This is a genomic window from Aeromonas sp. 600479, assembly GCF_049175515.1.
Taxonomy (GTDB): Bacteria; Pseudomonadota; Gammaproteobacteria; order Enterobacterales; family Aeromonadaceae; genus Aeromonas; species Aeromonas veronii_A.
The window spans coordinates 115344-331837 of sequence record NZ_JAAKVF010000004.1 but is presented as its reverse complement, the minus strand read 5'-3'; the positions used below and the strand labels follow the sequence as shown (position 1 = coordinate 331837).

Here is a 216494-nt window from a genome sequence, read left to right as displayed (position 1 = left end):
CCCCGATGCGGTACATAGGGGGTTCTGAGTAGAGAAATGCTAGTTGAAAATGTGTAAACCTATTTCAGGACTAGACAGCTCGCCGCAAATGGCGAGTGTCTGTCAGGTCTCGAGGTCGGCAGTGATATCCGGTACGAAGTGCTGGCTGGTCAGGGGCGGGCGCTCATACCCTTCGGTCTTGATGGGGGGGAGGCTGATGGGCTCATAGTGGATCGCCTCATAGGGCACCTTGCCCAGCAGGTGGGAGATGCAGTTGAGGCGGGCACGGCGCTTGTCGTCCGCTTCTACCACGAACCAGGGGCAATCCTCGGTGTCGGTGTAGGTGAACATGTCATCCTTGGCGCGTGAGTACTCCACCCAGCGCGAGCGGGACTGCAAATCCATCGGGCTGAACTTCCAGCGCTTGATGGGGGTGTTGATCCGCTCCTTGAAGCGCTTCTCCTGCTCCTCATCGGAGACCGAGAACCAGTATTTGATCAGTGTGATGCCGGAGCGGATCAGCATTCGCTCAAACTCGGGGCAGGCGCGCAGAAACTCGCGATACTCGGCGTCGCTACAAAAGCTCATCACCCGCTCGACCCCGGCCCGGTTGTACCAGGAGCGGTCAAACAGCACCATCTCGCCAGCGGCGGGCAGGTGCGCCACATAACGCTGAAAGTACCATTGGGATCGCTCTCTGTCTGAGGGGGCGGGCAGCGCTGTAACCCTGCAGACACGGGGATTGAGGGGCTCGGTGATCGCCTTGATGACGCCCCCCTTGCCAGCTGCGTCCCGTCCCTCGAACAGTACCACTACCTTCAACCCCTCCTGTTTGACCCACTCCTGGAGCTTGACCAGCTCCTCCTGCAGATGGGCAAGGTGGTGCTCATAGCATTTCTTGTCCAGACGTGGCTGCTTCTTGCTCTTGTCCTTCGGCATCTTCTTCTCCTTTTTGAGTCCCTTCTTGCCGTCACTTCAGCTTGCACCAGGGAGAGTCGACTGCCAAGGGGGACGTGATACACTGCCGCCCCGTTAGTTGGCAACAGAAGCCAACATGAAGCCATTTATGGCTATGGTGATTTGCACTGCCGTCTAATCATCAGAAGTTGGCAACAGGAGCCAACATGAAGCCATTTATGGCTATGGTGATTTGCACTGCAGTCTAATCATCAGAAGTTGGCAACAGGAGAGAACATGAAGCAATTTATGGACATCGCGGGTCGCCGGATGGCCTATCTGGATGAAGGGCAAGGGCCGGTGCTGCTGTTTGGCCATAGCTACCTGTGGGACAGCGCCATGTGGGCACCGCAAATCGAGGCGCTCAAGGGTAGTTATCGCTGCATCGTTCCCGAGCTGTGGGGCCACGGCGATTCCGACCTGCTCCCCGACGGTGGCTGCACCCTGGCGACGCTGGCGCGGGATCATCTGGCGCTGCTCGATGCCCTCGGGGTTGACGAGTTCGTGCTGGTGGGCCTCTCCATCGGTGGCATGTGGGGTGTGGAACTGGCGCGCATGGCCCCAGCTCGCCTCAAGGGACTGGTGCTGATGGACAGTTTCGTTGGCCTCGAACCGCAGATTACCTGCGAACGCTACCTCGGCATGTTGGCGATGATCGAGCAGCTCGGCACCATTCCGGCGCCCATCGTCGAACAGGTGGCGCCGCTCTTTTTTGCCAATCAGCCCGATGAAGCGCTGATGAGCGGTTTCAAGGCGCGCCTTGAAACCTGGCCAAAGGATAAGATTGCCGCCATGGTGGCGGTGGGCCGCAGCTTTGTGACCCGCGAAGATCGCATCGAGTGGCTGGAGGAGATCACCACTCCCGCGCTGGTGATGACCGGCTGCGAAGACAAAGCCCGTCCAGTGCTGGAGGGCTATCTGATGGCCGAGGTGCTGGGTTGCCCGTTCAAGGAGATCCCGGCGGCTGGCCACATCTCGTCGCTGGAAAATCCGGCCTTCGTTAATCAGCAACTGAGCGAATTTCTGGCTGCGCTATAAGTCTGAATTGGCAGCCTGACGATGGTTGTGAAAAAGGGAGCCGAGGGCTCCCTTTTGTTTGGTCTTGTTTCACAACTCCTCAGCGTTACCAGATATAGCCGAGGGCAAATCCTGCGTATAGTTCGCCATCGTGCTGGACGATGGGGCTGTTTTTGATGTCCCGATCATACCATTCGTAGTTCATGGCAAACATGCCAATCCAGTTGGGGCTGAAGCGGTAGCTGGTGATGAGGGCCGCCATCGGGGAGAGGGTGGTACCGGTATCCCAAGCGGGCCGCTGGGCGGTGGCCTCGCTCTCGGAGATGCCGCCGAAGTAGTAGTTGGCCATCTTGTCGCTGCGCAGCATCACCCCCATCCCCGGCATGATCAGCAGGTTGTCGCGCAGTATGGGGAAGTCGGCCCACAGCAGCAGCTCCTGCCCCTTGCTGCGACTGGTGACATCGCTGTTGGCCCGCACGGTCAGCAGGGCGTAGGGGGTGATGATGTTGCCACCGATCCCGCCTTCCAGCTGCCATTTGCGCTGTTCCATGCCAGTAAAGGCCGGAGAATCCTCGGGATCCAGATTGCCAAAACGGACCCGGCCATAGCCATACAGGGCCACGTTCTCATCTTTGTGGAAGTAGTAGCGCGCCCGATCGCCGAGAAACATGAATTGCTTGCCGAAGTAGATAAAGCCCGGGATGGCGTAGGCGGCATTATCCTGCGCCTCGTAGCGGGCCTGTCCCCCGATGAGCGCCGCACCGGCGACAAAGCCTTGTGGAACGGGGCTGGTGGGACTGTCGCTGGTGAGCAGATCCATGGCGCCAAGGTCGATATCGGCGCGGGCGGGCAGGGCGGCAGTGAAGAGCAGGGCCGTCAGCCCTGCCGCTCTGATTTGACGAAGAAAGGTCATGGACACTCCGTTGTCACTATTGCATGGGAAGTGGGTTATTTTGCGGCGCTCGGCAGATCTTCGCGTTTTGGCCAGGCATTGATCACTGCCTTGACCAGGGTGGCGAGGGGAATGGCGAAGAAGACCCCCCAGAATCCCCATAGTCCGCCAAAGACCAGCACGGCGATGATGATGGCGACCGGGTGGAGGTTGACCGCTTCCGAGAAGAGTACCGGTACCAGCAGGTTGCCGTCGAGGGCCTGAATGACCAGATAGGCCACCATCAGCCAGGCAAACTCCGGGGTGAGGCCCCACTGGAACAGGGCCACCATAGCTACCGGCACCGTCACCACGGCGGCGCCGATATAGGGGATCAGCACCGAGAAGCCGACCGAGACCGCCAGCAGCACCGAGTAGCGCAGCCCCATCAGGGCGAAGGGGACATAGGTGGCGATGCCGACGATCAGGATCTCGATCACCTTGCCACGGATGTAGTTGATGATCTGGTTGTTCATCTCGACCCACACCCGGTTGACCAGGGTACGGTTGCGCGGCAGGAAGCGGCGCAGGCTGCCCATCAAGACCCGCTTGTCTTTGAGCATAAAGAAGACCATCAGCGGTACCAGAATGAGGTAAATCATGATGGCGACCACGTTGACCAGCGAACTGAGGGAGGCGCTTACCAGATGCTCGCCGCCACTGAGGATGCGCTGGCGAATATTGTCGATGACGGTCTCTACCAGACTGACGTCGATGAGCTCGGGGTATTTGTCAGGCAGGGTGCGCACATAATCCTGAGCGTGGGTCAGCATGGCCGGCGCCTCTTTGGCCAGATTGATCCCCTGGCTCACCAGCGTCGGGATAAGACCCAGCAAGGAGGCGACTGCTACCGCAATAAAGAGGATCAGAATGACGCTGGTGGCCAGGGTGCGCGACAGCCCCGCTTTTTGCAGCCGAGCGACCGGCCACTCCAGCAGATAGGCCATCACCAGCGCCACCAGCAGGGGGGCCAGCAGATCGCCAAACAGCCAGATGATGGCAAAGCAGAACACCAGCAACAGGAAAAGGGTAACGGCATCGGGATCGGAAAAACGGGTCTGATACCAGCGCTTCAATACTTCTAACATGACGGCATCCTTACATCACTGGGGCTCAAGATGGCTGTTTCGCCCCGACAACCAACTGCAAAGAGAGGGTATTGTCCGCTTCTTGCTGCATCTCGACATGGTGGCCCTGACGGTGCAGATAGGCTGGAATATCCTGCCGGGAGCCCGCATCGGCCAGCCGGATGGTGACGGTTTGACCGCTTTGGGCCTTCCTTAACCAGAGCTTGAGCCGGATCAGCGGCTCGGGGCAACGCCAGGGGGTCAGGTCGAGAACTTCCATAGGGGCTCCATCAGGCAGGTGGCCGCTATTATGGCCGTGATAAGGGCGTGAAACAACGCTTGTAGCCCTTGATGGGCAAGGGTATTCTGCCGAGGCCCTTTCTGATGGAGATAGAGATAACGTGGCACGTTTTTCCCCCCTGATGGCATCGCTTCCCCTGCTGGCTTCCCTGATGGGTGCCACGTTTCATGCCGAGGCCAACAATCAGCTTCCCGACATCGGCACGGCCGGGGTGGCGGCCCTGCCCATCGAGCAGGAAGTGCGTTACGGCAACGCCTTTATGCGTTTTGCCCGTGCCGGCTTGCCGATCATCGATGATCCGGTGCTGAGCCAGTACATCGACGATCTGGGTCAGCGACTGCTGACCAACGCCGATGGGGTGCGTTTCCCGTTTACCTTCTTCCTCATCAATGATCCCAGCATCAACGCGGCCGCCTTCCTCGGCGGGCGAGTCAAGGTGCACACTGGTCTATTCCTCTACGCCGACAGCGAGAGCGAGCTGGCCTCGGTACTGGCCCACGAAATCACCCACGTGACCCAGCGCCATATCGCCCGTTACATGGAGGCGCAGGCGAGTAGCTCGGCAGTGACCCTGGCCGGTCTGGTGGGCTCCATCGCGCTGGCAGTGATCAACCCGACCGCCGGTATTGCGGCGTTGCAGACCACGCTGGGCCTTTCCATGCAGTCTGCCATCAACTACACCCGCGACAACGAATACGAAGCGGATCGGATCGGCATGAAGACCCTCTATGATGCCGGTTTCGATCCCATGGGGATGGCCAATTTCTTCCAGAAACTGGCTGCCGAGTACCGTTACGCCAGCAAGCCGCCGGAAATGCTGCTCACTCACCCGCTGCCGGAGACCCGGATCAGCGAGGCACGCGCTCGGGCGGGCAGCTATGGCCGCCGCGACTTGCCGCCCAGCCTCGACTTCTGGCTGGCCAAGGTACGTATTCAGGTCCGTTTTGGTACCGATACCCCGCAGGGGCTGCTGAGCTACTTCGATACCCGGATCCAGAAGGGGGATTACCCGCTCAAGGATGCCGCCATCTATGGCAAGGCGCTGGCGCTGATCCAGCTCAAGCGCACCGACGAAGCTGATACTCTGATGCAGGATCTGGCGGCCCGTCATCCGGAAGATCTCTTTATCGTCGATGCCCAGACCGACATCGATCTGGCCAAGGGACGCAGTGCCCAGGCCATCGCCCGGCTCGAGAAGTTCCGCAGCCGGATGCCGGATAACGAGGTGGTGGTGGTCAACCTAGGTAACGCCTACCTCGAGAGCGGCAACTACAAGAAGTCCATCGCCATCCTCGACCCCTATGCCCGTGCGCATGAAGAGAACAATCTGGCCTGGAACCTGCTCTCCGACGCCTATCGCAAGGCGGGAAGAATGACCGAGCTGCATATGGCGCGGGCCGAGATGCTCGCGCTGCGCGGGGATTATCAGGCGGCCATCGACGAGCTGATCGTGGCGCGCGGTACCACCAGCGACCGGATGACTCTGGCTCGTCTGGAGGCGCGCATCACCGAACTGGAACGCGCCAAGAAGGATCTCGACAGCCTCAAGGGCTAACAACAGCTGGCATTGGCCAATCCAACAAGGGCGCACCACGGTGCGCCCTTGTTGTTTATGGTGGTGACGTTGATATGGGGGACGGTGATAGCAGCGATGGGCTAGTGATTCACTTGGCTGAGGTTGCTTTGAGCATCTCGATCTGCAGCTGGTCGAGCTCGCCGACCAGCGTCTGCTTGAGCTTGCCCTCGCTATCGAGCAGATAGCTGGTGGGCAGACCGCTTGGGCGAGGGAAGGGGAGTTTGGCATCTTCATTGGCAATAAGGAGCTGCACCTTGATGTGGTACTGCACAGCCATCTTGTCCAGCTCTGCCGACGTGGTCGGGTCGTAGTTGATCGCTACCACAGCGATTTCGCCCTCCTCCGCCAGCGCGTTGAGGCGCGGCATCTCCCGCAGACAGGGGGCGCACCAGGGGGCGAAGTAGTTGACCAGCAGCGGCTTGCCGGCAAAGTGGCGCAGGCTGACCGACTGCCCTGTTGCATCGGTAAATTCGGGGGCGGGCGTGCAGGCGCCCAGCAGGCCAGCCACAATCAGCCAACAAATTCGTTTCAATTCCTTTCCACAGCCGCTTACCCTGACCATCACTTTCCCCTACAATAGCGCCGTTTCTAGTCCCATCTTGCGATTAATCAGGGAGTTACCATGAGCGAGACCCAAATCTACCACAATCCGCGCTGCTCCAAGAGTCGCGAAACCCTGGCCCTGCTGGAACAGCACGGGATCGCCCCTGATGTGGTGCTCTATCTGGAGCAGGCCCCGAGCGAAGATGAGATCCGCAACCTGCTCTCTCTGCTCGGTTTTAGCGATCCCCGCCAGCTGATGCGCACCAAGGAGGATCTCTACAAGGAGCTGGGATTGGCCGATGTCAGCGGTGATGCCCTTATTCGTGCCATGCACCAGCATCCCAAGCTTATCGAGCGCCCCATCGTCATCAAGAATGGTCAGGCCCGCATTGGTCGCCCGCCGGAGCAGGTGCTGGAGATCCTCAAGTGAGCACCCGCTTCGCACGTTGGCTGACCCTGGTCGGCTTCTTCGGCCTGCTGGGCTGGGTCATCCTCTGGCATCTGTGGCTGTCACCCCATCCGGATCTCAATCCTTGGCTGCTGCCGGTGATCTGGACGGTGCCGCTGCTCTTCCCTCTCAAGGGGATAGTGCAGGGCAACCCCTACACCCACGCCTGGGGCAACTTCGTGTTGATGCCCTATTTCCTCCACGCCCTCACCCTGATCACCACGGATGAGGGGGAGCGGTGGCTGGCGGTGGTGGAGCTGGTCTTCACCACTCTCGCCTTTGTCGGCACCATCTATTACGCCCGACTGCGTGGCCGGGAACTTGGCCTCAGCATTCGCAAAAAGAAAGACGAAGCCAACTGATGACAAACGCCCCGCAAGGGGCGTTTTTTATGGGGAAGCAGCTCTATCCAGAGGGATCACTGTGCCCCTTGGGCTGCCCGATATTGGGCCAGCTGCTGCTGGCTAAAGTCCATCAGCTGGGGATAGAAGCGCAGAAATCCCGCCTCGCATGTTTGCCACTGCGACTCATCGAGGGTCAGCAGCGCCTCTCCCAGTTGTACCGGGCGGCGCAGGCGGCGACCGATGCCATTCAGCGCTTGCCCCAGCCCCTCCCTGTTGCGGTAGGAGGCGATCCAGTTCTGCTCGGCCATCCGTTTAAGGGGGAGTGGCAGTCCATCCGGCAGGCGTGGGTGATCCGCCAATAGCTGGTGATAACTGCGTTGCAGGAAGCGGGGCAGGGGCTCGGTGCTGAACAGCCCCCAGTGCAGGCTTAGCCAGTGGTCGTAGATCATATCCACCACTATGCCGCCAAAGCGGCGCCAGGGGGCCTCGAAACAGGCGACGGCCGCCTTGTGCTCGGGGTGGCCGTCGGTGAAGGCGTCAATTTTACGGTGCAGCCAGATCCCCTCATCGAAGTGGGCGGCAAGCCCCGTGGGCAGCGTGCCTTTGACGAAATCGCCGAGCAGATTGCCGGTGAGGGAGCTTCGGGTGTGGGCAGCCAGATGGATATGGGCCAGAAAATTCATCGGTCGCTGTGGGTCTGTTATGGGATGGCAAGGTGCTTCGAGCCTAACGGATCCCGCCCGCCTTGACCATGATCGGGATTTTGCTACTGCCCGGCGGCTGCCTCTTGCCGGGCAAAATTCGGGCGTGCTAAGGTTATCGCCATCTTTGTCACAGGACGCGACAAACCATCATGATGCGCAAAGCCAGAGGCTTTTTTCTGGCCTTCTACTTCAAGCCTTTCTATCTCTCCGAGTGGTTCGACGAATAGATCGAACCCCTGGAGCAGTTCACTGACGCCCGCTCGGGCGTGATCTCGCTCATCCAGATTTTGCCGCTTTTGGTCATCGCATGCATTCGCCTGCGGTGCCTTGTCCGCGCCTGTGCGCTTTTTATGTAATGGAGTACTCATGATGAAGATCAGACTGACCCTCTCAGCCCTGTTTGTTGCCAGCCTGCTGGCCACCCCCGCCATGGCCAAGGAGTGGAAAACCGTGCGCTTCGGGGTGGAGGGAGCCTACCCGCCCTTCTCCTGGACCGATGCGTCGGGCGAGATCAAGGGGTTTGATATCGACCTCGCCAACGCCCTTTGTAAGCAGATGGCGGTCAAGTGCGAGCTGGTGGCACAGGATTGGGACGGCATGATCCCGGCCCTGCTGTCGCGCAAATACGACGCCATCATCGCCGCCATGTCGATCACCGACGAGCGGCGCCAGAAGGTCGATTTCACCGAGAAATATGCCCATATTCCCAATCGCTTTGTGGCGGCCAAGGGGACCGAGCTGACGCTGACCCCGGAAGGCATGGCGGGCAAGCGCATCGGGGTGCAGCGTGCTACCACCCACGACAAGTACCTGACCGACAATTTTGGCTCGAATGTCACCATCGTCCGCTACGGCAATGCCGATGAGGCCTATCTCGATCTGAAGGCGGGTCGGGTACTTGCCCTGTTGGCCGATGCCTCGGCCATCGAGCAGGGGCTGCTTGGCAAAGAGGGGGGCGACAAGTTCGATTATGTGGGGCCCGCCCTGACCGATCGCCAGTGGTTTGGTGATGGCATGGGGATCGCCGTGCGCAAGAGCGATAAGGAGCTCAAGGGCAAGCTGGACGAGGCGATCAAGGCCCTGCGTGCCAATGGCACCTATCAGCAGATCAACCAGAAGTACTTCAAGTACGATATATATGGTGGTTGACGGGGGGAGGGAGCTTGCTCCCTCTCTTTTCATTGGGCAAGCGACAATCGTGCAAGGAGGATCGCCATGTTGACCCTGATCGAGGGGGCCGAGATCTTCAGCCCTACCCACCTTGGCCAGCAGGATCTGCTGGTGGCTGATGGCCGTATCGCCTGGATGGGCAAGGAGTTGACGGTGCCCACAAACTGGCCGCTGCATCGGGTCGATGGTCGAGGCCGCTATCTGGTGCCCGGGCTGGTGGATCCGCTGGCCCATATCACCGGCGGCGGCGGTGAGGGGGGCTTTGCTTTTCGCACCCCGGAGCTGGCGGCGAGCGAGGCGCTTATGGCCGGTGTCACCACCCTGGTGGCGGCGCTTGGCACCGACAGCCTGACCCGCACTCCTGCGCAGGTGCTCGGCAAGGTGCGCGAGTTTCGCGCCGCCGGGGTGAGCGCCTTTATGTATACCGGCTCCTACCATCTGCCGGTCAAGACCCTGACCGGCACGGTGGAGTCGGACATCATCCTGATCCCCGAGGTATTGGGGGTGGGGGAGGTGGCCATCAGCGACCACAGATCCAGTGCGCCGACCCACGATGAGCTGGCCAGGCTTGCCAGCGAGGCGCGAGTGGCCGGGCTGCTTGCGGGCAAGAGCGGGGTCAGCTTCTTTCATGTCGGGGATGGCAAGGGGGCATTGGCGCCTCTGCGCACCCTGCGTGATGAGACCGATATCCCGCTGCGCCAGCTCTATCCTACCCACTGCAACCGCAACCCCTGGCTCTTCGCCGAGGCTATCGAGTGGGGCAGGGCGGGAGGCTGGGTAGATCTCACCACCTCGAGCTTTCCCGATCTGCTGGAGGATGGCGAGCGGCTTGCCGCCGATGCGCTCCTCGAGCTGTTGGCCGCCGGTGTGCCTGCCGCGCGCATCACCTTCAGCTCGGATGCCAACGCCAGCCTGCCGCGCTTTGATGGCGAAGGGCGGCTAATCGAGATGCGCTGCGGCCAGATTGCCAGCCTGTGGCAGCAGTGTGTGCGCGCGACCCGGCTCGGTGTCTCGCTGGAGACGGCACTGACCGTGGTAACGAGCAATCCGGCGCAGGCGCTGGGGCTCGGCAGCAAGGGGCGTATCGGGGTCGGGCAGGATGCGGATCTGCTACTGGTGCACGCCCGGACGTTTGCTATCGAAAGGGTGATGAGCGGCGGCCAGTGGCGCGAATAAGGCTGCGGGCAATATCGCAGCCAGTGCGAGTGCGTGGTTGCTCCAAACAGCCAAAGCCCGACAACAAGGTCGGGCTTTTTTATCTGCAATGTGGGAATCAGGCTTAGATCGCCAGAAACCCGAGGATCAGGATGGGGCCGAGCAGGCTCAGGATAAAGCCGGAGACAATGGCCACCGGCACCACCTGAATGCCCCCTGATTTCTGGATAACCGGCAGGGTGAAGTCCAGCGCCGTGGCGCCGCCGTAACCGATGGCCGCCGAGGGGTGGCGTCGCATCAGGACCGGGATGATCAGAATGGCGATAAGCTCACGCCCAAGATCGTTGATAAAGGCAGCAGAACCGAGCACCGGCCCCAGTTTGTCGGCCACCAGAATGCCGGAGAGCGAATACCAGCCGAAGCTCGAGCTCATCGCCAGACCATGGGCAAAGGGCATGCCCAGCAACTGGGCCGCCAGAAGGCTGCCCAGCCAGCTGCTGAGGATGACGGTGGCGGCGATTTTCATCCCCCAGGGGTTGAGCAGGATCTGGCGCAGCCGCATGCCGGAGTTGCGCATCTGCACCCCGATGAGAAACAGCAGCAGCATCAGGGCCCACTCGCTCCACTTGTCGATGGGCAGGGTGCGCAGATCCACAAGTAGACCCAGCAGCACACCGCCGAGCACCACAAAGCAGAGCTGCAGGGATTCCCACAACAGGTGCAACTTGCCAGGCATCTTGGCATCGCTCGCCTCGTGGGTCGGCGGCGTGCGCTTGTCGAGCCACCAGAGGGCCAGCAGGTTGCAGAGCGTGATCGCGGTCAGCATCACCCCGGCGACCTTGAAGATCACCGCCAGATTGCTGCCCAGGTTCTCCACATAGGCAAGCCCGAGACCCATCAGAAACAGAATGAGGTAGACCATCTTGCCCAGACTCTGGTTGACCAGCTTGATCAGCCGGGCAGAGGAGAGGGGAACCAGATAGCCGATTGCCAGTGGCAACAGGATCAGCAACACATTGAGCAGCATCGAGGCCTCGATCACAAAAACTGATAAAAACACCACCTTATCATTACTTATTGGCTCTGTGTCACATATCTCTCGCTTTCATGGCCGAAAACAGCCCTTTTGGGGGCAGATTGTTACTTTTTTGCCACAACCTCTCTGTTTGATAAGGTTCTGTGCGAGCCCGAGTGCACCAATGAAATCAAGTTGATCCAACCGGGGTGCCGATATTTCGCTCGGCAAGTGGGTGCATAAAGCCATTTTGGTGCCGGTTTGGCACACATCACGCTTTTCTCTTGCCACTGATATGATTGGGGTATAAAAAGGCGGTATCGGAACAGCCATTGAAACGGCTGTTTATGCAAACAAAGTGCTGAAAAATACGCAAAGAGCGAATAAAAATAGAGCGAATCCCCTGAAGACCCTCGTTCTGTATTGTTTTTTCACTATCCGGGTGATATTTTCGCTGAAGGTTGCCATCGGTTAACTTTTTGTTAAATGGACGATGGTTGAGTCACGCCCCCTGCGGCGTCTAGGGACAGACAAGGTTGTAATGGATGAGCGACGTTGCCGCACTGGAAGTACGTGATCTGCACAAATATTTTGGCACCCACGAAGTGCTCAAGGGCATCGACATGACCGCCCACAAGGGGGATGTGATCTCCCTTATCGGCTCCTCCGGCTCGGGGAAGTCGACTTTTCTGCGCTGTATCAATCTGCTCGAAACCCCCTCATCCGGCACCGTCTCGCTCCATGGCGAGTTGATCCGGATGAAAACCAGCCGCGCCGGCGAGCGGTTGCCCGAGGATATGCGTCAGGTGGAGCGGATCCGCAGCCGGCTGGCCATGGTGTTTCAAAGTTTCAATCTCTGGTCACACATGACCATCATGCAGAACATCATCGAAGTGCCAATCCAGGTGCTCAAGGTGCCTCGCGCCGAAGCACTGGCCAAGGCAGAGCAACTGCTCAACCGGGTTGGACTCTGGGAGCGGCGTGACTACTATCCCGGCCACCTCTCCGGTGGTCAGCAGCAGCGGGCCGCCATTGCCCGTGCGCTGGCGGTAGAGCCCGAGGTGATGCTGTTTGACGAACCCACCTCGGCGCTGGATCCCGAGCTGGTAGGGGAGGTGCTCGGCCTGATGCGCGAGCTGGCCGAAGAGGGGCGCACCATGCTGGTGGTGACCCACGAGATGTCGTTTGCCCGGGATGTATCGAACAAGGTGATGTTTCTGCATCAGGGGCGGGTGGAAGAGGAGGGCAACCCCAAGGAGATTTTCGCCCATCCCAAATCCGAGCGGTTCAAGCAATTCATCTCCTCCATCTACTGATGGCGGGATGCCTGGTTACCCAATCAACTGTTTTATCAAGGAGAGATACATGAACAAGCTGATGCTGGCGACAGCCGTAGTTACTGCCCTCGCGTCCGGTAGCCTGATGGCCAAGGAGTGGAAAGAGGTCCGGATCGGGGTTGAGGGTGCCTATCCCCCCTTCTCCTGGACCGAGCCCAGTGGCGAGGTGAAAGGCTTTGATATCGACATCGCCAACGCCCTGTGCGAAGAGATGAAAGTGAAGTGCACCCTGGTCAAGCAGGACTGGGACGGCATCATTCCGGCGCTGCTGTCACGCAAGTTTGACGCCATCATCGCCACCATGGACATCACAGAAGAGCGCAAGAAGAAGGTGGACTTCACCCAGAAGTACCAGCACATTCCGGCCCGCTTCGCAGCCAAGAAGGGCACTGATGTGCAGCTCGACAAAGCCTTTATGGAAGGCAAGTCCGTCGCGGTGCAGCGTGCGACCTCTATGGATACCTTTATTACCGACAACTTCCCCAACGCCACCATCAAGCGTTACGGCACCGCCGATGAAGCCTATCTCGATCTGAAATCCGGTCGTGTGGACTATGTGCTGGCCGACTCTGCCGCCATTACCGACGGTCTGCTGAAGAAAGAGGGCGGTGATGCCTTCGAATTCGTCGGCCCGAAACTGACCGATCCCAAGTGGTTTGGCGAGGGTGCCGGTATTGCGGTGCGCAAGGCAGACAAGGATCTGAAAGAGAAATTCAACGCCGCCATTCTGGCGCTGCGTGCCAACGGCAAGTACAAGGAAATCAACGACAAGTACTTCGAGTTCGACGTATACGGCGAGTAAAAACCGGAACCGTGTACGGTGAGTCATTCGCCACATAGATAGCGAATAACAGGCCGACCGGCTCACCTCGTCAGTCGTCATCGGGCCCGTTCTCTCCGTGTGGAGTGATGGGCCCTATTAATTGCAATGGAGCTGCATCTGACCGTGTTAGGGATGTGGGTTCTCTTGTTGTTCAGAGGCATCAGCCCACTCGATAAGTTGCAATGGAGCTGCATATGTTTGATTTGAAAGGATACGAAGCCTCGCTGCTGGAGGGCGCCTGGGTCACCCTGGAAGTAGCGCTGGCCTCCCTGCTGCTGGCACTGCTGCTCGGCATGCTGGGGGCGCTGGCTAAACTCTCCCCCTACAAGTGGGCCAGGGCTATTGCCACCGGTTACACCACCATTATTCGCGGTATCCCTGATCTGGTGTTGATGATGCTGCTCTTCTTTGGCGGCCAGGTGCTGATCAACGGCATCTGCACCTGGGTCAACGAGACTTACAACAGCTGGTTACTGGATAGTAATCCCAATCAGGAGTGGGTCTCCCTGCTCCCGGACTATATCGACATCAGCCCCTTTGTGGCCGGTGTCGCGACCATCGGCTTTATCTTCGGCGCCTACATGACCGAGACCTTTCGCGGTGCCATTCTGGCGGTAGACAAGGGTGAGCTGGAGGCAGCACGGGCCTTTGGCATGCGGGCAACCCAGGTGTTTGTGCGGATCCTCTTCCCCCAGATGATGCGCCACGCTTTGCCGGGGTTTGGCAATAACTGGCTGGTACTGCTGAAAACCACCGCGCTGGTCTCCATCATCGGCCTCGATGACATGGTGCGCAAAGCCTCGCTGGCGGCGGGCTCGACCCAGCAACCCTTCACCTTCTACATGGCGGTGGCGCTGATCTTCCTGATCTTCACTGCCGTCTCCACCTCGGCGCTCAAGTGGGCCGAGCGTCACTATGCCATCAAGACGAGGTAAGCCATGTCGTACTCAATGCAGTCATCCGTTTACTGTGGGAGTCGCGGTGCCAGTGCCGAGCGTCACTACATCACGATGAAGACGAGGTAAGCCATGGATTTCTCAATCATTCTCAAAGAGTGGCCCACCTACTGGGAGGGGCTCTATACCACCGTCTGGCTGGTGGCCCTCTCTCTGATCCTTGGGTTGATGCTGGCGGTGCCCATGGGCATCCTGCGCAATAGCCGCAACTGGCTGCTCAAGGGGCCAATCTGGGCCTATATCTACTTCTTTCGCGGCACCCCGCTGCTGGTGCAGCTCTTTATCATCTACTACGGCGCCGCCCAGTGGGAGTGGCTGAAGAACAGTGCCGCCTGGTCGCTCTTCTCCGAAGCCTGGTTCTGTGCGCTGCTGGCTTTCACCCTCAATACCGCCGCCTATACCGCCGAGATCGTGCGCGGGGCGGTACACAATATGCCGCGCGGCCAGATTGAGGCAGCCAACGCCTTTGGCATGACCCGCTGGCAGACCCTGACCCGGATCATTTTGCCCAACTCGTTTCGTCGGGCACTGCCGGCTTACAGCAACGAGGTGATCTTCATGCTGCAGGGCTCGGCGGTGGCGGGCATCATCACCATCGTCGATCTGACCGGCGCGGCGCGGATCATCAACTCTCGCTACTACAGTCCGTTCGAGGCCTTTTTGACCGCAGGGCTGCTCTATATGCTGCTCACCTTTGTCATCGTCTGGCTGTTCAAGAAGTGGGAAGCGCGCTGGCACGCCCACCTGCGCCCGCGCAATGTGTAAGGGTTGAGCTGCCAAGATGAGCGAAAATGGCTCCACCTGTTGCAGGCGGGGCCATTTTTTATCTTCAGCCTCTGCCCGCCCGGTTTGCTAAATAGTGCCCGAGCAGGGAGAATGCAGCACTCCCGAGCGCCGCCAGTCGTTGGCTGCATGCCTTATTCCCCTGTTCCCGAGGTTTTATGTACCGGATATTGTTTGAGCATCCCGCTTTCCTGGTTATCGACAAGCAGCCCGGCATCGGCATGCACGACGAGAAGGGCGACGGGGAGTCGGTCAATCCGGGGCTGGTCAATCGCGTGAAGGCCGATATCGGGCTCACCCTCTATCCGGTACACCGGCTCGACAAGATGACCTCCGGCTTGGTGCTGCTGGCCCGCACCACGGAGGCGAACCGTGAGCTGAGCATGGCTTTTGCGGCCCGTGAGGTGAGCAAGCAGTATCTGGCGCTCTCCGATCGCAAACCGAAGAAGAAGCAGGGTTGGGTGAAGGGGGACATGCAAAAGGGGCGCGGTGGCAGCTGGATGCTGACGCGCACGCTGGAGAATCCTGCCATCAGCTGGTTTGATTCGGTGTCGGTGCGCGAGGGGCTGCGGCTCTATCGCATCAAGCCCCAGACCGGCAAGACCCACCAGATCCGGGTTGCCCTCAAAAGCATCGGCGCCCCCATTCTCGGGGATGAGCGCTATGGCGGTACGCCCTCCGATCGCGGCTATCTGCACGCCTGGCGACTGAGTTTTACCCTGGCGGGCGAGCCGTTCGATTTTGTCTGCTCGCCCGATGTGGGGAGTGAATTTGTCACCCCTGAGCTCACTGCAGCCATTGCAGCCCTTGCGCCCTGATGTTTATGCGCCCAGCGTCTGACACCATTATCCCTTCAGCGATAGATCGTGATCCTGACGGGGGCACTCCGCGCTGGATCCTGGCCGACTTTGACGACACCCTGGCCCCCGGCGACAGCCACGCCGGTCTGCTGCGCTATATCCTGCGCCGCCGGATCTGGCCGCTGTTGCTGTTGCCAGTGATTGCGCTGGGTGGCTTGGTCTATTTGTTGCCAAGTCAGCTGCTACCCAGCCAGCGGCGGCGCGGTATCTCCCTTATCTGGTGGGCCATCACGCTTTGGCTCTCTCCCCTCGGTTGGCGCAAGCTGGTGCGCGCCTATTGCCGCACCAGGCCGGGGCTGTTTCGTCAGGCTCGCGAATTGCTGCAAAGCGAGGGGGCGCGCTGCTGGGTGATCTCCGCCAGCCCCTGCGCGCTGGTGCGAGCCCAACTCTATCAGCAACTGCCCGGCCAGTTGCCCCACCGGATCATTGGCTCGCAGATGCACTACCGTTTTGGCGGCCTGATGCCGCGCTTCTATTGCCACGGCCAGCACAAGCTGCTGCCGGAGATCTGCGCCCTCGATGTCGAGCTGGCCTTGAGCGACAGCCTGCACGATCTGCCACTGCTGGGGTTGGGGAAAGAGGCGTGGCTGATCAATCCAACGCCCACGCGACTGCAAAAAGCCCGGGCCCGCTTGCCCCATCTGCTGGTCAAAAACTGGCAACTGTAAGCCAAAGCTGACAGCCATGCGGGTCGTCACCGTTTGATCCGCAAGGCTGCGACTTGAATGTCACAATCCATTTACATTATTTGCTGCCAGCTGCGAAAAACTATCTGCAACCCGCCTCTTCTCTTCCTGCTACGCCCTGCTTCTAATGAAACAAGTTGTTAACACTTGCCGCGCCGCTGGGTGCCGCAATCCGTTTTAACCGAATCAAGAGCAAGGAGCGCCCGATGAATGCCACCTCTTCCGCCACCCATACCATCAATCCTTTAGGCACAGACGGTTTCGAGTTTGTCGAGTACACAGCCCCCGATGCCAAAGGGATTGCTGCCCTCAAGAGCCTGTTCGTTTCGCTCGGGTTTGCCGAGGTCGCCAAGCACAAACACAAGCAGTGCTGGCTCTACCGGCAGGGGGATATCAACTTTGTGGTCAATGCCGAGCCTCACTCCCAGGCGGAGCAGTTTGCCAGCCTGCACGGGCCGAGCGTTTGCGGCATGGCATTTCGGGTGAGCGATGCGGGCAAAGCCCAGCAGTACGCCATCGCCAAGGGGGCCAAGCCCTTTGTCGGCAAGATTGGCCCGATGGAGCTCAATATTCCCGCCATCTACGGTATCGGCGAGAGCACTCTCTCCTTTGTCGACCGCTATGGCGACAAGGGCTCCATCTATGACGTGGATTTTGTCTTCTACCCCGACTGGCAGTCCCGGATGGCAGAGGTGGATGCCGGTCTTATGGAGATCGATCACCTGACCCACAACGTCCATCGCGGCAATATGGATGTCTGGTCCAACTTCTATGAGCGGATCGGTAACTTCCGTGAAATTCGCTACTTCGATATCGAGGGCAAGCTGACCGGGCTGCACTCCCGTGCCATGACCGCGCCTTGTGGCAAGATCCGCATCCCCATCAACGAGTCGGCGGATGACAAGTCCCAGATCGAGGAGTACCTGCGTCAGTACAAGGGGGAGGGGATCCAGCACATCGCCATGGCCTCCAGCGATATCTACCACACCATCCGCACCCTGCGCAGCCGCGGTACCGGCTTTATGCCGACGCCCGATACCTACTACGAGAAGGTGAACAACCGGGTCGAGGGGCATCAGGAGGATCTGGCTGCTCTGAAAGAGCTGCGCATCCTCATCGACGGCTCCCCCACCAAGGATGGCATCCTGCTGCAGATCTTCACCGACACCGTGATTGGCCCGGTCTTCTTCGAGATCATCCAGCGCAAGGGTAACGAAGGGTTTGGCGAGGGCAATTTCAAGGCGCTGTTTGAATCGATTGAGCTGGACCAGATCCGCCGTGGCGTGCTGGATGGCGGCGAGGATGAGAAGGGTGCCCGCAAAGAGGGAGCGAGCGATGCGTAACTGGATTAACTTCCCCCATCGGGAGGGGACCCACTCCCGGCAAGCCCATGCCGACCTGCCGGAACAGGCCATCTATGAGCGCGAGCTGGGGCGAAGCGGCTTTTTCGGCCCCGCCACCCACATGCACCACAAGCATGCCCCCACTGACTGGATCAGTTGGGAGGGGCCGCTGCGGCCACGGCTGTTTGACCTCAATGCCCTCCAGGAGGAGGTAAGCTCGCTCTCTCCCTGGGTGGCTCCCGATATTCTCAGCAACCCCCACTGCCGCTATCGCATCTGGCGGCTCTCCGAGGCGATGCCGTTTCTGGTGCGCAACGCCGACGGCGACGAGCTGCTCTTTATCCACGAGGGGGGCGGTGAGTTCTTCTGCGACTACGGCCACCTGACTCTTCGCGATGGCGACTACGTAGTGATCCCCCGCGGCACCATGTGGCGCATCGAGCCGACGGCGCCCCTGTTCATCCTGATGATCGAGGCGACCAACGACAGCTACCAGCTGCCGGATAAGGGGCTGGTGGGCAATCACGCCATCTTCGACCCGGCGGCGCTCGATGTGCCCGCCATCAACGAGCGCTTTTTGGCCCAGCAGGATGAGAATCCCTGGTCGCTGCAGGTCAAACGCCACGATCAGGTGTCGGTCATCACCTGGCCGTTCAACCCGCTGGATGCACAAGGGTGGCACGGCGACTTGTGCGTGGTGCGCCTAAACTGGCGGGATATCCGCCCGCTGATGAGCCATCGCTACCATTTGCCGCCGTCGGCCCATTCGACCTTTGTTGCGAGCCGCTTTGTGATCTGTACCTTCGTGCCGCGCCCCATCGAGAGCGATCCCGGCGCCCTCAAGGTGCCCTTCTATCACAGCAATGACGATTACGACGAGGTGCTCTTTTACCACGCCGGGGACTTCTTCAGTCGCGACAATATCGAACGGGGCATGGTCACCTTCCATCCCGCCGGTTTCACCCACGGCCCCCATCCCAAGGCGTTTGCGGCGGGGCAGGCCTATGCCAAGAAGTTCACCGACGAGGTGGCGGTGATGCTAGACACCCGCGATGCGCTGAACGTCGGCAGCCTCTGTGAAGGGATCGAGAACACCCGGTATGTCTCCAGCTGGCAGCGCCCGGACGCGGCTGCCGGCAAATAAGGAATCGCTTATGAAATTGGCAACATTGAACAATGGCAAGCGCGATGGCGCTTTGGTGGTTGTGAGCAGGGATCTGGCCCGAGCGGTGCGGGTGAGCGAGATTGCCCCGACTTTGCAGGCCGCCCTAGATGATTGGGCCGAGGTTGCCCCCAGGCTGGAGGCTGTCTATCAGCAGCTTAACGAGGGCCGCGTGGCCGAGGCGTTCCCCTTTGACGAAGCGTCTTGCCTCTCTCCGCTGCCGCGCGCCTATCAGTGGGCCGATGGCAGCGCCTACGTCAACCATGTGGAGCTGGTGCGCAAGGCGCGTGGCGCCGAGATGCCGGAGAGCTTCTGGCACGATCCCCTGATGTATCAGGGGGGCTCCGACAGCTTTCTCGCCCCCTGTGGGCCGATTGTGATGGGTTCGGAGGAGTGGGGGATCGATTTCGAGTCGGAGGTAGCCATCATCACCGACGACGTGCCGATGGGGGTGAGCCCGCAGGGGGCCGCCAGCCACGTCAAATTGCTGATGCTGGTCAATGACGTGAGCCTGCGCAACCTTATTCCGGGGGAGCTTGCCAAGGGCTTTGGCTTCTTCCAGTCCAAACCGTCCAGCGCCTTCTCGCCGGTGGCCATCACTCCGGATGAGCTCGGCGATGACTGGCGTGATGGCAAAGTGCATCTGCCGCTTCTGACCCACCTCAACGGTGCGCTGTTTGGTGCGCCCGAAGCCGGGGTGGACATGACCTTCAACTTCTTCGAGCTTATTGCCCATGCGGCCAAGACCCGTCCCCTTGGTGCCGGTTGCATCATCGGATCGGGCACCGTCTCCAACTACGATCGCAGCGCCGGTTCCTCCTGCATCGCCGAGCGCCGCATGCTGGAAATTCTTGATTGTGATCAAGCTATAACCTCCTATTTGCAGTTTGGTGATAGAGTGTCGATCGCGATGGAGGATCGCTCTGGCCAAAACCTGTTTGGCACCATCTCTCAACAGGTGGTGCCAGCGAGCGGTCAGGGAGGTTGATGGCCAGCGCCGGTTGGCGGCAAGGATTTTCGGGATATGTCCGGATCACGACGAGCCCTCAACCGGTGCCGGATACACAAGGAGGCAGGTGGCGAGCACCTGCCGGGCTTCGGGCCCAGATAAGATGCAGGGACAGATTATGTTGCAGTTGTTTGGCTATTGGCGTTCGTCGGCAAGTTTTCGGGTGCGGATCGTGTTGCAGCTCAAGGGGCTCGCCTACGAGCAGCATCCCATCAATTTGCGGCAAGGCGAGCAGAGCGAGAAGGCCTATCGCCGGATCAACCCGCAAGGGCTGGTGCCGTTTCTGGTGGATGGCGATGTACAGATCGGTCAGTCGGTCGCCATCATGGAGTACCTTGACGAGACCTATCCAGCCTACTCCCTGATGCCCTCTTCCCCCGACGCGCGGGCCCGAGTGCGCCAGATCGTCAACATGATCGCCTGCGATATCCACCCGCTCAACAATCTGCGGGTGCTCAACTATCTGGAAGAGCACTTCAGGGCCAACAACGAGCAGGAGGCTCGCTGGTATCGCCACTGGATTGACGAGACCTTCACCGCCCTCGAACAGCTGTTGATGACCACCGCCGGTGTCTACTGCGTCGGCAACGAAGTGACCCTGGCCGACTGCATGCTGGTGCCCCAGGTTTACAACGCCCGCCGCTACGACATGACCCTGGACGATTACCCCACCATCCGCCGCATCGTCGCCAACTGCGAACAGTTGCAAGCCTTTATCAAGGCGGCACCAGCCAACCAGCCGGATGCGCAGTGACAACCTGACTTAACGAACATCGCGGGATGGCATCAACACGCCATCCCACGCGTCACATCTCCTCATCTCTTTATTCCCCCTCTCTGTGCGCTTTGTGTTCTTCGTGTTGGCGGCTGAATGTCGCCAATAATCCTTCGCTTGTCACACTTATCAACATTTTGCATCGACTGAGTCTTTGTTATTGGTGTTTTGGGCTGCCAGTCACACTCAAGTCAGTGGATTGGGCCTAGTATCGCCACGCCAGCGGGACAACGGAAAGCAGAGATGCGCACAGGTCGTCTATCAGGGGGCCTTGGCTACCTCTCTGGTTTCCACGGTTTATCCGCACTGCTTTTTACGTGTTTACGGTTTGATGGCCCGCACTGCCCGGCCCGTGTCACCGCGCAGATCCCTTGTGACAGCGGCAGGTTGACTGGCGAGCCACCGCTTATTTGCAACCACTCTGTGCAACAAGGAGATCTCATGCATTCCTTCAAAAAGTGCGTCGTCGCACTCTCCATCAACCTTGCTCTCTTCTCGTCGGCGTTCGCCTGTACCACCTTGCTGGTCGGCAGTGAAGCCAGCGCCGATGGCTCCATGATGGTGGCCCGCAGCGCCGACAGCGATGCCCTGAAAGCCCAGCATTTCGTGATCCATCCGGCCAAGCAGGGTCAGAGCGGAGTCCATAGTTCCAAGGCCCACAACGGCGCCAATGATTTCAGTTATCCCTTGCCGAAAAACTCCCTGCGCTATACCACAGTGCCGAACTGGAAGACCCAGCTGCACGGCGCCACCGGATTTAATGAGAAGGGGGTCGGGGTGAGCGGTACCGAGTCTATTTTTGCCTCACCCGAAGCGCTTGCCTTCGACCCCTATGTGGAAGAGAAGGGGATCACCGAGGATGATATTCCCGATGTGCTGCTCTCCCGGTCTACGTCGGCACGCGAGGCGGTCGCCTTGCTTGGCAACATCATCGAAACCATAGGTGCAGGAGAGGGATTTGGCGTCGCCGTGGTGGATGATACCGAGCTCTGGTATCTGGAGACCGCCACCGGCCACCACTGGATGGCGCAGCGTCTGCCGAAAAATCACTATTTCGCTACCGGTAATCAGGGCCGCTTGCAGCAGTACGATCCCGCCAGTGCCGACATGATGGGATCGAAGAATCTGATCGAATTTGCCACCGAGAAGGGGCTCTACCATCCGCAAAAGGATGGGGCGTTCAACTTCTCGAAAGCCTATACCCGCGATGACGAGCGGGACCGCACCTATAACGATCCGCGAGTATGGACTATCCAGCAGATGTTCAACCCCTCGCTCAAGCAGGCAGTGGATGCCGGTCGTCAGTTCCCGGTCACCCTCGCCCCCGAGAAGAAGATGACGCTGGAGGAGGTCAAGGCGGTGCTGCGCAATCACTATGACGGCACCGAACACGATCCCTACAGCAAGGGGTTGAACGGTCAGGAGCCGTGGCGCCCTGTCAGTGTGTTTCGTACCTATGAGTCCCATGTGATGCAGGTTCGCCCCTGGATGCCGCGTGAGGTGGGGGAGGTGACCTATGTTGGACTCGGCATGGCGGACTTGACCGCCTTCGTTCCCTACTACAGTGGTCTGGAAGCCTATCCGGCCCACTATGCCATGGGCAGCGACAAGGCCGACAGCGACTCCATCTACTGGAAATATCGCAAACTGCAGACTTTGGTAATGACCGATTACCCCAAACTGGCCCCCATGGTGAAGCAGGCTTACCAGAGCTGGGAGGCGAAGATCGCCAAAGAGCAGAAAGAGATGGAAGCCAGCTATCTGAAAACGGTCAAAACCGACAAGGCCGCCGCCAACAACATGCTCAACGACTTCAATCTGCGAGTCATGAAGGAGGCCGAGGCGTTGACTGAAGAGCTGACCAACCAGATCTTCACTGTGCGCACTCAGGATATTCAGGCCGATATCTTCTTCGCCAACAAGGCGAAAAAGGACTGATTGCCACCCCCATGATGTGGTGAAGCGGCAGAGCGTGTCGTCATCCATTTCCTGAGTGTGGTGATCCTCTCACGGCCACCCCGGTTATCAGAAGACGGCATAACGAAAAGCCTTCACGGAAGTGAAGGCTTTTTTGCAGAGTGTTCCGGTGATAGCGACAAAGCCTGTCTGGCTAAAAACGGTACTCGATATGGAGGGTATGGCTGTCCAGCCCCGGGTTCTTGTCATACATATAGGCGTTGGACATGTGCTCATATTGATAGCCGATCAGCCAATTCTTGGTGATGGCGTAGCCGAGACCGATGCCCAGAGCGAACTGGAAGGGGCCGCCATAATCCTTGAAGCCGTGGCCGCGTGTGCCAAATTGATGTTGATTGAGCCAGACCATTTCGCCGGGTATCCAGGTCACCCAGTTACCCCATTGGCATTCGATACGGGCGCCGCCTCCCAGTCTTGCGGTCTCTTCATCTTCTACCTTGAGTGTACCTCCACGCACCCCCAGCCCAAATTGGCAGCCTGAGTCTCCCCAGCGCCAGAACATATGGTGAAACTTGGCGTCGGCGAATTTGATGTCGAGCTTTTCATTGCTGAATGCTTTGCCCAGTTGCAGGGTAAGAATATTGTCATTGGCTATCGCTCCTGCGCTGGTGAGCAACGAAACCAGCAGGCCGATCCTTGATAGAGTGTTAGCGTCCATGCCCCCTCCAATGTCGTTGTGACCCTGTGTCGCTGATTCAATCGGACACATATCAGGCATAGTCAACAGACAATAACCCTGTCAATCACGGCCAGAAAAACTAAAAAAAATCATGTTGGTCGATAAATGGGCTATCGCGTTGATGCCCTTAATAAGGGGAGGTCATCAGCATCCCGGCTTAGTTCGTTATTTGAACAAATGTGTAACATGTGACGTGATGATGCTCGCTGGCGTGGACTGGTTTATCGCGCAGGGCGAGGAGTTTGAGAGGGATGTCGGATATGACTTCCTGGGTAAATCAGATTTCTCCTATTTCATTTTCATTGAAAAATCAATATTGTGACTTCACAAAAATTAATTTTTTCTGGAAGGGAAGAGGAATAATTTAGACGTTTCTAAATTAATCTGGAGCATCATCAAAATTATTTACACCATGTGAATACATTTTTTGCCAATGAAAAATGAAATAAAAAATTCTTAAAAAACAGTATTTTGCTGATTTTTTCATCGGGTGGGGATTGCAGGTGGAATTTTTGATTGTTGACCCAATTGCGGCTTATTGGTAGCATTCAAAAAAAACGAGAATAAGTATGATATACGTCACATTGTGACGCTTTCATGCACGGGTTGGGTGCTTACATTATAATCTATCTGCTGGCTTTTTGAGCTGGCAGTCCACGTATTTTGTCCCTCCTGTATTTATTTCACATCCATCTTGTATGCTTTTTATCCGGCAGGATGTCATCGCCGTGCGGTAGCTATGTCTAATTTTCCCGGCACCTCGTGTTGTGCGGTAGCTATGGCCAAACAAGAGATGCTGGTATCATTTGTGTAACACTTTGCCAACATTTGAACTGTGTCACCCGTCTTGAGGCTTATGACTGCTCTGAGCAATACAGACGGTGTACAGCCTGATATCCATCATAACTATTCGCGTTTTACTCGATTTGTTCAGAGCATTCTGCAATGTACGCAGTAAACGCTCATATATTGAGCAAATCACGCTGATCCAGCTTGCATCAACCGCTTTTTCAAGTCTTGACTGATTGCCTGTTAATGAGGTACTTCATGGCCCACTTTGGCATATAGAGGATATGAAAATCTTCGTAATGCTGAATATTGCAGTTCTTCTTGGGTCGCAAAGATAACCAGCAAATCGGTAAAAAATTACCAGAGCATAAGACTGTAAAGTTTTAAAAGATTAACATTTGACTCCATGGAAAATATTGACACATGAATTATGCAACCCGGTTATTGGCGATTTCATTAGCCATACAAGTTGGTGGCTGCGCATATGAGCCAAAGCAGGTAGAAGCGTCTCGTCCTCTCGTCAACCCCTCGATTGCTACCGAATCGCATGTCATGCCTCCCGATCTGCAGCAGGCGCTGAATACGCTGCCACAGGGGGCAGCATTCAGTAGAAACAATGTGACCTATACCCTGGGGCAACGTTATGTTTCTGCTCTGGGTCTTGAGTGCGTTGAGTTGTTGTTTAACAGTGTGCAAGGTCACTCGCAAAGACGCGCGGCATGCAAGACTGAAGAACAATGGTATCTGATACCTCAACTGGAACAGACCTCTGTCAGCAACCTTCTTGCTGAGCAATAAAATGAAGGCAAATGGTTTGAAAAAAATGAAAATATATCAGCTTGGCACACTTCTGTTCCTCATCAGTACATCCTGCACAACCATGACCCTTGCCGCACCTGATTTAGCGCAAGCAAATGGATCATCATTTGGTTACACCCTTTCAGGAAAAGCTGCAGAAAACACCGGCCCCCAGCTTGGTGGTCAAGCTGCACTGAGTGGGCAGGCAAACACAAGTTCAACGACCGGGAGTTTTACTCAACAGAATCGTCAAGGGATGTTGTTACCCGGTGAGGCAGACGTACGAAAATTACTGCCCCTGGCAGAGGCAGGATTACCTCCTCCTTATGGCGCCAATCTGTTTGCAGGTGGGTATGAGACTGAACGCAGTGATGGTTTGAATGACAATTATCTGATAGCTCCGGGTGACAAACTTAATATCTGGATCTGGGGAGCCGTCAACTTTTCAAATGTAGTGACGGTAGATAATCAAGGTAATATCTTCATCCCTGATGTCGGCCCGATCAATGTCAAGAATGTACCTGCCAGCCAGGTCAATAATCTGGTGACCAGCAGGATTGGTGATGTTTTTACAAATAATGTCAATATCTACGTCAACCTGCTGACAACAACTCCCGTGAGTGTGTTTGTTACTGGCCCGGTAATACGGCCAGGCCAGTATGCGGGTCAATCCTCTGACAGTGTGCTCTATTTTCTAAAGCGGGCTGGGGGGATCGACTCGGAGCGCGGCAGCTATCGTCAAATAAAGGTATTACGCCAGAACCAGGTCATCCAAAAAATCGATCTGTATGAATTCATGCAGCAGGGCAAAATGCCCAAGCTCTCTTTTAAAGATCAGGATGTCATCCTGGTAGAGCCACAGGGCCCGATGATAAATGTCGCGGGCAAGGTGCGTAACCCATTCCGTTTCGAATTGACTCAGCGTAATACGCTAGGCTCGGAGCTGGTCAACTACGCACTGCCGCTTGCCAAGGTGAGTCATGTCGGGGTGATAGGTGACCGTCCAAGTGGTCCATTCTCCATCTATTTACCTTACAAGGATTTTGCCAGCCTCCAGCTTAAGGATGGTGACAAAGTCTTGTTCAATGATGACATGCATGCACAGGTTTATGATGTGCAGGTCGCAGGTAGCTATATGGGGCCCTCATATTTCACTGTGCGCAAGCAGACCAAGCTGCATGAGCTGCTCAACCATATTCCCATTGACCCACAGCTTGCCGATTACCAATCCATCTACCTGATGCGCAAGAGTGTCGCTGCGCGGCAAAAAGAGATGTTGGAAGAGTCGCTCAACCGGTTGGAACGCAGTGTGTTTACTGCTCCTGCCAGTTCGGATGGTGAAGCGGCGATCCGTGCCAAAGAGGCAGAACTGGTGATGCGCTTTGTCGAAAAGGCCAGAAAGATTCAGCCACTTGGCAAGGTGGTGGTCGCAGACAAGGGGATTGTTGCGAACATTCAGCTGGAACAGGGTGACCAGATTGTCATACCGAACAGAACGGACCTGATCCAGGTCGGTGGGGAAGTATTGATGCCGCAAGCTGTGGTCTATAACGCCAATGCAACTCTCGATGACTATGTGGCCTGGGCGGGCGGATTCACCGAACGTGCGAATGACCAGCGGATTGCCGTGGTTCATGCCAACGGGTTGGTGGAGTTTAAAGATAAGGGGAGTGTCCAGCCTGGTGATCAGATCCTGGTGTTGCCCAAGGTCGACAGCAAAACCATGCAATCGGTCAAGGATATTACTCAAATTATCTATCAGATCGCCGTGGCTGCTAACGTAGCAATCAAGTAAGCCGCTTCTTGATGAGAAAAAGCAGACTCGCCAACGGGCGAGTCTGCTATGGGTAAAGCGAAATAATGAATAAACCGATACTTAATCAAACGCCGCGCACATCCCTGCAGGTGTTGCGAGATGTTGTCTTTGGCCTGCTTATTCGTGAGCTTAAAACCCGTTTTGGTAATTATCGGCTGGGCTATGCTTGGGCATTGCTAGACCCATTGTTGATGATAAGCGCATTTAGTTTGATCTTTGGTTTACGAGGTTCGAGTGGTTTTGGCGGCGCACCTGCGCCACTATTTATTACTGCGAGTTATTTACCTTTTCTTTTTTTTAGAAATGTCGTCAGTAAATTGCAATCAGCAGTTAGTGCCAATATGGGCTTGTTCTGCTATAGACAGGTAACGCCGTTTTCTACCTTTATTGCTCGCTTCATGCTTGAAACCATGATTGGAATCATCGTCGGCTGTATTTTAGTCATGGGACTTTTGTGGTTTGGTTTTGATGCCATCCCTGATGACCCGTTGCAAGTCATACTCATTTATTTCTTATTGATGGCATTTTCATTTTCACTTGGTATTATTTTTTGTGTGGTTTGTAATTTGTTTCAAGAGGCCGATAAATTTCTCGGCTTGTTGATGATGCCATTGATGTTCATCTCATGTGTCATGTATCCACTTATGACAATCCCTGCTCAGTATCAACACTGGTTTTTATGGAATCCGCTAGTGCATGCAGTTGAATTGATCCGAAGTGGGTGGCTTGCTGGTTACAGTAGTCCAAATGTTAGCTGGGTATACTTTTCAAGTGTGACACTGATATTGTTAACATTTGCTATGAGCTGCTATCGTTTGAATCATCGTCGATTAATTTCCAGTTAATGTGAAATAATATGATCATTCTTGATAATGTAACCAAGTATTATCCGACAAAATTTGGCCGTAACTATGTACTGCGGGATGTCAGTATTGAATTGCCGCGGGATCGTAACATTGGCATTTTAGGTGTCAACGGGGCTGGTAAATCTACCTTACTACGCTTGTTGGGTGGTATGGATGCGCCTAATGAAGGGCGTGTTATTCGTCAATGCCGTGTATCCTGGCCGTTAGCATTAAGTGGTGGATTTCAAGGTAGTATGACCGGACGAGAGAATACGCGCTTTGTTTGCCGAATTCATGGTGTACGGGATACCAAGACGGTTGAAGAGTGGGTGAAGGAGTTCTCAGAGATCGGTCAGCACTATGAGTTACCCATCAAAACCTATTCCAGTGGTATGAAGTCAAAATTCAATTTCGCCGTCAGTATGGCCTTTGATTTTGATATTTATCTGACGGATGAGATCACCTCGGTAGGCGATGCGCGCTTTAAACAGAAATGTATTGATGTGTTTAATCAAAAACGCGAGACAGCCAGTCTTATCATGGTGTCGCACGATATGAAAAACCTTCGTCAGCAGTGCGATATGGGTATTCTGTTGCGTAATAGCAGACTGGAAGTATTTGACAATATCGACGATGCCATCCGTATTTATCAGAATCTATAATAAGCCAAATTCAACATGACTCAACTTATCAAATCAGAAAAGTCCTCACGCTTTGTGCGTAAGTTGCGCAAGTTAAGCAAAGCGCCTAAACAGTTTTTTATTGACTCCAGCGGTTATCAGATTGCTCACCGTTCTTGGCAAAGCAGTCTCAAATTAGGCAGCTTCTTGTGGGTAGTAGTTTGCTTTGCGATCGCGACAGTCTATTTTGGTTTTATGGCATCTGACCGTTATGTCAGTCGTGCCGAGTTGATTATCAAGCAAGCTGATCAAATCAAGATGTTACCCGATGCCTTGTCCATGCTGGGTATTGGTGGTAGCAATCATCAAGATGTGCTGTTAATTCAAGACTATTTAAAATCATGGGATATGCTAGCCAAGCTGGATAAAGAGCTCGCCCTCAAATCACACTACCAAAGTGGTGCGGCAGATTATTTTTCACGCTTGTCTGATGATGTCAGTCGAGAGGATTTCATCAAGTACTATCGCCAGCATCTGGGACTACATCTTGATGAGTTGTCCGGTGTACTTACCATCGAGTTGCAGACATTTGATCCTCAATATGGTCAACAGGTTGTGGCCCTGATGCTTAAAGAGTCAGAACGCTTTATCAACAAGTTGGGGCATCAAGTGGCTCTCGATCAGCTTGCTTTTGTCGAAAAGGAAGTCGATCGGGCTTATCAACGGTTGCAAGATGAAAAAGCCAAGGTGCTGGCCTTTCAAAACAGCCATCAACTTATCAGCCCAGAGTCGACCAGTAGCGCACGCTTGGGAGTGGTCAGCCAGATTGAAGGCGAACTGGTGCGCCAGCAGGCCGAGCTGAAACAACTGCGCAGCTATATGAAGGATTCCGCTCCCGCCGTTGTCTCGGTACAGAGCCGGGTTGATGCCTTGACCAGACAACTTGAGCAGGAACGAGCCAAGTTGACCGGTCAGGACAAGGACGCCATGAATGAAATCACCGCCGGCTATCTGGATGTGCAAACCCAGGCAACCTTGGCGGCAGACCTCTATAAAACCGGTCTTATCAGCCTGGAGCAAGCCAGGGTTGAAGCATATCGCAAGTTGAAGCACCTGTTGGTAATTACCCAACCGACGTTGGCGGAAGATGCCGAATATCCGCGTCGCCTCTATAACCTTGCTACCGTGGGTGTACTGCTTTGCCTCTTCTATGGTCTGATCGTGATGGGGTTAGCGACATTACGTGAGCACCAGGATTAATCACTGCATGATAAAGATGACATTGGGATTTTGATATATTTTGAAATCAGGGCATACCTAATGCTTTCGGCAGTTATTGGTACCTACTGAGCGACAGTTAATAACTCTAACAAGCTATACATTTTATTTTCATGATTATGGAATAAGTTTTTTGGGAAAAGTATCTATTTACCATGGCAGCAAATCTATTGGTAGTAGATAGAGAGGATGTCATCTTTTTCCAAGTTGATATCCATTCACTATAAGTTAAACCAACAAGAGCATGGGATATGCGAAAAACAATACCTCGAGTAACAAATAATAACTCATTGCACGAAATCAAAAATGAGCTGGCAGTGCTGAAACAGGCTTTAGTTGAAAAAGATAACCTTCTGAATACAGTAAATGAGAGCTCGTTTGCCTTGCAAGTTCAATTAGAGATCTGTCAAGGCAAGTCAGCTCGACTCACCGCTGATAATGTGGCATTGAAGGCCCGCATTAAGGGGCTTGAACAAGATCATCAAACTAGAAACGCTGAACTGGCCACGCTCAGCAAGTTGATCTTGAAATCTGATGAGACCGCTCAACAGAGTGCTGCACAGTTGAAAAAGAGTCATCTTGAACTGGATGGTTGTAAAAGTGAACTCAGCAAGACTAAAGCGGCTTTAGATATATCTCAAACAAAATTAAAGAAAGCTGAGTCAGAACTTGGTCTATTGAAACAGGCACACAACAAGACCAAGCAGGAACTTGAGAACGAACTCGGTAAATTTAAGTCTCAATTAGTTAAAGAGAAAGAGTTAAATCATTCACTTTCCTCCCAGCTAACAAATTTGCAAGATAATTTGAATGTCAGATTCAGTGAGCTGGCTAAACTTAGTAATATTTTAGAAGTAAAAGAGCGGAAGCTGCTGGCTAAAGATAATGAACTGTCTATATACAAGGAACAGCTAGATAAACTGAAAGCCTCCTTTGCATGGAAAGCGGCAGCTCCCGCACGTGCATTGAGTAACAAGTTTAAAAAGAAAAATACTAAAAGTATGTTACGTCAGCATGCCGAGGTTGTTCAAAACTCAGGCTTGTTCAGCGTCGACTGGTATAGAAAAAACTGTCCTGAGATTGATGAACTTTCCATTTCTCCGGTCGAGCATTATTTGACCATAGGTTTTAAAGTGGGTTTGACTCCCAGTGAGCGTTTTGACGGAAATGATTATTTAGCGAGGTATCCCGACGTACAACAAGAAGGGGTAAATCCTCTTTTACATTATCTCATGTTTGGCAAGAATGAAGGCAGAACGATCTAATTTTGCGGGATTAAAAAATGAATAACTTCGATGCTCAATGGTATTTGAATAATTATAAAGATGTCGAACTGTCCGGCATGGACCCGTATCAGCATTATCAAAAAATCGGTAAACTGATCGGCCGTCATCCTATGGACCCAAATAAAATAGCGGCCAACACGGCACAAATTGCAAAGAGTGCAGCAAAGCCAGCCCCTGTCGGTAATAAAGCTATCCGCGGTGATTTCAACCTGAAAGCGGGCGGGAGTGGCGAACTCTATGGCTGGCTGGCCGAAATCGGTGATCCGGCCCCCCGTGAAGCGTTAATCAGCATAGATGGTAAACAGTATAAAGTGCTGGCCGATGTCAAACGTGAGGATTTGGCCAAGAACAAGATCAACAATGGTCAACATGGTTTTCGCTGGAGCGTACCTGCTGAATTTATCGATGGTAAAACCCATCAACTAGAACTGATTGATGCCAAAACCGGGCAGTTGCTCAAGCAGACAACTACCTCCTGGCAGCATAATCGCAAGTTTACCTGCTTTGATGAGTTTTTGGCCGAGTCAATGGTCAACCCGATGATCTATGCCCCCTATCGGGAAGAGGACAAACGCTGTTTCGCCATGATGGAGAATACGCGTCGTTCGCTGGTCGCCTATACCCAAACAAATCATCTCGATGCGTTAGTCAGCATCATCATGCCTGCATACAACCGGGAAGATACCATTCCTGCCGCCATTACCTCTGTTCTGGCACAAACGTACCCATACTTTGAACTGATCATTGTCGATGATGGCAGTACGGATGGAACCATCCAGGTGGTTGAGGAGTTTATGGATGAACGGGTTCGTCTGATCCGCGGGCCTGGTCGTTCTGGCGTCTCTGAAGCTCGTAATATCGGTTTACGGGCAGCGAAAGGTGAGCTGATTGCCTATCTGGATTCCGACAATACCTGGCAACCTGAATACCTCAGCGCCATGGTCGCCGCCCTGCACAAGAGCCCTCATGCCCAGGCTGCCTATTCTGGCCAATATCTCTATCGTGGCACGCATCCGGAACCGTTTGCGATCCGCTTTGCCAGTTTCAATAAGGGTCTGCTGGAAAACCGTAACTATATTGACCTGAACTGTTTTATGCATAACAAGCAGGTCTTTAAAAAGACGGGAATGTTTGACACCCAGTTGAAGCGGTTTGTCGATTGGGATCTGATCCTCAAGATCAGCAGTGAATTCACCATTATTTCGGTGCCGGTGATCCTCTCCAACTATTTTTATGAGCTGGCAGAAAATGCCATCACCAATGACCATTCGTTAAACGGTTTTATCGATATTGTGCGAGAACAGCACAACACCCGTGAATTTATCAAGGGGCGGGCCCTGTTGCGTTATGGCCAGAGCGAACCGGTCAAGCATCGCTTGCCCAAGCCAAAATTGGCACATCACGTCACCATCATTATCCCGAACTATGAATCGCTGGAGGATATTCAGGATTGTCTCTCTTCCATTCGCAAGTATTACGATAGCAAGCAGGTCGATATCATAGTGGTCGACAATGCGTCAGCCATGGCAGTCAGAACCTATTTGCGGGAGCAGGCGGTCAAAGAGTTTGATATTACCTATATCGAGAATGAGTTTAATGCCGGTTTTACCTATGCGGTGAATCAGGGGATCAAGGCGGCCAAGGCCGGCAGCGATATCGTATTGCTTAACAACGATGCCTTGCTGACGCGTACCGCACTGGTAGCCATGCAGCAACTGGCCTATCAGGATCCCAATATCGGCCTGGTGGTTCCTCGTCAGGTACTGTTTGCCAATACCAAGACCATTACGACCCATGTGCCGTTTGCCAACCCCGGCATAGATTGCGATGTCAACCTCTCGCAGCATCACAAGAATATTGCTCGGGTGCCCTTGCTGCATGACGGAGAGCAGGTGGAGATCAGCTTTGCCCCCTTCTTCTGTACCTATATGCGCCGCGAAATTGTCGATCAGGTTGGTGGGCTGGATGCCGAATTTGGTCGCCACTATCGCTCGGATCGGATTATGTGTGACTATCTGCGCCACTTGCTGGGAATGAAGATCTTCTATACCAGCCAGGCAGTGGTCTACCATAAATTGCAAAAAGCGACCGACGGTATGCGTAAAAGCGATAAAAAGAGTACCGAATTTGAGCTGATGTTTAAGAAAAATCAGTGGTCAAAATCAGAATTAGATCTTCTAAAACTATCACAAGCTCCATGGGATATATAAAATGTTTGTAAAACCATTGTATGGTAAAAATGGTTGGATGTTTCTTGATGGGGATAACAATCGAACTATTGATCAGATGACGGGTAACCTAATACTAGGTGATGAACAATTAAAACAATGGGAGGAGCTATTAAAAAGCAGGATGTCGAGGCTTTCAGAGAAAAATATTGAATACATATATATCTGTGCTCCGAATAAAGAGTCGGTTTATAAAAAATTCTTACCTGAATGGTATAAGCCTGCACAAGAAACTCCTATTCATCAACTTATTCCTATTTTCACTAAGTTATTATCCAACAAATTCATATATCCTGTAGATGCTCTGGTTAATAGCCCATTAGATACCTATCCTCAAGGTGATACACATTGGAATCAATATGGGGCATATAAATGTTTTCAAGAGTTAGAAAAGGTATTAGGTCGTGCAGATACTTTAGCTGATGTGAACTTTGTAACTCGCAACTTGCCTGGTGACTTGGGCAGAAAAATAGATTCATCTTACCTTGAAAGCCAACCTGTAGCATCCTTTAGTAAAAGTACATTTACTATTGAATTTGATAATAAAATTAATAATAGGGGCAGGATTATCATCTTTAATAACCCTGATGCTCCTGTAAAAAAGAAAGTTGTTTTTTTTAGAGACTCATTTGGTAGTCAGTTGATTCATTTTTTAGCAAGAGCATATAGTCGTGTAGTGGCAATATGGCAGCCAAGTTTAGATTATAGTATTATTGATTTTGAACAACCAGACTTGGTTATATCTGAACAAGTAGAAAGGTTTCTTATATCTCCTCCATCAGATACAAGTTCTCCTACAGCAGAGGAGATCGCGTTATCAAAAAATTGTGATGTAAATTTATATTACAGTGGGAAATGATTAGGTGGGGATATTAAAATTATGAATGATTACATCAGTATACCATGGGTGAATGCTAAAGAAGTTGGTGCCTTATCTGAGCCCGCGGATATGCACCTTGAATATGGATTTAAAGTCATTAGAGGAGCTACATCTAATCTTTCTAACTTTCAAGCATTCTCTGAAATTGAGGATTGTCTTTACAGCTCACCATCAAAATCGCAAGCAATTTATCTTCAAGACTCTTATGTCTTTGGTTGTGGCTTTTTAATAAAATCACAAGAATCTTTTATACAGCAGTCTCGGTATTTGAATCCTGATATTGATGCTAGACTAAAGAATTCGTTGAGAACTGCTCCTGTCGAACTCGATGATAAAACATTTTGGATTTGTGGATGTAATGCTTCTATAAAAAATTATTGGCATTGGCATGCACAATCCTTACCAGCGATACTCCAATGTATTGATTTTCTTCAAAAGCTTGGAATTTCAAAGTATGGTGTTATAGTTCCGAAAATGACTTCATGGCAAAGGAAGTCATTGGAGGCATTAGCAGTTGATTTTATAGATGTAGTAGAAATAAGCATATATCAAACAGTCTATGTCAAGAAGCTCATAATTAGTGAACTGATGTATTCCACATCACCTTATGATGCATCTATTTATCGTAGGGATGTTAGAGATAGAATATTGTCATCAGCGAGAGAGAATGCCTCTGGTATCAGCGCTGAAAAAATTTATATTTCTCGTAAAGACACTAATAAACGACCGATGTTAAATGAAGCTGAGTTAACATCCAGCTTGAATAAGCTTGGTTTTAAAGAGTTTGTAATGAGCGAACTTTCTTATTTTGATCAAGTTTTAGTATTTAACTCTGCAGAGTATATAGTTTGTCCACATGGTGCTGGTACTACGAATGCGCTTTTCTGTGATAAACAATCTAAAATTTTAGAGCTTCATCAAAAAAGTTACCCGAATGCAGGTCCAGCTTCATTGCTAAAAACTAATGGCGCGACATATCATGTCGATATATTTGAAGATGATGGACTGGGTCAATTGACTAATGGATGGTATGTAGATGTAGATTTATGTCTAGATTCTGTGCAAAGAATGGTCTCAATTAAATAAAGTGAATTAATATGAATATTACAATTGCAGGCACCGGCTATGTCGGTCTTTCCAACGCGGTATTGCTGGCCCAACACCATCAGGTCATTGCACTGGATGTGGTGCCAGAAAAAGTCGAACTGCTTAATCGCCGTCAATCTCCCATCGTGGATAAGGAGCTGGAAGAGTATCTGGCCAACAAGCCGCTAAATCTTAAAGCGACGCTTGATAAATATGAAGCGTATGAGGCGGCCGAGTTTGTGATTATTGCCACTCCCACCGATTATGATCCCGAGACCAACTACTTCAATACCAGCACGGTCGAGGCGGTGATCCGCGATGTGATGAGCATCAACCCCAATGCGGTGATGGTGATCAAGTCCACCATTCCGGTGGGCTTTACCGAGCGGATGCGCGAAGAGCTCGGCACCGAGAATCTGATCTTTTCACCAGAGTTCCTGCGCGAAGGCAAGGCACTGTATGACAACCTGCACCCTTCCCGTATCGTGGTGGGGGAGTGCAGCGAGCGGGCCCAACGTTTTGCCGACCTGTTGCAAGAGGGGGCCATCAAGCAGGATATTCCGGTATTGCTGACGGGCAGCACGGAGGCGGAAGCGATCAAGTTGTTTGCCAACACCTATCTGGCGATGCGGGTAGCCTATTTCAACGAGCTGGATACCTATGCCCAGTCTCACGGTCTCGACAGTCGCCAGATTATCGAAGGGATTGGCCTGGATCCCCGTATCGGCAGCCACTACAACAACCCCTCCTTCGGTTACGGTGGTTATTGCCTGCCCAAAGATACCAAGCAGTTGTTGGCCAACTATAACAAGGTGCCCAACAACCTGATCCGCGCCATCGTCGATGCCAATACCACCCGCAAAGACTTTATCGCCGACAGCATTATTCGCCGCAACCCCAAGGTAGTGGGGATTTATCGTCTGGTGATGAAGGCGGGCTCGGACAACTTCCGCTCCTCCGCCATTCAGGGGATCATGAAGCGGATCAAGGCGAAAGGCATCGAGGTGGTGGTCTTTGAACCGACCATCAGGGAGGAGCATTTCTTCCACTCTCGTGTTATTCGCGATTTGAACGAGTTCAAGGCTGTGAGTGATGTGATTTTGTGCAACCGGATGGCCGCTGAATTGACCGATATGGTGGACAAGGTTTACACCAGGGATCTATTCGGTTCCGACTGATATCTGCAATAGCGTATGGGGCTGGGGTCTGTTTTCCCAGCCCCCGCATCATGATGTATAATCCTGCAGTTTTTCATCCTGATTGAGAACCCGCCTTGAAATTATTTATTGCTGCAATTGTCAAAAATGAAATAGATGGATTGCTCGAATGGATCGCTTTTCACCGGGTACTCGGTGTCAGTGGATTTATTATTGCAGATAATGGGAGTAACGACGGTTCGCGTGAACTGCTCGGCTCTCTGGCCAAATTAGGGGTGGTTACTGTATTTGACCATCCAACTGTGGGGCTGCAGAAACCGCAGTTACCTGCATACGATAAAATTTTGCGCACTTGCCCGCGTGATGTAGATCTGTTGGCATTTATCGATGCTGACGAGTTTTTGTTGCCATTGGAGTCAAATGATTTGCGTCCGGTGGTCACACAATGGTTTGCAGATAATAGTGTCAGTGCCGTTGGATTGAATTGGTCTAATTTTGGCTCCAATGGTGAGACCTTTGCTGGCGAGGGGCTGGTGATTGAACGCTTCACGCAGCGTGCACCCCTTGGTTTCAATGTGAACCACAACTTCAAGAGTATTGTGCGCCCCTCCCGGGTTGACAGTTTTTTCAACCCCCATTTTGCCAATTTGCGTTATGGGCGTTATATCGATGCCAATGGTAGTGACATGGTATTACATGCCAAACACGGTAATGGTGTGAGTGCTCAGGTCATCTGGAATGGCATAAGAGTCAACCATTACGCAGTTAAATCATTGGAAGAGTTCCTGCTTGGGAAGCATTTGCGTGGTAGTGCGGCAACGGCCAATCGAGTCAAACATAAGGCTTATTTTCAGGCGCATGATCGCAATGACGAGCAATGTCTGCTGGCCGCGGCACTGGCCCCCCAAGTGAAGGCCGAGATGATGACACTGAGTGAACAATTAGCCGCCCTGCCTGCAGAAAGAGAGGTGTCCAATCACTCCTGGTTAGCGAACAGCATTAAAAAGCTGATTAAATAACTGCTGTTACTTATTAATTCTATTCTTCACGGTCTGTCACTGGTGTGGCGGACTATTTCAATGTCCCCTCAGGTTGTAAATTCATATATGTATAACGATGGTCATTGGCAACCTCTGGCATTGCCTGACGCTTTTTCATGCCACTCTGGCTGGCTCCTGATCCGGGGGACAATCGTGGCGAGCCAACCACGAGGGGAGACTCGTCTGTGCTGGCAGTGCGGACAGGGAAGATGGCATGAGCAGGTGTTGCCAGTCACACGTCGTGGCACCTTGCAGGAGCTGGTCTATCTGCCCACAGGAGCCAGCCATCTCTCTTTACTGGCCAGCAGCAAGGGCGCGGATTGCCATGTAGAGATTAGCGAGCTTCGTTGTGTCTCTCCTATTGAGAGTCTCTGGCGTCGATTGCGCCGGGTCTTGCCCTTTTATCGACGCCTGACGAACACCAAACGCAAGAGATTGGGTCTCTCATGGCATTTGTGGCTCACGGATCTACAGCAGGCTTACCAACTTGTCGGTAGAGTACGTGACGACAAGCCACTCGATAGCTATGAAGAGTGGCTAGCAAACTTCGACACCCTGGAACCCGCCGAGTACAAGCTGATTGAACGCCTGTTGGCACGTTGGGACTCATTGCCACGTGTCTGTTTTCATCTTGTTGGCGAAAAGAGTGAGCAGAGCCGCCAGCAGACTCTGGATAGCATCCAGGCACTCTGTTATCCGGCAAGTCACATCAGGCTGCAGGAGCATGGCGCATCCTCAGATATCCCCAGTCAGCCTGGCGGCGAGTGGCAGTGGGTGTTGCCTGCGGGTGCCCTGGTGTCCCCCAGCGCCCTATTCTGGGTGGCATATCAGTTACGCCAGGATCCGGATTGTTTATGGCTATACGGGGACCACGACCTGCTTGACGAGAGAGGCAAACGTCACTCTCCCAACTTTAAACCTGACTGGAATGAAACACTGCTGCAGAGCCAAAACTATATTGGCTGGTGTGGCTTGTGGCGTGAACAAGGCGCAAGCCAAATCCCCTTTGATGCGGCGGCATGTCATCAGTGGTGGCTACAGTTGGCACAGCAGTGTGAGCCAAACCAGATTGCCCATATTCCGTCATTGATGATGCATCTGCCCGCAAGTGCGTTGCTTTCGAATGATTGTGATCCGCTGAAAGATAGAGAGGATTTATTGCCAGCAGGTGTGAGCATTGGGGCTGCACCTCATGGTATATGTCGTTGGTTCTGGCCATTGCCAACGCAATTACCATTGGTCTCTGTGATTATCCCCACCCGAAATGGTCTTGCTCATTTACGCCCTTGTATTGAAAGCCTGATCCACAAGACGCAATACGCCAATATGGATGTCATGGTGATGGATAATCAGAGCGACGACGAGGAGACCCTTGCTTACCTTGCCCATATCGAACAGGTTTATGGCGTCAGGGTGATTTCTTATGATCATCCGTTTAACTATTCAGCCATCAATAACCTTGCGGTAAGCAAAGCACGTGGCGATCTGGTCTGCTTGCTGAATAACGATACCGAGGTGATCAGCTCTGACTGGCTGGATGAAATGGTTTCCCATTTATTGCGTCCTGGTGTGGGCGTAGTCGGTGCAAAGCTCTATTACGGAAATGGGTTGATTCAGCATGCCGGCGATGCTGTCGGACCTGGCGGTTGTGCAGATCACCTTCATAATGGTTTGTCCGCAAACGATCCCGGATACCAGCGGCGGGCTGTCAGTGCTCAAGAGTTGTCAGCTGTGACTGCTGCCTGTTTATTGACTCATAAAGATTTATATATTGCGCTCGGTGGACTTGATGAAACGAATTTGCCGATAGCGTTTAATGACGTCGATTATTGCCTCAGAGTGCGAGAGGCCGGCTGGCGAGTAGTCTGGACGCCCTTTGCTGAACTGTATCATCATGAGTCTATTTCCCGCGGTAAAGATGTATCAATACAACAGCAGAGACGAGCAAAATCTGAGTTGCGATATATGAGAACGCGATGGGATGGTGTGCTTAAACACGATCCTGCCTATAACCCTAACTTGAGTTATGAACGTCCTGATTTCTCTCTAAGCAGAGCTCCTAATATGGTGTTGCCATGGATGAATTAATTCGCAGGAAACTATTCAAGCCCTATCTTAAACTCAATAAACAGAGTTATGGCAGCCAGCAAAGCTCTGAAATTGACAGTGAGCGATTGTTTATATTACATGAAGGGAAATCCCCTACATTGGCCTATTTTGAATCGGCTATTGCCAGTCGATTTCCTGATGCAAGATGTCAATGCGTTGACATTCTTGTTTCCCCTGAAATACCTATTCCGGAAGGATCTGCTCTTGTCATTATTCGATTTATCTCTCCGAAGTGGCAACAGCATATAGAAAGATATATCGACAGATGCTCCCGAATAGTTTATTTCATGGATGACGATCTGTTTGACCCGACGGCTCTATCTACGCTGCCTAAAGAGTATCGCAGCAAGATAATAAGGCGCTCGGCAGCTCAACATCGATGGATCACGCAGCACTGTGATGATATCTGGGTATCTACAGCTTATTTGGCTAAAAAATATTTCCACCTTAACCCGGAAATAGTTTCCGCAAAACCATCGCCATTACTTCTTGAAAAAAGAAAACCAGTAAGAATAGCTTATCATGGTTCAAGCTCTCATCGGGAAGAGAAGTACTGGCTGCGGCAAATCGTCGAGGGGGTTTTGGAAGCCTGCCCTAGTGCCAGCTTTGAAATTTTTGGCGAGCATGATATCTATAAACATTATCGCGACCTGCCAAGAGTTTCAGTACTGCATCCAATGAGTTGGCAAAATTATCTTGCGTATACCAAGACCCATCAGTTGGATATCGGATTGGCGCCGCTGCTTGACTCTGATTTTAATTTGGCACGTGGTCCCGTAAAATTTTATGACTTTGTCAGAATGGGCGCGGTGGGTGTATATAGCAATTGCGCGCCCTATAACGATTTTATCGAACAAAACATCAACGGCATTCTGTTGGAGAACGACCCCCAACGCTGGGTTGATGCAATAACATTACTGATTAATAAAGAAAAGAAACGAGCTGAGCTAGCCAATAATGCGAAACTATATGCTTATTCTTTGGCAAACTGAGAACTATAACCTGCACGAGATAATATATGTCTAATCAACATTTTTCAGTACGTAAAGCGGTCATTCCTGTTGCCGGACTGGGTACCCGTATGTTGCCTGCCACCAAGGCTATCCCGAAAGAGATGCTGCCGATCGTGGACAAGCCGCTGATCCAATATGTGGTCAATGAGTGTGTGGCAGCGGGTATCAAAGAGATTGTACTGGTGACCCACTCATCAAAGAATGCTATCGAAAACCATTTCGATACTTCGTTTGAACTGGAGGCGACCCTCGAATCTCGCGTTAAACGAAAGCTGCTCGACGAGATACAGAATATTTGTCCGAAAGATGTGACCATCATGCATGTGCGTCAAGGAGAAGCCAAAGGATTGGGCCATGCCATTTTGTGTGCCTATCCCGTCATCGGTGACGAACCGTTCGCAGTTGTTTTACCCGATGTCATTCTGGATGAATATACTGCCGATCAACACACCGAAAATTTGGCTGCCATGTTGGTGCGTTACAAGTTGACTGGACAAAGCCAGGTAATGGTTGAACCCGTGCCACTGGCTGATACCGATAAATATGGGATAGCTGATTGTAATCAGGTCAAGTTACAGCCAGGTCAATCCGCCCCCATCACTGGGTTGGTTGAAAAACCGGATATTGACGAAGCCCCCAGCAACCTGGCCGTCGTTGGTCGTTATGTGTTGAGCAATAATATCTGGCCCTTGCTCAAAAAGACGCCTCCCGGAGCTGGTAATGAGATCCAGTTGACCGACGCGATTGCCATGTTGATTGAGCAAGAAACGGTTGATGCATTCCATATGACAGGGCTGTCCCACGACTGTGGTAATAAGGCTGGTTATATGAAGGCCAATATTGCCTATGGCATGAGGCACCATGAAATTGGTCAGTTTGTGACTGACTATATCAACTCCCTGACCTCACAAAAAATCGAAAAGGCTAGTGTTTAATATGAAAATCCTCGTGACCGGCGGTGCCGGCTTTATCGGCTCAGCCGTGGTGCGCCATATCATCCGTGATACCCAAGATTCTGTTATCAATCTCGATAAACTCACCTATGCCGGCAATCTGGAATCCCTGGCCGATGTATCGACAAGCGAGCGTTATGCGTTTGAGCAGGTGGATATCTGCAACCGTGCCGAGCTGGATCGGGTGTTTGCCCTGCACCAGCCGGATGCGGTGATGCACCTGGCCGCCGAGAGCCATGTTGATCGCTCCATTACAGGGCCGGCTGACTTTATCGAGACCAATATCGTCGGCACCTATATGTTGCTGGAAGCGGCACGCGCTTACTGGAACGGCCTGGACGAGGTACGCAAGGCGGCCTTCCGCTTCCACCATATCTCCACCGATGAGGTGTATGGGGATCTGCCCCATCCGGATGAAGTGGCTGCCGGTGAGCCATTGCCGCTCTTTACCGAGACCACACCCTACGCCCCCAGCAGCCCCTATTCTGCCTCCAAGGCTTCCAGTGACCATCTGGTGCGTGCCTGGCGCCGTACCTACGGTCTGCCGACTATCGTTACCAACTGCTCCAATAACTACGGCCCGTACCACTTCCCCGAGAAGCTGATCCCGCTGGTCATTCTTAACGCGCTTGATGGCAAGCCGCTGCCGGTCTATGGCAAGGGCGACCAGATCCGTGACTGGCTCTATGTGGAAGACCACGCGCGTGCGCTCTACAAGGTGGTGACCACAGGTGTGGTCGGGGAGACCTACAACATCGGCGGCCATAACGAGAAACAGAATCTGGAGGTGGTCCACACCATCTGCGATCTGCTGGACGAGATGGTGCCGAAGGCGGGCTCTTATCGTGAGCAAATCACCTATGTGGCGGATCGCCCCGGCCACGATCGCCGCTATGCCATCGATGCCAGCAAGATGAGCAGTGAGCTTGCCTGGCAACCGCAAGAAACGTTCGAGTCGGGTATTCGCAAAACCGTACAGTGGTATCTGGATAACCAGCAGTGGGTCAACAACGTGAAGAGTGGCTCCTATCAGTCCTGGATTGAGCAGCACTATTCTGCGATTGAACAGAATGATGGGGAGCGTGCCTGATGCATATTCTGCTGTTTGGCAAAAACGGTCAGGTAGGCTGGGAGCTACAACGCGCACTGGCGCCGCTGGGGCGTATCACGGCCGTTGATTTTGACTCCACTGACTATTGCGGTGATTTCAGCAACCCGGCCGGCGTAGCGGAGACTGTGCGCTTGGTGAAGCCGGATGTCATCGTGAACGCAGCAGCTCACACCGCAGTCGACAAGGCCGAGAGCGAGCGGGCGTTTGCCGAGCTGCTCAACGCGACCAGCGTGGCTGCGATTGCCAAAGAAGCGGAAGCCTTGGGTGCCTGGCTGGTGCATTACTCCACCGACTATGTGTTCGATGGCAGCGGCGAGCGTCCCTGGGTGGAAACCGATGCCACCGCTCCGCTCAACGTCTATGGCGAAACTAAGCTGGCTGGGGAACAGGGGGCGGCTCTCTGCGCTCGTCACCTAATTTTTCGCACCAGCTGGGTCTATGCCGCTCGGGGTGCCAACTTTGCCAAGACCATGCTGCGCTTTGGCAAGGAACGTAGCGAGATGTCGGTCATCAATGATCAGTTTGGCGCCCCGACCGGCGCCGAGTTGCTGGCTGATTGCACCGCTCATGCTCTCCGCGTAGCGCAGCGCAACCCCGAGGTCGCCGGGCTGTACCATCTGATTGCCTCCGGCACCACCACCTGGTTTGAATACGCCCAGCTGGTGTTTGCCAAAGCCAGAGAGGCCGGTGTTGAACTGGCGGTGACGCAGCTCAATGCGGTGCCGACCAGTGCCTTCCCGACCCCGGCTAAACGCCCCCATAACTCCCGCCTTGATACCGGCAAATTCCAGCGCACCTTCGATTTGGTGCTGCCGGACTGGACCGTCGGTGTGGAGCGGATGTTGACCGAGATCCTCGGTAAGTAAATCACTGGCCAGAGATGCGTTGAACGCCTCTCTGGCTGGCAGGGATAAAACAGAAAGGTGTGGCCGCAAGCCACCCTTTTCTTTTGCAATTTAAAAATAAGAAACAAGCATCATGACCAAACGTAAAGGCATTATTCTGGCCGGTGGCTCTGGCACCCGTCTCTATCCGGTGACCATGGCGGTGAGCAAGCAGCTGCTTCCCATCTATGACAAGCCGATGATCTACTACCCGCTCAGCACCCTGATGCTGGCGGGAATTCGCGATATTTTGATCATCAGCACGCCGCAAGATACCCCCCGTTTTGAGCAACTGCTGGGGGACGGCAGTCAGTGGGGCCTGAATTTGCAGTACAAGGTGCAGCCAAGTCCGGACGGGTTGGCACAAGCCTTTATTCTGGGTGAAGAGTTTATCGGGTCAGACCCCTGTGCGCTGGTGCTGGGGGACAACATCTTCTACGGCCATGACCTGCAGAAACAGTTGGAAGCCGCAGCGGCCAAAGAGAGTGGCGCGACCGTCTTTGCCTACCATGTGCATGACCCCGAGCGTTATGGGGTGGTGGAATTTGATAAGGCGGGTACCGCTATCTCTCTGGAAGAAAAGCCGTTGGAGCCCAAGAGCAACTATGCGGTGACCGGCCTCTATTTCTATGACAACAGCGTGGTGGAGATCGCGAAGAGCCTGAAGCCGTCGCCCCGAGGTGAGCTGGAAATTACCGATGTGAACCGTATCTACCTGGAGCAAGGCAATCTGTCGGTGGCCATGATGGGCCGTGGTTATGCCTGGCTGGATACCGGAACCCATGAAAGCCTGATTGAAGCGAGCAACTTTATTCAAACTATCGAGACCCGTCAGGGATTGAAAGTGGCTTGCCCGGAAGAGATTGCGTATCGCCAGAAGTTTATCAATGCCGACCAGGTGCGTGAACTTGCAGCGCCGTTGGCAAAGAATGCGTATGGACAATATCTGTTAAGAATGGTTGCCAAAGCCTGATGTGATATGGGGGAGGGAAAATACTTCCCCCATTAAAAATTGAAGCAAGTGTGGATAGACAGATGAATGTAATCAAGACAGCAATTCCAGATGTGCTTATTTTTGAGCCAAAAGTGTTTGGTGATGAGCGAGGTTTTTTCTTTGAAAGTTTCAACCACAAGTTGTTTGAAGAGGCGGTAGGGTATCCGGTGACGTTTGTGCAGGATAATCACTCCAAATCATCGAAAGGGGTGTTGCGTGGATTGCACTATCAATTGCCGCCCCATGCCCAGGGCAAGCTGGTGCGTTGTGTGGCCGGTGAAGTGTTTGATGTAGCGGTAGATATTCGGAAAAGCTCCCCGACCTTCGGGCAATGGGTAGGCGTTCACCTTTCTGGAGAAAACAAGCGACAGCTGTGGATCCCGGAAGGATTTGCGCATGGCTTTGTTACTCTGACAGAGACGGCCGAGTTTTTGTATAAAACAACCAATTACTATGCCCCCGTAAGTGATAGAGGCATTGCATGGAATGATGCCTCTATTGGTATTAAGTGGCCCGAGTTAAACGCGGATATCCTGACCTCTGCAAAAGATAGTACTGCCAAGTCATTAGCGACCGCAGACCTGTTTATCTAAATTACACTCCCTGCATTACTGCAGGGAGTCTTTAGTTCGCTGAGATAATATGGATTTATATACGGGTTCGAAAGGTATTCTTGCCAGAAAAAACAATATTGAACCTATGCTTGGTTGCTCATTACGTCATATGGCAGGGGCCGTCTCTTTCTCTGAAAATGATGTTTTAGTTGGCTGGGGCCAAAAAGCCAATACCAGGCAGATTAAGCAGAAGGCACAAGCGTTAGGGTTGTCCTATTGGCAGCTGGAAGATGGCTTTATCGGTTATATCGGTCATCCCGCCAGGGGGGGCAAGGCGGTCTCGTTGATCGCCGATCCTGTGGGGATCTATTACGATGCCCGCCAGCCCAGCCAGCTTGAGCAGTTGATTGCCGCCCCGTGCGAGCCACAGATGTTGGCACGGGCCGAGCGATTGATCAGTGAGTTGGTTCACCTCGGGATCACCAAATACAACTGTTATGCCACTGTGCCGACTCACGCTGCCAACCATGGCAGCGTGAGTCGTTTCGCCGCACAAGGGGGGGAGGGTGGCCTGCCATCGGCGCTGGCCGCGCGGTTGCAGCAGAGCGCCAAACCCAGGGTCCTGTTGGTCGATCAGGTGGCGGGAGATCTCTCCATTCCGGGGGCGCTGGCCAGTGAAGCTGATTTTGTGGCGATGGTGGAGGCGGCGCGCCGCAATCATCCCGATGCGCGCCTGCTGCTGCGCACCCATCCCGATACGCGCTTTGGCAAGAAAAGCGGTGTGCTGGCGCGCTTGCAGCTAAATGATGTTGAAGTGGTTGCCGAGCATTGTCATCCTCATGCGCTGCTCAATGCGGTGGATGCTGTCTATACAGTCTCATCCCAGCTTGGTTTTGAGGGGTTGTTGCTGGGCAAGCCGGTCTACTGCTTCGGTATGCCGTTTTATGCCGGTTGGGGGCTGACCCATGACAGCAAGCAGTGCGAGCGCCGCAACGTAAACGTGTCGCTCGCCCAGCTGGTCGCGGCAGCCTTGATTTGCTACCCGCGCTATCTGGACCCCGTGCTTGGCCAGCGTTGTGAAGTGGAAGAGGTCATTGCCATCATCGCTCGCCAGCAAAAGCCCGCTCCACGTTGGCGCAGGCTTTATCTGGTCGGTTTCTCGCTGTGGAAGCGCGCCTTTATGCAGGCGTTTTGTCATCACCTGGCCGAGGAGCTTTGTTTTGTTAGCAAGCCTCCCAAGCGGTTGACTGGTGATGAGCAGGTTCTGGTGTGGGGAAGTCGCTATCCCGAGCTGGTTTCAGCGATACGGGTCGAAGACGGCTTTATCCGCTCGAAAGGGTTGGGTTCCAACCTGTGCCGTCCTTCGTCACTGTCACTGGATCCGGTCGGCATTTATTTTGATAGCCGGACCCCCAGCGGGTTGGAGCAGTTGCTCAACTATCAGCAATTGACCGAGCCGGAGATTGAACGTGGCGAGAGGTTGATCTCGTTGCTTCGTCAACATCAGATCAGCAAGTACAACGTGGGGGAGATTCAACCCTATTCACCGCCCATGGATGGTCGACAACTGGTTTTGGTGGTGGGGCAGGTGGATGGTGATGCCTCTATTCTGACCGGTAGCCCGTATATTCGCAGCAACGAGCAGTTGCTCTGGGCGGTGCGAGCGGCCAAACCCGACGCTCATATTCTCTACAAACCGCATCCTGATGTGGTGGCGGGCAACCGTGGCGGGGCGATTTCTGCAGCTTGTCTGGCGGAGTGTGTCGATAGCCAGGTGCTGGATGTTGGCCTCACCAGTCTGTATCCCCATGTGGATGAGTTGCATACCATGACGTCGCTCAGTGGCTTCGAGGCGCTGGTGCAGGGAGTCAAAGTGACGACCTGGGGCCAACCCTTTTACAGTGGCTGGGGTCTGACCACGGATGCCAATCCGCCTGCTCGCCGTCAGCGCACGCTGCCTTTGTCAGCACTGGTCTATCTGACGCTGGTCGCCTATCCACTCTATCTGGATTGGCAAACCGGGCTCTGGATCAGCCCTGAGCAGTTGATCCACCAGTTGGCGACACAGGGACACTCATCAGCTCATAAAGCGAGCCGCTGGCAACGTTGGCAGCTCAAGCTCGGTTATTTGATCCAGACGCTCATGCAGCGCCCCTCTCTCTCCCCGTTTTTGAGATAAGTCGTTAATGAAGATTTTGTTACTGCAAGGACCGCTTGGTCCTTTCTTTCAGACCCTGAGTCGTCAGTTGACCGAGGCGGGACATCAGGTGGTGAAGATCCAGTTCAATGGCGGGGATGAGTGCTGGCCCTGTGCTGGAGAAAATCTGCGCTTTCGCGGCAAACCGGAGAGCTGGAACGCCTTCTTTCGCCGGGTGCTCAAGCAGCATGGTATTGATGCGGTGATCTGTTACGGGGATTGCCGTTACTACCATCTGGAGGCAGGTCGCATCTGCAAGCTGAAGCGAGTGCCATTCTGGGCAATGGAAGAGGGGTACCTCAGGCCTGACTATGTGACCCTTGAGCAAGGGGGGGTCAATGCCTTCAGCCCCTGGTATGAGCGGCGCGATCAACTTGCCCAACTGGATTGGCCTGAGCCTTATGACAGTTCACTCAAGGTAGGCAAGACCTTCGCCGTGCGCGCCTGGTATGCCAGTCGCTACCACATCAACAAGTCGTTGTATCGCTGGCGTTATCCCCACTTCGTCAATCATCGCCCCTGGAGTCTGGTGCAAGAGGCGATGGGGTGGGTTCGCGGGGCCATGGTGAAATATGGAAACGTGCGTCAGGATCGCGCCCTGCTCAAGGCGTTGCCCCGGCACGCTGGACGGATCTTTTTCGTGCCATTGCAAGTAACCGAAGACTTTCAAATCAGGGAGCACTCTGACTTGAGCGGGGTCGAGGAGATGGTTGCGCAGGTGATCAACTCGTTTGCGCAGCATGCCAAGCCTGAAGATATATTGTTGTTCAAGCATCACCCCATGGATCGGGGCTATGTCAGCTATCGCGCCCAGATCAATCGACTTATTGCCGTACTTGGCCTGGAGGGGAGGGTCTTTTACGGTTATGAACTGCCACTGCCGACCCTTTATCCCTTGCTCAAAGGGGTCATTACCATCAACAGCACGGTCGGCCTCTCCGCCCTGCTCCATGACGTGCCCACCTTTTGTATGGGACGGGCACTCTATGATATCGCCGGGTTGACCACCAAAGGCTCGCTGGACTCCTTCTGGCACAAGCAGAGCCCGGTATGTGCCGAGACATTCAAGCGGGTGCGCCACTCCTTGCTCCATCTGACCCAGCTCAATGCCAGTTTTTACCGTCATTTGAATATGAGTGCGCAGGCGGTCATGGAAAAAATGAAGCTTTCGAAGTCCTGTCTGGGAGATGGTGTTGTATCACCGGAACGCCGTATGAGAGTGAATAAAACAATGTGCCTTACATTACCCTGGCTGGCGACTCTCGACAGTATTACCGACCCGTTTACATCTGTGGGTTCAACCGTTCTGATGTTACTCGTTTGAAGTCTGCTGAACTTTGCGTTAGTTTGTTAGTGAGAGGTAAATAAAACCAGGAAGGTTAACATGAACATTCACGGTTGCTTGTTATCCATTGGGTTATTGGGGTTGCCGACTTTTTCCATGGCAGCTGATCATGATCTTTCACTGATTATTCACGGCGCATCTATTCACAGTCATTGCTCAAAAGGTACAGGAAGCAAGAGCAAGACCTGTGATTTTAATGGTTTTAACCCCGGGCTGGGATTGGCGTGGGTGTTCTTGGGTGACAGCGACACGGGGAAACTGGCGCTTCGCGGTGGTTTTTATCGAGATTCTCTTGAGAATACAGCAGGTTATGCCGGTGTCTCTTATCGAAAAGAGTGGTATCTCACCGAACATGTATTTGCCGGAGTTGGCATGGAGGCCGGTTATCTCAACGGTTCGGGTATTGATGGTTTTGCTGCATTACCGATGGTGACATTGGGTTATAAATCGGTTGCATTGGAAATAGGCTATGCACCCAAGGTTGATTGGGTACCAGGAGGAGACCATGTTGCGGTCACCACATTTACATTGCGATGGACGCTATAATAGCCCGGATATATTGCTGCAAGGTTTTAATTTGTAACTTTACCACGTACTTTTCATTCATGGTTGCTGAGAAATACACGCTTCTTGTTACTATCTATATATTAAAGGGCAAGTTTTTCTGAAAAAAATAGAAAGTTGAAGATCACTTTTTTATGTGGGCGACAATGATGTTGGATTTATTCAAGATGGAGTCAACAGCATATTTATTTATCAATGTTGATTGCGTCTGAATAATTCGGAAAATAAAAAAGCCCTTCACCATGGTGAAGGGCTTTTTGCTATCTGGCGTTAGCCGATGGGGTCGCCCCGCTCTGGTTTAGTAGCCCTGCTGGTGCACATCCATTACGGCGCGACCGGACGGGTCGGCCATCTCCTTGAACTTGGCATCCCACTCCAGCGCGGTGGGGGTGGAGCAGGCGACCGACTTGCCGTAGGGCACGGTGCGGGCGGCGGCTTCCAGCGGGAAGTGCTCGTCGAAGATGGCGCGGTAGAAGTAGGCCTCTTTGGTGAGCGGAGTGTTGATGGGGAAGCGGAATGCGGCCGCCTCGAACATCTGATCCGTCACTTCCTGCTCCACCATGGCTTTCAGGCTGTCGATCCACGAATAACCCACGCCGTCGGAGAACTGCTCCTTCTGGCGCCAAGCCACTTCGTGGGGCAGCAGATCCTCGAACGCTTCGCGCAGGATGTGCTTCTCGATCTTGCCCTTGCCGCACATCTTGTCGGCGGGCTGCAGGCGCATCGCCACGTCCATGAACTCCTTGTCGAGGAAGGGCACGCGACCTTCCACACCCCAGGCGGCCATCGACTTGTTGGCTCGCAGGCAGTCATAGAGGTGCAAAGAGGCAAGCTTGCGCACGTTCTCTTCGTGGAACTCGCGGGCATTGGGCGCCTTGTGGAAGTAGAGGTAGCCACCGAACAGCTCGTCGGAGCCTTCACCGGAGAGCACCATCTTGATCCCCATCGCCTTGATGTAGCGGGCCATCAGGTACATGGGCGTGGAGGCGCGGATGGTGGTGACGTCATAGGTCTCCAGGTGATAGATGACGTCGCGCAGGGCATCCAGACCCTCCTGCACGGTGAAGTGGATCTGGTGGTGGATGGTGCCGAGGTGATCAGCCACCTTGCGGGCGGCGGCGAGATCAGGTGAGCCTTCCAGGCCGACAGCGAAGGAGTGCAGTTGCGGCCACCAGGCTTCACTCTTGCCATCGTCCTCGATGCGGCGCGCCGCATAGAGCTTGGTGATGGCGGAGATAACGGAGGAGTCCAGTCCGCCGGAGAGCAGCACGCCATAAGGCACGTCACACATCAGCTGGCGCTTGACCGCCGCTTCCAGCGCGGCTTTCAGCTCCGCTTTGTCGCTGACGTTGTGCTCGACCGCGCTGTATTCCATCCAGTCGCGCTTGTACCACTGTTTGAGCTCGCCATCCTTGCTCCACAGGTAGTGTCCCGGCGGGAAGGTTTCGACGCTCTTGCAGACCGGCACCAGCGCCTTCATTTCGGAGGCGACATAGAAGTTGCCGTGCTCGTCGCGGCCGGTATAGAGGGGGATGATCCCCATGTGGTCGCGACCAATCAGGTAGGCATCCTGTTCGGCGTCATAAAGAATGAAGGCAAAGATGCCGTTGAGATCGTCGAGAAACGCCGGGCCCTTCTCCTTGTAAAGGGCCAGCAGCACTTCGCAGTCAGATTTGGTCTGGAACTGGAAGTCGACCTTGAGGGTCTTCTCCAGCTCTTTGTGGTTGTAGATCTCGCCATTGACCGCCAGCACATGGGTGCGCTCGGGGTTGTAGAGCGGCTGGGCGCCATTGCCCGGGTCGACGATGGCCAGACGCTCATGTACCAGAATGGCTTTGTCGGAGCTGTAGACGCCGGACCAGTCAGGCCCGCGGTGACGAAGTCGCTTGGACATCTCCAGCGCCGATTTGCGCAGGGCTACTGCATCGGACTTGATATCCAGAATGCCGAAAATTGAACACATTGGCGGTAATCCTCTTGATTTTTATATGAGCCCCCCACGTTTGGGCTCGAAATTCCATTTACATTCCTCGTCAGACACAATGCCTAGCGGAAAAACCTTTTGCAAGCGGGAAAACCGCAGAAAATCATGCCGTAAGCGTCAAGCGGATCAACAGGATAAGGGCTGCTGCAACGGGGCAGGGTGACGTGAACGTCAAGTCGAGGCGGGTTCGAAGATGACGTAGACCTTGCGACAGGGGGTGAGGGTCTCCCACTCTCCGACAAAACCGGCGGGAATGACGAATTGATCGCCGGGTTTGAGGGCCAGCTGGCCGCCCAGATTGTCGTGGATCACCACATGCCCCTCCAGCAGCTGGCAATACTCGTGTTCGGTGTAGTGGATGGCCCAGCGGCCGGGCTCGCAAGCCCAGAAGCCGACGTGAAACTGCTGGCGGGGGTCGGAGTAGTGGTTCCACACCGTCTGGCTCGGGTTGCCCGCTTTAATGCGCTCGGGGGCGGGCATCAGCGGGGTAGGGGCCGCCTCGTGGCGGTCGAGCAGGATCCAGTCGTTGAGGGTCTTCATGGTGCCTCCTTGGCTTCGGCAGATAGGAACGCGGGGCCATCCCGGCCCGCGTTTGTTTGTTTTATTAAACGAGGTTGTGCATAACTTAAACGATGCGCATTCCCTTGCCAAGGGCTGCTGGCCGACGACTCAAAGCGGCTGCAAGCGGCGGATCACATGACGGGCAAAGCCGCTGCCCGCTTCGTTGTAGACGTTGAACACCGCATCCACCCCCTGCTCCTGCAAGGAGGCTATATCATCCTCGAAGCGGACGATGGCAGCGATCTTGCCGTTGAACCCGTGGCTGCGCAGCTTCTCGATGGCGTAGAGATTCCCCGAGTGGTGGGGCATGGCCAGCAGCACCAGATTGACCTGATTGGAGAGCAGCACCTTGTCCCAGAAGTCGGTATCGGTGGCATCCCCCTCGATGACGTTCATCCCCTGGGCACGCAGGGTGGGCAGCTTCTCGCTGTCGTTCTCCACCCCGAGGATGACGTTGCCGTACTTGTTCTCCAGCTCGAAGTAGGCCCCCTGACCGATCCGCCCCATACCGAGGATGATCACCTCGGCATCGCCAAGCTCTATGGGTCTGTCTTCCGGATGGAGGTTGCTCGCTTGCAATCCTCGCAGCCAGTGGCCGATGCGGTGGTAAATGCGCTCGCTCTGGGCATTGAGGGGGGCAGAGATCATAAAGCTGGCCGCCAGTGCCAGCGAGACCGCCACCAGCCACTCGTGGGAGAGCCAGCCCGCCTTGGCGGCGATGGCGGCGACGATCAGGCCAAACTCCGAGAAGTTGGTGAGCGCCAGGGTCGAGAGCAGCGCGGTGCGCACCCGCAGGTGAGCGCCGCTGTAGACCAGATAGTAGAGCGCGCTTTTGAGCGGCAGGGCCAGTACCAGCGCCAGTGCCAGCAACATGGTGTCGTGGGTCGGCAGACCGTTGAGACCGATGGTGAGGAAGAAGCAGATAAGAAACAGGTCTTTGAGGTTGAAGAGCGCCTTGGCAAGGCCCGCTGCTGCCGGATGAGAGGCGAGCATCATGCCGATGATCAGCGCCCCGAGATCCGGCTTGAGGCCGACCACTTCAAACCCGGCCGCCCCCACCACCAGCGCCAGAAAGACCCCGAACAGCACCTGCAACTCGCCGTGACCGGCCCGCTCCAAGAGCTTGAACAGCAGCGGGCGCAGCAGCGGCAGCCCCAGTACCCAGAGCGCCCAGATGCTGGGCCACTTGCCGCTGGAAAACGCCAAAAAGGCCACGGCGAACACATCCTGCATGACCAGCACGCCGATGGCGATGCGGGCGTAGAGGGCATTCATGTCGCTGCGATCTTCCAATACCTTGACCGCAAAGACGGTGCTGGAGAAGGAGAGGGCAAAGCCCAGCAGAAGCGCCAGTTTCCAGTCAAGCGAGAGGGCAAGTTCAAGCCCCAGCCCCTTGCAGACCAGCAGCACCACAGTAAAGAGCAGGGTGGAGAGCAGCAGGTGCAGGCTGGTGGTGCCCCACACATCGCGCCGCATCAGGGTCTTGATATTGAGCTTGAGACCGATGGTGAACAGCAGCAGGGTGACGCCGAGATCGGCGACTTCGCTCAGGGCGGGGGTATTTTCATATCCCATGCCGTTGAGGATAAAACCGGCGGCCAGAAAGCCGAGCAGGGGGGGCAGGCCAATCAGATTGACTACCATGCCGCAACCAAAAGCCACGGCGATCAGAATGGGTTCCATAACAGATCCTGCAAGGGCAGGAGAGACCTGCCCTGTTTAACGCTTGGGTGGTGATTAGACGATATCGATATCGACCACGGAGTCGAAAATATGGTTCGGGCGAAACGGCATGCGGTCGATATCGGCGACCTTGCTCACCCCGGAGAGCACCAGCACCGTCTCGAGACCGGCCTGAAAGCCCGCCAGAATGTCGGTGCGCAGGTTGTCGCCGATGATGATGGTGTCGTCGGAGTGGGCCTCCATCCGGTTGAGCGCCGCACGGATGATCCAGGCGCTCGGCTTGCCGACATAGAACGGCTTCTTGCCGGTCATCCGCTCGATGGGGGCGCACAGGGCGCCGCAGGCCGGGTGCATCATGGGGCCGTGGGTATCGGGGTTGGTCGCGATAAAGCGGGCCCCCTGATCGACGAACTTGGCCCCCTGTTGCATCATGGTCCAGTTGTAGTTGCGGGTCTCGCCTACCACCACGAAGTCGGGGTCGATATCGGTGATGGTGAAACCGGCTTTGTAGAGCTCGTGGGTCAGCGCCCCTTCACCGATCACATAGGCCTTCTTGCCATCCTGACGCTTGAGGAAATCGGCAGTACCCATGGCGGAGGTGTAGAAGCATTCCTCCGGCACTTCGATACCTGCGGAGCGGAAGCGGTTTTGCAGATCTTTCTGGGTCTGGGCCGGGTAGTTGGTGAGGAACAAGAGCTTGCTGCCCTGCTCCAGCAGGCGATGGACGAAACGGTCAGCACCTGGGATGAGATCGTTGTTGTGCAGGATGACACCGTCGATATCGCAGATGACGTTCTTCTTCATGAAAACTCCTTGTCAGGGCGCAGGCGAGCCGCCAATCGGTAAGATGTTCAATCATTTATGATTTTTGTGACGCCATTATAAGTCTGTTTGATGACAAGTCTCCCCTGTCTCGCCACTTGGGTGCACAATAAAGTTGTCATGGTGTCAGTCTGGTGGAGGGGCTGACGCCGGGATCACTTTGCTGCTGGAGCCGTCGCTATGGACACCCCGATTCCCAAGCCCGTCACATCCGAACACCTCACCGCCGCGCAATTTATCGCCGGACTGCCGAAACTGGAGCTGCACCTGCATATCGAGGGCAGCCTCGAACCCGAGCTGATGTTTGAGCTGGGCCGCCGCAATAACATCCCGCTGCCCTGGCCTGATGTGGCCAGCGTGCGCGCCGCCTATGATTTTGACTGCCTGCAATCCTTTCTCGACCTCTACTATCGCGGCGCCAGCGTGCTGGTGACCGAGCAGGATTTTTTCGACCTCACCTGGGCCTATCTTGAACGTTGCGCTGCTGACAAGGTGGTGCATGTGGAGATCTTCTTTGACCCGCAGACCCACACCGCCCGCGGCGTCCCCTTTGCTACTGTGCTGGGCGGTATCGAGCGGGCGCTGCAGACTGGGGAGCGGGAGTTTGGCATCAGCTGGCGGCTTATCATGAGCTTTTTGCGCCACCTCAGCGAGGATGAAGCGTTCGCTACGTTGGCAGAGGCTATGCCCTTCCTGTCGCGCATTCACGGCATCGGCCTCGACTCGGGGGAGAGGGGCAATCCGCCGACCAAGTTTGCCAGGGTCTTCGCCAAATGCCGCGAGCTGCGGCTGCCGGTGGTGGCCCACGCCGGCGAAGAGGGGCCTGCCGACTACATCTGGCAGGCGATCAACGAGCTGCAGGTATGCCGTATCGATCACGGAGTGCGCTCGGCCGATGATCCCGAGCTGCTGCGCTATCTGGCCGATACCCGCTTGCCGCTTACCGTCTGCCCCCTCTCCAACACCCGGCTCAAGGTGTTCGGCAATATGGCCCAGCACAATGTGCTGCGGCTGCTGGAGCAGGGGCTCTGCGTCACCATCAACTCGGACGACCCCGCCTACTTTGGCGGCTATATGAATGCCAACTTTGCGGCGCTGGCCGATGGCCTTGGCGCGACCATGAGTCAGCTATGTCGCTTGTCGCTCAATGCGGTGGAGGCGAGCTGGCTCTCTCTGGCCGACAAGGCGCGGCTGACCAGGGAGATCCGCATTTATGCCGCGACTCACGGGGTGATCCTGCATTGAGTCAGGCGCCAATGAAGTCGAGATGACATGCAGTAGATATAAAGAGAGGCCCGCCATCACTGGCGGGCCTCTCTTATTTTAAAGGCTGGTGTGATTTCTGGAGGAGGGCTGTATTACGCCACTCGCACCAGAAACTTCTCGCCCTGTCCTTCGCGCTTGAAGCGCTCGAGCTGGGTAGGCAGTGCCTCAAAGTCGCCGACCACCAGCGGCGGCAGGGTCAGCTCGCCGCTCGCCATCTGCGCCATCATGGCGACCCCGGCGGCGACCAGTCGGCTCCACTGTTTGTCCGAGCCAAAGGCGTGCTGGGCACCCAGTGCAATCTCGTGTAACGAGTGGCAATGGGCAAAGGCGGGCAGCGGATTGTGCGGGATGCGCCCCAGCACAGTCACCATATGGCCGTAGTAGCCAAGGGCGGGCAGCAGGCTCTCCGCCTGTTGGCTCGAGACCAGATCGATGATCCCCTCGAACGGCTCGTTGCCGTTGGCGGCCTGCAAGGTGGCCAGCCAGTCTGGTTCCCGATAATCGGCCACCCCCTGCACGCCGATCTGTTTGAGCCACTGATGGTGGCGTGGGCTGGCGCTGGCAAAGACCCGCGCTCCTTGCTGGAGGGCAAGTTGCACCGCAAATCGGCCGACACTGCTGCCGGCACCTGTGATGAGCAGTGCTTCCCCGTGCAGGCGCGGCAGCTTGGCCAGTGCCTGCCAAGCGGTGAGACCGGGACAGGGCAGGGCGGCGGCGGCCTCGTCACTCAGGGCATCGGGCACCGGCAGCAGGGCACGGGCCGGTACCCTGGTGTGGCGGGCAAAGCTGCCGTGGTGGCGCAGGTCGGTGTGATAGGCGACCCGGGCACCGAGGCGCAGATGGCTGACGTTGGCGCCGAGGGCCATGATAGTGCCCATGCCATCAACGCCGGGCACCTGACCGTCCTGCCAGTGGGAGTGGCCATATTCGATCAGCTTCCAGTCCACCGGATTGAAGGCGATAACCCGGTTTGCCACCAGCACCTCGTCAGGGGCGAGCGGTGCCAGGGGCAGATCGGCGAGGGTCAGCTGGGTCGGTTCACCGGGGGCATGCCAGCACCAGGCTTGGGTGTGATTCATGGTGACTCCTTGTGAAAGCGAGGGGAGATAACAACGAGATCATTGCAACAGCAATATAGAGAAACTGCCACTGCTGCGAATGGGCAACAATACGGCAGGCCCCAACCTGTGGGGCCTGCGTTACATGGCTGGTTGGCCATCGGCAATCAGCTGCTGGTGGTTGCGTCCTCGGCCTGATAGACGGGGTAGTCGGTCAGCCCTTTCTCGCCGCCGCCAAACAGGGTGGCCGGATCGTGGGGGGCCAGCGGATAGCCGTGGCGCAGACGGTTCGGCAGATCCGGGTTGGCAACGAAGGGGCGGCCAAAGCCAATCATGTCGGCCCAGCCCGCTTCGAGGGCGGCGCGAGCCCGCTTGCCATCATATTTGCCGGCATAGATCAGGGTGTTGGGGAAGGCATCCCGCAGACCCTGCTTGAAGTTCTCCGGCATCAGGGGGGCATCGTCCCAGTCCGCTTCGGCGATGTGCAGGTAGACCACGTTGAGCTGGCCCAGCAGGCGGGCGGCGGCCAGATAGGTCTCCTGCGGGTTGGCATCCACGGTGCCGTTGAGGGTGGTGAGTGGCGCAAGACGCACCCCGACCCGATCGGCGCCGATTTCGCTGCTGACTGCCTCGGTCACCTCTTTGAGGAAGCGCAGCCGGTTTTCCAGCGATCCGCCGTAGCTGTCGGTGCGGGCGTTGGATTCGGAGTCGAGGAACTGGTTGATCAGATAACCGTTGGCAGCGTGCAGCTCGATGCCGTCAAAACCGGCGCTGATGGCGTTGCGAGCCGCCTGACGGAACTGGCCCACTACCGCATCGATATCGGCTTGGGTCATGGCGCGCGGGGTGACGGTCTCGACAAAGCCCGGCACATCGCTGCCGTTATCGACGAACACCTTGACGCCCACTGCGGGCAGGGCTGAAGCGGAGATGGGCTGGGCACCGCCGATGTTGTCCGGATGGGTGACCCGGCCCACGTGCCAGAGCTGGGCGAAGATAGTGCCTCCCTTGGCGTGCACGGCATCGGTTACAAGCTTCCAGCCAGCGATCTGCTCTGCGCTGTAGATGCCCGGCGTCCAGGCATAGCCCTTGCCCATGGGGTCGATTTGGGTGCCTTCGCTGATGATCAGGCCCGCCTCGGCGCGCTGGGCGTAGTAGCTCGCCATCATGGCGTTGGCCACATCACCGGGCTGACTGGCACGGGAGCGGGTCATGGGGGGCATGACGATGCGGTTGGCAAGGTGCAGCTGGCCGAGGCGCAGCGGGCAGAACAGGTGATCGTGGCTCATCTTGAGTTCCTCATGGTGGAAGTGAGGCCACTTTATGCCGCCATCTTGTTGTGAAAAAGAGGGGTAATTGCACAAGAGAATTGTGCTTGATGCAGCAATCAGTGCGACCCGCCAGGAAAGGAGGCGTTGAGGCATAAAGTTGAAGCATAAAAAAGAGGACCGTCTGGCCCTCTTCTGTTTTCTGCCGGTGGCTGGCTCAAGCCGCGGCGGGCATCACTTTCACCCGCTCGATGCGCCGCTCGCTCACCTCGATCACCTCGAAGTTGAGCTGCTGCAGTTGCAACTGCTGACCCGGGGTGGGCAGGGTGCCGAAGTGGGAGAGCAGCATGCCGGCCAGGGTCACGTACTCGTCGCTTTCGCTCACCAGCCCCTCGTGCTCCAGCACCTGTTCCACATGGTGGATGTTGGTGCTGCCGTTGATCAGCCACCCTTCGCCATCGCGCACGATATCCGGGGTTTCGTCCTCGTCCGGCAACTCGCCGACGATGGCCTCCAGCAGATCGTGGGTGGTGACCAGCCCCTGGATCACGCCAAACTCGTCGGAGACCAGAATAAGGCTCCCCTTGGCTTTGCGCAGCTCCGCCAGCAGCTTAATCACGTTGATGGTCTGCGGCACGATAATGGGGTCGTTCTGCTTGGCCAGTTCGCTCAAGGATTGCCCTTCGTTCAAGGCAAACAGCAGGTCGCGCGCCTTGACCACCCCGATCACCTCGTCCAGATCCCCGTCACAGATAGGGAACAGGCTGTGGGGCTCGCGCTGCAGCAGGGCACGGATTTCGTCGCTGGAGTCGTTGATATCGATCCAGGCCATCTCGGAGCGCGGGGTCATGATGGTGCGAATGGAGCGCTCGGCCAGCGACAGCACGCCGGTCACCATATAGCGCTCCTCCTCGCCAAAGCTGAGCGGTTCGGCAGGTGCGGCATCCAGATCGTCATCCGGTCTGTCCTGATACGCCTTGCTCCCCATCAATTTGAAGATGGCGGCGGTGGTGCGCTCACGCAGGGGCAGCTTGGATTCGTGACGCATGGCGCTGCGCTGGGCCAGCTGGTTGAAAAACTCGATCAGCACCGAGAAGCCGATGGCTGCGTAGAGGTAGCCCTTCGGAATATGGAAGCCAAATCCTTCCGCCACCAGGCTGAAGCCGATCATCAGCAGGAAGCTCAGACAGAGCACCACCACGGTGGGGTGGGCGTTGACGAAGCGGGTCAGCGGCTTGGAGGCGAGCACCATCACCACCATGGCGATGGTCACGGCGGCCATCATCACGCCAAGGTGTTCCACCATGCCGACGGCAGTGATGATGGAGTCGAGCGAGAAGACCGCATCGAGCACCAGAATTTGGGCGATCACCACGCCAAAACTGGCGTAGGCGCCGACCGGGCCGTCATCCTGGGGTTTGGCTTCCAGTCGCTCATGCAGCTCGGAGGTAGCCTTGAATAGCAGGAACAGGCCGCCCCCCATCAGGATCAGATCCCGACCGGAGAAGGGGTGATCCCACAGGTGCAAAATCGGGGTGGTAAGGGTAACCAGCCATGACATGATGCTCAAGAGCCCAAGTCGCATCAGCAGGGCCAGCGACAGGCCGATAATGCGCGCCTTGTCCCGTTGGGCGGGGGGCAGTTTTTTCACCAGGATGGCGATAAAGACCAGGTTGTCGATCCCCAGCACGATTTCCAGAATGATCAGGGTAAACAGACCAATCCAGATGTGGGGATCCAGCAGCAATTCCATTGTATGACCTCAATAAAAACAGACAGAGCAGAGAGTGATCACGGCGCACGATGGCCGCAGTAACAGCAAGGCAAAGGTGTTATTCAGAGGCGCTGATGAAGCAGAAAAAGATAGGCTTTGACAGAGAGAGACGAAGGGCAACTTCGGGGATTGTCCATGATGGGCAATAAAACCTCGGGTGAAAAATGAGCCCTGATGATAGCGGCTGGCGCCGATTTGGCAAGAGCCGCGTCAGTGGGCGTCATCGGGGGTTGTGATGCGACAGGGGGAGGCGGCCGTGTCGCGCTCCCCCGTGCGGTCGTTACAACCAGCGCTTTTCGCGGGTGAAACAGACCGACAGCCAGGCATCGCCAAGGCTATCGCCGAGGCGGGACCAGAGCTCCTGGCGCAGGGCATCCTGCCGTTCGACCGGCCACTCCTGGCCCGGTGCCACCAGAATGTTCAATTCCAGATCGAAGCGGCGCCCGCTCTTGGCCAGATGGCTGTAGCACTCGACGCCATGGCGCTGGCGCAGCGCCTCGACTTCGCTCTCGACCAGTTGGGAGACATCCCCTCTGGGGGCAATTTTCAGCACTTCCCGCAGGTTGCGACCGAGCACCTTGATGGGAATGAGGGTGGCACAGAGGGCCAGCAGCGAGACCAGCACCGGGTCTATGTAGCGGTTGTATTGGCCGTAGCCGATGGCATCGAGGCCGATGGCAACCACAAAGCCAATCAGCAGAGTGGCGCTGAGCAGGGTATCCACCAGCCACTCCTTCGAGTCGACCCTCACCAGTTCGGAGTCAACCTGCTCGGCGACCTGGGCTTCAATCCGGTAGAGGATGGCGCAGAAGAAGGTGGAGACAACGGCATAGATAAGGGCGTGGCCGAGATCGATCTCCCGTCCGCCAGCAAGCAGGGTGGTGACGCCGTTGTAGAGTGCCGCCAGACAGAGCAGCAGAATAATGGAGCCGTTGATGACGTTGGCGATGGGCTCGAAATGAGCGTAGCCATACTGGAAGCGGTCATCGGAGGGGCGGGTAACAAGATAGGCTGTGATGAGGCCAAGGCCCGTCATGCCCATGCTGAACAGGGTGAAAATACCATCGAGCATGATGGCATTGGAGCCGACGAACAGGCCGTAGCTGATGCCGAAGATGGCGAAAGTGATGCAGCCAAACAGCGACAGGGTGAGTGCCTGCTTCTCTGTGGTGACCAGCGTACTGATAACATGGCTGTGGTGAGCCATAAAAGTCCTCCTTTCAAATGGTTAATATTGCTACGCGCAAGGGGTTTTCTAGCTGATATACTGCCCGCTCACATGTGAGCGGACTGGCCTGATTGCCATTGATAGGCGAGGGGCCAGTCGTAGTCGCCGGGGTGCCGGCATCAAGCAAAATAAGGGAACAAGGATTCATGATCCCGAGACTCGATTACCAGGACAGTTTGTCACCCACAACCCTGTCGTTCCTAGAGTTGCTAGGGCGCAGCGCCTTTCGTGGTGATATCGAAAAGTCTTATGCAAGCCGGTTGGCGATGGCGACGGACAACAGTGTCTATCAGGTAGTACCTCAAGCGGTTCTCTATCCGCGCAGTGCGGATGACATAGCAGTGATGCTCAAGCTGGCGGCTGAGCCGGCGTACCACACTCTGAGTTTTTTCCCTCGCGGTGGCGGTACCGGCACCAACGGTCAGTCATTGGGCGGCGGCATTATCGTCGATCTCTCCCGTCATATGAACCAGATCATGGAAATTAATCTGGAAGAGGGGTGGGTACGCGCCCAGGCCGGGGTGGTGAAAGACCAGCTCAATGCCTATTTGAAGCCTCACGGCTACTTCTTCTCGCCGGATCTCTCCACCTCCAACCGCGCCACTCTGGGTGGCATGATCAACACCGATGCCTCGGGGCAGGGCTCGCTGGTATACGGCAAAACCTCGGATCACGTGCTCGGCCTCAAAGCCGTGCTGGAGAATGGCGACCTGATGGCGACCGAACCGCTGACCGGCGAGCGACTGGCCGACAAGCTGGCGCTGGAGAATCGGGAAGGGGAGATCTATCGCACCCTCTATCGTATCGGCAAGGAGCGCCGAGCCGACATCGAGGCGACCTTCCCCAAGCTCAACCGCTTTCTGACCGGCTACGATCTCAAGCACCTCTATCAACCCGATACCGACACGCTGGATGTGAGCCGGGTGCTGTGCGGATCTGAAGGGTCTCTCGGCTTTATCACCGAAGCCAAACTCAATATCACGCCAATCCCGCGCTACCGCACCCTGGTCAACGTCAAGTACGACAGTTTCCCCTCCGCCCTGCGCAACGCCCCCTTTATGGTTGAGGCCCAAGCGCTGTCGGTGGAGACGGTGGATTCCCGGGTGCTCGGGTTGGCCCGCGCCGACATCATCTGGCATTCGGTGAAAGAACTTATTCAGGATGTGCCCGGCAAGGATCTGCAGGGGCTCAACATTGTCGAGTTTGCCGACACCGACGAAGCTGCGCACAAGGCCAAGGTAGCTGAGCTATGCCGCCGTATCGACGCGCTGCTGGCCAAGGGTGAAGCCGGGATCATCGGCTATCAGGTGTGTGATCACCTGCCGAGCATCGAGACCATCTACGCCATGCGCAAGAAGTCGGTGGGGCTGCTGGGCAACGCCGAAGGGCGCAAGAAGCCTGTGGCCTTCACCGAAGATACCGCGGTGCCGCCAGAGTCGCTGGCTGATTTCATCATGGAGTTTCGCGCCCTGCTGGACGCTCACGGCCTTGACTACGGCATGTTTGGCCACGTCGATGCCGGTGTGCTGCACGTGCGCCCGGCGCTCGATTTGTGCGATCCCGAGCAGGAGGTGCTGCTGCGCCGCATCTCCGATCAGGTGGTGGCGCTCACCGCCAAATATGGCGGCCTGATGTGGGGTGAGCACGGCAAGGGTTTTCGTTCCGAATACAGCCCCGCCTTCTTTGGCGAGCTGTGGGAAGAGCTGCAGCGGGTCAAGGGGGCGTTCGACCCGGCCAACCGCATCAACCCAGGCAAGATCTGTATCCCCTACGGTAGCGGCGCCGAGCTGGTGTCGGTGGATGGCCCCAAGCGTGGCAAGTATGACCGCCAGATCCCGCTCGCGGTGCGCACCAGCTACACCCGCGCCATGGATTGCAACGGCAACGGCCTCTGTTTCACCTTCGAGACCGATTCCCCCATGTGCCCCTCGGTCAAGATCAGCCGCGATCGCCGCCACTCCCCCAAGGGGCGGGCGGGCCTGATGCGTGAATGGTTGCGTCAGTTGGCGGAGCAGGGCTTCGACCCGCTGGCGGAAGAGGTGGCGCTGCAATCCGGTGGTGTGCGCTTCAAACAGCTGGTGGACAAGGTGCGCAACAGCTGGGCCAAACAGCGCGGCGAGTATGACTTCTCCCACGAGGTGATGGAGGCGATGGCCGGCTGTCTGGCCTGCAAGGCGTGCACCAGCCAGTGCCCGATCAAGGTGGATGTGCCCGATTTTCGCGCCCGCTTTATGCAGCTCTACCACGGCCGCTACCTGCGCGCCCCCAAGGATTACTTCGTCGGCACGGTGGAGAGCTATGCGCCGCTGCTTGCCAAGGCGCCGAAGCTGGTCAACTTCTTCCTCGAAAAAGAGTGGGCCCAGAAGGCGACCGAGAAGAGTATCGGCATGGTCGATGTGCCGCTGCTCTCGGTGCCTACCCTTGCCGAGAGCCTGCACGATAACCGCGCCCGCTATTTTGATCTGCCGGGACTGGAGCGGATGAGCGTCGAGCAGCGCAAGCAGGTTGTGCTCATCGTGCAGGACCCCTTCACCAGTTATTACGACGCCCCTGTGGTGCGCGACCTGGTGAAACTCGCCAGCAAGCTCGGGTTCCAGCCCTACCTGCTGCCCTTCAAGCCCAACGGCAAGCCCCAGCATATCAAGGGGTTCCTGCGCGCCTTTGCCCGTACCGCCGCCAACAGCGCCCAGTTCCTCAACAAGGTGGCGGCGCTTGGCATTCCCATGGTGGGGGTGGATCCGGCCATGGTGCTTTGCTATCGCGACGAGTATGCCAAGGCGCTGGGGTCGGCCCGCGGTGATTTTCAGGTGTTGTTGCCGCAGGAGTGGCTGCTCTCGCTGCCGGCAGATCAACTGCCTGCTAGCGCCAACAAGACCAAGATCGAGGAGGGGAGTGAGCCCTGGTATCTGTTTGCCCACTGCACCGAGAAGACCGCCAAGCCCTCCACTCACGGTGACTGGAGCACCCTGTTTGGCCGCTTCGGGGCCAGTTTGCAGCCGGTCTCTGTGGGGTGTTGCGGTATGGCGGGCACCTATGGTCACGATGTCAAACAGGTGGAGAACTCCAAGGGCATTTATGGGTTGAGCTGGGCTGACCCGCTCGCCCGCCTGCCCAAAGCACGCTGTCTGGCGACCGGCTATTCCTGCCGCAGTCAGGTCAAGCGGATGGAGGGGGAGAAGCTAAAACATCCATTGCAAGCCCTGTTGGAGCTGCTCTGATGCTGCGTTTCCCCAAGCGGTTTCGGGTGCCAAAGGCCTATCGGCATCCGTGCTTTTTGTTGTTGCCCGCGACCCCCGCTCAGGCGGTAGCGGAGTTCGTCGCCATCCTGCGCGAGCGTGAGCAACTGCATCAACTGTTTCGTCTGAATGATGTCTGGCCCTCTGCCAATTTCAGCTTGAGCCAGCACGAAGGGGATCTGGAGTGGCAGCAGTCGGAATTTCTGGCCAAGCGCTCCTTTGCCTATGGCCTCTGGAGTCCGGATCGGGAGCCTGAGTTTTGGGGAGGCGTCTACCTCTATCCATCGGTGCTGCCGGAGGTGGAGGTCGAACTCTTCTTCTGGAAGGTGGCCGAGGCGCCCATCGCTGATGAGGAGCTGGAGACGCAGTTGCGCGAGTGGCTCGCCAGTGTGTGGCAGTGGCCAGAACCCCGCCTACCGGGACGAGATGTGCCCTGGGCTGAGTGGCCCGGCGTTACCTACCCTTGGTGACATCCCGCTTAAGGGCATGATTGTGTAACATGCAGCTCCGGGTCGGGGCTGCGTTGTTACCACGTCACCCGGTAACCAACCACTCAAATAACTGAAACATTTTGCCGATGGAGGGCGTTTCACTCATATCGCTACGCATTCATCGCTTACATAAGGAGTCTGCTCGCAATGAGTCACGATATTGCGCCCATCTGGCGTAAGCCTATGAGCCTTGAGGGGCTCAACGCCACCTCTCGCAACACCCTGATGGCCCATCTTGATATCCTCTACACCGCCTTTGGCCCAGACTGGCTGGAAGCGACTATGCCGGTGGATCATCGCACTCACCAGCCTCTTGGCATGCTCCATGGCGGCGCGTCTGTGGTGCTGGCAGAAACCTTGGGATCGATTGCCGCCAACATGGCAGTGGGGCCAGATAGTTATTGTGTGGGGCTGGAGGTTAATGCTAACCATCTGCGGGCCAAGCGGGAAGGGATGGTGACCGGGCGTTGCTCGCCGCTCCATCTGGGGGCAACAACCCAGGTGTGGCAGATTGAAATTCGGGACGAACGTGAGCGTTTATTGTGCACCAGCCGACTGACCATGGCGGTGCTCAAACACAAGCGGGGCAAGGACTCCAGCGAGGAGTGATCTGCAATAACGCACTATGAGTGCAAAATAAGCAAGCCATACTCGTCAGATCCCTCTATAATTGCCAACGTCTTGAGAGGCTTATCACATTTTTCAAGACAGCAGAACAAAGTGGCGCTATAATCGCCGCCTTTTTGCTATTCCGCGGTGTTAGCCGCCTGCCTTAATCTGGAAGAATCTATGTCTGATACCGAACAACTGCCCCTTTTTAGTGAGCTTGGACTGGCCGCGCCTGTATTGAAAGCGCTGCAAGACGTGGGCTATGAGCGCCCGTCACCGATCCAGGCCGCAGCAATTCCCCACCTGATGGCGGGACACGATCTGCTGGGGCAGGCGCAAACCGGTACAGGGAAGACCGCTGCTTTTGCCTTGCCTCTGTTGTCTCGTCTGGAAGCTGGTAACCGCAACACCCAGATCCTGGTGCTGGCACCTACCCGCGAACTGGCGCTGCAAGTGGCTGAAGCGTGCCAACGCTACGCCCACCACATGCCTGATTTCCACGTACTGCCCATCTACGGCGGTGCCTCCTACGAAACCCAGACCCGCGCCCTGCGTCGCGGTGCTCAGGTTGTCGTCGGTACTCCGGGCCGCGTGATGGACCTGATCCGTCGCAAGAACCTGGACCTCTCCGGCCTGAAAGCCCTGGTACTGGACGAAGCTGATGAAATGCTGCGTATGGGCTTCATCGACGACGTTGACTGGATCATGGAGCAGTGCCCGAGCACTCGTCAGGTTGCTCTGTTCTCTGCCACCATGCCGGAGCAGATCCGTCGTGTGGCCCAGAAGCACCTGAAGCAGCCCAAAGAGATCAAGATCGCCTCCAAGACTGCTACCGCTACCACTATTCGCCAGCGTTACTGGCAGGTAACCGGTCTGCACAAGCTGGACGCCATGACCCGTCTGCTGGAAGTGGAATCCTACGAAGCCCTGCTGGTATTCGTACGAACCAAGAACGCTGCCGAAGAGCTGGCTGGCAAGCTGGCCGCCCGTGGTCACGCCTGTGAAGCGCTGCATGGCGACATCCCGCAGAAATTGCGTGAGCGTACTGTCGACAAACTGCGTCAAGGCCAGCTGGATATCCTGATCGCCACCGACGTTGTCGCCCGTGGTCTGGACGTTGAGCGCATCACTCACGTAGTGAACTACGACATTCCCTACGACACCGAATCTTACGTTCACCGTATCGGTCGTACCGGTCGTGCTGGCCGTAAAGGCGAAGCCATCCTGTTCGTCGCTCCCCGTGAGCGTCGCATGCTGCGCGCTATCGAGCACGCAACCCGTCAGGCCATCGAGCCGATGAAGATGCCAAGCACTGAGGACATCAACCAGCATCGTCTGGCCAAGTTCAAAGAGCGCATCCGCGAAACCATGATGGGTGAAGAGCTCGAGATCTACCACAACCTGGTAAACGAGCTGATCGAAGAAGATTCTGCCGATCCGCTGGAGCTGGCTGCTGCGCTGGCCAAGCTGGTACAGGGTGACCAACCGCTGCTGCTGGATGACTCCATTCCGGATCCGCTGCTGAATGCTGGCAACGATCGTGGTGGCTTCGAGCGCCGTGACTTCAACGACCGTGGTGGTCGTGACTTCGGTGACCGTGGCGATCGTCCTGCCCGTCGCATGCCATCCCTCGAACCGCGTCCGCTGAAAGACAACCCGGATGTGGAGATGGAGCGCTATCGCGTAGACGTGGGTGCCCATCACGGCGTCAAGCCGGGCCAGATCGTAGGCGCCATCGCCAACGAAGCGAACATCGAGAGCCGCTTCATCGGCAACATCGACATCGCTGATGACTTCTCCACCGTCGATCTGCCGAAAGGCATGACCGCCGATGTACTGGAAGTGATCAAGAAAGCCCGTGTTTGCCAGCGTCCGCTGCAGATCACTCGCTACACCGAAGTGCCGGCCGGTGGCAACACCAGCAGCCGTCCGCCCCGTGGTGATCGTCCGTTCCGTGGCGACCGTCCTTTCAACAAGGATCGCCGTCCCCAGGGTGACCGTCCGTTCAACAAGAGCGGGGAGCGCCGTGAAGGTGGCTTCAACAAAGATCGCAAATTCGGTGGCAAGCGTCGCGAAAGCTGATTGCTGATCCCGTTATGAAGAAGGCCGCTCATTGAGCGGCCTTTTTTTGTATCTGCGATAGGGACTGTACCGTCAGTTTGCCTGTGTGGGGGTCATATTTCTGTTCCACAAGCCAGGTCGAGAGCCAAAGGGAGATGAATATTTTCCGATGCAGTTGTGACATTCGGAGCCAGGATGCCATGCTTTTGGTGGCATTCGGGTACAGCCTGATGCTGGTTGCCTGTTGTGGTGAGCTGGTTGCAGCAACATTGTTTTGCATTGTGACTCTGCCGTTGTCATGTGGGTGGGCTGAGTGAAACCAATAAAACAAACAGTACGATACGGAGGTCTATCATGGGTGGATGGCTTGGCAGGATGCTGCTGTTATCCGGCTGTCTCGTTTCTGGCATAGTGTTGGCTGATGAGCCTTTCTTCAAGATCAAAGGAGATGGCTGCTGCCATGGTAAAGGGGAGGTCGTGTTGACCCGGGCCGAGTTTGAGGCTTTACCTCAGACAGAGGTCAAGACCCAGACCCCCTGGACCGAGGGGGATCACACCTATCGTGGTGTGCTGCTGCGAGACCTGGTCAAGATGTACGGTATCAAGAGTACGGAGGTCAAGGCCGTCGCCATCAATGATTACTGGGCGGCTGTGCCGCTGGAAGATGGAGATAAATATGCGGTACTGCTGGCCGAGAAGCAGGATGGCAAGGCGTTGACCCTGCGCAACAAGGGGCCGCTCTGGATCATCTATCCCCTCTCTGATCACCCGGAGCTGAACAAGGAGCTCTATCACAGCCGGATGGTGTGGCAACTGACGGCGATTGAGAGCAAATAAGATGCTGCGCGGCAAGTTTCTGAGCTTGATCCTGATGGTGACTACCTTTTTGGGGGTCGCCATCTGGTCGGTCTGGAACTATGACCGTGCTTTTAATGCTGTGACCCGCTATACCCAACTCTCCGCCTGGGCGTTGGCGCAGCTGGAGCTGGAAATCCGTGGCTTTGATGAGGCTCTTTCTCTCTATCGTACCGGTTCGACCAGTCAGGAGGAGATGAACAAGCGCTTTGATATTGCCTGGAACCGGCTCGATGTCTTCCTGCACGGGGATGAAGCCAGGCCAGTGAGAACGCGTTTTGGGGCTGAACAGGCAGCAGGCAATATCATGGCCCTGTTCGAGAAGTATGAGCAGGACGTGATCAGTGGAGGGCGAGATTCAAAAGAACTTGCTCGCTTCGCCGAGGAGTTGGCGCGGGATCTGGCCGCGATCCGCGATGTGATGGTGAAAAATTTCACCGGCCCATCCGCCATTGCCCAGCGGGAGGTGCTCAATTCGTCGCGTACCCAGAACTTTTTCATTCTGGCCTTCCTGATGCTGGCGACCGTGGTGATGCTGCTGATGTTGTTTCGCGAAGTGCGCCACCAGCACTTTCTGGCGTGGAATGATGCGTTAACCTGTTTGCCAAATCGGGCCTCCCTGATCAAACACCTCAAACAGCTGACGGGACATAAAGGGCGTCCCAGTAGTGTGACTGTCTGTCTGGTGGATCTTGGTCATTTCAGGGAGGTGAATGACAGCTTGGGTTACGAGGCGGGGGATGCATTGCTGACGCAACTGGCCGGGCGGATCCGCGCGGTATCGGTTGACGGTATCTTTGCCGCCCGCACAGGTAGCGATGAGTTTGCCATCATTATTTCCGGTGTCATGCCCACCTATCTGCGCTTTCCATTTCTGGAACAGCTGCGTAATGAGCTTGCCGGGCTCGCCTTGGCGACCGACCCCGCCCACAGGGTACGGGTCTTTATGGGGATCAGCCAGTACGTGCGACCGGTACACACGCCGGAGGAGATGCTGCTGTTTGCCGATATCGCTCTCGACAGTGCCAAGCGCAAGCGGCTGAATCGTTACGTGGTTTTCTCCAGCAGCATGTATCAGCACTATCTGCGTAACCGCCGTTTGTCGACCGAGTTGCGCGAGCTGATCCAGCACCACAGTAATTTGCAGTTGAGCCTCTACTATCAGCCCATTGTCCGTGGTCAAGGTAGGGTGCGACTGGGGGCTGAGGTGCTGATCCGCTGGAATCATCCTGAGTACGGTTTTATACCGCCCCTGGACATCATCTCGCTCGCTGAGGAGAACGGCTTGGGTGAGGCGCTGGGATTATGGGTCTTCCGGCGCTTGCAACATGATCTTGCCACTTTCCCTGGCGACTTGATTGAGCCGCTGGAGATCTCGGTTAACCTTTCCAGCTCCATGTTCAATATGGGGTTGGCAGCCCAGCTGGAAGAGAACATGAAAGATGGACCACTAAGCCTGCAACAGCTGATCGTCGAGCTGACCGAAACTATTGCTCTGGATGATATAGAGCTGAGCAAGCAGATCATCGACACCCTGCGTCAGATCGGAGTGCGCGTGGCTCTCGATGATTTCGGCACTGGCTGGTCATCGTTCTCCTACTTGCGGGAACTCTATTTCGACAAGCTCAAGATCGACCGCTCATTTATCACAGCCATCGACAATGACACCCGACAGGCCCTGTTCGTCGAGGCGATTACCAGTCTTTCTCATCAGCTCGGTGTGCGGGTGGTGGCGGAAGGAGTGGAGAACAACGATGAGCTGAATGCGGTGTTGAGTATCGGGGTGGACGAAATTCAGGGCTACTTCTACTCGAGACCCTTGCCGGTGCAGGACTTTTTGCTGTTCTGCCATCGCTACTTTATCAATCGGAGCATCATGCAGGAGGTCGCACTGGGTTAGAGAGCTGTATCTTTTCATCTTCACCACAAGCTATCTGATGTTGTTCCTCTAGCCGAATCAATAAAGAAGGCGACCATGTGGTCGCTAATGCCAGTCAGTTAAGCCTGAGTGACATTGTTTTTATTGGATTTTTTAACTCCATACTTCTCTGGTCTTGGCTTCACACTGCGGGGTAACTCCGCTCCCGTCATGCCTGCAGCACAAACTGCCTGCTTCTCCAGCTCTGTCATCCGCTTCGGGAGACGCCCCGGTGACAGGTACGGTATGCAGCTCAGTTCATGGATGAGTGACATCGACGCCATGTGAAAACTCCGCTGGTTCGCCGTGTATTCGTTCAAACTCGCCGCCATCATCACCATCTGGTGCGCAGCAGGTTGTACGCCAGCAACACGCCCCACCGTTATTGCTGTATCCCCGCCGCCTTTTTGCCAGGCAGGGTCAGCCGATGTTGTTGCAGGCTGTGCTTCATCTCCCGACAGCCCAACTCGATTTCCCTACGCTGGCTATAGAGCTCGACAATGTCGGCGCCCGGGAAACGCATCGGGTCGACCATCGAGGTCAGCACTTGCCGCTCCTTGCCATTGATGTGGCGGGTCAGCAAGCACGCTGCCACCATGCCAGCCAGTTGCGGGCACTTCCTCCTCGCCTGTGGACTGGTTTTGAGATGCACCAGAGCATTCTGACCTCCTGCTTGCGTACCACCGCTTATTGGGAGCCCTTTTTGAGTGGCAGCAACCAAGTGCTGTTCGCTGCCGGTTGTTTGCCATGCGTGGAGCAGTCGAGGGCGCAGAACCCCTTGTCGAACAGGGTGAGCGAGTGGTCCGGTGTGCGCGATGAGTTGCTTGGCCAGTACTATCTCGTTGACGCCGCAGCTCTCTATGACCGCTTGTACAAGCAGGTGGCTGGTGAGCCCCATCTGGCAGAGCATGCCTACTTGCGGATAGGCAGTCTCGCCATGCCGCGTGCCAGGTTTGGTAAAGACAGCGGCATTGTTCGGGGTAGCACCACACCATCGACGGCGAGTGGCCCAAGCGGGGGGTCTGCTGGTGCCAGCGCGATGCGGTTTCGTGAAACAGCCGTTCGATAATCTTGTCCCCCAGTTTTTGGCGAGCTTGCAGGAAAGCGCTGTGGGCAACGAAAGGGCGGTTGCCGGGCAAAAGGATATCGAGCTGATTGACTAGCTGGGTCATGGGGATGCGGCGGAAGATCGCCATGCCGATGATGATCCGTACCAGACGCTCCATTGGCATACGGCGATGACGCAGGGTGGCGACATCCTCTTCGGCGAGCTGCGTTGTGATGAGCTTGGGAGGAATGAGGTCTGAGAGTGACTCGAACTGAGCGGCATTGCTGGCGTAGAGGAAGTCGGAAACTTGAGCTATATGCATAAAAAATCCGAAACCAATCAACATGTTCTGGATTTTTACACAGCAGAATGATCGATCAGATCCTTAACTGATCGGCATTAGCTCATTGAGCGGCCTTTTTTTGTAAGCACGCCAGGTTGTAAGGACGCAGTGAGCCGTAGATGAGAGTAAAAAGGTACCACGCCTTTTAGTTATCCTTCCTGCTGTCATAACGGCGCGATACGCGGTGACAGCCTGGCCGTGGTCATATGGAGTGATAAGAAGAAGTGTGGGTGTGGCCACCGACGCGACTTGTAGTGCCCTACTGTTGCTCTAAGGGGCGTTCTGGATGAGGTTTCTCCCTTCAGCAGAAGAAGGGCGAATGCCGACGAATGATACTGGCGGCGATGAGCAAGTTCATCTCCCACCCGTTGTTGAATGGGATGTGCCGGGGTCTATTGGATTGAGCCGTCGAGTTGGAGTGGTGTTGCTCATAGAGGCGAGGGCCTGGCGAGAGCGTCCACCTGTTCTTGTCGCTGCAATACTTGTCCGGTATTTGTTTTTCCGGAAAGCAAAAAACCGACCCTGAGGTCGGTTTTTTTAAATTTGGCGGTGAGGGAGGGATTCGAACCCTCGATACGTTGCCGTATACACACTTTCCAGGCGTGCTCCTTCAGCCACTCGGACACCTCACCAAATTTTCGTTCGCTGCGCTGTTACGCTGGAACGGGGCGTAATTTAGGGGAAAGGACTGTGTGGGTCAACCTCTTTTCCCCTTATTTTTCATAATCTTTTCCGAATGCTTAACCCTTGCGCAGAATGCCGGTTTTTTAAACCGGATCAGGGCTTATCGAGGATGATCAGACTGTCCGGCAGCTCGTTTTGATCCCGGGTGGCCGGGAAGGCGTCGGTCAGAATGGCGCTAACGCGCTCCACGCACTCCAGAAAACCCTGTTCGATCTCCTTGTTGCGCACGCGCGCCACGAAGTCGTCGATGATCTCCTGCCACTGGCCGTTGTCGATATGCTGGGCGATGCCGTCATCCACCAGTATTTCTACATAGTGCTCGGCGGCCGAGACGAAGATCAGCACCCCGAGCCGGTCGCGGGTGCGGTGCAGCCCCTGCTCGACAAATTGCAGGCGAGCCATCAGCGCAGCCCGGTGCTGGCAAACCTTCTTCGGGATGAGCCGCATCTTGATGGGGGTCCAGTGGAACAGCAGGCTCAGCAGCAGCCAGACCGACCACTGCACCAGCAGGATTTCGTACCAGCCTAGCCAGAAGCCGAGCTGGAACACCAGCAGCGGCGTGAGCATCGCCAGCAGCGCCGCCCAGAGGGTGGGAATGTAGCGATAGCCATCGCTGGCCGGGGCCAGCACGGTGACCAGTTCAGCATCAGTCTCTAGCTCCGCTTCGCGCACCTTTGCCTGAAGCGTGTGGAAGAACTGTTTAGAAATCATGATTTGTCTCTTTACTCCTGTTACCAGCCACCGGAGGCTCCGCCGCCGCCAAAACTGCCGCCGCCACCGCTGAATCCGCCGCCGGAGCGACCACCAAAGGAGCCGACACCCAATCCACCAGCCATATAGGCCGACCGACGTCGTCCTCCTGGCCCACCGCCACCACCGCCGCGCAGGTTGTGGAGCACGATCATCGCAATCACCACCAGAATAAACAGCCAGAGGCCGCCACCGTTGTCACTCTTTGGCTGCTCGACCGGCTGATATTCTCCGGCGAGTGCCTTCATGATGCTCTGGCTGCCCGCCATGATCCCGGCCACCATATCGCCGCGCTTGAAGGCGGGCAGGATGCGGCCATGGATGATGTTGGCGGCGATGGCGTCGGGCAGGGCGCCTTCCAGCCCGTATCCCACCTCGATGCGAACCTTGCGCTCATCCTGGGCGATCAGCAACAGCACGCCATTGTTTTTGCTTTTCTGGCCGATCCCCCAGTGGCGACCGAGCTGGTAGCCGTACTCCTCGATGGTCTCCCCATCGAGGCTGTCGACGGAGACCACCACCAGCTGGATGCCGCTGCGCTTTTCAAAGGCGGCCAGCTGCTGGGTCAGTTGATGGGCCTGTTTGCGGGACATCAGACTGGCTTCATCCACCACCCGTCCGCTCAGCGTCGGGAAGTCCGGTGCCGCTTGCAGGGCACTGGCCCAGAGCAGCAGACAGGGAAGAAACCAGCGCAGCATCATCTTCATTGGAAGCTGACCTTGGGCGCCTCATCGGCACCAGGTTTGGCACTGAAACTGGGTTTGGCCTCCAGATCCGAGTAGAGCAGCTTGGACCAGATAACGCCGGGGAAAGTGCGGATCTCGGTATTGAACTGGCGCACCGCCTCGATATAGTCGCGGCGAGCCACCGAGATGCGGTTCTCGGTTCCTTCCAGTTGGGCCTGCAGGGCAAGGAACTGCTGATCCGCTTTCAGCTCGGGGTAGCGCTCTACCACCACCATCAGGCGGGAGAGGGCGCTGGAGAGCTGGTTCTGCGCCGCTTCAAACTCCTTGAGCTGGGCAGGATCGCTCACCTGCACGCTGCCGACCCGGGCACGGGCATCGGTGACCGCCTTTAGGGTCTCCTGCTCATGGCTGGCGTAGCCCTTGACGGTGGCGACCAGATTGGGAATGAGGTCGGCGCGGCGCTGATACTGGTTCTCCACCTGCCCCCAGCTTGCTTTAACCTGCTCATCCAGGGTCGGAATGTTGTTCATGCCGCAGCCGGTCAGGCCGAGCAGCAGGGTCAGGGTCAACAGGCTCTGCGTGGTTTTACGCCAGAGTGATGTGGCCATCTTGTTGTTCTCCTTTGGTATTTCGAGTCGATAGTGCGCCATGGATGGTGTACGACCAAGAGTGCATCACCATACCAGCTTGGGGTCAGTTGCCACAACGCGCAGGTAGCTCAGGTCGCTTGTTGATGCCTGAGACCTTGGGCAACTGGGGCTTGTCTTTTAGCCAGGATGCCAGCTCTTCCCCGCAGCCATTGCCGGGCGGAATGGGAGCCTGGGGCTCGCAATCTGGGCTGCCCACCGGGCAGCGCAGCCGTACGTGGAAGTGGCTGAAGTGGCCCACCCAGGGGCGCAGCTTGGCGACCCAGGGCTCGTCACCGGCCTGCTGGCAGACCGCGGATTTGATCACCGGATTGACGAAGATGCGGGCCACCTCGGGCTTGCTGGCCGCCAGCCGCAGCAGGGTGAGCTGCTGGGGGCCAAAGCGACCCGGCAACATCTTGTAGCTGGGTTCGTCGATCAGTGCCCACTCCTTGGGGGCATCCTGCTCCCATTTGCTGATGGGGTGGTTGGCCATGCGAAACCAGATATCGGCATCAAGGCCAGTCTGGTGGCTGCGATGGCCGGAGGTAAAGGGGCCGCCACGGGCCATCGCCAGATCGGCGATATAGAGATCCGGCAGCCCGGCCATGCGGGTCTGGTTGGCCAGCGTCTGCAGATAGTGGATAAGGTCGGGGTGGCCGTAGTAGCGCAGCCGCTTGGTGCGGATCACCTGATACCCCGGCCCTTCGAGGGGCAGGGATACGCCGTTTTTCAGGCAACCGGCGGCATAACCGCCGATGGCTTCCGCTTGCAATACGGTCGCCAGCAACAGGGACGTCAGCATGTGCGTGCTCCTTGTCTTGCTTCGAGTCGGCTCAGCAATACGAACAGACTCAAACATATAAATAAATAGGCCGCGGCCACCAGCAGCCAGATCTCGTAGACCAGTCCGCTGGAGTTGGCCATCTCGGTGCCGACGAAGGTGAGCTCCTGTACCGAGATAAGGGAAACGATGGCGGTATCCTTCACCAGCGCAATGAGCTGGCCGGTGAGGGGGGGGAGCATCAGCAGCATGGCCTGCGGCAGGATCACATGGCGCAGCCGCACCCAGGGGGAGAGCCCGAGGCTCTGCGCCGCCTCCCACTGGCCACGGGGGATGGCGGCCAGCCCGGCGCGGACGATCTCGGCGACGAAGGCTGCGCTGATCATGCCAACGCAGAGGGTGCCTGAGATGAGGTTTTCCCAGCGGGCAGGTGGGCCAAACAACGCGGCTTGCCACGGGGAGAGTGATACGGTGCCGAGCCAGCGGGAGAGGCCGCTCGCAGGCAGCAGCTGGTTGGCGATAAAGAAGTAGAAGATGAAGATAAAGACCAGCGGCGGCAAATTGCGGATCAGCTGGATAAACAGGGTCGCGGGCATCACCAGCCAGGGGCGGCGGCTGAAGGCGGCTACCCCCAGCGCAGTGCCGAGCAGCAGCGCCAGCACCATGCCGAGCAGGGCGATGCGCAAGGTGGTGAGCAGACCGCTGAAAAAGTAGGGCAACTCGCCGTGAGGGCCAGGGGTGAACAGCAGATCGAAGGCCTCATGCCAGCGCCACTGATAGGCCACCCCGATGTGCAGGCGGCTGGCCAGCCAGAGGCCAGCCAGCAGCAGGATCAGGGAGATCGCCCCATCCAGCCAGTTGATGTTCCGACATGCCCCACGGACGATGCGCCGGATGGTCTCTTTTAGAGCAATCAGCATCAGGGATTGGCGACCTGTGCTTCCCACGCCAGCGACTTGAACCAGTAGTCATGGCGCGCCTTGAGCCAGCCATCGGCCTGACGGGCGGCGATCCACTCGTTGAACTGCTCAGCCAGGGCATCATCCCCCTTGCGCAGGGCAAAGCCTTCATCGCCTTGTGCCAACGGCTCGGCAAACGGCATAAAGAGGGCATCTGGGTGGCGCAGCGCCTCTTGCTCGGGTTTCGGGGAAGAGGAGAGGGCGCCGTGGGCGCGGCCGTTCAGCACCTCCTGAAATACCTGTGACTCGTCATCGAACTGGCGCAGGGTGGCCTTGGGGAAGTGTTCTTTTGCCACCTGTACCGGTGAGGCGCCACGACGTACCGCCAGGAGCACCCCGCGCTGGTTGAAGTCCGCCACGGTTTTCTTCTCTTTGGCCATGGTGCTGGAGGCGGCCAGCTGCACCCCCGAATGGGAGTAGGCCTGGGTGAAGCGCACGCTCTTCTCCCGCTCGGGGGTGATGGTGAGGCCGCCGATGATGACGTCATACTTTTTCGCCAACAGGGAGGGGATGATGCCATCCCAGGCGGTAGGCACGAACTCTACCTGCCAGCCGTTATCTGTGGCGAGGCGACGGGCCACGTCAATCTCAAAACCGATCAGGGCCCCCTGCTTGTCGCGCATCGCCCAGGGGGCGAAGGTGGACATGCCGACCCGCAGGGTACCGCTCTGCTCGATCTGCGCCTGGGTGTCGGAGGGGGCAGTTTCTGCCAGTGCCGGAGTGAGCAGGCTTGCCAGCAGCAGGGCTGCGCCCGACAGGGTGGTCTTGAATGACAGATTCATGGTTAGCGTCCTTGTTGATCCGGATTCAGGTGACGGGCCAGTGCCCGCGAACAGGCTGACAGCGTCAGGGTTAACAGCAAATAGAGGGCAGCTACGGTAAACCACACCTCAAAGGTCAGAAACGTATCGGCAACCAGAGTACGCCCTTCGTTGGTCAGATCGAAGATGGCGATCACACTCACCAGCGCCGAATGTTTGATAAGGGAGACCAGCTCGTTGGTGAGCGGCGGCAAGGTGATGCGCACCAGCTGGGGCAGGATCACCTTGCGCAGGGTGATGGTTCGCGACAAGCCAAGCGACTGGGCTGCCTCCCACTGTCCTTTGGGAATGGCCTGTACGCCTGCACGCAGCACTTCGGCGGTGAAAGCGCCCTGATAGAGGGAGAGGCTCAACACGGCGCAGGCAAGGGGGGCCAATCCCAGCATGGGGCCCAGCAAGAAATAGAGAATATAGAGCTGCACCAGCTGGGGCGTGGTGCGCACCAGCGCCAGATAAGCGATGGCGAGCCATGGGCCGAGCCGGGAGGGGAGCAGCCGCAGGCTGACCACGCACACCCCGACCGCCAGAGTGCCCAACAGGCTGAGCAGCGCCACCTGCAAAGTGACCAGCAGGCCGTTTAGCAAGGGGCCGGCATAAAAGGTTCCCTCATCCCACTCGCCGAGAAAGGGCAACACCCGCGGCCACTGCCACTCATAGCCCATCTGGCGAGCGCCGCTATAGAGCGCCCAGCCCAGTAGCGCAGAGAGCATCACAGTGCCCGACAGCCAGCCAAGCAGGCGGGGGCGATTGAGCCTAGCCATGATAGCTAAGCACCTGTTCGAGGAAGGCCCGGGTTCGCGGGTGCCGGGGGGCGTTGAACAGCTGGGCGGGCGGGGCTGACTCGATGATCTTCCCCTCATCCATAAAGAGCACCCGATCCGCCACCTGACGGGCAAAGCCCATCTCGTGGGTGACGCAGATCAGGGTCATACCCTCGTCAGCCAGCTCGCGGATTACATCGAGCACTTCGCGGATCATCTCGGGGTCGAGGGCGGAGGTGGGCTCGTCAAACAGCATCAGCTCGGGTTGCATGCAGAGGGAGCGGGCGATGGCGACCCGCTGCTGCTGGCCGCCGGAGAGCTGGTGGGGGTACTTGTCGGCCTGTGCCTGAATGCGCACCCGCTCGAGCAGCCCGAGCGCCCGGGCTTTGGCCTCCTGAGGGCGCAACCCCAGGGTATGCACCGGTGCCACCATCAGGTTTTCCAGCACCGTCATATGGGGGAAGAGGTTGAACTGCTGAAACACCATGCCAACCCGACCTTGCAGGCGGCGCAGGTAGGAAGGGGTCACCGGCTCGCCAAACAGGAACAGCTGGCCGTCGTCGATCCCCTCCAGCCCGTTGATGGTGCGGATCAGGGTCGATTTTCCCGAGCCTGACGGGCCACAGATGACCCACTTCTCTCCCCGTTCAATGGTGAGATCGATGTGATGAAGAGCCTGAAAGTCGCCATAGAATTTGTCGACGCCACAAAAGCGCACACAGGGTTGCGAGCTGGTCAAGAAGCGGGTTCCACTGAGAATCATTTACGCCATGGTATTGATTTTATAGGGGGATGACAAAGAAAACCCCCTTGTCAGCATCCTGATGGCTATTCACAATGGCGCCATTTCGTGATGACAGGAGCTTTTCATGCGTATTACATCCTTGCTTGCCGATTCGCAGGTGCAGCTGTTGATGCCGCCAGCGGTTCGCTATCGCTGCGTCATTTTTCTGTTGTTGCTGGTGAGTTGGGGCGTGGTGGCAGCCTCCTTGTGGGATGGCTGGGGCGCCATGGCGCTGCTCAACTGGGTGGGCGTGGTCTTTGGTGGTATCACCGGGATCATGGTGTCGCTGCCCCGCAGCTGGCAGCCCTGGCGACTGGCGGAGCTGGGGTGGGATGAACAGCATATCTATCTGCTCAATGGCAACAAGGATGAGGCGCTGGCGCTGCCCCGCAGCCAGCTGGTGGCGCTCGAACGGGAGCGGCGAGTGGGTCACGACGGCCAGTGGCTCGACTTCAGCCTCGATCTGCAACTGAGTGAAGAGGAGCTGGCGGCGGCCATAGCCTTACTGGATCTCAAGGCGGGGGAGCTCCATCTGGTGAGCCCGTCGGTCTATCGCTTCGGCTTTAAACGGGCCTGGCACGGTCGCCGGAGGCTGGCGCAACGGTTGTCAGATCTGCAATCGGCCTGAGTCGACTATTTTCTCGACAATTCCCGGCAAAGCTCAGATACTGCCAGTGACTCGAATTGATCTTGTCTGCACTGTTAACCCAAGAGATCAATCACTTGACGACAGTGTGGAGAAGGCCACGGCATGAAGCCATGGCAGGTCCGGCATAGGGGTTGTGCCCTTACCGTTATGCTGGGAATTGCATAGAGAAGGCACCTTGAATCGAGAGTGGATGGCATGAAGATTTACGTAGGAAATCTGTCGTACCGGATGACGGCCGACGAACTGAAAACCCTGTTCAGCCAGTTTGGACAGGTCGACAAGGTTGATATCATCATCGACCGCGATACCGGCCAGTCAAAGGGGTTTGGTTTTATTGAAATGCCGGTCAATGGTGATGCCGAAAAGGCCATCGCTGGTCTGCATGGCACAGAAGTAGGTGGCCGTACCATCACCGTCAACCAGGCCAAACCGAAGACAGATGCTCCCCGTGGTCGCCCGCAACAGCGCCACCGCTAAGGTGCCTCGGCAATAAAAAAACGGCATGGGTTTCCCCCATGCCGTTTTTGTTTCTGGACGTTTTGCTGTTATCAGGGGACGTCGTAACCGAGCGCCGCCTTGCGGATGCGGAACCACTGCTGGCGGTTCAGCTCGACAGATTCGGCGGCTACGGCGGCAGCAATCCGCTCCCGCTTGCCGGAGCCAATCAATGGCAGCGGCTGGCTTGGCAGCATCATTACCCAAGCGTAGACCACCTGCTCGATAGTCTGGGCGCCCACTTCCTGACGGATCTGCTCCAGTTCGGCACGCAGCGGGGCATAGGCGTCATCGCTGAACAGTCGGCCGCCGCCGAGACATGACCAGGCCATCGGCTTGATGCCAAGCTGCTGGCACTGATCCAGGGTACCATCGAGGGTCCCTTCCTGATGAAGCGGCGAGATCTCCAGCTGGTTGGTGACCAGCGGGAAGGGGAGGCGCGATTGCAGTAGCTCGAACTGACGGGCGGTGAAGTTGGATACCCCGGCGTGCTTGATCTTGCCCGCCAGTTTCAGGGTGATAAAGGCGTCGGCCACTTCATCGGCGTTCATCAGGGGATCCGGGCGATGGATCAGCAGCAGGTCCAGATGGTCGGTGCCGAGCTTGCGCAGCGAGGCCTCGGCGCTGGCGATGATATGGTCCTTGCCGGTGTTGTAGTGGTTGAGAGCATGCTCCGGCTTGGCGGTGAGGGCGATACCGCACTTGGTGACGATCTCCATCCGGCTGCGCATGGAAGGCTCGAGGCGCAGGGCGTGACCAAAGGCCTCTTCGCACTGGTAGCCACCATAGATATCGGCGTGATCGATGGTGGTGACCCCCAGATCCAGATGATATTTCATCAGATCGAGCAGAGCGGCCGGAGAGAGCTGCCACTCCATCAGGCGCCAGTAACCCATGATGAGGCGAGAGAAGGTGGGGCCTTGCGGATGCAAGGCGACACGGGATACAGACATGGTTGACTCCTTGAAAAATACGATGCGAAAACGATGTGCAACATAGATGACTGCGGGCATCTTGGCCTCATGTGGCTGGCAAAGCAATAATGGGCAGTGGCATGATTCGAACTTTGGTTCTGATCGCAGAGTAGGAGAGAGAGTTGGATGGAAGGATTTGCCGAGCGCTTGCAGAGCCTGATCGGAGAGATGAGCGTGAGCGCGTTTGCCCGCAAGGTGGGGCTCAGTGAAGCGCTGATCCGCAAATATTTGAAGGGAGCCGAGCCTGGCCTGGCGCGGGCCAACCAGATCGCCATGGGGGCCAACTGCTCGCTGGAGTGGCTGGCAACCGGCTGCGGTTATCTCTACCGTCAGGCGGAAGTGGTAGACAGGGAGGCGTTGGCAGCGGCGCAGCTACTGCTGGGCGAGCAGCAACCCGGGGTGGGGCTGCCCGATGAGGAGGCACTGGTCACCCTGCTCGCCTATTACCAGTTTTTGCGCACCCACAAGAAAGCGGACGGTTTTCTCGACTTGGCGCTGGCGCGGGAGTTTGGTCGCCATCTGGGGGAAGCGTGATGAGGGGCATATTACCCTTTGGTCGTGTCACGGCCGGTTGATTATTCTGATACGCTCTAAGCAAGATAAATTATCCATGGAACGGGCGATGAGCTACTTGATCCTCGGAAGCGGTGCGCTGGGCTCGGCGCTGGCAAGAGAGCTGATGGCAAGGGAGGAGTCCTTCCTTCTGGCCGGGCGCAACTATCCCAAAGGGATCGAGATGGAGGACTTCTTCCCGCTGCCAGATGTCGATGCCATCTCGTTCGATGCCTTGTTTACCCTCTACGATAGCGATCCGCTTCCCACCGTTGTGATCAATACCATCGGCGTGTTGCACGATGTCAGCTTTATGCCGGAGCGGCGGGTCGAAGAGGTGCACCCCAAGTGGCTGTGCGACAGCCTGCTGGCCAATGCCTGGCCAACACTGGCGCTGGCTGCCCGTTTCAGCCGGTTGATGGGCAATGACCATCCGCTGTGGCTCTGCGCCATCTCCGATCTGGCTGGCTCCATTACCGCCAACCGGGAGGGGGGGCGTTACAGCTACCGGATGAGCAAGGCGGCCCTCGACATGGGGGTTAAAACCCTTGCCCTTGAGTGGACGCAGCGTTTCCCGCACGCGGGGGTGGTGGCGGTGGCCCCCGGTTTGATGGACTCCCCAATGAATACCCCCTTTCTGAGCGAGTTGCCTGCGGATCAATTGCTGGATCCTGCCGAGGTGGCGGTGAAACTGCTCAATCTCATCAAGGGGTTATCATTGACTCAATCGGGCCAGCTACTGGATCTCAACGGTCAGCCGCTGCCCTGGTAAATCCCGCCTGCGGGTTCTACGGACGTCTATTGGCTTCACATTCTGCTCATGCGCCCCTTGCCAAGCGAGGGGCGCATGGCTAACGTCACTCTCCTGTTTCAGGAGGGATCTCATGCGCTATATCGATTTACGAAGTGACACCGTCACCCAGCCTACTGACGCCATGCGTCAAGCCATGCTCCACGCCGAAGTGGGTGACGATGTCTATGGTGAAGATCCGGGCGTCAACGCGCTGGAGGCCCATGGGGCCAGATTGCTGGGCAAACAGGCGGCGCTATTTGTGCCATCGGGCACCATGTCCAACCTGCTGGCGGTGATGAGCCACTGTCAGCGCGGTGAGGGGGCCATCCTCGGCAACGCCGCTCACATCTATCGCTATGAAGCGCAGGGGAGTGCCGTGCTGGGCTCCGTAGCCCTGCAACCCTTGCCGATGCAGCGCGATGGCACGCTGGCATTCGATGATATCAAGGCTGCGCTGGCCCCTGATGATGCCCACTTCGTCCAGACTCGCCTGATCTGTCTTGAGAACACCCACAATGGCAAGGTGCTGCCGCTCCCCTATCTGCAAGAGATGGGGGCATTTGTTGCTGAACGTGGCTTGAAGCTCCATCTCGATGGCGCACGGCTTTTTAACGCCGCCGTGGCCAGCGAGACCCCGGTCGAGGTGATCGCCGCGCCATTTGACAGCATCTCGATTTGTCTCTCCAAGGGGTTGGGCGCACCGGTGGGCTCGCTGCTGGTGGGCAGTCACGACTTCATCGCCCGTGCGCGCCGACTGCGCAAGATGCTGGGGGGCGGCATGCGCCAGGCGGGCATTCTGGCGCAAGCCGGTCTGTTTGCCCTCGAGCAGCATGTGACACGCCTGGCGGATGATCACCGCCGTGCCAAACGGCTGGCCGAAGGGCTGGCTGCACTGCCGGGCATCGAACTCGACCTCTCGCTGGTGCAGAGCAATATGGTGTTTCTGCGACTGCGTGAGGGGGAGTCCGCCCCTCTGCTGGCCTTTATGAAGGAGCGGGGGATCCTCTTTTCCGGTTACGGTGAGCTGCGACTGGTGACCCACCTGCAGATCAACGATGACGATATTGAAGAGGTGATCGACGCTTTCACCGAGTATCTCGGGGCGCGTTGAGACGGCTGGTCAGGTAGAGGTTATACCAAGACCTGTTCATACCGAAATAACAGAGGGCGCCGCGGCGCCCTCTGTTATTTGGTTGTTTGCAGCAAACTTAAGCCTGCCGCTGGCCGCCCATCAGCATGGCCTCATCGGTGGCGTCGTAGATCATCACCGCGATATGGGTCACCTGACCGCCGAAATCGGCCAGTGGCACCAGCGTCAGGTTCTGGAACATGTGGGGGGCCGAGCCGGTAATGGGGCGATAGTTGGAGAAACGCAGCAGGTAGGGCTTCTGCTCCCAGGTGCTGAAGGCTCGGTTGTTGAGCTTGAAGACCATGTTGGCCTTGCGCTCGAACCAGGCTCTGTCCACATCGGGGAAGAGCTCGAACAGCACGCCGTCACGCACGTCACTGGCCAGTCGGCCGCTGTGGCTCTCCATAAAGCCGTTCCACACCTGTACCTTGTACTCCTTGTCGAGCACCACCAAGCCTACGTCCAAGTTCTGGACTATGTTCATCAGCCAATGAAATTCACGGATTTCCATAGTCACTCCTAGAGCATGTGCATGATTTTGTTGTTCATGGTGGCGATGGAATCTTCGGTAAACAGCAGCAGCAGATCACACTGCACCGCGTAGTCCTGGATCCGGTAGTTGATCTCGATGGCGAGCGTGCGGCGCCAGCGACTCTTGTTAGTGTTGATCAGCTCGTTGATGGGTCTGTGCTGGCCGAGCACCACCGGGTGCCCCTGACTGAAGGGAGTATCGAGCTGGTTGGCGTAGCCGCGCAGGAAGGCGCCGATCAGCACGTTGGCGGTATCCATCAGCAGCTCCAGTTCGGCGGTGCGATCCAGCGTCCCCTGATGGTTCATCAGCTTGGCCAAATCTTTGAAGCTGGAGTCATGGAACAGGATCAGCGCTTCGCCGGCGATCCCCGCCCCGATAAACCCCTGACAGACGGCGGAGAGGGTATCCGAATCCGCAGCCGCCGAGAGCGCCATATGCAGCTCGGAGACCTCCAGCACGTTGACGTTGGGGATAGGCAGCACCACGAAGGCGTTGAGCAGACGAGCCAGCAAGTCGGCGGCCTGACCCATGGAGACGTTGGCCAGCTCCTGATAGACATCGCGGATTTCGGGGGTGATCTTGACGCCTGCATCGGCTACCACGCCGCTTGGCAAGGGCTCGGCTGCACTCGGCTGATTACCCGATGAAGCACTCCAGAAGCCATGTTGTTTGAGCAGGGCTAGCAGGGTATCTGGGGCGGCGGGCTTCTTGATGAAATCGAGCGCCCCCAGCCCCATGACCCGCTGATAGGCCTCAGGCTGGATATCTCCGGAGACCACGAAAACCTTGCTGCGTAGTCCTTCCCGTTTCAGGGTCTCCAGCACACCGTAACCGTCCATCTCAGGCATAGTGAGATCGAGAAAGATGAGATCCCCATGGCCCATCAGCACCTGTTCGATCCCTTCAAGGCCATTCGCCGCATAGTGCAAATCGACTTTCCAGTCAGCCGGTAGCGCTCGTGCCAGCTGTTTGCGGGCGAACCCGGAGTCATCACATATCAATACATTCATGGCGTTAGGCAGGCTCTGTTGGCAAGGATTGCTATAAGTGTGGCCCGCTAACAGTCAGATGCAATGTGGGAGGTTGTCACCCTGTGAAAATTGGTTATCCCATTGCCGGTTACGATAGCGTGCGGAGTATTTCTCAACAAATTCAGCGAACATCTTAACACGCAACGGGGCGAACTGGTGCTGGCAACACAACATGTAGAAGGGGCGATTGCCGGTCTGCCAGTCGGTCAGTACCGGTACCAGCTGCTCGTCATGGAGGAAGCTGCTCAGATAGTGCAGCGGGGCGTTGACGATCCCCAGATGACGCCGGGCTGCGCGCACGGCGGCCTGAGTCTGGTTGACGGTCAGTTTGGCGCTGCGTTTGATGCAGACGCTCTGGCCATCCTTGTCGGTCAGTTGCCAGTGCTGGTGTGGCCAGCAGTAGATGAGATCATGTTCTTCCAGCTGGCTGGGGTGGGAGGGGGTTCCCTTCTTGGTCAGATAGAGTGGCGAGGCAAACAGGCCGTACTCGATATGACCGAGACAGATCGCATTGGGCAGCGACTGGGGCAGCTCACCGTTGAAGAACACCAGATCCCGATCATTGTCGAACAGGTGCTGGTGATCATTGGTCTGGGTGATATCGAACTGTACCTCGGGATAGTGCAGCCCGAATTCGGCCAGCATATCGATGAGGATGGTGTTGGAGAGCGCGATCGGCGCGGCTATCCGGATAAGCCCGGTGATGTCTGCTTCTTTACCCCGGATCTCGCTGGTGGCCTGCTCGATTTGTGCAAGCGGTGTGCAGAGACGCTCGTAGTATCTGAGCCCTTCATCGGTAAGACGGAGTTTACGGGTAGAGCGATGTAGCAGGGAGCAACCCAGTTGCTCTTCCAGCTGGGAAATGCGTCGACTGATGGTGCCTGTTGGCATGCCCAGTGCGGCTGCAGCATGGGAGAATCCTCCCTCTTGCACCACCTTGACGAACAGGTAGAACTCTTCGATGTGCTTCATAAACGCTGTTCTGGGTGTAACAAGGGGGCAACCATAAAAAGAGCCTTATCGCTTGGCAAGGGTAATTCAGCGTTTAATTGATCTGGATTCGATTTCTACTGATACCAGTTTAGATTTTCAATTGTTCTCGAATGAGGATTATTTTCTGCACCACAGTCATTGTTGCGAGATGTCACCCGTTAGCTCAAGAGAGAGAGGCGACATGGTATGACTACAATACGACCCATCCTCAGGCAAAAAGAGGATCGTGCTGGTCAAGAGCAGTTCTTTTTTTCGGCGATGTGAATGTGATGACAGTCGCATATTCATCATGCCGGTCTGGAGAAGGTAGATATTCGGTTTTGAGGTATTTAAGTTCCTTGTTAAGTCGCTATTTGGGGCCGGTTTTGCTCTTTTTTGTCTGTTTATTCAACGCGCTGGTTAATAAATGAAAGTTTTACGAGGGAAATGCCGGCACTTTTTTAGTTGACTTTGTTATCAGTAAATAAGTGTTTGTTGTGAATCGTAAAAATGTTTTTTGAAGTATCCAGAGTGCAATTCTTAGTGCTTGTTTTTGCTGGGAAAAAAAGTTAAAAACGAACGAGAGATTTGTTCTGATTGACAGGAGTATTGGCTGAGTCCTTTTTTCTGTGGCTGGATTGGCTCTCCTGTTGTTGATTTCTGAAATCAGTTATCTGCTTTTGGCCATCGCGAGAAATAGTGGCCGAGAGGTGTTTTCACCTTGCATTCTTCATACGGCGGTTTGCCCATTTGTTTTCCGGTTCACCAGTGACCATCCAGCATGAATGACTTTGACCAGATGAATACGCTTGACGAACGGTTACTGAAGACAATGGATGTTCTACATACCCCTATCTGGGTCTATGACATCGAACATCACCATATTTTCTGGGCAAACCGCGCAGCACTTCCCCTCTGGGAGGCCACCTCCCTGGACGAGCTCTGTTCCAGGGATTTTTCGGCTGATATGGCCACAGCCATAGCGCTGTTGTTGCAACGCTACCTCGGTGATTTTCAGCAGGGGCGAAGTTACAACGAGTGGTGGACTATCTCCCCAAAGGGGGTCAAGAAGCAGATCTATCTACGCCTCTCCGGGATTCAGCTGGCTGGCCGTCTGATGATGATGACCGAGGCGGTGCTCGACTCCGATACCCTCTATCAGGAGTCCTCGCTGGCAACCGGTGATACCCTGGCCTGCCTGTTCGATAGCAATGGCGCGTTCGAAAGCGGCAACTATCACTTCGAGATGTGTTTCGGTCACCGGATCGCCACGCTCTCCCAGGTTTTTTCCGGTAGTGACGACAGTTTTTACCAGAAGCTCTCCCGACTCGATGAAGTAGTGACCGAAGGGGAGTGCCGAACCCTCAAGGGGATGCGCTGGTTCCAGTATCAGTTCCGCTATATCCAGCAAGGAGCACGGATCCTGCTCACCATGCGCGATATTACCGATCGTAAACTCGAGGAGCTGGAGCATCGCCACCTCGCCTGGCATGACTCCCTGACCGGCCTGCTCAACCGTTATGGCTTGATGAAATCTCTCGAGGCCTATTGCGGGTTGGGGGAGCGTTTCGCGCTGGTATTCATGGATCTGGACAACTTCAAGCTGGTCAACGACAACTACGGCCATAAGGCGGGAGACCGCCTGCTGGAGCGGGTTGCCGGTCGCCTCAAACAGATTTGCCCCCGCGATGTTGAGCTGGCCCGTCTTGGCGGGGACGAGTTTACCGCGTTGGTTCCCTTGGGAAACCAGAGCGAACGAGCCCAGGATGTGGCCGATCAGATGCTCTCCCAGATGACCAAGCCGCTGCAACTGAGCGGTCTGCCGGAGGTAACCATCGGCGGCAGTATCGGCATTGCCATCTATCCCGATGATGCGGACGATGGTGATAACCTCATCACCCGCGCCGATATGGCCATGTATCAGGCCAAGCAGATGGGGCGGCTGCGCTGGCAGCGTTTTACCCCCAGCATGCAGCAGACCCTGCAGCGCAAGCTCAATCTCAAGCAGTTTCTGGCCAAGGCTATCGGTCGTCAGGAGCTGAGCCTCTGTTACCAGCCACAGGTCGATGTCGCCAAACGGCGTCTGATCGGTTACGAGGCGCTGCTGCGCTGGTATAACCCGGTGCTTGGCCATGTCTCGCCAGTGGAATTTATCCCCCTTGCCGAAGAGATGGGGCTGATCCGCGAGATCGGCAGCTGGGTGCTCTCTACCGCGCTTGCCCAAATGGCCAGTTGGAAGAAGCGCCTCCATCACCGGGTGCCAGTCTCCGTCAACCTCTCTGGTTTCCAGCTCTCGTCGGCACTGCCCGGGCAAGTGCGCCAGCAGCTGGAGCTGCACGGGGTGGATGCTTCCCTGTTGACGCTGGAACTGACCGAAACCGTGCTTATGCTGGATATGAAGGGGTGCCTCGATATTCTCGATGACTTGAGTGAACTGGGGATCAAGATTGCCATCGACGATTTTGGTACCGGCTACTCATCCCTTGCCTATCTCAATCGCCTGCCCATCGATACGATCAAGCTGGATCGCTCTTTCGTGGTCGGCCTCAACCTGCCGGTGATCCGGGCGACTGCGGCCATGGCCACCAATCTGGGGTTGGGGATCATGGCGGAAGGGGTGGAGGAGCCTCACGAACTGGCCGCACTGCAGACCCAGGGGTGCCATGTGTTCCAGGGATATCTGTTCAGCAAGCCGCTGACGGTGGCACAAGTCGAGGCAAGCGGTTTCGTGGTGGAGTGTCAGGTTGGGCGTTATCCACTGTTAGATGCCGTGATGGCAGAGTAACAAGTGTGCGTTAGGCCACAACTTGGAATTTTATTCCGCAATATTTAATCAAAATTAATCATTCTTTTGCGATCGGTCATGAGACGGATTGGCTGGAATTGCTAGCATGCGACCTCGTTTCTAGGGAAAGGAGTATCGCAATAATGAGTCATGCTGCTGTCAATTACCGTCCGGCCAGCCCTCCCAAAGGTTGGCTGAACCGTTTCCTCAATGGCGTCGAGAAAGCCGGGAACAAATTACCCGACCCCGCCATGCTGTTCCTCTACGCCTTGCTGATCGTCTGGGTCGGCTCCTGGGTGTTGTCACAATTCCAGTTTGATCTGGTCAACCCCCGTACCGGGGAGGCGGTAGTGGTCAACAACCTGCTGACCGGTGCCGGTCTGGCCGAGTTTCTCTCCACCATGGTGACCACTTTCACCGGCTTTGCCCCGCTGGGCATCGTGCTGGTGGCCATGCTGGGGGTCGGGGTGGCCGAGCAGTCCGGTTTTATCAATACCGGTCTGAAAAAGTTGCTCAAAGTGACGCCTGCCCGTTTTCTCACTCCCATGCTGATCCTGGTAGCGATCGTCAGCCACACCGCTGCAGATGCGGGCTATGTGCTGGTGATCCCCATCGGTGGCATCATCTTCCACGCTGCCGGACGCCATCCGCTGGCGGGGATCGCCGCCGCCTTTGCCGGTGTCTCCGGCGGTTTTGCCGCCAACTTCCTGCCCTCCGGCGGGGATGCGTTGCTGCAGGGCTTTACCCAGTCCGCCGCTCAGTTGCTCGATCCTGACTACATGGTCAACACCCTTTGCAACATCATCTTTACCGGAGCCTCTTCGCTGCTGATCATCTGCGTCGGCTGGTTCATTACCGAAAAGGTGGTGGAGCCGCGCCTCAAGCATGTGGCGCTTAACGAGGATCTGGAGAGTGCCGACGAGATGGGGCGCTACAGCGCGCAAGAGAGCCGAGCCTTCAACTGGGCCGGGTTTGCCATGCTGGCGGCTATCGTGCTGCTGGCGCTGGCGCTCTCCCCGAACGATTCCCCGCTGCGTGCTGCCGATGGCTCCCTGACCACCTTCGCTGCCCCCGTGATGAAGTCCATAGTGCCGCTCATCTTCCTGCTCTTTATCCTGCCCGGGATTGTCTACGGCTTTGTCGCAGGCAGCTTCAAGAGCGGCAAGGATGTGATCGATGCCATGTCGGCCACCATGAACAAGATGGGCTCCTACATGGTGATGGCTTTCTTCTGCGCGCTCTTCATCAAGGCGTTTGGTGACTCCAATCTGGGCACCCTGCTGGCCCTTTCCGGTGCCGAAGTGCTCCATGCGCTGGCGCTGCCCGGTGAGGTGACCATCGTCGGGATGATCCTGCTCACCGCCACCGTCAATCTGGTGGTGGGGTCGGCCTCGGCCAAGTGGGCGCTGATCAGCCCGATCCTGGTGCCCATGCTGATGGCGGTGGGGATCTCTCCCGAGCTGACCCAGGCGGCCTATCGGGTCGGTGATTCTGCTTCCAATATCATCACTCCGTTGATGGTCTTCTTCCCGCTGGTGGTGGTCTATTGCCAGCAGTATGTGAAGAGCACCGGGATTGGCACACTGGTCTCCATGATGCTGCCCTACTCACTGGCCTTTCTGGTGAGCTGGACCATCTTTCTGCTGCTCTACTGGGCGCTCGGCTTCCCGCTCGGGTTGCAAGCCCCTTACGTCTATCCGGCCCCTTAAGCTGGGTGTGCGAGGGAGCCTTGGGCTCCCTCGTTTTTTTCGCTATGGTGTTACCTCATTTTGGAGGTGCCATGAATCAGACCATCGATCTTATCCTTTCCCATCGCTCCATTCGTCAGTTCACTGCCGAGCCGATCGCCCCGCAGCAGCTGGATGCCATTCTCGCCGCCGCCCAGTCCGCCTCGACCTCTAGCTTTTTGCAGGTGACCAGTATTGTGCGAGTCAGCGAACCCGAGGCGCGTGAGCAGCTGGCCATGCTGGCGGGCAATCAACCCTATGTGGTGCAGGCGGCCGAGTTTCTGGTCTTCTGCGCCGATTACCATCGTCACAGCCAGATCGTGCCCGAGGCCCAGACCGGTTATGCGGAGCAGTTGCTGATCGGGGCCATCGACGGCGCCCTGATGGCGCAAAATGCCCTGCTGGCAGCTCAGTCGCTGGGGCTGGGCGGGGTCTATATTGGCGGCATTCGCAACCATCCGGCCGAGGTGAGCGAGCTGCTGGGCTTGCCCCATCAGGTGATCCCGCTGTTTGGTCTCTGCCTTGGTCATCCTGCCCAGCAGCCGGAGCAGAAACCCCGTCTGCCCAGGGGATTGGTGGTGCATCAGGAGCGCTACCAGCACGAGCTGGATTGCGACCTGCTGGCCCGGTACGATCAGCAGATCGCGGACTACTATCAGGCCCGCAGCAGCAACAACAAACAGCAGACCTGGAGTGGCCAGATCCGCGCCATTCTGGGCAAAGAGTCCCGTCCTTTCATGCTGGGCTTCCTGCAATCACGGGGCTTTAACCTCAAGTAATGGCGCTAATGGGCGATACTATGGAGAGATAATCAACATGGTCATCATCCCCTGAGTCTGCAATCTCTCCCTGAGACCGGGGGCACAGCTTGGTGACAAACGTGGGCAAGGGGGGGATCTGCAGGCTACCTTAAGTGGGTAAGCTGTTGTAGGATCACGCAATTGAATAGGAACAGGGGTTTGGACATCCTATGATTTTAACTTTGGTATTGCTGTCTATCGGCGCACTCCTGTTTTTGGTTATCGCCTATAACGTGGTGCAGCAATATAAGCAGAAGGCGGAGGCGGACAAGCGTCACGCCGTTGCCAGACACAAGACTGTGGCCGATGAGACCGAAGAGGTGCTGCTGAACGTCAATCTGGTGCCTTTCTCCAAGAATATGGTGTTGCTGTTGCAGCACCGGATCCTCGATGCTTATCGCGCCATCGCCCAGGTGATGCCCAACAACCAGATCAAGCAGCGTATCGCCGATGTGCAGACCCAGATCAAGAATGTGCAGGAGAACTATAGCGTTCAGGATGAGGGGCAGTTCAAGACCCCGGAGTCCGATCGTCAGGCGATCCAGATGCTGCAACTAGTCAAGAAGATGCGGGCCGTGCTGCGTGTCGAGCACAACAAGGGCAAGATTGACCCTCAGGGGTTTGCCCAGGAAGAGCGTCGCCTCGAGCTGATGCAGCTCAAGATCAACATCTCCAATCTGGTCAAGCGGGCGATGGATGCCCGCATTCAGGGCCAATATGGTACTTGCCGCCAGCTCTATACCAAGGGTCTGTCGGCCATGGCGAGCGTGGGCGACAAGGATCCCTATCTGCTGGCTCGTGAAGAGGATATGCGTCAGGGGCTCAAGGAGCTTGAAGAGCTGCAGCAGCAAAACAGCGCGCAGGATCTGCAAAACATCAAGGACAAGGAAGCCGACGAGCTCGATGTCCTGTTTCAACCCAAGAAGAAATGGTAAGCATGTCCCACCCACTCGATTCCACACTGGGGCCAATGGCCCCATTTGTTTCTCAGCTGTTGGCCGAACTGGCCGCCACTGGCGTCACAATTTCACAGCCAACGGTCGATCACCTCTGTTATCGGGCGGCAACCCTGCAGGAGTACCGCGCGCTATGTGCTGTGTTGGCTGAGGCGGGCACCTTGCTGGTGGAGGGTATGATTGGCGGACGTCCCATAGCCACTTATCAGTTGCATCAGCCGCTGTTGGTTGATGAGGTACAGGTACCCTGTATCGAGCTGGCTGCACCGAAACCGGGTCGCGTCCATCGGGCTGGGCTGGAACATATCGAGCTGGTGGTCGCTTCACTGCAGGAGCTGGTAGCGCGCTATCCCGAGCTGCCATTCAAAACCGGCAACATGCAGGATACCCGCAACCCCGATATTGGCCTGATGTTGCCCTCCGGACAGATCAAGTTTCATCTGCTCCCGCTGGCGGAGGTGATCGCCGAAGAGGTAGCGACCGGTGCTGTGGTCGCGGTGCCTGCGGATTATTTCGAGCAGGAGTGATCCTGCGCTCAATGCGGTGCGAGCCTGACAGGATCTTGAATAACGCAGCAAAAGGGGTCACCGGTGTGACCCCTTTTGCTATCTGGCGGTGCTTGGTGGCGAGATCGCTATCTGCTCGTGGGTGACCCTGTTTGTGCTGAGATCGTTACCCGTGCCGGTGTGGTTGCTGGGCGGGCAGTGGCGATTGGCTTCGCTGCTTGAGACGGCCGAGCCAGAGGCTCAAGCCTGCCGTCAGGATGAGGACCAGTTCAATACCTATGACCAGACCGCCTAGCTCGCCCTGTTCCCAGAAGGGGTGCAGGTAAAGCCCACCCAGACTGGCTCCCAGATAGTAGGCCACCAGATAGAGGGAGGAGGCGAGTGCACGGTTGTGTTCGACATGATGACCGACCCAGGCACTGGCGCAGGCGTGTGCCAGGAAAAAGCCGAAGCTGGAGATCAGCAAGCCACTCAGGATCCCGAGCAGGCTAGCTTGCAGCAGCCACAGACTCCCGAGGGCCATCAGGGCGATCCCGACCAGCAGCATGCGTTGTGCGCCCCAGCGGTTGGCAAATCGGCCACTTAGAGAGGAGGCCACCGTTCCCGAGAGATAGGTGAGAAACAGCATGCCGAGCCACTGGGTGGGCAGGGAGAAAGGGGGCTTGGCCAGCAGGAAGGTGAGATAACTGAACTGGTTCAGAAACACCATAAAGTTGAGCCCCCCGATAAGGTAAGCCCCTACCAGCAAGGGGTTGGTCAGGTGTTGCTGCAAGGCGCGGGCAAATTGACCTCGAACGGGGGCGCTTGCCACAAAGCGGGTCTGATGGGGCAGCAGCCAGAAGACCAGCGGCAGCAGTGACAGGCTGATCACACCAATCCCCAGAAAGGTATGCTGCCAGTCGCCAAACCAGCCTGCCAATAGGCCGCCGACCACCCGACCGGCAATGCCACCGAGGGAGTTGGCGGCAATATAGACCCCCACCGCCGAGAGCAGTGCCCGTTTACTGAACTCTTCCCCCATATAGGCAATCGCGGTCGCGGGCAGCCCTGCCAGCAGCGCGCCCTGCAGGATGCGCAGCAACAGCAGGGAACCAAACTGCTCAACCAGCGGGATCAACAGTGAGAGCAGGATCGCCAGGGTGAGTGTACCCAGCATGACCTGCCGACGGCCATGGCGATCCGCCAGTCTGGCGCAGATCAGCAGGGAGGCGGCAAGGCCTGCTGTGCATCCGGCCAGGGTCCAGCTGGCCGAGAGGGAGTTGACCGAGAAGACCTCGGCAATCAGAGGTAACAGGGGGTGGGTCTGGTAGAGATTAAGAAACACCAGAAAAGAGCCCAGGCTGAGGGCCAGGGTTGCACGTATCCACTCGCGACTTCCAACTTCAATCATTGCGTATTGTCCTGACTACTTTTGGTCAGGGTAGAGTCCTTGCGGTTATAAATATAATATATTTAAGTTATCCATCTCATAAGATGAATTGATAAATGGATCTGAAACAGCTCACTTATCTGCTGGCGGTCAGGGATGCCGGCTCATTTACCAAGGCAGCCAACAGTTTGCATGTGGCACAACCGGCCATCAGCATGGCCATTGCCAAACTGGAGCAGCAGCTCGAGCTGCGGCTGTTTGATCGACAGGACCGGGCGGTACGGCTCACCCCTGAGGGAGAGGTGCTCTGTCGCCATGCCGAGCGTCTGTTGCTGCAGATGCATCAGGCCGAGGCCGAGATGGCAGAGCTCAAGGGGTTGGAGCGGGGGGAGGTACGGATCGGGATCCCCTATATGATGGGCTCCTACTATTTCCCCTCTCGTCTGATGGCCTTCAAGCACCGCTACCCCGGCCTCAAGATCCGGGTCGAAGAGGCAGGTACTCGCGAGTTACTCAGCCGGATGGTGGATGGCTCCCTCGATCTGGCCATTCTCATCACCAGTGATCTGCCGCCCGCCATCGAGGGGGCACATCTGTTGAGTGAAGAAATGTTGATGGTGGTGGGGGATGATCACCCCTTGCGCGACGAACCGGCCGTCACCCTCTCACAGTTTTTCGCTCAGGAGCTGGCGTTGTTTCGCCGCGGTTTCTACCACCGCGAGCATATGGAGGCGCTGGCCCAGAGCCTCGGCGTCGAGCCCGATATCGCCTTCGAGAGCAATCTGATCCCTTTGCTCAAGGCGGTGGTGCGGCAAGGTTTTGCGGTAACCACCTTCTTGCGAATGGTGCTGGAAGAGGAGCCGGATCTGAGTGGCGTGCCCTTCGACCCGCCCATCAACCTCGACCTCTGTGTGGCGTGGCGGCGTGGCGATCCGCTCTCCATGGCCAATCGTGCCTTGCGTGATTTTCTACTCAAGGAGCGCCCGGCCTGATGGCGGCGGGTCATTGCTGAAAGTTTGTTACTATTAACGGTGGGTTCGCTTGAGGGCTACACCATGAAATTGCAGCAATTGCGCTATATCGTCGAGGTGGCGAACCACAGGCTGAATCTGTCGGCCACCGCCGAGAGCCTCTTTACCTCCCAGCCCGGGATCAGCAAACAAGTGCGGATGCTGGAGGATGAGCTGGGGATCCAGATCTTCGAGCGCAGCGGCAAACACTTGACCCAGATCACCCCCATAGGTCGGGATGTGATCAAAGTAGCCGCCGAGGTGCTCGACAAGGTCGCCACCATCAAAGTGATGGCCAGGCAGCATGTGCATCCGGAGCAGGGAACCCTCACCATTGCCGCTACTCATCTGCAGGCCCGTTATATTCTGCCTGCCATCCTCAAGGGTTTCATGGCCCGCTTTCCCAAAGTGGCCGTAACGGTGATGCAGGGGAGTGCGGCGCAGTGCCGAGCAGCCGTGCATGATGGCGCTGCCGATCTGCTGCTGGCGGATGAACCGGAGGATGGGAGCGATCTGCTTGTGCTCCCCTCTTTTCAGTGGCAACGGGGCTTGGTGCTGCCCAAGGAGCATCCATTGGCCAGAGCAACATCGCTGACCCCGGCCGAGCTGGTGGAGTTTGCATTGGTGACCGATGGAAGGGCTCTCTCCACAACTCATGGCTCTGATTGCGCTCATGCCGAGAGCCGGATCGCCTGCTGTACGAGCGACAGCGATGTGCTCAAGACCTATGTCAGACAAGGGATGGGCATCGGAGTGATGGCAACTTTTGCCTGGGAACCCCAGCGCGATGGTGATCTGGTGCTCAAAACGGTGCCTTGGCTACCTAGTGGCGTTGCCGCTATCGGGTTGCGCAGAGGGGCGTTTTTGTGCGGCTATCTGTATGACCTGATTGGACGTCTCGCGCCGCAATTGACCCGGGAGCGGGTTGAACAATACTGTGCTGCCCGCACTGGCGAAGAGCTTGAAGCTATGCTGGCCAATTTGACCGTGCCACTTAGATAGCTTGGGTTGATGTGTGGTCATCCCAAGAAAAACGCCTCCCAATGGGAGGCGTTTGACAATCTGACATTCGTCAATTCAGGCTCACTTCTTCAGCATATGATCCAGCTTGTTGGCCTTGGTCGACAGATAGAACTCGTTGTGGGGATTGCGCCCTTCCTGCAACGGTACCCGTTCGGCCACCGGAATACCGAAGGATTCCATCGCTTTCATCTTGCGCGGGTTGTTGGTCATCAGTTTGAGAGACTTGACCTCAAGCTGCTTGAGCATATCGGCGCAGATGGTGTAGTCGCGCATATCGGCGGCGAAACCAAGGGCCACGTTGGCTTCCACGGTATCGGCTCCCTGATCCTGCAGGTGATAGGCGCGGATTTTGTTGAGCAAGCCGATGCCTCGGCCCTCTTGACGCACATACAGCAACACGCCACGACCGGCTTTGGCGATATTCTCCATGGCCGCCTGCAACTGGAAACCGCAGTCACAACGCAGGCTGAACAGGGCGTCGCCGGTCAGGCACTCTGAGTGGATCCGGCCCAGCACGGGCTCTTCACCGGTAATGTCGCCCATCACCAGTGCGGCGTGATCTTTGCCTGTGCCGGTTTCCTGAAAACCTACCAGCGTGAAGGTGCCCCAAGGGGTTGGCAATTTGGATTTGGCCACGAGGGTAACGCTGCTCATAGGTTGCTCCTTACTACTAACGGCTCAAAAAAGGGGGCCAGTTTAGCGCGCCTTGTCAGGAACGACCATAAGAACAAGTCCCTGCATTGCTTAATGAAATCTCCAAATGAGATACAAGCACAGCTGTCCGTCGGGGTTTTGGCCCTTTGTGCGGATTGATGACTGCCAGGCTCACCACATTCGGGTATAATCGGCGCCCATTAACCCACCCCTTCGGGATGGGAGCAACACAGTGCAGGAGAGAAGTTATGCCTCAGATGGCCCCCGTAATGACAATTGATGGCCCCAGTGGTGCAGGTAAAGGCACCTTGTGTCAGCTGCTTGCTGAGAAGCTGGGTTGGCACTTGCTGGACTCGGGCGCCATCTATCGGGTGTTGTCCCTGGCTGCCCTGCATCACGATGTAGAGCTGGACAGTGAAGCCTCACTGGTGCCTCTGGCCGCCAATCTGGATGTGCAATTTCAGGTAGAAGGCGATCTGGTCAAGGTGATCCTGGAAGGGGAAGATGTCTCCCGCACCATTCGCACCGAAGAAGTGGGTAATGCTGCCAGTAAAATCGCCGCCTTCCCCCGGGTGCGCGAAGCCTTGCTGCGCCGTCAGCGGGCATTTCGTCAGGCCCCGGGTCTGATTGCCGATGGTCGTGACATGGGGACAGTTGTTTTCCCCGAGGCCGAGGTGAAGATTTTCCTCGACGCCAGTGCCGAAGAACGGGCCCAGCGTCGCTATAAGCAGTTGCAAGATAAGGGCTTTGATGTTAACTTTGAGCGTCTTTTAACCGAGATTCGGGAACGTGACGATCGCGACAGAAATCGCGCTACTGCACCCCTGAAAGCGGCAGAAGATGCTCTGGTGGTAGACTCTACCGCCATGACCATAGATGAAGTGCTGGCAACAGTACTCGCCTATGCAGAGCAACAACTTGGTGATGCCAGCGCAAGCTGACATCCGGTCGTCTGCACCAAGGATGGCGCAGATTATTTAAAACAGCCCCGCTTGTGCCGGATTGCAAGTGGATGTTTCATTTGTGACATAAACAATGATCGAATCTTTTGCTCAACTCTTTGAAGAGTCCCTGAACGCCGTTGAAACCCGTCAAGGTTCCATCGTCAAGGGTACTGTCGTTGCTATCGAGAACGGTTTCGTACTGGTTGATGCCGGTCTGAAATCCGAGTCTGCTATCCCGGCTGAAGAATTCAAGAACGCCATGGGCGAGCTGGAAATCAATGTCGGCGACACCGTTGATGTGGCTCTGGACTCTATCGAAGATGGTTTCGGCGAAACCAAGCTGTCCCGCGAAAAAGCCAAGCGCCACGAAGCCTGGCTGCAGCTTGAGAAGGCTTACGAAGAGCAAGCTACCGTTATCGGTATCATCAACGGCAAGGTCAAGGGTGGTTTCACCGTTGAACTGAACGGCATCCGTGCCTTCCTGCCGGGTTCTCTGGTTGACGTGCGTCCGATCCGTGACACCGCTCACCTGGAAAACAAAGAACTCGAGTTCAAAGTCATCAAGCTGGACCAGAAGCGCAACAACGTTGTTGTTTCCCGTCGTGCCGTGATCGAGACCGAGAACACCTCCGAGCGTGAAAGCCTGCTGGCTAACCTGCAAGAAGGTCAAGAAGTTAAGGGTATCGTCAAGAACCTGACCGACTACGGTGCATTCGTAGATCTGGGCGGTGTTGACGGCCTGCTGCACATCACCGACATGGCGTGGAAGCGCGTTAAGCATCCTTCCGAAATCGTCAACGTTGGCGACGAGATCGCTGTCAAGGTTCTGAAGTTCGACCGCGAGCGTACCCGTGTATCCCTGGGTCTGAAGCAGCTGGGCGAAGATCCCTGGGTTGCTATCGCCAAGCGTTACCCGGAGACCACCCGTCTGTCTGGCCGCGTGACCAACCTGACCGACTACGGCTGCTTCGTTGAAATCGAAGAAGGCGTTGAAGGCCTGGTACACGTATCCGAGATGGATTGGACCAACAAGAACATCCACCCGTCCAAAGTTGTTAACGTTGGCGACGTGGTTGACGTGATGGTTCTGGACATCGACGAAGAGCGTCGTCGTATCTCTCTGGGTCTGAAGCAGTGCAAATCCAACCCGTGGCAGCTGTTTGCCGAAACTCACGCCAAAGGCGACCGTGTTTCCGGCAAGATCAAGTCCATCACTGACTTCGGTATCTTCATCGGTCTGGATGGCGGCATCGACGGCCTGGTTCACCTGTCTGACATCTCCTGGAACAACCAGGGCGAAGAAGCCGTGCGTGAATTCAAGAAAGGCGACGAGATCGAAGCCGTTGTTCTGCAAGTGGATCCGGAGCGTGAGCGCATCTCCCTGGGTGTCAAGCAGATCGAAGAAGACCCGTTCAACAAGTACCTGGCTGACAACAAGAAAGGTGCTATCGTGAAGGGTAAGGTTACCGAGGTTGATGCCAAAGGTGCCGTTATCGAACTGGCTGATGGCGTAGAAGGCTACCTGCGTGCCTCCGACGCTGCTCGTGACCGCGTAGAAGACGCCACTCTGGTGCTGTCTGTTGGTGACGAAGTTGAAGCTAAATTCATGGGCGTTGATCGTAAGAACCGCACCGTAAGCCTGTCTGTCCGTGCTAAGGACGAAGCTGACGAGCGTGTTGCTATCGATAGCCTGAACCAGCAAGAAGAAGTTGTGTTCAGCAATGCTATGGCTGAAGCGTTCAAAGCCGCCAAGGGTGAGTAATCCTTGATGCATGAAAAGGGCGGCATTGCGCCGCCCTTTTTTATCCTGGCAAAATGAATATTGCATGTGATCGGGGAAGGAGATTTAACGTTATGACCAAATCAGATCTCATCGAACAACTGGCAGCCAGCCGCATGCATATGCCGGCCAAGGATGTCGAAGCTGCCATCAAGGAGATCCTTGAACAGATGGCGTCGACCTTGCAAAACGGCGACCGGATTGAAATCCGTGGATTTGGCAGTTTTTCACTGCACTATCGTGCGCCCCGCGTGGGTCGCAACCCCAAAACTGGGGACAAGGTTGAACTGACCGGGAAATATGTCCCGCACTTCAAACCAGGTAAAGAGTTGCGCGAGCGCGTCAACATTATTGAATAATGCAGAAATGGGCATACTTCGGGTATGCCTTTTTTGTTTTTGGCGCCGATTCCTGTGCCAATCGTCTTGTTTCTTAAACTCTTTTCCCATTCACTCTAGAGTCTGCCTGCGATTTTAAGGATAATCAGCCTCTCATTAGATACTGACAGGGAGCTCTTATGAAGCGTATTTTGGCCCTCATTCCGCTGGTGCTGATGTTTGTTCTGACCTTGGCGCTCGGCTCGCAAAATGGCCAGCTGGTTCAGTTCAATTACCTGATCGCTCAGGGTGAGTTCTCACTTGCTATGTTGTTGGGTTTCTTCTTCGCTGGCGGTTTTTTATTGGGCTGGTTGGTATTCGGCCTGCTGTTCCTGCGCCTGAAAATGCAAAATCGCACCCTCAACCGCACCATGCGTCGTCAATCCCGCGAGTTGGAGCTGGTCCGGTCTTCGGGTAAGGAATAATGTTCCTCAATGCTTGAACTGCTTTTCCTGCTGTTACCCATCGCCGCTGGTTATGGCTGGTACATGGGGCGCAGGAGTGTTCGCCAGGACACCCAGAAACAGAGCAACCAGTTTTCCCGCCAGTATGTGGCGGGCCTCAACTATTTGTTGTCCGATGAATCCGACAAGGCGGTGGATCTTTTTATCCAACTGCTCGAGGTGGACAGTGAAACCATCGAAACCCACCTCTCTCTCGGCAACCTGTTTCGCCAGCGGGGTGAGGTCGATCGTGCTATCAAGATCCACCAGAATCTGGTGACCCGCCAACTGACCCGGGAGCAGCGTCAGCTTGCCTTGCAGGAGCTTGCGCGCGATTTTCTGGCTGCGGGTTTGCTCGATCGGGCAGAAGCGCTCTGGAACGAGCTGTGTGATGACAGCGATTTTGAAGAGACGGCGTTGGCCCAGCTACTGATTATTCATCAGCAGCTGCGGGATTGGGATAAGGCCATTGATGTGGCGGTTCGTCTGCAAAAATTCCAAGGCAAGAAGCTGGCCGACCCCATCTCCCATTTCTATTGTGAACAAGCCGAGATCGCGCTGCGTGAGGGCAATAAAGGGGAGGGGCTGGCCAAGCTCAAACGGGCGCTCAGTATCAATCCGGCATGTGCCCGGGCCAGTTTGCGCCTCGCTGAGCTCGCCATGGCAGAGGGGGAGTATGAGCAGGCCAGCAAGGAGCTGCTGCGGGTGTTCGAGCAGGATATCGACTTTGCCTCCGAGGCAATGCCCAAATTGCTCGAGTGCTATCAGCAGTTGGGCCGCACGCCTGCGTTGATCCCGCTGCTTGAGAAGGCAGTGGAAGATCACGCCGGTGTCAGCGTGACCCTGGCCCTTGCCAAGCTGGTTGAAGAGCGTGATGGCCTGAGTCAGGCCCGTTCGCTGGTGCTGCGTCAGCTGCGTCGTCATCCGTCGATGAAAGGTTTTTACCAGTTGGTGGGTTTTCAACTGGCCAGTGCGGAGGAGGGGCCTGCCAAGGAGAGCCTCGAACTGCTGCAACAGCTGGTCGGCGAGCAGATCAAAATCAAGTCAACCCACAAGTGTCGGCAGTGCGGCTTTGCCACTCACTCGCTGTTCTGGCAGTGCCCGTCTTGTCGCCAGTGGGGTTCCATCAAGCCGATCCGTGGTCTGGACGGTGAATAACAAGCAATAGGATGTGAGATGCAAGATCCCAAAGTACTGGTAGCGCTGGATTATCAGCACGAGGCAGATGCCTTAGCGTTCGTTGAACGTATCTCTCCGGCCCAGTGCCGTCTCAAGGTAGGCAAGGAGATGTTTACCCTGTTTGGCCCGCAGTTTGTACGCCAGCTGGTGGCCAAGGGATTCGATGTCTTTCTGGATCTGAAATTTCACGATATTCCCAATACCGTTGCCAAAGCAGTGGCAGCCAGTGCCGAGCTCGGTGTCTGGATGGTCAACGTGCATGCCAGTGGTGGTGAGCGGATGATGCGTGCCGCCAAAGAGGCGCTACTGCCTTATGGCGACAAGGCCCCCCTGCTTATCGGCGTGACCGTGCTGACCAGCATGGAGCAGTCCGACATGATTCCCCTCGGGTTGGATGTGAGCCCTGCCGAGCAGGTGATCCGGCTGGCTACCTTGACCAAGGCATCCGGCTTGGATGGGGTTGTCTGCTCTGCCAACGAGGCCTATGAGTTGAAAGCCTTGCTGGGCGAAGATTTCAAGCTGGTGACCCCGGGTATTCGCCCGACCGGTTCAGCGGCTGGGGATCAGCGCCGGGTGATGACACCGAAAGCGGCGGTCGAGGCGGGGTCCGATTATCTGGTTATCGGTCGCCCCATTACGCAGGCTGCCGATCCGGCCGCCATGCTGGCCAGCATCAATGCCGAGCTGGTTGGTGCGTAACAGGCTCACTCAGTGATACACGGTGCAGGCCGAGCAACAGGCCTGCACCTGCCCCGATAAGATGAGAGCCGATGTGTACCCTGGCATTGATCAGAGTGGAGATCGGACTCTCTCCTGCATTATAGAAGTCCATCGCCAGCTTGAGCCCCATCCCTGCCAGCATCAGCCAGCCCGATGTGCGGCGCCCGTGGCGGATATCCTGCATTGCCCCCCAGACAAACAGGCCATGCAGCGAGCCGGATAGTCCCATGTACCACTGGGTCTGCGGGCACCACCACCAGATCCCCAAGCCCACTGCCAACCAGAGCAGCAACATCAGCAGCGGCAGGCGAGCCCCACCCAGATAGTCGCGAAACAGGCTATAGAGGATGGCGAGGCCCCCCAGATTGAGCAGCAGGTGCCACAGATTGGTATGAGCCAGATTGCCTGTTATGATCCGCCACCCTTCGCCCCCGGCGATCAAGGGCCGATCGAAGGAGAACTGAAGATTGGGTACGGTAAAGAAGAGTAGCAAGCTGGTGAGAGAGAGCGTGATAACCCAGAGCAATCCAGATTTGTCTGACAACATGAAACAGTCCAACGACAAGAACAGTCGATACTGTACACGTTGCACCCGAGCCCTCAAAGCCTGCCTGTGCGATTATATTGTGCCGGTTGACAATCACACGCCCCTCTATATCTTGCAGCACCCCAACGAGGTGGCACATCCCAAGGGGACTGCAGCGCTGCTGGCAGCCTCTTTGCAACAGTGCGAGATCCATGTGGGGGAGGACTTTTCCCGCGATGAGTGGCTCGATGGGTTGCTTGCAGATCCTTCCCGTCGCTGCTATCTACTCTGGCCGGATGAGGATGCCATTTCGCTGACCGATCTTCGCCAACAGCTGGAGAGTGAACCCTCTGGCAAAACGTCCATCGCCTTTATCTTGCTTGACGGCACCTGGCGTAAAGCCTATCGCATGTTGCAGAGCAACCCGACACTGGCCCGCTTGCCCCGCATCGGCATTGGTGCCATTGCCGGTCAATATGCCATTCGCAAGAAACCCTTTCCCGATGCCCTCTCTACCATAGAGGCGGGCTATCACCTCTTGTCCCGATGGGAGGGGAGGCTGGAGCGCTATGCGCCCTTGCTGACCCTGTTCAATCGGTTGAATACCCAGTGGCAGGACTTTGCCGAAGGCCGCCGCGCGTGACAATTCAAGGAGTTATCAAGATGAAAAAAGCAGTCGTGGTTTTCAGCGGCGGTCAGGACAGCACTACTTGTCTGGTGCAGGCATTAGCCCGGTATGATGAAGTGCACGCCATCACCTTCGACTATGGCCAGCGCCATCGGGAAGAGATCGACATCGCGCGTCGTCTGGGCAGTGCACTGGGGATTGCCGCCCACAAGGTGATGGATGTAACGCTGCTCAATGAGCTGGCGGTCTCTGCCCTGACCCGTGACGACATTCCTGTCAGCTGCGCGCTGCAGGATAACGGGCTGCCCAACACCTTCGTGCCGGGCCGCAATATCCTGTTCCTGACGCTTGCCTCCATCTATGCCTATCAGGTGGGTGCCGAAGCGGTGATCACCGGTGTCTGCGAGACCGACTTCTCCGGCTATCCCGATTGCCGTGACGAGTTCGTCAAGGCCCTCAATCAGGCGGTGTCGCTGGGGCTGGATCGCTGCATCCGTTTTGAAACTCCCTTGATGTGGCTCGACAAGGCCGAAACCTGGGCACTGGCGGATCACTATGGTCACCTCGACACGGTGCGCCAGCAGACCCTGACCTGCTACAACGGCATTGCCGGTGACGGTTGCGGCACGTGTCCTGCGTGTGAACTGCGCCGTCGCGGCCTGAACAACTATCTGGCCGACAAGGCGGGCATCATGGCCAGACTGTTTGAGAAAACCGGGCTGGGTGAGAAAAGCGCAGAGTGAGCCTGCGTCTTGCTGTGGCTTGGGGTATAATCCGCGACTTTTGCAACAAGCCGTGATCGAGATGCACTACCCAATCAACGAGATTTTCCAGACCATCCAGGGGGAGGGCATCTTTACCGGCCTGCCCGCCATCTTTGTTCGCCTGCAGGGTTGCCCGGTGGGCTGCCCCTGGTGCGATACCCGTCATACCTGGGTTGTTGATCCGGCTCGAGAAGTGGGTAAGGCGGCGGTGCTGGATCGCTCCAACGAATCCGATTGCTGGAGCCAACTCAGCACCGCGCAGATCATCGCCAGCTTTAGTGAGCTGGGTTATCAGGCGCGCCATGTGGTGATCACCGGTGGCGAGCCCTGCCTCTACGATCTGCACGAACTCTCGTCAGCCCTGCTGGCGGCGGGTTATCAGGTGCAGATTGAAACCAGTGGCACCAGCGAGATCAAGACTCATGAGCAGACCTGGGTAACAGTCTCCCCCAAGATCGGTATGAAAGGGGGGCTGCCTGTGCTGGTCTCGGCGCTGGAGCGGGCCAACGAGATCAAGCATCCGGTGGCCACCGAGCACCATATTGAAGAGCTGGATGTGCTGCTCGCGACCGCTACCCTGCGCCCGGACGTGGTCATTGCCTTGCAGCCGATCAGCCAGAAACCACGGGCCACCCAATTGGCGATGGATACCTGTATCGCGCGTAACTGGCGGCTCTCTATCCAGACTCATAAATATCTGGATATCGATTAATATGGATTGGCTATCCGACGAACAGGTACTGCTGACCCTGACCAACAAGATGCCTTACGGTAAATATCAGGGGCGGCGTATCATCGATATTCCAGAGCCCTATCTGGTGTGGATGGCGCGCAGCGGTTTTCCGGCGGGTAAATTGGGCCAGACGCTGGCGTTGGCTTATGAAATCAAACTCAATGGACTTGAGTCCATGATTATTCCCATTATTAACAGGATGTCGGTATGAGAATATATACGAGGCAGGGTGATAAGGGCATGACCCGGCTGGCCGATGGTATCCAGTTGCCAAAGGATCATTTGCGGGTCGAGACCTACGGTTATATCGATGAGCTCAACTCCCATATTGGCTTGCTGATTTGTGATGTGCCGTCGCAAGAGATCGGTTTATTGGCTGATTTACAGCTGTTGCAACAGGAGTTGTTTGATCTGGGGGGGGAGTTGGCATTCTCCAGCGACGCCCAGAATGAATCGATTTGGCAAGTTAATGCCGCCTGGACCACTCGCCTTGAACAGCAGATAGATCGTTATAGTGAGCCATTGCCGCCGCTGCGCCAATTTATATTGCCCGGTGGTTCCCGTGCCGCGGCGCAAGCACATGTGGTGCGTACTCTGGTGCGTCATTGCGAGCGCTTGCTGCTGACATTGAGCCGGGAAGAGCGGGTCAATCCCGAGGTGCTGCCCTATCTGAACCGGATGAGTGACTGGTTCTTTACCGTTGCCCGCTATCTCATCTGCATGGCAGGGGGGCGTGAAGTGCTGTGGGTCAAGGCAGCAGATCGCCCGTAATCGGCTATCTGACATTTCACATTTAAGCGCTAATAAAAAACCTCGCCTTGGCGAGGTTTTTTATTAGCAACGAGATTGAGATCAGATAGCAAAGTCTTCCAGTGATTTGCCTGCTGCCACTGCGCTGGCAATAGCCGAAGGCATACGGCCTTGGCCCGTCCATGTTTTCTCTACGCCATTATCCTGATAGCGGTATTTGGCTGGCCGTGGTGCTCGCTTTGTTTTTTCGGTCTTGCCAGATGTTGTTGCAACGGCATTGACCAGCTCGGCTGGGTCTATGCCGGCAGCTTTCAGCATTTCGCTATATTCGTTGATTTTTCGCTGATGTTCTTCGCGAGCTTGACGGGCGGCAGCTTCGTCTTGCTGGCGCTCAGCTACGATAGTGGAGAGTTTATCCAGCGCCTCTTCCAGTTGTTCCAGAGAAAGTTCGCGGCAGGTGGCACGCAGACTGCGGATATTAAGCAGTACCTTTAAAAATTCATTCATAGGAGTTACCACGTCGAGTCAGAGAAAAATATTATGTTCCAGCTGATTCTTGCTTGGTGATTTAAATAAGTCAAGCCGGGTTAAATATAATATCTGTGGGGAACATCAATACAGAGATTTAATATGGCCAGCAATAGGCTTGGAGATTGGATGCCAATGAAGCCGCAGTAGGTGAAAATAGCGTCAAAGCTGGCGTTTCTGCATCATTTGACTACCATTTTCCGACCTTAATTTGTTTATTATGATTATTTAATCAAAAAACTTGCTATAAGCTGCCATCTCGATAAAATGTGCGGCGAATACCTTTAAGTAGAGGCGCGCTGCCTATGAGTATTTGTGCGGAGGGTGATGCCTGTGATGCACAAGGAAAGGAGTCAGCGCCGAAGTGGCCAGGCCATCATACCGGGCTGCTGGTTCTGCATCTAATAGGTGCAGGACTGCCATAGTCATCCACTATGGAGCGCTACCTGAAGGGGCTGAGGAGTATGACCTCCCTATAGGTTTTGTTTCTTTAGATCCTCTCGGTAGATCTCCACCTGTAATCTTTAGGTGCAAAGAGATCATGGACATTAGTCATTTCGCCGACTCCGGTTGGTCCGTTCTTCCCCCCCTGTTGGCTGTCGCGTTGGCGATCCTGACCCGCCGCGTGCTGCTGTCCCTTGGTGTGGGCATCGTCACCGGCAGTTTGCTGCTCAATCAGTTTTCGCCCCTCGAATCCCTGCATTACATGTTGAATACCGTGCTCAAGATCTTCTGGGTCGATGGTGCGCTCAATCGTGACAACGTCAACATGATCCTGTTCATGCTGCTGCTGGGCGGCCTCATCAGCCTGATGAGCGTCTCCGGGGCGACCCGTGCCTTTGCCGAGTGGGCCGAGCGTCGTGCCAAGACCCGCAAGGGCGCCAAAGCGCTGACCGGTATGATGGTGTTTGCCTTCTTTATCGATGACTTCTTCCACAGCCTGTCGGTGGGGGCCATCTGCCGTCCGGTCACCGACCGCTTCCAGATTTCCCGTGCCAAACTGGCCTATCTGCTTGACTCTACCGCGGCGCCGGTCTGCGTGCTGATGCCCATCTCCTCCTGGGGCGCCTATATCATCGCGCTGGTTGGCGGCATCATGGCGGCACACGGTCTGACCGAACAGAGCCCCATCGCGGCGTTTGTCGAGATGATCCCGATGAACCTTTACGCCGTCTTCACCCTGATCATGGTGCTGGTGGTGATCGCCTGTCAGCTCGATATCGGCCCGATGCGTCAACACGAAGCGTGGGCGCTGGAAGGCAAGCTGTGGGATGAGTCCAAGGGCCGCCCCATCGGTCTGGATATGGAGAGCCCGGAAGAGAGCAACGGCGGCATGATCGACATGGTATTGCCGATCCTGACTCTGACTGCAGCCACCATCTATTTCATGATTGATTCCGGTGCTGCGGTGCTGAGCGAGAAAGGGCTGCCGTTCAGCGTGCTCGGCTCGTTCGAAAACACCAACGTCGGCTCTTCGCTGGTCTACGGTGCCCTGTGCAGTCTGGTGGTCTCCATCGGTCTGGCGATGCGTCTGAAGCTGGGTGCCAAGAACTGGATCAAGGCCGCGCCACAAGGCGTCATGGCCATGCTGCCGGCCATCAACATCCTGCTGTTCGCCTGGACCATAGGTGCCGTGGTGCGTGATGTGGAGACTGGCAAGTACCTGGCTTCGCTGGCTAACGGCAACCTGCCGATCGAAGTGCTGCCTGCCGTGGTCTTTATCCTCTCCTGTGCTATGGCGTTTGCCACCGGCACCAGCTGGGGAACCTTCGGCATCATGCTGCCACTGGCCGGCGACATGGCTGCCGCCAGCGACATCAGCCTGATGTTGCCGATGCTGGCCGCGGTACTGGCTGGCTCGGTGTTCGGGGATCATAGCTCGCCCATCTCCAGCACCAGCATCCTCTCTGCCACCGGTGCCGGTTGCCATCACATCGATCACGTGATGACCCAGCTGCCTTATGCACTGGCCATTGCCTTCGGTGCGGCCATCGGTTACCTGGCGATGGGCTTGATGCACTCCAGCCTGGCCGGTTTCAGTGTCAGTGCCCTCTGGTTTGTGCTCTTTACCAGCTATCACCTGAAAAAGGCCAAAGCGCGGCCAGCGCTGGCCACCGCGTAACATTTATAGAGCAAGGGGCCCGCGGGCCCCTTGGTTTTGTCAGGGGCTTTGGTTAGCATGCGCCCCATAAATTCAGTTTCGGAACAGTATCATGGCTTCACTGCACTACAAATTTGCCACCATGAATTCAGGCAAATCCACCCAGCTCATTCAGGCGCACTTCAACTATCTGGAGCGGGGCATGCATCCTCTGGCGATGACGCCAGCCATCGATGACCGTTTCGGGGTCGGGGTGATCAGTGCCCGGGTAGGTCTTGAACTGAAGGTGGACGTGTTCAGCGACAGCTGTGATCTGTTTGAAATGGTGAAAGAGCGTCATGCGAAGAAACATATCGATGTCTTTATCGTGGACGAGGCCCAGTTCCTGACCCGTGAGCAGGTCTACCAGCTGGCCCGCATCGTTGATGAGCAGGATATTCCGGTGATGGCCTATGGCCTCAAGACCGATTTTCGCGGCGAGCTGTTCCCGGGCTCATACCATCTGCTCTGTCTGGCCGACAAGTTTGAAGAGCTGAAGAGCATCTGCTGGTGCGGCAACAAGGCTCACATGAACTCCCGGGTCAACGAGGCGGGTCAGGTGATGCGTGATGGCGAGCAGGTGGAGATCGGTGGCAACGATCGCTATGTGTCACTGTGCCGCAAACACTATCTGGAAGGTCGGGCCTACAAGTAATTCGGCTGCGATATTTGAATCGTCGAGAAGGGCGTCCATCTGGCGCCCTTTTTATTTTCCCCAACTTGTATCGCTGTGGTTCAGTCTATCTCGATATCCACCGGCGCAATGATGGGGTCGGCCACCGGCAGGCGTTGAAATAGCTGGCGAAAATGGTGCTGTACCCGGCCGATATCCACCAGCGACATGCCGGAGGCAAAACCGAACCAGACATAGAGGCCGGTGAGATCGCGAAACATCGGCGGCAAATAGCGGGGGGCGGCAATCAGCCCCTCCAGATAGTGTTGATAGAGTACCGGAATATCATCAAGCGTCACCTTGCCGACAAACAGCATCGGCAGGATCTCGGGCACGCCTTCCAGCACGGCGCTGCGGATAAAATTGACCGTCTCCACATAGCCACGCACGTAGGAGAGATCCTTGGTAAAGCAGGCGCCGCCGCCCACCATGCCGCCCCGAAAGACCCGCTGGGTGATCTTGTAGGCGTCGTGCTCGCTGGTGCCTTGCTGTACGAAGTGCTGAAACACCTCGATAAAATCGGCGCCCCGCTCGGCCATGTCGATGGCCATCACCCGATCCGAGATGCGCTTGGCCCGATCCGGAAAGGAGCTGAAGGTGAGTGTCTCAATCAATACCGCCAGCCCCTCCTGGCACGCTGTGATCCGCGGTGAACCTGCGCTCAGCCAGGTGGCATAGGGCTGCTGGCGACCGTTGAGGGTGGTGCCGACATGAACCCAGCCCTCGTGCACCTCCAGCACCTGCAAGTCCAGTTCGGAGAAACGGGCGTGGGAGTTGAGCTTGATGTAGTCGCCACCGGCTGCGGCGTCGGAGACAATCCCATCGCTCAGCTTCACCTGCACCGTGCCGTCACTGAAGTAGCTCGACAGCTTGCCCTGCAGTTTGGCAACTGCCGCTTCTCCTTCGAACTCCTTGGGGTAGGGGCGCACCAGATGGCGCGCTCCGGGTAGGGAGAAGATATCGCACAGGCGGGAGCCCAGCTCCTTGAGGGTCTTGCGATCCCCGCGCAGGTGATCGCTGGCAGAGCCATAAAGCAGCTGGCTGTAACGCTGAAAATCGGGTTGGCCTCGCTGGCGCAGCATCTCGATCACCACCATGTACTGATCGACCGTCTCTTGCAGGATCCGGCCAAGATCGTCCTGTGGCCCCAATTTTCTGCGGATCCTGTCCCGCAGCTCCTTGAGTTCCAGATACTTGTTACGCGGCTCGAAGCCAAGGGGGAGGGCATCATAGAAGTGCCTGTCGATAGCGGGCTGCTCTCTGCCACTGCTTGCCAGAAAGCGCTCTTGCAGATGGCGTGGCCACTTGATGGCATCCAGAATCCGGATGGGTTTTTGCAGGGTGAGCAGCTCATCCGAGAGTGATTTCAGATGAAGGCGATACTTTTCTTGGATGGTCATGGGGCCCCCTGTGGGGCAAGCGTCATCGTGGATTTGGCTGAGTATATGCATAGCGCTTGCCAAAAAGAAGCGAGCCGCATGGTTATCGGGTTGGCGCGCTTTTTGTTGCTGGCAAATTGGTTTAGACTGCGCCCCTTGATCCCAATCTTGTCGTGGAAATGATGAATATCCCCAGCTCCGAAATGATAATGCGTTGGTTGCAACAGGCTCGTATCGAGCACTATGTCTGCGACCAGTGTCACGGTATCCACATTGTCTCTTTGCAGTCGGTCGATGGTATTCAGGAGAGCCGGATCTTCGTGGAAGAGGAAGGTCTGCTGTTCTCCTCCGAGCTGGAAGTTCGCCCCTCGGCCCTGTTACCACTGGTAGCCGAACTGGGACGACTCAATATGCAGTACCCCTCCCTCAAGGTGTTCCTCGATATCATCGATGACAACCTGCCGCGGCTGGTGGTCGGCCATACCGTCTTTACCAAGGCCGGACTCAGCGTCGAGCAGTTCCTGCTGTTCGTGCAAAGCACCATCGCTGCCACCCACGAACTGGTTGCCGAATGCGAACGTTCCGGCTTCCTCAACCTGCCAGAAATCCAGGTTGCGCCGGAATCTGTGCATTAAGTGTTCGAACGGTTCGCCAGGTGAAAAAAGCCGTTGACGCGGGCGGGGCTTTCCCCTAAATTACGCCCCGTTCCAGCGCAACGGCGCAGAGAACACCGTGTTGGCTGAACACGTTAAACCACAGACCAAAATTTGGTGAGGTGTCCGAGTGGCTGAAGGAGCACGCCTGGAAAGTGTGTATACGGCAACGTATCGAGGGTTCGAATCCCTCCCTCACCGCCACATTGCAAAGCCCTGATGGAAACATCAGGGCTTTTTGCTTTCTGGCGCAATCCCCGCGTGGTTGCTGGCATAGGAATGCAAATCCTCATTGTTGATAGCCCAGCATCTGGCTGAACCTCTTGGGCAATCGTGGTGAAAAGCCTCGGTGACTTTGACGCCACGGCCAACCCATTGGTCGATCCTTTTAAAGTTTCCGCCCAATTCAGTAAAAGGGCCTCTCGCAAGAGAGGCCCTTTTCATTGCTCGCTGATTTGCCCTGCTCGGTACTTAAAAGGCATTCCGTGGTGATACCGATTAATGCTCCACAGTCAGCGGATCCGGGAGCAGGTTCAGATGCTTGGTGATGGCCTGATAGAGCTGGGGGTAGTTATCGTCAAAATGGTGTCCTCCCGGCAGGGTGACGCTGGTGACGTTGGGTTGGTTGAGACGGGGGCAGAGGCGGTCGCCGTCATCGTCATCGGCGCCTTGCAGGCAGAGCATCGGCAGATCGCGGATGGTCTTCACCTGCGGCTCGGTCGGGTAGCTACGTGTCTTGTGGGTCAGCATGTCGCTGACGTGGATCTCGAAATCCGAGCTGGTGGAGGGGGAGAGCATCACGGCCCCGACCAGCCCTTGACGATAGTGCTCCGGCAACCGGTTGATGACGAATGGGACAATCTCGGCACCAAACGAGAAGCCGACCAGCAGCCAGCGGGGGCGCTGCCAGCGAGTTTGGTAATCATCAAGGATCCGCTCCAGATCGGCGGTCACCTGCTCCGGGGTTTTCTTCTTCCAGTAGTAGGTGAGGGAGCTCCAGCCCACGACCGGCATGCCGTGCAGCTGAAACTGGGCGCTCAACCCCTTGTCGAGCGCTGCCCAGCCACCATCGCCGCTGAGAAAGATCACCATGGGGGCGTCGGATGGCTGCTTGACCGGCAGCTCAATCAGGCTCAGGTCATCCTTGACCGGGGCGGCGTGCGCCGCAAATGAGGAGATGGGCAGTACGAGACTGAGTAACAGCAATATCAGGGCTCTCATTGGCCATCCTCCTATTTCTTGATCAGCCCTAGCGGGCCGCGGCTAATCAGGGTGATCAGGTGAGTCAGGGTTCTGGGCAGTACCAGCTTGCTGCTGCAGAGCAGGTAGCGGGGTTCCCAGCGGGGCGAAAATTTCTCCTTGTAGCGTCTGAGCCCCTGAAAGTTGTAAAAACGGCTGCCACGCACAAACAGGGTATTGCCAAGGCGGGCCCAGTAGCTGTTGAGCGGGTGATCGTTGAAGCCGGACATGGGGGCCATCCCCAGATTGAAGCTGGCGTACCCCTGCGCCTTACCCCACAGCAGCAGCTCGACAAAGAGAAAATCCATGATGGGGGCGGTGCCGGTATCCAGGCTGTAGCGCATCAGATCGATGGAGAGCATCTCCTTGTTATCGCTCACCCAGAGGTTGGCAAAGCCGACAATCTGCCCCTCGTGCCATACCAGCGCAGCCGGGCTCAAGGTCAGGTAGTCAGGCTCGAAGCGGCCGACCGAGAAGCCCTTCTCCTTGCCCATCTTGCTCTGCAGCCAGGTATCTGAGACGGTCTGCAATCTGGGCAGCAGGGGGGCCATGGCACCTGCCTCGACTACCTCGAAGGTCAGTCCTTCCCGTTTGCCCTTGGCGTGGCTCTGGCGCAGGCCGCGCAGGCGGCTGCCCGCCAGATCGAAGGTAGCCAGATCGACCATCGCCTCTTCACCAAGCTTGAAGGGGATCAGCCCCAGCTCCAGATAGAGCGGCAGATAGCGGGCCGAGACCTGATAAAAGACCGGATTGGCGTCGTGTTCATCGCATCGCTCGCGAAATTGCCAGAGCAGCTCTTCGATCTGCTCGGGGCGACCGACCGGATCCCCCATCACAATCCAGCTGTTGCCCTCGATGCCATACATCAGGAAGGCGTCACCGGCGGGGTGGAACAGCAGGGACTTGTCCTGCAACTGGGCCAGATAGCCGTGGATCCCCCCTTCGCGCACCACCAGCTCGTGAGCGCGCGCCAGCGTCTCCTTGTCCGGCTTTTCGCCGACCATGCGCAGCGGCGCAAGCAGCTGGGCAACCCCGGCAACGGCCAGCACGGCCACCACGCTCCCCATGGCGCGCAGGCCGCGGGCCGCCCCACCGTGGGGCGAGAAGTGGAACCAGAGGGCGTGGTCATACTCCACCTGACGATAGGAGAAGAGCAGCAGCCACAGCGCCCCCAGCAGCACGGCGCCGACCGAAATGAGCCAGCCTGGGGTGTACTGGGGATAGAGCAGCGACCCCTTGCGATAGAAGAGGGTGCGGCAGGGGGTCATGATGAGCAGGAAACTGCCAAGCAGCAGGGCTGACTCCCAGTCCCCCCCCTTGAGCAGGGAGAAGGCGATACCCAGAGCCAGCAGCAGCTGGGTGATGCGAAACGCGGCGTCGTGACGGCGATAGAGGCTGCGCGCCAGCAGGATCAGGAGGATACCGCTCACGCTGCCGAGCACGTGGGAGAGCTCCAGTAGGTGGAGCGGCAACACCTGCAGCCACACTTCGATGTGGCTGCGCATGGTCGGGATCATCCCCGAGCAGAGCAGCAGGCTGCCGGCGGCGAAGGTGCCCATGCTGATAAGGGCGGGAAGAAATTCGCGCACTGCGCTCATCAGCCCCTGTAGCCGCTGCCAGCGCGCTTTTTGTTGCAACATCTCCTGGCTGGTAAAGAGCAGCAGGGCACAGAGAAAGGGAAGCAGATAATAGATGCAGCGGTAGAGCAGCAGCGAGGCGAGCAGCTTGTCGGTTGGCAGGTAGTTAGCCAGCAGCAGGCTCATGCTCGCTTCGAACACGCCGATCCCGCCCGGCACGTGGGCCAGTACTCCGAGGAAGCTGGCCAGCACGAAGGCACTGAGCAGCACAGGGTAGGGGACGCTATATGCGGGCAGCAGCACAAACAGTACGGCGGCGGCGGCCATCCAGTCAGCCAGCGCGACCAGCAGCTGCGACAGACGAACTTTGAAACCGGGCAGGGTCAGGGTGTGTTCGCGCCAGGAGAGACGGTGTGTGGGCCAGCAGAGGTAGCAGGCCACCAACAGCAGAGCCATCATGCCCGCCAGCCTGAGCAGGGTATCTGCCCACTGCGGCCAGTCAGGCAGCAGCTGTGATACATCGCAGGTCAGTAGGGAGCCACCTCCCCACGCCAGCAGGCCGAGGAAAAAAGTGATGGAGCAGAACAGCACCACGCGGGCCACTTCTCCGGTGGCGAGCCCCAGTGCGGAGTAGAGGCGATAGCGTACCGAGGTACCGGTCAGCAGGGCAAATCCCAGGGTGTTGGAGAAGGTGTAGGCGATAAAGGAGGTGATGCTGACCTGTTGCCAGGGAAGGCGCTTGCCCAGCGCATGGAGCGCCAGCATGTCATAGCTACAGAGACAACCATAACTGAGCAGGGTCAGCAACAGGGCGCCCGCCAGTCGCGGCAGGGGTTGGGACCAGATAGCCACACGAATATCGTGCCAGTGCCATGCCTGAGTCAGGTGATACAGCACGGTCAGTGCGGTGCCGAGCAGCAACAAGCTGCACAAGGGGCCTAGCCATTTAAGCAGATGACGCCACATGCCATGTTCCTGTGGTCATTGACCGTTTCCCGCAAAGGGGGAGCCGGGTCGTGGATCCGGTTTGGACGAGGGAGGCGCTCGTCAGGAAAATTTCGGGAAGAGATGGAAAGGGAGGCGTCAGCCTCCCTCTGTGTTATCCAGTGACCGGTTGGATCACTTGGTTTTCGGCGTGACTTTGACGGCAGGGGTCTTGGCGTGAGTGGCTTTATGGTGTTTTTTCACCACCTTGGTCTGGGTCGCCTGCGGTGTGGCTGTCTTGGTCGGGGTGGCCGCCATGGTGAAACCGGAAGTGAGGGCGAAGACGGCAGCCAGGGTCAGAGGAATGATCTTTTTCATGTTCAATTTCCTTATTCGGGTTGATGTTATGGAGCGTTCTCCATGACAGTCATCCTATGACGGTTGCAGCGGCCCTTCAGTGAGCGGTTGGTGACGGTTTGTATCCAAATGTACAGGCAGGGTGAGGCAGAAGCGGGCGCCGTGGTCACTGGCCAGCAACGCCACATCCCCCCCGTGATGACGGGCAATGCTGCGCACGATGGCCAGCCCCAACCCGGAGCCGCCGGTGCGACGATCCCGGCTCTGATCAAGGCGCACGAACGGCTCGAAGACCTGGGGCGCCAGCGCCGGATCGATCCCCGGCCCATCGTCGCTCACCTCCAGCAAATAGTTCTCCTGCAGCCGCGAGATGGAGAGGGTAACCTCGCTCTCGGCGTAGCGCAGGGCATTGCCGATGAGGTTCTCCACCGCGCGCGTCAGCAGACGCTGATCGCCGCACCAGGGCATGTGGCGTGGCGGCAGATCGAGGGTGAGCCTCTTCTCGGGGGCCAGCGCTTGCCAGTCGCCGAGATGCGCTTGTGCCCAGTGACTGAGCTCCAGCTCGTCCTGCTGCAGCGGCAGCTCGGGTCTATCCAGCTTGGCGTAGGTGAGCATCTCTTCGATCAGAGCGTCCAGCGCTCCCAGATCTCGCTCCAGCGCCTGCTGCTCCTGCTCGGCAGGGGCAGGATCGAGCATGGCAAGCCGATAGCGCAACCGGACCAGCGGAGTGCGCAACTCGTGGGCGATGGCATCGGTCAGTTGTTTGCGGCTGGCAATCATGGCCTGCAATTGGGTCGCCATTTGATCGAAGGTGCGTCCCACCCGGGCCAGACTGCTGCCCGGTGGCAGATTGGTTCGGCAGGAGAGATCCCCATCGCCTACGCGACGAGCGGTCTGCTCCAACTGCTGCAAACCCTGCCAGTGGGGACGCAACCAGAGAAGAATGGGCAGGCCGAGGGATAGGCCGATCACCAGCAGCAGGCCCACATCGACCCAGTGCAGCTCGTGCAGGTAGGAGAGGTAGGGTACAGGGCCGACAATCAGCACCCGATCGGTATCGGGGATGCGTTGCAGGAAGGTGTCATCCTCCTCGACGATGACAATATTGCCAGCGGCCAAAAAGGCCTGATCCTCGCTGGTCAGGGGCTGGCGCACCAGCTCGCCGATCTTGAGGGGGAGGGTAAACTGACTGCTCTGCTCGGCCAGCCGATCGGGCCAGCGCTCTGGCGGGGTTCTTGCCAACTCGCCGGTCAACAGGCCAAGAGAACCCTGCATCATGCGTTCGAGATAGCGATCACCCGCCCGTTCGGCGGTCACCTGATAGACCACACCAACCAGCAGGATGGCCAGGGTGAAGCAGCCGATCAGCAACAGATAGAATTGGATAAAGAGACGGCGCATGGCGGTGTTCCCGAAAGAGGGTTATTCCCAGGCGTGGGGGACGAAGAGGTAGCCTTTCTGGCGCACCGTCTTGATCCGGGTCGGGTTGTCGGGGTTATCACCCAGTTTGCGGCGCAGGCGGGAGATGGCCACATCCATGCTGCGATCCTGACCGTCGTACTCCCGGCCGCGCAAGCTGCGAAAGAGGGCTTCCCGACTCAAGATTTGGCCCGCGTGGCAGGCGAGCTCCCACAGCAGATCAAAGTCGGCGGTCGATAGGGCAACGCTCTCGCCATCGAGCCGCACATCTCGCCCCGGGCCATCCACCCGCAGCAGACCAAATTGCAGTTGCTGGGGAATGCTGCTGGTGGCTGCCGGTTGGGTTGATGCTTGCTGGTGCTGGCGAAACTGCACCCTCAGTCTGGCCAGTAGCACGGGGGGCGGGGTGGTTTTAAGGATGTAGTCGTTGGCGCCCAGCTCCAGACTCAGGATCTGGTTCATGTCGCTATCCAGCGAGGTGAGCATTACGATGGGGCCGTCGAAGCGCGGCCGCAGATCCCGACAGAGGGACATGCCATCCTGCCCCGGCAACATGATATCGAGCAGCACCAGATCGGGCTGTTCGGCCTCGACCCGGGCCAGCGCCATGTCCCCTCTGGGCTCGAGGATCACTTCCATATCGTGGCGACCGAGCCAACTGCTGATGAGCTGGCCAATCTCGGGATCATCTTCGACAAAAAGAATGCGTTGCATAGAAAAGCTCCAACGGAAAGCAGGAGAGAAGAAGAGCGATCAGCATATCAATGGCGCTTGGGAAATACAGAAAAAGAACGTTGGAGGGGTTTATGGGGATTGCGATGATAAGAGCGATAGCCGGGGTGGCGGAGCAATGATGATGCTCTGGGCCATTAGCATCTCAGCCACTCAGGGCGCAGTGCGATGAGACATGCGGGGATATAAGCGTAGAAAATGGCGCTGCAGAAACAAAAAAACCGGCCTAGGCCGGTTTCTTGACAAGCCATAAGGCTTGTATCTTGCCGTATTGGCAACGTTGTGCCAAACGACGGAATAATGGGGTGGCTGATGGGGCTCGAACCCACGACAACCGGAATCACAATCCGGGACTCTACCAACTGAGCTACAGCCACCACTGAAATTTTCATCAACACTCGCCAATCCAGAAGGAAAGGGGAGCATCAATGGCGCGCCCTGCAGGATTCGAACTCTTATATGGTACACATAAAAGATCGAAAGTTAGCGTGAACCTCCAACAAGAAGCCACTAACCACTTATGCACTACGCAATAAAAAAGCTAAATTTGTTTAAAATCAATACATTACTATTGTTAATGCATGACCTAACCAACAGAAGCGAAGAGTAAAACATTCAGTCATGAATGTCAATGTTGCGATAAACTATTTACGCACTTAAGTGCATATGTGGATCGCTCAATCAGTGCGTATGAGTGTGTATGTAGGGCTATGAGCTATTTTTCAGGAACACTGATTATGCCAAATCAGCTGGCATCGCGCCCAATGATAGAAGTCACGCACCAACACAGCGAAACTACATGACCTGCAAATGCCGGACATCTGGGGTCATGTAGTTGTATGCGACTTATATATAGAAGGGATGACATTAGCGGGCCGATGTGGAACTCCCCAACGTCCTCAACACCTCCTCCACGGCAGCCAACCGTCCTCGTAAGGACTGAAATTCCTGACTGGTGTGCCTAAGCACATTATCAATGGTCGTCTCTAGCGCGGGGAAATCTGTTCGTAGCTCGCAATATTCGGCGAACGTAGCCTGGTATTCCTGGAGCTCAAATCGATAAGAGCGTGCCCTAGCCTCCAGCACCTTGATCCCTTCATTTCTCACTTCCACGACGGCCTTTTGCTCGACCGGAGTTACCGGAACCTCTGAGCTTGGTAGATCTTCCTGAAAAGTTACCTTATCAAAAAGTGGTGTTTTGACGTAATTTGGGCGAAACCATTTATTGCCCACACTGCGCCTATTCAAAAGACCCATACCGACCAACTTGTTCAGATGGCGGTATATGAGTCCATAGTATTTATGTTTTGATGGGCGCTTGAACTTGTCACCAAATACCGCGATTACGCACTCCTGTGCAGTGAAATCGTTCAGCTGTAACCGAATTAGTGCAGTGTAGAGTATGGTTGGAAGCCACACAGTTTGGGAGCCCATAGGTAACCCTCAGTCTCGAAAGACAACAATTAGTAGGAATCAAAATCAGGGTGAGGATTATAGTCCTTATCATTGGGTCAGACAACCTGAGAAATAATAGTAAGAGCCTACGATGTTACTCATTGGCCCCATTGGGGCCATGGTTAAAGGCGGTAATATTTTTCGGGAAATTAATTGTTTTCTTAAATATAAATAGATTTGTAGACTAATTTGTTTATATCTTTCTCTCTATCATATGGGTACAGATCTCGATAAACAGAGGCTGCCAAGTCAGAAACTTCCTTGCTAAGAATCTCAAGAGCATCATCTTTTTCAACATTATTGAAAATAGACTGAACCTCATCTGGAGATTTTAGTGAATCTCTTAGAGCTTTATCATCCTTTAACTTTTGCAGCCAGAGATCAAGCCTGTGAAGAAGTAGCAGGGGGAAATATTCAGGACATGTCAGTTGAGCATCCATGTGATACGCAATGCTAGTTAAGTCAAAGCTTGTAAGCTTCTTGGCTACTTTCTTTTTATAATCTGGCATATCGGCCACAATATTCTTCATTAACCGAACGACTTTCTTAAGGTTTCCTCCATGAATAGAGTCCTTATCATCAACTTTCTTAATGTGAAGGAAAGGTTTGTTTTCTATGAACTCATGTTTTTCTTTATCGTATATTCTGACGCATCGGTCATGCTGTTTGCCTGAGCGCTGATAATCATGAGAGTCATGCCAACAGCTTGGCACAATATCAATCTTTCGAGCCAGGCTACCTCCACTCATTGATATGGATTTCTTATTCGAGCAGTCTACTGTTGCTTGATAGTATCTGCTTGTCAGTTTAACTTCTGATGCTAAGCGAATTTCTTTTACTTGATCGAGCATGGGCCTTTTGTCAGGCGCATCAGTATAGTTAGTTGATGGAAGAACTGGTAGTTGGACGAGGATTACATCATTTTTAAGAATCAACATATCGACATCAGAGTGTCCTTCAATATGAATATCTAAAGCTACAGAACCTTGAAGCTTGAATTCAGTATTAATCCGGTCTTTTTCGAGCATGCCAACCAATGTATTAGCTACACGTTCCCCTTCATCTATTGAAACTTGTGTTGATTTAGCGCTCACTGGTGCCATCGCACCAATTACATACTTGATAGCATCACTGTCTTTGACCTTTTCATAACTTTCTTGTGGACGATAATCATATGCAGCAGATAATGCAGTATAACCTTGATCAAGTGCATAGCGCTGAGCCGTACCCTGACGCCTTTCCTTCAATTTTTTCAAACGGTCACTAAAGTTGATCATTTATCACCTCGTGTCAGGTACATTTTTCCGAAAGTTCTTCTTCCATTACTATTAAAATATGCAGCTTCACCAGAAGTTAGCTCCTTATCAAAGATAACTTCACAGTAACCTCTATGTGAGTTCAACTCATGAAACTGAGATGCATCAGGAGAATTACTATAACTATAATGAAGAACCCAGCCACCACGGGTTCCTGATTTTTTGGCAAGAGTTGCCGTATAGCTTTCGCTGGAGCTTTTTTTGGTTTTTAAGTTTATAGAAATCTTTTCCCAACGCTGCTCAATATCAATTTCAGCTTCCCAGTTATACTTTATAACACCGTCATCTTCGGAGAGTGTTTCACCTCTGACAGACCAAACACCATTTAAATCTGGAATTTTAAATAGTGGCACTTTCCATACATAGTTATTAAAAATCCAATGTAAGGCAAAATATACAACAGCAGTTGAAACTGTTGCTCCAGCCATAAAACTGAAACCATCTACTTGGTGCAACCATAGAATAACGCTTGATATCAAACCAGTAAGAATAACTGATGCAGTTCCGAGATATCGACCTATTGTCGCTCTACTATGACCAAAAACAGCGTAATCATGCATATGCCAATCCTTTCATGCGTAATAACATAATCCTGCTATTCATCGCTCTTTATTGGCTTGTGCCAAGATGCTGGCAGCCAGGGTCTTTGACGTTTCGCTGTACTTGCTGCTTTGTAGCACCATGGAGGCAAACGTCTCCATTTCAGCCCCAGTTTGCTTCCCAGCCCTAGCCTGAGACAGCGCGGAAGCCGCAAGGGAGCGAGCAGTGGCAGAGGAGGTTGTATCGTTGAGCACCTGCCCAGCAAGTGTTGCGACTTTATCGGAGGTCGTTTTACGGTTAGTTGCCATGACTATATCCTGTGCTTTGTTTATGATCTTAACACTATATGTGGTGCTGTATGTTTAAACAGCACAAACATATCCGATCCGATTGAGGCGATCAAGGAAAACGATTGATGTATCAGTAAGGTTGTTTTTCGAACTGATTGGGGAGCTTAACAACAGCTAATCAACTATTTGATTTTTATCATTTTTATTGCTGTCACCCTCAAGCGGGGGTGTGTGATAACGTAATGTTCATGTATGGTGCAGTAAGCGCCATAGCTTCAATGACTAGGCGTTGAGACAGGCTTCCGCTAATGCAGGGACAGTTCGACTGCACTTATGGCACTTGGGCTTGGTTAGCGAGCATTCGCTGAGAACTGAAAGTGATCAATAACGGTGGGTTAGCAATGGATGGACACTACATCAACCTTTTCATGTGGGGATATCAAAGCCACTATCGGATTCAAATTCAGAGGTTAGCTCGCGATGTGCTTAAAAGACTGGGGGCTCCTTCAGAAGCGGAAGTAATTTTAGTTGGTGCTCGAAGCCCAAATAGCGATAACCGGAACCCAGTGTGCATCGAGCCAGAAGATGGAAAATGGCAGCTGTCATTATTTGATGGCCTAATTGATTCTATTGAATTTACTTATAACAACCATGACATGCAGAGTTTGTGTTTTGGTGATGCTCCAAGTATGCGTGACAAGCCGGAGTGGATGCGCCAAGATTCAGTGCGGACATCGGTCGAGCTGGCATTAAAAAAATTTGATGAAGAACATCATGTAACTTCGTTCTGCGGAGCAGCTAGGCGCATCGATGACCACTATGTAACTCCTGTTATACAGATCCCAAATAGCCTGTTCTTACAGTATCCCCACTTAGATCATAAGCCACTCAAAAAAGGCAATAATGAAAATGGATATCGTAGTCTCATCCATTCAGCTATGGCGGCTGTTCTGCATGAGGCAACGGAGGGGTTAAACAAGCCTGAACCTGGACGTTTTTCACATCGTGGTATGAGAGAGGCAGAAGAGATCGTCCGTATTGCTGCGAAAAATTTCATGCACACCCCAGGGTTATCAATCGAACGGCAGTACATGTATGACGATCTGTTTGCTACGTTGAATCTTGTTTCTTCCTTAATGTATGAAGGCTCGAAGGGAATTGGGCATCTTATCCTTGTTGACCCCAAGAATGATGTAGTCGAATTTATGGTTAAGTTTGCTGAGCCTGTAACGCTTCATGAACCAAGGTGGGTTAGGAAAGTTTTACAGATGGCGACTACAGGTATTGGTATTATTGCGGACAGCCAGCGCATCTATGGACTGGGGAGACTTAAGGAATGGCATGATTCCAGTAACCAAGATGCATTTTTAGTCGTCTTTATCGACCATTATCACTGGGAGTTGCGTTGTGGCAATCAAGCATTACTTCGTAGTCATTATGCTGAACCTAAATTACCTCAAGAACCTTTTGATAAGGCTGCGTTCCTGGCAAATTATGCTCGACTCTTTCCAGAAACATCACATGAAAATGGATTAAATCTGTGGCATTTGATGATGGCTCAAGTTCGCCAAGAACACGGAAGTATGATTGTTGTTGCCAAAGATGCGGCTAGTGAAGCTCGTCGCCTTAGCAAGCAAGGTACATGTATTGAGCCCACTCTTCTTTCTGAAGAATTACTCCGAAGCGTCAGTGGCATCGATGGAACCATAATTCTAGATCCTGCGGGCTTCTGTCATGCTATCGGGATCATTCTTGATGGCGAGGCGACCGAACAGTGTACTCCATCAAGAGGCTCTCGCTACAACTCTGGAGTACGCTATGTTCATAAAGGAAGTCATCGAAGACTAGCTATTGTCGTGTCTGATGACCGGACTGTTGATATCATCCCTATGCTCAGGCCATTGGTAAGTCGTAACATGATTGAGCAGCATGTAGCTAGGTTAGAAAATGCAACTATCGAAAATTTCCATGATCCTAGAAATTGGTTAGATAAACATCGTTTTTATTTAAATTTAGACCAATGCTCTAGAGTAAATAGTTCACTTGAACGACTGGATAATCTCCCGAAAGAATTTTACCGCCTTTATTTTTCCACAGAGAAATTTGAAGTCCATCCCGAAATGGATGAAAGCTATTTAACTGATGTATAGCGAGAGGATGGTGTTCTGTACATCATATATTGACACTATTATGTGTACCGCTAGGTATATGAACGAGCAGCGGTGAGGTAAACTACATGACCTAAAATCACAGACACCTAGGGTCATGTAGTCAAGATCGGCTTATATATAGAAGGGATGATATTAGCGAGCCGACTCGGTGCTCCCCAAAGCCCTCATCACCTTCTCCACAGCTGCCAGCCGTCCCCTTAAGTCTCGGTATTTCTGACTGGTATTCCGAAGTGCATTATCAATAGTAATTTCTAGCGCGGGAAAATCTGTTTGCAGCATATTGTATTCAGCAATTGCTGCTTGGCACTCCTGAATTTCAATGCGGTAGAGGCTCGCTTTCGCGTTTAACTCATCTAAGAGAGCATCGTTCGATTCCTTTTTATACTCCTGAGCCTCCTGAGCCTCCTGAGCCTCCTGAACTTCCTGAACTTCCTGAACTTCCAGCTCTCCCTGAGTCGCAGGGCCAATTAGTTCCTCTTGAAAGTTCACATCATGAAATAGAGGGGTTTTAACGAAACTTGGATACGATCGGACATCATCAACATTTCTCCGTTCCAGGAAACCCGCGTCAACCAACCTCATCAGATTACGATAAACGAGGCCATATCGCCTCTTATGGGCCTGATTGTACTCTGATTCACCAAAGACTGCGTTCAAGCACTCCGTTGTAGTGAAATCATCCATCTGCAATCGAATGAGTGCGGTATAGAGTGCGGTAGGTAACCACACAGTCTGGGAGCTCATAAGTAATCCTTGGTCTCGAACGAAAACATTTAGTGGGGATCTAAACTTGATTGCGGATTATAATCCGTGGTCGTTAGCCAGACAACCAGAGATAGTGCTCGCCAGTGAGAGGCGAGACATGCAAGATCTAGCAAAAAAATTTGGTGATGCTGTACGTAATAGACGGCTTCAATTGGGTGTATCGCAAGATGCACTCGCATATGCGGCCGAACTTGATAGAAGCTACGTAGGACGAATTGAGCGTGGTGAGGTTAATATCACCCTGGAAAAGGCTTATCGTCTTGCCAGGGTAATGGGGTGTGACATTCGCGACTTGTTGCCATAGATATATTTGCCAATTAATTATCTCTTCACCCAGATAAAACTATATTTTCCCATAATTATTCACAGTGATGGCGATTAGCATCATTGCCAGCTTTAGCATCTGCCTAAACACCTTTTTTGACCGTCATTGAACTCAGCCATCCGTTCCAAAGGGAACTAAAGTGAGCACAGCCATAAAGACAGAGAGAACATGGGTGTTCGTGTTGTTCATGCTCTATCACCTCTTGAATGCATCGATCCTGTTCATTCAGCCTGTCTATGACTGGTTTAACGATGAATACTCACTGACTGGCCTATATGTACTGCTCATGCCCTATCTCTGGGGCCTGATAACGATACTGGGGGCGATTTTGTTCTTGTCAGACCGCTCTTGGAAATACCTGGCAGGCAATCTACTCGGTGGTTCGATCCTTCTCTTCTGGTGGCTTAGACTGGCATCCCAATATTAGTGAGTAACGTCAGGCATATGAATGAGCAGACCAGACGGCATCTGCGTGTGCGTGGCTTCATGCAGCGCAAGCTGCAAGCTCACAAGAACCATTCGAAACGAAAACGAGCTCCCGCCTTGTCTATCAACTGGTTGCTGTAGCTCCACACAGCAGCAATACATCCAGTTTTTCATTAGCTCCGGTCTGAGATTTTCAACCTAGATCTCCATCCTCATTACCAGCTCTTCTGTTCTGCTGCATGTGTTATATTCAGCTCAAACATTGAGCCGAATGATGGGCTGGGTCGGCTCATTATTGAGACCCTAGCATGTTGGATGAGGAAATAATGGAACCATTGTGGATTTGGCAACAAGCAGATTGGCCCCATTTTCGTTGGCAGGATAGCGAGATATTGCCCAGATTACGGCACGTTCAACGCAGGCAGGGAATTCTAATCGGTCGTCATTCCAGGTTGGGGAACTCCGACCAAGCGTTAGATACGTTACTGGCTAACATCATCTCCTCATCCGCTATCGAAGGCGAACGCCTCAATGCCCAATCTGTGCGTTCCTCCCTTGCTCGGCGGTTAGGTGGGCCACAAACTCAGTCATATCCAGTATCAGAGCGCTCAGAGGGGCTCGCGGCCATGATGCTGGATGCCATCGACAACCATGAACAACGGTTGACGATTGAGAGGCTTTATCAATGGCATCGTTGGTTGTTCCCCGTCAACGAATGGTCGGTGAAGCGGCTGCATGTAGGGCAGTTGCGAGGAGATGCGCCGATGCTGGTTGTCTCTGGACGTGTAGATCGCCCCACCGTGCATTTTGAGGCACCGCCCAGAGCAACTCTGGACGATCAACTGGCCGAGTTCATCCCCTGGTTTAACCAGACTCAGCATGACCCCACGATGGATCCACTGCTTCGTGCGGCGATTTGCCATCTCTGGTTCGTGACCCTGCATCCCGTTGATGATGGTAATGGGCGGCTCACGCGGGCATTGACCGATCTCGCGTTGTCACAGGCTGACAGCCACAGCATCCGGCTGTATGCCATGTCAGTTGCGATTCTAGAGCTGCGGGGTGACTACTATCGAGCGCTTGAGTCAGCGCAGAGGGGCTCGCTAGATATTACCTCCTGGATCTGTTGGTTCCTCGACACACTGGATTACGCCATAGAGCTGGCATTACAGGTTATTGAGCGTTCTCTTGCCAAAAAACATTTCTGGTTGCAGCACTGTCATGATGGTCTGAGTCCAGAGCAAACCAAGGTTATTAACCGTTTATTGGATGGCGGCCAACAAGGTTTTGAAAATGGCATCAACGCCAGCCAATATCAAAAAGTCACCGGAGTCAGCAAGGCGACGGCTACACGCCATCTGGCCGAATTGGTGGGTAGGGGGTGCATTGAGAAATTACCTGGTGGCGGACGCAATACACGCTATCAGATCCGCTTGCACACCGAGGGAGTTTGAAAAAGCATCGCCATGGGGCGTTAATTTCATCTGGTAGATGAGAGCTGCGATTGGTGTACAAATTACGCTATTTAGTTAAATGTTGACGCCATGATGTGTGCCGTCAGGCATATGAACGAATAGACTTAACCGACAGTCATGGCTCTCAACTAATCTTTTGAGTGATAACAAACTATCGAGAACATCGGGATCTATTGCAGGAACATCACCAGGCCCGAGATTTGAAAGCAGTTTGGTCACACTGAGACGTACCAGTTGCTCTTCGGCCAGCGCCTTTGCTCTCTGGACAACCTCGGGTGATTCGGATGAAATCATATCCTCCAATGTCCTCCCCATACGGTGCTCCTACTACAGATAGAATTAAAGGCCCACGCCGAGCTGGCATGGGCTCTCAGCACTAGATCAAAAACTCTTCCAATGCACGACCATTAGCCACTGCTTCTGCGATGGTCTTGGGCATGCGACCTTGGCCAGTCCAGGTTTTCTCCTGACCGTCTTCGGTGTATTTGTATTTTGCAGGACGAGGAGCGCGCTTGCTCTTTACTGTACCCTCTGCTTTTGCAGTGGTTGCAGTACCAACAAGCTCACTCGGATCTATGCCCGCTTGTTTCAGCAGCTCGGTAAACTCAGCCAGTTTTTGCAGGCGTTCAGCGGACTCTTCTCTCAATTTGCTCTCTTGCTGCTCACGCTCAGCAAAAATCTCTTCGAATTTTTCTCTGATTTCGACCAGCTGCTCGAAAGAGAGCTCGCGCAATGCAGCTCGCAGACTACGAATATTCATCAGTATTTTCAAAAAATCGTTCATTTTTATCCTCATGTATCACATTTTTATATCAGGAAAATTATCTCTCAATCCCAGCATCAGCTCCACTGTTTTTGGCACCAAGATGATTCGAAAAAGCATCATTTAAAAATCCTGAGCTAAATTGCGTTTGGATCTACTTATTGGCCTAGCTCCAATCTGCTATGAAAATATGTAGCTAAAAATTAAATCCAAGTGGTAGTGAGCGTTGAGACCACCTCACCAGATGAGCCGATGAAGGATCTTGTTCGGCTCACGAAATGAGCCGATAGGACAATATCATTGGCTCACAGAATGAGTCGATGATAAGAAATTTTAGATTTGCCCCTTGAGGATCCAGACACTTCGCCCCTCTTAACTTAAGAGGAAGTCTTGGATGACTAGGCCACTACACATCCATGTCTCCAGAAAGCAAAAAACCCCGCAACGAGGCAGGGTTTCAGCATTTTTTCAACTTCGCACTCAGGGTAGCGACTCTCCCTTGTTTCAACTTCGCACTTAGGGTAGCGAATCTCCCTGTGCCTTGATTCTATGAAAGGTGAAGCCGCTAGTCAACATTATTACTGGCATAACCAGCATTGAACTCTCATTTGTTATTTTTGGATGTCTTTGCACTCAAATTTTGGAGGTGTTTTCCAACCTGTAACGCGCCCGCTGCGTTTGTTGACCCTTCGGTATTCATTACCCAACAGGATTTCCCATTCAGAGCCGTTCTCCGATAGAACCTGAAAAGTAGTCCCCAGCTCAATGCCTAAACCTGGTTCAGTACAGACCAACTCGGTCATCAGCCCTCCTCAATGCAGGGGCATTTGGTTGTTAATTTTCCACTCAAAACGACAGTTTGGGGTAGGATAGCTCATGAGAGGTCGTGTTTGTACAATGAGGAGTGCTACATGATGCCCTATGCAACCTATCATCCTAGTAGTGACGCAGTTACTCCGAACCGTCTCCTAGAAGGTCTTGGTATTCCTCGTGACCCACTAGGAGCACATCTATGGATCGTGGCTGGCGTTGCTCCTGGCATCATTCATCGACTGGCTGAATTGATGAGTGCAGACATAGGTTTGATATGCCGCTTAGCAGGCATTAGCCGCCACACTGTTGCTCGCAAGCTGAGGATTGGGGCTCCCCTATCAATCTCTCAGGGTGCCAGGGTATACGGCGTTGTACAGGCCCTCAATGCGGCACTATCCCTCAACAAGAACGATACTGCCAAGGCGTTGTCATGGATAAACAGACCAGCCTGGGGCCTCGGTGGCGTGGCTCCAGCCACATTGCTGAATACACCGATGGGGGTTCAGGCTGTTGTGAATTTGGTGGGACGGATTCAGCATGGGGTGTGCAACTAAATCGAGGGTTCTGATAGGCGAATCCCCACAGAATGCTTCAAAAACAACCAATCTCATCATTTTTTGAAATTTATTTCATTTACCCCACTTGAAAAATTCGGAAAACTGTCCATTTACTAATTATGAGAGCTTCAATTAAATTTAAGCAGCTCACCATTATTCCGCTGCTACGCAGCGAAGATAAACCAGTTTTGTACACCCACGGCTATTATTTCATCAATAAACACTCATAATTGAAGGTCATAACAATCTAATAACGAATTCTATCGAAGGAGATACCCTTACAATAACTGGTTAAATTAGTGCCTAAGGCACTGAATAGTAAAACTTCAATTTATTTCTTGCATATATATCAATCATATGGGATTCACGCTACATGGTGTCATGAACAGTAGTTATTGATATGCACTCGTAAATTCGATTCTTACCATCGCGTTTAGCGTTGTAAACCTGAATGTCAGCTGCATTTATAAGCTCTTTTGCACTAATATCTTTTTTACTAACAGCAACCCCACCACTGAGTGTTACTCGAAGAGCATCTTCACGCCAGTCCAGATGCTCAACACCATGCCTTAATGCCTCCAGTAAAGATATCGCTAAGTTCCCAGAGCCCACTTCAAACAATACAGCTAATTCTTCTCCACCATATCGACAGAACCAGCCATGCTCATAAAAAATTGAATTTCCAAGTTTCGCTACTCTTTTTAATACAGAGTCACCAGTTTGGTGTCCGAACGTATCGTTCACTTTTTTAAAGTCATCTAAATCTAACAGTGCTAAATAAAATGGCTCTTGCTTTTTTAATAGCTGAGAAAGCTTTATGTCAAAAAATCTACGGTTGTATAAACCTGTCAGTTGGTCAACATTAGCCTGTAAGCGAGCTTCTGATAATTCATGTGTCGATTTTGCCACTTCGTCATACACATGTGATAACTCAACCATTCTATTCTTAGGTGATTTTAATGAATTGTTACGACTTGACCTTATAACATTGTATAGCTCATTGAGCATGCGTTGAAAATAACGAGACCATGACAATGCGAGTAACAAATAAAGGATGCATGTTAGCGCGATGACACCTTGAACATTAAGCGACACACTCTCAATGACACCTTGTAATGTAGATTCTGGAACAACACTAACCAAGATCCAGTCTTGACCATCGACTTTGTTATATGCCACAAACATCCCAGATTCTTTATCATGGAATACGCCTTTTTCTTTTGTGAACTTTGAAAGCCAGGTCATATCTTTCATGGGAGTAAACATTAGTTCTTTATCAGGATGAACTAGCATCTTACCAGCCCCATTCACCAACATCTGATACCCAGCATCTTGCTTATAATTAAGCCACTTTGATATAGGTTGAAGTAATGTATCAATTGAAAAGACACCAACTAACTTCCCTGTCGGGTCTTCAATTGTTTTAGCTAATGAGAGGGATAGCGTTCCGTAAATGTAGTCATAATATGGTTCAGTCCAAACCATCTTGCCTTTATTTTTAACGGCAAGTTGATACCATGGCCTTATGCGTGGGTTAAAATTTGAGTCTGGTTGCCATTCAGGATGAACAAGCAATTGTCGATGCTCTGTGCCAACATAGATGTATTGTAGCCCAGCAGTTTCCTGATAACGCCGCCAGTCGTGTAAGTATTCAGATTGATGCGTGATCTTATTATTTATAAAGTCTTTATAATCAACCTTGCGATAGATAAGCTCAAACTGTGTTGTGAGGGTATCAAGATATGGCTTAATCAAAACATTATGAAGTTGATCATTCTTGGATACTAACTGTTGCTGTAAATCACGTTGCAGAGTGACGGTCATATGATAGTAATAAATGGCCCCGAGAATTAATATGGGGACGAAAAGCAGAACTAACCCAAGACGCATGCGGGAAATCAATGACCATGTTTTCCACTGGGTTTTATCACTCATTACACAGACATCCTGTCTGAAAAAATCTGATGGGCTAACCATACCAGAAAGCTTTAAATGAGCCCATCATTGTGATCACCCTCCTCGAACCTGAACGAGCCCCCTCAGGACGACTTGCTCGATAACTACTTACTACCGTTCATACAATCTGAACGTTAAGGTTTGTCTACGATGAAGACGATGGCCTGAGCTTTAAAGTCATAAGTGTCTGAATATATTATATTTTCAATGGTATGTGTCACACTGCATCAAATTTATAGTAACAATAGCCAAAGCCCCGAACACATCTACAGAGACACCTTCAGGCACAGTGTTCAGATCTAATCGCCTGGCCTCCCCAAACAACCTAGTGGTGTGCTGTTCGAGAATCTCATCCAGCTCTAAAGATGAGATGGATCTTCTCCAGCGAGGGTGAGCCTTAAAGTCCTCTATAACGCAGTGTTGCAAGCATAAATGTGGGACTTCGACCCACCCGCCTGAGTCAACGGAGGTATGTACCTTGGCTTGAAAAATGACTCTGACCATCGTGAAACATCCAGATGCAAAAACTGGGAGACTTGATGATATGAGGTTAGTTCATTAATGACAAACAAGTTAACTGCGGAATGGCTTTTTGCTAGGATGGTCGAATAAAACTAGGGGGATTCTAGGCGAGCTCTTGTTTGTCGAGCGAGCGACAACCACGCTACCAAGAGTGCAAACACTGCTCCTGTCATCAAAGATGAGATGGCTCGAAATCATAGGTCTACCTACTGTAATATACTGTCAGTACATCAGATCTACAGATGCACAGTATATGTTGGCAGCGTACAGTGCCCACACAACAAGGAGATGTTGATGCAAAGCCCTGTAGTACCGGATAACGAACCGCTTCGCTTAGACGCATTGCGCCGTTTAGCGATACTTGATAGCCCCGCAGAGGAGCGTTTTGACCGGATTACCAGGATGGCTCGCAACATGTTTGATGTGCCCATCGCATTGGTTTCATTGGTGGATGAAAACAGACAGTGGTTCAAGTCATGTTGTGGGTTGCCGGTATTGGAGACACCGCGAGACATTTCTTTTTGTGGTCATGCAATTCTCGGTGAAGAACTGTTTGTAGTTGAAGACGCGGCCCAAGATCCACGATTTTCTGACAACCCCTTAGTCACGGGGGAACCACACATTCGCTTCTATGCAGGCCATCCACTAGAAGTTGGGAACGGTTTGAAGCTGGGTACATTGTGCATCATAGACTCTAAACCCAGGGGTTTTAGCCCACGAGACCAAGCGCTGTTAGCTGATTTGGCATCCATGGTTGAGAGTGAGTTACAAGCCGTTCAGAGAGCAACCATAGATGAATTGACGGGGATAACTAACCGTAGAGGATTCATGCTGCTCGCCGAAAAAAGTTTGAAATATGCATTTCGTGTAAAACACCCAGCGGCCTTACTTTTTTTAGATCTAAATCACTTCAAACTAATTAACGATAAGTTTGGTCATGACATTGGCGATGACGCGTTGCGACATATGGCCGAGTTGTTATGCCGAGTATTCCGCGATGCTGATATATTCGCTCGCCTTGGTGGGGATGAATTCGTTGTCCTTTTACCTGGCACTGGTAGTGAACATTGTCAGAGAATTAAAGAGCGGCTGAATCATGCAATAGATGACTTCAATAGTCATAGTGGTAAGCCATACCAGTTGTCATGCTCCTTAGGAATTGTTATTTACGATGCTAGTATTCCACCTGATTTAGATCAACTACTCCGGCAAGCAGATGAGGAGATGTATGTATGCAAAGGGCAGCGTTCATAATAGGCATCGATTCATTCTATGTCGTTCGGCGTTGTAACTCTAGATACAGGGCGTGCGAGTAATCTTTAAAGTTAAATATGTAAATATTACAAAGCAATCCAGTAGTCATCATATATTTTTCATTTAAAAATGAAGAAAGTTTAATTTTGAGCTATATTGAGCGTATGATATGTCAATGTGAGATCTATATGTTTTCACAAAACCTTATAAAAAACATATTTTATATTTTTTTCATTATATTCTCGCTAGGTGTAAGTGCTGTTGAAAACACTATAGTTTTGGTGAGTTCAGATGACACCTTCAAATCAAGGTATGGATGTTGGCTTCATAATATTTACAGCGAGGCATTCTCCAGACTAGGATATAAACTAATTTATCGTGGCGTTCCTGGTGGACGAGCCCCAATTCTGGCTGAGAATGGAAGTGTCGATGGAGAGATACATCGACCATTAGAATATCAGCAACAAACAAAAAATATGATTAGAGTGAACGAGTCACATTTTTATGTGACTATCGAGGCATATGTATATGATAAAAAGTTAGAATTTAATTCTTGGGATGACTTAAACAAAGATGGTTTAAAGATTGAGTTTAGAAGAGGTTCTAAGCGCGCAGGAGAGGTTCTCTCAAAGTTGATTAAACCATCTTTACTTACTGATGTGAATACGACAGAACAGGGATTGAAAAAACTGATAAAAGGGCGTACAGATATATTTATTGAGCAAACCCTTGTATTTGATAAAAACAAAAAAGACCTACTTGAAAGCTCACCAGAATACGAAAAAGTACATTCGGCTGGCGTTGTAGATAAATTAGAAGGCTATGCCTATCTTAATAATAGGCATTTTACGCTAGCACAAAGATTAGCCTCTACGCTAAACATGATGAAAGTGGAAAATAAGATTGAACAGTTGAAAGATAAATATTGCTACCATGATTAACTAGAAATATTTTTTGCCGCGCATTGTAATATCATCCTCCATGGTCTCCCCTTAGCCGCAAGGCTTCCATTGAGGCCGCTCATGATGTGATGCTGGCTTGGTCTCCTGTCGAGTTGAATCCCATGCGAGAAGCTAATGTGTTAACGATCACACTACAACTAAAATCCGTCATATGTAATGCTACATTCCATTCTGTTGCATCTCAAAGAATGCCATACTATTTGCGTTTAAAACCGATATGAAAAAAGGAAGCAAGGATGCAACCTCTTCATGAAACCTCAGATCCCGACTTTCTACGCCTAGATGCGTTACGCCGTCTTCAAGCACTTGATTCCCCTACAGAGGAACGTTTCATTCGTATAACAAGGATGGCTCGTAATATTTTTGACGTGCCTATTGCCCTAATATCCTTTGAAGATAATGAGCATGGATGGGCTAAACCTTGTTATGGTCTAAACATGCATGAACCACTTCCGAATATCTCCTTTTGTAAAAAAGGGTTTCTCACAAAGAGCATGCTTGTTATAGAGGATACAACTCAAGATCCCCTATATGCTGAGAATCCGATGGTTATTGGGGAGCCATATATTCGCTTCTATGCTGGACACTCATTAGTCATAACGAATGGACTGCACATTGGTTCCTTGTGCATTATAGATCGGAAGCCAAGGGTTTTTGGTGACAAAGAGAGACTTTTATTTACTGACTTAGCATCTACAGTTGAGAGCGAGTTACGTGCTGTACAAATGGCTACAATAGATGAACTTACTGGGATCACTAATAGACGAGGGTTTATTCTTTTAGCTGAGAAATATTTGCAGCATGCATTTAGAACAAAGAGAAGTCTTTCATTATTGTTTATCGATTTGAATAATTTTAAATCGATAAACGATCGCTTTGGTCATGATGTGGGAGATGATGCATTGTGCCAAGCTGCCAGACTAATAAATATGGTTTTTAGAAACTCTGATATTTGTGCAAGATTAGGTGGTGATGAATATGTAGTTTTAGTTCCTGAGACAAACAATGAGTATTTACAATATATGCGTAGTAGGATAAATATCTCATTTGATGAATTCAACTTACACAGCGGTAAAGCCTACACCCTATCTTGCTCAGTAGGTATAGTGAGCTATAATCCCACGACTCCACCAGATCTAAACATGTTACTTCGATTAGCAGATGACGAAATGTATCGTTGCAAGCAAGATGGATAAATTAGATGCTAGCCATGGGTAAATTAATTATGTGTTCTCAGCAGGAGATTAATGAGTTACAATGATAAGAGCAACATGAACTTTTTTATCTGTGCTCATTCAGATTATTAAATCTACTTAATAGTTCTGTTGTGCGCCCATATAGTGACGGCGACTCTTGATTTTAGATTAAGTTTTCTTAAAATATTTTTCACATGTATTTTTACAGTCCCTGGTGATATGAATAAAAGTTTGGATATAACTTTATTCGAGTGGCCCTCAGCAAGAAGCTTTACTACATCAATTTCCCTATGGCTTAATGATTCGATAATGCCAACATTTATTTCTGATGATAAACTTAACATGAGTTTATTTTTTGGCTGAGGGCTTTCAACTGATGCATCTGCACATATACTCTTAATGTAGCTGATTAAATCAAGCGGTTCAATATCTTTTAAAAGATATCCATTTGCTCCGAACCTAAACGCTTCTACAACATCAATTTCCAAATCTGACTCGGTGAAGATAACGACCTTGCTTTTTATTTTCTTTGCTCTGATTCTCTTCAGCGTTTCTAATCCATTAAGCACTGGCATTTGAAGGTCAAGCAATATTAAATCTGGTTCATATTCTACTGCCAGATCTAATCCTTCTTTACCATTGCCAGCCTCTGCAATTACCTTCATAAGGTGATCTGTTGAGAGTGTAGCTTTGACTCCTGCCCGCAATATAGCGTGGTCATCTACAAGCAATACTTTTAATGCTTGCATTTCTTCGATTGAAACTTTGTTATCCATAACTACATTCTCAATACCATGCTAGCGTCACATTACACCATACGTGCATAAAAAACACTATAAATCAACACGTTAACCAATATGCAGGATGCAACTCTATAATGGCCCATAGCTATGTATCTTTATCATTTTAACCCCAGTCGTTTGGCTAGACGATGTAAGTTACCACAATCAATGTCTAAGGCTCGTGCTGTTGCAGCCCAATTATCATTATGATCTGCTAGTACCTTTTTAATTAACGCAGACTGAAATGCATCAGTTGATGCTCTCAAACCCATTTGGTTACTAGCGAAGTCATCCATATTTTCGGTAGGACTTATGCCAGATTGAGGCATTGGTGGTATAGCTATACTGAAATGATGGGTTGCAAGCGTCAGAACCGGACTTCGTTGCTCTGCTCTAGCCAATACGGCACCACGATGAATGGCATGCTCCAGTTCGCGCACATTACCAGGCCAGTCATAGCCCTTCAAAAGATGCAGTGCTTGAGGTTGGATCCGCAGTTGCTCTAACCCCATACTCACTCGACAGCACTCGCAAAAGTAACCAGCCAGCAAGGAGATATCATCCTCTCTGTCTCTCAAGGCTGGTACATGTATAGGGAAAACACTCAGGCGATGATAGAGGTCTGCTCGAAACTCGCCATCGATGACCGCTTTCTTCAAGTCTCGATTCGTTGCAGCAAGCACACGTACATTGACTTTTAGTGGAGTGTCATCACCAATCCGCTGCAAGTCTCCATATTGAATGACACGTAGCAATTTTGCCTGCAATGATAAGGATAATTCACCAATTTCATCCAGGAACAATGTGCCCTTATCCGCTAGTTCAAATTTACCCGCACGGTTATGAATAGCGCCTGTAAACGCTCCCTTCACATGTCCAAATAGTTCACTCTCTGCTACGGATTCCGGTAGAGCTGCGCAATTGAGATATACCAATTTGCGATCTGCACGTGGCGAGCCAAGATGTACAGCTTTTGCTATTAACTCCTTACCTACACCCGTTTCGCCCAAAATCAGGACGTTTAAATCAGTATTAGCAACTATATCTACCTCATGCTTTAGCTGCTGCATCGCCTGAGAATGCCCGATTATCTCGAACCTATCTGCACCTGTTGGTGTTGAAGGTATTAATGGCTCACTGCTCTGGCGAGCTAAACGCTCTAGTAGTAATGAGTTACTTAACGCCGCTGCCGCTAGCGCACCAACTAAACGCAACTCTTCATCGCTAATGTCATCAAACTGGGCAGGATTCATTCCATCGATGGTCAATGCACCAATCAAGACTTGATCGGAGAACAAAGGTAAACCAACACAAGCATGCACCTTAAATTCTGCATGATCAGGGATCAAGCCATCATAGGGGTCTGGCAAGTTACTATCTGCCGGAAAGCGTACTACGTCACCAGCACGAGCAATTGCCTCCATGCGTGGGTGCTCCTTGATGGCGAAACGGCGTCCTAATACGTCCTGCATTAAGCCATCGATGGCGAGCGGGATGAACTGGCCTCCTTCGTACCGTAGCAAGGCTGACGCATCTGAGTTCAGTAGGCTGCGAATACTCTGGATAAGGCGGTGGAATCTGTCTTGATGTGAAATCCCCAGCTGTATGTCTATAGCAATACGAGCCAAACTGTCTGTCGAAATCATCGTTAGTGTCCAAATGACATTAATGCTGTCATTTAAACAATATCAACGCTATGTCATTTTAACAAATCAATAAATTAAATCTCATAAAAACAATAAGTTATGGGTTGGCATGTTAGCTGCAATAGTTGATATCAAGAAATACCAACTATTACATACTGAGGAATTGCCAGATGACCATTCATGTCAAAAACAACATTCACTGGGTCGGCCAACGGGACTGGGAAGTTCGAGATTTTCATGGTACTGAGTACAAGACAAACAAGGGGACGAGCTACAACAGCTATCTCATCCGTGAAGGGAAGAACGTGCTGATTGATACAGTCGATCATAAGTTCAGCCGAGAGTTCGTTCAAAACCTTGCAGCAGAGATCGACCTTAACCTTATCGATTATGTGGTGATCAACCATGCTGAGGAAGATCACGCAGGGGCACTGACCGAATTGATGGCTCGTATCCCAGGCACTCCGATTTACTGCACTCACAACGCTATCGACTCAATCACGGGACACCATCATCATCCTGAATGGAACTTCCATCCAGTCAAAACAGGCGACAGTCTCGACATCGGTAATGGCAAGCAGCTGGTGTTCATTGAAACACCTATGCTGCACTGGCCCGACAGCATGATGACCTACATGACTGAGGACGCAGTGTTGTTTTCTAACGATGCCTTCGGTCAACACTATTGTGATGAGCATCTGTTCAATGACGAAGTAGATCAAACCGAATTGATGGAGCAGTGCCAACGGTACTACGCAAATATCCTCACCCCATTCAGCCCACTTGTGACAGCTAAAATCAAAGAGGTGCTTGGATTCAACCTGCCAGTAAGCATGGTGGCAACCTCCCACGGTATTGTCTGGCGTGAGGATCCGACCCAAATTATTCTCAAGTATCTGGAGTGGGCAGACCACTACCAAGAAGATCGTATCACCCTGTTCTATGACTCGATGTCAAACAACACCCGTATGATGGCCGATGCCATCGCACAGGGTATTCACGAAGTTGACCCTGGGGTCGCAGTCAAGATCTACAACGTAGCCCGCCACGATAAGAACGAGATCCTGACACAAGTGTTCCGCTCCAAGGGAATACTCGTGGGCTCATCCACAATGAACAACGTCATGATGCCTAAGGTGGCAGGCATGCTGGAGGAGATAACTGGCCTGCGCTTTAGAAACAAGCGTGCTTCTGCATTCGGCAGTTACGGCTGGACTGGTGGTGCAGTAGATCGTATCCAGACCCGATTGATGGATGCAGGCTTTGATATCAGCATTTCTCTGAAAGCCAAATGGCGACCAGATGGTTCTGCACTGGCAGAGTGCCGAGAGCATGGACGCCAGCTCGCTCGTCAATGGGCGTTACATCCTATTGAGGTGCCTCGCCCAGAAAAAGCAGCCCATCAAGTGCCATTCACTGTTGATATCTCCCCTGTAGAGGAGACCACCCAGTCAGTTGTAGCCGGAGTAGACGATGAGCAAGCAATGCTTTGCACAGTCTGCCAGTGGGTTTATGACCCCGCCTTAGGTGAACCGGATCAATTGGTTGCGGTTGGCACTCCCTGGAGCCTTGTACCGGAGAGTTTCCTTTGCCCTGGTTGCGGCATCGGCAAGGAGGTATTCGAACCATGCGCAGTGGAGGCATGTGTATGAGCGCATTAAATGAGCATTATGCTGGTTCCAGCCAGGATATAGTCATCATCGGTAGCGGCTTTGCCGCTCAGCAGTTGGTAAAAAGCTTGCGTAAATTAGATGGTGAAAGACCGATCCGTCTTATTACCGCTGATAATGGCAATGAATATAACAAACCGGACTTGAGTCATGTGGTCAGTCGTGGTTACACCGCCAGCGCAATGACAAAGTTGACGGGGGCTCAATTTGCTGAACAGCAACGTATCATTCTGTCACCTAATACGATTGTGCATAGCATTAGTCCGAATAACAAAATGGTACACACAAATAATGGCGATTTTTCTTATGGCCAGCTAGTGCTGGCAACTGGGGCCAGTTCTATACTGCCTCCCGTTCCCAACTCGGATAAAATGGTAACCCTCAATAGCCAAAATGATTATGCCAATGCCGAACAATTAATTAAGAATGCAAAACGCATTATGGTACTCGGAGCAGGTTTGATCGGCTGTGAGTTGGCTATGGATATGGTGGGCCAAGACCGAATTGTGACGCTTGTAGATCTGGCGGACAGCCCCCTAAGTACATTAATGCCAGCTGCATTGAGTCAACCGTTACTGCAAGCCTTACGGGAGCAGGGGGTTGACCTAAAACTTGGTCGAGGTATCAAGTCGATACAAAGAGGAGATGCCAACGAATCCTTTACGATAGAGCTCACTGACAGCAGTTTCAGTGAACAGGATCTTGTCATTTCAGCTATAGGTCTACAACCGAATCTATCCTTAGCGATGAATGCGGGACTGGCTGTAAGGCGTGGAATTGTAGTGGATGAATACCTGAGAACATCGAGTGAGCACATTTATGCGCTTGGTGATTGCGTTGAGTGGAAAGGTGAATTACGCCCCTTTTTGCAGCCAATTGTTCTCGGTGCCAATGCATTATCTAAAACTCTGATTGGTAAGCCAACACCACTAACGCTTCCTCCAATGCTAGTGAAGGTAAAAACACTTCAATATCCTTTGCAGTTAGCTGGTAGAACAAAAGGTACAGACCTTTCATGGCAGTTTAAGTGGAATAAAAATGGAATGGTCGCAGAAGCTCGCAGCGAGGATGGTGAAATGTGCGGCTTTGTCGTAGGTGGAGACCAAATGGGAGCTGCATTCCCACTTCTACGCCTTCTTTCTAGATGAATAATTGCTGGCTGAGCATATGCTCAGCCTTACTTAATTTCATAGATTATTAAGGATAAAACATGTCGCTACTGCATAGTATACCAGCTCATTGGGTTGTTCGCCGTTCAACCCCATTCTTTACAAATGAAAACGTACCACAGGCTCTATTAACCCATCACAATACAGCTGCTGGCGTATTCGGTCAGTTATGTGTAATGGAGGGGACGGTAACATATTACGGTTTTGCTGATGAAACAGCGGAGATACCTGAAATTACGCTTGTAATCCGAGCCGGAGAGTTTGCAACCAGCCCACCTCAGTATTGGCACAGGGTTGAACTGTCTGAAGATGCTAGATTCAATATCCATTTTTGGGCTGAAAACGTAAGCTCAGACACCCCACTCATTAAGACAAGAGAATAAATTACAATCTTATCATCGCCACAAACTAGGCCAACTGCCCATCCAGATCAAAATGAATAACTGTAATGTTGTTTATGATTGGCTGTTTTTGCGATGGGAGTTGGCTAGATGAGTGGGATTGAAACCATAACCATGCTGAGTGGCTTGGTGTATCTGTTGTTGTTCCAGTGGCATGAGCGTTCAGGCTGGTCTTGGCAGCTGTTCCTGATGCTAACCGCTGCTGTATGGTTGACGGTAGCAGCTAAGCCACCACTAAGTAGTTTAATCGTGTTTGCTGTCGCTATTGGCATGCTTTATAGATATAAATTAATATCCGCATTTTATGATTCAAGTGATCAACAACTTCGTAGTTTAGTTAGATATTTCTTAGTTATATCGTGGGGATTTGTAACAATACAGTATGGCGTTTATATTTTTCAACTCCACCAGGGTGACCTACCTTGGCTGTCTAGACCTGATATCGTAGATGGCTTTCTACCTATAGCGGGCGGTCTTGGCTTGCGAGCGTTGTTGAGTTTGGGCATTACTGATTACCACCACCCAGCTGCAACAATCACAGTCATGGTTATTTCCTTATCTGGACTCATTTTAGGTCGTGCCTTCTGCTCATGGTTTTGCCCTCTTGGGGTTGTCGGTGAATGGCTGCATCATTTTCGAAATTTGCTGCTACCAGGTGAGTGGGCTCCGCCAAAATGGTTAGACCTACTGCTCAAGTCTCAGAAATTTCTAGTTCTATCATTTCTGATGTTCATAGTTATTCTTGCTGTTCCAAATGTCGCACTGCCAGGGTACTTGATGAGTCAGTTTCACCAAGCTGCTGACATGAAAATGGGAGCCTTCTTTTTCAACTTGAACTTCATATCAGGTATTTTTGTTGTCTGGGTATTAAGTGTCACGATGCTTTTCAAGCAAGGTTTCTGTAGATACCTATGCCCTTATGGTGGATGGCTTTCCTTGTTGGGGCTTCTGACACCATTACGTATTCGCAGGTCTTCCAGCAGCTGTTTACGAAGCAAGGGATACGATTGTGATAAATGCAGTAGAGCATGTCCATCAAGGATACAGGTTCATGAACTTATATCAGTCAGAAATATTGAGTGTACAAACTGTTTAACTTGTATCTCTGCATGCCCAAAACAAGCTAATGCGATTCATTTTGGTACTGCGAATAAAATGGTTTCAGCAAAAAATCTGCTTACAATGTTGTGTGTTTTACTTCTCTTAATGCCATTGTTTGCTCATATTGTTTTCGATTTTTGGACAAGCAACACACCATTAGAACAACGCCGTTATCTATTGGATATTCTGCCGAGTCTTTCACATTAGAGTTGATGTCTTATCTCACAAAAGCATAAATAATCAACATTGATGAAATAAGGTGTATCCAGGTTAGGTTGCGATAGTTGGTATATGAACTTAGATAGCGTTAGGGTATATGTATTCAATGGATAGAATCACTATATACCTAACGCATATCATGGTTAGGTAAGTTACGCCACATATAGTTCTCGTTAATATATGCTGGATTTGATTTTAGTTTTGATAGTGCTTCATTGATATCAGATATGACTTTATCACCCCACTCGGTTTTCGGTGCGGCAACATAAGTTGATATTTCTTTTGGCTGTCCAGCTATCGGAAGAACTTTGAACTTCCCTAGATAAGCCTTTTTATTTAAATCAGATACTGTTGATGAGCCATACCCAAACTTACGTTCTGTGTAATAGATAATTTCCTCTGGGTATGCAATGGTAAAACCATTTACATCTTTTAATAGCATATCCAGGACATTACCCATCGGAGCATTGAGCGAGTAGTTAACTCTCTTATTTGTTTTATCTTTAATTGCGAGGTCAAATTTACTTCCATAAGAACGAGATGCTATGAAATAGCCAAGTTTATCCTTCGATTGAATCAACCGAAGCAAATCAACACCGTCTCCATCAATTATATACTGCTTATAAGTGTTAAGCTCACTGGATGGTATGATTACATGTGGTGCAGTTGATAGTGTTTTATGAAAAGTAGAAAATGTTTGATACTTCTCTCTTTCAGGCGTTTTTAGCATGTTGCCACAGACAACTTTTTTCCCTTGCTGCATCATCCGTTGAATTCTGGCAATATTCGCCCATATTATTACATGGTTATACTGAGGTAATTCAGCTCTTATCATTGCGTCAGTAACATCAACCACACCTCTACCTGAATAGCTGCCATCTTTTATATAAAGTGGAGGAATGTCATACTGAGCCCAATGTATGGTCTCTTTTGCAGTTACATCGACAGATATAATAAAAGATATGAGTATTAGAAGAATCCTTTTCATGACTATTTCACCTCTCTATTATTTTGATAAATAACCATAGTGCGGCGATTAGTCAGCAACACTAACATCTTCACAAGAAAAGATTGGCATGCGTATGTGCTTTTGTAAACCTACTAACGCAGAAATTCCTAGTTTGCTGTATCTTCAAGGATCGTGCTGAACGTTGATACGCCGAACTCTCCCGCTTGTCGCCATACACGGCAGCATGGGGCTTGATTGTTGCTGTCCCATAGAGCCCATAGAGCCCATAGAGCTTGTACGCTATGTGGCGTGCTCTTGAGATCAAGTGCTGTCAGTCAATGGTTAGATAAAAAATGGTTTTCAGGTGAGAACCACACCTACACAATCAGTATTTGAAAATCATGGAATTTTGATATATGAACTATATTTTCGCCTTAAATCATCAATATCTTTTTTTGCTTTCCTTTCTTTTTCCTCTAGTGCTTTTATCTCATTTGATTTTTCTTTCAACAACTGCTCAAACATTACTTTAGCCAGCTCTCTTGCTTTAATATCAATGATGCTTGCCAAGTCTTTTGATTTTTCTGTTAGAGCCTCTTCTCGTTCTTGCAGCGAGATGATGCTATCATTTAAATTCTTCTGTATTAGGTCTAAGGAGGCTGAACGCCTACGTATTTCGACTTCACCAGCATCAAGCTGAGCCTCTTTAGCTTTAATTGTTCTATTTATATCATCAACCTGTGAATAAAACTCTGCCTTAAGTTCATCTAAATTAAGAAGGTCGCGTAGTAAGTCTTGCTTTTGATCAACTTCATCTTGTATATGATAGAGACGGTCTTTCAATTCCATTTCAAAGCTTCTGTATTGGTCTTCCAATAGGATTATCTTTTCCTGTGCCTCTAAAATGGACGACTCTTTTTCTTTTAATACTCTCTCCCATCTTTTTAAAATTGCGTTAGCCTTGCCTTCTGCATGCCGAGACTGTTGAATCACTCTTTGCATATCGCTTAGTTCTGATTCGCGCGTATTTTTTATCGCTTCGAATTCTGCATTAAGTTTTTTAACCTCTGTCTGGTGCTTTGAACTCAAAGATGAATACTGATGCTGTAAAGATAATAATTGTTGTCTATTATGGGAGTAAATCATTTCGGAGAAGTTGCCTACAGGGGCTACAGACACCCATTTTTTGGAGCATTTTTTTAGATAATCTCTTATCTCTTCTTTTGATATTATCTCTCCTTTAACACGAAATCCACTCAGGTCAAGTTCAATGCAGGTTGCATTCACCCTCTTTAATTCTTTAACTTTCCCTCGATCACAAAAGTGCGTAACTGCAATTTCGATGAGAACCTTCTCTCCCTCGATGAACCCAATAACATCAGGTATAACTCTGCCCTCATAGACCTCACATACCATCTCATCAAAAACTATGTTTTTATGGATTGGGTTTATAGTTCCAATCGGCAGTATCAACTGCCTATCCGTTGCTAAAACCTCTTTAGCCAAGATGTGTATTTCGGTTTCTGGCTTCCAGGTACAGGAATTCTGCTCGATTGAGTTAGGCTCATGAGCAAAATAATGGGCTTTAACTTGCCCTTTCATAGCCCAGACAGCGCCCTGACAACCAATGCATGTGCAATTGCATGCTTTTCCACTAACAACGTATTTGACATCAACGATATGGCCGTTGTCATCAAGAGCACGAGTCATCAGGATTCTTGCCATATCTATCCAACCCATAAATGAATTATGTAATAGAACGCATCATTTTATTTAGTTCATTTAGTTCATTTAGATGCTTTCACTACATGAGTAACTACAACATTTTTATGAAAAATCATATGGTTACAGTTAATTACTTTGAACTTCATCAAGTTCCAATTGGATTTAGAGATATGACCACTCCCCAGGCGAGCTCATTGGGCTTTAGAGGATGCGTAGGAGTTGGCTGACAACATGGAAGGAAGGTGGAAGAGCAGGCCGTTACAGCATGTTGGAGAAGGCTTGAGATTGATTCCAATGGCAGTGCGCACGAAAGTGGCGTAAATAAGACACCGATTATAGGTCGGTGTCAGGTGATAACTAGATTTGTACAACCTGTGTCATCAGCAAGTTCAGAGGGCTGGCCAGACGTTTCAGGTTTTAAGCGCTTTTCATTACAACCCAGTATTCATGACCAATTGAACTATGGGAATGAATATGAGGAGACAATGGAAATGCAATGTCGTTCATTGTGCTCATATAGGATATTTCGCACTCAGGGCTGGGTATTGACTGACGCTTCAGAATGTAATCTTGATGCAGTGCAAGGTGAAGTACACCCCTTGAGTCAGCTCCATTCGGCAGTATCGTCACTGATTTATCTTTCAGTTGAGCTATAGGTAGTTCGTCATGAGTTACTTGATGAACATAGCGTAGATATGCTTGTTCGACTCTGTGAAAGCCAGTATCGACCATGCGAATACCATCAGGTTCTAACCAACGTTCAACCTCGCCTGTAGGGTGTTTAAGATAAGCTGCTCGTGTGAAGAATGAACGCCCATTCTTGATCACTTTCAAGTCTTTAGGAATGTTATCTTGGTTAATCACACCAATCGGGAAGTACGTATTCGTGAGAGCATTTGTTGATGTATCAATGGACGATAGTGCTGCGATCTGGATACCTAGGCCGTGTGCCCGCTGTTGTGTATCAGCAAGCAGACACAACTGTTTGGTACAACCAGCAAGATCATCAAATAGCTTACCAACGCCTACACCAGGATACACGAATAATAGCGTGAACGGTTTAGTATGTTGGTCTAGAGGGAGCCCAGATTGGGATAATAATTCGTAGAATTCCTTTCTGTAAGACATAATATATATCACATTATTTTCGGTAGTGAGTTAGTAACTACCACATGATTGTTATTTGGAGGTGGTGATGGCTTGCAGTAAGCCGTTAGCATATTGAGTTGCAATTAGGTAGCAGATCGCGACACATAATCAACCATCCTTCTCGGCCAAGTGATGGCAGCCACCTGTGGACGGCAATAGAATATTCATTGTTCATGTTAAGAAATATTTTTTTGTTACAGTTTTATGGCAATGTCACTGCAATCACGCATTGGTGTCAATAGCTTACTATCTGTAGTCATATAAATCAAAATTGATTAATATGGTTATTCTCGTTTGAGTTTGGTTAATTGTTTGGCGATTTGAAGCATTCTTGACGTTTTCCCCTACGAACTTGATTTTTTATAGCGGATAAATTTTATGCAAATAATTCATATTTAATGCATGATTAGTTGCATGGGGCTTACAAGCATTTATGGTTGAAGTGACTCCAGCCATCAGAACTATGCAATAATCAATAGCTGGCTCGACAGGTTGCTTGGTTGCAAAGGGGTAGCGATTAGTCCCTCCCAGGTGAGCTCATTGGAGGATGTGCTGGAGCTGGCTGGTAATCAGGGAGGGGAGATAGGTGCAATACGATGAAAGGGTCTGAAATTGATGCCAAAGGAAGGGCGCACGAAAGTAGCGTAAACAAGACACCGGTTTAAGACCGGTGTCAGGTGATAACTAGATCTGTACACGCCTTTCTAGTCTCCTTATCTCTTGACTAAAAATGAACCCAGCAAGGCTATCACTAGGGGAGCCAGGTACTACGATAAATAAACCACAGTTTGGTGGATATAGCAGGCCATGTTTTTTACCTCGTTTGTATCTCCAGTTTCGTCTGATATATTCCCGCACAATATCATTTATTTCTTTAGAAGCTGAATATTTCATGATTCCTCCAGCGAGGATGAGTTAGTTAAATCTATAACTGTTTCTCCAAACTTGGTTATTTCCTGAAAGTGAAGGATTATCTGCTCATCATCAGAAGCAAAATCTTCTGATGCCCATACCCACTGTAATTGTCTTGTTATATCATTAGCTGCATCTTCTATGCCTTTTTTAGACCACGGTGCAGCTCGATAGCTACCATCAGGCATTAGTTCAACTAACGAAATAGTGTAACTTAGATTGTAAAAGCCAAGTTTTCTACGTTTTTCCGCAGATAACCTCCACGTGTCACAGGTTAAATTAATTCTTCCATTATTCGCACTGACCTTCCATGAGACCTCAGGTAGTTGATGAAGATGAGTACGCAATCCCTCTGCTAGACCACTAGTAAGCTTATTAACTATCCAGGCATGAGATCTACCACTAACTATAAACCTGTTAAATACCGAATCTTCTTGGTCAGTAAACCAACCTTCGGAATATGCAATCCTGCTCTTAGCATGATCAGTTATCTCAATGATTTTCAGTCTTAAATTTGTTATGTCTGATGGATAATTAAAATCATCATTTAAGGTTACAAAATTTGCTTCATCAAATGCTATTCGGTCTAGCTCAGACAACATCCATTTATCTGCTTCACTAGGTGACACCCATTTTAATCCATCAGGCTTAGGTAACGTCCTTGAAAAAATGAAAGTGGTTTTATGGAAGTCACTCATTCTGGGGTGGATAAGATCTACATGTATCCAGGGATATGCATGCTTAATGCTGATATGCATATCCTCTGTATAGTAATGACTCACCTTCTTGATGACATCTTGTACCTCCCACATAATCTCACTAAGGCCATACTCCAAACTTGTACTTATTGAGTCCATTACAGTCTTACGGATAAACCAGTGACCATGTACATTAGCAGGATTTAGAATTTGCTCGCTACTCCAACCTGTAATATCTCGAAGTTTTATTAACTCGTCAGGTTGTCCAATCAATTGAGCCAGTTCTATTTTGATGCCAAGATCTTTTGCATAACCATGGATGTCTTCGTCTATATCGGGACATTCACTATTATATTGTCTTTGCCACTCAGAGAACTCAGTGTTAAGCGCTAGGTTATTGCCGAGTTCCAGCTGTGCTTTTAGTTGTTTGACTAATTTATCTATATAGTGATAAGACTCAGGAGTATCTTTTCCTTGTAATACCTCTACGGTTGTTTCAAGCACTTGAGCTAGAGCAATTGCCAAAGCCTTGCTGGTATGTCCGTTCTTTTCTACTCGTTGGTAATGACCAATGAGGGTTTTTGGAGCGGCCTCTGGAGAGCGTCCCAAAATCTTGTAAGCCTTACTCATCAACACTTCTTGGGTCAGGCCTGATTCAACGCGCAGACCCTTCAGCCTTTCAGGATTGATGACAAACGATGTTCTTCCCATATGAATGCGCTCCTAAGTGACGATGCACATATCATGTCGGAAAGAATAAATGTTTCATAGACATCATAAATACCACATATATTCTCTGGTATGCCGAACAACAGGGTTCATTGGGTCATACGCTTGGTCTTGAGCTTCGAGTTGCGTAGGGGACGGGAGAAAGGAAGGTTGCAGCGATAGCGACATCAGCTGCAATCGTCATTACTTGCCGTGAACGATAGAGCTTTACCGCACCCTGGGTGGTGGGCGGCAAGAGGTTTAAGATCAAGCAACGTTTGGCTGAAGGTTACGAACCTTGTGTTTGTCTGCTTTCCTTAACCTTTACTGAACTGGACACCTGTCCCTCAAATTTTTTCAAAAATCCATCTACATTCAGACCTGCAAAAAATGATAGGACATATAGTAATTTCTCTGGATGCTCAGCTGAAGGCGAACCTACAGCTACAAGACCAGCAGAGATAATCAAATAAGTGGCGAAACCCATCAGGCCTGAAGCAAATGGTCGGAATAAATACCAAACAACCCAGACCTCATCCCATTGCTTTCTGACACTATAATTCAAATACACCGCCCGCAAGCAATACAGTACGCCCCCACTAACTGCTACCAACACGCACTCGATAACTTGCTTAATCGACACAACCCAAGGAGGGGGGGCATTAGTTGTGACCATGTACCAGTACCCAATGGAAGGCATTAGTAGCAAAAGAAGATAGATGCCAACAGCGATAGCACAGAAAAAATCTCTTTTTGTGTAGGCTTTCGGTTGTATGGGCAGCTCTTTTCTGGTGTTTAGCTGCTCTTGTATAATTTCATTTTGCATTAAATCGATATTCCTTTTTACCGTCGGTTAAAGCGACATAACTTTGTTCGATCCCCGCAGTTCCAAGAATCAGCATGATGAAATAATTAAGCTGATGTTCAGATTCTAGAAAGGTACTTCGGATCGATTGGGTGTCATCCCAAGAAGGGGTTGGATTACAACAAGGGTGAGTATGCCAATCACCGAGGTAGTGTAATCCCATTTTGAATCTCTCCTGTATTGTTTTGTTGGCTTCTCGCTTATTCCATGAAAAGCCAAAGCGAGACCTCTTGTCAGCGCTGCTGGGGGAGGATACAGATAAGACCGTCACCACACCGGAATCGATTTCTCCAAACAGAAAACCACCTGCTTCATCTTTTGTACCAGTTTGTTTGTGCTGGTATAATTGGTTGATCGCGTTTTCCGAAAAATTCACTGATAGCCCATGTAAAGAGAGGGATGTGAACTCAACAGACGCAGCCTGACTAGATAACGCTGAGGATTCTAGAGCCATCGCCAATCTCTCCATACTTTTCTTCCCAACCTGGATTCCATGTGCCATCTACTGATTGCAGAAGCTTTCGGCTCCCTACCCATACACGATAGCAATCTTTATAAATGCCTTCACAAGCAAGCTCAGTGACAGTTTCAGCTATCATGCTATGCCCGAAGCTAAGTTCTACACCGCCGTATGGCTGGAATACGCCACCACAAAAATGTGTTTTCTTTGTGGTTTGATGGTCAAACTTGGCGCAGCTTTCTTGGAGTTTCCCTGTGTTATCAAATAGAGACCCATAGCTAAAGCTACCGGCCATATTTACATAGCAATGGGTAGCTACAGCATGTGCTTCGGTAAAACAGAAGACAACACTACATAATAGTCTGTCATTTTCTATCATTTCCTGTATGGCTTTATCTGATGCCCATTCTGCTGTTGCACTTATGACCAAATCACATTTTGTTGTAAGTGCTTCTATAGCTTTCTCGTCGTCAAACCATTTACGACACCCTGCATACAAAACATTTACCCATGGGTAGTTCTTCTGAATATAACTTTTGCAAGCTTCCGCCTTATTGGTGCCTATGTAGTTCATGCCAAGAAGGTGTCTGCCGACATTTGCAGCTTCAAGTGAGTCACCATCACATAAAACAAACTGACTGAACCCAGCTTTAATAAGTAGAGGGATAAGACTTGAACCTACAGAGCCAAGCCCGATAATACCAATAGTAGTTCCACTGGTTATTGGGAGGCATGGGTTCGAGTCTCTACCTAGAACCCATGATGGGTCTCTGCGTTCTACGTCTATTCCACGGATAGCAATTTGCGAACATCTAGCTTTTAGGTATTGTAAAGGGATACGGTTATCTCTAAAACCATTTCCAGCTTTTGCTTTGGGCAGATTTTCTTGTCCGGCATGACCTCTTGTACTAATGCCACCCACGCACCTCATCGCAGTAATAATTGCACCGTTGACTGTATTGGTTTGTACTAAGAATGCATGATTATTGAGACTAGAACCCAAGATACATGCGATTGCAGCTAACGCTTGGTCGTGATTGACACATTGGGCTTCCAGTATCGACAAAATATTACCAAGTGTCGTTGGATATTCCGATGGCCGCCAAGCTTCAGTCAGATTAATAAGGAGTGTGGTAGAACAGTGTTTGTGGCTCGGCTTGAGGCCAATATTTTTCAGCCAAGCATTGAGCTCATCTTTGGTGTCAGCAAATATGACTCCTTTGGTGCTGTCATAAGCTACATGAATCTGTCGAGATGTAAGGATCTTGACGTTACATAAACTGGTAGCCTTCTGTTCCTTTGGTGAGGGGGTATAAGAACGAGCCCAGTAACTTAACAAACCAGTGTAGAAGTCCTCATCGAGTTCACCTGAGATTGTTTTTTCTACCAAAGAGTGACTGTCGTTGATTAGGTGTTCAACATAAGCAATGTCTTGCGGGTCAAAGGAAACCTCATCCCCCCATACACAAAGCCTACCTTCCTCTTCAACATGAGGGTACTTTAAGACTTCCAGTATGGGGTGAGTATAGATGTGCGGAACACGGAAGGGAAAAGTAGGTATAGCCGCAACAATCAATTGAATCTCATTACCACAGTCTGGGTGCCTGATGTCAGTTTGGATACGCCAACTGGCTGCATAGGGGCTTGAGGTAATCCCCAAGCCCCGCAACTCTCCTTCAGATAGTCGCTCAGCCGAATACCTGTCAGAAAGGTACTCGCTTAGTACCTCAATTGAGGTCAGCTGAACATTAGGCATACGTACTTTTTCCGCTCTTAGAAACCGCTGCGGGGTTAGCAACCGTCGAGAAGTCACGCTTTTGTGTTTTTTTTGTTTTCTTTGGCTTGCCTTCAGTGAAAGTGATCATGAGTGAATTCGGATTGCCATCAGCATCCTCACCTTGCTCCACTACGGCCAAAAACTCGCCTCCTTTTTTGTCCTTGAGAATTTTTTCGTATTCATCCCTAGCACGTTGTGATGGAGGTGTCTTTTCACCAAATTCTTGGCTGCTACATAGAATTAATGCGCTTGGGTTTGCGAAGCTCAAGGCAGCATGGGCGGACTCATTCAGTTGAGGATCTTCGCATTGCGATTCGCTGTCATTAGAGAGTGAGCGCCAAGAGCAGTGGTGTGGAGCCAGAAGAACATCATAGGCAAGCTCATCAAGTTGACCCGTAGCCTTCAGCTTGTCATGAAGAACTTCCCAGCACTTAACTTCTGCATCGCCGCCGATGAGAACTGAGTGCGTGTGGGTGATATTGCAAGCAAGTTCGTCATTGTAGATAGTATTAGTCAAGTCAAAGCGGATGATTGCGCTGGAATTGTTCTTTGTAAGCTCTTCTTCGTCTTCGGCAACCTCCTGTTTATCGGCAGGAGCAAGCAAGAAAGCATTAAGAGAGTTGTCATCTATACCGGACATATCACCGAACAATGTATAAAGATCGGCAACAATGGGCTGGATATCATCTGTTTTGCCATCTTCATCTGAAGAAAGGATGATAATACGATTGCCAGCATCGCCAATGTGCTTGCTATCCCGATAGAGTTGAACTCGACGCTTAGCTTCTGTATTGAATACTCGGGCATCATCACAAAGAGGGTTGTTGCCATCTGCCCCTTTTGCTGTCGCTCGGCGGAATACACGAGGTGATGACCAAATTTCGTTGATGAAAATTTTATTGGACTTATCACTCCAGCCATCTGGAACACCAGTATGGAACATGGTGTCAAATCCGGTTATGTGGTCTGCATCAGGGTGGGTAAGAACAAACACGTCCACATAGAGGCGGCCATCTTCGTCAGTGTTCAGGCGCTCTCTCAGACGATCTTCTAGGTAATCGTACTCTTTACCTGCTCTTCGATAGCAGTCAATCAAAATCTTTTTGTTATTTTTAGTGGTGATTAAGGTCATATCTCCGTTACCTACGGGGAAAACCTCTATTGACGGTGATGCCATTTGTGTGCTCCATAATGAAGATGAGTTTAGAATACATGAGCTAATTGATACACATATCAAACCACTAGTAAGAACCGAATACAACTCAACGTTGTTTATCAAAATCGAAGTCAGATCACCCTTACCCAATCCGTTGCCCCCTTTATTCACTGGCTTGAGAACAGGCATACCAAACCCTATCAACTTGTATACAACCATGACTCTAGCCAGCTGCTTTCCCGCTTGTCGCCAACGTGGCCGCATGGAGTGCTACATTGTTGCCAGTCCCATGGGGCTTGTACGCAATGTCACATGCTCTTGAGGTCAAACAACGCCTGGTGTGCAGCCAGTTGGCTTCACAAGCCCAAACCACAACTTAGATGCAGCTCCGTGTGATCGCCCTCTCATCTAGTTTTCTCTACTCATAGGTTTGTGACCAAACTACTCCTGTAATCTGTTACGATATCACTCATTTGGCTCCACAACTTGTGGGCTAGGAAATCAGTCACATCACGCATTAATTAGAGAGTTGTTAATGAATGATTCCATAGCCAAGCTATCATTTAATTTTATTGGGAAAATCCTTGGCTCAGATACTATTGTTGTGCAGGGAGATAATTTAGTATCCTCAAAAAAAGATACTATTTTAGAAAATGACTCTGCATCCGACTTCAGAAGTTTTGCAACTTTTGAACGAAAATTTCTAGGCGGGATACTTACCTATAAAATTGGAGGTAAGACTAAAAAACACAAATTTATTAGATGTACTGATTCAGATAGCTTCGTTGAGTCGCTAAACTATTTAATAGCAAAGCATATTACAACAACAATAGAGCAGAAAGTTACCGAGTTTTATAGTCTTGCTTTTGATGAGTACCCAAGAGATTCCTGGGTGAGTAATCTTGCTCAGATATGTATGTCATTGAGCCGCGACTATGAGGCCCAGAGCGAACAATGGGAAATATATTTAAATCCTGAACTAATAGAGAAGGTAAAAAATCTAATATCATATCATCCTCTTAATATTGACTACATACGCGAACAGCACGAAGAGTATCAACTTATAAAAAGAAAAGAGTTCTTTGATGTAGTAGAATCAAATCCATTAACTAATGAGCAGCGTTTGGGCGTATTACGCTCCAATGATAGGAATATGGTGCTTGCAGCAGCTGGTACTGGAAAAACATCTGTAATGGTTGCTAAGACCCTCGATTTGATAGACCGAGGATTAGCGAAGCCATCGGAGATCTTGGTTCTTGCATATAACAATGCCGCTGCAAACGAACTACGTGAACGCCTCGCAGATAAAGCTAAAAAGTCTAATATTGAGCTAGAATCGACTCCAGAGATTGCTACTTTCCATGCGTTAGGCAGGATGATTCTACGTAATTCAAACGTTGATACCAACATATCTATTTTTACTGAGGATGACGTAAAGCTAAAACTATGGGTCACCTCATGGCTTGAAGAGTATTTATCATCAGATATCGATAGGATTTATGACTTTATAAACATGTTCCCAGAACCCGTTAACCCTTTTGATTTTAAGTCAAAATCAGAATATGAAGCGTATATCAGGGACAACGAATTCAGAACCCTCAACAGTGATCTCGTTAAGGGTTACCAGGAACTCCTTATAGCAAATTTCCTTTATGAGAATGGTGTTGAGTATAAGTATGAGTCTCCATATGTGACCAAACGGCGCATTGATATTGGTTTTGACTATCGCCCAGACTTTAAAATCATAGAACCTGAACTTTATATTGAGCATTTCGGTATAGACCGTCATGGAAGAACCAGGCCAGATATAGATCGTGTTTCTTATAATCAGTCCATTAATAATAAAAGAATGCTGCATAATGAATGTGAAACTGTTTTAATTGAGACATTCCATTATGAATGGATAGAAGGTGTCTTACTGGAAAACCTCAAGAAAAAGCTGTTTGATAATGGTGTCATTCTTAATCCATTATCTCCTGATGAATTGTTCAGCAAGCTGCGTGATATGGGTCATATCACAGGCTGGGGTGAACTTTTGACAAAAGCCCTCCAATCCATTCGAGTTGAACGCCTCACGAAAGAGTCCATACAGAGTAGGTTCGATGCTACTGGAGTGCATCATTCCAAGAAGCTCTCAGAAATCTTGGATTTGCTTCATCATGCATATATCAGTGAGCTCAGAGAACAGAATGCAATTGACTTTGATGACATGATAATCAGAGCGATTCAGGAGGTGAATGCTGGCAAATATATTCCTGAATGGCGATACATACTGGTTGATGAGTTCCAGGATATATCAACAGCTCGAATGGAGTTCATTCAGACCATCATTAAAAATGGGCCACAGCCATCACTAACTGTCGTTGGTGATGATTGGCAGTCAATTTATAGATTTAATGGTGGAAAGTTAGAGCTAACAACTCGCTTTGGTGAAATCGTTGGTAGCTACACGCTTACTAAGCTACAAAAGACCTTCCGCTATAACAATAGTATTGCTGATACTGCTGGTCAGTTCATTATGGAAAATCCTGAACAGTATAAAAAGTATATAGAAACGCATACTGTGGTTGAGGATTCACAGATTTATCTGCTTGATGACAAATCCCCAGAAAAAGGAGGTTTGAATAAAAGAGTCGCTGAGGTTGTTCAAAAGATTAGAGAAAATGATGCGACTGGAAGCATCGCCGTTATTGCTCGTTATAACTATCTTTTAAATGAGGCTAAGAGTGCATTAAAACAGACTAATACTTTGCGTAATGTTAACTTCTGGAGTTTCCATAAATCTAAGGGGTTAGAGGCAGACTATGTAATTTTAATCGGCTTCTTTCAAGGAAAGATGGGATTCCCTAATGAAAATAAAGACAACCTTATAGTTGAATCCCTGCTGCCATCTCTAGACCCATATCCTCATTCTGAGGAAAGGCGTCTCCTGTATGTGGGCATTACCCGAGCAAGGAAGAAAGTATATATTATTGCCAATCCTACAGCACCATCCGATTTTGTGACGGAGTTACTCTCGCCAAAATACAAGATAAATGTTGTTTCAAAAGCATTCAGTGAGGAATCAAAAAAAAGGTTCAAGTGCCCATACTGTACAGATGGCTATCTAAGGTTGGTTAAGGGGCCGTATAGTGATTTCTATGCTTGTAGCACAGGTTTTGGCTGTCCTGTAGGAAAGGCTAGAGTGTGTGAAAAATGCCACTCACCATCAATTGATACAAGGAATGAGAGTGTTTGCAATAATTCTCTTTGTGGTTGCAAAATTAAAATATGCCCTGAGTGCGGACGACCAATGAAAATCCGTAATGGTCAGTATGGTGACTTTTGGGGATGTACTGGTTATGGGATTAAGGATGACCAGTGCAAGGTTACCATCAAGGTCAAGGCAGGCTTATGATAACTAATTACGTGAGTTAAGGTAGGGGGACATATGGATACGTATTCCGAAATCATAAATGAATTCAATAGTACGTTTTCTACCAATGCTAGCCTGTGTGAAGATTTAAAGGTTGGGTGGGATCTGGGAGATTGTAGGTCTTTTGCTTTATACCAGTTAGTAGAAGACCAACGCAGTGCCCCCTTTGGTACGGTTCTATACCACCATATCGGCAGCTACAACACTGGTGAGGTATACGAAGCAGAGGGGACAGCTGGCTTCAGGCTCAGCTCACGGCTCGATAGTATTGAAAAATTTTTCCCTTTGTCTTCAAACGAGGCGACTCGTAGATTAGATATTGGGTATCGGTCACCCTGGCTTGGCGGTAGTTGTGCATTTTCCTCTATTCCATTTAAACGGTGGTGGGTTAATTCATTTAAAACATTGTGTGCAAATGCTCCTGCCCAGGCTGAGCTGGTTAACTCATTCTTGACGCGAGAGATAGAGGTTCTTGCAGAGGCTGCCAGGAATAAAGGCCATAGAAGTGGCTGGGTTTACAATAGGTTCATTGATAAACTTGAGTATCTCTCGATGCGAGTGAATCATGAATTTCTTGACTCAACACAATATTTATTTAAGCCTGTGCTGTTTTTTAATGAGTTTTCTCATAACTTGGTTAGTTTGAATGAGCAGGAGAAAAAAGAGTTAATGAACAAGGCTAGAATAGATAGCCATTTTGATGACCTATCTAGAAAGTGGTGATCACTTAGTTGATGATGAAGGTGATTTATTTTAACGTGGTAATTAAATCACCTTGCTTATGGGTAACGTGATATTGTTATTACATGGGAGCTGTATTAAATATATGGCTTCATCTTGATTTTCCTCTATACCAGCTAAAAAACAAAGGACATCTTGATTCATCCACTACAGTGATATCTCCACGGAGAGAAATTTGGGTGATTGAGTCATTTTTTATCTCGAAACCGGAGGATGAGCGGCCTGCTTCAAACAATAACAGAATGGCTTTATAAGCCATGATCTCAGCATCAGAATATTTTGGTGTTACTCCCGATGCCGTGCGTGAGGTTATGCTATTTAATCGTTGTCGCTCTATTTCTTGATGAGCATTTTCTAGAGCAGCTTTTAGATTTTGGGATTCACTGCGCATTGCTGCTAACTCGCTGCGTAAGATTAAGTTTTCCTCGGCGAGTTGTGCCTCCTTAGAGCGTAGTTGGATTTTTATTCGCTCCTCCGTTTTATAAAATGATGCGACTAGCGTTCGGTAAGGACTGTTTTTTCGTCTTAATGTGGAGCCACTTAATAAATCTCTTCTAGGGTGGATCTCTGATGAGATATCCTGAGTTGAGTAAATCTCGTTATATCTTCTAGCTATTGCCTCTGTGAGGGCGGTTAGGGTGGGGTAGAGATCGCAATCGAGGCTTCTCAATATTTTCTCAATGCGATCTTTTCGAGTCTGAACCTTTCGCTCTTTCTCTATTAGCATTGGACTATATTTCATTCGCTCAAACAATTTTGAGTTCCTCTAGCAGGTTTATATCTAAGGTTTTCTGTTCCATACACAAATCTAGGAGCTTTTCTGGCGTCGTATTTTTTAACTCAGCTAATAAGGTCAAGTTTTGTACTACAAACCTCACAGGGTCATAATTCTGCATATTATCAAAACTAGGTAATGTCTCTCGCATAGCCATTACCTGAATTTTACCTGCGATCATGGAGGCCATGCGTTGTAAATAATTACTCTGCATTGAGGGTGCTCCATTGGTCTCCTGTAGTCGTGCAAATAGTTTATTGGATATATCGTCACTGGGGATTATCCTAAATTGTTCGATATTTTTAGCTCCTAATATCATGAATGAGCCTGGATTGTCCTCTATATGCCGTAATCTAACAAACCAACACGATGCTTTATATAAACTATTTGTTAACTGTATTCTTAGCGTATCTTGTTCTGCTTGATTAGTTGAATTCTTTAGCATTGCAGAAGCATCATTTATCTCATCTAGATTGCGTCTTATTACAGCCGAAATTGCCACTTTGTGATGCTCGGTAATACATGCTCGTGAACATTCATGACAGTTCATTCTACCATGTGTGTTAATTACTTCTTCTGGGCACTGGTTGTCATGCGGACAAATGTGAGTGTAGTTGAGAGCCAAACCACGGCCACCGGACTCTTTGAGTGCATTCAGCCCCACCTCAGAGCCTGCAAAAAATGGTGATGCATTACCATCGAGTCGAGTAACCGCATTAATGAGATCTTCTTCACGAACAACTGACTCAGTTACAGATGCTATTCTGTATTTTTCTCGAATTGGAGCCAGAACCTTATCTGTTTCAATGTCAAGTTTGGTATAAAAATTAATGGTGCCATCACTCTGTCCTGTAAACATCCTTACCGCCTCACTATCTCCAGTTGCGGCATGAATTACGGTTACAAGTTGTGTTCGCAGACTATGTATAGTTATTGCGGTTTTCTGGACGATTGGTGTGAACGGATGTGGTTCTGACTCATTACTATATTTTATTAAATAAGAAGGTGCATTGATTATTGAACCATGTTTTTTTGCGTGATCTAGGCTTCTAATCGTTGCATTTATTGGTGCGTAACTGAGTTTGCTGACAAATGGTATTCCAGTTTTTGTTAGCCAATCCTCAAACATTTTAATATAGGGAGATATAGAAAAATGATAATCTGAGTTTTTTGATGTTGACTGTAGCAGAGGGCGGAATTTTCCGTTCTTGGACTGCTCATTATCCTGATATGGGATCGGTTGTGTATATGCCTCCTCTGAGTAAAGCTGTCTAAGTGTTCTGGCAAAACGCAACATGACCATAATTTCTTCCGATATCATACTATCAAGGCCTGTTGGTTTGACCTTATCGGTTCGAATGCGGAGTGGCACTAGTCTTTCACTGATCATTCCATTGATGGGAGGTGTATAGTCAGAATCAAATGTATCAGCACATAGGTATGCAGCGTTAGAGGCTCGTTGGCCTGCATAAGCAGCTATAACCAAGATCATAACATGGTGATAGTTAGCTAACGGAACCATAGTAAGCGATTTACCCATTTTAATTTTTTTCGTTATGCCTTTACTATTGCTTGGGTATTCAATGGTTCCAATATCAAACTCCATACCACCTAGCGTAATAGTCGCTGGTATGAATATAGAGTTTGAGTCACTGTCTATAGTGTTCTGTAAATGTTCAAAATATGGAATTTTATGGATTTTATTTAATTCTAACTTCAAAACATCAACGTATTCTGACTCATCATTTTCTAGATGTTTACGTGCTCTTTTAGCGGAAATAATCAAAAGCGTTTTTGCTAGCTCCTTCAAAAAAATACGAAATATAACCCAATATCCCAAATGAAATATATCTTTGCTGCTTTTGCTTCTGGCTTTATATCCTACGTTTCGAAATGAACGGATAGGATTAGACTTTAGATTATATCCATCGATTTCATGATATTCGTCAATTATTGTTTGAAAAAATCGCCTTAATGTTGCAAGAGCTTCTCTTATCGTGTTTCGCTCATTAAAATCCGTATCATCATCCCTGCTATTATCTTGTACTAAAGCGTCAATGAAATCGAAAAGTGAAACAGGATATATAACATCTTTTCCGCTGGCTTCAGCGGTTTTTTTATATTGATAGTCTATAACGGGATCCACGAGAAAAAACACAGAACCTATAAACTTACTCGGGGTGTTAGGATATTCAAATAAACAGTTTTCATTTTTTTCAAAAAATTTTGGTAAATAAGAATATAAATACGAATTCAGATATTGTAGTGCTCTTGCTCGATCTTTTGATGTGTTTTTCTCAATATGAGCGACATTACAGAATGCTAGTTGAGCTCGTTTCCATAGACCATCCTCGATGTTGTTTGGAGCATATTCAGTGGTGCTTTTATTTATAGTAATATCTCCAAATTCAACAATGCCTTTGTTTACAATAGGGATTAGTACACGTTGGACGGTCGAGTTATGGCAGACTTCGCCTAATAACTTTATTTCCTCACTGCGACATACCTCTTTGTATTCAACATTTTTGTGTTGGGCATCTCTAGTGGAGAAAAGATTCTGGTCATTCAGCTTGGCTATTCGAGATTCTACAGGTCGTCTTGTAAAAAGTAACTCAACATCATTACACCACTCATGTGGAAGAACTCTGCCAACTTCTAATGCATAGCAGACCTGGCGCCATGCTATTGCGCTTGATGGCATGGCAATAGTACTCTCAATCATAAACTGAGAAAACGACTCAGGTGTCATTTGTTTATATGAGGTAATACCATTGCAGAGCATATAACGGGCAATAAAACTGACAGTTGATGTCAACGTTTTATGATTGAAATTTGTCCCTTTTAGAACTTCATTTTTAATAAATGGTCTCAGTTCTGATTTTTTATCAGGGCGTTGTGATTCAGCAATTAAGTCTATAGCAATTCTAGGAAAATAGTGAAGCCATGTCCCATTTCCTAATAGCTCATTATGAATCTTTGCGTCTCCCCAACGGATTTCAGCGGGAAGTTTGCATCCGGACTGCGCAGCATTAGCCAGCAGAGCAAAAAAAATGAAGCGAACGGTTCCCTTGGCTTTACTATCAACAGCCAAATGCATTATGGATGGAAAGATACTATCAAAATTATCCTGCCACGCTCTTGCATCCGAGATTGTTTCAAGGATTTTTGTAACAAGTGATTCATTCCACTCAATTGGAACCAAGCTTAATTGATAGGCGAACCATTTTCTGGGGTCGTAGTTACGTGCTACACCCTTAAGATATGAGAAGGCATGAAGGTCTTCTGAGATTGACTGCCCAATGTCTCTGAGATTCTTATCATCTAACATAATTAACACACCTAAAAATTAGCGCCAAAGGACTCGGCTAGCATTTTCATATCCGTGGAATTTACAATGTTGGATGTGAGTAATCTCATTGCATCCTCAGCTTGAGTCCTGACCTTCTCTATGTCCGGCACAGCATAAACTAGAGTTGATTCGATAGATGAATGTCCCATTAATCTTTGGACAGTGTGCTCATTCAGCCCATGTTTAATATTTCCATTTTCTAACTGGATAGGAAGATAATTGAGACTGTACATGCCAAAAAAATGCCGTGTTGAATGAAGACCGAAATTTTTTGGCATTGGAGTCCCTCGTACTTTGTAAACTCTCTCAAGAGCAGCTCTGAAGGGATATAACCTAGTATTATGGTCTGAAAGAACCAAAGGGCGCCCTTCGTAGGGTTTTTTAAGTACAACGAATAATAGCTGATGCCCACAGTGCAGGGGGGCTCGTTCCTCACGAAGATAACGTGGAAGAGTCTCAAAAAATATCGTACGAAAAGGTTCAATAAAAAACGTTTCTTCGGTATCACGTCCCTTGTATGCTGCTGATGAAAGTGCCTCTCCAGAAATCCTCTCAAATGTATTACCATATTCTAAGGGGCGTGTTATTGGATTGACACAACTAATCTTTTTCTCTTCTACGTTGATGTCTCTTAGCAAGAGAGCAAAGGCTTCAATACTTCTAAGACCAGTACCAAGCATCAGTGACCACAAACAGCGATCACGAAGGGTTTTAGCTGCATTGAGCAAGGGGAGGGTATCCTCAGGAGGAAGCCACTTTTCTCTACCACTTCCTTTTGCTGCGTAATGAAATACTTTCTTGTACTTCAGAAGGCTGCCTTCAGCTAAACGAGGGCCATTGCATATTACCCCAGCAAACATGGATTTTTTAAATAGCTGTTTTCTTTCATACGGAGTGACTGCTTTGCTAAGCAATGCGTCTTTAAACATTGCTTCTGGAGCCAAATTAATATTGATCAGCCCCATATCTTCCGCTGCCTGCATTTCTATGTGTTGTGTTGCTGATGCGCGGAGAAAGCCACGAACTGAAGAGATAATCCTTTCGTTTGTGTTGTTTTGAGTAGGACGCCTCTTTGTTGTAGCGGCAGCAAAGTAGGCCAGTGAGTCTTTGTTGTTTTCTGTGCCGCGAGCCAGGTAAAGCGGAAACTGCTTGATGATTTGAGTGAGTAGTGATGTTCCGGTGAGCGTGCTCTCCAGACTGGAGATTGTGCTTAGGTCACTTAAAGCCTCTAGGTACACAAAAAAGGTTTTTAAGTCTGAGGCAACGTTGACAGTTGTGCTCTTGGGGGCACTTCTAGCTAGATCGTTGACATAACAATTCAACGCTTCAATGGGCTTTCCATCGCTGTAGAAGGCGAACGATTTTTGACCAGTTGAGAGATGAAATGCAATCCTGTCCAAGCTTGTCTCCATATGCACTGAATCCCTGTACAGAATTCACCCTATACTAGTGCATACGAGTGCGCAACTACTTGTTGAGAATAAAAAAAAAGCCGCGACATTGAAATGTAGCGGCTTTCTTCTAACTTACTGAAAAGCATGGAAAATGGAGAGGATATCGGGGCTCGAACCCGAAACCTACGGCTTAGAAGGCCGTTGCTCTATCCGATTGAGCTATACCCTCAGAATCTCTTTTGCAGTGACTCTACGTATGCACTACAAATCTGTACCTTATAAGAACCTGCGACCCACGGCTTAGAAGGCCGTTGCTCTATCCGACTGAGCTAAGGGCGCTCTGTATCAACGCGTCTTGACGACAAGTCGATGAACATGGTCGGTGATAAAGGATTCGAACCTTTGACCCTCTGGTCCCAAACCAGATGCGCTACCGGACTGCGCTAATCACCGAAAATTCCTGACCAGCATATCGACATGAGTCGTACTGGGCAACGGGCGGGCATCATAGCCAAGCGTAAGGGCCAGCGTCAACGACTTTTTCCCCCAGTAAATTCAAGTGCCTACTTATTGCCCGCTACAGGTATGGCGTGCGTCTGCCGCTAACATCCCGGCTAAAAAAATGCGACAATGCGCGGCAGTTGAACACATGGTGAGTGGAGAACGATGTCTGCCAAAATCATAGATGGAAAACAGGTTGCGCAAACGATTCGCAGCCAGGTCGCGGCGCAAGTCCAACAGCGGTTGGCGGCAGGGAAACGGGCTCCAGGGCTGGCAGTCATTCTGGTGGGGGCGGATCCCGCCTCTCAGGTTTATGTCGGCAGCAAACGTCGGGCGTGCGAGGAGGTGGGTTTTCTCTCCCGCTCCTATGATCTGAGTGCAACTGCCAGTCAGGAAGAGCTGCTGGCGCTGATCGACCAGTTGAATGCGGATAGCCACGTAGATGGCATTCTGGTTCAGCTGCCGTTGCCGGATCACTTTGATACCACTCAGGTGTTGGAGCGGATCCAGCCTGACAAGGATGTAGATGGATTCCACCCGTATAACGTCGGCCGTCTGGCCCAACGTATTCCGGCGCTGCGTCCCTGCACCCCGAAAGGGATCATGACGCTGATTGAGACTACGGGTGTTAAAACCCATGGTTTGCACGCCGTTGTGGTCGGTGCTTCCAATATCGTCGGGCGTCCCATGACCCTCGAATTGCTGTTGGCCGGCTGCACGACCACGACCTGTCACCGTTTTACCCGGGATCTGGAGGATCAGGTTCGCCGTGCAGATTTGCTGGTAGTGGCGGTCGGCAAACCCAATTTTATTCCCGGAGAGTGGATCAAGCCGGGGGCGCTGGTTATCGATGTGGGTATAAACCGTCTGGCGGATGGTTCGCTGGCCGGGGACGTGGAGTTTGAAACGGCGCGCAGTCATGCTTCATTCATCACCCCGGTTCCCGGTGGTGTTGGCCCCATGACGGTGGCCAGTCTGATGGAAAATACTCTGATAGCCTGTAATGAGTACCATGACTAAAGCGTGACAATGGTGCGTGCGTGGCTAATGCCAGGCGAGTCACATAAATGAAAATAAAAAACCGGTTGCTCAGAGAGGAACCGGTTTTTTATTTATCCAACGGGTTTTCGTTTATATATTTTGTGCTTCGTTCGGCACAATGACGGAGGCGTGATTTCCTTTCGGCCCCTGTTGCAGTTCAAAGTGGACAGCCTGACCCGCTTTCAGGGTCTTGTAGCCCTCCATTTGAATGGTGGAGTAGTGAGCAAAGATATCTTCACCACCCCCTTCCGGACAGATAAACCCAAATCCTTTTGCGTTGTTAAACCACTTAACTGTGCCGGTTGCCATACTTCTACATCCTTTTATTGATTACCCAGAAGTCGTTGAGTAACCTGCGCCAGCCCATTATAACTAGGGACATGAGCCCATAGCAGACGGGCACAGATTAGCAAGTAACCAATCTAGTCTAACTTTTGAGCGAGTCAAGGAGTTGTTAACAACTGATGTGATCTGGTTAACAAGTCTATTGACAAGCTTGTGTGAGACGGTAGTAATCTAGAGGTACCAAAGCGCGATTATGAGCAAGCAGAAAGAACTCTTTGCTAATGAAGAGATTGCAGAAGCAGAGAAAACAAAGCTGCAGCCGCCACCCATGTATAAAGTTGTGCTGAACAACGATGACTATACCCCGATGGAGTTTGTGGTGGAGGTGCTGCAAAAGTTCTTTGGTATGGATTTGGACAAGGCGACTCAGGTCATGCTGAGTGTGCATTATAGTGGTAAGGGTGTCTGCGGCATGTTTACCGCAGAGATCGCCGAAACCAAGGTTGTCCAGGTCAACACCTATGCACGTAACAACGAACATCCACTGCTATGCACTATGGAAAAGGCTTGAATCTGATGACTTGATGGCGAGTGTGACACCACATTGTAGCTGTACTAGGGGAGGTGCCTATGTTGAATAAAGATCTGGAAAAGACGCTGAACGAGGCTTTCAAACTGGCTCGTGACGAGCGCCACGAATTCATGACTGTCGAGCACCTGTTGTTAGCCCTTCTGGATAACAGCTCAGCCCATGAGGCGCTGAGCTCCTGTGGTGCCGATGTCGAGCAGATGCGCAAGGAGATCCGCGCATTCATCACTCAAACAACCCCGCTTATTCCGCGCGATGACGAAGATCGGGAAACCCAGCCGACCCTGGGCTTCCAGCGCGTACTGCAACGTGCCGTCTTCCATGTGCAATCCTCCGGCAATACCGAAGTCAGTGGTGCCAACGTACTGGTCGCCATCTTCAGCGAGCAGGAGTCTCAGGCCGCTTACTTCCTGAAAAAAGCCGAGATCAGTCGCCTCGATGTGGTGAACTTCCTCTCCCACGGGGTGCGCAAGGACAGCAAACCGGATGTCAGCAATAACAATCCGGAATCTGACGATGATGTTTCAGCGGCACAGATCGAGAGCTTTGCCACCAACCTGAACCAGCTGGTGCTGGAAGGGCGTATCGATCCGCTGATCGGTCGTGACCAGGAGCTCAATCGTACCATCCAGGTACTATGCCGCCGCCGCAAGAACAATCCGCTGCTGGTGGGTGAGGCGGGTGTTGGCAAGACTGCCATTGCGGAAGGTCTTGCTTACCGTATCGTCAAAGGCGATGTGCCTGAGGTGATTGCCGGTAGCACCATCTACTCGCTGGATATGGGCTCTCTGCTGGCAGGAACCAAATACCGCGGCGATTTCGAGAAGCGCCTCAAGGTATTGCTCAAGCAGATTGAGCGTCAGGAAGGGGCGATCCTCTTTATCGACGAGATCCACACTATCATCGGTGCAGGTGCTGCGTCAGGTGGCCAGCTGGATGCCGCAAATCTTATCAAACCGCTGCTCTCCAATGGTTTGCTCCGTTGTGTCGGCTCCACTACCTATCAGGAATATGCCCAGATCTTCGAAAAAGACCGCGCTTTGGCTCGTCGTTTCCAGAAGATCGATATCACCGAGCCGACCGTGGATGACACTACCCGTATCTTGATGGGCCTCAAGAGCCGCTATGAGGCTCACCATGGAGTGCGTTATACCGCCAAGGCGATTCGCGCTGCGGCAGAGCTGTCCGCCAAGTACATCAACGATCGTCACTTGCCGGACAAGGCAATCGACGTGATCGATGAGGCGGGGGCTGGCCAGCGGTTGTTGCCGGCGAGCAAGCGCAAGAAAGTGATCAACGTTCAGGAGATTGAAGCCATCGTCGCCAAGATCGCCCGCATTCCGGAAAAATCGGTCTCCTCCTCCGATAAAGAGGTGCTTAAGAATCTGGAGCGCAACCTCAAGATGGTGGTCTTTGGTCAGGACAAGGCCATTGAGGTGCTGACGGATGCTATTCGCCTCTCGCGCTCAGGTTTAGGTAACGAGCGTCGCCCGGTAGGTTGTTTCCTCTTCGCCGGCCCGACCGGGGTGGGCAAGACCGAGGTTACTCAACAGCTCGGCAAGGCGTTGGGAGTCGAGGTGTTGCGCTTTGATATGTCCGAGTACATGGAACGCCACACCGTTTCTCGCCTGATCGGGGCACCTCCCGGTTATGTTGGCTTTGAACAGGGCGGTTTGCTGACTGATTCGGTGATCAAGCATCCTCATTCGGTGGTGTTGCTCGACGAGATTGAGAAGGCACATCCGGATGTGTTCAACCTGCTGTTGCAGGTGATGGACAACGGTACCTTGACCGATAACAACGGGCGTAAGGCGGATTTCCGTAACGTCATCTTGGTGATGACCACCAACGCCGGTGTGCAGGAGACCCAGCGTAAATCGATTGGCTTCCAGCAACAGGATTTGAGCCACGATGCCATGGCGGTGATCAACAAGACCTTCAGCCCGGAGTTTCGTAACAGGCTTGATCACACCATCTGGTTCAACCATCTCGATATGACGGTTATCCATCAGGTTGTCGACAAGTTCATTGTCGAGTTGCAGGTTCAACTGGATGCTAAAGGGGTCTCTCTCGAGGTGTCCGAGCGTGCTCGCCACTGGTTGGCAGAGAAGGGATATGACAGAGCCATGGGCGCCAGACCGATGGGTCGGGTGATCCAGGAGCACCTCAAGAAACCCCTGGCCAACGAGATCCTGTTCGGTTCACTGGTTGACGGGGGAATTGTGAAGGTTGAGTTGGTAAATGACAGCCTCAGCTTTGATTTTCAGGTCAATGTTGAAGCTGTTTCCCACTAAGCGTCAGCGATCAGAAAACGACAAAAAACCCCAACCGAAAGGTTGGGGTTTTTTGCTGAATTCCTGGCTTAGCGAGAGCGGAAAACAATACGTCCCTTGGAGAGATCGTAGGGCGTCAGTGCTACCGTTACTTTGTCTCCAGTCAGGATACGAATGTAGTTTTTGCGCATCTTGCCTGAAATATGAGCGATAACCACGTGACCATTCTCCAGTTCCACACGGAACATGGTATTGGGCAGGGTTTCGAGAATAGTGCCCTGCATCTCAATACTGTCTTCTTTAGCCATTGAATCCTCTTGATAAGCCACAACAAAAAACCGCTGGATCATGCCGGATTTAAGGCTATGTGTAAAGTTTACTCGGGCTTGCTATCGATATTTTTCCATTCTCCATGGATGAGAACCTCGTGAGGGAGGTAATTGCGCTTGTAATTCATCTTGCGACACGCCTCTACCAGATAGCCGAGATAGAGCCAGCTTCGTCCGGTACGCCTGGCCAGATCAAGTTGGCTCAATATGGCAAAGGTCCCCAGAGAGCGGTCGGCATAATCGGGGTCAAAAAAGGTATACATGGCGCTGAGTGAGTGGGGTAGCAGGTCTGTGGTGGCCACCCCGATAAGTCGACCCTCTTTGCGCATCTCCAGATAGAGCGGCGGCATCCAGTCACAATGGAGAAACCCCCGATACTGGCTGCGGTTGGGGGGATACATGCTGCCATCCTGATGACGCTCGCGAATATAGCGTTCATACAACGCATAATATTCGGGCTTGTCATCGTAGCTCAGGACGATGTCGATATCCCTATTGAGCTGGCTGATGCGTTTTTGTCCCCGGCTAGGTTTGAAGTGTTCGCTGTGAATGCGCAGGGATTGACAGGCATGACAGGCGGGGCAGTGGGGACGATAAATGTCGTTGCCACTGCGGCGAAATCCGGCGGTCAGCAGGCGTTCGTAACCGTGGGCATTGAGCAGGTTGTGATCCATCAGAACCAGTAACTGCTCCTGCTCATGATCCAGATAACTGCAGGGATGCTTGGGGGTTAGCCCAACCTTGAGGATCACTTCTTCGGTCATAAGCGGATCTCTCCCTCTTGCCAGCATGAATCCAATAGCGATTGGCGGCTCAGTTGCGCCAGTTCGGCCAGAAAGCGCGCTCTTGGCCACTCCTCAATGCCCAGCGTGGCCAGAAACGGATTCTGCATCTGGCAATCGACAAGAGCACCTCCGTGCCGGGCAAAGTGGCGACAGAGCGCAACCATGGCCAGTTTGGCGCCGTTATCGATGCGGCTGAACATGGATTCACCGCAAAACAGTCGGCCGATAGAGAGGCCATATAGTCCCGCTTGCAGCTCTCCCTCCTGCCAGATCTCGATAGAGTGAGCATGACCCAGCCGGTGCAACTGCTGGTAGGCCTCGATCATGGGTTGGCTGATCCAGGTGCCATCGGCAGTGCGACGAGGGGCGGCGCAGGCGGTAATGACTTCATTAAAGGCGCGATTGACGGAAATATCGAATGGGATACGGCGGATAATCTTCTGCAAGGTGCGCCCCACATGCAGCTGATCGGGGCGGATTACACCGCGCGGGTCAGGTGACCACCACAGGGTCGGCTGGTGGGGTTCGTTCCACGGGAAGATCCCCTTGTGGTAAGCTGCCAGCAATCTGGCAGGGGAGAGATCCCCGCCGATCGCCAGCAGCCCGTTGGGCTCTTCCAGGGCATGCGAGGGGTCGGGAAACCAGCAGCGCTCATCATCCAGTTGAGTGAGATAGCGAGACATATAAGGCAACGAGGTTCGTAGATGAAGGCCATTATCCTGATAGTATCCAGCTTGCTCTGCTTTGTCACTGTGCCCGCCGGGGCCGAGGTTTACCAGCGCAACACTGCTCGCCCGGTCAATCAGGTGGTGTTTGGCCAGGTCGAAACGGTGCGCAATATTACCCAGCGCCAGATCCTGGAGTCGGAGCATTCCGGCTGGAAAACCCTGGGCGGGGCAGTATTGGGCGGTTTGCTTGGCAACCAGTTTGGTGGCGGCCATGGCCGTGAAATAGCCACCGCCGTCGGGGCGCTTGCCGGGGCCGCTGCGGCGCAGCAGTATCAGTCAGGCGACACGGTAGTGGAGAACAAGCTGGTGGAGCTGCTTATTCGCAACGAGCAAAATGCCCTTATCAACGTGATCCAGGATTATGATCCCGCCATGGTCTTTGCCAATGGGGACAAGGTGCGCATTCTCTATTTCGATGATGGGGTGCGGGTCGACAAGACTTACTGACTTTCGATAGTCATGATGATGGGGGATTGTGGCAGGAAAGAAACCCGCAGACTCTCTTGCTGGAAAGTCTGTCGGGCGGTAATACACGGGACTGATGCCCTGAGGATTCAGATAGCTGTCTCTTGAGAGACTATCTTGTCGCGACCGGTGTTCTTTGCCTGATAGAGCAGCCGATCCGCTACGCTCAGCGCCTCGTCCATGGATATCCGCCCGACGCTGATCACGCCGTAACTGGCGCGAACGAAGAGCGGGGTTTCCGGTGACAAGGGTTGCTGGCGCAGCTGCTGACGCAGCCCTTCAAGACGCTTGATCAACACGGGGACGGTACAGTGGGGTACCATCATGGCAAATTCCTCTCCGCCAAACCGTGCGATCATGGCATCGGGGAAGAACTGGGTCAGCTGGCGGGTCAGATGGCAGAGCAGCTGATCGCCGATGGCATGGCCCCAGTGATCGTTGACCTGCTTGAAGTGATCCACATCGAGCACACAGAGTGCGAGAGGCGTCTGCTGATGCTGATGTTCTTCAAACCATTTTTGCCCTTCATTGAACCAGTAGCGACGGTTGTAAAGACCGGTCAGATAGTCACGATTGGCTGACTCCTGAATGCTGTTGAACTGCTCGAGCGCCTCCAGATTGTGGCTGACCCGACACTGCAGCTCTTCCGGCTCGAAAGGCTGGTTGAGAAAGTCGTTGGCGCCCTGCTTGAGGTAGCGAGCAGAGAGACCGCGTTTGTCCGAGACCGAGATCCCGATAATCGCCAGCTGCTGCTTGCTGTAACGCTCTCTCAGCATGCGCACCAGACTGATGCCATCAATATCCGGCATGTAGTAGTCGACCAGTGCCAGCCGGATGCCCGGGTGTTGCTCCAGTATCGCCATCGCTTCACTGGCATGACTTGCCTCATGCACCTGCAACAGCTGTTTGCGCAACTGAGCCATGGTGCGGTGACGGGAGGTGCGTGAATCATCGACCACCAGCACTTCGATGGACTGGTTGAGATAGAGACGGTGCACCAGACTAACAGCATATTGCAGCGAGTGGCGTGAATCCTTCATCACATAGTCCAGCACGCCGGTTTCCAGCCAGGCGGCACGTTTATCCTCACTGATGTCGGCAGTGAGGATCACAACCGGCAATCCGCGAGCCAGCAGCTCGTTGACCGCTTCTCCACGGGGCGCATCCGGCAAGGTCAAGTCCACCAGCGCGACCACATACTCCTCGCCCTGACAGTGACGGGCGCCTTCAAGGGTATCGAAGGCGTCAATCTCGAGGCCAGTTTGCTGGGCAATGGCCTGAGTCAGCATACGCCGAATGGTCAGGCTATCTTCGACAATCAATATCTTCTGTTTCATTAGACTCCTTAAATGAAAAAAGGCATACCGACTGGTATGCCTTATATCACAACTGCGCTTGTTTATTGCGCGTCGAGGTAGCGTTCGGCATCGAGGGCTGCCATGCAGCCGGTACCGGCCGAGGTGATCGCCTGACGGTAGTTGTGGTCGGCCACGTCGCCGGCAGCGAAGACACCTTCAATACTGGTCTGGGTGGCAAAACCGTCGAGACCGCCACGTACCTTCAGATAGCCGTTTTGCATCTCCAGCTGGCCATCGAAGATCTGGGTATTGGGCTGATGGCCGATGGCAATGAAGACGCCCATCAGCGGTAGCTCGCTGGTGCTGTTGTCCTGGGTGTTGCGCAGGCGCACACCAGTGACCCCCATCTGATCGCCCAGCACTTCGTCCAGAGTCTGGTGGGTGTGCAGCACGATGTTGCCGCTTTCGACCTTGTCGTGCAGACGCTTGATCAGGATCTTCTCTGCACGAAACTCGTCGCGGCGGTGGATGAGGTGCACCTTTTTGGCGATGTTGGCCAGATACAAGGCTTCTTCCACGGCGGTGTTGCCGCCGCCGATCACGGCCACTTCCTGATTGCGGTAGAAGAAACCGTCACAGGTGGCACAGGCGGAGACGCCGCGACCCTTGAAGGCCTCTTCGGAGGGCAGGCCCAGATACTTGGCGGAGGCGCCGGTCGCGATGATCAGGGCATCGCAGGTGTATTCGCCGTTGTCGCCCTTGAGGCGGAACGGGCGCTGTGTCAGTTCGACACTGTTGATATGATCAAACAGGATGCGGGTATCGAACTTCTCTGCATGGGCTTTCATGCGTTCCATCAGCGCTGGGCCGGTCAGACCTTCCGGATCACCCGGCCAGTTCTCCACTTCGGTAGTGGTGGTCAGCTGACCCCCTTGCTGCATGCCGGTGATGAGCAGGGGATTGAGGTTGGCGCGGGCGGCGTAGACGGCCGCGGTGTAACCGGCCGGGCCTGACCCTAAGATCAGCAATTTGCTGTGAGTGACTTGGCTCATGATGTCATTTCCGGGATGTGATGAGTTTGCGCGATTGTAGGTAATTCGTGATCCGGGGTCAAAGGCTGGTGAGTCGATTGCACTAATCGTGTTCACAAGGGGTGACATGCAAAATAAAGGGATAAAAAAACCGCCCATCGCGGGCGGATTTTCACTCATCTTCAGTTGGCGCAGGCCAGCGCAGATCAGTTCAGCAGGGTCAGGGGATCCGTGTAGGCAAGGTCATGTGCCACGGCCACTTCTTTGCAGGTGAGCTTGCCCTCCATCACGTTGAGCCCGTGCAACAGGTGGGGATCGCTCAGCAGTGCCTGGCGATATCCTTGCTGGGCCAGCTTGATGATAAAGGGGAGGGTGGCATTGTTGAGCGCCACGGTCGAGGTGCGGGCAACGGCCCCCGGCATGTTGGCAACGCAGTAGTGCACTACCTCATCGACGATAAATGTCGGATCTTCATGGGTGGTGGCGTGGGAGGTTTCCACACAGCCACCCTGATCGATGGCCACATCGACGATGGCAGAACCCGGCTTCATGCGCGCAATGTGGTCACGGCTGACAAGTTTTGGCGCAGTGGCACCCGGTACCAGCACGCCACCGATGACCAGATCGGCCGCTAGCAGATGGCGTTCCAGTGTTTCGCTATTGGAGTAGACCACCTTGGCGGCCCCCTGAAACTCGTTATCAAGGCGACGCAGGGTATCGACGTTGTTGTCGAGGATGGTCACATCTGCGCGCATACCGATGGCCATGCGCGCTGCATTAGAGCCTACTACGCCACCGCCGATGATCACCACCTTGGCCGGTTCGACACCGGGTACCCCGCCGAGCAACACCCCACTCCCGCCACGCGATTTTTCAAGCGCCTGGGCACCCGCCTGAATAGACATGCGTCCGGCCACTTCTGACATGGGAGCCAGCAGGGGGAGGCCACCACGGCCGTCGGTGACGGTCTCATAGGCGATGCAGATGGCACCGCTTTTCAGCAGGGCTTCGGTCTGGGGCAAATCTGGCGCCAGATGCAGATAGGTGAACAGGGTTTGACCCGGACGCAACATGGCACATTCGACAGGCTGAGGCTCCTTGACCTTGACGATCATCTCGGCTTTGGCGAAAACCTCTGCTGCAGAGGCCAAAATTTCGGCTCCGGCAGCGGTATAATCTGCATCGCTAAAGCCAATGCCGTTTCCGGCACCGCTTTGGACGAAAACAGTATGGTTTCGTGCTGTCAGTTCACGTACACTGGCCGGAACCATGCCTACGCGATACTCATGGTTTTTTATCTCTTTAGGTACACCGATAATCATGCTATCCCTCGTCTATCGATTGGTGGTTTATGTTGCCAAAATGTTAACCAACATTTGCGCCTAGTATATTCAGGTATTGACAGGATTTGTGACCATAATTATAAAATGAATGGTGATTCTTACCAAAAAATAGCCAAAGGATGGAATTAAATGATGGAAGCTAAGAGTCGGCTAAAGGATTTGGACAGGATTGACCGCAACATTCTCAATGAACTGCAAAAGGATGGCAGGATCTCGAATGTTGAGTTGTCCAAACGAGTTGGCCTGAGTCCCACACCGTGTCTGGAACGGGTTCGTCGCCTCGAGCGACAAGGGTATATCGAAGGATATGCTGCGATTCTGAACCCTCATTATCTGGATGCGTCGCTGCTGGTTTTTGTAGAAATTACCCTCAACCGCGGTGCTCCCGATGTGTTTGAACAGTTCAACAAGGCTGTTCAGGTGCTCGAAGAGATCCAGGAGTGCCATCTGGTCTCGGGTGATTTTGACTATCTGCTCAAGACCCGGGTAAGCGACATGTCAGCTTATCGTCGCTTGCTGGGGGAGACCCTGTTGCGTCTGCCTGGGGTGAATGACACCCGCACCTACGTGGTGATGGAAGAGGTCAAGCAGAGCAGCCGTCTGGTGATCAGTACCCGATAACGCAGATTATGCCGTGGTATCTTTTCCATACGAGACACCATGACTGTCAGAAACGAGCGGCCAGTCCGCTCGTTTCTTCTTGTAAAGAAGAGTGCAAATTTGGCCCCGCCCCAGCAGACACAGGCTGACAATCGATGGGCTTTTCAGGGATACTGGGCCCCCTATTTTCCTGCGTTATATGTTTTCAGAAAGGAGCCGGAGTTTGGCCGATAAAAAGCTGTTTACTCCTTTATCAGGTATACAACGGATCTTCGAAGCCGTCTTGATCGCCATCACCCTGATGGCTGCTTATCTTCTGCTCGCCCTGTTGTCCTATCATCCCGCCGATCCCGGCTGGTCCCAGACCTCCTGGCAAGGGGAGGTCAAGAACCTCGCCGGTAGTGCCGGGGCCTGGCTCGCCGATATCACTATGTTTACCTTTGGTGCCTTCTCCTATCTGGTTCCACCACTGGTGGTTCTGCTGGGCTGGAGCCTCTTCTGGCGCCCGAGCCGCCTGCTTGATGTGGATTACCTCACCCTGGGGGTACGGATCATTGGCTTTATCCTGACCGTGCTCGGCATGTCGGCCATTGCCAGCATGAACTTCAACGATATGCAGAACTTCTCCGCCGGAGGTCTGGTGGGGGATGTGATCGCTTCTGCAGTGGTGCCGCTGTTTGGCGGCGTCGGGGCCAACCTGATGCTGCTCTGCTTCGTGGCAACCGGTATCACCCTGTTTACCGGCTGGTCCTGGCTCACCATCGTGGAGCAGATCGGCGCGGCCTGTACCGGTTCGGTCAGCGCTGTTTACCACTTCCCGACCACCCTAGGCCGCTGGCTCACCGGTGGCTGGCGTCAACCCCGCAACGAGGGGCCGGATCCCTTGCTGGAAGGCGGGGTAGGGGCCATCGCGTTTGATGACGAGGAAGATGAGCCGCACACCAGCTGGACTCGCAAGCCCAAGGCCAAGAACCAGAAGGCTGCCGCCGAAGAGTGGCTGCCCGAACTCGACGACGATACCTTCGAGTTCGATCCCAAGTTTGATGATGAAGATGATGAGCCAGCTCCGGCTGCCAAACCGAAACGTGCGGTGTCGACTGCCAATGGGCGTCGTCAGCCGGTATTGGCTGTGGCCGATGACGATGATGATGACGATCTGGATCTGCCGTGGGCCGAAGGGGACGACGAGGTCGCCGCACCTGTTGCAGTCGCACCGACCAAGCCCAAGCGTCGTCCGCAATCTACGCTGCCGCCGTTGCCGAGTATCGAGCTGCTCGACCGTCCACCGGCCAAGACCCAGATGATGAGCAAGGATGAGCTGGAGCGTATGGGCCGTCTGGTGGAAGCCAAACTTGCCGACTACAACGTGCAGGCCAAGGTGGTCGGTGTCTATCCGGGCCCTGTCATCACCCGTTTCGAGCTTGATCTGGCGCCGGGCATGAAGGCGAGCAAGATCACCAATCTCTCGCGCGATCTGGCCCGCTCTCTGTCGGCCAGCAGCGTGCGGGTGGTCGAGGTGATCCCGGGCAAGACCTATGTCGGCATTGAGCTGCCCAACCGGGTGCGCCAGACCGTTTACTTGCGCGAAACCCTCGACTGCGATGCGTTCCGCGATAGCCGCAACCCGCTCACTATGGGCCTGGGTCAGGACATCGCCGGTGAGCCGGTGGTGGTGAACCTCGCCAAGATGCCGCACCTGCTGGTGGCCGGTACTACGGGGTCCGGTAAGTCGGTAGGGGTCAACACCATGATCATCTCGATGCTCTACAAGTCGACGCCGGACGACCTGCGCTTCATCATGATCGACCCCAAGATGCTGGAACTCTCGGTTTACGAAGGGATCCCCCATCTGCTGACCGAGGTGGTGACCGACATGAAGGACGCCGCCAACGCCCTGCGCTGGTGTGTGGGCGAGATGGAACGCCGTTACAAGCTGATGTCGGCAGTCGGGGTGCGCAACCTCAAGGGCTACAACGACAAGGTATTGGCCGCCATCGAGGAGGGGGAACCCCTGCTGGATCCGTTGTGGCGACCGGGTGACTCCATGGATCAGATGCCACCGGAGCTGGAGAAACTGCCCCACATCGTGGTGGTGGTGGATGAATTTGCCGACATGATGATGATCGTCGGCAAGAAGGTGGAAGAGCTGATCGCCCGTATCGCCCAGAAGGCGCGGGCCGCCGGTATTCACCTCATTCTGGCGACCCAGCGTCCGTCGGTGGATGTCATTACCGGTCTTATCAAGGCCAACATTCCGACCCGGATCTCGTTCCAGGTATCGAGCAAGATCGACTCGCGCACCATCATCGATCAGGGCGGTGCTGAATCTCTGCTCGGCATGGGCGACATGCTCTACATGCCGGCCGGTACCTCCAACCCGACCCGGGTACACGGTGCGTTCGTCGATGACCACGAGGTACACAAGGTGGTGGCGGACTGGAAACTGCGTGGCGAGCCGAACTACATCGAGGAGATCCTCTCCGGCGAATCTGGTGGTGACGGCGGCAGCGGCGAATATGGCGGTAGTGACGATGAAGAGCTCGATCCCCTGTTCGACGAAGCGGTCGCCTTCGTGGTGGAGTCCCGTCGTGGTTCTACCTCCAGCGTGCAGCGCAAGTTCAAGATTGGTTACAACCGGGCGGCTCGTCTTATCGAGCAAATGGAGAATCAGGGCATCGTCAGCGCCCCGGGTGGCAATGGTCAACGCGACGTGTTGGCACCGCCGCCAGTGCGGGACTAAGACTCACCGTTTCATTCTATCCCTGGCCATGTCCTCCGCGGGCGTGGCCTTTTATCGAGAGCGTCTTTATGAAGAGCGTGATGAAAAAACAACTGTTGATGGGTACCGTGCTGCTGATAGCCAGCAGCCAGGTGTGGGCCGATGCGGCCAGCGATCTCAAGCAGAAGCTGGCTAGTGTCAGCCTCTTCTCTGCCAAGTTTTCCCAGACTGTCTACGACAGCAAGGGCAAGGAGTTGCAGCGCGCCAGCGGCGATCTGCTGGTGCAGCGCCCCAACCATTTCAACTGGCATACCACCTCGCCTGACGAGAACCTTATCGTGGCTGATGGCAAGGATGTCTGGGTATATGACCCCTTCGTCGAGCAGGTGACAGCCCTTAAATTGAAGGATGCGGTGCTCAATACCCCCTTCGTGCTGATCACTGGCAATGACGAAAAGCTGTGGAAGCGCTACGACGTGACCCAGCAGGGGGATGTCTACACCGTCACCAGCAGGGATCCGAGCGAGCTTATAGCCTCCTTCCGCGTCACCTTCGATCGCGACAACAATATCAGTCGTTTTGATGTAAAAGAGGCGCAGGGGCAGTGGACCGAATTTACCCTCAATAGCTTCAACCGCAAGCCGGTGCTCAAGGGTAACGAATTTGTCTTCAAGATCCCGAAGGGGGTCGAGCTGGATGATCAGCGCTGATGAGCAATCTCTCGCTGGATTTCTCGTCGGACTTTCGTCCGTTGGCGGCCCGGATGCGGCCGCAAAACCTCGACCAGTATATCGGTCAGCTGCATATCCTGGGGCCTGACAAGCCCCTGCGCAAAGCGATCCTGGCCGGTCACTGTCACTCGATGATCCTGTGGGGACCACCCGGTACCGGCAAGACCACGCTGGCGGAGCTGATGGCTCACTACTGCCAGGCGGAAGTGGAGCGGCTCTCGGCGGTCACCTCCGGCATCAAGGAGATCCGCGCGGCCATCGACAAGGCCAAAGAGAACAGCTGGCGCGGAGTGCGCACTATCCTCTTCGTGGATGAGGTGCACCGCTTCAACAAGAGCCAGCAGGATGTGTTCCTGCCTCACATCGAAGATGGCACCATCACCTTTATCGGTGCCACCACCGAAAACCCCTCGTTCGAACTCAACAACGCACTGCTCTCACGAGCTCGGGTCTATCTGCTCAAGCGACTGGAGGAGGAGGATATCCTCGCCATGCTCGATCAGGCGATGACCGATCCCCGTGGTCTCAATGATTCGGCACTCACCTTCGCCCCCGGCGTCAAAGAGGCGTTGGCCAAGGCAGTGGATGGGGACGGGCGTAAATCCCTAAACTATCTGGAGCTGTTGGCCGACATGGCCGAAACCGACAGCAGTGGGATGCGGGTGATCGACAGTGCCCTGCTCGCTGCCGTGGTGGGGGAGCACGTGGCCCGCTTCGACAAGGGGGGGGATCACTTCTACGACCTCATCTCGGCGGTACACAAGTCCATTCGCGGCTCGGCGCCGGATGCGGCACTCTACTGGTATGCCCGCATGGTGAGTGCCGGTTGCGATCCGCTCTACATTGCACGCCGCTTGCTGGCGATTGCCTCGGAAGATGTGGGCAATGCCGATCCGCGGGCCATGCAGGTGGCGCTATCTGCCTGGGATTGTTTCCACCGCATCGGGCCAGCGGAAGGGGAGCGGGCTATCGCCCAGGCGATCGTCTATCTCGCCTGTGCGCCCAAGAGCAACGCGGTTTACACCGCCTGGAAGGCAGCGCTCAATGATGCCAAAAACCTCCCTGACTTCGAGGTGCCGGTACACCTGCGCAATGCGCCGACCCGGCTGATGAGTGATCTGGGCTATGGCGCCGAGTATCGTTACGCCCACGACGAACCGGGCGCTTACGCCGCAGGCGAGGAGTATTTCCCGCCCGAGCTTGCCGGCAAGCAGTACTATCAGCCTACCGATCGTGGCCTTGAAAAGCAGATCGGCCAGAAGCTCGATTATCTCCACGAGCTGGATCGACAGAGCCCGCAAAAACGGGGCCGATAGCCCCGCTTGTTTGTCAGCAGAATGAAAATTGGTCAGGTACCGGAATAATTGGGGTGTTTGACCCCACAAGTCGGCAAAAACGACCCAAATAGTCCCTGTTCGGGCAGGGGGGCGGTCTGCTACACTGCCCCTCTGACCCCGTTGGTTTCGGCCTGATACCATCTTCTTGATTTCGAAGGCCTGACTCTCAAGGCGACGGGGGCCAACCGATGTTAACTTCCGGATCTGTTTTTTAGCCCGTCATGATGACTCAGGCCCAGATCCCTTATTAAAAAAGTAGGTAACCCATGCTGGATCCCAAATATCTGCGCAGCGACATCGATGAAGCTGCCGCTCGTCTGGCGACACGTGGCTACGTTCTGGACGTAGCGGCTGTCAATGCTCTGGAAGAGAAGCGCAAGGATCTGCAGTCCCGTACCCAGGAGCTGCAGGCCGAGCGCAACGCCCGCTCCAAGTCCATCGGTGAGGCTGCCCGTCGCGGTGAAGATGTTGCCCCGCTCAAGGCTGAAGTGACCAAGATCAACTACGAGCTGGAGACCAGCAAGGTTGAGCTGGATGCCCTGCTGGCCCAGCTGAAAACCATTGCCGATGCCATCCCCAACCTGCCGAGCGAAACTACCCCTGTTGGTCGTGACGAAAACGACAACGTGGAAGTGCGTCGCTGGGGTACCCCGCGTCACTTCGACTTCCCGGTACGCGATCACATCGATCTGGGTGAAGCGGCCAAGGGCGTCGATTTCAAGAACGGCGTCAAGCTCTCCGGTTCCCGTTTCGTGGTGATGAAGGGCCAGATTGCCCGTCTGCACCGCGCCCTGGCCCAGTTCATGCTGGATCTGCACACCCTGCAACACGGTTACACCGAGTGCTACGTACCTTATCTGGTCAACCCGGACAGCCTGTACGGTACCGGCCAGCTGCCGAAGTTTTCCCAGGATCTGTTCAATACCGGTATTGACGGCGAAGGGGAAGAAGAGGGCAAGGTGCGCAAGTTCTCCCTGATCCCGACTTCCGAAGTACCGCTTACCAACATGGCGCGCGACGAGATCTTCGACGAGCAGGAGCTGCCGATCAAGATGACCGCTCACAGCCCCTGCTTCCGTTCCGAAGCGGGCTCTTACGGTCGCGATACCCGTGGCCTCATCCGTATGCACCAGTTCGACAAGGTCGAAATGGTGCAGCTGGTTCACCCGGAGAAATCCTGGGAAGCGCTTGAAGAGATGGTGGGTCACGCCGAGAAGGTGCTGCAACTGCTGGAGCTGCCATATCGCGTGATGGCGCTCTCTACCGGTGACATGGGCTTCTGCGCGGCCAAGACTTACGATCTGGAAGTGTGGCTGCCGGCCCAGAACACTTACCGCGAGATCTCTTCCGTCTCCAACTGCACCGACTTCCAGGCGCGCCGCATGCAGGCTCGCGTGCGTGTCGATGGCAAGCCGCAGCTCATTCACACCCTGAATGGCTCCGGTCTGGCTGTAGGCCGTACTCTGGTCGCCGTGATCGAGAACTACCAGCAGGCAGATGGCCGTATCGCCATCCCGGCTGCGCTGCAATCCTACATGGGCGGCCTGACCCACATCGGGTAAGCGCTCGTTGCAGACGACAACGCCATGGCCATGCCATGGCGTTGTGCATTCTGGCGCCGCTCAACCGTTTTTATCGTGAATAAATCTGCGTTTCCGGCGCCTCTTTGAACATGTAACACAATTTTATCAAGCATTGCGCAATCGTTTTTGTTAGACTGCGCCGCAATTTCGCAGGACATCTTTTTCTATGGTCTGGATTGATTACGCCATCATCGGCATCGTCGGTTTTTCTGCACTCATCAGCCTGGTGCGCGGCTTCGTCAAAGAGGCCATGTCTCTCGTCACCTGGTTCGTTGCCTTCTTTATTGCCAGCCACTTCTATCCTGATCTCGCCGCCTATTTTACCTCTTTCTCCGATGCGCTGGTGCGCAACGGTCTGGCCATCGCGGCCCTGTTCGTGGCAACCCTGATCCTGGGCAGCGTGGTGAACTACGTGGTGGGTCTGCTGGTGGACAAGACGGGGCTCTCCGGTACCGATCGGGTGCTTGGAGTCTGCTTCGGCGCAATTCGCGGGGTACTGATCGTCAGTGCCCTGCTTTTTTTCATGGATACCTTCACCAGCCTCTCCCAGAGCGACTGGTGGGCGGCATCCAAGCTGGTGCCGGAGTTCAAGCCGGTGATCCAGTGGTTTTTCGGGTTCATGCTGAACTCATCCAGTTTTCTTAAACAGGTATAGTGACTTCGAGGTAGCAAAGACATGTGTGGTATTGTCGGTATAGTTGGCACCACCCCCGTCAATCAGGCCCTCTACGACGCCTTGACGGTGTTGCAGCACAGGGGACAGGATGCCGCCGGGATCGTGACCATTGATAGTGGAAACTTCCGGCAACGCAAGGCCAATGGCCTGGTGAAGGACGTGTTTGAAGTGCGCCACATGCAGCGTTTGCAAGGGAACATCGGCATAGGTCATGTCAGATATCCCACCGCAGGTAGCTCAAGTGCCGCTGAAGCCCAACCTTTTTATGTGAACTCGCCCTACGGCATGGTGCTGGCCCATAACGGCAACCTCACCAACGCCAAGGAGCTCAAGGAGCAGCAGTTCAAGGTCGCCCGTCGCCACATCAACACCACTTCCGATTCGGAAGTGTTGCTGAACGTGCTGGCTCACGAGCTGGATCGCTGTGACAAGATGGCCCTGCGCCCCGAAGATATCTTCGCCGCGGTGCGCAGAACCCATCAGCAGATCCGCGGCGCTTATGCGGTGGTCTCGCTGGTGATTGGTCATGGTCTCATCGGCTTTCGTGATCCCAACGGCATTCGCCCGCTGATCCTCGGTCGTCGTCAGGACGAGCAGGGGCAGGTGGAGTACATGCTCGCCTCAGAGAGCGTGGCGCTCGACGCCATCGGTTTCGAGACGGTGAGGGATATTGCGCCGGGTGAAGCCATCTACATCACCGAGCAGGGCCAGCTCTTCTCCGAGCAGTGTGCGGAGAACCCGCAGATGAGCTCCTGCATCTTCGAATACGTCTACTTCGCCCGTCCCGATTCGTGCATCGACAAGGTCTCGGTCTACGCCGCCCGCCTCAACATGGGTCGCAAGCTGGGTCAGAAGATTGCCCGCGAGTGGGAAGATCTCGACGTCGATGTGGTTATCCCCATCCCCGAGACCTCCTGTGACGTGGCGCTGGAGATCGCTCACACCCTGGATCTGCCATACCGTCAGGGCTTCGTGAAGAACCGCTATATCGGCCGTACCTTCATCATGCCGGGCCAGACCCAGCGCAAGAAGTCGGTGCGCCGCAAACTCAACGCCATCAGCTCCGAATTCAAGGGCAAGAAGGTGTTGCTGGTGGATGATTCCATCGTGCGTGGTACCACGTCCGAGCAGATCATCCAGATGGCCCGTGAAGCGGGGGCAGCCAAGGTCTACTTCGCCTCGGCGGCGCCGGAAATTCGTTTCCCCAACGTCTATGGCATCGACATGCCCACCGCCAACGAGCTGATCGCCCACGGTCGCGAAGTGGAAGAGGTGTGCAAGCTGATTGGCGCTGACGGTCTGATTTTCCAGGATCTGGAAGATCTGGAAGCCGCCGTGCGGGAGATCAACCCGGATCTGCGTCACTTCGAGACCTCGGTGTTCAATGGCCACTACGTCACCTCCGATGTGGACCAGTCCTATCTGGATCACCTCAACGCCCTGCGCAACGATGACACCAAAGCGGTGCGTGAATGGCAGGAAGGCACCAGCAATCTGGAAATTTTTAACGAAGGAAGTTAAACGTTTGCGGTTTTGCCGGATGGGATAGCGAGATGGGGGCCAGTGGCCCCCATTGTCGTTTCTACCTCGCACCGGCAGAAGGGGTAGGGGGTATCTGTTTGAAAAATATCCGTTTATCTTGCCGGATATGGGCATGGCCAGCGGGATCCGCTAGCATAGGCGGCAACATATATGATCTATACGCTTTTAAGAGACGAGAGTTCAGATGGATGATCTGCTAGCCCCAGTGCGCCAGTTTTTGCAGTGCGAGACCCCGGATGAGTGGGTAGAGATGGCGCGGGATCCGGCTCGTTTACCGACCCTGCTCATCGATCACGCCAACTGCGAGACCAAGGCTGCACTCACTGCCCACAGTCTGGTGCGCCGCTACTGCCTGCCCAAGGGCAAGCGCCATCTGCTGCCCAAGCTGGAGTTTTATCGCGAGCTGGATGCCATTCCGGAGAAGGCCGAGATCCTGGGCAAACGCAGCATGGGGGAGTCTGATCGCACCGTCTTTGCCGAGCTGGAACGCAATCCACTGCTGTTTCCCATGGTGCGGCTCATTCAGGAGGAGCTGCATCACTTCGAGCAGGTGCTGGAGATCATGCAGGCCCGCGGCATCGAATACGGGCCGGTGACGGCCTCTCGCTATGCCCGCCAGTTGATGCAGCATGTGCGCACCCATGAACCGGCCACCATAGTCGACAAGATGATCATCGGCGCCTACATCGAGGCCCGCTCGTGCGAGCGCTTTGCCAAGCTGGCGCCCCATCTGGACGAAGAGCTGAGTCGTTTCTACGTCTCTTTGCTGCGCTCCGAGGCGCGCCACTATCAGGATTATCTGAGCCTGGCCGAACAGTATGCAGGGGAGGATATCAGCGAGCGGGTGGCCTTCTTTGGCAAGCTCGAAGCCGAGCTAATCTGCTCACCGGATCCGCAGTTCCGGTTCCATAGCGGCCTGCCTGTCACATCTGACAGTTGTTGACGCACAGGGGGCAAACTACTATTGCCCTGTTCCTACTACGAGCGACAAGTAGTTACTTTTGAGCGCAATTCCCGGCCCTGAGCCGGGATCTTTTTTTCTGTCGTACCTCCTTCCTGCTTTTGGCGCTCTATGCTGAATCCCTGGCTATTTTTGCGTCTTCCCCTTGCGATGAAATCCTGTTCGAACAGCCGGTTATTGTGGTGATAAAGTGCTCATTCAGGTGGCTCACCCTTGTAGAAACGGGCGAAACCGTGTACTTTTTTGCCTTCGCAAGATTTGAATAACCAATCAATAGGAGCGTGTATGCGCATTGTTCTGTTGGGGGCTCCGGGCGCCGGCAAAGGTACCCAGGCTCAGTTCATCATGGAAAAACACGGTATTCCCCAGATCTCCACCGGCGACATGCTGCGTGCGGCGATCAAAGCGGGCACCGAGCTCGGTCTGAAAGCCAAAGCTGTGATGGACGCAGGTCAGCTGGTCTCTGACGACATTATCATCGGTCTGGTCAAAGAGCGCATCGCTCAGCCGGACTGCGCCAAAGGCTTCCTGTTGGACGGTTTCCCGCGCACCATTCCCCAGGCGCAAGCCATGAAGGACGCCGGTGTTGTGGTTGATTTCGTGCTGGAGTTCGATGTGCCGGACGAAGAGATCGTCAAGCGCATGAGCGGCCGTCGCGTTCACTCCGGCTCCGGCCGTACCTACCACGTGGTGTTCAACCCGCCGAAAGTGGAAGGCAAGGATGACGTGACCGGTGAAGATCTGGTGATCCGCGCCGACGACGAAGAGACCACAGTACGCAAGCGTCTGGATGTATATCATCAGCAGACCGCGCCGCTGATCGGTTTCTACGGCAAAGAGGCGGAAGCGGGCCACACCCGTTACGTCAAGATCGACGGCACCCAGCCGGTTGATCTGGTCAGCAAGCAGCTTGCCACCATTCTGGGCTGATCTTTGCTGCCGGCACTGTTTCCCGTGCCATCAGATAAATAAAGAGAAGGGCCCTGTCGGGCCCTTTTTGCATAATGACAGATAGACAGGAAGCCAACGTGACCACGAAAACCGGAATATTGCTGGTCAATCTGGGTACCCCAGCCGCACCGACCACCGCTGCCGTCAAAGCGTTCCTCAGCCAGTTCCTGCACGATCCCCGTGTGGTGGACCTGCCCCGCTACCTCTGGTGCCCGCTGCTCCACTTCATCATCTTGCCGACGCGCTCGCCCAAAGTGGCCAAGCTCTATCAGCAGGTGTGGACCGAGCAGGGCTCGCCGCTGATGGTGATAAGCAAGCAGCAGCGCGCCGCGCTGGAGCAGGAGCTCAAGCGGGAGGGGGTCGAGGTGCCGGTGGAGCTGGCGATGACCTATGGTTCCCCGTCAGTGAATGATGGCTGGCAGGCGCTCAAGGCCAAAGGGGTCAACCGGGTGATCCTGTTGCCGCTCTATCCGCAATATTCGGTCAGTACCACTGCCTCGGTCTTCGATGCCTGGGGCAAGGCAATGAAGAGAGAACGCAATCTGCCGGTGGTGCGGCTTATTCGTGATTATCACGCCCATCCCGAATACATTCAGGCGCTGGCCATGAGCGTGCGCCGTCACTGGGAGCAGCACGGTCAGGGTGATCACCTGCTGATGTCGTTCCACGGTATTCCCGAGCGCTACGAGAACGAAGGGGACCCCTATGGTCACCAGTGTCGCCATACCGCCAGCTTGCTGGCCGAGGCGCTCGGGCTGGAGGCCGGGCAGTGGACGGCCAGCTTCCAGTCCCGCTTTGGCAAGGAGGAGTGGCTCAAGCCCTACACAGACGTGACCATTGCTGGCCTGCCGGCCGCCGGGGTCAAGCGACTCGATGTGATTTGCCCTGCCTTTGCCGCCGACTGCCTCGAAACCCTTGAGGAAATTCAGGTACAGAATCGGGAGATCTTCATGGAGGCCGGTGGCGAGCGGTTTGAATATATTCCGGCCCTCAACAGCGATCAGGCCCACATCAGGATGATGGTCTCGCTCATCTGCCGCGAATTGGCATGAGTGACCGGCAGTCAGTCAAACAAGGAGTCGAGTCATGGTACATATCACGCTGATCTACGCAGGCCTGCTTGGACTGCTGTTTCTGGGGCTCTCCTTCTGGGTTGTCAAACGCCGCGCCCAGTTCGGGGTGATGATAGGGCAGGGGGAAGCCCCCGAGCTGCTGGCGGCGATCCGGGCCCACGGCAATTTTGCCGAGTATGTGCCGCTGACCCTGCTGCTGATGGCGCTGTGCGAGCTATCCGGTGCCGGTGCGCTTTGGCTGCATGTGGGTGGCGCCATGCTACTGGTTGGCCGCATCCTGCATGCCATCGGCATCCAGATCCCCAAAGCCCCCAATGTGCCCCGTTTTCTGGGCACCTTGCTGTTCTGGATCGCCCTCGGCCTCTTCTCGGTGCTGGCTCTGTTGCAGGGCATGGCGGCCGCCTGAAAACAGGCGCTTTTTTATGCTACTGAACCACCCCGGACGGGGTGGTTTTTTATGGTGAAAAGGCAAACGTTTTTCCTTGCGGGCCTTGTCTATACTGACTCCATTATTTAAACAGGGCGACTTTTCGGGGCGGCGGATTGTGTTAAAATCCCGCCCCTCTTTCCCCCAGAGCACAGAACATTGCCATGAAATTTCCCGGTCAGCGCAAGTCCAAACACTACTTCCCTGTCGACAGACGCGATCCCCTGGTTCCGCAAAATCCCCTGTTAACCGAGCTGGGCAAAGCCTACGTGGTCGGGATTGATCAGACCCTGGTTGATATTGAAGCCCATGTGGATGAAGACTTTCTGACCCGTTATGGTCTGAGCAAGGGGCACTCCGTCGTCATCAATGACGACGTGGCAGAACGCATTTATGACGAGCTCAAGGCCAACAACATGGTGGTGAGCGAGTTTGCCGGTGGCACCATCGGCAACACGGTACATAACTACTCGGTACTGGCCGACTCCCACTCCATCCTGCTGGGTGTGATGAGTCAGGACATTCGCATCGGTTGCTACGCCTACCGTTATCTGTGCAACACCTCTTCCCGCGTCAATCTGGACTATCTGCAGCCGGTTGATGGCCCCATCGGCCGTTGCTTCACCTTCATCACCGAGTGCGGCGAGCGCAGCTTCGGCATCAACGCCGGCAAGATGAACCAGCTGGATGTGCAGCACATTCCGGAGGATGTGATCAAAGGGGCGTCTGCACTGGTGATCACCGCCTATCTGGTACGCGGTGACGATGGTGATCCGATGAAAGAGGCGGCCATGACTGCGGTGCGTTATGCCCGTGAGGCCGGTATTCCCGTGGTGCTGACCCTGGGCACCCGTTTCGTCATCGACGAAAACCCCCAGTGGTGGCGCGACTTCATTGCCGAGAACGTGACCGTGCTGGCGATGAACGAAGACGAAGGTGAAGCCCTGACCGGTATCGCTGATCCGCTCGGTGCGGCCGACAAGGCGCTCGACTGGGCCGACATGGTGCTCTGTACTGCTGGCCCCATCGGCCTCTACATGGCGAGCTACACCGACGAGGACTACAAGCGCGAGACCACTCATACCCTGCTGCCGGGCGTTATCCCCGAGTTCAACATGTATGAGTTCAGCCGCCCGATGGCCCGTGCCAAGTGCCGCAAACCGGCCCGTATCTACTCCCACATCTCCCCGTATATGGGTGGCCCGGAGAAGATCAAGAACACCAACGGGGCAGGGGATGGCGCCCTTTCCGCCGTGCTGCACGACATGGTGGCCAACTCCTATCACCGGATGAATGTGCCCAACTCCGCCAAGCACATCTCCGAGTTCCTGACTTACTCCTCACTGGCCCAGGTGTGCAAATACGCCAACCGCGTCAGCTACGAGGTGTTGGCCCAGAGCAGTCCCCGTCTCTCCCGCGGTTTGCCGGAGAAAGAGGACAGCCTGGAAGAGGTTTACTGGGAGCGTTGATCTCCTGAATCTGCAAGACGCCTCCATCGGGAGGCGTTTTTGCAGGCAAATATGAGTTATCTCGGCTTTTTTCCCGGAATAACCCCAATATGCTTGAGTCCATGTCACTTTTGCGACACCATTTGGCCATCGTATTGTCGCCCGACAATACCGCAGCACCCGAAAGAAAGAGAGAATCCCATGAGCATGCTTAACGACAACCTTGACGCCAATTTCCAACTGTTTATCGAACAAGTCCGCGAGTCGGGTCAGGTGTGGGGTCTGCGCTATGGGGAAGACTGGGTCGTCTGCCGCTCAGCCGAATTTGAAGATGCCGACGTGATGCCGCTCTGGTCTGCCGAAGAGGACGCTCGTCTGCACTGTGTTGACGAGTGGGCCGATTACGAGCCGGAAGTGATCGATCTGGAAGAGTTTCTCGATATCTGGATCAACGATCTGGATGAAGATGATGTACTGGTTGGCCCGAACTGGAACGCCGACCTGGAAGGCCAGGAGCTCGAACCCATCGAGTTGGCCAAGGCACTGGTTGAACTGGACGCCTGAAAGCGCCTCCATTGATGGCCTGAACGCACAGGCCATCGGGACAAAGGCCGGCATCCGTGAGGGTGCCGGTCTTTTTTATGGTCGAATGGCCCGATTGATGAGTTAAAAGCCGATTTGCCTTTGCACCTGTCAGGGGGATGGTCCATCATCAACCTTTTGCCAAGGGAGGAGCGCCATGTTTGTATTCGACGTAACGGGAGCTGCGGGTGAGAAGGCCAGCATTCGGGTGCAGGCGCTGGATTGGGCGCAAGCCGGACCAGTGACCTTCCAGTGCGATGACGATCAGCTGGCGGTCGTACTCCTGAGCGGTTGTCGTTGCGATGCGGTGGGCTTTTTCAACCTGTTGGCGGGGTGCAAACCGCTCTATATCGAACAGTGGCTCAGCTATCTGCAAGAGAGTGGCCGCATTGGTAAATGGACCCATCATACCGAGAGTCCCGCCGATGGGGACTATCTGGCCAGAGCCGGTCTGGAGCACGATGAGCTCAATAGCCTGCTTGGCCAGGTTTATCAGGTGGCGGGGTTCAACCGATTGCAGATCAACCGTTACCTCAAAAACCGCCACAATCCCACTACACTGGCGACCCGTTACGATCAGAAGGAGCTGGAGCGTTACCGCCAGCTCAATGACATCATTCTGACCCTGTTGAAGCTGAAGCATCCTCAGTAAAGAGCCCCAGCTGGCTGATATCCGGTCGCAGCGGTTGCGGCCGGGCGATCAGATAACCCTGCAAGCCATCCACGTACATCCCCTGCAGCAGCTGTTTCTGGCCAAGCTGTTCTACCCCTTCTGCAATCACCTGACATCCCATCCGATGTGATACATCAACGATCATCCGCACGAACTGCTGGTTGGTCTGATCCTGCTCCAGCCCGGTAATAAGGGCAGGATCGAGCTTGATGTAGTCGGGCTTGAGCTCGCGAAACAGGGTAAAGGAGCCGATCCCCTTGCCGAAATTGGCGATCGCCGAGCGGCTGCCGTTGCGCCTGAGCAGCTCGAACACCCGCTTGGCCCCGGTCAGGTTGCGTTCCAGATGCTCTTCATCCAGCTCGAACACCAGATTGGCGCTGGTATTGGGATCTTTAAGCAGTTGGCGGTCAAGCCAGATCAGGAAGGTGCTGTTTTGCAACAGGTTGGGGGAGAGGTTGACTCCCCAGCGACTCTGGTTGGCGCCAAAAGCCCGGTATTGACGCATGATATGGGTAATGACCAACTGCTCCAGCCGCATCACCATATCGAGCCGCTGGGCCATGGCAAACAGGGTGTCGGTGGGCAGGGCAGTACCATCGCTGCCGCTGAAACGGGTGTAGATCTCGTTGTAGGCCAGCATGCTGCGGTGCAGGGGCAGGATCGGCTGATAAGTGAAGCTGAGCCGCTCCTGTGCCAGCACGTCGGTCAGCACGTCGCGCCAGTGGTGTTGCCCCTGCAGATCGGAGGCGCTGTCATCCTGCTGGATGGCCCAGCCGTTGATGGTTTCGGTCTGGGCGCGAGCCAGCGCCAGATCCGCTCTGGCCAGCACGGCTTCGATCTTCTGGCCGCTGCTGAGCTTGGTCAGCCCCGAGTAACCGGTGCTCTCCAGCTCGTGCTGATCCTGATAGTGATCGAAGGCCACCTTCAAATCCTGCCCCAGCAGATGGGGAGGAATATTGGCCACCGGTTGCACCAGCACGGCGAAATCGGCCCCCGAAATGCGGTAGACCTGATTGCCCGGGAAGCGGCTTACCACCCGCTTGATGAGGGCCGCCATGTCCTTGATGTAGGCATCACCAGACTGGAAGCCGCGCTGGGCGTTGATCTTGCCAAGCTCGGTGGCACGGATCAGCACCAGGGTTGCGGTCTGGGTGTCCTGATCCCGCTGCAGCAACTCGGTCATGTCGCGGCGAAATGCGTGGCGGTTGAGAAGCTGGGTCAGCTCGTCGGTGGTGGCCAGGTTGCTGAGCTCGGTCAGCTGGCGATGGGCGCTCTGCTCGGCGCTTTCGAACTGCTCTAGCAGCTGTTGCAGCACCTCCTGGGAGGCGGGCTCATCGAGTTGTGAGGGATCCCGCCCTCTGATCGCCTTGACCCAGGTGAGCTCCTGATGCTGGAGCATGCCATCCATGGTGCGGATGGCCAGCATCAACAGCAGGATCATGCCAAGCAGTGTGGTGGCCAGAATAATGGCCAAAGTGAGCGGTGTGCTCTGCAGGGCTAACCAAACTGCTTGCAGGAGCAGCAGGGGTATGGTCACTATGGTGGCGATCAGAAAGAGGGTACGTCCGAGCTTGTGAACCATCTTGTCATCCTTGAAGTGGCTGCTTTGTGGGGGAATTTTAACCAAGCTGGCGGAGCAAAGCATGCTATTCCTCGCAACTCGGTGAAAAGGGTCAATTGAGATCGGTTAAATGTGAGTGAAACCACTTTCACAGGTGCCGAAACAGGCGAAGATGAGTTGAAAATAGATCAAACAAGGCAGAGGTAAATCATGTTGTTAGAGCCCGAAAATAGTGCCAAAGCACGACAATTATTGAACCAGAGTATGGCACTGGTGCTGGCGGGTGGACGTGGTAGTCGCCTGAAGCAGTTGACTGACAACCGCGCCAAGCCTGCCGTCCATTTCGGTGGCAAATTCCGGATCATTGATTTTGTGCTCTCCAACTGTATCAACTCGGGGATCCGCCGCGTTGGTGTAGTCACCCAATACAAATCTCACAGCCTGCTGCGTCACCTGCAATCGGGCTGGTCCTTCCTGCGTTACCAGATGAACGAATTCATCGACCTGCTCCCTGCCCAGCAACGGGTGGACGAGGTGCACTGGTATCGCGGCACCGCCGATGCTATCTATCAGAACGTCGATATCATCCGTGACTACGGCCCCAAATACCTGGTGGTGCTGGCGGGGGATCACATCTACAAGATGGATTACGCAGCCATGCTGCTCGACCATGTGCGCCTTGGCGCCAAGGTGACTGTGGCTTGTATCGAGGTGCCGCGGGCCGAGGCATCCGCCTTCGGGATCATGGATATCGACGAGCAGCGCAAGATCCGCGCCTTCGTCGAAAAACCGGCCAATCCGCCCGCCATGCCGGGTTGCGAAGATCGCTCGCTGGCCTCCATGGGGATCTATATCTTCGAGGCGGAGTACCTCTACCAACTGCTGGAGGAGGATATTCACAATCAGGACTCCAAACACGACTTCGGGATGGATGTGATCCCCCGCATCGTGGAGGAGGGGATGGCATTTGCTCACCCCTTCAACATGTCCTGTGTCGGGGCGCGCGAGGGGCAAAAGCCCTACTGGCGTGACGTGGGTACGCTGGACTCTTTCTGGGAAGCGAACATGGATCTCGCCTCCGTGCTGCCCGAGCTCGATATCTACGATCAGAACTGGCCCATCTGGACCAGCCAGACCCTGACGCCACCGGCCAAGTTTGTGCAGGACCGCAACGGTCAGCATGGCATGACCATCAACTCCATGTTCTCGGGCGGGACCATCGTCAGCGGGTCGTTCGTGCTCAACTCGGTGCTCTTTACCAATGTGCGGGTGCACTCCTTCTGCACCCTGGATCAGGCCATCATCTTCCCCGGGGTCGAGATTGGCGCCGGTTGTCGTCTGCGCCGGGTGGTGGTGGACAAGGGATGTGTGCTGCCCGATGGGCTGGTGGTGGGCGAGAATGCCGATGAGGATAGCCGCCGCTTCTACCGCTCCGAGCAGGGGATTGTGCTGGTGACCAAGGAGATGCTGGACAAGCTGGTTTGAGGAAGGCCCTTGAAACTGTGTCAGACGCTGTAATGCAAAGGGAGCCAATTTGGCTCCCTTTTTCATGCTGGTGAATGGCGAGGATTACTCGCTAACCACTGCTTTAGCAGCCATCACCATGGCGGTGCCGTGCTTGCCACCGGCAGCGGTCACTTGCGGTACGCCATCTTCATCGGTGTCGCTGCCGGCACCTTCGATGATGTTCTCGCCGGAGTCACCGATCCACTCGGCCATCTGCATGCCACCGTTGACGGTGCCACGGAACCAGCTGACGTACTGACCGGTCAGCTTGGCCAGCTCCAGCTCGGGCGCCTTCTCGGCCCCTTCGTTGCGCAGGTTCAGCATGGCAGAGCGCAGGGCGCCGGAGATGGCAGCCTGGGTCCAGGGGGTGTATTCACCCTGTTTACCCACCAGCCAGGTGCCCGCTTTGGCATTGAAGTAGGCCTTGTCGGCAGCGATGAACAGCTCGCGGGCGGCAGTGCGGTACTTGGCATCCGAGGTAGCGAGGAAGGCGGCAGTCAGACCACGGATGGCGGCGAACTGCGCATCGATGGAGTGGCCGGCATCGAGTTTGCCACCTAGCGTGATGCCATCATGCACCAGCCCATTTTTGCCCTTGAGGTTGGCAAGGATGAAATCGGCCTGTTTGCGGATAAGCTCGAGCGCCTCTTGACCCTGCTTGGTCTTGAGGTTCAGCTCGCCATTGTCACCGGCGGCGTAACCGACCGGCAGCGCGTCCTGAGCGCGCTGGAAGATCTGCAGGGCGACCAGTGCGTAAGCGGCGTCAAAGGTAGTGACATGCTTGCCCTGTTTGCCTGCCTGCCAGCTGTCGACCAGGGTGCCAGCCTTGGCATCAAAGTGCAGGGCCGCCAGGTTCTTGAAGGTGAGGTTTGAGAGATTGATCGCCAGCGAGAAGGCATCGCTGCCCGCGACCGCTTTGCCCAGGTCATTGGCCTTGTTGGCAGCCGGTGCTGCGGCAAACGGCGCGCCGTCAAACACGGCGTGGAAGGCCGGGTTCTGGTTGGTGTTGGCGCTGCGCTGATCGCTGAAGGCATAGAACTCGGAGAGCGGCCACAGCATCATCCAGGCATCGCGCAGCTGGGCGGAGCCATCTACCACCTCCAGCTTGCCGATGGCACCGGCATCGTTGTTGCTGGTTTCGGTCACTTTCACCTGATGGGGGAAGTAAATCACGCCCTTGGCCGGATCGTACTGCGGGGTGATCTTGGCGCCCAGTTGCTTGCCATCGAAGCCGAGCTGGTTCTGCATGATGGCCAGCTTGTCGATGGACTGCTCGGTCAGCATCATGCCATTGAAGCCATCGGCGGCAGAGACGCCCAGCTTGTGCTTACCATCCTGATCCATGGTGGCGGAGGCGGCTTCTACCTCTTCATCGGTCTCGGCCACGTGCATGCCGCCGAGGAAGTCTTGCGACCACATCACCTCTTTGAGCAGGATGCCGCCCACGGCTGCGGGTACCAGCAGGTTGTCACTGCCGCTCCAGCGCAGGGTGCTGTAGTCACGGAAGTAGGCGGGCACCTGGGTCTTGATGGTCTTCTCGGTCCCTTTGGCGGTCTTGATGGTGATCTGATCGCCATTGACCGGAGTGGCGTTGACGGCCTGGGCAAACTCTGGATTGGCTGAGGCGTAGGGCAGGGAGAGGGGATACATGCCTTGCGGCACTTCATCGGCCGGGAAGCCGACCGCATCGGCCATGGCCAGCACCCGTTGCCCCAGAGAGGCCATGGTGCCACCACGGGCCAGGTTTTGCGGCCCGTTCACCAGATGTGGGCCCATGCCGGATTGGTAGTTGAGGGCGTACATCGCCTCTTCGGAGTATTCGTAGGATTCGATGCCGGCAGCGAAGTCGAACGGGGTCGGCTCATCGGCACGGTTGGCATCCAGCACATCCAGATCCAGCCCCAGCGCTTCGGCCAGCGGCTCACCGGAGAGCTCGAATTCGGTATAGGCCAGCATGTTGGCGGCGGTATTGAATGTCTTGTCTTCGACTTTGACGGCAGCGTTTGCGGCGCCGCTGATCAATGCGCAGGCGATCGCCTGAACCAGTACGGTTTTTCTCATGTCCCTTCTCACCATTGGTTTTATTATTGACGCTTCTCATAACGAATCTAAATGAGAATGGTCTGCATTATGCTGTGTTGACGGGGACTTGAGAAGTAAAAAACCGTCCCATTCGGCTGCACGTTAAACCGGATGTGCGCTGTCGAAGAGGACGGTTATCTGTTTATTGCGATGAAAGTGCCAGTGTGGCGGCGATCAGAGCAGCTTGAACGGGATGACCAGACGGCCCGGCTCCACCTTGAGGGCTTCGACCTTCTCCTTGATCCTCGCTTCGTTCTTGTGGCTGCTGTCGAGGCGATAGACCGGGGTCTGCGACAGGAACAGGGAAAGGGACTGATTGAAGGTGGGCAGCAGCGGGGTGAGGGCAGCCCCGATATCGGCCGGCTCGGTCTTGACCGAGACCAGCTCAAGGTCGCGCAGATAGATGGCGCCTTGATCGGCCACATAGTCCGGGCGGGCGCTCAGGGCAAAGCGGATCTTCATCTGCTGGCTGCCAAGGGGGCTGCTCACCTGCAGGTCGCCAGCGGCGTCCAGCTCGATGCGATCTGCTTGTTTGCGGCCGATACGGCTCTGCATCTCATCCAGACGGATCTTGCTCGACATGATACCGGGGATCCCCAGCTGTTTTTCAAAAGAGACCTGATCTTTGAGGTACTGGTTGATTTCGGCCTCGCTGACGTTGTACTGGGTCAAGGAGCAGGCTCCCAGCAGCAGGGCGAGGGGGAGTAACAACAACTGTTTCAACATGATGGATTCCGCTTGGGCAACTATGATGGCGCTATCTTACGCGATAACGGGCGTGGAATGAGAGCCTCATACCGTGGGAAATCACGGAGTTGCTGCATTCCCGATTGTTTTTTGGCAACCGCCGGGTTCATCATCGACGAGTGAGTGGAATAGGGCTGAGCTGTTTGCTGCGGGCATGGGTCTACGCCTTAAGCAGAGAGAAGAGAACAGAGAACGAGGAGAGCGTAATGGTTCGGATGGGCAAGGTTGGCCGCAGGGCGCTGCTGTGGCTTGGCTGCATGATGGGGCTCTGGAGCCCATCGCTGTGGGCCGAGGTGAAAGTGATCCCGGTCTTCGAGGCGCAGGCGGCGGTGCAGACCCTCAAGGAGATCTATCCCCAGCTTGGGGTAAGCGCCATGGGTAACCAGCTGGTGCTGAGCGGAACGCCAGCCCAGCTGCAGGAGGCCGAAGCCACGTTGGCGCAGATCAACCAGCCGCCGCAAAGCCTGCTTATCGAGTGGCGGGTGGATGGGGCTGCCAGCGGTCAGCAACTGGGGGGCTCAATCAGTCGCGACGAGGCCAAGCGGCAGTGGCTGCTCGATGGCAATGCCCAGCAGTATCAGCGCAGCCAGAACGACAGTTGGCAGGTGCGCGGGCTGTCGGGTCGTCCCGTGCTGCTGCAGATGGGCTCCTATCAGCCGGTGACCTTCTATCAGTGGAACGGGGGCGCCGTGGTGGGGATGATGCCGCTGGTGAATGGCCTCTATGCTACGGCCACCTTGATTGGCGATCGGGTGCAGATTGCGCTCAGCAGCGAACAGGCGAGGCTGGATCAGGGCACCATCAATCGTGGGCAGAGTGCCACCGAGGTCAGTGGAGCCCCTGGCCAGTGGCTGACGGTGGGGGAGCTCTCGACCAGCTCGGCAGATCAAGGGAGCCGCCTCGGTACCCAGCTACAGGGAGCGCGAGGCAGCCAGAGCGAGCGCCAGACCCTGCAGATCCGGGTCACCCGCCAATAAGTAATTCACCCTGTTTTGTCATGCCCGACTTTCTGGGAAACAGCCTGCTCGTAAGCATGTAGTCAACTGAGCTGGCCGGGTAGGAATCAGAGTCATCATCGAGTCGGGTTGAGACTGAGCGAAAACAGGGAATCTGGATTGCGAGCAGCCAAGGATGATGGGAAAGCGAGATACGTTTGAGGCAAACAACAGCAGATACGAAAAAGCCCAGCCAAAAGGCTGGGCTTTAGAATTTGGCTCCCTCGACAGGACTTGAACCTGTGACATACGGATTAACAGTCCGCCGTTCTACCGACTGAACTACGAGGGAAAAGTGGCTCCTCCTACTGGACTTGAACCAGTGACATACGGATTAACAGTCCGCCGTTCTACCGACTGAACTAAGGAGGAATTGCCTGTCTCGTCAAGACGGGGCGAATATTAATGACCAGGGCGACGGGTGTCAACCCGCGAATTTACCGAAAACCGGATTTTCGGACTGTTTGCCCAAAAGTTGCGCTTTGCGGTTTATTTTCAGCACAATCAGTCCCTTGCCATCACCGCCCCCAACCGGCCCAGGGGTTATTGGCTCGGTTCGCATCAACCTGATGATGCCAGCATGATGTCGCGAACGTGCTGGTAACCAGGCGAGGCTCAAATGGTAATCTTTGTGGCTAAAAGGGGGAGAGCTGGAGTCAAGATCGGCGATTTGGCGGTAAATGGGCCAAATCATGGGGCAGAGTGCTTTTCATTGATCCTGCCCATCGAAAAAATGGCCCGTCTGGAGTAAGGTTACGCAGGATACCATCGCCGCGTCGACAGCTCTGCCGGCCCTTGATGATGATCGGGCGCCGGATCTCTCCGGCCTTTATCTCCCTCTTCTGGTATTACGATATACATGCACAAGCAAGCCTCTTTAAATAGCGTGAAGCTCGCCATAGCCTTACGCCAGTCCTGTATTGATGAACCCTATAGCATGGCCCGCTTCGGCCGTGATCTTATCGCCGGTGTGACGGTGGGCATCATCGCCATCCCGCTCGCCATGGCGCTGGCCATCGCCAGCGGTGTACCGCCGCAACACGGTCTCTATACCGCCATCATCGCCGGTATCGTGATCGCCGTGACCGGTGGCTCCCGTTACTCCATCTCCGGCCCGACCGCTGCCTTTGTGGTGATCCTCTATCCGGTCGCCCAGCAGTTCGGGGTCGGTGGTCTGTTGATGGCGACGCTCATCTCCGGCCTCTTTCTGGTGGCGATGGGGATGGCCCGTCTTGGCCGCCTTATCGAGTACATTCCCCCGTCAGTGACGCTGGGCTTTACCGGTGGTATCGCCATCGTGATCGCCACCTTGCAGATCAAGGACTTCTTCGGCCTGAGCGTGCCCGAGATGCCGGAAACCTATCTGGGCAAGGTCGAGGCGCTGGCCGCCGCCCTGCCAAGCTGGCAGTGGGGCGATACCCTGGTGGGGGTCGCAACGCTGGCCGTGCTGCTGCTCTGGCCGCGCTTGCGTCTTCCTGTGCCCGGCCACTTGCCCGCGGTGCTGGTCGGGGTAGGTCTGGGTTTTGGCCTCCATTACTTCGGGGTGGATGTGGCCACCATCGGCAGCAAGTTCAGCTATACCCTGGCCGATGGCACTCAAGGGATGGGGATCCCGCCCATCGCACCAACTCTGGTGATGCCTTGGGCCTTGCCCGGGCCGGATGGCTTGCCGGTCGAATGGAACCTGGCGGCTATTGAGCGGCTGCTGCCTGCCGCCTTCTCCATGGCGATGCTGGGGGCGATCGAGTCGCTGCTCTGCGCCGTGGTGCTCGATGGGATGACCGGTCGCAAACACAGCTCCAACGCCGAGCTGGTGGGGCAGGGGCTTGGCAATATCTTCGCCCCCTTCTTTGGCGGCATTACCGCTACCGCCGCCATCGCCCGCTCTGCCGCCAACGTGCGTGCCGGCGCTACGTCCCCCATCTCGGGGATCGTGCATGCGCTGGTGGTGCTGGCCGCCATTCTGGTGCTGGCCCCCTGGCTCTCCTGGTTGCCGCTCTCGGCCATGGCTGCCTTGCTGCTCATCGTGGCCTGGAATATGAGTGAAGCGCACAAGGTGGTGGAGTTGATCCGTCGTGCCCCCAAATCCGATGTGCTGGTGCTGCTGGTCTGCCTGTCACTCACCGTCATTTTCGACATGGTTATCGCCATCACCTTCGGGGTGATTCTGGCCTCCCTGCTCTTTATGCGCGAAATCGCCAAGATGACCAAACTGCACGATTTGGCCGAGCACAAGCGCTATGCCCATGAGGTGCCGGACAATGGCTTGCTCTACAAGATCAACGGCCCGCTCTTCTTCGCCGCGGCCGAACGGGTCTTTGCCGAGCTGGAAGCGCAAGTGAAAGGGCACAAGGTGCTGGTGTTGCAGATGGAGGCGGTTTCCATCCTCGATGCGGGCGGTCTGTCTGCCTTCCTCCACTTTGGCAAGCAGATGGCCAAAGCCGGTGTCGAGTTGCGGGTGGCCGAGTTGCAGTTCCAACCGCTCAAGACCCTGGCTCGCGCCAAGGTGCGACCGCAACCCGGCACGCTGGAATTCTACGGTTCACTGGAAGAGGCGCTCAAAGGTGAACATTTGCACGAAGCGGCAGTAAATTGATTGAAAGGGATACGAAACGGCATATTTTTGGTCATTTTGTTCGGATGTTGAGCAAATGAACGCAAAAAGTAAAAAATTGCATTGACCAAAAGCCATCGTATCCCTTACATTACGCCCCGTCGCCGCGGCATGGTCCGCCAGCGAATGTGCAGCTCAAGCACACAAAGCAGTGAGCAAAAATTTGGTGAGGTGTCCGAGTGGCTGAAGGAGCACGCCTGGAAAGTGTGTATACGGCAACGTATCGAGGGTTCGAATCCCTCCCTCACCGCCACATTGCAAAGCCCTGATGGAAACATCAGGGCTTTTCTTTATATGCGATTTTTGATACGTCCTCTGCTCATCATCTCTCATGCAATCTATTACTTGAGTAATCAGATTCTTGTTGCGATGTACCCGTTTGCGATTGGTATTGATGCCAACGTGCGTTGTGATAGTGATAATCTCTTTTTTGTGCAAAATATTGCGCAGCACCTGGTTTTATCCACTTCATTTGCAATCATTAGCCACCAATAATTTTGATTTGCGCAACTTTTTGCGTGAGTGAACCTTGGTGTTTGATTGTTTTGGCTGTAACCTATTGATAATAAATGAATAAAAATAATGGCATGGTCGCTGCTAAAGGTTGGTCGAGTGCTATCTCGTTTAACCAACTTATTTAGGAGCATACATATGCCAACTCCATGTTATATCAGCATCGAAGGTAAAACCCAGGGCAATATCACCGCCGGTGCCTTCACTTCCGATTCCGTCGGCAACATCTTCGTACAAGGCCACGAAGACGAGATGCTGGTACAAGAGTTCCAGCACGTTGTGACCGTCCCGACCGACCCGCAATCCGGTCAACCTGCCGGTCAGCGTGTCCATAAGCCGTTCAAGTTCACCGTTGCGCTGAACAAAGCTGTGCCGCTGATGTACAACGCGCTGGCTTCCGGCGAGATGCTGCCAAAAGTGACCCTGAAGTGGTACCGCACCTCCGTTGAGGGCAAGCAGGAGCACTTCTTCTCTACCGTGCTGACCGATGCCACCATCGTTGACATCGACTGCCAGATGCCCCACTGCCAGGACCCGGCGAAGTCTGACTTCACCCAGCTTATCCAGGTCTCTATGGCTTACCGCAAGATTGATTGGGAACACACCGTTGCCGGTACCTCTGGTGCTGATGATTGGCGTGCACCTATCGAGGCGTAATAACTCGTTTTCCTTTCTTTGTTTTAGTTTTCTGGAAGTGCTGTCCACGTGGTCCGTATCCGTAGCACGTTGATGTATCCCCAGCCTGATTAATCCCGCAGGCTGGGGCTTTTATGTTTTGCCATCCCCCTGTTCTGACGTTCGGTGCTGAGTGATGGCAAAGCACACAAGAGGTTTGAATTATGTGTCCCTCCATTGCACTGCTCGGTGACATCGGCACCGACCACGATGGCTTTCCGCCGACCCCGGTGATAGCCGCCAGCCCTGATGTGTTCCTCGATGGAAAACAGGTAGCCTGTCAGGCCGACCCGCTGGCACCCCACGACAAGCCCAACAATCCACCCCACCCGAGCAGCATTGCCGGAGGAGTTGGCTCGGTGTTGGTGAACGGCAAACCCATCGCTGTCACCGGCACGGCAGTGGATTGTGGTGGTGTGGTGATGGGTTCGGGCAGCGGACAGGCAGGATAAGGAACAAGGTCATGGCACAGAGCACAGGATTACAATTTACCGTCAAGGTTGGCGCACTGGCTGACAGCACCTTTGCGGTCGCAAGCTTCAAGCTGGATGAGGGCTTGAACCGTCCCTTTAACCTCCACCTTGAGGTCGCCAGCCAGCAACCGGACATCGACTTTGGCGCCGTGCTGGACCAGCCATGCGAGCTGATGGTGTGGTACAACGGCGAGTTGCAACGCCGGGTCTGCGGGGTTGTGAGCGAGTTTGCCCAAGGGGACAGCGGCTTTCGCCGTACCCGCTATCAGCTGCAAGTCAAACCTGCTCTGTGGCGATTGGGATTGCGCCAGAACTCCCGCATCTTCCAGGCACAGAAACCTGACGAAATCCTCTCCATTTTGCTGCAAGAACACGGCATCACCGACTACGCCTTTGCCCTGAAAAACGAGCACGCCCAGCGCGAATACTGCGTGCAGTATCGGGAGACCGACCTCGATTTCGTGAATCGCCTTGCTGCCGAAGAGGGGCTGTTCTACTTCCACGAGTTTGAAGCAGGCAAGCACCGCATTGTGTTTGCCGATGACGCGGCAGCACTGACTGCCGGCCCCGAGCTTTTCTTCAACCTCGGCAACCGTTCGCTGGAACAAGGCCCCTATGTGCGCCAGTTCCACTACCGCGAATCGGTGCGCCCCTCGGATGTGGAGCTGAAAGACTACAGCTTCAAGACCCCGGCCTATGGCCTCTCCCATAAAAAGCAGGGCGCTGAGCTTGAGCATCAGCGCGATACCTACCAGCACTTCGACTACCCGGGCCGCTACAAGCAGGACCCGAGCGGCAAGGCGTTTGTCCAGCATCGGCTCGATGCCCTGCGCAATGACGCGGTGGCGGGCAGTGGCAAGTCCAACAGCGCCGCATTGCTACCTGGTCAACACTTCTCACTCACCGAACATCCGAACGGCAGCCTCAACACCGACTGGCAAATCGTTCATATCCGTCACACCGGTGAGCAACCACAAGCTCTGGAAGAAGAGGGCGGCAGTGGCCCGACCGTCTACCACAACGAATTTGGCGTAGTGAAAGCGAGCACCACCTGGCGCGCCCGTATCGGCAGCCCCGAGGCACCCCATAAGCCGATGGTGGATGGCCCGCAAATCGCCATGGTGGTGGGCCCGGAAGGGGAAGAGATTTACTGCGACGAACATGGCCGGGTCAAGCTGCAATTCCCGTGGGACAGATATGGCAGCTCCAACGACCAGAGCTCCTGCTGGGTGCGAGTGAGTCAGGGCTGGGCCGGCGGTCAGTACGGCATGATGGCCATCCCGCGTATCGGCCACGAGGTGATTGTCTCGTTTCTGGAAGGAGACCCCGACCAGCCTATCGTGACCGGTCGCACCTACCACGCCACCAACCGGCCGCCGTATGAGCTACCTGCCAACAAGACTCGCACCGTGCTGCGCACCGAAACCCACAAGGGCGAGGGCTTTAACGAGCTGCGCTTTGAAGACCAGGCGGGGCAGGAAGAGATTTACATCCACGGTCAGAAAGACCTGAATGTGCTGATAGAGAACGATGCGGCGTGGCATATCAAGCACGACGAGCATCGGGATATCGACAACGAGCGGGTCACCCGTATCAAGGCCAACGACCACCTGACGGTGGAGGGTGAGAAGCGCGACCACATCAAGGCGGACTATTCGCTGACGGTCGATGCTTCCCTGCACCAGAAGCTGGCCCAGTCGCTGCTGGTTGAGGCTGGGCAAGAGATCCACATCAAGGCCGGTAACAAGATTGTGCTGGAAGCAGGCTCCGAGCTGACCCTCAAAGTCGGCGGCAGCTTTGTGAAGGTTGACCCCAGTGGCGTCACCCTGGTCGGTCCCACTATCAAGATGAATTCTGGCGGCAGTCCCGGCTCGGGCTCCGGTTGGGCTGGTCAAATGCCCGGCTTGCCGGGGGCGGTCAAGGTACCACCCGCGCCTCCAGCGACTATCCCTGCGAGCGCGATTCAAAAGAGCATGGAATCCATGGCCCCGTTGGTGAAGCCCTGCCCCTTTGCCCAGGGAGGTAAGGCATGACCTTTCAAGAGTGGCGTAGCCAACACCCCGGCCAACTGTTTGCCATCGTTGATGCCGCGCTCGATACCACCGCCGTGGCGGACTACTGCAACCAAGGTGGTGCCAATGCCATCCCCTTGTTTGCCGGTACGGCCTTCGCGGACCAAGCCGAACAAGGCCCCTGGTTACTGCCCAATCCTGCTCCCGAGTTTATCGCAGCTCACCCGCAACTGGGCGGCGTATATGTCGCGAGCGATGCCGCTATTGATGTCGTCCTGCAGCACTGGCAAAGCCTGATAGAGGTGGCCTTTGAAGGTGAGGTGATGTGGCTGCGCTATGCCGATAATCGGGTCTTTCCCAAGATGCTGGCTACCATGAGCCAGCAGGAACTCGATGATGTACTGGGGCCCTGCTCAAGCCTGTGGGCCAACGACACTGCCTGGCTAAGCACGCCTGATGCTGAATTCACTCCCCGCGAAGCCCCCTGGTTTCGGATTCAGCCTCACCATCTGACACCGCTGTATGACGAAAGCCGTCACGCCTACATCCTCTCTCGCCACTTCTGGCAGCGCATGGAGGATATGATGACGCGTCATCCCAATCCGGAAGCCGCCATTACCACCGTCCTCAAGCAGGCCAACCAAGCTGGGCTGGCAGGTGACGTCCTTGATGGCGTGGTGGCAGGTGCACTCACGCTACAGGCAAGCATGGCGCTGGATGCCATCAGAGCGCCGTTGATGCTGACCGATGACGAAATGGCTCAGGTGAATAACTGGCTGAACAAACACCCTGACTTGATAGGAGCTGTGTAATGGCTATCAGTGCCCACTGCATACCCTGTGAAAAGTACAACTGCTGGATTGAGATAGACGTTCGCGACGAACAGAACCGCTCGTTCAAGGGGCAAAAGGCCACCTTGACCGATGCCACTGGCACCAGCAAAACCGTGACTCTGAAAGATGGCCCAACCCTGGTTGAAGGCTTTGCGGTGGGGCCGGTGACGGTCAAGTTCGAGACCCAGCCTTGGCTCAAAGCCGCTCAATCTCGTGAAGCCCTGAAAGAGGGCGAAACCAGCCAGGTTCCCGCCTACACCGAGAAATTTTGGGGGCACTGTGACGTGAAGCGCGAGCATGTCAAAGTGACCACCGGCGACCTCTGCCTCAGCGACCCAGAACAGCCGCTACCGGAAGCGCACAAAGCCGGGGCCCAACCACCGCGCTTTATCACCAAGCACTCCTACGTGATTGAGGTGAAAGGCTATCAGCTCACCACCCTGCGTATCGGCGTGTTCTTTGATGGCACCGCCAACAACACCTTCAAGCACAGGGAAGGGAAAAGTGCATTGGAGACAGCATTGGCTCAATGCAGCCCAGAAGAGCAGCAGGTATTGCTGGAGCAGTGTTTTGAAGGGGCGTTACCTGATGGCCTCAATAACAGCGAGAAAAACGACATCACCAATATTGGCAAGGCCAGTGACCTATATCTACGTAATGACAAAGCTCCTGAGTTAAGTGTCGCGGTGTACATCGAAGGCATCGGCACGACCAAAGGTGAGGATGACGCCACCGCAGGCTTAGGGGCAGATAAGGGCCAGACCTCCAGCGCCTCCCGAGTCGAAGAGGCTTGTCGTACCCAGATTGTTGCAGAAATAAAAGAACAACTGGAGAACATACTGCCCACCATTGAGTGCATTCATAAGGTCGAGTTCGATGTGTTTGGCTTTAGCCGGGGCGCCTCTGCCGCTCGCCAGTTTGTAAACCGTATCGATAAGAAAGGGGACCACCCACTGGTGGAGGCCATGGCTGCTGACCCCGATATTCCCTTGAAGGCGGGCTTTGACTGGGCCAGTCGCGATGATGTGCGAATCCAGTTTGTCGGGTTGTTTGATACCGTGGTCAGTTCCTATCTGTGGGGTAAACGTAATGTGACGCTGGCCCCTGACTGTGCCGAGCGGGTGGTGCATATCGTTGCTGCCGATGAGTGGCGCTATCACTTTGACTTGACCCGTATCACCGACGATGCAGCAGGCACCACACTCGCGGAGAATTTTACCGAAGTGATTATTCCCGGCGCCCACTCCGATATCGGTGGCGGCTATTACAGCCGCTGGAGTTTGCGTGATCCCAACTACGCATCACCGCTGATCACTGAAAACTGCGTGATCGCGACCTTCAATACCGATGCGATGCCACATGTTCATCCCATCGATGCCCAAGCATATCGCGATGCCAGTACTTACGCCAAAATGCGGGCTGGACAAGGCTGGGCCAAAGGCGTTGTGTCTCTGGCTAGCCATAGTGATGCCACTCAGCTTGGTTATCTGAATGTGCGTCCCAGGGCTCTTGGGCCGATCACGGGCAGTCAATCAGGGGGCCATAGAAATATCTGCGTCGATGTGGTTCTGCACCGGGTGGTGGAGGGGGAATATTCACGCATACCGCTGCACATGATGGTAGAAGCGGCGCGTGATGCTGGAGTGCCTTTGAACAAGTGGGTATCACAAGGTGATAATGCTTACCGTTTGGATAGCGCACTTTCGTATCCCACAGTGAACTTGGCCAAACTCGATGAGCTATGGGTTGATGTGGCCAAACGGCGCGGAGAGGTGATCAACCTGGCTCGCAGCTTACCTGACGATGTGTACCAAAAGTTGCGGCTAAGTTATTTGCACTACAGCGCTGACACTGGACTGGTCAACAAACCCAACAGAGTTGGTGACAAAGAAATCCGTAAGCTGACGGGCAATGATAAGGGAGGTTATTAATGCGCTGGATACTCTTACTGCTGCTGTTGCCATTAGTCGCAGCCTGCCAAGCAGCCCCCTCCGGTCCAAAACAACTGAACTGGCGCCATATGGTGGGCACCAATGCTGATGAATTATGGGTGACTGAGGTGCTCTTTTATCGTCAAGGCAAGTTGGTTGATGCCTCAACCAATGGGGCTCTACGCTCAGTTAGCACTAACTCGTTAAAAGAGAAAGAATACCGCTGGAGCATAGGCAAGGGTCGCAGAGATATTCACCCCGCCCCCGATCGGGTAGAAGTGGAGTGGATTTCATTCCACGATAAAAAGCGCTATCGCATTAGCCTGGCCTTGCCAGCAGAGTTGGAAAGCATGATTGCGCAACCTTATCGAATCAAGGTGAGGGATGAGTGGCGTGAAGTACGCCGAGATAACATTGGCTTAGGTATGGCCACCGGCGGTTATGTGGAAGCATTTTTAACCAACGCTAAAGTGAAGCCTGATATCTTGCTGGCTCGGGGGATTGCTAAGGAAATTCAAACCTCGCAAGACAAGGAAAATCCTGTCACCAAAGTATACAAAGAGTGGTTTGACGATTTTGACAAAGCATACGGTAATGCCTACAAGCAATATCCAGTTCCTAGCGGAATGGCTTGGGCTCCCATCATGGATGCCTACCGCGCAACTCAACCCAAGACAGATACTGACCCAGTAAGGTAATACCATGGAGGTTGAAAGTGCCGGCTAAGGGTACCAAACCAACATCACCAGATGTCCTCCCGCGGCAGCTCACGCCAGAGGAGATTGAAGCGCTTCGCCAAGACATGCGCCGCCGATATATTGACAATATGAAGGCGCTCGAGAGCATGAGTCTCTTCCATCTAGAGCAGGAAGTACCAACACAGAGATGAAATATATCGTCGCATTGTTGGGGTTCTGTCTGTCATTGATGGCCTGTGCGGCACCCCAATCTCTGCCTAAATTTGCTTGGGATTATGGTACAGGCAGCAATATAGATCTTACTAAGAACACCAAGACAGAGTTCTATCTTGGAGGGAAGCAAGTTTATGCCGACCGTTTGGCTGGTGGCGGAGCTGGAGGTCTACTTGCCGATCGAATCAAGGCGCAACGTTACTATTGGGCGGGCGGTAGTGGTCTGCCTACCGACGGTGTTCCCATCCCCGATAAAGCGGTGATTGAGATGGTTTCCTTCCATGATCGCAAGCGCTACCGCATAAAGGTGGACTTGCCTGCCAATCTGGAGCAGCAGATGTGCCAAGTCTACTCTGTTGAGGGGCGTTATGACCGCCGTAGCTGGCTCTATTTTGGCCTAGCGCCAGGCGGCTATTTTGAGGTGTTGCTCAAGGGAGATAGACTAAATGTTAAGCCAGATATTCTGCTTGCTCGCGGTATTGCCGAAGTTGTGACTGATGATTGGTATGACAAGAAAGTACCGGTAGCACGCCAATATGGAATGGATGATTTTGACAAGAAATATGGTGAGCTATTCAAGCAATACCCAGTTCCCAATGGCATGGACTGGGCCCCGATCATGGACGCTTACCGCGCCGCCCAACCCAAGACAGATACTGACCCGGTCCAATGATGACCTCCATGCGCTGGATACTCTTACTGCTGCTACCGTTCGTCACCGCCTGCCAGGCCGCCCCCACAGGCCCCAAACAACTGGACTGGCACCATATGGTGGGTTCGAACGCTGATGAATTATGGGTGACGGAGGTACTCTTTTATCGTCAAGGCGAGTTGGTGGATGCCTCGACCAATGGTTCTGCCGGTTTTGTCGGTCCTAAAGCTCTTAAGGCCAAAGATTATCGCTGGCGCATTGGCAAAGGCCGCCGTGATATTCACCCCGCCCCTGATCGGGTTGAGGTGGAATGGGTGTCGTACCACGACAAGAAACGCTATCGCATCAGCCTTGACTTACCCGCCGCGCAGTTGGAAAGGATGATAGCGCAGCGTTACCGGGTCAAAGTAGGCAAGGAGTGGCGCGAAGAGCGCCGAGATAATATTGGGTTGGGCATGGCAACCGGGGGCTATGTCGAGGCGTTTTTGAGAGACCCTCGTGTCACCCCCGATATCTTGCTAGCCCGAGGGATTGCAAAAGAGGTGACGGATGATCCCTATGATCAACGTTTTCCCCTTTCCAGCCAATATGAGAATCGTTGGGCAGACTTTGATGCAAAGTACAACCAAGCCTATCAACAGTACCCAGTTCCCAGTGGTATGGCTTGGGCCCCGATCATGGACGCCTACCGCGCCGCACAGCCCAAAACAGATACTGACCCGGTCCAATGATGACCTCCATGCGCTGGATACTCTTACTGGTGTTGTTGCCGCTAGTCACTGCTTGTCAGGCCGTGTCTACCCCACCCAAAAATTTGGAGTGGTGGCATATGGTTGGTTCCAACTCAGATGAACTATGGGTGACCGAGGTACTCTTTTATCGCCAGGGTAAATTGGTTGATGCTTCGACGAATGGTTCTGCCGGATTTTTTGGGGCTGAAGGGTTAAAAGAAAAAGACTATCGCTGGAGTATTTCAAAAGGGAGCCACACCACACGACCAATTCCAGATCGGGTGGAACTGGAGTGGATTTCATTTCACGACAAAAAACGCTATCGCATTAACCTGGCATTGCCAGCAGAGCTGGAAAGCATGATTGCACAACCTTATCGCATCAAGGTGAGAGATGAGTGGCGTGAAGAACGTCGAGATAACATTGGCTTAGGTATGGCCACCGGCGGTTATGTGGAAGCATTTTTAACCAACGCCAAAGTGAAGCCTGATATCTTGCTGGCCAGGGGGATTGCTAACGAAATTCAAACCTCGCAAGACAGGGAAAATCCTGTCACCAAAGTATACAAAGAGTGGTTCGACGATTTTGACAAAGCATACGGTAATGCTTACAAGCAATATCCTATTCCCAGTGGTATGGCTTGGGCTCCCATCATGGATGCCTATCGTGCCGCGCAACCCAAGACGGATACTGACCCTGTGCAATGATGACTTGTACGCGCTGGATTCTCTTGTTACTACTGTTGCCGATAGTCGCAGCCGGCCAAGCCACTCACTCCGGGCGCCTACCTAAAATAGTGTCCGGATTTAGTCGACCACTACACAGCACATAAGTCGGCGGATTTCGTTGAACTGCTGGCGGCTGTAGCCGATGAGCTTGCAGACTTTGCTGACATTATTGAGCTCTTTGGCGAGCTCTAGCAGACGGCGTTTACGACGTACTACATTCTCGTTGGTGGTCATACGTTGGCTCCGGATAATACGATAGGCGTACCGTTTTATTATCCGGTTAGAAGCCGTATGACCACCCCCCTTGTTGGACCATAGTCAGGTGAATAGTATCTCTACACGTGCAGCGCCAGCCGATATTGTCTCAACGTCATCATTGGACGCCCTGCGATATCATCGACAAACATTATTACCTTGGGAAAAGCCTTAGTTCAAAGTAAGACCTGCATCAACAATGAAATCCTGGCCAGTACAGCCATTAGACTCGTCAGAACCGAGGAAGAGGGCCATGCGAGCACAATGTGAGCCATCGAGACGGAATTTGAGTGCTTGCAGTTCGACAAACTGGTTCACCGCGGCAGGGTCGAGTTGCGCCCACATCGCATCCTGTTTTGGGGTACGGATTGCGCCTGGTACAAGGCTGTTAACCCGAATGCCTCTTGCGCCCAACTCCTGCGCCAGGGTACGGGTAAAACCATGGATAGCGGCTTTTGACAGGGAGTAGCAGACTCTCCCGGGGCGACCCCTCATCCAGTTGATGGATCCCATATTGATGATGCTGCCGCTCCCTTTTTGCTCCATGCCTGGCAGCACGGCTTGGATCGCAAACAACTGGTGACGCAGATTGATATTGATGCGGTTTTCGAAATACTCCTCGGTCAGATCCTCAATTTTGTGGTGATCATCGCTGCCCGCGTTGTTGATCAGGATATCGACACTGCCCAGCTGTTGTTCAACGGTCGTAAAACACGCTTTGAGCAGAGTCAGGTCGGTGACATCGCAAAACAGAAACAGGCAGTCAAGCTCATGCGCGAGTGTTTCACCTGCTGATTTATCAAAATCGAGGAAGGCGACTTTGGCACCCTGGCTGACAAAGGCGCGCACCAACTCTTCGCCAATGCCACTGGCGCCACCTGTGATAACGGCGACCTTGCCGGCAATAGAGTGATATTGTACTTGCTGGGAATAGTTCATAACTGCTCTCCGTGAGTCATAGATTGAATTCATCTGGAAACATTAGAAAAAGTATTTAACACCAATGCGGATCCGGTATGCTTCTGCATCATAGGCAATATTTCTATCGTACCACTGTAATTCCAGATAAGGCATCCATTGTGGATTGATTCGATAACGGGTTTGACTGGTTAGCTCCCAGTGATGATCTTTCCCATTAGCACTATTGAAATTGTTAACACGAGAAAAATAGTGCGATTCAAAAGTATGGGTCAAGGCTGGCGTTATTTTATTGACAATATACAGTGCATATTCATTGGTGTCGTTATTATCGCCATGACCATCAAGATCCGTAGTTAGATAATTTTGATGATTGTAACGGTATCGTGCAATAACGGAAAAGTTATCGGTAAAGTTGTACTTTCCATCCAGATACGCAGAGCCACCAGAGCCAGAGCTAGAGGAGTTAACCAAACCACCGGCATTGACCGAGAGTTTGGTGGTTAAATTTAATAGCGGATACCATCCCTCAATTTCGTTATAACTGTGCTTTAGCTTGTCTAGTTTCTCGGTGTTATACGCATTGCTGGCCATAATCCCGGCACCAGAGTCCCAGTTATAGCCGAGTCGCAACAATAACTCATGTTGGTCGGTAGCAAAGTTAAATGCCTCACGGCTTTCAAAATAACCGCCCGCGAAAGCTGCGTTGCAGCATATAAGAGGGATTAAGCATATTTTGGGGTGGATACGCATAGTGATTGACTCGCCAATGGTAAGTTGATATTAAATCGTGCAGCGATTGGCATGAGGTAAATTAATTACCTCATGCGATGGTTTTTATCAGCCAGCTATTGAATGTTTTGCTTTACCAACTTGTAAGTGGCACAGAAATCCTCACGGCCCAAACCGTTATTCAGGCCTTGCTGGTAAATGTTATTCACCAACTCGACTCCGGGCAGGGTCAGCGCCTCTTCGCCCATGAGGTTCTTCATGATGCCGATATCTTTGGCCATGTTCTCCAGCGAGAAGACTGTGTCGTAGTTCTCGGCGATCAGGGCACCTATCTTGCTGGTCAGATAGAAGTTGCTGCCGCCACCGTAAGAGACTGCGGTGTTGAAGCTCTCTTTATCGATGCCGAAATGATCGGCGGTGGCCAGCATTTCGTTGACACTGTTCTGAATTTGGGCGACCAAGGTGTTGTGCAGCACCTTCATGATCAAACCACGGCCATTACCCCCCATGTGGATCTGGTTGCTGCCCATCATGGCCAGCAACGGCTTGACCTTTTTGTAGGCGGACAGGTCGCCACCTATGTAGATCCCGAGCTCGGCAGCCACGGCGGCAGGGACCGATTTGACCACGGGCGCATCGAGCATCACGGCACCGGTTTCTGCTACCTGGCGGGATAAGGCGATTGACACGGCCGGGTCAATGGTGGACATGTCGATGGTGATCTTGCCGGGGCCAAGGTGTGGCAGCAGTTCGGTATAGACCGCTTTGACGTGTTCGGAGCGCGGTACCATGGAGATGATCACATCCGCATCGGCTGTCAACCTGGCAATGGAAGGGGAGGCGATGGCGCCTGCATCGACCACCCGGGCGACAGCCTCCTGATTGATATCGAATACCAACACATTGCCATCAAATTTTTTGACGATGTTCTTTGACATCGCTTCACCCATCAGACCAAGACCGATAAAGCCGATAGTTTTCATCCGTTGTTTTCCTTAAATGTGGGTTTAGCAAGACCGGCGATGTCAACACGCATGCTGAACAGCGCACCTGAGAGCGGACGTGCTGCCAGTTCGGCGGCGTCCATATTTTCGCGAGTGGTGGTGATGAAGAGGGTCTTCATGTCCTCACCACCAAAACAGACCATGGTGGGGCAACGTACCGGCAAGGGATATTCGGCCAGCAATACCCCCTCTGCAGAGAAGCGGGCGATACGATGGCCATCAAACAGGGCGCTCCAGTAGCATCCTTCGACATCGATTGCAGCCCCATCCGGGCGCCCTTCGCCGGCGCGGGCTGCAAACTCGCGCAGCAGTTGCCGTTGACCGAGTGAACCGTCGCGGGCCAGCGGAGTGCGATAAAGGCGGCGGTTGGGGGTATCAGTGGTGTACATCCAGCGCATGTCCGGGCTGAATGCCAAGCCATTGGCTCCCAGAATGTCGCACTGGATCACCGACATCTGCAGCTCGGCATCAACCCGGCATAGCAGGGCGCCGTTGTAATCTCGTGGGCTCCAGTAAGTGCCTGCATAGAAACGACCCGCCTGATCGGTACCGCCATCATTAAAACGGGCCAGCGCTGGGTTATTGGGGTTATCGGCGACTTTTCGCTCGATCTGGCCGTGCTGATCGCACAGATAGATCCCGGTGCGCATCGCTGCGATAAAGCCACCCTGTTCGCGCAGGGCAAAACAACCCACTTCTTCGGGGAAGGGGATTGTCGTCATGACGCCGCTTTCGGGGTGATAGCGGTGCAGGCAACGCTCGAGAATATCGGTCCAGTAGAGCGCCTGTTCAGCAGTGCTCCAGGTCGGGCACTCGGGCAGATGGCCGCGGTAGTCGGCCAGTAGCAGAGCAGGATTAGGCATAGTGAGAAACCTCAAGCAGCATGGCGATCTGCAACTGCCCATTGGCTGGCACAGTGGCCATGGCCAGCGCAGGATCACCAAAGCCACCGTTGTTGATGGCATCGTTGATATGAGAAACCGGCTCGATGGCGATGAAGTCACGATCGGCGGGCGGCAGAAACAGGATGGCGTGAGGCGCATCGGGTGAGCTCAGGGTCACCATCAGCTTCTCATCTGGCCAGCGCACCCGTGCACAGCCACTCCAGTGATGGAAGCAGTTATCGACACTGGCGGGTTCAGGTTTGCGCCAGGTGCGATAGTTCCATTGGGCCGGTAGTGGCGCGAGACCAGTGGGCAGGGACTTGTGGTCGTTGAGTACCACACCGCCTGCGTCGAACTGGATCTCGGCGTGCGCCGCACGGGGAAAATAGGGGTGAAAGCCCAGCCCAGCCGGGACAGCGTGATCGGCCAGATTGTGGTAAGTGAGTACGATATGCAGCGCATTATCTTGCAGGGTAAAGCGCTGAGTTGCCCGATAAGGCCAGGGCCATTGCGCCGCGGATGCTCCCTGTGCGTCATGGTGCAGGGTCAGCACGACAGAGTCATCATCTGCATCCCCTTCTTGCCATGGCTGCTGCCAGCCGTTGCCATGAATTGAGTGGGGATGATCGCCAAAGTTACGCAGCAGGGCGTAATCACATCCGGCGAAGTGAAACCGTCCATGAGCGATACGGTTGGAGTAAGGTACCAGGGGAAAACAGCCCCCCTGGTTGACCGTGACGTTCTGACCATCGGGCAGAGAGCGCAAGATCTCCCTGCCATGCCAGGTCAGTTTGCCGATAGCGCCACCGAGCTCGGGGATGAGCTCCAGATCAAGCGGGCCGCTTTGGCGGTGAAGCCTCTTCATCAGTAAACCTCGCCACCGGATATGCTCAGACGTTCCCCCCGGATCGCGGCGAGCTGTTCACGGGCGCGAGCCAGCAGGTAACTCATGTCGGAGCCGAGCGCCACGAAGCTAAAACCCATCTCTTGATATTTGTTCACCAGCTCGGGGTTGCCACCGACGATCCCGCAAGGCAATCCCAATCGCTGGCACTTCTCCAGCCCTTCGCGGATCTTGGCTTGCACCTCGGGGTGAGAGGGATTGCCAATATGGCCCATGGCTGCGCTCATGTCGCCGGGGCCGATAAAGAAGCCGGTCACTCCTTCAATGGCCATCTCTTCCATGGCATCAATGGCGTCAGGGGTCTCAATTTGCAGGATCAGGCAGAGCTCTTCCCGGGCTTTACGCACGAATTCGGGGTCGGCACCGTAACCGGACGCACGATGCACCGCGGCAAAGCCGCGTTTGCCTAGGGGAGGGTAGTAGGCCGCCTCTACCGCTTTGCGGGCTTCTGCTGCACTGTTGACAAACGGCACCATCAGCGATGTTGCACCGCCATCCAGCGCCCGTTTGATCAACACTGTGTCGTTCCAGGCCAGGCGGTAGAGTGGGGTGGTGGCCGGGTTGCTGGCACGAATGGCGCGATCGATGCGGATCGCATCCAGGCTATCGACCGGTACATGTTCCTGGTCCAGCACCAAAAAATCGAAACCGACAGTCGCCATGGCTTCCGCCACCGTATCGCTGCCAGTCATCATCCAGGTGCCCAGTGGGCGTGGACCTTGAGTAATCGCAAGTTTGAACGGATTCATTGTTTGCTCCTTTAAAAAATCGGGGGCTCGGGCACTTTGCTGCCAGCCTGGAGGAAATCGAAGTCACAGCCCTGATCGGCCTGGGTCACATGTTGTTGATAGAGTGCGGCATAAGAGCGTTCATAAACTTTGTGTACCGGTTTGAGCGTGCGGCGGCGCTCGGCCAGCTCTTCATCACTGACCAGCATGTTGAGACGGCCATTGGCGATATCGAGCTCGATGAGGTCACCGGTACGTACCAGTGCCAGTGGGCCACCAATTGCCGCTTCAGGGGCAACGTGCAGGATGCAGGTGCCATAGTGAGTACCGGACATGCGGGCATCGCTGATCCGCACCATGTCGGTGACGCCTTGTTGCAGCAGCTTTTTCGGGATTGGCAGGTTGCCCCACTCCGGCATGCCCGGCGCGCCGACCGGGCCGGCATTGCGCAGGATAATCACTGACTCCTTGGTTACCTCAAGGGCTGGGTCATCGATGTGATCCGAGAGCTCTTGATGGCTGTCAAAGACGATGGCGGGGCCCTTGTGGTGACGCAGTTCGGGTTTGGCGGCAGATGATTTCATCACAGCCCCGTTGGGACACAGATTGCCGCGCAATACTGTCAATGCACATCCACGGGAGAGCGGTACCACAGGGTTATCGAGCGAGCGGATCACGTTGTCGTCATAACATGTCGCGTTGGCAATCCACTGTGCAACGGGACGATTGGTGACCCCGATCGCATCGAGGTGGAGGAATGACTCCACCTTTTTCAGCTGGGCCATCAGACCGCCGGCGAAGAAGAACTCCTCCATCAACTGATCACCAGAGGGAAACAGATTGGCCAGCACAGGGACTTCCCGTGCTACCGACTCCATGTCTTCCAGAGTGAGGTTGATGCCTGCCCGGTTGGCCATCGCAATCATGTGGATCGCGGCATTGGTGGAGCCGCCGAGCGCCATGTAGGCCACTACGCCATTGAGGAAGTTGGCTCGGGTCAGCCAGCGGGAAGGTTTGTGATCATGCCACACCATGTCGACGATGATTTGGCCGCATTGGGCTGCCATCTGGACGTGTCGCGAGTCAGCGGCGGGGATGGAGCTGGCCCCCGGCAACATAAAGCCCATGGCATCGGCGATGGAGGTCATGGTGGATGCCGTGCCCATGGTATTGCAGGTGCCGATGGAGCGAGTCATCGCCCCCTCCAGCTCGATCCAGTCATGCTGGGTAATGGCCCCCAAGCGCAATTGGTCCCAGAACTTCTTGGTATGGGTACCGGCACCGGTGACATGGCCGCGCCATTTGCCGCTCGACATGGGGCCGGCGGGGCAGAAGATCACCGGCAAGTCCATCGAAATGGCACCCATCAGCAGGGCTGGCGTGGATTTGTCGCAACCGCCGAGCAGCACGGCCCCATCGATCGGATGCTGGCGCAGCAGCTCTTCTGCCTCCATCGCCAGAAAGTTGCGATAGAGCATGGTGGTCGGCTTGACCAATACTTCCCCGACCGACAGCGCGGGCAATTCAACGGGGTAGCCCCCCGCGGCCCAGACAGCTCGTTTGACGGCCTCGGCGCGCTCACGCAGGTGGCTATGGCAGGGGCTCATTTCACTCCAGGTATTGATGATCCCGATCACGGGCTTGCCCATGAATTCGTCGCGGTTCAAGCCACTTTGCTGACTGCGTTGACGGTGGGCGAAGGCACGGATGGTGTCGGGGGCATACCAGCGTTGGCTACGCAGCGCCGAGATATCGAGCTTGGCCAGGTTTTCACTGTTGAATGACATAGGAATACCGCTCTCTTTGTCTGATTTGATTAAGGATTAATTCAATAAAAACAGCATGTTAAATTCCCCCATTCTGACCTGCGCGAAGAAGATGGCTGTCAGGCGATGGAGTAGATTGCTCATGTATCCGGTGATGGGGTCTCCGGGGAGAAGCAAGGGCATGGCGTTGTGCCAGCTCCCGGACGATCTGTTGATAGCGGGCATCAGTGAGCGGGTAGAACAGCAACATCAAGGCTGCAGCGCAAATCAGGGCGCAGATCGGGTAGAGAAACATCAGATTAGCGATGCTGCTTTGGGTCTCGGTGCTTTGCGTCGCGTTGGGAACATAGCCTGACCATGCCAGCACCAGCCCGGGAATGAGGCCCGCAAGCGCGGCCGAGCATTTGCGGCAGAAGGTCAGACTGCAGTAGACCAGCCCCTCGGTGCGGATGCCGGTTTTCCATTCCCCATACTCGACGGTGTCAGAGATGAACGCCCAGTTGAGACTGTTGACGAAAGCGGATCCCCACAGGGCTAGGGAGGTAAAGAGGATGTAATCGAGAGCGCTCTCGCTGTAGAGGTAGTTGAGCAGGTCACCGCATATCCACACGCCAATACCGGCCAGATAGACAGGTAGTTTGCCAAAACGGTGCACGGCAAAGGGAACCAGCAATACCCCCAGGTAGATACACCCTATGCTGATGAAGCTCATGTAGGCGATCATCGATACGTCGCCAATCACATATTGGGCGTAAAAAACCTGAACAATCAGCTTGGTGTTGAACGCTGCCAGCGTCAGCAGATTGGCCAGCGCCAGGATGCCCAGCGGACGGTTTGCCAGCACGGCCCGTGCGTTGGTTTGTACTGCCGAAAACCCCGATTCGTTGACAACCGATGGCAGCACATGGCGTTCACGAACTCTGCTGTAGCAAAAGAGTACTGCTGCAGCCCCCATGACCGAATAAATCAGTACCGCAACGCTATAGCCGACCTGTGGCTTGTCAAACAGCAATACCAGCGGCATGAACCCTACCGAGCAGAGCAGTAATCCGGTATTGGCTCCCCCCTGGCGCCAGGCGGCGAGCTCGGCTCGGTCCTGGAGTCGCTTGGTGAGGGCCGGGACCATGGCGCCATAGGAGGCATTGCCAAAACTGTAAAAGGCACCAAACATCATGAACAGCAGGGTAAACAGCACTGTTTTAGCGATGACCGGGAGCTCAACGCTGGTAAACAGGGCGGTGTTGATAAGAGCCAGTGGCACTATGGTCCAGAGCAGGAAGGGGCGAAATTTACCTCTGGGGCCGAGCTCGGAACGATTATCCAGCACGCTGCCGGTCACCAGATCGGTGCAGGCGGTAAAGAACTTCGAAACCAGAAAGATTGCTCCGGCCCATGCTGCCGGAATGGCTGCCACATCGGTCAGGAAGATCAGCAAATAGAGAGTTGTGCAGTTGAGCAGGAAGTTATAGCCGAGATCACCCACTCCGTAGGCCATCTTTTCCTGCCATGCCAGACGGTCACTTGCCACATTGCGATATGTCATGGGATCACATCCTTGAAGAGAGCAACAGCGTGGCCAGCACGCCGCTGCCAGTTGCATGAGAGTCAGCTTTGGGTGGTCGCCACACGGCGGGCACCAAGGCTGGCGATGATCTCTTGATAGCGCTGCTCGTTGAGGGTGTAGAAGAGGGCCACCACCAGTGCCGTTACGATGGCCAGGCTTGCCGGGTAGATGAAAATCAGTCCGGTGATCCCGGCTTTGGCGGCATCGGTTTGCTCCACATTGGGCATATAGCCAACCAGTGCCAGAGCGAACCCGGGGACGAACCCTGCGATAGCTTGCGAACACTTTCTAAAGAAGGTCATGCCGCAGTAGACCAAGCCTTCGGTACGGGTACCGGTTTTCCACTCACCGTACTCAACGGTATCTGAGACAAATGCCCAGTTAAGGCTGTTGACGAAAGAGGTGCCAAAGAACGCCAGCGAGGTGAACAGCACGTAACTCATGACGGTGCCACCGAACAGGTAGTTGGCAATGTCGCCGGAGATCCACAGGCACAATCCGGCCAGATAGACAGGTTTTTTGCCGAAGCGGCGTACCAGCGCAGGCACAGACAACACCCCGAGGTAGATGCACCCCATGCTGACAAAGCTCATGTAAGAGACCATGGAGACATCACCCAGAATGTACTGGGCGTAGAAGACCTGCACGGTGAGTTTGACGTTGAATGCGGAGAGGGTCAGCAGGTTGGCTACTGCCAGCACCAGCAACTGGTTGTTCTTGAGTACCGCCTTGAGCCCCTCCTTGATAGTGGGCTTCTCGACGATCTGGTCAGGGTCATTACCTATGATGGTGTGGTGTTCTTTGACGTTGAGGTAGCAAAAGAGTACCGCCGCCAAGCCGACCGAGGTGTAGGCCAGGGCTGCCACCATGTAGCCGGTCTCCTGGGATTCAAACAACATGGCGATGGGCATGAAACCGACGGTGGCCAGCAACAAGCCAGTGTTGGCTCCGCCCTGACGCCATGCTGCCAGCTCTGCGCGATCCTGAACATTTTTGGTCATAGAGGGCACCATGGCGCCATAGCTGGCATTGCCCAAGCTAAAGAACAGGCCAAAGGCCATAAAGCAGACGATGAACAGGGTGGTCTTGGTCTCGCTGTCGAGCTCAAAATTGCAAAACAGCAACATGTTGCAGACAAACAGCGGCACTATGGTCCAGAGCAGCATCGGACGAAACTTGCCGCGAGGTCCGAAGCTCTTGCGGGTGTCGAGGAAAATGCCGGTGCCCAGGTCGGTGAAGCCGGTGAACACTTTCGCCACCAAAAAGATGACGCCTGCCCACGCCGCATTGATACCTGCTACATCGGTCAGAAATTTAAGCAGGTAGAGGGTGGTGATATTCAATACAAAGTTGTAACCAAAATCGCCGACGCCATAGGCAAGTTTTTCCCTAAAAGGCAGTCTGCTTTCGATATGCGCCTGAACAACCATTTTATTCTCCATAGTGTGGAATCCATCCGGCAGCCCAATAATCGTAGCGATGCGATTGTTGGCGCAAGGGTGATTGTTGAAAAGTGGGATCCAGATCGAGAGATTGCGCTGGTGGTTAAGGATTCTCTTACAAATGGTGTTTGCAAACGGGCCAAACGTTTTCATGTGGCGGGTGTTGATTGGTGATCGAGATCGCTGTTTGGGTTTTACGCGATTGAAATGAAATCGTAGCGCTATTATTGTGTTTGCGAGCAAGCGGGGATGGCCCGACTAAACAGGAGCTTATGCAATGCAACTCGAATTTTCGTCACAGGCGTTAACGATTCAGCACCAGCAGCAGTTGTTATTTTCTCATCAAGCGGATGCCCCGGCGTTTTATATAGGCAAGGGCCGGGAAAAAATGGAAATTTATCGCGGCAACTTTGACATCGAAGACTACATCGAGTCTCGCGTTGCATTGGCTCATATCGAACAGGTTGACAACAACCTGTTTGTTTTTGCCCCGAATGCCTTTACTCCTGCTTTGCTACAGGTGGCAGTGGTGTGTGATGGCGATGATGTGATGCTTTATCCGACCATACTGGACGAGGCATATAACCGCTTTTGGGTCAGATTGCCGGCCGAACGTAAAGAGCATGTCTGGGGTTGTGGCGAGCAGATGTCCTATTTCGATTTGCGTGGTCGTCACTTTCCGTTGTGGACGTCAGAGCCCGGTGTTGGTCGCCATCCCCACAGCGAGATCAAATGGAAAGCCGATGTGATGGGCAAAGCCGGTGGGGATTACTACCACACCAACTATCCGCAACCCACGTTTGTCTCCTCTCGCAAATACAGCTGCCATATCGACACCACCGCTTATGCCGATTTCGATTTTCGTCACGAAGGGTTTCATGAGCTGCAA

195 protein-coding genes, 9 tRNA genes, 3 pseudogenes and 1 riboswitch (1 of these 208 only partly in view) are annotated in these 216494 nt (G+C 53.7%); of the genes and pseudogenes, 119 read left to right on the top strand and 88 right to left on the bottom strand.

Features of this window, described 5'->3' with window-relative positions; all coding sequences use genetic code 11:
• Nucleotides 1–102: 102 nt before the first annotated feature.
• Complete coding sequence (gene ppk2, locus G5149_RS07635) at nt 103–918, bottom strand: polyphosphate kinase 2 (protein ID WP_005344710.1); 816 nt, start codon at nt 916–918, stop codon at nt 103–105.
• 255 nt (nt 919–1173) lie between these two features.
• Here ppk2 and G5149_RS07630 point away from each other — a divergent pair, with 255 nt between their 5' ends.
• Entirely contained in the window at nt 1174–1974 is an 801-nt protein-coding gene (locus tag G5149_RS07630; RefSeq protein WP_421212184.1) for an alpha/beta fold hydrolase, read from the top strand.
• An 85-nt stretch (nt 1975–2059) separates the two neighbouring features.
• Here G5149_RS07630 and G5149_RS07625 read toward each other — a convergent pair whose 3' ends face one another.
• From G5149_RS07625 to G5149_RS07615, 3 genes are read right to left on the bottom strand one after another with little or no spacing between them, the layout of a single operon-like run.
• Nucleotides 2060–2866: a MipA/OmpV family protein gene (locus G5149_RS07625; protein ID WP_368157794.1), complete on the bottom strand. Its 807-nt coding sequence runs from the start codon at nt 2864–2866 to the stop codon at nt 2060–2062.
• Nucleotides 2867–2901: 35 nt separating this feature from the next.
• On the bottom strand, nt 2902–3972 hold the full coding sequence (locus tag G5149_RS07620; RefSeq protein ID WP_421212183.1) for an AI-2E family transporter: 1071 nt from the start codon (nt 3970–3972) through the stop codon (nt 2902–2904).
• A gap of 25 nt (nt 3973–3997) precedes the next feature.
• Entirely contained in the window at nt 3998–4231 is a 234-nt protein-coding gene (locus G5149_RS07615) for a sulfurtransferase TusA family protein (RefSeq protein ID WP_005344720.1), read from the bottom strand.
• 121 nt (nt 4232–4352) lie between these two features.
• Here G5149_RS07615 and G5149_RS07610 point away from each other — a divergent pair, with 121 nt between their 5' ends.
• Nucleotides 4353–5807, top strand: a complete 1455-nt coding sequence (locus G5149_RS07610) for a M48 family metalloprotease (protein WP_421212182.1) — start codon at nt 4353–4355, stop codon at nt 5805–5807.
• A 109-nt stretch (nt 5808–5916) separates the two neighbouring features.
• Here G5149_RS07610 and G5149_RS07605 read toward each other — a convergent pair whose 3' ends face one another.
• The gene (locus G5149_RS07605; protein WP_421212181.1) at nt 5917–6390 is read right to left on the bottom strand and encodes a TlpA family protein disulfide reductase; all 474 of its coding nucleotides are present in this window, start codon (nt 6388–6390) and stop codon (nt 5917–5919) included.
• 60 nt (nt 6391–6450) lie between these two features.
• Here G5149_RS07605 and arsC point away from each other — a divergent pair, with 60 nt between their 5' ends.
• Nucleotides 6451–6801, top strand: a complete 351-nt coding sequence (gene arsC / locus G5149_RS07600; protein WP_042657676.1) for an arsenate reductase (glutaredoxin) — start codon at nt 6451–6453, stop codon at nt 6799–6801.
• Nucleotides 6798–7181 (top strand): DUF2069 domain-containing protein, encoded by a 384-nt coding sequence (locus tag G5149_RS07595; RefSeq protein ID WP_005333836.1) that lies wholly within the window; start codon nt 6798–6800, stop codon nt 7179–7181. The genes arsC and G5149_RS07595 overlap by 4 nt, the downstream gene beginning before the upstream one ends.
• A 56-nt stretch (nt 7182–7237) precedes the next feature.
• On the opposite strand, the gene G5149_RS07590 is transcribed toward G5149_RS07595, so the two are convergent.
• The gene (locus tag G5149_RS07590) at nt 7238–7846 is read right to left on the bottom strand and encodes an ACP phosphodiesterase (RefSeq protein ID WP_421212180.1); all 609 of its coding nucleotides are present in this window, start codon (nt 7844–7846) and stop codon (nt 7238–7240) included.
• Between the two features lie 83 nt (nt 7847–7929).
• Nucleotides 7930–8235 (bottom strand): hypothetical protein, encoded by a 306-nt coding sequence (locus tag G5149_RS07585; RefSeq protein WP_041234214.1) that lies wholly within the window; start codon nt 8233–8235, stop codon nt 7930–7932.
• Between G5149_RS07585 and G5149_RS07580 the strand changes: the two genes are divergently transcribed.
• Entirely contained in the window at nt 8234–9016 is a 783-nt protein-coding gene (locus G5149_RS07580) for an ABC transporter substrate-binding protein (RefSeq protein ID WP_101529955.1), read from the top strand. The genes G5149_RS07585 and G5149_RS07580 overlap by 2 nt on opposite strands.
• 66 nt (nt 9017–9082) lie before the next feature.
• Entirely contained in the window at nt 9083–10213 is a 1131-nt protein-coding gene (iadA, locus tag G5149_RS07575; protein WP_421212179.1) for a beta-aspartyl-peptidase, read from the top strand.
• 103 nt (nt 10214–10316) lie between these two features.
• Here the strand turns inward: iadA and G5149_RS07570 are convergent, their stop codons facing one another.
• Entirely contained in the window at nt 10317–11219 is a 903-nt protein-coding gene (locus G5149_RS07570; RefSeq protein WP_421212187.1) for a lysine exporter LysO family protein, read from the bottom strand.
• A 533-nt stretch (nt 11220–11752) separates the two neighbouring features.
• On the opposite strand from G5149_RS07570, the gene G5149_RS07565 reads away from it, so the two are divergent.
• The 11 genes from G5149_RS07565 to G5149_RS07515 all read left to right on the top strand — a co-directional run bounded on the left by G5149_RS07565 (nt 11753) and on the right by G5149_RS07515 (nt 22879).
• Complete coding sequence (locus G5149_RS07565; RefSeq protein WP_005337310.1) at nt 11753–12523, top strand: ABC transporter ATP-binding protein; 771 nt, start codon at nt 11753–11755, stop codon at nt 12521–12523.
• A gap of 49 nt (nt 12524–12572) precedes the next feature.
• Complete coding sequence (locus tag G5149_RS07560; RefSeq protein ID WP_005337307.1) at nt 12573–13346, top strand: ABC transporter substrate-binding protein; 774 nt, start codon at nt 12573–12575, stop codon at nt 13344–13346.
• Between the two features lie 215 nt (nt 13347–13561).
• A complete protein-coding gene (locus tag G5149_RS07555) occupies nt 13562–14302 on the top strand; it encodes an ABC transporter permease (RefSeq protein WP_421212178.1) in 741 nt (246 codons plus the stop codon).
• 93 nt (nt 14303–14395) lie between these two features.
• Nucleotides 14396–15088, top strand: a complete 693-nt coding sequence (locus G5149_RS07550) for an ABC transporter permease (RefSeq protein WP_322862112.1) — start codon at nt 14396–14398, stop codon at nt 15086–15088.
• 176 nt (nt 15089–15264) lie between these two features.
• Nucleotides 15265–15924: a TIGR01621 family pseudouridine synthase gene (locus tag G5149_RS07545; protein ID WP_421212177.1), complete on the top strand. Its 660-nt coding sequence runs from the start codon at nt 15265–15267 to the stop codon at nt 15922–15924.
• Entirely contained in the window at nt 15924–16634 is a 711-nt protein-coding gene (locus G5149_RS07540) for a haloacid dehalogenase-like hydrolase (RefSeq protein WP_254204492.1), read from the top strand. The genes G5149_RS07545 and G5149_RS07540 overlap by 1 nt, the downstream gene beginning before the upstream one ends.
• 224 nt (nt 16635–16858) lie before the next feature.
• Entirely contained in the window at nt 16859–17995 is a 1137-nt protein-coding gene (gene hppD / locus G5149_RS07535) for a 4-hydroxyphenylpyruvate dioxygenase (RefSeq protein WP_110302313.1), read from the top strand.
• Nucleotides 17988–19139: a homogentisate 1,2-dioxygenase gene (locus G5149_RS07530; RefSeq protein WP_201915836.1), complete on the top strand. Its 1152-nt coding sequence runs from the start codon at nt 17988–17990 to the stop codon at nt 19137–19139. Before hppD ends, G5149_RS07530 begins: the two co-directional genes overlap by 8 nt.
• A gap of 10 nt (nt 19140–19149) precedes the next feature.
• Nucleotides 19150–20145, top strand: a complete 996-nt coding sequence (locus G5149_RS07525; protein WP_337073042.1) for a fumarylacetoacetate hydrolase family protein — start codon at nt 19150–19152, stop codon at nt 20143–20145.
• Nucleotides 20146–20284: 139 nt separating this feature from the next.
• Entirely contained in the window at nt 20285–20920 is a 636-nt protein-coding gene (gene maiA / locus G5149_RS07520; protein WP_005361400.1) for a maleylacetoacetate isomerase, read from the top strand.
• Between the two features lie 462 nt (nt 20921–21382).
• Nucleotides 21383–22879 (top strand): C69 family dipeptidase, encoded by a 1497-nt coding sequence (locus G5149_RS07515; protein WP_421212176.1) that lies wholly within the window; start codon nt 21383–21385, stop codon nt 22877–22879.
• Nucleotides 22880–23051: 172 nt separating this feature from the next.
• Here the strand turns inward: G5149_RS07515 and G5149_RS07510 are convergent, their stop codons facing one another.
• On the bottom strand, nt 23052–23576 hold the full coding sequence (locus G5149_RS07510; RefSeq protein ID WP_005344743.1) for an acyloxyacyl hydrolase: 525 nt from the start codon (nt 23574–23576) through the stop codon (nt 23052–23054).
• 1233 nt (nt 23577–24809) lie between these two features.
• Between G5149_RS07510 and G5149_RS07505 the strand changes: the two genes are divergently transcribed.
• From G5149_RS07505 to G5149_RS07405, 21 genes are all read left to right on the top strand, one after another.
• Nucleotides 24810–25184, top strand: a complete 375-nt coding sequence (locus G5149_RS07505) for a hypothetical protein (RefSeq protein ID WP_421212175.1) — start codon at nt 24810–24812, stop codon at nt 25182–25184.
• Complete coding sequence (locus G5149_RS07500) at nt 25171–26979, top strand: polysaccharide biosynthesis/export family protein (protein WP_254204491.1); 1809 nt, start codon at nt 25171–25173, stop codon at nt 26977–26979. Before G5149_RS07505 ends, G5149_RS07500 begins: the two co-directional genes overlap by 14 nt.
• 65 nt (nt 26980–27044) lie before the next feature.
• On the top strand, nt 27045–27845 hold the full coding sequence (locus G5149_RS07495) for an ABC transporter permease (protein ID WP_213388797.1): 801 nt from the start codon (nt 27045–27047) through the stop codon (nt 27843–27845).
• Nucleotides 27846–27856: 11 nt separating this feature from the next.
• On the top strand, nt 27857–28507 hold the full coding sequence (locus tag G5149_RS07490; protein WP_213388796.1) for an ABC transporter ATP-binding protein: 651 nt from the start codon (nt 27857–27859) through the stop codon (nt 28505–28507).
• 15 nt (nt 28508–28522) lie between these two features.
• Nucleotides 28523–29725, top strand: a complete 1203-nt coding sequence (locus tag G5149_RS07485) for a sugar transporter (RefSeq protein ID WP_213388795.1) — start codon at nt 28523–28525, stop codon at nt 29723–29725.
• Between the two features lie 269 nt (nt 29726–29994).
• Complete coding sequence (locus tag G5149_RS07480; protein ID WP_421212174.1) at nt 29995–31008, top strand: hypothetical protein; 1014 nt, start codon at nt 29995–29997, stop codon at nt 31006–31008.
• Between the two features lie 17 nt (nt 31009–31025).
• Nucleotides 31026–33239: a glycosyltransferase gene (locus tag G5149_RS07475; RefSeq protein WP_421212173.1), complete on the top strand. Its 2214-nt coding sequence runs from the start codon at nt 31026–31028 to the stop codon at nt 33237–33239.
• A 1-nt stretch (nt 33240) separates the two neighbouring features.
• A complete protein-coding gene (locus G5149_RS07470; RefSeq protein ID WP_421212172.1) occupies nt 33241–34116 on the top strand; it encodes an alginate O-acetyltransferase AlgX-related protein in 876 nt (291 codons plus the stop codon).
• A gap of 21 nt (nt 34117–34137) precedes the next feature.
• The gene (locus tag G5149_RS07465) at nt 34138–35223 is read left to right on the top strand and encodes a glycosyltransferase family 61 protein (protein ID WP_421212171.1); all 1086 of its coding nucleotides are present in this window, start codon (nt 34138–34140) and stop codon (nt 35221–35223) included.
• Nucleotides 35224–35234: 11 nt separating this feature from the next.
• Nucleotides 35235–36401, top strand: coding sequence for a nucleotide sugar dehydrogenase (locus G5149_RS07460; RefSeq protein WP_421212170.1), 1167 nt, complete (start codon nt 35235–35237; stop codon nt 36399–36401).
• Nucleotides 36402–36496: 95 nt separating this feature from the next.
• A complete protein-coding gene (locus G5149_RS07455; RefSeq protein WP_421212169.1) occupies nt 36497–37399 on the top strand; it encodes a glycosyltransferase family 2 protein in 903 nt (300 codons plus the stop codon).
• 243 nt (nt 37400–37642) lie between these two features.
• Entirely contained in the window at nt 37643–39508 is a 1866-nt protein-coding gene (locus G5149_RS07450) for a glycosyltransferase family 2 protein (protein WP_421212186.1), read from the top strand.
• Nucleotides 39496–40521, top strand: coding sequence for a glycosyltransferase family 1 protein (locus tag G5149_RS07445; RefSeq protein WP_421212168.1), 1026 nt, complete (start codon nt 39496–39498; stop codon nt 40519–40521). Before G5149_RS07450 ends, G5149_RS07445 begins: the two co-directional genes overlap by 13 nt.
• 26 nt (nt 40522–40547) lie before the next feature.
• Nucleotides 40548–41477 carry a UTP--glucose-1-phosphate uridylyltransferase GalU gene (galU, locus tag G5149_RS07440; RefSeq protein ID WP_421212167.1) on the top strand — a complete coding sequence of 310 codons (930 nt, stop codon included), beginning with the start codon at nt 40548–40550 and terminating at the stop codon, nt 41475–41477.
• 1 nt (nt 41478) lies between these two features.
• Nucleotides 41479–42585, top strand: coding sequence for a dTDP-glucose 4,6-dehydratase (gene rfbB, locus G5149_RS07435; protein WP_421212166.1), 1107 nt, complete (start codon nt 41479–41481; stop codon nt 42583–42585).
• Nucleotides 42585–43472 (top strand): dTDP-4-dehydrorhamnose reductase, encoded by an 888-nt coding sequence (gene rfbD, locus G5149_RS07430; RefSeq protein ID WP_421212165.1) that lies wholly within the window; start codon nt 42585–42587, stop codon nt 43470–43472. Before rfbB ends, rfbD begins: the two co-directional genes overlap by 1 nt.
• Before the next feature lie 112 nt (nt 43473–43584).
• The gene (rfbA, locus tag G5149_RS07425; RefSeq protein ID WP_421212164.1) at nt 43585–44463 is read left to right on the top strand and encodes a glucose-1-phosphate thymidylyltransferase RfbA; all 879 of its coding nucleotides are present in this window, start codon (nt 43585–43587) and stop codon (nt 44461–44463) included.
• 62 nt (nt 44464–44525) lie between these two features.
• Entirely contained in the window at nt 44526–45077 is a 552-nt protein-coding gene (gene rfbC, locus G5149_RS07420; protein WP_216979010.1) for a dTDP-4-dehydrorhamnose 3,5-epimerase, read from the top strand.
• A 106-nt stretch (nt 45078–45183) separates the two neighbouring features.
• On the top strand, nt 45184–47217 hold the full coding sequence (locus G5149_RS07415; RefSeq protein WP_421212163.1) for a capsular polysaccharide biosynthesis protein: 2034 nt from the start codon (nt 45184–45186) through the stop codon (nt 47215–47217).
• 7 nt (nt 47218–47224) lie between these two features.
• Nucleotides 47225–48559: a capsule biosynthesis protein gene (locus tag G5149_RS07410; RefSeq protein ID WP_421212162.1), complete on the top strand. Its 1335-nt coding sequence runs from the start codon at nt 47225–47227 to the stop codon at nt 48557–48559.
• A gap of 60 nt (nt 48560–48619) precedes the next feature.
• Entirely contained in the window at nt 48620–49126 is a 507-nt protein-coding gene (locus G5149_RS07405; RefSeq protein WP_216979007.1) for a hypothetical protein, read from the top strand.
• A 316-nt stretch (nt 49127–49442) separates the two neighbouring features.
• Here the strand turns inward: G5149_RS07405 and asnB are convergent, their stop codons facing one another.
• From asnB to G5149_RS07385, 4 genes are all read right to left on the bottom strand, one after another.
• Complete coding sequence (gene asnB, locus G5149_RS07400) at nt 49443–51107, bottom strand: asparagine synthase B (RefSeq protein WP_005361356.1); 1665 nt, start codon at nt 51105–51107, stop codon at nt 49443–49445.
• Between the two features lie 192 nt (nt 51108–51299).
• Nucleotides 51300–51668 carry a cupin domain-containing protein gene (locus G5149_RS07395; protein WP_421212161.1) on the bottom strand — a complete coding sequence of 123 codons (369 nt, stop codon included), beginning with the start codon at nt 51666–51668 and terminating at the stop codon, nt 51300–51302.
• 129 nt (nt 51669–51797) lie between these two features.
• The gene (locus tag G5149_RS07390; RefSeq protein WP_159158691.1) at nt 51798–53372 is read right to left on the bottom strand and encodes a cation:proton antiporter family protein; all 1575 of its coding nucleotides are present in this window, start codon (nt 53370–53372) and stop codon (nt 51798–51800) included.
• A gap of 54 nt (nt 53373–53426) precedes the next feature.
• Nucleotides 53427–54176 (bottom strand): HAD-IIA family hydrolase, encoded by a 750-nt coding sequence (locus G5149_RS07385; protein WP_005337281.1) that lies wholly within the window; start codon nt 54174–54176, stop codon nt 53427–53429.
• Between the two features lie 198 nt (nt 54177–54374).
• Here G5149_RS07385 and G5149_RS07380 point away from each other — a divergent pair, with 198 nt between their 5' ends.
• Complete coding sequence (locus G5149_RS07380; RefSeq protein ID WP_421212160.1) at nt 54375–55439, top strand: adenosine deaminase; 1065 nt, start codon at nt 54375–54377, stop codon at nt 55437–55439.
• A gap of 113 nt (nt 55440–55552) precedes the next feature.
• On the opposite strand, the gene G5149_RS07375 is transcribed toward G5149_RS07380, so the two are convergent.
• The 4 genes from G5149_RS07375 to G5149_RS07360 all read right to left on the bottom strand — a co-directional run bounded on the left by G5149_RS07375 (nt 55553) and on the right by G5149_RS07360 (nt 60767).
• Nucleotides 55553–56539, bottom strand: a complete 987-nt coding sequence (locus G5149_RS07375; protein ID WP_337072959.1) for a zinc-binding dehydrogenase — start codon at nt 56537–56539, stop codon at nt 55553–55555.
• Between the two features lie 146 nt (nt 56540–56685).
• A complete protein-coding gene (locus G5149_RS07370) occupies nt 56686–57807 on the bottom strand; it encodes an alkene reductase (protein WP_216979002.1) in 1122 nt (373 codons plus the stop codon).
• 196 nt (nt 57808–58003) lie between these two features.
• Nucleotides 58004–59539 carry a TerC family protein gene (locus tag G5149_RS07365; protein ID WP_421212159.1) on the bottom strand — a complete coding sequence of 512 codons (1536 nt, stop codon included), beginning with the start codon at nt 59537–59539 and terminating at the stop codon, nt 58004–58006.
• A 301-nt stretch (nt 59540–59840) separates the two neighbouring features.
• Nucleotides 59841–60767, bottom strand: a complete 927-nt coding sequence (locus G5149_RS07360) for a cation diffusion facilitator family transporter (RefSeq protein ID WP_216979000.1) — start codon at nt 60765–60767, stop codon at nt 59841–59843.
• Nucleotides 60768–60934: 167 nt separating this feature from the next.
• Here G5149_RS07360 and G5149_RS07355 point away from each other — a divergent pair, with 167 nt between their 5' ends.
• The 6 genes from G5149_RS07355 (at nt 60935) to G5149_RS07330 (ending at nt 69940) form a co-directional block, all read left to right on the top strand.
• Nucleotides 60935–64006: an FAD-binding and (Fe-S)-binding domain-containing protein gene (locus G5149_RS07355; protein WP_421212158.1), complete on the top strand. Its 3072-nt coding sequence runs from the start codon at nt 60935–60937 to the stop codon at nt 64004–64006.
• Nucleotides 64006–64494 carry a hypothetical protein gene (locus G5149_RS07350; protein WP_236350386.1) on the top strand — a complete coding sequence of 163 codons (489 nt, stop codon included), beginning with the start codon at nt 64006–64008 and terminating at the stop codon, nt 64492–64494. The genes G5149_RS07355 and G5149_RS07350 overlap by 1 nt, the downstream gene beginning before the upstream one ends.
• A gap of 168 nt (nt 64495–64662) precedes the next feature.
• Nucleotides 64663–65124 (top strand): hotdog fold thioesterase, encoded by a 462-nt coding sequence (locus G5149_RS07345; protein ID WP_421212157.1) that lies wholly within the window; start codon nt 64663–64665, stop codon nt 65122–65124.
• A gap of 180 nt (nt 65125–65304) precedes the next feature.
• Nucleotides 65305–67206: a DEAD/DEAH box helicase gene (locus G5149_RS07340; protein ID WP_005337260.1), complete on the top strand. Its 1902-nt coding sequence runs from the start codon at nt 65305–65307 to the stop codon at nt 67204–67206.
• Nucleotides 67207–67539: 333 nt separating this feature from the next.
• Nucleotides 67540–68022, top strand: a complete 483-nt coding sequence (locus tag G5149_RS07335; RefSeq protein WP_216978997.1) for a molybdopterin-dependent oxidoreductase — start codon at nt 67540–67542, stop codon at nt 68020–68022.
• 1 nt (nt 68023) lies between these two features.
• On the top strand, nt 68024–69940 hold the full coding sequence (locus G5149_RS07330; protein ID WP_421212156.1) for a putative bifunctional diguanylate cyclase/phosphodiesterase: 1917 nt from the start codon (nt 68024–68026) through the stop codon (nt 69938–69940).
• 98 nt (nt 69941–70038) lie between these two features.
• Here G5149_RS07330 and G5149_RS07325 read toward each other — a convergent pair.
• The 10 genes and pseudogenes from G5149_RS07325 to G5149_RS07280 form a co-directional block, all read right to left on the bottom strand.
• Nucleotides 70039–71328 (bottom strand): annotated as a pseudogene (locus tag G5149_RS07325) (IS4 family transposase).
• A 565-nt stretch (nt 71329–71893) separates the two neighbouring features.
• A tRNA-Ser gene (locus tag G5149_RS07320) sits at nt 71894–71981 on the bottom strand.
• A 145-nt stretch (nt 71982–72126) separates the two neighbouring features.
• Nucleotides 72127–72744, bottom strand: a complete 618-nt coding sequence (locus G5149_RS07315) for a TPM domain-containing protein (RefSeq protein WP_164537057.1) — start codon at nt 72742–72744, stop codon at nt 72127–72129.
• Between the two features lie 20 nt (nt 72745–72764).
• Nucleotides 72765–73490, bottom strand: a complete 726-nt coding sequence (locus G5149_RS07310) for a TPM domain-containing protein (RefSeq protein ID WP_421212155.1) — start codon at nt 73488–73490, stop codon at nt 72765–72767.
• Complete coding sequence (locus G5149_RS07305) at nt 73487–74077, bottom strand: LemA family protein (RefSeq protein WP_042056087.1); 591 nt, start codon at nt 74075–74077, stop codon at nt 73487–73489. Before G5149_RS07305 ends, G5149_RS07310 begins: the two co-directional genes overlap by 4 nt.
• A gap of 85 nt (nt 74078–74162) precedes the next feature.
• Nucleotides 74163–74900 carry a penicillin-insensitive murein endopeptidase gene (gene mepA, locus G5149_RS07300; RefSeq protein ID WP_421212154.1) on the bottom strand — a complete coding sequence of 246 codons (738 nt, stop codon included), beginning with the start codon at nt 74898–74900 and terminating at the stop codon, nt 74163–74165.
• Nucleotides 74894–75799, bottom strand: coding sequence for an amino acid ABC transporter permease (locus tag G5149_RS07295; protein ID WP_421212153.1), 906 nt, complete (start codon nt 75797–75799; stop codon nt 74894–74896). The genes mepA and G5149_RS07295 overlap by 7 nt, the downstream gene beginning before the upstream one ends.
• Nucleotides 75799–76620, bottom strand: a complete 822-nt coding sequence (locus G5149_RS07290) for a transporter substrate-binding domain-containing protein (RefSeq protein ID WP_421212152.1) — start codon at nt 76618–76620, stop codon at nt 75799–75801. Before G5149_RS07290 ends, G5149_RS07295 begins: the two co-directional genes overlap by 1 nt.
• A 2-nt stretch (nt 76621–76622) precedes the next feature.
• A complete protein-coding gene (locus G5149_RS07285) occupies nt 76623–77420 on the bottom strand; it encodes an amino acid ABC transporter permease (RefSeq protein WP_216978992.1) in 798 nt (265 codons plus the stop codon).
• Nucleotides 77413–78183 (bottom strand): amino acid ABC transporter ATP-binding protein, encoded by a 771-nt coding sequence (locus G5149_RS07280; protein WP_075115892.1) that lies wholly within the window; start codon nt 78181–78183, stop codon nt 77413–77415. Before G5149_RS07280 ends, G5149_RS07285 begins: the two co-directional genes overlap by 8 nt.
• 106 nt (nt 78184–78289) lie before the next feature.
• Between G5149_RS07280 and G5149_RS07275 the strand changes: the two genes are divergently transcribed.
• A complete protein-coding gene (locus tag G5149_RS07275) occupies nt 78290–78832 on the top strand; it encodes a hypothetical protein (protein ID WP_304520823.1) in 543 nt (180 codons plus the stop codon).
• Between the two features lie 216 nt (nt 78833–79048).
• Nucleotides 79049–79330, top strand: a complete 282-nt coding sequence (locus tag G5149_RS07270; RefSeq protein WP_005337180.1) for an RNA recognition motif domain-containing protein — start codon at nt 79049–79051, stop codon at nt 79328–79330.
• A 71-nt stretch (nt 79331–79401) separates the two neighbouring features.
• On the opposite strand, the gene G5149_RS07265 is transcribed toward G5149_RS07270, so the two are convergent.
• Nucleotides 79402–80301 carry an aldo/keto reductase gene (locus G5149_RS07265; RefSeq protein WP_304520824.1) on the bottom strand — a complete coding sequence of 300 codons (900 nt, stop codon included), beginning with the start codon at nt 80299–80301 and terminating at the stop codon, nt 79402–79404.
• Nucleotides 80302–80448: 147 nt separating this feature from the next.
• Between G5149_RS07265 and G5149_RS07260 the strand changes: the two genes are divergently transcribed.
• From G5149_RS07260 to ltaE, 3 genes are all read left to right on the top strand, one after another.
• On the top strand, nt 80449–80856 hold the full coding sequence (locus tag G5149_RS07260; protein WP_005351138.1) for a helix-turn-helix domain-containing protein: 408 nt from the start codon (nt 80449–80451) through the stop codon (nt 80854–80856).
• Nucleotides 80857–80944: 88 nt separating this feature from the next.
• Nucleotides 80945–81646 (top strand): short-chain dehydrogenase, encoded by a 702-nt coding sequence (locus G5149_RS07255; protein ID WP_421212151.1) that lies wholly within the window; start codon nt 80945–80947, stop codon nt 81644–81646.
• A gap of 112 nt (nt 81647–81758) precedes the next feature.
• Nucleotides 81759–82778 carry a low-specificity L-threonine aldolase gene (gene ltaE, locus G5149_RS07250; protein WP_266135535.1) on the top strand — a complete coding sequence of 340 codons (1020 nt, stop codon included), beginning with the start codon at nt 81759–81761 and terminating at the stop codon, nt 82776–82778.
• Nucleotides 82779–82875: 97 nt separating this feature from the next.
• Here ltaE and G5149_RS07245 read toward each other — a convergent pair whose 3' ends face one another.
• From G5149_RS07245 to G5149_RS07235, 3 genes are read right to left on the bottom strand one after another with little or no spacing between them, the layout of a single operon-like run.
• Nucleotides 82876–83307, bottom strand: a complete 432-nt coding sequence (locus tag G5149_RS07245; protein ID WP_180993760.1) for a PAS domain-containing protein — start codon at nt 83305–83307, stop codon at nt 82876–82878.
• A gap of 8 nt (nt 83308–83315) precedes the next feature.
• On the bottom strand, nt 83316–84338 hold the full coding sequence (locus G5149_RS07240; RefSeq protein WP_103251765.1) for a response regulator: 1023 nt from the start codon (nt 84336–84338) through the stop codon (nt 83316–83318).
• A gap of 54 nt (nt 84339–84392) precedes the next feature.
• The gene (locus tag G5149_RS07235) at nt 84393–85331 is read right to left on the bottom strand and encodes a LysR family transcriptional regulator (RefSeq protein WP_216953384.1); all 939 of its coding nucleotides are present in this window, start codon (nt 85329–85331) and stop codon (nt 84393–84395) included.
• 832 nt (nt 85332–86163) lie between these two features.
• On the opposite strand from G5149_RS07235, the gene G5149_RS07230 reads away from it, so the two are divergent.
• The 5 genes from G5149_RS07230 (at nt 86164) to G5149_RS07210 (ending at nt 92126) form a co-directional block, all read left to right on the top strand.
• Entirely contained in the window at nt 86164–88116 is a 1953-nt protein-coding gene (locus G5149_RS07230; protein WP_421172599.1) for a putative bifunctional diguanylate cyclase/phosphodiesterase, read from the top strand.
• Between the two features lie 143 nt (nt 88117–88259).
• Nucleotides 88260–89825 (top strand): AbgT family transporter, encoded by a 1566-nt coding sequence (locus tag G5149_RS07225; protein WP_421212150.1) that lies wholly within the window; start codon nt 88260–88262, stop codon nt 89823–89825.
• A gap of 71 nt (nt 89826–89896) precedes the next feature.
• Nucleotides 89897–90622, top strand: a complete 726-nt coding sequence (gene nfsA / locus G5149_RS07220; protein WP_337072943.1) for an oxygen-insensitive NADPH nitroreductase — start codon at nt 89897–89899, stop codon at nt 90620–90622.
• Nucleotides 90623–90813: 191 nt separating this feature from the next.
• Nucleotides 90814–91578: a hypothetical protein gene (locus G5149_RS07215; protein ID WP_005346503.1), complete on the top strand. Its 765-nt coding sequence runs from the start codon at nt 90814–90816 to the stop codon at nt 91576–91578.
• Nucleotides 91572–92126, top strand: a complete 555-nt coding sequence (locus G5149_RS07210) for a VOC family protein (protein WP_337072942.1) — start codon at nt 91572–91574, stop codon at nt 92124–92126. Before G5149_RS07215 ends, G5149_RS07210 begins: the two co-directional genes overlap by 7 nt.
• Nucleotides 92127–92271: 145 nt before the next feature.
• On the opposite strand, the gene G5149_RS07205 is transcribed toward G5149_RS07210, so the two are convergent.
• Nucleotides 92272–93495, bottom strand: coding sequence for an MFS transporter (locus G5149_RS07205; protein ID WP_335837498.1), 1224 nt, complete (start codon nt 93493–93495; stop codon nt 92272–92274).
• A 95-nt stretch (nt 93496–93590) separates the two neighbouring features.
• Between G5149_RS07205 and G5149_RS07200 the strand changes: the two genes are divergently transcribed.
• Both G5149_RS07200 and G5149_RS07195 read left to right on the top strand, forming a co-directional pair.
• Nucleotides 93591–94466: a LysR family transcriptional regulator gene (locus G5149_RS07200; protein ID WP_337072941.1), complete on the top strand. Its 876-nt coding sequence runs from the start codon at nt 93591–93593 to the stop codon at nt 94464–94466.
• A 63-nt stretch (nt 94467–94529) separates the two neighbouring features.
• Nucleotides 94530–95486 (top strand): LysR substrate-binding domain-containing protein, encoded by a 957-nt coding sequence (locus tag G5149_RS07195; protein WP_421212149.1) that lies wholly within the window; start codon nt 94530–94532, stop codon nt 95484–95486.
• A gap of 81 nt (nt 95487–95567) precedes the next feature.
• On the opposite strand, the gene ribA is transcribed toward G5149_RS07195, so the two are convergent.
• Nucleotides 95568–96161 (bottom strand): GTP cyclohydrolase II, encoded by a 594-nt coding sequence (gene ribA, locus G5149_RS07190; RefSeq protein ID WP_005337152.1) that lies wholly within the window; start codon nt 96159–96161, stop codon nt 95568–95570.
• A 248-nt stretch (nt 96162–96409) separates the two neighbouring features.
• On the opposite strand from ribA, the gene cmk reads away from it, so the two are divergent.
• The 6 genes from cmk (at nt 96410) to pyrF (ending at nt 101583) form a co-directional block, all read left to right on the top strand.
• Nucleotides 96410–97102 (top strand): (d)CMP kinase, encoded by a 693-nt coding sequence (gene cmk, locus G5149_RS07185; RefSeq protein ID WP_335848506.1) that lies wholly within the window; start codon nt 96410–96412, stop codon nt 97100–97102.
• A 94-nt stretch (nt 97103–97196) separates the two neighbouring features.
• Entirely contained in the window at nt 97197–98867 is a 1671-nt protein-coding gene (rpsA, locus tag G5149_RS07180; RefSeq protein ID WP_005346482.1) for a 30S ribosomal protein S1, read from the top strand.
• Nucleotides 98868–98959: 92 nt separating this feature from the next.
• Nucleotides 98960–99244: an integration host factor subunit beta gene (gene ihfB, locus G5149_RS07175; protein WP_005299934.1), complete on the top strand. Its 285-nt coding sequence runs from the start codon at nt 98960–98962 to the stop codon at nt 99242–99244.
• Between the two features lie 158 nt (nt 99245–99402).
• On the top strand, nt 99403–99687 hold the full coding sequence (locus G5149_RS07170) for a LapA family protein (RefSeq protein ID WP_337072939.1): 285 nt from the start codon (nt 99403–99405) through the stop codon (nt 99685–99687).
• A gap of 9 nt (nt 99688–99696) precedes the next feature.
• Entirely contained in the window at nt 99697–100863 is a 1167-nt protein-coding gene (lapB, locus tag G5149_RS07165) for a lipopolysaccharide assembly protein LapB (protein ID WP_005351163.1), read from the top strand.
• 18 nt (nt 100864–100881) lie between these two features.
• Nucleotides 100882–101583 (top strand): orotidine-5'-phosphate decarboxylase, encoded by a 702-nt coding sequence (gene pyrF, locus G5149_RS07160; RefSeq protein ID WP_421212148.1) that lies wholly within the window; start codon nt 100882–100884, stop codon nt 101581–101583.
• Here the strand turns inward: pyrF and rrtA are convergent.
• The gene (gene rrtA, locus G5149_RS07155; protein WP_216978979.1) at nt 101558–102151 is read right to left on the bottom strand and encodes a rhombosortase; all 594 of its coding nucleotides are present in this window, start codon (nt 102149–102151) and stop codon (nt 101558–101560) included. The genes pyrF and rrtA overlap by 26 nt on opposite strands.
• Between rrtA and G5149_RS07150 the strand changes: the two genes are divergently transcribed.
• The 5 genes from G5149_RS07150 to G5149_RS07130 all read left to right on the top strand — a co-directional run bounded on the left by G5149_RS07150 (nt 102150) and on the right by G5149_RS07130 (nt 105026).
• Entirely contained in the window at nt 102150–102773 is a 624-nt protein-coding gene (locus tag G5149_RS07150) for a tRNA-uridine aminocarboxypropyltransferase (RefSeq protein ID WP_337072935.1), read from the top strand. The genes rrtA and G5149_RS07150 overlap by 2 nt on opposite strands.
• Before the next feature lie 20 nt (nt 102774–102793).
• On the top strand, nt 102794–103501 hold the full coding sequence (gene queC / locus G5149_RS07145) for a 7-cyano-7-deazaguanine synthase QueC (RefSeq protein ID WP_421212147.1): 708 nt from the start codon (nt 102794–102796) through the stop codon (nt 103499–103501).
• 61 nt (nt 103502–103562) lie between these two features.
• Nucleotides 103563–104234: a 7-carboxy-7-deazaguanine synthase QueE gene (gene queE / locus G5149_RS07140; RefSeq protein WP_421212146.1), complete on the top strand. Its 672-nt coding sequence runs from the start codon at nt 103563–103565 to the stop codon at nt 104232–104234.
• Nucleotide 104235: 1 nt separating this feature from the next.
• Entirely contained in the window at nt 104236–104466 is a 231-nt protein-coding gene (locus G5149_RS07135; protein WP_005337126.1) for a DUF3820 family protein, read from the top strand.
• On the top strand, nt 104463–105026 hold the full coding sequence (locus tag G5149_RS07130; protein ID WP_421212145.1) for a cob(I)yrinic acid a,c-diamide adenosyltransferase: 564 nt from the start codon (nt 104463–104465) through the stop codon (nt 105024–105026). Before G5149_RS07135 ends, G5149_RS07130 begins: the two co-directional genes overlap by 4 nt.
• Before the next feature lie 81 nt (nt 105027–105107).
• Here the strand turns inward: G5149_RS07130 and G5149_RS07125 are convergent, their stop codons facing one another.
• Entirely contained in the window at nt 105108–105512 is a 405-nt protein-coding gene (locus G5149_RS07125; protein WP_139474199.1) for an H-NS family nucleoid-associated regulatory protein, read from the bottom strand.
• Between the two features lie 302 nt (nt 105513–105814).
• Nucleotides 105815–105986, top strand: a riboswitch (Lysine riboswitch).
• Nucleotides 105987–106074: 88 nt separating this feature from the next.
• Between G5149_RS07125 and G5149_RS07120 the strand changes: the two genes are divergently transcribed.
• Both G5149_RS07120 and G5149_RS07115 read left to right on the top strand, forming a co-directional pair.
• Nucleotides 106075–107655: a Na+/H+ antiporter NhaC family protein gene (locus G5149_RS07120; protein WP_005346458.1), complete on the top strand. Its 1581-nt coding sequence runs from the start codon at nt 106075–106077 to the stop codon at nt 107653–107655.
• A gap of 91 nt (nt 107656–107746) precedes the next feature.
• Nucleotides 107747–108328: a thymidine kinase gene (locus tag G5149_RS07115; protein WP_005337121.1), complete on the top strand. Its 582-nt coding sequence runs from the start codon at nt 107747–107749 to the stop codon at nt 108326–108328.
• Between the two features lie 80 nt (nt 108329–108408).
• On the opposite strand, the gene G5149_RS07110 is transcribed toward G5149_RS07115, so the two are convergent.
• Nucleotides 108409–109746: a flavohemoglobin expression-modulating QEGLA motif protein gene (locus G5149_RS07110; RefSeq protein ID WP_421212144.1), complete on the bottom strand. Its 1338-nt coding sequence runs from the start codon at nt 109744–109746 to the stop codon at nt 108409–108411.
• A 158-nt stretch (nt 109747–109904) separates the two neighbouring features.
• On the opposite strand from G5149_RS07110, the gene G5149_RS07105 reads away from it, so the two are divergent.
• Together G5149_RS07105 and G5149_RS07100 are read left to right on the top strand one after the other, a co-directional pair.
• A complete protein-coding gene (locus G5149_RS07105) occupies nt 109905–110360 on the top strand; it encodes a YbjN domain-containing protein (RefSeq protein ID WP_005346451.1) in 456 nt (151 codons plus the stop codon).
• Between the two features lie 134 nt (nt 110361–110494).
• Nucleotides 110495–110582 (top strand) — tRNA-Ser (locus G5149_RS07100).
• Between the two features lie 294 nt (nt 110583–110876).
• Here the strand turns inward: G5149_RS07100 and G5149_RS07095 are convergent.
• The 10 genes from G5149_RS07095 to G5149_RS07050 form a co-directional block, all read right to left on the bottom strand.
• Nucleotides 110877–111599, bottom strand: coding sequence for an AcvB/VirJ family lysyl-phosphatidylglycerol hydrolase (locus G5149_RS07095; RefSeq protein ID WP_421212143.1), 723 nt, complete (start codon nt 111597–111599; stop codon nt 110877–110879).
• Nucleotides 111600–111610: 11 nt separating this feature from the next.
• Complete coding sequence (gene mprF, locus G5149_RS07090; RefSeq protein ID WP_421212142.1) at nt 111611–114160, bottom strand: bifunctional lysylphosphatidylglycerol flippase/synthetase MprF; 2550 nt, start codon at nt 114158–114160, stop codon at nt 111611–111613.
• A 153-nt stretch (nt 114161–114313) separates the two neighbouring features.
• Nucleotides 114314–114496 (bottom strand): hypothetical protein, encoded by a 183-nt coding sequence (locus tag G5149_RS07085; RefSeq protein ID WP_231721008.1) that lies wholly within the window; start codon nt 114494–114496, stop codon nt 114314–114316.
• A 54-nt stretch (nt 114497–114550) separates the two neighbouring features.
• Nucleotides 114551–115876, bottom strand: a complete 1326-nt coding sequence (gene rstB, locus G5149_RS07080) for a two-component system sensor histidine kinase RstB (protein ID WP_421212141.1) — start codon at nt 115874–115876, stop codon at nt 114551–114553.
• 21 nt (nt 115877–115897) lie between these two features.
• Nucleotides 115898–116608 carry a two-component system response regulator RstA gene (gene rstA / locus G5149_RS07075; protein WP_421212140.1) on the bottom strand — a complete coding sequence of 237 codons (711 nt, stop codon included), beginning with the start codon at nt 116606–116608 and terminating at the stop codon, nt 115898–115900.
• A gap of 319 nt (nt 116609–116927) precedes the next feature.
• Nucleotides 116928–117003: transfer RNA gene (locus tag G5149_RS07070), tRNA-His, on the bottom strand.
• A gap of 490 nt (nt 117004–117493) precedes the next feature.
• A complete protein-coding gene (locus G5149_RS07065) occupies nt 117494–118060 on the bottom strand; it encodes a hypothetical protein (RefSeq protein ID WP_139442052.1) in 567 nt (188 codons plus the stop codon).
• A gap of 182 nt (nt 118061–118242) precedes the next feature.
• Complete coding sequence (locus tag G5149_RS07060; RefSeq protein ID WP_042878392.1) at nt 118243–119358, bottom strand: hypothetical protein; 1116 nt, start codon at nt 119356–119358, stop codon at nt 118243–118245.
• On the bottom strand, nt 119355–119957 hold the full coding sequence (locus G5149_RS07055) for a pancortin-3 (RefSeq protein WP_081999305.1): 603 nt from the start codon (nt 119955–119957) through the stop codon (nt 119355–119357). Before G5149_RS07055 ends, G5149_RS07060 begins: the two co-directional genes overlap by 4 nt.
• Nucleotides 119958–119996: 39 nt before the next feature.
• Nucleotides 119997–120245 (bottom strand): hypothetical protein, encoded by a 249-nt coding sequence (locus G5149_RS07050; protein WP_139442053.1) that lies wholly within the window; start codon nt 120243–120245, stop codon nt 119997–119999.
• Between the two features lie 383 nt (nt 120246–120628).
• Here G5149_RS07050 and G5149_RS07045 point away from each other — a divergent pair, with 383 nt between their 5' ends.
• A complete protein-coding gene (locus G5149_RS07045) occupies nt 120629–122377 on the top strand; it encodes a hypothetical protein (RefSeq protein WP_139442054.1) in 1749 nt (582 codons plus the stop codon).
• Between the two features lie 153 nt (nt 122378–122530).
• Here the strand turns inward: G5149_RS07045 and G5149_RS07040 are convergent, their stop codons facing one another.
• Nucleotides 122531–123142 carry a hypothetical protein gene (locus G5149_RS07040; protein ID WP_265216196.1) on the bottom strand — a complete coding sequence of 204 codons (612 nt, stop codon included), beginning with the start codon at nt 123140–123142 and terminating at the stop codon, nt 122531–122533.
• A gap of 118 nt (nt 123143–123260) precedes the next feature.
• Here G5149_RS07040 and G5149_RS07035 point away from each other — a divergent pair, with 118 nt between their 5' ends.
• From G5149_RS07035 to G5149_RS07025, 3 genes and pseudogenes are all read left to right on the top strand, one after another.
• Nucleotides 123261–123467 (top strand): helix-turn-helix domain-containing protein, encoded by a 207-nt coding sequence (locus G5149_RS07035; RefSeq protein WP_080989933.1) that lies wholly within the window; start codon nt 123261–123263, stop codon nt 123465–123467.
• Nucleotides 123468–124222: 755 nt separating this feature from the next.
• Nucleotides 124223–124474 (top strand): annotated as a pseudogene (locus G5149_RS07030) (DUF4172 domain-containing protein); the annotation flags it as partial.
• Nucleotides 124475–124540: 66 nt separating this feature from the next.
• A complete protein-coding gene (locus G5149_RS07025; protein ID WP_421212185.1) occupies nt 124541–125368 on the top strand; it encodes a Fic family protein in 828 nt (275 codons plus the stop codon).
• A 397-nt stretch (nt 125369–125765) separates the two neighbouring features.
• Here the strand turns inward: G5149_RS07025 and G5149_RS07020 are convergent, their stop codons facing one another.
• Both G5149_RS07020 and G5149_RS07015 read right to left on the bottom strand, forming a co-directional pair.
• A complete protein-coding gene (locus G5149_RS07020) occupies nt 125766–126173 on the bottom strand; it encodes an H-NS family nucleoid-associated regulatory protein (RefSeq protein ID WP_042024860.1) in 408 nt (135 codons plus the stop codon).
• A gap of 590 nt (nt 126174–126763) precedes the next feature.
• A complete protein-coding gene (locus G5149_RS07015; protein WP_033113929.1) occupies nt 126764–126955 on the bottom strand; it encodes a hypothetical protein in 192 nt (63 codons plus the stop codon).
• A 12-nt stretch (nt 126956–126967) separates the two neighbouring features.
• Between G5149_RS07015 and G5149_RS07010 the strand changes: the two genes are divergently transcribed.
• Nucleotides 126968–127519, top strand: coding sequence for an antitoxin Xre/MbcA/ParS toxin-binding domain-containing protein (locus G5149_RS07010; protein ID WP_201976755.1), 552 nt, complete (start codon nt 126968–126970; stop codon nt 127517–127519).
• A 372-nt stretch (nt 127520–127891) separates the two neighbouring features.
• Here the strand turns inward: G5149_RS07010 and G5149_RS07005 are convergent, their stop codons facing one another.
• Nucleotides 127892–129457 (bottom strand): sensor domain-containing diguanylate cyclase, encoded by a 1566-nt coding sequence (locus G5149_RS07005; protein WP_201976756.1) that lies wholly within the window; start codon nt 129455–129457, stop codon nt 127892–127894.
• Between the two features lie 837 nt (nt 129458–130294).
• On the opposite strand from G5149_RS07005, the gene G5149_RS07000 reads away from it, so the two are divergent.
• The 3 genes from G5149_RS07000 to G5149_RS06990 all read left to right on the top strand — a co-directional run bounded on the left by G5149_RS07000 (nt 130295) and on the right by G5149_RS06990 (nt 133412).
• A complete protein-coding gene (locus G5149_RS07000; RefSeq protein WP_245131223.1) occupies nt 130295–131254 on the top strand; it encodes a sensor domain-containing diguanylate cyclase in 960 nt (319 codons plus the stop codon).
• Nucleotides 131255–131442: 188 nt separating this feature from the next.
• Nucleotides 131443–132195, top strand: coding sequence for a hypothetical protein (locus G5149_RS06995; RefSeq protein ID WP_107683372.1), 753 nt, complete (start codon nt 131443–131445; stop codon nt 132193–132195).
• A 257-nt stretch (nt 132196–132452) separates the two neighbouring features.
• A complete protein-coding gene (locus tag G5149_RS06990; RefSeq protein ID WP_123172652.1) occupies nt 132453–133412 on the top strand; it encodes a sensor domain-containing diguanylate cyclase in 960 nt (319 codons plus the stop codon).
• A gap of 113 nt (nt 133413–133525) precedes the next feature.
• Here G5149_RS06990 and G5149_RS06985 read toward each other — a convergent pair whose 3' ends face one another.
• Together G5149_RS06985 and norR are read right to left on the bottom strand one after the other, a co-directional pair.
• Nucleotides 133526–134188: a response regulator gene (locus tag G5149_RS06985; RefSeq protein WP_052200038.1), complete on the bottom strand. Its 663-nt coding sequence runs from the start codon at nt 134186–134188 to the stop codon at nt 133526–133528.
• Nucleotides 134189–134313: 125 nt separating this feature from the next.
• Nucleotides 134314–135840 carry a nitric oxide reductase transcriptional regulator NorR gene (norR, locus tag G5149_RS06980; RefSeq protein WP_047437273.1) on the bottom strand — a complete coding sequence of 509 codons (1527 nt, stop codon included), beginning with the start codon at nt 135838–135840 and terminating at the stop codon, nt 134314–134316.
• Nucleotides 135841–136010: 170 nt separating this feature from the next.
• Here norR and norV point away from each other — a divergent pair, with 170 nt between their 5' ends.
• From norV to G5149_RS06960, 4 genes are all read left to right on the top strand, one after another.
• Nucleotides 136011–137492: an anaerobic nitric oxide reductase flavorubredoxin gene (norV, locus tag G5149_RS06975; protein ID WP_017408675.1), complete on the top strand. Its 1482-nt coding sequence runs from the start codon at nt 136011–136013 to the stop codon at nt 137490–137492.
• Nucleotides 137489–138658, top strand: a complete 1170-nt coding sequence (gene norW, locus G5149_RS06970; protein WP_042024864.1) for an NADH:flavorubredoxin reductase NorW — start codon at nt 137489–137491, stop codon at nt 138656–138658. The genes norV and norW overlap by 4 nt, the downstream gene beginning before the upstream one ends.
• Before the next feature lie 62 nt (nt 138659–138720).
• Entirely contained in the window at nt 138721–139062 is a 342-nt protein-coding gene (locus G5149_RS06965) for a DUF1971 domain-containing protein (protein WP_017408673.1), read from the top strand.
• A gap of 108 nt (nt 139063–139170) precedes the next feature.
• Nucleotides 139171–140388, top strand: coding sequence for a 4Fe-4S binding protein (locus G5149_RS06960; RefSeq protein ID WP_139440982.1), 1218 nt, complete (start codon nt 139171–139173; stop codon nt 140386–140388).
• 139 nt (nt 140389–140527) lie between these two features.
• Here G5149_RS06960 and G5149_RS06955 read toward each other — a convergent pair whose 3' ends face one another.
• The 8 genes from G5149_RS06955 to G5149_RS06920 form a co-directional block, all read right to left on the bottom strand.
• Nucleotides 140528–141388: a TIGR02285 family protein gene (locus tag G5149_RS06955; RefSeq protein ID WP_139440983.1), complete on the bottom strand. Its 861-nt coding sequence runs from the start codon at nt 141386–141388 to the stop codon at nt 140528–140530.
• A 360-nt stretch (nt 141389–141748) separates the two neighbouring features.
• Entirely contained in the window at nt 141749–143074 is a 1326-nt protein-coding gene (locus tag G5149_RS06950) for a hypothetical protein (RefSeq protein WP_139440984.1), read from the bottom strand.
• Nucleotides 143075–143491: 417 nt separating this feature from the next.
• Nucleotides 143492–144202 carry a hypothetical protein gene (locus G5149_RS06945; RefSeq protein WP_139440985.1) on the bottom strand — a complete coding sequence of 237 codons (711 nt, stop codon included), beginning with the start codon at nt 144200–144202 and terminating at the stop codon, nt 143492–143494.
• A 911-nt stretch (nt 144203–145113) separates the two neighbouring features.
• Nucleotides 145114–146544: a hypothetical protein gene (locus tag G5149_RS06940; protein ID WP_139440986.1), complete on the bottom strand. Its 1431-nt coding sequence runs from the start codon at nt 146542–146544 to the stop codon at nt 145114–145116.
• 286 nt (nt 146545–146830) lie between these two features.
• Complete coding sequence (locus tag G5149_RS06935) at nt 146831–147367, bottom strand: hypothetical protein (RefSeq protein ID WP_081999281.1); 537 nt, start codon at nt 147365–147367, stop codon at nt 146831–146833.
• Nucleotides 147357–147860, bottom strand: a complete 504-nt coding sequence (locus G5149_RS06930; protein WP_162513481.1) for a Mov34/MPN/PAD-1 family protein — start codon at nt 147858–147860, stop codon at nt 147357–147359. The genes G5149_RS06935 and G5149_RS06930 overlap by 11 nt, the downstream gene beginning before the upstream one ends.
• Nucleotides 147832–149622, bottom strand: a complete 1791-nt coding sequence (locus G5149_RS06925) for a ThiF family adenylyltransferase (protein WP_081999283.1) — start codon at nt 149620–149622, stop codon at nt 147832–147834. Before G5149_RS06925 ends, G5149_RS06930 begins: the two co-directional genes overlap by 29 nt.
• Nucleotides 149615–150820 (bottom strand): cobalamin biosynthesis protein CobQ, encoded by a 1206-nt coding sequence (locus G5149_RS06920; protein WP_081999279.1) that lies wholly within the window; start codon nt 150818–150820, stop codon nt 149615–149617. Before G5149_RS06920 ends, G5149_RS06925 begins: the two co-directional genes overlap by 8 nt.
• A gap of 514 nt (nt 150821–151334) precedes the next feature.
• Between G5149_RS06920 and G5149_RS06915 the strand changes: the two genes are divergently transcribed.
• Nucleotides 151335–154196 carry a UvrD-helicase domain-containing protein gene (locus G5149_RS06915; protein ID WP_139440987.1) on the top strand — a complete coding sequence of 954 codons (2862 nt, stop codon included), beginning with the start codon at nt 151335–151337 and terminating at the stop codon, nt 154194–154196.
• A 33-nt stretch (nt 154197–154229) separates the two neighbouring features.
• Complete coding sequence (locus G5149_RS06910; protein ID WP_139440988.1) at nt 154230–154937, top strand: hypothetical protein; 708 nt, start codon at nt 154230–154232, stop codon at nt 154935–154937.
• Nucleotides 154938–155046: 109 nt separating this feature from the next.
• Here the strand turns inward: G5149_RS06910 and G5149_RS06905 are convergent, their stop codons facing one another.
• The 6 genes from G5149_RS06905 to G5149_RS06880 all read right to left on the bottom strand — a co-directional run bounded on the left by G5149_RS06905 (nt 155047) and on the right by G5149_RS06880 (nt 160926).
• On the bottom strand, nt 155047–155709 hold the full coding sequence (locus G5149_RS06905) for a hypothetical protein (RefSeq protein ID WP_139440989.1): 663 nt from the start codon (nt 155707–155709) through the stop codon (nt 155047–155049).
• Nucleotides 155702–159058, bottom strand: coding sequence for a hypothetical protein (locus tag G5149_RS06900; RefSeq protein ID WP_139440990.1), 3357 nt, complete (start codon nt 159056–159058; stop codon nt 155702–155704). The genes G5149_RS06905 and G5149_RS06900 overlap by 8 nt, the downstream gene beginning before the upstream one ends.
• An 11-nt stretch (nt 159059–159069) precedes the next feature.
• The gene (locus G5149_RS06895) at nt 159070–160479 is read right to left on the bottom strand and encodes a tyrosine-type recombinase/integrase (RefSeq protein WP_139440991.1); all 1410 of its coding nucleotides are present in this window, start codon (nt 160477–160479) and stop codon (nt 159070–159072) included.
• Nucleotides 160480–160625: 146 nt separating this feature from the next.
• Nucleotides 160626–160702 (bottom strand) — tRNA-Arg (locus G5149_RS06890).
• An 11-nt stretch (nt 160703–160713) separates the two neighbouring features.
• Nucleotides 160714–160804: transfer RNA gene (locus G5149_RS06885), tRNA-Arg, on the bottom strand.
• Nucleotides 160805–160849: 45 nt separating this feature from the next.
• Nucleotides 160850–160926: transfer RNA gene (locus G5149_RS06880), tRNA-Pro, on the bottom strand.
• 213 nt (nt 160927–161139) lie between these two features.
• Here G5149_RS06880 and folD point away from each other — a divergent pair.
• Nucleotides 161140–161994: a bifunctional methylenetetrahydrofolate dehydrogenase/methenyltetrahydrofolate cyclohydrolase FolD gene (gene folD, locus G5149_RS06875; RefSeq protein WP_216978970.1), complete on the top strand. Its 855-nt coding sequence runs from the start codon at nt 161140–161142 to the stop codon at nt 161992–161994.
• A 111-nt stretch (nt 161995–162105) separates the two neighbouring features.
• On the opposite strand, the gene cspD is transcribed toward folD, so the two are convergent.
• A complete protein-coding gene (gene cspD / locus G5149_RS06870; protein ID WP_033115164.1) occupies nt 162106–162324 on the bottom strand; it encodes a cold shock-like protein CspD in 219 nt (72 codons plus the stop codon).
• A gap of 229 nt (nt 162325–162553) precedes the next feature.
• Here cspD and clpS point away from each other — a divergent pair, with 229 nt between their 5' ends.
• On the top strand, nt 162554–162871 hold the full coding sequence (gene clpS / locus G5149_RS06865) for an ATP-dependent Clp protease adapter ClpS (protein WP_005337111.1): 318 nt from the start codon (nt 162554–162556) through the stop codon (nt 162869–162871).
• 59 nt (nt 162872–162930) lie between these two features.
• On the top strand, nt 162931–165183 hold the full coding sequence (clpA, locus tag G5149_RS06860) for an ATP-dependent Clp protease ATP-binding subunit ClpA (RefSeq protein ID WP_337072928.1): 2253 nt from the start codon (nt 162931–162933) through the stop codon (nt 165181–165183).
• Between the two features lie 68 nt (nt 165184–165251).
• Here the strand turns inward: clpA and infA are convergent, their stop codons facing one another.
• From infA to aat, 3 genes are all read right to left on the bottom strand, one after another.
• A complete protein-coding gene (gene infA, locus G5149_RS06855) occupies nt 165252–165470 on the bottom strand; it encodes a translation initiation factor IF-1 (protein WP_005300033.1) in 219 nt (72 codons plus the stop codon).
• A 68-nt stretch (nt 165471–165538) separates the two neighbouring features.
• Entirely contained in the window at nt 165539–166255 is a 717-nt protein-coding gene (locus G5149_RS06850; protein WP_421212139.1) for an arginyltransferase, read from the bottom strand.
• A complete protein-coding gene (gene aat, locus G5149_RS06845) occupies nt 166252–166959 on the bottom strand; it encodes a leucyl/phenylalanyl-tRNA--protein transferase (protein ID WP_216978967.1) in 708 nt (235 codons plus the stop codon). Before aat ends, G5149_RS06850 begins: the two co-directional genes overlap by 4 nt.
• Before the next feature lie 21 nt (nt 166960–166980).
• Here aat and G5149_RS06840 point away from each other — a divergent pair, with 21 nt between their 5' ends.
• Nucleotides 166981–167451, top strand: coding sequence for a glycine zipper 2TM domain-containing protein (locus G5149_RS06840; RefSeq protein WP_216978966.1), 471 nt, complete (start codon nt 166981–166983; stop codon nt 167449–167451).
• A gap of 107 nt (nt 167452–167558) precedes the next feature.
• Here G5149_RS06840 and G5149_RS06835 read toward each other — a convergent pair whose 3' ends face one another.
• From G5149_RS06835 to ald, 3 genes are all read right to left on the bottom strand, one after another.
• Entirely contained in the window at nt 167559–168806 is a 1248-nt protein-coding gene (locus G5149_RS06835) for a diguanylate cyclase (RefSeq protein ID WP_421212138.1), read from the bottom strand.
• Nucleotides 168807–168868: 62 nt separating this feature from the next.
• A complete protein-coding gene (trxB, locus tag G5149_RS06830; RefSeq protein WP_005346409.1) occupies nt 168869–169819 on the bottom strand; it encodes a thioredoxin-disulfide reductase in 951 nt (316 codons plus the stop codon).
• Between the two features lie 185 nt (nt 169820–170004).
• Complete coding sequence (gene ald, locus G5149_RS06825; RefSeq protein ID WP_216978964.1) at nt 170005–171120, bottom strand: alanine dehydrogenase; 1116 nt, start codon at nt 171118–171120, stop codon at nt 170005–170007.
• A gap of 150 nt (nt 171121–171270) precedes the next feature.
• Here ald and lrp point away from each other — a divergent pair, with 150 nt between their 5' ends.
• The 14 genes from lrp (at nt 171271) to G5149_RS06755 (ending at nt 186423) form a co-directional block, all read left to right on the top strand.
• On the top strand, nt 171271–171762 hold the full coding sequence (lrp, locus tag G5149_RS06820) for a leucine-responsive transcriptional regulator Lrp (protein ID WP_005300047.1): 492 nt from the start codon (nt 171271–171273) through the stop codon (nt 171760–171762).
• Nucleotides 171763–171964: 202 nt separating this feature from the next.
• Nucleotides 171965–174481, top strand: a complete 2517-nt coding sequence (locus G5149_RS06815; RefSeq protein ID WP_421212137.1) for a DNA translocase FtsK 4TM domain-containing protein — start codon at nt 171965–171967, stop codon at nt 174479–174481.
• Between the two features lie 80 nt (nt 174482–174561).
• Entirely contained in the window at nt 174562–175170 is a 609-nt protein-coding gene (gene lolA, locus G5149_RS06810; protein WP_421212136.1) for an outer membrane lipoprotein chaperone LolA, read from the top strand.
• Nucleotides 175170–176507 carry a replication-associated recombination protein A gene (locus G5149_RS06805; protein WP_421212135.1) on the top strand — a complete coding sequence of 446 codons (1338 nt, stop codon included), beginning with the start codon at nt 175170–175172 and terminating at the stop codon, nt 176505–176507. Before lolA ends, G5149_RS06805 begins: the two co-directional genes overlap by 1 nt.
• A 287-nt stretch (nt 176508–176794) precedes the next feature.
• Nucleotides 176795–178090, top strand: a complete 1296-nt coding sequence (gene serS / locus G5149_RS06800; protein WP_421212134.1) for a serine--tRNA ligase — start codon at nt 176795–176797, stop codon at nt 178088–178090.
• Nucleotides 178091–178277: 187 nt separating this feature from the next.
• On the top strand, nt 178278–178766 hold the full coding sequence (locus G5149_RS06795) for a CvpA family protein (protein ID WP_033115174.1): 489 nt from the start codon (nt 178278–178280) through the stop codon (nt 178764–178766).
• 21 nt (nt 178767–178787) lie between these two features.
• Entirely contained in the window at nt 178788–180308 is a 1521-nt protein-coding gene (purF, locus tag G5149_RS06790) for an amidophosphoribosyltransferase (RefSeq protein WP_005351229.1), read from the top strand.
• A 205-nt stretch (nt 180309–180513) separates the two neighbouring features.
• Nucleotides 180514–181272 (top strand): tRNA isopentenyl-2-thiomethyl-A-37 hydroxylase MiaE, encoded by a 759-nt coding sequence (gene miaE / locus G5149_RS06785; protein ID WP_005346385.1) that lies wholly within the window; start codon nt 180514–180516, stop codon nt 181270–181272.
• A 303-nt stretch (nt 181273–181575) separates the two neighbouring features.
• Complete coding sequence (adk, locus tag G5149_RS06780; RefSeq protein WP_005337083.1) at nt 181576–182220, top strand: adenylate kinase; 645 nt, start codon at nt 181576–181578, stop codon at nt 182218–182220.
• Between the two features lie 98 nt (nt 182221–182318).
• Complete coding sequence (hemH, locus tag G5149_RS06775; RefSeq protein ID WP_076494673.1) at nt 182319–183293, top strand: ferrochelatase; 975 nt, start codon at nt 182319–182321, stop codon at nt 183291–183293.
• A 34-nt stretch (nt 183294–183327) separates the two neighbouring features.
• Nucleotides 183328–183720 (top strand): MAPEG family protein, encoded by a 393-nt coding sequence (locus tag G5149_RS06770; RefSeq protein WP_216978959.1) that lies wholly within the window; start codon nt 183328–183330, stop codon nt 183718–183720.
• 185 nt (nt 183721–183905) lie between these two features.
• Nucleotides 183906–185210, top strand: a complete 1305-nt coding sequence (locus tag G5149_RS06765; RefSeq protein WP_005337079.1) for an inosine/guanosine kinase — start codon at nt 183906–183908, stop codon at nt 185208–185210.
• Between the two features lie 180 nt (nt 185211–185390).
• Complete coding sequence (locus G5149_RS06760; protein WP_005337077.1) at nt 185391–185753, top strand: DUF2750 domain-containing protein; 363 nt, start codon at nt 185391–185393, stop codon at nt 185751–185753.
• Between the two features lie 175 nt (nt 185754–185928).
• On the top strand, nt 185929–186423 hold the full coding sequence (locus G5149_RS06755) for a hypothetical protein (RefSeq protein WP_265776243.1): 495 nt from the start codon (nt 185929–185931) through the stop codon (nt 186421–186423).
• Here G5149_RS06755 and G5149_RS06750 read toward each other — a convergent pair.
• On the bottom strand, nt 186386–188026 hold the full coding sequence (locus G5149_RS06750; protein ID WP_421212133.1) for an EAL domain-containing protein: 1641 nt from the start codon (nt 188024–188026) through the stop codon (nt 186386–186388). The two genes, G5149_RS06755 and G5149_RS06750, sit on opposite strands and share 38 nt — an antisense overlap.
• Before the next feature lie 189 nt (nt 188027–188215).
• Here G5149_RS06750 and glgC point away from each other — a divergent pair, with 189 nt between their 5' ends.
• Nucleotides 188216–189490: a glucose-1-phosphate adenylyltransferase gene (gene glgC / locus G5149_RS06745; RefSeq protein WP_005337070.1), complete on the top strand. Its 1275-nt coding sequence runs from the start codon at nt 188216–188218 to the stop codon at nt 189488–189490.
• A gap of 84 nt (nt 189491–189574) precedes the next feature.
• Here the strand turns inward: glgC and G5149_RS06740 are convergent, their stop codons facing one another.
• Both G5149_RS06740 and G5149_RS06735 read right to left on the bottom strand, forming a co-directional pair.
• Complete coding sequence (locus G5149_RS06740) at nt 189575–191572, bottom strand: hypothetical protein (protein ID WP_421212132.1); 1998 nt, start codon at nt 191570–191572, stop codon at nt 189575–189577.
• Nucleotides 191573–191767: 195 nt separating this feature from the next.
• A complete protein-coding gene (locus G5149_RS06735; RefSeq protein WP_421212131.1) occupies nt 191768–192319 on the bottom strand; it encodes a lipoprotein in 552 nt (183 codons plus the stop codon).
• Nucleotides 192320–192597: 278 nt separating this feature from the next.
• Here G5149_RS06735 and G5149_RS06730 point away from each other — a divergent pair, with 278 nt between their 5' ends.
• Nucleotides 192598–193317, top strand: coding sequence for a hypothetical protein (locus tag G5149_RS06730; RefSeq protein WP_394374037.1), 720 nt, complete (start codon nt 192598–192600; stop codon nt 193315–193317).
• 234 nt (nt 193318–193551) lie between these two features.
• Here G5149_RS06730 and G5149_RS06725 read toward each other — a convergent pair.
• Together G5149_RS06725 and G5149_RS06720 are read right to left on the bottom strand one after the other, a co-directional pair.
• Nucleotides 193552–193627 (bottom strand) — tRNA-Asn (locus G5149_RS06725).
• Between the two features lie 4 nt (nt 193628–193631).
• A tRNA-Asn gene (locus G5149_RS06720) sits at nt 193632–193707 on the bottom strand.
• 487 nt (nt 193708–194194) lie between these two features.
• Here G5149_RS06720 and dauA point away from each other — a divergent pair.
• From dauA to G5149_RS06665, 11 genes are all read left to right on the top strand, one after another.
• Nucleotides 194195–195931, top strand: coding sequence for a C4-dicarboxylic acid transporter DauA (gene dauA, locus G5149_RS06715; RefSeq protein WP_421212130.1), 1737 nt, complete (start codon nt 194195–194197; stop codon nt 195929–195931).
• Nucleotides 195932–196114: 183 nt separating this feature from the next.
• Nucleotides 196115–196202 (top strand) — tRNA-Ser (locus tag G5149_RS06710).
• Nucleotides 196203–196600: 398 nt separating this feature from the next.
• Entirely contained in the window at nt 196601–197119 is a 519-nt protein-coding gene (gene hcp1, locus G5149_RS06705; RefSeq protein WP_010634242.1) for a type VI secretion system effector Hcp1, read from the top strand.
• 182 nt (nt 197120–197301) lie between these two features.
• Entirely contained in the window at nt 197302–197589 is a 288-nt protein-coding gene (locus tag G5149_RS06700; protein ID WP_421212129.1) for a type VI secretion system PAAR protein, read from the top strand.
• A gap of 11 nt (nt 197590–197600) precedes the next feature.
• Nucleotides 197601–199643, top strand: coding sequence for a type VI secretion system tip protein VgrG (locus tag G5149_RS06695; protein WP_421212128.1), 2043 nt, complete (start codon nt 197601–197603; stop codon nt 199641–199643).
• Nucleotides 199640–200434, top strand: coding sequence for a DUF4123 domain-containing protein (locus G5149_RS06690; RefSeq protein WP_421212127.1), 795 nt, complete (start codon nt 199640–199642; stop codon nt 200432–200434). The genes G5149_RS06695 and G5149_RS06690 overlap by 4 nt, the downstream gene beginning before the upstream one ends.
• Nucleotides 200434–202386, top strand: coding sequence for a phospholipase effector Tle1 domain-containing protein (locus G5149_RS06685; RefSeq protein WP_421212126.1), 1953 nt, complete (start codon nt 200434–200436; stop codon nt 202384–202386). The genes G5149_RS06690 and G5149_RS06685 overlap by 1 nt, the downstream gene beginning before the upstream one ends.
• The gene (locus G5149_RS06680) at nt 202386–203084 is read left to right on the top strand and encodes a DUF2931 family protein (protein ID WP_216978952.1); all 699 of its coding nucleotides are present in this window, start codon (nt 202386–202388) and stop codon (nt 203082–203084) included. Before G5149_RS06685 ends, G5149_RS06680 begins: the two co-directional genes overlap by 1 nt.
• Before the next feature lie 187 nt (nt 203085–203271).
• On the top strand, nt 203272–203970 hold the full coding sequence (locus G5149_RS06675) for a DUF2931 family protein (protein ID WP_421212125.1): 699 nt from the start codon (nt 203272–203274) through the stop codon (nt 203968–203970).
• 8 nt (nt 203971–203978) lie between these two features.
• Nucleotides 203979–204680, top strand: coding sequence for a DUF2931 family protein (locus G5149_RS06670; RefSeq protein ID WP_421212124.1), 702 nt, complete (start codon nt 203979–203981; stop codon nt 204678–204680).
• Between the two features lie 8 nt (nt 204681–204688).
• Nucleotides 204689–205387, top strand: a complete 699-nt coding sequence (locus tag G5149_RS06665; protein ID WP_337072922.1) for a DUF2931 family protein — start codon at nt 204689–204691, stop codon at nt 205385–205387.
• Between the two features lie 126 nt (nt 205388–205513).
• On the opposite strand, the pseudogene G5149_RS06660 reads toward G5149_RS06665, so the two are convergent.
• From G5149_RS06660 to G5149_RS06615, 10 genes and pseudogenes are all read right to left on the bottom strand, one after another.
• Nucleotides 205514–205642, bottom strand: a pseudogene (locus G5149_RS06660) (IS481 family transposase); the annotation flags it as partial.
• Nucleotides 205643–205834: 192 nt separating this feature from the next.
• A complete protein-coding gene (locus G5149_RS06655; protein WP_337072921.1) occupies nt 205835–206602 on the bottom strand; it encodes an SDR family oxidoreductase in 768 nt (255 codons plus the stop codon).
• A gap of 42 nt (nt 206603–206644) precedes the next feature.
• Nucleotides 206645–207334 (bottom strand): porin OmpL, encoded by a 690-nt coding sequence (gene ompL, locus G5149_RS06650; protein ID WP_337072920.1) that lies wholly within the window; start codon nt 207332–207334, stop codon nt 206645–206647.
• A gap of 95 nt (nt 207335–207429) precedes the next feature.
• On the bottom strand, nt 207430–208296 hold the full coding sequence (locus G5149_RS06645) for an NAD(P)-dependent oxidoreductase (protein WP_337072919.1): 867 nt from the start codon (nt 208294–208296) through the stop codon (nt 207430–207432).
• Nucleotides 208293–209180, bottom strand: a complete 888-nt coding sequence (locus tag G5149_RS06640) for an SMP-30/gluconolactonase/LRE family protein (RefSeq protein ID WP_337072918.1) — start codon at nt 209178–209180, stop codon at nt 208293–208295. Before G5149_RS06640 ends, G5149_RS06645 begins: the two co-directional genes overlap by 4 nt.
• Nucleotides 209173–210066: an aldose 1-epimerase gene (locus G5149_RS06635; protein ID WP_005346308.1), complete on the bottom strand. Its 894-nt coding sequence runs from the start codon at nt 210064–210066 to the stop codon at nt 209173–209175. Before G5149_RS06635 ends, G5149_RS06640 begins: the two co-directional genes overlap by 8 nt.
• Nucleotides 210066–210854 (bottom strand): HpcH/HpaI aldolase family protein, encoded by a 789-nt coding sequence (locus G5149_RS06630; RefSeq protein WP_069556388.1) that lies wholly within the window; start codon nt 210852–210854, stop codon nt 210066–210068. The genes G5149_RS06635 and G5149_RS06630 overlap by 1 nt, the downstream gene beginning before the upstream one ends.
• Before the next feature lie 11 nt (nt 210855–210865).
• A complete protein-coding gene (araD, locus tag G5149_RS06625) occupies nt 210866–212620 on the bottom strand; it encodes an L-arabinonate dehydratase (RefSeq protein WP_337072917.1) in 1755 nt (584 codons plus the stop codon).
• A gap of 58 nt (nt 212621–212678) precedes the next feature.
• Nucleotides 212679–214142 (bottom strand): glycoside-pentoside-hexuronide (GPH):cation symporter, encoded by a 1464-nt coding sequence (locus G5149_RS06620; protein WP_216978943.1) that lies wholly within the window; start codon nt 214140–214142, stop codon nt 212679–212681.
• A gap of 62 nt (nt 214143–214204) precedes the next feature.
• Complete coding sequence (locus G5149_RS06615) at nt 214205–215593, bottom strand: glycoside-pentoside-hexuronide (GPH):cation symporter (protein ID WP_337072916.1); 1389 nt, start codon at nt 215591–215593, stop codon at nt 214205–214207.
• Between G5149_RS06615 and G5149_RS06610 the strand changes: the two genes are divergently transcribed.
• Both G5149_RS06610 and G5149_RS06605 read left to right on the top strand, forming a co-directional pair.
• On the top strand, nt 215576–215779 hold the full coding sequence (locus tag G5149_RS06610) for a hypothetical protein (RefSeq protein ID WP_254204486.1): 204 nt from the start codon (nt 215576–215578) through the stop codon (nt 215777–215779). The genes G5149_RS06615 and G5149_RS06610 overlap by 18 nt on opposite strands.
• 103 nt (nt 215780–215882) lie before the next feature.
• Nucleotides 215883–216494, top strand: the 5' end (the start) of a protein-coding gene (locus G5149_RS06605) for an alpha-glucosidase (protein WP_216978941.1). 1410 nt of this gene lie beyond the right edge of the window; the window shows 612 of its 2022 coding nt (coding positions 1–612); the start codon lies at nt 215883–215885; its stop codon lies beyond the right edge, outside the window.

Coding starts and splice junctions, on each gene's coding strand:
- ppk2 (WP_005344710.1), bottom strand. CDS start 918: ATGCCGAAGGACAAGAGCAAGAAGCAGCCACGTCTGGACAAGAAATGC.
- G5149_RS07630 (WP_421212184.1), top strand. CDS start 1,174: ATGAAGCAATTTATGGACATCGCGGGTCGCCGGATGGCCTATCTGGAT.
- G5149_RS07625 (WP_368157794.1), bottom strand. CDS start 2,866: ATGACCTTTCTTCGTCAAATCAGAGCGGCAGGGCTGACGGCCCTGCTC.
- G5149_RS07620 (WP_421212183.1), bottom strand. CDS start 3,972: ATGTTAGAAGTATTGAAGCGCTGGTATCAGACCCGTTTTTCCGATCCC.
- G5149_RS07615 (WP_005344720.1), bottom strand. CDS start 4,231: ATGGAAGTTCTCGACCTGACCCCCTGGCGTTGCCCCGAGCCGCTGATC.
- G5149_RS07605 (WP_421212181.1), bottom strand. CDS start 6,390: ATGGTCAGGGTAAGCGGCTGTGGAAAGGAATTGAAACGAATTTGTTGG.
- arsC (WP_042657676.1), top strand. CDS start 6,451: ATGAGCGAGACCCAAATCTACCACAATCCGCGCTGCTCCAAGAGTCGC.
- G5149_RS07590 (WP_421212180.1), bottom strand. CDS start 7,846: ATGAATTTTCTGGCCCATATCCATCTGGCTGCCCACACCCGAAGCTCC.
- G5149_RS07580 (WP_101529955.1), top strand. CDS start 8,234: ATGATGAAGATCAGACTGACCCTCTCAGCCCTGTTTGTTGCCAGCCTG.
- G5149_RS07585 (WP_041234214.1), bottom strand. CDS start 8,235: ATGAGTACTCCATTACATAAAAAGCGCACAGGCGCGGACAAGGCACCG.
- iadA (WP_421212179.1), top strand. CDS start 9,083: ATGTTGACCCTGATCGAGGGGGCCGAGATCTTCAGCCCTACCCACCTT.
- G5149_RS07570 (WP_421212187.1), bottom strand. CDS start 11,219: ATGCTGCTCAATGTGTTGCTGATCCTGTTGCCACTGGCAATCGGCTAT.
- G5149_RS07565 (WP_005337310.1), top strand. CDS start 11,753: ATGAGCGACGTTGCCGCACTGGAAGTACGTGATCTGCACAAATATTTT.
- G5149_RS07560 (WP_005337307.1), top strand. CDS start 12,573: ATGAACAAGCTGATGCTGGCGACAGCCGTAGTTACTGCCCTCGCGTCC.
- G5149_RS07555 (WP_421212178.1), top strand. CDS start 13,562: ATGTTTGATTTGAAAGGATACGAAGCCTCGCTGCTGGAGGGCGCCTGG.
- G5149_RS07550 (WP_322862112.1), top strand. CDS start 14,396: ATGGATTTCTCAATCATTCTCAAAGAGTGGCCCACCTACTGGGAGGGG.
- G5149_RS07545 (WP_421212177.1), top strand. CDS start 15,265: ATGTACCGGATATTGTTTGAGCATCCCGCTTTCCTGGTTATCGACAAG.
- G5149_RS07540 (WP_254204492.1), top strand. CDS start 15,924: ATGTTTATGCGCCCAGCGTCTGACACCATTATCCCTTCAGCGATAGAT.
- hppD (WP_110302313.1), top strand. CDS start 16,859: ATGAATGCCACCTCTTCCGCCACCCATACCATCAATCCTTTAGGCACA.
- G5149_RS07530 (WP_201915836.1), top strand. CDS start 17,988: ATGCGTAACTGGATTAACTTCCCCCATCGGGAGGGGACCCACTCCCGG.
- G5149_RS07525 (WP_337073042.1), top strand. CDS start 19,150: ATGAAATTGGCAACATTGAACAATGGCAAGCGCGATGGCGCTTTGGTG.
- maiA (WP_005361400.1), top strand. CDS start 20,285: ATGTTGCAGTTGTTTGGCTATTGGCGTTCGTCGGCAAGTTTTCGGGTG.
- G5149_RS07515 (WP_421212176.1), top strand. CDS start 21,383: ATGCATTCCTTCAAAAAGTGCGTCGTCGCACTCTCCATCAACCTTGCT.
- G5149_RS07510 (WP_005344743.1), bottom strand. CDS start 23,576: ATGGACGCTAACACTCTATCAAGGATCGGCCTGCTGGTTTCGTTGCTC.
- G5149_RS07505 (WP_421212175.1), top strand. CDS start 24,810: ATGAATTATGCAACCCGGTTATTGGCGATTTCATTAGCCATACAAGTT.
- G5149_RS07495 (WP_213388797.1), top strand. CDS start 27,045: ATGAATAAACCGATACTTAATCAAACGCCGCGCACATCCCTGCAGGTG.
- G5149_RS07490 (WP_213388796.1), top strand. CDS start 27,857: ATGATCATTCTTGATAATGTAACCAAGTATTATCCGACAAAATTTGGC.
- G5149_RS07485 (WP_213388795.1), top strand. CDS start 28,523: ATGACTCAACTTATCAAATCAGAAAAGTCCTCACGCTTTGTGCGTAAG.
- G5149_RS07480 (WP_421212174.1), top strand. CDS start 29,995: ATGCGAAAAACAATACCTCGAGTAACAAATAATAACTCATTGCACGAA.
- G5149_RS07475 (WP_421212173.1), top strand. CDS start 31,026: ATGAATAACTTCGATGCTCAATGGTATTTGAATAATTATAAAGATGTC.
- G5149_RS07470 (WP_421212172.1), top strand. CDS start 33,241: ATGTTTGTAAAACCATTGTATGGTAAAAATGGTTGGATGTTTCTTGAT.
- G5149_RS07465 (WP_421212171.1), top strand. CDS start 34,138: ATGAATGATTACATCAGTATACCATGGGTGAATGCTAAAGAAGTTGGT.
- G5149_RS07460 (WP_421212170.1), top strand. CDS start 35,235: ATGAATATTACAATTGCAGGCACCGGCTATGTCGGTCTTTCCAACGCG.
- G5149_RS07445 (WP_421212168.1), top strand. CDS start 39,496: ATGGATGAATTAATTCGCAGGAAACTATTCAAGCCCTATCTTAAACTC.
- galU (WP_421212167.1), top strand. CDS start 40,548: ATGTCTAATCAACATTTTTCAGTACGTAAAGCGGTCATTCCTGTTGCC.
- rfbB (WP_421212166.1), top strand. CDS start 41,479: ATGAAAATCCTCGTGACCGGCGGTGCCGGCTTTATCGGCTCAGCCGTG.
- rfbD (WP_421212165.1), top strand. CDS start 42,585: ATGCATATTCTGCTGTTTGGCAAAAACGGTCAGGTAGGCTGGGAGCTA.
- rfbA (WP_421212164.1), top strand. CDS start 43,585: ATGACCAAACGTAAAGGCATTATTCTGGCCGGTGGCTCTGGCACCCGT.
- rfbC (WP_216979010.1), top strand. CDS start 44,526: ATGAATGTAATCAAGACAGCAATTCCAGATGTGCTTATTTTTGAGCCA.
- G5149_RS07415 (WP_421212163.1), top strand. CDS start 45,184: ATGCTTGGTTGCTCATTACGTCATATGGCAGGGGCCGTCTCTTTCTCT.
- G5149_RS07410 (WP_421212162.1), top strand. CDS start 47,225: ATGAAGATTTTGTTACTGCAAGGACCGCTTGGTCCTTTCTTTCAGACC.
- G5149_RS07405 (WP_216979007.1), top strand. CDS start 48,620: ATGAACATTCACGGTTGCTTGTTATCCATTGGGTTATTGGGGTTGCCG.
- asnB (WP_005361356.1), bottom strand. CDS start 51,107: ATGTGTTCAATTTTCGGCATTCTGGATATCAAGTCCGATGCAGTAGCC.
- G5149_RS07395 (WP_421212161.1), bottom strand. CDS start 51,668: ATGAAGACCCTCAACGACTGGATCCTGCTCGACCGCCACGAGGCGGCC.
- G5149_RS07390 (WP_159158691.1), bottom strand. CDS start 53,372: ATGGAACCCATTCTGATCGCCGTGGCTTTTGGTTGCGGCATGGTAGTC.
- G5149_RS07385 (WP_005337281.1), bottom strand. CDS start 54,176: ATGAAGAAGAACGTCATCTGCGATATCGACGGTGTCATCCTGCACAAC.
- G5149_RS07380 (WP_421212160.1), top strand. CDS start 54,375: ATGGACACCCCGATTCCCAAGCCCGTCACATCCGAACACCTCACCGCC.
- G5149_RS07375 (WP_337072959.1), bottom strand. CDS start 56,539: ATGAATCACACCCAAGCCTGGTGCTGGCATGCCCCCGGTGAACCGACC.
- G5149_RS07370 (WP_216979002.1), bottom strand. CDS start 57,807: ATGAGCCACGATCACCTGTTCTGCCCGCTGCGCCTCGGCCAGCTGCAC.
- G5149_RS07365 (WP_421212159.1), bottom strand. CDS start 59,539: ATGGAATTGCTGCTGGATCCCCACATCTGGATTGGTCTGTTTACCCTG.
- G5149_RS07360 (WP_216979000.1), bottom strand. CDS start 60,767: ATGGCTCACCACAGCCATGTTATCAGTACGCTGGTCACCACAGAGAAG.
- G5149_RS07355 (WP_421212158.1), top strand. CDS start 60,935: ATGATCCCGAGACTCGATTACCAGGACAGTTTGTCACCCACAACCCTG.
- G5149_RS07350 (WP_236350386.1), top strand. CDS start 64,006: ATGCTGCGTTTCCCCAAGCGGTTTCGGGTGCCAAAGGCCTATCGGCAT.
- G5149_RS07345 (WP_421212157.1), top strand. CDS start 64,663: ATGAGTCACGATATTGCGCCCATCTGGCGTAAGCCTATGAGCCTTGAG.
- G5149_RS07340 (WP_005337260.1), top strand. CDS start 65,305: ATGTCTGATACCGAACAACTGCCCCTTTTTAGTGAGCTTGGACTGGCC.
- G5149_RS07335 (WP_216978997.1), top strand. CDS start 67,540: ATGGGTGGATGGCTTGGCAGGATGCTGCTGTTATCCGGCTGTCTCGTT.
- G5149_RS07330 (WP_421212156.1), top strand. CDS start 68,024: ATGCTGCGCGGCAAGTTTCTGAGCTTGATCCTGATGGTGACTACCTTT.
- G5149_RS07315 (WP_164537057.1), bottom strand. CDS start 72,744: ATGATTTCTAAACAGTTCTTCCACACGCTTCAGGCAAAGGTGCGCGAA.
- G5149_RS07310 (WP_421212155.1), bottom strand. CDS start 73,490: ATGAAGATGATGCTGCGCTGGTTTCTTCCCTGTCTGCTGCTCTGGGCC.
- G5149_RS07305 (WP_042056087.1), bottom strand. CDS start 74,077: ATGGCCACATCACTCTGGCGTAAAACCACGCAGAGCCTGTTGACCCTG.
- mepA (WP_421212154.1), bottom strand. CDS start 74,900: ATGCTGACGTCCCTGTTGCTGGCGACCGTATTGCAAGCGGAAGCCATC.
- G5149_RS07295 (WP_421212153.1), bottom strand. CDS start 75,799: ATGCTGATTGCTCTAAAAGAGACCATCCGGCGCATCGTCCGTGGGGCA.
- G5149_RS07290 (WP_421212152.1), bottom strand. CDS start 76,620: ATGAATCTGTCATTCAAGACCACCCTGTCGGGCGCAGCCCTGCTGCTG.
- G5149_RS07285 (WP_216978992.1), bottom strand. CDS start 77,420: ATGGCTAGGCTCAATCGCCCCCGCCTGCTTGGCTGGCTGTCGGGCACT.
- G5149_RS07280 (WP_075115892.1), bottom strand. CDS start 78,183: ATGATTCTCAGTGGAACCCGCTTCTTGACCAGCTCGCAACCCTGTGTG.
- G5149_RS07275 (WP_304520823.1), top strand. CDS start 78,290: ATGCGTATTACATCCTTGCTTGCCGATTCGCAGGTGCAGCTGTTGATG.
- G5149_RS07270 (WP_005337180.1), top strand. CDS start 79,049: ATGAAGATTTACGTAGGAAATCTGTCGTACCGGATGACGGCCGACGAA.
- G5149_RS07265 (WP_304520824.1), bottom strand. CDS start 80,301: ATGTCTGTATCCCGTGTCGCCTTGCATCCGCAAGGCCCCACCTTCTCT.
- G5149_RS07260 (WP_005351138.1), top strand. CDS start 80,449: ATGGAAGGATTTGCCGAGCGCTTGCAGAGCCTGATCGGAGAGATGAGC.
- G5149_RS07255 (WP_421212151.1), top strand. CDS start 80,945: ATGAGCTACTTGATCCTCGGAAGCGGTGCGCTGGGCTCGGCGCTGGCA.
- ltaE (WP_266135535.1), top strand. CDS start 81,759: ATGCGCTATATCGATTTACGAAGTGACACCGTCACCCAGCCTACTGAC.
- G5149_RS07245 (WP_180993760.1), bottom strand. CDS start 83,307: ATGGAAATCCGTGAATTTCATTGGCTGATGAACATAGTCCAGAACTTG.
- G5149_RS07240 (WP_103251765.1), bottom strand. CDS start 84,338: ATGAATGTATTGATATGTGATGACTCCGGGTTCGCCCGCAAACAGCTG.
- G5149_RS07235 (WP_216953384.1), bottom strand. CDS start 85,331: ATGAAGCACATCGAAGAGTTCTACCTGTTCGTCAAGGTGGTGCAAGAG.
- G5149_RS07230 (WP_421172599.1), top strand. CDS start 86,164: ATGGATGTTCTACATACCCCTATCTGGGTCTATGACATCGAACATCAC.
- G5149_RS07225 (WP_421212150.1), top strand. CDS start 88,260: ATGAGTCATGCTGCTGTCAATTACCGTCCGGCCAGCCCTCCCAAAGGT.
- nfsA (WP_337072943.1), top strand. CDS start 89,897: ATGAATCAGACCATCGATCTTATCCTTTCCCATCGCTCCATTCGTCAG.
- G5149_RS07215 (WP_005346503.1), top strand. CDS start 90,814: ATGATTTTAACTTTGGTATTGCTGTCTATCGGCGCACTCCTGTTTTTG.
- G5149_RS07210 (WP_337072942.1), top strand. CDS start 91,572: ATGGTAAGCATGTCCCACCCACTCGATTCCACACTGGGGCCAATGGCC.
- G5149_RS07205 (WP_335837498.1), bottom strand. CDS start 93,495: ATGATTGAAGTTGGAAGTCGCGAGTGGATACGTGCAACCCTGGCCCTC.
- G5149_RS07200 (WP_337072941.1), top strand. CDS start 93,591: ATGGATCTGAAACAGCTCACTTATCTGCTGGCGGTCAGGGATGCCGGC.
- G5149_RS07195 (WP_421212149.1), top strand. CDS start 94,530: ATGAAATTGCAGCAATTGCGCTATATCGTCGAGGTGGCGAACCACAGG.
- ribA (WP_005337152.1), bottom strand. CDS start 96,161: ATGAGCAGCGTTACCCTCGTGGCCAAATCCAAATTGCCAACCCCTTGG.
- cmk (WP_335848506.1), top strand. CDS start 96,410: ATGCCTCAGATGGCCCCCGTAATGACAATTGATGGCCCCAGTGGTGCA.
- rpsA (WP_005346482.1), top strand. CDS start 97,197: ATGATCGAATCTTTTGCTCAACTCTTTGAAGAGTCCCTGAACGCCGTT.
- ihfB (WP_005299934.1), top strand. CDS start 98,960: ATGACCAAATCAGATCTCATCGAACAACTGGCAGCCAGCCGCATGCAT.
- G5149_RS07170 (WP_337072939.1), top strand. CDS start 99,403: ATGAAGCGTATTTTGGCCCTCATTCCGCTGGTGCTGATGTTTGTTCTG.
- lapB (WP_005351163.1), top strand. CDS start 99,697: ATGCTTGAACTGCTTTTCCTGCTGTTACCCATCGCCGCTGGTTATGGC.
- pyrF (WP_421212148.1), top strand. CDS start 100,882: ATGCAAGATCCCAAAGTACTGGTAGCGCTGGATTATCAGCACGAGGCA.
- G5149_RS07150 (WP_337072935.1), top strand. CDS start 102,150: ATGAAACAGTCCAACGACAAGAACAGTCGATACTGTACACGTTGCACC.
- rrtA (WP_216978979.1), bottom strand. CDS start 102,151: ATGTTGTCAGACAAATCTGGATTGCTCTGGGTTATCACGCTCTCTCTC.
- queC (WP_421212147.1), top strand. CDS start 102,794: ATGAAAAAAGCAGTCGTGGTTTTCAGCGGCGGTCAGGACAGCACTACT.
- queE (WP_421212146.1), top strand. CDS start 103,563: ATGCACTACCCAATCAACGAGATTTTCCAGACCATCCAGGGGGAGGGC.
- G5149_RS07135 (WP_005337126.1), top strand. CDS start 104,236: ATGGATTGGCTATCCGACGAACAGGTACTGCTGACCCTGACCAACAAG.
- G5149_RS07130 (WP_421212145.1), top strand. CDS start 104,463: ATGAGAATATATACGAGGCAGGGTGATAAGGGCATGACCCGGCTGGCC.
- G5149_RS07125 (WP_139474199.1), bottom strand. CDS start 105,512: ATGAATGAATTTTTAAAGGTACTGCTTAATATCCGCAGTCTGCGTGCC.
- G5149_RS07120 (WP_005346458.1), top strand. CDS start 106,075: ATGGACATTAGTCATTTCGCCGACTCCGGTTGGTCCGTTCTTCCCCCC.
- G5149_RS07115 (WP_005337121.1), top strand. CDS start 107,747: ATGGCTTCACTGCACTACAAATTTGCCACCATGAATTCAGGCAAATCC.
- G5149_RS07110 (WP_421212144.1), bottom strand. CDS start 109,746: ATGACCATCCAAGAAAAGTATCGCCTTCATCTGAAATCACTCTCGGAT.
- G5149_RS07105 (WP_005346451.1), top strand. CDS start 109,905: ATGATGAATATCCCCAGCTCCGAAATGATAATGCGTTGGTTGCAACAG.
- G5149_RS07095 (WP_421212143.1), bottom strand. CDS start 111,599: ATGAGAGCCCTGATATTGCTGTTACTCAGTCTCGTACTGCCCATCTCC.
- mprF (WP_421212142.1), bottom strand. CDS start 114,160: ATGTGGCGTCATCTGCTTAAATGGCTAGGCCCCTTGTGCAGCTTGTTG.
- G5149_RS07085 (WP_231721008.1), bottom strand. CDS start 114,496: ATGAAAAAGATCATTCCTCTGACCCTGGCTGCCGTCTTCGCCCTCACT.
- rstB (WP_421212141.1), bottom strand. CDS start 115,876: ATGCGCCGTCTCTTTATCCAATTCTATCTGTTGCTGATCGGCTGCTTC.
- rstA (WP_421212140.1), bottom strand. CDS start 116,608: ATGCAACGCATTCTTTTTGTCGAAGATGATCCCGAGATTGGCCAGCTC.
- G5149_RS07065 (WP_139442052.1), bottom strand. CDS start 118,060: ATGGGCTCCCAAACTGTGTGGCTTCCAACCATACTCTACACTGCACTA.
- G5149_RS07060 (WP_042878392.1), bottom strand. CDS start 119,358: ATGATCAACTTTAGTGACCGTTTGAAAAAATTGAAGGAAAGGCGTCAG.
- G5149_RS07055 (WP_081999305.1), bottom strand. CDS start 119,957: ATGCATGATTACGCTGTTTTTGGTCATAGTAGAGCGACAATAGGTCGA.
- G5149_RS07050 (WP_139442053.1), bottom strand. CDS start 120,245: ATGGCAACTAACCGTAAAACGACCTCCGATAAAGTCGCAACACTTGCT.
- G5149_RS07045 (WP_139442054.1), top strand. CDS start 120,629: ATGGATGGACACTACATCAACCTTTTCATGTGGGGATATCAAAGCCAC.
- G5149_RS07040 (WP_265216196.1), bottom strand. CDS start 123,142: ATGAGCTCCCAGACTGTGTGGTTACCTACCGCACTCTATACCGCACTC.
- G5149_RS07035 (WP_080989933.1), top strand. CDS start 123,261: ATGCAAGATCTAGCAAAAAAATTTGGTGATGCTGTACGTAATAGACGG.
- G5149_RS07025 (WP_421212185.1), top strand. CDS start 124,541: ATGATGCTGGATGCCATCGACAACCATGAACAACGGTTGACGATTGAG.
- G5149_RS07020 (WP_042024860.1), bottom strand. CDS start 126,173: ATGAACGATTTTTTGAAAATACTGATGAATATTCGTAGTCTGCGAGCT.
- G5149_RS07015 (WP_033113929.1), bottom strand. CDS start 126,955: ATGACCGAGTTGGTCTGTACTGAACCAGGTTTAGGCATTGAGCTGGGG.
- G5149_RS07010 (WP_201976755.1), top strand. CDS start 126,968: ATGCAGGGGCATTTGGTTGTTAATTTTCCACTCAAAACGACAGTTTGG.
- G5149_RS07005 (WP_201976756.1), bottom strand. CDS start 129,457: ATGAGTGATAAAACCCAGTGGAAAACATGGTCATTGATTTCCCGCATG.
- G5149_RS07000 (WP_245131223.1), top strand. CDS start 130,295: ATGCAAAGCCCTGTAGTACCGGATAACGAACCGCTTCGCTTAGACGCA.
- G5149_RS06995 (WP_107683372.1), top strand. CDS start 131,443: ATGTTTTCACAAAACCTTATAAAAAACATATTTTATATTTTTTTCATT.
- G5149_RS06990 (WP_123172652.1), top strand. CDS start 132,453: ATGCAACCTCTTCATGAAACCTCAGATCCCGACTTTCTACGCCTAGAT.
- G5149_RS06985 (WP_052200038.1), bottom strand. CDS start 134,188: ATGGATAACAAAGTTTCAATCGAAGAAATGCAAGCATTAAAAGTATTG.
- norR (WP_047437273.1), bottom strand. CDS start 135,840: ATGATTTCGACAGACAGTTTGGCTCGTATTGCTATAGACATACAGCTG.
- norV (WP_017408675.1), top strand. CDS start 136,011: ATGACCATTCATGTCAAAAACAACATTCACTGGGTCGGCCAACGGGAC.
- norW (WP_042024864.1), top strand. CDS start 137,489: ATGAGCGCATTAAATGAGCATTATGCTGGTTCCAGCCAGGATATAGTC.
- G5149_RS06965 (WP_017408673.1), top strand. CDS start 138,721: ATGTCGCTACTGCATAGTATACCAGCTCATTGGGTTGTTCGCCGTTCA.
- G5149_RS06960 (WP_139440982.1), top strand. CDS start 139,171: ATGAGTGGGATTGAAACCATAACCATGCTGAGTGGCTTGGTGTATCTG.
- G5149_RS06955 (WP_139440983.1), bottom strand. CDS start 141,388: ATGAAAAGGATTCTTCTAATACTCATATCTTTTATTATATCTGTCGAT.
- G5149_RS06950 (WP_139440984.1), bottom strand. CDS start 143,074: ATGGCAAGAATCCTGATGACTCGTGCTCTTGATGACAACGGCCATATC.
- G5149_RS06945 (WP_139440985.1), bottom strand. CDS start 144,202: ATGTCTTACAGAAAGGAATTCTACGAATTATTATCCCAATCTGGGCTC.
- G5149_RS06940 (WP_139440986.1), bottom strand. CDS start 146,544: ATGGGAAGAACATCGTTTGTCATCAATCCTGAAAGGCTGAAGGGTCTG.
- G5149_RS06935 (WP_081999281.1), bottom strand. CDS start 147,367: ATGCAAAATGAAATTATACAAGAGCAGCTAAACACCAGAAAAGAGCTG.
- G5149_RS06930 (WP_162513481.1), bottom strand. CDS start 147,860: ATGGCTCTAGAATCCTCAGCGTTATCTAGTCAGGCTGCGTCTGTTGAG.
- G5149_RS06925 (WP_081999283.1), bottom strand. CDS start 149,622: ATGCCTAATGTTCAGCTGACCTCAATTGAGGTACTAAGCGAGTACCTT.
- G5149_RS06920 (WP_081999279.1), bottom strand. CDS start 150,820: ATGGCATCACCGTCAATAGAGGTTTTCCCCGTAGGTAACGGAGATATG.
- G5149_RS06915 (WP_139440987.1), top strand. CDS start 151,335: ATGAATGATTCCATAGCCAAGCTATCATTTAATTTTATTGGGAAAATC.
- G5149_RS06910 (WP_139440988.1), top strand. CDS start 154,230: ATGGATACGTATTCCGAAATCATAAATGAATTCAATAGTACGTTTTCT.
- G5149_RS06900 (WP_139440990.1), bottom strand. CDS start 159,058: ATGTTAGATGATAAGAATCTCAGAGACATTGGGCAGTCAATCTCAGAA.
- folD (WP_216978970.1), top strand. CDS start 161,140: ATGTCTGCCAAAATCATAGATGGAAAACAGGTTGCGCAAACGATTCGC.
- cspD (WP_033115164.1), bottom strand. CDS start 162,324: ATGGCAACCGGCACAGTTAAGTGGTTTAACAACGCAAAAGGATTTGGG.
- clpS (WP_005337111.1), top strand. CDS start 162,554: ATGAGCAAGCAGAAAGAACTCTTTGCTAATGAAGAGATTGCAGAAGCA.
- clpA (WP_337072928.1), top strand. CDS start 162,931: ATGTTGAATAAAGATCTGGAAAAGACGCTGAACGAGGCTTTCAAACTG.
- infA (WP_005300033.1), bottom strand. CDS start 165,470: ATGGCTAAAGAAGACAGTATTGAGATGCAGGGCACTATTCTCGAAACC.
- G5149_RS06850 (WP_421212139.1), bottom strand. CDS start 166,255: ATGACCGAAGAAGTGATCCTCAAGGTTGGGCTAACCCCCAAGCATCCC.
- aat (WP_216978967.1), bottom strand. CDS start 166,959: ATGTCTCGCTATCTCACTCAACTGGATGATGAGCGCTGCTGGTTTCCC.
- G5149_RS06840 (WP_216978966.1), top strand. CDS start 166,981: ATGAAGGCCATTATCCTGATAGTATCCAGCTTGCTCTGCTTTGTCACT.
- G5149_RS06835 (WP_421212138.1), bottom strand. CDS start 168,806: ATGAAACAGAAGATATTGATTGTCGAAGATAGCCTGACCATTCGGCGT.
- trxB (WP_005346409.1), bottom strand. CDS start 169,819: ATGAGCCAAGTCACTCACAGCAAATTGCTGATCTTAGGGTCAGGCCCG.
- ald (WP_216978964.1), bottom strand. CDS start 171,120: ATGATTATCGGTGTACCTAAAGAGATAAAAAACCATGAGTATCGCGTA.
- lrp (WP_005300047.1), top strand. CDS start 171,271: ATGATGGAAGCTAAGAGTCGGCTAAAGGATTTGGACAGGATTGACCGC.
- lolA (WP_421212136.1), top strand. CDS start 174,562: ATGAAAAAACAACTGTTGATGGGTACCGTGCTGCTGATAGCCAGCAGC.
- G5149_RS06805 (WP_421212135.1), top strand. CDS start 175,170: ATGAGCAATCTCTCGCTGGATTTCTCGTCGGACTTTCGTCCGTTGGCG.
- serS (WP_421212134.1), top strand. CDS start 176,795: ATGCTGGATCCCAAATATCTGCGCAGCGACATCGATGAAGCTGCCGCT.
- G5149_RS06795 (WP_033115174.1), top strand. CDS start 178,278: ATGGTCTGGATTGATTACGCCATCATCGGCATCGTCGGTTTTTCTGCA.
- purF (WP_005351229.1), top strand. CDS start 178,788: ATGTGTGGTATTGTCGGTATAGTTGGCACCACCCCCGTCAATCAGGCC.
- miaE (WP_005346385.1), top strand. CDS start 180,514: ATGGATGATCTGCTAGCCCCAGTGCGCCAGTTTTTGCAGTGCGAGACC.
- adk (WP_005337083.1), top strand. CDS start 181,576: ATGCGCATTGTTCTGTTGGGGGCTCCGGGCGCCGGCAAAGGTACCCAG.
- G5149_RS06770 (WP_216978959.1), top strand. CDS start 183,328: ATGGTACATATCACGCTGATCTACGCAGGCCTGCTTGGACTGCTGTTT.
- G5149_RS06765 (WP_005337079.1), top strand. CDS start 183,906: ATGAAATTTCCCGGTCAGCGCAAGTCCAAACACTACTTCCCTGTCGAC.
- G5149_RS06760 (WP_005337077.1), top strand. CDS start 185,391: ATGAGCATGCTTAACGACAACCTTGACGCCAATTTCCAACTGTTTATC.
- G5149_RS06755 (WP_265776243.1), top strand. CDS start 185,929: ATGTTTGTATTCGACGTAACGGGAGCTGCGGGTGAGAAGGCCAGCATT.
- G5149_RS06750 (WP_421212133.1), bottom strand. CDS start 188,026: ATGGTTCACAAGCTCGGACGTACCCTCTTTCTGATCGCCACCATAGTG.
- glgC (WP_005337070.1), top strand. CDS start 188,216: ATGTTGTTAGAGCCCGAAAATAGTGCCAAAGCACGACAATTATTGAAC.
- G5149_RS06740 (WP_421212132.1), bottom strand. CDS start 191,572: ATGAGAAAAACCGTACTGGTTCAGGCGATCGCCTGCGCATTGATCAGC.
- G5149_RS06735 (WP_421212131.1), bottom strand. CDS start 192,319: ATGTTGAAACAGTTGTTGTTACTCCCCCTCGCCCTGCTGCTGGGAGCC.
- G5149_RS06730 (WP_394374037.1), top strand. CDS start 192,598: ATGATGGGGCTCTGGAGCCCATCGCTGTGGGCCGAGGTGAAAGTGATC.
- dauA (WP_421212130.1), top strand. CDS start 194,195: ATGCACAAGCAAGCCTCTTTAAATAGCGTGAAGCTCGCCATAGCCTTA.
- hcp1 (WP_010634242.1), top strand. CDS start 196,601: ATGCCAACTCCATGTTATATCAGCATCGAAGGTAAAACCCAGGGCAAT.
- G5149_RS06700 (WP_421212129.1), top strand. CDS start 197,302: ATGTGTCCCTCCATTGCACTGCTCGGTGACATCGGCACCGACCACGAT.
- G5149_RS06695 (WP_421212128.1), top strand. CDS start 197,601: ATGGCACAGAGCACAGGATTACAATTTACCGTCAAGGTTGGCGCACTG.
- G5149_RS06690 (WP_421212127.1), top strand. CDS start 199,640: ATGACCTTTCAAGAGTGGCGTAGCCAACACCCCGGCCAACTGTTTGCC.
- G5149_RS06685 (WP_421212126.1), top strand. CDS start 200,434: ATGGCTATCAGTGCCCACTGCATACCCTGTGAAAAGTACAACTGCTGG.
- G5149_RS06680 (WP_216978952.1), top strand. CDS start 202,386: ATGCGCTGGATACTCTTACTGCTGCTGTTGCCATTAGTCGCAGCCTGC.
- G5149_RS06675 (WP_421212125.1), top strand. CDS start 203,272: ATGAAATATATCGTCGCATTGTTGGGGTTCTGTCTGTCATTGATGGCC.
- G5149_RS06670 (WP_421212124.1), top strand. CDS start 203,979: ATGCGCTGGATACTCTTACTGCTGCTACCGTTCGTCACCGCCTGCCAG.
- G5149_RS06665 (WP_337072922.1), top strand. CDS start 204,689: ATGCGCTGGATACTCTTACTGGTGTTGTTGCCGCTAGTCACTGCTTGT.
- G5149_RS06655 (WP_337072921.1), bottom strand. CDS start 206,602: ATGAACTATTCCCAGCAAGTACAATATCACTCTATTGCCGGCAAGGTC.
- ompL (WP_337072920.1), bottom strand. CDS start 207,334: ATGCGTATCCACCCCAAAATATGCTTAATCCCTCTTATATGCTGCAAC.
- G5149_RS06645 (WP_337072919.1), bottom strand. CDS start 208,296: ATGAAAACTATCGGCTTTATCGGTCTTGGTCTGATGGGTGAAGCGATG.
- G5149_RS06640 (WP_337072918.1), bottom strand. CDS start 209,180: ATGCCTAATCCTGCTCTGCTACTGGCCGACTACCGCGGCCATCTGCCC.
- G5149_RS06635 (WP_005346308.1), bottom strand. CDS start 210,066: ATGAAGAGGCTTCACCGCCAAAGCGGCCCGCTTGATCTGGAGCTCATC.
- G5149_RS06630 (WP_069556388.1), bottom strand. CDS start 210,854: ATGAATCCGTTCAAACTTGCGATTACTCAAGGTCCACGCCCACTGGGC.
- araD (WP_337072917.1), bottom strand. CDS start 212,620: ATGTCATTCAACAGTGAAAACCTGGCCAAGCTCGATATCTCGGCGCTG.
- G5149_RS06620 (WP_216978943.1), bottom strand. CDS start 214,142: ATGACATATCGCAATGTGGCAAGTGACCGTCTGGCATGGCAGGAAAAG.
- G5149_RS06610 (WP_254204486.1), top strand. CDS start 215,576: ATGCGCCTGAACAACCATTTTATTCTCCATAGTGTGGAATCCATCCGG.
- G5149_RS06615 (WP_337072916.1), bottom strand. CDS start 215,593: ATGGTTGTTCAGGCGCATATCGAAAGCAGACTGCCTTTTAGGGAAAAA.